Source organism: Streptomyces spectabilis, from assembly GCF_008704795.1.
Lineage (GTDB): Bacteria > Actinomycetota > Actinomycetes > Streptomycetales > Streptomycetaceae > Streptomyces > Streptomyces spectabilis.
The window spans coordinates 402854-630000 of record NZ_CP023690.1 but is presented as its reverse complement, the minus strand read 5'-3'; the positions used below and the strand labels follow the sequence as shown (position 1 = coordinate 630000).

Genomic DNA, 227147 nt, shown 5'->3' with positions numbered 1-227147 from the left:
TAGCTGGTGATGTCGGGGGTGTAACCGCTGCCGTCGTCCGCGGAGTTGGCCCCGGCCCAGTAGCCGAAGCTGGTGCCCCCGTGGATCATGTAGATGTTGAACGACAGCTTGGCCTGCATGAGGCCGCGCAGGATCGGCGACTTGTCCTTGCCGATGCCGCCGAACCCGCTGTCGCCCCACGCCGTGAACCAGCCGGCCCAGGACTCGCCGATGAACGCCGGTACCGCGGGGAAGGCGCGGCGGCAGTCGGCGATGGCGGCGGCGTCCCCGTCGGACAGGCCGATGGCTCCGCCGGGCACGTTGGTGCGGTTGGCCTTGACCTGCGCCAGGCCGTCCTGGGTGTAGAACGGCCCGGGAACGCCCGCGTCCAGCCAGGCCCTGCGGATCTCGTCGACGTACGTGGCGTCGTCGCCGAACGAGCCGTACTCGTTCTCGATCTGCACCATGAGGACGGGGCCGCCGTTGGCGACGAGGAGGGGTCTCACGACCGGTGCGATCTTCTTGACGTAGCGGCGGACCGCCGCCATGTAGCGCGGGTCGGCCGCGGCCCGTACGCGGATCTCGGCCTCGGGGTCCTGGAGCAGCCAGGCGGGCAGTCCGCCCAGGTCCCACTCGGCGCACACATAGGGCCCCGGGCGTAACAGCACCCACATGCCCTCGTCCTGGCACAGCCGGACGAACGCGGCGAAGTCGCGCCGGTCGGTGGTCAGGTCGAAGACGCCCGGACGCTCCTCCAGGTAGTTCCACATGAGGTACACGCCGATGGTGTTCAGGCCCATCGCCTTGGCCATCCGGATGCGGTGGCGCCAGTACGGCACGGGGATGCGGCACGGGTGCAGTTCACCGCTGCGGATCTGGAAGGGCTCCTTGTCGAGCAGGAACTGGCTGCCGTCCGCGGAGAATCCGAACGTGTGGCCCGCGGCGGCCCCGGAGCCCCGGGCGGCGGCGTGGCCCTCGGTGGCCCAGGTGGCGGCGAGCGGGGTGAGGGCGCTGATGATCAGGAAGTCGCGTCGATCCATGGGGCGCTCCAGGGGGGTGAGGAGAAGTCTCTGGCCCGGCGAACGTGGAGTGACGTCAGCTGCCTGTCGGCAGTGTGGGATTACGGTAGAGCGTGTTCGAGTGTGTTGGAAGGGGTGCGGTAATGGTTGTGTTTCGTACCGTCAGATCGCGTCAGGACAGGGGGAGTTGGCGCAGGGCCGGGGCGGCGGGCGCTTCATGGTGAGGGCCTCGACGCGTGACGGCCAGGACGGCGTGATGGTCGCCTGACCGCCCGCGCGCGTTATGGCCTGATGGCCGCCCGCTGCGACGACTCGTACGCGCTCCGGTCCTGGCTCTCCCGGCTCAGGGCGTGCGCGGCGGATCCTCGCGTCGGCCGCGGTCCGGGTCCTCCGGATCACGCGGGTGCGTCAGGATCGCGTCGACTCCCGTGATGTGCAGCACCCGCTGGACCGGCCGCGAGGACTCGATCACGGTGATGCGGCCGCCCGCGAGGCCGCAGTGCCGATGGTGCGCGGTCAGGGCGTTGATCCCGGACGAGTCGATGAAGGCGACGTCGGTCAGGTCCAGCTCCACGCGGCGGTGCAGCAGGGGCGCCAGGGCGGCCCGCAGCGAGGGCGCGCTGGCGATGTCCAGATCTCCGTGTACGCGCACCAGGGCGGGGTCGAACCCCGAGACGATGTCCACGTGCAGGGACGAGGGTGAGGCGGCGGCCATGGCGGTGCCTTCCGGAGGTACACGGCAGTGCCGGTCAAGGACCATGCATACGGTAGTGATACCCGCCAGGTCCGAGCATTTCCTTGCCGCAGACGTACCGGAAAGGCGCAATCGAAGGGGCTGGGCGGACGCGTGACTGAACTGTTGTCGAACGACCGTCCGCCCGCCCGAAGGGTGAGCGACGGCCAGTGGTGGCCTCCGGCGCGCCGGGACGCGGCGCATGCCGTGGCCGCGGCGGCCGCCCGGGTTTCCCGAGGGCGGACGCCGCGGCCTTCGTACGTCAGATCCCGTCGTCCGGCCGCTTGTTGACCTTCAGGTTCTTGGGAATGGCGGGCAGCAGCCGCTGCTTCGACGAGACCTCACGGATGGTGCGGGGGTCGGTGAACGTCTCCGGGCGGGCGGGGTGGAAGGTGAGGCCGGGGCCGCCCTTGCGCAGGTTGCCGCCCTTGGGGGCGAGGCTGCTCAGGGCGGGGAGCCGGTAGGAGGGGGCCTTGCGCAGCGCCTGCTCCAGGAACGCGGCGGTCAGCTGTGCGGCCTGGGCGCGGGCGGCGGCCGGTGACGCGACCTTGGAGGGCTTGCAGGGGCCGATGCCGCCGCCCTTGTCGGTGGGGGCGAGATTGGTGTTGATCATCCGGTGTCCTGTCCCCGCGAGGAGCACGTCCGCCGCGACCTTGGTCGAGCCCGACTTCGCGAGCGCCTTCATCGTCGAACGCCCGGCCTGCGGGTCGACGTCCTCGTCGCAGGCGCCCCGGATGTTGAGGACCGGGACCTTGTGCGGAGCGGGCTCGGCGTTCTCGGCGGGCTCGATGGCCACGGTGCCGAAGAGCCCGGCGCGCTGGGCCGCCTTGGGGGACAGGACGTAGCCGCCGCCCCGGCTGTGCCCGACCAGGCCGACGCGGGAGGTGTCGATCCGCCCCTTGACCCCGGGGATCTTCAGACCGTGGTCGATTCCCTTGTTGAGGTCGGAGAGGAGCCGCAGATGGGCGCTGACCAGATCGGTGTAGCCCTTGGTGGGGTCGGTCTCGCCGCCCCACCAGTTCTCCGGGGACACGACGTCGATGGAGACGGCGACGAACCCCTTGCGCGTGAGCGCCTGCACGACGTGCGACAGGCCCACGTTCTGCCGCAGATAGTCCGGTCCGAGGCCGCGCTCCGGCTTCCCGGGCTTGGCGCAGACCAGCGGCCAGTGGGTCTTCACGGGCCGGCGGGCGACGACGTCGGACGCGTCCTTCGTGGTCACGCAGTTGTGGTGGGTGCCGTGCAGGACGACGACGACCGGGTGGGGCCCCTTGCCCTTGGGCATCCCGAGCACGCCGTGGACCTGGGACGGGTTGCCCGCCGTCCGGCCGCCGGTGATCTTGAGGAGGCCGGGGGCGAGCCGATAGCTGGTCAGGCTCGCCGCGTTGCTCGTGGTCCCGGCGGTGGTGGCCTGTCGCGGCGATGCGGGCTTGCCGGGGGCCGCCGCCTGAGCGGCGGCGGTGCCGCAGGCGAGCGTCAGAGCGAAGGCGGCGGAGGCGGCCGTGAGGTGCGCCGCCCGGCGGGTTGCAGTGGTCATGGCTGGGAGGACGGTGGAAAGGAGGGGTGCGTTCCCTTTCGCCGCCCGGCTTCCCAGGCCGATGTGCCGATACGGCCGAGTGGCCGATCCCTCCGCTCCCTGCCTGGTCAGAGCGTTGCGCGGGAGCGATGCTTGACCGTCTCCAGAGGCATCCCTAAATTTAGAGAAGGCTCTAATTATGGAAGTTCATGGGAGCTCATGGAAGCTCAGGCGTGGGGAAGGGGCGTGTGCGTATGCGGCCGGTCGAAGGGGGGCTCCGCGAGCGGCACAAGGCCCAGCGGCGCAGCCGGATCCTCGAAGCCACGCGCGAACTCCTCCGGGACGGCCCGGATTCGGTGATCGGCACCGAGCGGATCGCCGAGCGGGCGGAGGTCGCCCCGGCCACCGTGTACAACCTGATCGGACCGCGCGACAAGATCTGGGAGGCGCTCGCCGACGGCTTCACGGACGAGTTGGAGCGCCGTCTGGAGGCGTCGGGCGGCGGCCCGAGGGAGGTGGTCACCACGACCGTCGAGCTGTTCGTGGGCGATCCGGTCGTGTCGCGGCGCATGGTGCGCGAATGGGAGGCGAGTGGCCTGGTGTTCGCCCGCAGTCCGCTCGTCCAGCTCCGCCGGGCGCTGGCGGACGCCCGGACGCAGGGCCTCCTGCGCGACGACGTCGACACGGACGCGCTGGCCTCCGCCGTCGGCACCTCGTGCGTGGGCGCACTGCACCAGTGGGTCGCCGCCCTGATCGACGACGACCGGTTCCTCGCACGTGCCCTGTTCGCCCTGGACGTCGTACTCGCCGCGGCGGCCACCGACGCCCACCGCGACGAACTCCTGTCGCCGCTGCGGACCAGGGGCGCACGGTGACGTCCGGCGCCCTGTCCCGGAGGTTCGCGGGCCGCGGCGGAATCGGGCTCACGGCCGACGTGTGGGGCGAGGCGTCATCACCGCCCCTCCTCCTGCTGCACGGCGGTGGCCAGACACGGCACGCCTGGGACCGGACGGGCCCGCACCTGGCCGCCCTCGGGTGGCAGGTCATCGCCCCCGACCTGCGCGGGCACGGCACCAGTGAGTGGTCGGCCGACGGCGACTACGACCTCGACCTGTTCGCCGACGACGTACGGGCGCTCGTCGCCGCGCTCGGCGGACGGCCCGTGATCGTCGGCGCCTCGCTCGGCGGCCTGAGCGCGCTGCTCGCCGCCGGAGAGCCGCCCAGGGCGGCGGTGCGCGCGCTGGTGCTCGTCGACGTCGCCCACCGGCCCGACGGCCGTGGGGTCCGCCGGATCGTCGAGTTCATGCGCGGCAGGCCGGACGGATTCGCCAGCGTCGGGGAGGCGGCCGCGGCGGTGTCCGCCTACCTCCCGCACCGCCCGCCTCCGGACGATCCCGAAACGCTGCGGAAGAACCTGCGCCGCCACGGCGATCGCTGGGTCTGGCACTGGGACCCCCGGATCCTGGACTGCTTCGAGGGCCGGATGGACCCGCCCGGCAGGGCCGAGCGGGTCCTCGCCGCCGCGCGCCGCGCCGCCGTGCCCCTGCTGCTCGTGCGCGGCGGCATCAGTGACGTGGTGCGCGAGGACGTCGCCGAGGAGTTCTGCTCCGAGGTCCCGCTCGCCCGGCGCGTCGACGTGGCCGGCGCCGGGCACATGGTGGCGGGCGACCGGAACGACCACTTCCGCGACGCGATCGTCCCGTTCCTGGAAGGTGCGCGGTATGGAACCCCTGGCTGAACTGGACGCCCGTGTCACGGAGTGCGCGGCCTGCCCGCGTCTTGTGGCGTGGCGCGAGGAAGTCGGGCGGGTGAAGCGGGCCGCGTACCAGGACTGGACGTACTGGGCGCGGCCGGTGCCCGGGTTCGGGCCGCCGGACGCCTCGCTCCTCGTCATCGGGCTCGCGCCCGCCGCGCACGGCGGCAACCGGACGGGCCGGATGTTCACCGGCGACCGCTCCGGAGACGTCCTGTACGCGGCGCTGTACGAGCTGGGGCTCGCGTCGAGTCCGCTGTCGGTGTCCCTGGACGACGGGCTGACGCTGCGCGGCGTACGCGTGACCTCGCCGGTGCACTGCGCGCCGCCGGAGAACAAGCCCACGCCGGGGGAGCGGGACACCTGCCGGCCCTGGCTGGTCCAGGAGCTGGAGGTGCTCGCGCCCCGGCTGCGGGCGGCGGTGGTCCTCGGGGCGTTCGGGTGGCAGGCGGCCCTGCCCGCGTTCGCTGCGGCCGGGTGGCGGGTGCCCAGGCCGCGCCCGAGGTTCGCGCACGGCGCCCGCGTCACCTTGGAGCGCGGGACACCGGGCGCTGACGGTCCGGGGCAGATCACCCTGTACGGCTGCTTCCACGTCAGCCAGCGCAACACGTTCACCGGCCGGCTGACCCCGGCGATGCTGCGGGACGTGCTGCGGGAGGCGGCGGGCGAGGCGCGCGTCCCGCCGTACGCGCCGCTCGACTCCCGCCCGCACGCGGGCGGTTGACCGGCGTCAGGCCCCGACGTACGCCGCCAGGTGCTCGCCGGTGAGGGTGGAGCGGGCGGCGACCAGCTCTGCGGGCGTGCCCTCGAAGACGATCCGGCCGCCGTCGTGCCCGGCGCCGGGGCCGAGGTCGACGATCCAGTCGGCGTGCGCCATGACCGCCTGGTGGTGCTCGACGACGATGACGGTCTTGCCGGAGTCCACGAGCCGGTCGAGCAGGGCCAGCAACTGCTCGACGTCGGCGAGGTGCAGACCCGCGGTCGGCTCGTCGAGGACGTACACGCCGCCCTTCTCCGCCATGTGCGTGGCCAGCTTCAGCCGTTGCCGCTCACCGCCGGACAGCGTGGTCAGCGGCTGGCCGAGGCTGACGTAGCCGAGGCCGACGTCGACGAGCCGCCGCAGGATCTTGTGCGCGGCCGGAGTGCGGGCCTCACCCGCGCCGAAGAACTCCTCGGCCTCGGTCACCGACATCGCGAGCACCTCGCTGATGTCGCGGCCGCCGAAGCGGAATTCGAGGACCGAGGCGTCGAACCGCCTGCCCTCGCACTCCTCGCAGGTCGTGGAGACACCGGCCATCATCGCCAGGTCGGTGTAGATGACCCCGGCGCCGTTGCAGTTCGGGCAGGCGCCCTCGGAGTTGGCGCTGAAGAGCCCCGGCTTCACGTCGTTGGCCTTGGCGAACGCCTTGCGGATCGGGTCGAGGAGGCCCGTGTACGTCGCCGGGTTGCTCCGCCGCGAACCGCGGATCGGGCTCTGGTCGACCGACACCACGCCCTCACCGGCGGGGATCGAGCCGTGCACGAGCGAGCTCTTGCCGGACCCGGCGACGCCCGTGACGACGGTGAGCACCCCGAGCGGAATGTCGACGTCGACGTCCCGCAGGTTGTGCGCGTTCGCGCCGCGGATCTCCAGGGCTCCGGTCGCCTCGCGCACCGTCTTCTTGACGGCGGCCCGGTCGTCGAGGTGGCGTCCGGTGACGGTGTCGCTGGCGCGCAGGCCGTCGACGGTGCCCTCGAAGCAGACCGTGCCGCCCTCCGTACCGGCGCCAGGGCCCAGGTCCACGACGTGGTCGGCGATCGCGATCGTCTCCGGCTTGTGCTCCACGACGAGCACCGTGTTGCCCTTGTCCCGCAGCCGCAGGAGCAGCTTGTTCATCCGCTCGATGTCGTGCGGGTGCAGACCGATGGTGGGCTCGTCGAAGACGTACGTCGTGTCGGTGAGCGAGGAGCCGAGGTGGCGGATCATCTTGACGCGCTGCGCCTCGCCGCCCGACAGCGTGCCCGAGGGCCGGTCGAGCGCGAGGTAGCCGAGACCGATCTCCACGAACGAGTCGAGGCTCTGCTGCAACGCCGTGAGCAGCGGCGCCACGGACGGCTCCGTGAGCCCGCGGACCCACGTCGCCAGGTCGCGGATCTCCATCGCGCACGCGTCGGCGATGCTGATCTTCTTGATCTTCGACGATCTGGCACCCTCGCTCAGCCGGGTCCCGTCGCACTCGGGGCAGGTGGTGAAGGTGACCGCCCGCTCCACGAAGGCGCGGATGTGGGGCTGCATCGCCTCCTTGTCCTTGGACAGGAACGACTTCCGGATCTTGGGGATCAGCCCCTCGTAGGTGAGGTTGACCCCGTTGACCTTCACCTTCCTCGGCTCGCCGTAGAGGAAGTCCCGCATCTCCTTCTTGGTGAACCCGCGGATCGGTTTGTGCGGGTCGAGGAGGCCCGACTGGGCGTAGAGACCCACGGTCCACTGGCTGTCCGACTTCCAGCCGGGGATGGTGAACGCGCCGTCGGCGAGCGACTTGGAGTCGTCGTAGAGCTGGGTGAGGTCGATGTCGGAGACCGAGCCGCGGCCCTCGCAGCGCGTGCACATGCCGCCGGTGCGGTTGAACGTCGCCTTCACGGTCCTGGTCTTGGCGGCGCCGCGGTCGACGGTGATGCCGCCGCTCGCCCGCACCGACGCGACGTTGAAGGAGTACGCGCTGGGCGGGCCGATGTGGGGCTTGCCGAGTCTGCTGAAGAGGATGCGCAGCATCGCGTGGGCGTCGGTGGCGGTGCCGACCGTGGAGCGGGGGTCGGAGCCCATCCGCTGCTGGTCGACGATGATCGCGGTGGTCAGACCGTCGAGCACGTCCACCTCGGGCCGGGCGAGGGTCGGCATGAAGCCCTGCACGAAGGCGCTGTAGGTCTCGTTGATCATTCGCTGCGACTCGGCGGCGACCGTGTCGAAGACCAGCGAGCTCTTGCCGGAGCCGGAGACCCCGGTGAACACCGTGAGCCGCCGCTTCGGGAGCTCGACGCTGACGTCCTTGAGGTTGTTCTCGCGCGCGCCGTGCACGCGGATCAGGTCGTGGGTGTCGGCGACGTGCGGCGCAGGCGACTGCGTGTGCGTCCTCGTGGCCTTGCTCATCGTGTCTCCATGTGTCTCCGCGGGGCCGCCCGCGCGGCCTCCGCCCCTGTCGCCTTGCGCGATCCGATCGGCGGAGCCTCCCGCGGCGATGGGCCGGGACCCTACCGCAGGGGGCTTCGGCGGGGTTCTACTGCTTGCGGGGCTGGTTGAAGCGGAGCATGTTGCCCGCCGGGTCGCGGAAGGCGCAGTCGCGCACGCCGTAGGGCTGGTCCATGGGCTCCTGGAGCACGTCGGCGCCCGCGGCCTGGACGCGTTCGAAGGTGGCGTCGACGTCGTCGGTCGTGAAGATCACGCCGCGCAGCAGGCCCTTGGCGAGCAGCTCCGCCATCGCCTGCCGGTCGGCCGGGGCGGCGTTGGGGTCGGCGAGCGGCGGCTCCAGGACGATCTCCACGTCCTGGGCGGGGGAACCGACGGTCACCCAGCGCATCCCCTCGAAGGCGACGTCGTTGCGCACCTCCATGCCGAGGACGTCGCGGTAGAAGGCGAGCGCCTTGTCGTGGTCGTCGACTGCGATGAAGCACTGCGAGAGCTTGATGTCCATGCCTCGACGCTACGAGGCGCCGCCCGAATCCGCTTCTCCGATCCTGACGGGATTCCCGGCGGCCCGCGAAGCGCCGTTCCCGCGCCCGGCCAGGTCAGACCCCTCGGCCGCGCCCTGCTCGCGCGCCGGCCCCCCGTTCCTGAGCGGCCGCGTGTGGACCTTGGCGACGCACGCCGGGATCGCGGCGCCCGCCTCGTGGTCCCGGGCCCGGTACGCGCTCGGCGACTCACCGACCAGCTCGGTGAAGCGCGAGCTGAAGGACCCCAGTGACGTACAGCCGACCGCGAAGCACACCTCGGTGACGCTCATGTCGCCGCGCCGCAGCAGCGCCTTCGCCCGCTCGATGCGGCGGGTCATCAAGTAGTTGTACGGCGTCTCCCCGTAGGCCGCACGGAAGCTGCGCGAGAAGTGGCCGGACGACATCAGGGCGACCTTCGCGAGCGCCGGGACGTCCAGCGGCTCCGCGTAGCGGCGGTCCATCACGTCCTTCGCGCGGCGCAGCCGCCTCAGGTCCTCCAGGTTCATGCGCCCAGCATCCCACGGGCCCCCGTTTCCGCCCCTCTCTGACCTGCGGCTCCCCGCGGACCACGGACCCCGGCGGGTTGTGCGCCGCCCTGCCAACTCCTGGGCGCGGGACGAAGAGCCGGGCGGCCCGGGCCTGCTCGCGCTCGTCCTCATGGGGTGGGGCGTCAGGAATACGGACTCCCGCGACGCCGCATCCGTGGCCCCGCTGAGGCCCGCCGGGCGGTGGTTATGCTGCGGCGCATGGACATAGTGATCCCGCTCTTCGACGACTTCGAGCCGCTCGACGCCATCGGTCCCTACGAGATCCTCGCGTACCTCCCCGGTGCCACCGTGCGGTTCGTCGGCTCCGCACCCGGGCTCGTGCAGGACACGCTGGGCTCCCTGCCCGTGCACGTCGCGACCGGGTACGCCGAGGTGGAGCGCTGCGACGTCCTGTTGATCCCGGGCGGGGGCAGCGCCCGGACCATGGCGGAGAGCCCCGACTTCCTCGACTGGGTGCGGCGGATGCACGCGGGCACCCGCTTCACCACCTCCGTCTGCACCGGTTCCCTGGTGCTCGGCGCGGCCGGTCTTCTGGACGGCCTGACCGCCACCACCCACTGGGACGCGGCCGCCCAACTGGAGTCGTACGGAGCCGAGTACACCCCCGACCGGGTCGTCCGGCACGACCGTGTGATCACCTCGGCCGGGGTCTCCTCCGGCATCGACATGGCCGTCCAGCTGGCCGCGCTGCTCACCGACGAGGTGACCGCGCAGGCGATCCAGCTGTACACCGAGTACGACCCGCAGCCCCCCTTCGACACTGGATCGGTGGCCAAGGCCCCGGCTGAGGTCCTGAAGCGGGCCCGCTCCTTGCGCTAGCGCGCTCGCCAACGCGCTGCCCCGTCAGTCGGGCCAGGTCCCGGTCAGGCGGCGTACGGCGGTGGCGCCCGCGCGGTCCACGGTGGCCTTGGTCGCGGCGAAGATCGCGCCCTGCAGGGCGGCGGCGAGCAGCACCTCGCTCCAGGCGCGCTGCTCGTCGGTGGCGTCCGGGGCGTCCTCGTCCCGGACGACCACCTTCCAGGTCTTCTTGAACAGCGCTCCGGCGACCATGCCGCTGACCGCGCCGAGGGCGAGACCGACCGGCTTGTAGGCGATCCTCGATGCCTTCATGCGGTCATCCGTTCCGTCGGCGGTACGCCCACCACACGACGACGGCGGCACCACCGGCCGCCAGCAGCGCGGTGCGGTGGTTGCGGGCCATCCGCGCGCCCTCGGCGGTCTTGGCACGCACCGGCTCGGGCGCCTTCTCCTCCCAGGCACGGCCGGTCCTGGCCGCCTGGGCGCGGGCCTGCTCGCCGGCCTGGACGGCCTTGTCCTTGACCGGGTCGGGCAGCTTGTCCTGCGCGCGGGAAGCGGCGTCGGCGGCCTTGGCCTTGAACTCCTTGGCCTTGACCGCGGCCTGCTCCTTGAGCTCGCCCGCCTTGGCGGCGGCCTGTTCCTTCACCTCGGTGGCCTTGTCGTGGGCGCGGGCCTTGACGTCCGCCTTGGCCGCGAGGGCCTCGACCGTCCCGGCGAGTTCGTGGCGGGTCCGCTCGACCTGCTCGCGCAGTTCGCGCGGGGTCCCGGCCGAGTCGTCCTCGTGCGGAAGCTGGGTCATCGGTGCGCACTCTCCTTGATCTCGGCCACATCGGCCTTCACGTTCTCGATCGCCTTCTCCGGCACGGGCGGCGCGGCCCGGGAGACCTCCTTCTTCCCCGTCACCGCCATCAGCGCGGCGACCGCCCCGAGCACCCCGGTCACGACGAGGGCCGCGGCCCACACCGGCAGCGGCACCGCGAGCGCGGCGATCGCGGTCGCCACCAGGGCCTGCAGCATCAGGAACCCGACCACACCGGCCCCGCCGAAGAGGCCGCCGCCCTTGCCGTACCGCCTGCCCTTCTCCTTCATCTCCGCCTGCGCCAGGCGCAGTTCGCCCCGCACCAGCTCGGTCAGCTGTTGCGACGCGCGCTGCACCAGCTCGCTCACCGGTTCCGAACCCGGCGCGTGTGGGTCAGGCCCGCTGCGAGGCTGCGTACTCGACACAGCGATCACCTCCTGTCTGGGGCTGTTTTCCGGCCCGGGGCGCCATGGCGCCACGCCCCGGTGGGTGCGGGTACCCCGAACAGCCGGGATGGTGCCTACGAGATCCGACGAAGGCGTAGCGCGGGCGGCTCACGCGGCGTCCCGGCGTGCGCGCCGCTCGGCATGCCGACGCCGTCCCCGGGGTTCGGCGGTGCTGTGCACGAGGCGCAGGTGCCGCGCCCGCGCATGGCGTGCCTTCGGCGAGTCGTCGAACAACCGGCCCTCAAGGCGATCCATCGCGTACAGCAGCACGGCCAGGACCGGCAGCAACAGAATGGCGACGGCGATCAGCACGTGGAACCCTCCCGGCCGGCGATACGCCTTCGGGTGCCCGGCGCGGCGCCCGGCATCGGCCGCCGCGTGTGAAGTTCTGGTGACCATCGGGCGGTCGATCCGTGACCACGGGGAACACCACGCTCTTCGCGACAGCGCGCCTGGTCCGTGGTGTCGTGCGGTATGCCCCGCGGTCTGCCCTGACGGCCCTGCTCGTCCAGGTGGCTGCCGACTACAACGGTCGGAGGAGAACGCTGTGCAGGAAGGGGTCCCGTGCGGGCACACGAAGAGCCATCCAAGGAGAAGCCCGGGGGAGAAGGCCGTGCTCGCCGCCGCCCGGCGGGGTCCGCCCCCGGAGGGCCGGCGCGCGGGCCGATGAACCCCTCGGAGGTCATGACGATCCAGCGCCTGGCGGGCAACGGAGCCGTCGCGCGCCTGCTGGAGGAGGAGCGGCACGCCCACGGGCCCGGATGCGGCCACGGCGGTGCGCAGGAAGGTGGCGCGACCGATCACCAGGCGTTGATCAATGACGCCTTCAACTCTCCGACCAGCTCGCTTCCGGGCCCGTTGATCGCTCGGGCGGAGTCGTTCTACCAGAACAACTTCTCCGCCGCCCGGTTCCACACGGGGCCGGTGGCGCAGCGCGCCATCGAGGCGATGGGGGCCCGCGCCATGACGATCGGCGCCCATGTGTTCCTGCCGCCGGGAGCGACCCAGGACCTGTCGCTCATCGGGCACGAGTTCAGCCACCTCGACAAGAACTTCAGGAACCAGCCGGAGACGGGCGTGGACAACGGCTCGGGGATGCCCGTCACCGATCCGAACCAGTCCTCGGAGCGGACGGCGGACGTCGAGGGCGACGCCTTCGCCGCGGGATGGGAGACCGCCCCGTCCGTCACCGTCCAGAGAGCGGCGGCGGACGGCGCGGACCACATGGCCCCCGGCCGGTCCGCCCCGGTGCGGCGCGCCGCGCGGGACGACCTCATGGACCTCGACAGCGCGGAGGAGTTCGGCTCTTCGGACCTGGAGGAGCTGGCCCACATGGCGGACGCCGCGCCGCTGGAACGCATCAGGGAATGACCGCCGGGGACCCGTACCTTCTTCCATCCCGTGGAGGTGCGGGCGGCGGTCGACACGAACGGCAAGCTCGTCGTCGCGGCCAACGGCGTGTCCTCGAAAGCCCACTTGGCCTGGCACGCGGAGCTCCGCGTCCTCGCGCACAACGGCGGCGTGCCCCCCCGGGCACCTCGGCGGTACGAAGCACCCGTGCGCCACCTGCTTCACCCAGCTCCATCCGAACGGCTCGCCCAAGAACGCCGACGGCGAAGACCTGGTGCGCCCCGGCGCGTTCTACTCGGAACACTTCGCCAACAAGACGGTGAGCGAGTACCAGAACAGCGTCGACGTCCTTCCGGCCGCACAGGCGGCGTCCGGAGCCGAGGCGCGTCCGCACGCGGCGGCCTCCTCCGGATGCACACCGCCCGAATCCCTCATAGCGTGACAGACACCCCCAACCCACAAAGGAGTGATCATGGGCGTGGACAAGGCCAAGGGCAAGGCGAAGGAAATGGTCGGCAAGGCCACCGGCAACGACCGCATGGAGGCCGAAGGCAAGACCGATCAGGCCAAGGCCAAGATGCGGGAGGCCGCGGACGAGGCACGCGAGCGGGCCCAGGGCGTCCGCGACTCCCTGCGCGACCGCGACGACCGCTGACCACGCGCCGGAGAGCCGCCCCGCCGTGTAGGCGGGGCGGCTCACGCCGTGCGGCCGATACCCGTCAGAACCAGTGCAGGCAGTGCGGGGAGCGGTCCGCGCGGAAGATGGCGTCGGCCACAGCGGCCGCTTCCCGGTGGTGGGCCCGGATGTGTCCGGCGCGTACGAGCGTGCTCGGGGCGGTGCCGCCGAGGTAGACCGAGCCCAGGTCGCGCACGTCCAGGGACAGGTCGGGCTCCCGGTCCGTCGGCACGCAGTCGGCCTTGCCGTCCCGGACGGTCAGGAGGTAGCGGCCGTGCTCCCCCAGGAACGGGTCCTCGACGTCGAGGACGAGCTCGCCGTCCGTGAACCAGCCCCGCGCGGTCAGCGCCCGCGGGACGTCCAGCAGGCGCACCCACAGCCAGTCGGTGTCGCCGCTCACCTCGCCCGCGCGGAAGTCCGCGAACTGCCAGCGCAGCGGGTGCCCGGGCGGGACGTGCTTGAACACGACCTGGGAGACCAGGTCGTGCCCTAGCACGAACCGGGCCAGGGCGGTGAAGACGGCGTCGTCGGTGGCGATGGTCTCGTCGACCGTCAAGGTCTGCGATTCGCCGATCGAGTAGCTGGCGTAGCCGTCCGGGACGCCGTCGGCGTCCCGGTGGACGGCGACGTGACGCGGCGCCGGAGAGATCGGGGGCTGCCCCGCGCGCAGGGCCCACCAGCGGTGCGGCCGGGACAGCGCGCCGGGCTGCGCGCGGCGGTACCGGTCGTAGACCTCTTCCAGCACCTCGCCGCACTCGGCGCGACGCAGCACCTCGACCGCTCCGGTCTCCTGCGTGGCGGCCGCCGCGCGTGCCCGGGGGAGGGTGGGGGCGGCTCGGTGGCGCGGGACCGTCAGGCGGGCCGTATAGGTCGCCGGTCCGTAGCCGAACCTGCCGTAGATCGGGGCCTCGGAGGCCAGCAGCACGGAGAGGAACTCCCCGCGGGCCCGCAGCTCGGCGAGCTGATGGCGCATCATCGCGCTGAGGACGCCCTGGCGCCGGTGCGAGGGCAGGACGCCGACGGCGGTCACCCCGGAGGCCGGGACGAGGATCTCACCGGGCAGGGTGAGTTCGAAGGAGTGCGCCGCGGCGGTGCCGACGGGCCGCCCTTCCGCCGTCGTGGCGAGCAGACAGCGGTCCGCTTCGAGCGCCGACCACCACAGCCCGCCGCCCTCGACCGGGGTTTCGGGGAAGCGCCCGAACGCCGCGTGGACCGTGTCGACGAAGACGCCAAGGTCGTCACCGGTCGTGGAACGAATCTCCATCGGTGCTGCTGCCTCCTCGGGATACGGGCACCACACCTCGTGGCGCCCGGCCCCAGTGCAACGCCGACCCGTGGCCAGGGCAAGCGATTTACAGCCGGGTCCGCGACGGGGCCCGCCGCACCCGCGCATGGCGGCCGGGAGTCGGGGCACACGGTCGCTGTGTGTTCCAGGGAAGTCCGGTGACCAGGGAGGTTCCCCATGCTCATGGCCCACCCCGCGATTCTGCGCAACCTCGTCGAGCAGTACGAGACGCTGCGGATCCTGCACGCCCAGGACGGCAGCCCGCAGGTCCGGCAGCGCATGGACGACGTCGCCTACACGCTGTGCGTGTCCACGGGCACCCGTGACGTCGACACCGCTCTCATCGCGGCCCGTCACCAGCTGCCCGGCGCCCGGCCCGAGGACGACTCCCTCCTCACCGCCTGAGACCGGGGCCCGCGCCTCTCGGTGCCGCGGGGCCGCCGGAAGAGACCGGTGTGAGAGGACGCGGGCTGGCGACTCGTGGGGGACAGGGTTGGGACCACAGCTCTGAGGTCCTTCGCCGCCACGTGGCCGCGGTGGTGAAGGGCCGCGTCAACAGGGCACAGAAGCCTGACCCCTGCCCGTGGATCTTGCCGGACGGCACGTGCGGCGAGGCGAACGACGACGTCACACCCCGTGGAGATCCTCGGATAGTGGGATGAGCGCCCGGAGTGGCGCGTGGGGGACGGCGGGCAGCGCTAAGGTGGCGGCCTGGAAGATGGTCAGGCAGCGGCCACTTCGTGCTCTTCGCGCGTCATCTGGAGAACATCGCCCATGAGGCTGCCGCCTGCGCACCACACGCCGGTTCCCGCGCACCACACCCCCGCCCCCGCGCACCACGCCCCGGCCCTCACGCCCACCACCCCGGGCACGGAACCCGCCGCTTCGACCCACAGCCGCGGCCGTGCGCCACGGGACTCGTACGCGGTACTGGTCGTCGACGACCACACGGACAACCTCTTCGCCATGGAGCAGGTGCTCCTTCCCCTGAAGCGTCGCGTCCTGCGCGCCACCAGCGGCGAACAGGCCCTGCGCACGGTGCTGCGCGAGAACGTCGCCGTCGTGCTCCTGGACCTGCTGATGCCCGGCCTCGACGGCCTGGACGTGCTCGGCTATCTGCGCCGCCTCGACCAGACCCGGCAGCTTCCGGTGATCCTGATCACGGGGGTGGGACGCAGCGACGAGCTGGCGGAGCGCGCCTTCCGCCTCGGAGCGGCCGGGTTCCTGATCAAACCGGTCAGTCCCTGGGCGCTGCGCGCTCAAGTGGAAGCCCTCGCCGCCCTCTACACCCGGATCCAGGAGCACGAGGCCGACTGACCGGCCGCGCAGGACCGATCGGCGTCGGGCGGGGGTTGCGCGGTCGTGCCGCGGCAAGGAGCCTGGAGGCGGACGCACGCCCTGCGGGATCGGAGGCCCCCATGCCGTTCGCCGTACCCCGTGGCGGGCCCGAGCCACAACCTGCCCCGGACTCCGCCGAGGTGCGGGCTCTGCGGGAAGAAGTGGAACAGCTGCGGCACGCGCTGCACTCCCACGCGACGGTCGACCAGGCCATCGGGGTCGTCATCGCCAGGGGAGGGCTGAGCCCGCAGGAAGCGTGGGACGTGCTGCGGGAAGTGTCCATGCGCACCAACACGAAGCTGCGCGTCGTCGCCGAACAGCTCGTGGAGTGGGTGCACACCGCCGAGCTGCCCCCGGCCCTGCGCGGTGAACTGGAACGCCAGTTGAGCCTGCGGCGCCAGGAGCAGGAGGCCTCGTCGGCGAGCCCGGTCCCGTCGTCACCACCGCCCGGCGAGGGTCTCCCGCTCCCCGCCCGGTCGGACGGGGAGCGGTAGACGGGCTCACTGCCGAACCCACCGAGGAGCGTAGTTGCCGGTGGGCGCGGTCCACTCACCCCGTGTGTGAATGGGTGACCGCTGACGTGAAGTACCGGTGTACGTCCCGCCATGACGAGACCCGGTGGAAGCGGTCCTCGGACACGTTGTGGTGCGCGTCGAAGAGGAGGCCGCGCCCCGTGAAGAGCTCCAGGTTGCGGGGGTTGTCGTCGATCAGGTAGTCCGCCTTGACGTACTGCTTGGAGCCGCAGAAGACATAGCCGCGGTCCGGTACGAAGGGGAAGGACTCCTGGAGCCACAGATAGCGGTCGCGCAAGGACACGGGGTGGTCCATCGCCGAGGTGGCGAAGATGATCTCGAAGCGTCCGGCAAGGTCCTCGAGGACCCAGCGGGCGTCCCGCATCACGGGCACGTCCCGCGAGAACCCGGGCTCGTCCAGGCACGCCTCGACCTGGACGCTGCGCTCGGGAGGCACGGCCTCGCGGATCTGCCTGCCGTGGATGGCCTCGCGCGACAGCGCCTCGCCGTAGTCCTCCTCGTACCGTTCGAGCCGCTTGGCGACCGTGTCGGCCGACACCTCGTCGAGGTCGACGGCGAGTACTTTCCTGGTCATACGAGGCGCCTCTGGCCGCGGTTCTCGATGTCGCGCCGAAGCCGGCGCACGACGCACGGCCCCTGGCTCAGCACCGGCAGGCGCTCCAGCGCGTTGACGACGTTGTAGAAGGTCGGCAGCTGCTCCCACGACGACCTCACGAAGCGGACGCGGCCGGTCGCCGTCGCCTGTCCGACGACCTCCACGCCGTCGACGGCGGGCGTGAGCACCGCGCCCGTGCGGTCGGGTCGCGATCCGGCGTCCACGCCGGGGACGTATCCGAAGTTGAGTACGCCGTCCTGCGCGCAGGCGGGCTCGGGCGGCACCTCGGTGATCCGCTCGAACTCCAGCTCCGCGAAGGCGTGGCCGTCCCAGGACGCCTCGCAGCGGTGCGCGTGGGGCCCCGCGGGCCGGGACGTCAGATCGGCGAAGAGCTTGGCGTAGCCGAGCTCCTCCCTGCCCGTGATGATCGGGTCGGCCATGTTCTCCCAGACGACGGCGACGAAGGAACCCGTCACCTTGTCGTGGCGGCCCTCGAAGCGGACCGGGAGCTTGACCGCGAAGGTGTCGTAGCCCCGCCCGGCCAGCCAGGGCACATCGGTCAGTTCGGTGTACTCCACCGTCACGACCGGCTCGCCGTTCAGGGCGAAGCGGGGCGGGAGCAGTTCACCCAACGCCTCGGCCGTCGTCGTGAAGCGGAGCGCGTACGAGGTGATGGAGGCTTCCCCGCCCCGGGGCTCGCAGCCGGGCAGCGCCTGGCGCGGGCCCGGCATCGGCCCGAACGCGACCGGCATGCGATACGTGTAGTCGGGATCGAACCTCATCGCTCCGCCCCCTCAAGCCGGCCCGCGACCGGATCGTGCGCTGACGGTGCCCTCCGCGGCTGCCCCTTGAGCAGCAGCGCGAGCAGGCTGATCACCACGCCGACGACGACCACCGACCCCAGCGCGGCGCGCAGCCCGAGCAGGTCCGCCAGGACGCCGACCAGGACGGGCCCCACGAGGAAGCTCGCGTATCCGGCGATCGCCACGGTGGAGCTGACCTCGCCGACCCGGTCGGGCCGCAGGTCCCCGGCGACCGAGAAGCCGATCGGCGCGATGCCGGACAGCAGGATCCCGACGATGAAGAGCGCTGCCACCGCCTGCACCGGGCCCGGCGCGAACAGCGACCACACCATGGCGGCCGCCATGAGGAGCCCGCACGCGGCGATGGTCACCAGGCGGTCGACGTAGCGCAGCACGGCGGACGTCAGGACGCGGCCGAGCCCCATCGCCCCGTGGAAGCTCGCGAGGCCGAAGGAGCTGATGATCGCCAGATCGCTGACCGTGTCCCGGACGTAGATCGCGGACCAGTTCTCGAGGATGCCGGAGCCGAGGAAGGAGACGCCGACGATGCCCGCGACCAGCAGGACGTCGGCCCCGAGCAGGACGCGCCGGTCCCGCGGCACGGACTCGGCCCCGGTCCCGGGCGCGGTCGACGACCTCGCCTCGGGCACGGCGTGGCGGTGCGCCATCCACCACACGAAGAGGGCGAGGACGACCGCGACCCCGAAGTAGCCGACGCGGAATCCGAGCGGGCGGTAGGCGCCGAAGCACAGCGCCCCCGCCGCGGCGGACAGGCTGAACGCCCCGTGCATGAAGGCGAGGATCTGCTTGCCCGACTGCTGCTCGATGGCGATCGCCACCGCGTTGATCGCGACGTCGAACGAGCCCTGGCAGCCCAGCAGGACGAGGACCAACGGCACGAGCACCACGTACGAGTCCGTGCACCCCACGCCCACGAGCGCCAGGGCCATGCCGGCCGCCCCCGCCATGAGCAGCCCCTTGGCGCCGAACCTGGCGATGAGTCGCCCGCCCAGGAACATGGCGGGCAGCGCTCCGGCGAACCCGACGGTGAGACAGAGACCCAGTTCCAGCGGGGACATGTCCAGATCGCGCACGAGGTCGGGGAGCGACGCCTGCCAACTGCCGAGCGTGAAGCCGAACACGCAGAACAGGGCCGCGCACAGGCGGATCATGCTGCTCTCCTTCACGCTTCCGAGGTGTCCCACCAGCTCAAGGAGGCCGACAGACCGGCCGACATGCTCGTCGCGAAGTCGATGACGCTGCCCTTGACGATCCCGCCCCCGTCGTCCGCCGCCCGCAGCATGGCCTCCGCCATCTCCCGCGCCCGCAGCGGAGCGAAGCCGAACGTCTTGGGCTGGTCCCGCAGGAGGTGGCGCATCGGCGGGATGTCGTGCCACGCGATGCTCACGTCCTCGTGGCCGAACGCGAGCGCCTCGATGAGGGTGAGCGGCCCCGCCTCGAACCGGGAGGCGAACACGCAGATCTCCAGGGCCGGGCTCGCCAGGATCCGGAACGGCAGCAGCGGCTCGAAGTGCTCGACGAAGGTGTAGCTGCCCGGCGGCAGCTCCCGCAGCTGCTCGCGCAGCGACGCCACGTACTCCGCCGCCGCGACCTCCTGGGGCGCGAGCAGCACCAGATGCCAGTCCTCGGCGTCGTCCCGCTCGCGCAGGAAGGCGCCGAACGCGGGAATCACCACGTCGAAGCCCTTCTGCGGCACGCACCGGCCCCAGGAGAAGACGAGCCGCTTGTCGCCCGGCACCGGCCCCAGGTCGCCGCCCGCCCCGGCCCCGGCCAGTTCACCGAACCGGCGCGAGCGGATGTAGACCGCGTTCTGGAACGGGACCAGGTCCTGCTCGCGCCGGTCGTACTCGGTGAGCAGCACGTCGCGGTAGTAGGTGCCGACGAAGCCGATCCTGTCCCGGGTCGCGGTCCGCATCAGGGCGAAGCCCTCGTCCTCGTACGACGTCCTGTTGCGCGAGTTGGCGTCGAGGAAGACCCGGCCGAGCGTGTGCGTCATGTAGATCAACTGCACGTTGGGCCACGCCGCCAGGTGAGACCTGAGGGTGGCGAACATCGTGCCGTGCGCGAGGACGGTCACCCGGCTCCGGCCCTCGGCGAGCCCCCGGATCTCCGCGGCCGCGCTCTCGCACATCGCGCGCCAGCGGTCGACGTCGTCGAGCGACCAGACGTTCTTCAGGGAGGAGTTGTCCGTCACGTCGAACCACCGGAAGTCCCCGCGGTACCGGCCGCAGGCGGTGGCGACGTCGGCCACGATGTCGCTCGCGTAGTCGTCGGACGCCGGGTCGAGACGCGGGCTCAGCGCGTGCAGCGACCAGTTGTCGTGCCGCAGCTCCGCGGTCGACGCCACGATCTCGTCGATCGCCTCGAAGAACCAGTGGACGACACAGCCGATGCCGCACTTGAGCGAGGAGAGGCCGTCGATGGAGACGACGACGAGCGCGGCATCCGGCACCTCCTCCGCGCCGCCGTGCGCCGGACCGCCTCCGGCCGGTGCCGCGATCGCCTCGCGCCTGTCGTGCCCCGGTACCGCCATAACCGCCTCCGTCTCCTGCGGGCGCCGCCGCCCGTCAGCTCATCCAGTTGCCGCCGTCGACGTTGAGCGTCTGGGCGACGATGTAGTCCGCGTGGTGCGAGGCCAGGAACACGCCGGCGCCCACCAGGTCGTCGGCCTGCCCGATGCGCCCGAACGGCACGGCCTCGCCGACCAGCCGCTTCTTCTCACCGAGCGGCCGGTTCTCGTACTTGGCGAACAGCGCGTCGACGTTGTCCCAGGAGGTGTCGACGACGCCCGGCGAGATGCCGTTGACGTTGATGCCGTGCCGGATGAGGGCGAGGCCCGCGGACTGCGTCAGGCTGATGACCGCGGCCTTGCTCGCGCAGTACACGGCGACCAGCGGCTCGCCCCTGCGCCCGGCCTGGGACGCGATGTTGATGATCTTTCCGGTTACGCCGCGGTCGACCATGTCCCTCGCGACCGCCTGGAGGGTGAAGAGCAGGCCTTTCACATTGATGTCGAAGATCCGGTCGTACTCGGCTTCGGTGATCTCCAGGATCGGCTGCATGTCGAAGACGCCCGCGTTGTTGACGAGGATGTCGATCCTGCCGAAGCGGAGGGACACCCGCTCCACCATGGCGCGCGCCGCCGCCGTGTCCGCGACGTCCCAGGCGAAGGCCGAGGCCCGCTCGCCGAGCTCCGCCGCGGTCTTCTCGGCCGCCACGGCGTCGACGTCCGCGACGGCGACGTACGCGCCTTCCTCGACGTACCGCTGCGCGATCGCCCTGCCGATGCCCCGGGCCGCGCCGGTGACCACCGCCACCTTGTCGTTGAGGACCTTGCTTTCCACGACACACCTCCATGGGTTCCGTACTCAGTAGTTCAGTACTCGGAAAGGGAGGCCCCGTCCGGGTGCTGCGGGCCGAAGCAGTAGTCCATGTCGCACGCCCCGAGAGGCGGTCCGTCCGCGGCGGGGAGGCCGGTCAGCTCGACCTGGTCCAGGGCCGCTCGGGCGATCGTGTCCGCGTCGCGGAAGAACTCGCCCCAGGGGCCCGGACGGCCGATGCCGACCTGCATGAACCAGCGGGTTGACTCCGTCGGGATGCCGAGCACGTACATCCGGCGCTCCACCGAGCCGTCGGCGGCGATGGGATGGTAGGGCGCCGTGGTGACGTCGACGCCGCCCGTGCGGAACGCCGGATCACCGGCGCACACGTGCGGGCGCCAGGCCCCGGCGTCCCGCTGCCTCTTGGCCAGCGGTCCCGCGTCGCCGTCGATGTCGGGCTGCCGGACACGGGCGTCGACGACGTCCGAGCAGAAGACGCTGTAGTCGGCGACCAGCGGCGAATGGCCGACGAACCCGTCGTCGTGGGCCGTGAACCGGGCCTGGGGGCCGAGGACTTCGAGCAGGCCCGCCCGCATCAGCGCGATGAGCTGGCAGGACCGTACCGCGGAAGGGCCGGTGGAGAGGAAGGCGAGCATCGGGCCGACGCGCTCCACGAAGTCCTTGTGGGACGCGGCCGTGAGCCCGCCGAAGTCCACGGCGGCCCGCACCGTCGGCCGTACGTCCCGGACAACCTCCATGGCGGCCTTCAGCGCGCCGTCCACCTCGCCGCGCATCGCCTCCCCGACGTCGTCGGAGAGGAGCCGTACGAGCTCGTCGCGGAACGCGCCCTGATCGGCGAAGGTCCGTCCCCGGAAGGGGTGGGCGAGGTCGTCAAGGGACAGCACCTCGTCGCAGCCGAGGTCGGACGCCGTCCTGCGGAGCCCGTGCATCACCTCGGCACCGTTGGGCGGCAGGAGCGCGAGCCGGCGTTCCAGGACCGCGAAGGAGTCCGGGCCGAGGCGGCGCTGCCAGAAGGCGAGGTTCACTTCGGCCAGGAGCCAGGGCATGACGTCCCTGCGGAAGTCGAGCGGTCCCGCCGCCCGCAGGCCGGCGATCCGCTCGGGCGTGAAGAGGCGGGGCGCGTACCGGAAGTCGAACGGCCGCTGCGCGGCACCGCGGGTCGGGATGGGCAGGGCGCTCCGCGAACCCGCCACGATGAGGTCGGGCTCGTCCCCGCTCGGCACGTAGACGCAGTCGTGGCCGTGCCCGGCGAAGCGGCCGCCGCGGCCGACCGTGAGCATGGCGACGACGTCGTGGAAGGTGAGGCCGAGCCCGCGGATGCCGATCACGCTGCCGGGCAGCACTCCCAGGCGTCCGGTGCCGTCGAAGGCGCGTGCGGGCGCGCGGCGCTGCCGCCGTTCCGACGCGGGCCGCCCCGCCAGGACGGGGCGCGCGGACTGCTCGCGCGGATGGCCGCTGCAGACGGCGACCTGGTCGCAGGTGATCAGCCGGTCCCCGACGCGGAGTTCGAACCGTCCGGCGCGCTTCTCGATGCCGCTCACGAGGCCCGGCACCCGGACCAGGCGCACGTCGTGCGGCAGGTTCGTCTCCACGACGTCGAGGACGAAGCGCAGGTAGCGCCCGTAGAGGCTGCGCGGCGCGTACGCGTCGGGGCCGGGGAAGCGGGCGTCCACGCGCTGCCACCACTGGGCGAACGTCGGCCCGGCACCGGGGCGCCAGGCGCCGTCGTCGGCGGGGCCGGAGAACATCGTGACCTCGCCGCAGCGGTTGTTCATCGACAGCCACGGCGGCTGGCCCGAACGCCAGACCCGGCCGGAACCGACCTCGTCCGCGTCGATGGCGTAGATCGTGAGGGGGCGCGCGGGCCGCTTGCCGAGCAGCCGCGCTCCCAGGCGTTCGAGGATGGAGATGCCCCGCGGACCCGTTCCCACCACGGCGATGGCGTAGCCGTTCCCGAGGCCGGCCGGCGCGGGTGCCGGCTCTGCGGACGGTGCGGGACGGGCCGTGAACGGCGCGGGACCGAGATGCCGGTCGTACACCGGCAAGCGCACGCTGACTCCAGGCACCGGAATCCCCCCTCAGGAAGTGAGCAGTCATCGGCCCGGTGGCGGGTTCAGCATTCTGGGCGTGCTCGGGGGCGGGCAAGGAAGCCCGGTTCACCGTGGCAACTCGCCGAAGTGGTGGCACTCCGGCGAGCGCCCGGGGAGGGAGGGGCGGGCGGTGCGCTCAGCTCCGGTCGCTGCCCGAGCGGCCGAAGAGTTCGATCTCGGCGATGGCCACCTGCTTCTTGTCGGACGCGGCGTGGGCCGACTCGATGGTGAAGCGGACCCGGGTGACCTCGCCGACGCGGAAGGCGCGGCGCTGGCCGCCCGCGGCCGGGTCCAGGGTGAGTTCGCGGGTCGCGGTCGTGCCGTCCTTCTTGGTGAGGGTCGCCTTGACCCGGTGCGGCAGGGCCGACTTGCCGAGCTGGTCGGCTCGGGTCGACATCCCCGGCGTGATGACGACGTCGAGCAGACGGGTCGGCCGGGCGAAGCCCACCTCGATCCACTCGCCCTGGCCGGACTGTGCGACCCCGGGGCCCCACCAGGTGTTGTTGAGCTTGTCGAAGGCCAGCTTCGGACCGTGCCCCTCGTAGGAACGCGAGGCGCGGATCCGGTCCGGCTCGACGGGGGCGCGCTTGGCGAAGTGGTCGCGCGTGGCCTGGACCCCGTCGGGGATGTTCACCACGCCGAGGACGAGCAGCGGAAGGACGACGGCCGCGGTGACCCAGGTGCCGACGCGGTCGAAGACGCGGCTCAGCCGGGGGCGGTCACCCGCCCAGGGGGTCTCGTGCCGCCCGGGGCCGAAGAGGCGGCGCCACCAGGGCAGGTGCGCGGGCGGCCCTTCGCCGCGCTCGGCGCGGTCGGCGAGCGGCATCGCGCAGCGGGCGCAGAAGTGCCGGTCAGGGTGGTTCGGCGTGGAGCACCACGGGCAGGGCGCGCCGTGCCCCGACCCCTGCTGCGGACCGGGGACGCGGACGCGGGGCCGGTCGGTGTCGGGCCGGCCCGGCAGGACCGGGGCCACGGACGGCATGGGCGCGGCGGGCCGCGGCGCCGGTTCGGAGACGGGGACGACCAGGGAGCGGGCGCGGTCGGACAGGGCGTCGGCGGGGGCGGGACCGTGCGGGGCGGTGGCTGCCGGTGTGTTGGGGGTGGTGTCCGTGAGGTCCGGGTTGCCGGGCGGGAACGGGGGCGCGCCCTCGGGGCCGCTGCCCGGGGTATGTCCCGGGGCCGGGTGCGCGGGGTCGCGCCGGGGAGGGCCGGAGGGGGCCGGGGGACGGCCCGTGGCGGGGGAGGGTGCCGGGCCGGGGCCGGGGGTGTGCGCGCCGCCGTGGGCACCTGGGGCCGCCGTCCGGGCGGGGCCACCGTCATCGGGGCGGGCGGCGGCGTTCCAACCGGGGCTGGGGCCGGAGGCCGCGCCGGAACCTGGGCCGTAGGCCGGGCTTGAACCGGAGCCGGGGCCGGAGGCCGGACCCGAACCCGGGCCGGAGGCCGGGCCTGAACCGGAACCCGGGCCGGAGGCCCTCGTCGCCGCCTTGCGCGCCCCCGCCCGGTCCCAGCTCAGGACCGCACCGCAGGCGTCGCAGAACGACTGACCGGGTTCCACGCGGGAGTCGCACTCGGCGCAGTTCTGCGTGGTCATCTTTCGAGGGTCCTTTCGGCGGCCGTCACGGTGACGGTGTAGGGCATGTGAGCGGGACGGGCGGCGGCCACGAGCACGTCCAGGCGGTGGGTGTCCGCCGGAGTGGGATCGGGCAGCCGCAGGGTGACCTGCAGATGGGGGCGGGGCCTGCCGGGCACGGGGCCGCGGGGCCGCGCGCTCCACGCGGCGCCCCCGCTCTCCGATATCTCCGGCTCGACGCCGAACGCCAGCCGGACCGCCTCCGACAGACCCCGCGGTGTGCCCCGTACGCGGTGCAGGCCCGCGGCGGCCGCCACGGCGGCGCGCAGGCGCGCCTCGGGTTCGGTGCCGTCGGTCTCCGCCCCGACCCAGGTGCTCAGCCACTGGGTGAAGTCGACCGGTGTGAGCGCGGGGTCGAAGTAGGAGTCCAGACAGTCGAGGACGTTCAGGATCGGCGCCAGGACCTCGTCCAGGCCCGCGACGAAGCGCTGGGCGAGGTCGTCGTCGGCGAAGACCGCGGGGAGCATCGTGCCGATCGGCGCCGAGGAGCCGAGGCCGTCGACGGACCCTCTCATCGGTGGCCTCCCGGAAGCGTCGGGCGCGTCACGGGGTGTCCCCGATCACGCGGACGCGGTGGTCGAAGGAGAACACCAGGGCGGACCGCTCCAGGTCGATGCGGTCGGTGGCGTCGCCGCGCTTGCCGGTCAGCGGGTCGGCAGGGTGCAGGACGACCTCGTCGACCAGCTCGACGCCGGGCACCCGTTGCAGCACGGCGAAGACCTCGCCCGCCTGGACCGGGCGGCCGAAGGGCCAGCCGCGGCCGTCCGCACCGCCGCTGAGCGGGTCGAGATGCCGGTAGAGGGCGTCGTGCGCCGCGCGTCGCACCTGGTCGGTCTCCACCCCGCGGAACGCGTGGACGGTGGCCACCACCGTGATGCCCTGGTAGTAGGGCGGGCCCACGGCGAGCCGGGTGCCGATGAGGCGGCGCTCGTCGAGGTGGCGGGTGACGCGCTCCAACAGGGCGTCGCCGGGGACGAGTTGCTCGAAGCGGAGCCGCCCCCCGGGGTCGGGCACGGCCTGCGGCACGACGAGGACGCGCACCGCGTGCGCGCCGTAGTCGTCGACCCTGCCCTCCAGGCAGGTGATGCGGGCGGTCTCCGGGGCGGCGCGACGGGCGAGTTCCTCGTAGTCGCGCAGCGTCACCGCGCGCTCCTGGGCGCGGAGCGTGATCGGTGCCCGCACCTTGGCCTCCTCGACCGTCTCGCCGTCGACCCCGCCGCGCGCGGCCTCCGCGTTCACGACCTCGGTGACGTACGGGATGGAGGTGCGCAGGACGCGGATCGCGCCGCGGGCCACGTTGCCGGACCGGCCGCCGCCGGTGCGGTAGCGGCGGGCGCGGATGACCGCTCCCTTGGGGGCGACGAAGCCGAACTGGCGCAAGGAGCCGTCGGGTTCGCGCACCGCGGGTCCGAAGGCGATGTCGCCGGTGGCCGCGTCGAGGGTGATGTGCCGGTCCTCCGGGCGCGACTCGGCGAAGTGCGGGACCACCCGCCAGTCCTGCCAGCCGTCGTGCTCGGCGGTCTGGAGGAGGACCGGCTGGTCGTCGCCGACGACCGGCGCGTGGGCGAGCCGCAGCCGCTGCCCGGGCAGGCCGGTGGCCTCACCGAGCGCCTCGTCGTACACCGTCTCGGCGTGCACGACACGGGTGGTGCCGCCGACCGTGCAGGCCTCCGCGGCGCGCACCGTCGGCGAGCTGGCGTAGAACGGCTGGTCGGACAGGGGCTCGGTGACGCGGCAGCGCAGCCAGCCGCCCTCGTGGCCCGCGTTGCGGGACAGGACGTGGCCGCCCGGCACGTGTACGACGACGTCGCCGGGCCGGTTGAGGCCGCCGGTGCCGTCCTGGTGGACCGCGCACGGCTGCCAGCCGTCCGCGGTCCAGGCCTCCCACACGAGCGGCGGCTGGCGGGGGTCGACGCCGACGCCGTCGACCCGGCTGTCCAGTTCGAGGGCGACCGCGCAGTGCGGGACGGCCGACGTCAGACCGAACAGCAGACAGTCACCCGGACGCGGCGCCTCCGTGAAGCACAGCACGTCGTTGCCCTCGGCGAGGTCGGCGGTCCGGTCGGCGACGGGCTCGCCGCGGCGCTGCACCACCAGGCGTGAAAGGGCGCAGGGGACGACGCGCAGATCCCGTTCGGTGGCGAAGACGACCGCGTCCTCGTGCTCCGTGCGCAGCGTGGTCACCTCGGTGCCGACCGGCACCGCCACCGTCTCCTCCCGGGGCGCCGACAGCCAGAACGTGACGTCCGTACGCGCGGCGGTCGGCGGGAAGAGCGTGATGCCGACCAGGTCGAGGAAGGCCAGGTGGTTCTTCTCCGGCACGCGGTTGAGGCGGTACACGATCTGGTCGGCCATGTGCGCGACCGTCTCGACGAGGGTGACGCCGGGGTCCGAGACGTTGTGGTCGGTCCACTCCGGGGCCCGCTGCTGGATGTAGCGCTTGGCGTCGTCGACGAACTGCTGGAAGCGGCGGTCGTCGAGGTTGGGGGAGTGCAGGGGCATCAGCGGTCGCTTTCGGGGGAGCCACCGGGGCCGCCGGACGTCTCCGGGGCCCCCGGCTCCTCGTGGGAGGGGATGACGTAGAAGGGGAAGACGAGGCTGCGCGGGTTGTTCGTGCCGCGGATCGCGTACTGGACGTCGATGTAGAGCACGCTCTGGTCGGTGCCCGTGCTGACCTCCACGCTGTGCACCTCGACGCGGGGCTCCCAGCGGTCCAGGCTCAGCTGCACCTCGTGCTGGATGCGGCCCGCGGTCTGCTCGTTGACCGGGGCGAACACCAGGTCGTGGATGGCGCAGCCGAACTCCGGGCGCATCGGCCGCTCGCCGGGCGCGGTGGCCAGGACGAGCCGGATGGCCTCCTCGATCTCGCGCTCCCCGCTGACCAGGGCGATGCCGCCGGTGGGACCGATGCGCAGCGGGAACGCCCAGCCGGAGCCGACGAATTGTTCGGCCATCGATAGGTCACCGCTCTCTTCCGCCGCGCTCGCGGCACGGGTTCGGGTGGGTCATCAGAACGGCACCGGCTTCCCGTTGATCCTGAGGACGCCGGTCAACGCGAGATTGGCGCCGGTCAAGCTGGCCATGGCCGCCGAGGTGAGCGACGCGGGGCCGACGGAGTTGATGCTCGCCGCGCCCACCGCGCTGATGCTCACCGCGCCCGCCGCCTTGACGTTGAACAGCGACGAGGTGACGCTGAACGCACCGGCGGGCGCGTTGACGTTGACGGCGCTCACGGCCCGGATGTTGAGCATCCCGCCGCTCTGGATGGACACGTTGCGCTTGGCGCTCAGGGTCAGGTCCGTGCCCGCCCGGACGGACACGGAGCGGCTGCCCTTGATGGTGACCGAGCCCTTGCTGTCCACGGTGATCTCGGTCTTCGCGCGGTCCAGGTGGACGACCAGCTTGTCGTCGCCCGTGCTCACCCGTACGCCCCGGTGGCCGCCCACGCGCTGGCTGAGCAGATCGACACGGTTGCCGGTGCGGTCCGCCAGGGTGTGGCGGCTGGCCTGGTTGCGCGCCCCGGAGTAGAGCGGCGCCTTGTTCCGGGTCGGCCTGTCCTTGCCGTTGTAGAGTCCACCGATCACGAAGGGGTGGTCGAGCGCGCCCCGGTCGAAGCCCACGAGGACCTCGTCGCCGACGTCCAGCGGGAAGATGCCGCCGCCGCGCTTCCCGCCGAGCTGCACGCAGCGCGTCCAGTCGCTGACGTACGTGTCGTCCAGCCACGGGAACTTCAGCTTCACGCGGGCCTGCTCGTCCTTCACGTCGACGTCCGTGACGACGGCGTTGGCCACGCCGGGCAGCCGCGGCTCGCTCTCCGTGCCGCCCGACGCGAGCCCGTACAGCGAGCGCCACTGGCGGCCGCTGACGGTCACCCAGGACTCGTAGCGCTGCCCGTTGCCGAACACGTGCCGCACCGAGGTCGTCGTGTACTTGCCCTGGAAGGGCCAGCCGACGTCACCGAGGGCCACGGGCACGCCCGGGCGCAGCTTGGGGTTGCCGTGGACGATGACCTCCAGCTCGGAGAAGGAGGAGGACACGTCGTCGAAGAGGGCGTCGGCGGCGTGCTTGACCTCGGTCCGCTTGTCGTAGGGCACGGAGGTCCGTACGAGCTTGGTCTTCTTGAAGGCGCCCGCGGCCCGCGTCGGCGAGGTGCCGATGGAGAAGACGGGGTTGTTGGCGCGGCGCGAGGTCTCCACGATCTCGCGCGCGGTGGCGACGTCGTAGCCGCGCACCTCTACCTCGGCGACCTGGTCGGCGGCGGTCACGGAGGTGCGCAGGCGCAGGATGTCGATCCCGGACTTCAGGACGAGGGGGTTCTTCTCGTTCTTCGGCGAGGGCGCGCCCGAGGACGGCTTCGGCGAGACGAAGTTGAACCTGCCCTCGGCGTCGAGGGACATCACCATCTTGTTCTCGTCCGCGAGCCGGGCGATGAAGTCCCAGTCGGTGACGTTGGCCTGGCTGATGAAGTCGTAGCTCGCGCCGGAGGACTCGATCCTCCCGACGGGCACGCCCGCGAGCCCGGCCAGCTTCCGCACGATCGAGGACGCGGTCTCGTTCGTGTACGCGGCCACGCGGCGCCGGCGCAGGAAGCGGTGCCCGAGGTCGTAGCCGCGGATGACGGTGAAGGAGCCGGTGCCGTCGTAGTCGGCCTCCAGGGCGGTGACCTCACCGGTGAGGAGCGGGTCGCCGGCGCCCTGCCCGTCGGCCACCGGGGTCAGCACCACCTCGGTGCCGAACCTCACTTGGAGCTCCTTGAGGAGCAGCCGGTACGGATCGCGGAAGGTGAGCCGGAACGCGGCCGGGACCCCGGCGCCCTGGTCGACCCAGCCGTCGACGAGCATCCCGGCGTACTTGTCCAGGAGTTCCTCGCCGCCGAACCGCACCTTCATGATGCTGGAGAAGGCCGTGTCGGCCATCAGCGCCCCACCTCCTGCGCCGCGGGCAGCACGAGTTCGGCGCCGGACGCGAGGGTCGACGGGTCGTCGATCCCGTTGGCCTCGGCGATGGCCCGCCACACCGTGGCGTCGCCGTACTCGCGCCAGGCGAGCGACTGCAGCGAGTCACCGGCGACGACCCGGTGCACGCGCTGCGCGGTGAGCGCGCCAGAGGTCGGGTTCTGCCCCTCGGGATCCCCCGGAATCTCGTGGAGGCGCAGCTGGCAGGCGGCCCGGATGGGCACGCCCGACGTGCCGAAGAGGGTGTACGAGGCGTCGACGGACCCGACGTAGGCGGTGAACCGGGCCGTCTTGAACGACCCCCACTGGAAGACCACCCAGGGTGGCGACGGCTGGTCGGCGTCCTTGCTCCTGGCCGTCACCGCACAGCAGTCGAGCAGCGACTTCACCTTCTTCATGACCGTGTCGCTCGTCGGCTGGTCGGAGGAGTCCAGAAAGATCTCCACGCTCATCTCGCGCGACTCCGAACCGATGAACTCCGGCTGCGCGCCGTCCCGGTTGCTCGCGGTCGGGGTCACCGTCCAGGTCGCCCGGCGGCCGATGGTGAGCTGTGCCGGGTTGAAGTCGAAGTCGAACGATTTCATCAAGCTCCCGGGCGTGGTGCTGATCCCGACGGGGGGCTCGTGGATGGCGAGGCTGGCCCGTACGAGGCTCTTGCCTGCGCCCTTGCCCTTGGGCATAGGGGTCTCCCGCTCCTGTCTTCCGGCTCTCAGTCCGTGAACCCGTGGTGGGCGATCTCCAGGACCTCCGTGGCGACGGCCGGGCTGCCGGGGTCGAGCCGGGGGCCCTGCCAGCTCACCGGGAGCACGTCGATGAGACCCCAGCGGGCCACCTCCGAGCCGTCCGCGCGCAGCGCCGCGATCTCGGCGGTGGGCCGCTTGATCCCGGTCTGCACGGTGGAGATCCACTTGGCGACCTTCGTGGTGTCCGGGGTGAGCGGGCGGGTCAGCCGGATGGTGGGGAACGTGACGCGGGACGGCAGTTGCCACACGAAGCCGTTGTTGCCGCCCTCCTGCCGGTGCTCGATCTCCACCTGCGACGACAGCCCTTGACAGCCGTTGAAGTAGCCGAGGCTCTCGCCGTCGATGGAGAGGCGGAACCACATCGTGGAGCCCGGGTCCTGGCGGGGCATCGCGCGGAGCCTTTCTGTCGTTCCTTCTGACCGTGTCTACGTGCCGTACGAGGGGGGACCGCGTCGGCTCAGCGGTGGTCGTCACGCAGCCTGCCGATCCGCTCGCGGTCCATGCGCAGCTCGGTGCGGATCAGCCGCGTGATGCGGCCGACCATCCGGTGCACCAGCTCGTCGACCTGGAAGTCGCTGAGGTGCTTCGGGTCGAACGCGCCCTCGGGGACCCGCGTGTAGGCGGGCGGAGCCTCGCGCACCGGGGCTCGGACCGGGGTGTACCGGGGCAGCGGGTCGTCCTCGGCGGTCGGACTGTAGGCCGGCGGCGGGTCGTCGGCCCGCTCCGTCCTGCGCGACTCGGCCCGCCCCAGACTGTCGGCGACCGCGGCGGCCGCCGACGAGGCGAGCGAACCGATCGCCGAGGACGGGGTCCGCTGGACGGTGAGTTCCCCGCCACCGGTCGGCGACGCCGCCGACGCTACGCGGGGGCCGGTGGGTGAGGGGGTGATCGGAGCGCCGAGAGGTGTGGGCCGTCGTTGGAGGGGTGGGGCCGGGGCCGTCGGCACAGAGGGCACGGGGGCGCCGAGGCCCGGACGGGGAGTGGTGCTGCGCTGCACAGGGGCTGTGGCGTGGTTGGGAGGTGTGCCCGGTCGGTGGTGTGGGGTGTGCTGAGGTCCCGTACTGGAGTGGGGCAGGACGGCTCGACGCTGGACGGGGGTGGCGCTGGTGCTGGGCGTGGTCGAGTCGGTTGGGGCGGGCTGGGGTGTTGATGTGTGTTGTGTCTGTGGGTGTGTGGGGGATGTGTCGCGAGTGCTCGGGGTCGGGCCGGGCGCCGGTGGGGTGGTGTGGGTGACTGGTGTGTTCGGTTGCTGGTGCGGGGTGTTTTGAGTTCCCTTGCCGGAGCGGGGCGCGTCGGCGCGCCGCTGGACGGGGGCGTTGCTCGCGTTCGCACTGGCCGTATGAGACGTGATGCCGACCGAGGACGGCGTCCCAGGGGAGGCCGACGTATGGTTCGGCTTCGTCTTGGGGCTTGGGCGCGCGTGGTCGGGAAGGGGAGCGTGCGCTTCCGTCGAGGGCCGTGTTGCTGTCCGTGGTGAGGGCGGGGTGGGCCTGTCGGTGGCTTGACTTGGTTGGGCCTTGGGGCTCGGGGTGGTGTGGACAGGGAGTAGTGGGTCGCGCGCCTCCGTCGAGCACTGAGGCTCCGTCCGCGGTGAGGGCGCGGTTGGCCTGTCGGCGGCGCCGCCGCTCGGTTGGGCCGGGCGGCTCTGCGTACCCCGCTCATCTCCCGTACCACTTAGTGCTGTTGGACGTACTCCGGATGCGCCCGAGTTCCCCGGGGACACCGCTCGCTGCACCGGCGGTGGGCTGCTGACGGAGGCGGTGGCCTGGCTGTCGGCGATACGTGCTCCTGTGCGCGGCTTGGTGGCCGGGCCGCTGCTGGGCGGAACCGGCGGGGTGTCTTGCCGGGCGGCCGCCTGCTGCCCGGGGGTTTCGCCGTCGGCCGAGGCGGACTCCTCGCCAGAACCACCGCTCGCTTTCCGAGCCGGTGCGGCTTCCCGGCGGGCGACTGCCAGGACGCGCCGCTGCACCGCTGTCGACGCGGCCTGGGCCTTGATGAGGGGGCTAGAGGAGGGGGCGGCGGGCGGCGCAGGCGTCACACGAACACTGCGAGCCGGGTCCGGGCCCTGAACGGTAACTGCCGTAGGGGGCAGGGCGGTTGACCCTTCGGAAGGCTCCTCGGACATGAGGGGAGCCGCCTCTGCGCTCCGCTTCGTCTGCACGACAGAACTCCGGACGACGGGACTCCGCGTGGCAGCGCCAGCCGCCGCCGAGGATCCGCCGGCCTCCGTGAACCGACGGGATCCACCGGAGGCGCCCGCGCCACCGGGAGCACTGGGTCCCAATGACCGTGCGACGGTGACCGACGAGGAAGTGAACGGCACGGCAGGCGCCACGGATGTGGACGGCGAATCCGAACTTGCCGAGGAAGGCGACGACGCCGAGGACGGCGAGGGCGCTGCCGAGCGCGCGGATGGCGCTGAGGAAGTCGCATGCCCGGCGTTCGGGCGCGGCCCCGAGGGCCCGCGGGCTTCTGTGAACCGTCGGGATCCACCGGAGGCGCCTGCGCCACCGGGAGCACTGGGTCCCAACGACCGCGCGACGGTGACCGATGAGGAGGCGGTCGGCACGACAGGTACCGCGGTGGGTGCCCCGGACGTGGACGGTGAATTCGAACCTGCCGAGGACGGCGAGGGCGCCGCCGAGCGCGCGGACGGCGCTGAGGAAGCCGCGTGCCCGGCGTTCGGGCGCGGCCCTGAGGGGCCGTGGGCCTCCATGAGTCGACGGGATCCGCCGGAGGCGCCCGTGCTATCGGGAGTATTGGGTCGCAGTGACCGTGCGACGGTGACTGACGAGGAAGCGGATGCCACGGTGGGCGCCCCGGACGTGGGCGGCGGATCCGATCTTGGCGAGGAGGCCGCGTGCTCGGCGTTCGGGCGCGGCCCTGAGGGGCCGTGGGCCTCCATGAGTCGACGGGATCCGTCGGAGGCGCCCGTGCTATCGGGAGTATTGGGTCGCAGCGGCTGTGCGACGGTGACTGACGAGGAAGCGGATGCCACGGTGGGCGCCCCGGACGTGGGCGGCGGATCCGACCTTGGCGATGAAGCCGCGTGCCCCGAGGATCCGCGGTCCCCCATGAACTGACGGGATCCACCGGAGGCGCCCGTGCCACCGGGAGCACTGGGTCGCAGTGACCGTGCGACGGTGACTGACGAGGAAGCGGATGCCACGGTGGGCGCCCCGGACGTGGGCGGCGGATCGGACCTTGGCGAGGAGGCCGCGTGCTCGGCGTTCGGGCGCGGCATCGAGGGTCCGTGGGCCTGCATGAGTCGACGGGATTCACCGGAGGCGCCCGTGCCACTGGGAGCACTGTGTCGCAGTGACCGTGCGACGGTGACCGACGAGGAAGCGGACGGCACGGCAGGCGCCACAGACGTGGACGGTGAATCCGAACCTGCCGAGGACGGCGAGGACGCCGCAGGCGAAGCGGGCGGCGCGAATGAGGCGGCCCCCGCCCCCGGCAGCGCCCGCAGCGGAGCGACAGGCACCCGCCGCGGCGAAGGCTCCCGCGACGCAACCGTCCAGGACACCGCGCTCACGGCCCCTTCGAGCCCCGTGACCGGCCGCGCCGGGTCGGCCAGGGGTGTCGCGGAGAGCAGGCCGCCGATGGCGCCGTCCAGGACCCTGGTGCGGGCCGACGCCACCGTGAAGGAGGGGTCCTGCCACGTCGGCAGCCGCCTGCCGAACGCGGCGTCCGCGACCCCGGCCTCCCCGCCGCCCACGGAACGCTGGATGGGCGGCAGCGTCGGCCAAGCGGCGCGCGCGGACACCCCGCCGCCGGAACCCACCGCCCGGCCTTCGCCCGAGCCGTGCCCCTCACCGGCGCCAGGCCCCTCAGGCCGCCCCGAGCCACGCCCCCGCGCGCCCCGCAGCCGGTCCCAGAACCCCATCGCTCAGCCCTCCGCCCCTGCGAGTGCCACGAACGACGCGATCTGGCGCGTGTAGCGGCGCCGGTCGTGATGTTCGAGGTCCAGGATCGTCTCCAGGTTCCAGTGGAAGTGATAGGCGACGTACGCGATCTCCTCCTGCAGCCGGTCGGTCGCGTACGTCACGATTCCCCCAGGCGGCTCCCGCCGAGTTCCACCTCGAACGGCTCGGAGCAGTGCGGGCACTCCACCGCGGCGCGGGTGTGGCCCTCGGCGTTGATCTGACGGTAGAAGTCCTGGAGGAAGGCGAGGTCGGAGGCGAACATGTTCTCCACCGTCCCGTCGTGCACGGTCGCGAGCGTGCCCAGGCGCGTGATGACGCGCCCGAGGAGCACCACCGACAGGTACGCCGGATTCTCCTGGACCCGGACGTCGCGCAGTGGGACGAGTTCGTCCCGCGCCGTCGAGAGGCGCATCACCCCGTCCCGGTGCACGGTCCCGGCCTCGTCGACGTAGCCGCGCGGCAGTTGGAAGGGGAACTCCGTGCGCAGCTCCCGCAGCGCGGTCCCGGCGGGAGGCGGGGACGGGGGCGGGGGCGGGGACTCCGCTCCCGCCGCCGCGGCCCGCGGAGCGGGCGGTGCCGCGGCGGCCGTCCCCCGGCCCGGCGCGCCGACAGCGGTGCGCCGCATTACTCGATGACCAGTTCTTCGAAGACGATGGTGACGGTCTCGGTGAGCGCGGCGGCCTCGCCCGCCTTGAGGGTGCTCGCGTCGATCTTGCTGCACCAGGCGTTGCGCAGGTTGTACCGCTTCACCGGGTTGTCCTCGAAGTCCATCATGATGATCGAGGCGTTCTTGCGGGCCGTGCTCATCCGCCCGTTGATCGAGTCGTTGATCCACTGGGTGAACGAGGCCGACTGGGTCATGCCGCGCACCACGGTGCACTGCCCGTTCTTCTGCACGCCCGGCAGCAGGTTGATGTCGATCTGGCCCTGCGCGGTGTTCTGCTGGCTGACGATGACGTCCTGCTCGATGGTGAGGCCGCTGACCTCCGAGAGGTACTCGACCATCACTCCGTCGATCTGCAGGCCGAAGTTGTGTGAGGTGAGGGAGTCACCCTGCATGAGACTCATGGGTTCGCGTTCCTTCTGGCTTCTGGGCTTCTTGCCGGTGACGTACGAGGCGATGTGCGAGGTGGGGAGACATACGAGGAGACGAGATGTGCGGGAGGGCGCCCCGGCCTACTCCTCCAACTCCCCGCTGCCGCTGGAGAACTGGGAGAGGCGGAAGATCACGAACTCGGCGGGCTTGACCGGCGCCACACCGATCTCGCACACGACCCGGCCCAGGTCGACCGACTCCGCCGGGTTGGTCTCCTCGTCGCACTTCACGTAGTAGGCCTCGTCGGGCCGGCGGCCGAAGAGCGCTCCGCTGCGCCACTCGTTGACCAGGAACGCCGAGATGTTGCGGCGGATGCGGGCCCACAGGGCGTGGTCGTTCGGCTCGAACACCACCCACTGGGTGCCGATGAGGATCGACTCCTCCAGGTAGTTGAAGTACCGGCGGATGTTCAGATAGCGCCACTCGGGGTCGGACGAGAGGGTGCGGGCGCCCCAGACGCGCACGCCGCGGCCCGGGAAGGCACGGATGCAGTTGACGCCGATGGGGTTGAGCAGGTCCTGCTCGCCGCGGGTGATCTGGAGCTCCAGGTCGACGGCGCCGCGCACGACCTCGTTGGCGGGGGCCTTGTGCACGCCACGCTCGGAGTCGTTGCGGGCCCAGATGCCGGCGACGTGACCGCTGGGCGGCATCAGCCGGGACCGGCCCGTGGCCGGGTCGAAGGTCTTCAGCCAGGGGTAGTACAGGGCCGCGTACTTGGAGTCGTAGCCCGCGGTCTCCTGGCGCCACACCCGGATCTGACGGGCATTGAGGCTCGGCGGCGGGTCGATGACCGCGACCCTGTCGCCCATCAGCTCGCAGTGGGCGATGAGGCCGAGCTGCACGGCCTTGACGGCCTCCAGGTCGATCGTGCCCCGCTGGTAGGCGGCCATGAGGTCGGGCACCGCGACCATGGAGATCTCGTCGATGGCCTCGAGGCCGCCGAAGCCCGTGCGGTCCGCGGAGTCGCCGAGGTACTGGGCCGGGCCGGGGTGCGCGGTCGCGTCCCGCTCGACGGGGGCGGGTGCGGGTGCGGGGGCCGGGGGCGCGGCAAGGGTCACGGTCTGGTTCTCGGGGCGGGCGAGCTGCGCCGCCGGGGCCGCCTCCGTCACGGTGATGAGCTTGGAGCGCTCCTTCACCTGGGTGACGACGTAGGACCGGTTGCCCTTCTTGGCGCTGACGTCGAAGCTCTCGACCTGCTTGCCGCCGTCCTTGACGACGAGCTTGAAGCGCTCGGCGGGGCCCTCGCCCTCGGGGTCGGCGACCTCCACCGTCAGGGGGCCGTGCGAGCCGTTCGCCGTGGCCGCCACGGCGAAGGTGCCGAGCTGCCGCGGCTCGGCGGCGGGCAGGGCCGCCGGGGCCGCCGCGCCGGTCACCGCGGCGGGGGCCTCGCCGTCACCGGCACCGCCCTCGGCGGCGTCGCCGACCCGCACCACGTACGCGGCGGAACCGCCGTTGTTGAAGAAGCCGTACACGGAGTGGGCGAGGTAGTACCCGTCGGTGAAGTCGCCGAAGGAGGTGACGTACTGGGTCCAGTTCGTCACCAGGGTCGGCTCGTTCAGCGGTCCGGTCGGCGCTAGCCCGACGAAGGCCGCTACGGAGGTGCCGACGCCCTCGATCGGGCGCGAACCGCTGGCCACCTCCTCGACGTAGACGCCGGGTGACAGATAGGACGGCATGCTCTGCTCTCCTCGGAGTACGGGACGCGGGGTACGGAACTCGGGGTACGGGACGGGACCTCTTCACCCTGGCGGGTGCGTGCCGCCGCTGAAACGGCCTTGAGTGCCGGTCGCCGGGCAACGCCACTGCCCTCAGGGGCACGGAGCGCGTTCCCCGCCCGCCGTGCCGATCCGGTCCGTGCGGCCGGGCGACGGGGCGCGGGCTCAGCGGGGGCGGGCGGGGGCACCCGCCGTCGCCCTTGGGGGCAACAGGGTCTGCCCGGCCGCCTCCTGACGGGGCGGCGGGCCCCTCCTAGCGTCGTGGCGTGAGCCTTTGGACCTCTTTGGAACCCGCATCCGCCACCGTCGATCCCGGGGACAGCACCACGGTGCGCCTGCGGGTGCGCAACACCGGCGACATCGTCGACGAGTACCACTTCGAACCGGTGGGCGACCTCGCCCCCTGGACCACCGTCGAGCCGCGCAGTCTGCGGCTCTACCCCGGGACGACCGACACGGTGGTCCTGACGTTCGCACCGCCGCGCACGCCGGACGCGACCGCGGGACCCCATCCGTACGCGGTGCGGGTCACACCGACGGAACATCCGGACGCCGTCGTCGTCCCCGAGGGCAACCTCACCGTCACCCCCTTCAGCGAGGTGCGCGCGGAGTTGGTGCCGCCGACGGTGAAGGGGCGGTTCCGGGGACGGCCGAAGCTCGCGGTGGACAACCTCGGCAACACCAAGGTCACCGCGTCCCTCGGCGGCAGCGACACCGGCGACCGGATCTCCTACGACCTCCAGCCGGGCAACGTCCAGATCGAGCCGGGCCGGGCCGCGTTCGTGAAGGTGACGCTGCGGCCGCGGCAGATCACCTGGTTCGGATCCAAGCAGGAGCAGCCGTACGTGCTCTCGGTGCGGCGCTCCGGGGCCGAACCGAAGGACGTGGACGGCACGTTCGTGCAGCGCGGGATCCTGCCGGGCTGGCTGGCCACCACCTTCGGACTGCTCCTCGCGGTGGCCATCGCCTTCGTGATGATCTGGATCTCGTACCAGCCGCAGGTCAAGAGCGTGGCGCGGGAGAAGCCCGCGGAGGCCGGAAAGATCAAGCCGGTCAGTCCCTCCGCCCCCATCAGCAGCGCGCCCCCGCCGTCCGGCAAGAAGGACGACGAACCCGCCGAGAAGCCCGACGAGGACAAGGAGGAGAAGTCGCAGGACGGTGGAGGCGGCGGTGGAGGCGACGACTCCGAGGAGGACGAGCCCGAGGAGCGCACCGCGGCCGCCGCGGTGCGCGAACTCGCCGCGAGCGGCGAGGGCCGGCACATCTGCTACCGCGCCTACGTGCAGGACGAGGGCTGGCAGGACCCGGTGTGCGACGGGGAGGAGGCCGGGACGGTGGGCGAGGACAAGCCGATCCGGTCCCTCAACATCGCGGTGTCCGGCACGGGCGGCGTCAACGCCACCGCCGCCTACGTGACCGAGCACTGGCGCGCGGGGGACCAGTGGAAGAACGCCGGGGACGAGGAGGACCTGTACATCGGGGACGAGGACTCCAACTACCCCATGCAGGGCTTCAGCATCAGCGTCCCCGACGGCTCCGTGTGCTTCGAGGCCTACGCGAAGGACACGGAGTGGATCCAGGAGGTGTGCACCCCGGAGGGCAAGGACTTCTACGCGGGTGCCCCGATGGAGGAGGACCGCCAGCTGGAGGGCGTCCGCCTCAGGGCCTGAGCCCACGGGCGGGCGGCTGCCGCCCGCCCGCTCACCAGCTCGCCTCGCCCGGCACCAGGCGCCCCGCCTTGCGGTACTCGCGGCGGGCGCCTTCCCACAGGTCGCCCGCCGCGACCTCGCCGCCTCGGCCCGCGGCGAGGTAGGCGGCGGTGACCACCGCGCTGCGGATCGAACCGCCCGCGAGCTCGAACTCCCGGGCGAGCGAGGCGACGTCGATGTCCTCGGCGCGGGGCACGTGCGACAGGCCGTGCCGCCACAGCGCGAGCCGCTGACCGGCGTCCGGGAAGGGGAAGTCGACCACCAGGTCGAGACGGCGGGTGAACGCGTCGTCGATGTTGGCCCGCAGATTGGTGGTGAGCAGGGCGATGCCGTCGAAGGACTCCAGGCGCTGCAACAGGTAGGCGCTCTCCATGTTGGCGTACCGGTCGTGGGCGTCCTTGACCTCCGAGCGCTTGCCGAAGACGGCGTCGGCCTCGTCGAAGAGGAGCACGGCGTCCGTGCGGTCGGCCTCCGTGAAGATCCGTTCGAGGTTCTTCTCGGTCTCGCCGACGTACTTGTCCACGATCGAGGACAGCTGGACCACGTACAGGTCGACGCCGAGGTCGGCGGCGATCACCTCCGCGGACAGCGTCTTGCCGGTGCCGGACTCGCCCGCGAAGAGCCCGAGCACGCCCCGGCCCCGGCCGCCGCCCGCGCTCAGCCGCCAGTCGCCGAGCACCCGGTCGCGGTAGCGGGCGCGCAGGGAGAGTTCCCGCAGCTGGGCGAGGGGCCCGTCGGGCAGGACCAGGTCCTCCCAGTCCACCGCGGGCCGGATCCGCCGGGCGTGCCGTTCGAGCCCCGACGCCGACTGCTGGCGCGCGGCGAGCCGCACGTGGGAGGCGGCGAGCGGAGCCCCTTCGAACGCGGCGAGCGCCGCCGCCGCGCGAGCGGCCCGCGCGATGCGCTCCCCACCGAGGTGGTACGGGGCGACGGTGGCGGCCAGGTCGAACCCGTCGGCGTCGGGACCGAGCGCGGTCCGCCAGACGGCCGTGCCCCCTGCCGAGTGCCGGGGCGCATGGAGCACCAGCGGGTCGTGCGCGGACCACTGCGGGTCGTAGGGGCGGGGATCGACGAGCAGCACCGTCACGTCCGTGGCGGCGGTCAGCTCGGCCACCATCGGGCCGGGGTGCTCGGGCAGGCCGCACACCACGACCGCCCGGCCGCTCAGGCGGGCTTCCCGCAGCAGTTCGGGGACGCGGTCGGCGCAGCCGGAGAAGCACAGCGCGTCGACGCCCGCCGCGTGCAGGGCGGACGCGAGGGTGGCCAGGGCGTCGCCCTCGCGGTGCTCCCGCAGATAGGCGGTGACGGGCCCGTCACCGAGCCGCGCGGCGAGGCGGCGGACGAAGGCCTCGTCGTGCTCCGCCGCGGGCGGCGGCGCGGGCAGGGCGCGCAGCGTGCCGAGGAGCGCGGCGTCCGGGGTGTCGTCGCCCAGCACATGGGCCACGAGCCGGTCGGGCACGCGCAACGAGCGGGTGAGCAGCGGGCGCTCGGCGTCCTCGACGGTCATCAGGCGCAGGGCGCGCAGCGGCGCCGAGGGATGGAAGCGGGCGCGGGCCCCCGGCAGGTGCGCGGGCACCCCGCACAGGTCGAGGGCGAGGCCCACGGTGGCGCGGCGGCGGCTCACGTCGTCGTTGAGGTAGCCGTAGAGCGGCTCGAAGGCGCGGTCGAGGTCGGGCGCGAGGGCGATGAGCAGTATGGCGGTGTCCAGCTCGGTGAGGCCGAGACCGGCGGCCGCGCGGGCGAGGCGGTCGGCGGAGTCGTCCGGCCGCGGCGTCGGCCCGTCGAGGCGCAGCTCCCCGTCGGGCGCCGTGCGCTCCGGGGCGCGCAGCAGTCGGCTCACTGCCTCCTGGGACACGTACAGGCCGCGCAGCGGGTCGTGCGCGGTGGGGTCGTCGGCCGAGCGGTGCTCGACCAGGGCCGTGACCGACTGCCGCAGCGCGGCGAGCCGGTCGAGGAGGAAGCGGGCCGGGTCCGCGGCGGCGGGCGCCGGGGTGTCCAGGGACGAGGTGCTCATGGCTGCTCCGTGCGGCTCCCCGCCGCCTGTTCGCGTGCGGCGCGGGCCGCCGCCACGTGGTGGGGCCGGTGGGCGCGCTCGGCCGACCGGGGCGGGCCGCCGTCCATCCCGCCCAGCCGGACCGTCGCGCCCTCCGTGACCGGCGGACCCGCGTCGTAGTCGGGGTGGGCCGGGAACGGCACCGTCACCGCGAGGTCGAGGGAGGGCTTGAGCTCGCCGCCGAGCGCGGACCAGATGTCGGCGAGGGAGCGGGCCTCCGACTGGAAGTCGCCGAGCGCCACCGGCACCGCGAGACCCAGGCGCCCGAGCGCTCCCGGCAACTCCTCGGCGGGGAGGAGTTCGTGGGGGAGCAGCGTCGCCAGGACCGCGGACAGCAGCCGGTGTTCGTCCTGCGGCGTCTTCGTCCAGGCCGTCACCAGGTAGGACAGGCGGAACCAGCGCGGGGGCCTGCGGTGGCGCACGACGACGGCCCGGTCGTCCCGCAGTGAGGTGCGGCCGCGCTGGCGCCGGGACACGTCCTCCCGGATGTCGTACAGGTAGGCGTTGACCACGGGAGCGTTGCGCCGGGCCGCCCAGTCGCGGGTGGGCACGTCGAAGGACACGTCGATGCCGGAACCGGCAAGGGCTCCGCCGCCGATGAGGCCTTTGAGTACCTCGTCCACCTCATGCATCACGCTGCATCACTCTCGCGCTCCCGCCCGGCGTCCGCGCCCTGCCGACTCTGTGGGCCCGGCCACCGATGGTGCTCCCCGCGCCCCGCGGATCGCAGGCTCGGCGGGGACGGCGGCGGGGCAGCGCGGTTGCCCCCAAGGGCGCTCCCCGTGGCCCGGCCGGTCAGATGTAGCCCTCACGGAGGGCGTAGGCCACCGCGTGCGCCCGGTTGCGCAGATGCAGGCGCGTGGTGAGGCCGTGCATGACGTTCTTGACGGTGCGTTCGGAGTACGACAGCTTGAGCGCGATCTCCGAGGTGTCGAGGCCTTCGGCGACCAGGCGCACGACGTCCACCTCGCGCTGGGTGAGGCCGAGGAAGCCCCCCGGCTGGTCGGCGCGGCCCCGATGCAGGCGTCCCACCTGGCTGATGAGCCGTCCCAGCAGGTCGGAGGGTAATTCGCCGCCGCCCTTCGCGGCGGTCATCACGGCCTGCACCAGGCGGCGGGCGGTGGCCTCGCGGCGCCAGACGATGGCGCCGACACCGCACTCGATGACGTCCAGGAGTTCGTGCTCGCGGACCGTGCCCACGACGAGCACGGCGCGCGAGCCCTCGCTGCGCACGGTGCGGCGAAGGCGGGCGAGGGCGCCCTCGTCGAGCACGTCCTCGATGAGCAGGGCGACCGTGGCGGGCCCGGAGGCCTCGCACAGCTCGACCTCCGGATAGCGGCGCAGCTGGCTGAGGACTCCCTCGCGGCTGATCGGATCGGGCGCCGCTACGGTGATCCGGACCCGGTTCGGCTTCGCTGCGGTGGTCACGGGGGCGGGGGACGGGCTGGACAAGCGGATTCCTCACTTCAACGACTGCGGCGACGCGCGCCGTGCTCGGCCGGGGACAAGCCGAAGGGGGCTCCCGGCCGTCGGCCGGGCCGGGGACCGTGGTCGATCCTGAGGGCCGGGTGCCGCCCGCCCGGAGGACGGGCGGCACCCGGTGGGGGTCAGGAGCAGGGCTTGTAGAAGTGCTTCCAACCGCTGGTGGGCATGGACGGCGGCTCGGCCGGGGTGCCCCAGGCGCCGTACTTCCGCTCGTCGTCGGAGTTGTACTTGCCCGGCCCGCTGGCGGCCTTCGTCAGGCGTACGTTCCGCTCCCAGACGCCGTCACCGGCGTTGCTGAGGAGCGCGAGGTCGGGGTACGCGTCGCCGCCGTAGTTGGCGATCCGGAGCTCCTTGACCTCACTGCTGTCGCCGATGTCCAGGTGCCGGGTGCGCGTGGAGCTCAGGTTGGAGCGCTTGAGCGGCCCGGGACGGTAGTCCGCCACGCGGGCGCTGGACGGGTCGTCCACGCCGGACGGCTTGACGATGTTGACGACCAGGTCCAGCTTGCCGTCGTTCTGGAAGTCGGCGACCGCGGCGGTCGCCACCTCTCCGGCGCGCTTGCCGAGGAGCTTGCTGACGGTCTGCTTGGAGCCGAACGTGCCGTCCGCCTTGCCCCACTGGACGGTCATCTTGGTGCCGGTGTGCCCGGGGTTGCTGATCTTGTCCGCGCGGCCGTCGCCGTCGAGGTCGCCGACCAGCGTGGTGGTGCCGGACAGACACGCGGCCGCCGCCCGAGCGGCCGCTCCCGACCGTTCGCCACCGTCCGAGCCCGACGACCCGGCCGCGCTGGCCTGGTAACCGGCGACCGTCAGGGTCAGGGCGACGGCCGCGACCGGCGCTGCGATCAGACGTGAGCGCTTGCGAAACATCTACGGACTCCTCATGTCATTGCTGCTCTGCCGTGCTTCAGAACCGGGTTTCCCCGTGTCCCGTGGGGGACGTGGGAACCCATCGATGAGCACGAATCGAGCATGCGCGGTGCCCTGCCCCGAATGCCACGCCTGCCGGGAAGTTGGGGACGATGGAACGCGAAAATGGCCCCTGACCAGGCGAAACGTAAGGCGCCTGGAATGCGTGAGTGGGACACGACGCAGCGTGTGCGGAGCGGCGGGCGAGCAGTTTCAAAGGCTTGCTGCGCATCAGGCAACCAGAGCCGTCAAGAGGCGCTCTCACTCCCTATGGGGGTTGCCTTCACCGGGCTCTCAGAGGGCGCCCCCGCCGGGAGTCCCACGCGCGCGCGAAAGCCCTCGCAGTGCTCGAGCGCGTCCTCGCGCGGGCACGACAGCAGGCCGCGCAGATAGGCGCGTGCCGAGTCCAGTCGGGCCATCTCGGCCTCGATGGCGGCTATCCGGACGGTGACGGTGTCGCGCCAGTCGGGGCTCTCCGCGGGTGCGTCGAGGGCCGCGGCGATCTCGTTGAGGGACAGCTGCCCGGTGGTCCGCCACAGCCGGATCAGCGCGACCCGGTAGAACTGGTCGGCGCTGTAGTAGCGCTGCCCCGCCCGTCGCTGGGGCGTGACGAGCCCGCGGCGCTCCCAGTAGTGCAGCGTGGACACGGGCAGACCGAAGTGGTCGGCGACTTGCCGGATCGAAGCCAGGTCGTTCATCGGGCCAGTTGAACTCAACCCCGGTTGAGCGGGCAAGGTCGGCCGCATCGCACGTCGAAGGCGGCCGCCCCTCGTGCAAGCGGCGGCCGCCCCCACGGGAAAGGACCGACATGTCGGTGAACCTTGGCGTCTGCCTTCCGACCTTCGCGGAGCCGGGCGGCGAAGGCCTCGGCGGGATCCCCGCGTTGGCGCTCCACGCCGAGCGGGTCGGACTCGACACGGTGTGGGCGGGCGACCGCCTGTGTGCGCGCCCCCCGTTCCTGGAGAGCGTGGTCGCGCTGAGCGCCGCCGCCGCGGTCACCGAGCGCGTGCGGATCGGCTTCGGGGTCATGCAGTTGGCGCTGCGGCAGCAGGCGTGGGCGGCCAAGCAACTGTCGTCGTTGCAGCATCTGTCCGGCAACCGCGTGGTCCTGGGGGTCGGCGCGGGCGTGCACGCCGAGGACTGGCTGGTCGGCGGGGTCCCGTTCGCGGGCCGTGGCCGCCGGACCGAGGCGATGCTGCGCGCGCTTCCCGATCTCTTCGCGGGCCGCCCGACGGCCTTGCTGACCGAGCCCGGCGAGCCGGTGATGACGCTCGACCCCGCCGTTCCCGCACCGCCGTTGTGGGTGGGCGGCATGTCCGACCGCGCGCTGCGGCGCGCCCTCGACCACGGCGTCGGCTGGCTCGCGTCGCTCCTCGAACCCGCGCGCCTCGGCGAGCGGGCCGCCGCGCTGACGGCGATGGCGGCCGAAGCGGGGACCCGGGCGCCGGAGGTCGGCACCACGGTGTTCGCCGCGCTGAGCACCGACCCGGAAGAGAACAGCCGGGGGCACCGGCGACTGGTCCGCTATCTGCGCTCCCTGACCGGGGAGCGGGGCCTCTCCGAGCGGCAGGCGTCCGGCCTCGTCGTCAGCGGACCTCCCGAGCGCCTTGCCGAGCGGCTCGACGAGTACCGCCGCGCGGGCGCGAGCACCTTCGTCGTCAACCTGTCCGGCAGCGGCCTGCGCCGGCAGTACGAACTGCTCGCCCGCACCCGCGAGCTCCTGCGTGACTGAGTCCGCTGAGTCCGCTGATTCCGGTGGCTCCGCTGAGCCCGCGTAGGGAGGCCGTCAGCGCGTCGCCCACACCAGTACGCCGCCGACGGCGAACAGCAGGAAGACGGCGATGTTGGTCCGCTTGTACGCGACGATGACGGCCGTGAACTCGCGGATCGTCGCGTTGGGCCAGAAGTACGTGGCCGTGGGCGAGCCCACCACCTGCCCCCGGATCCCCATCCGCCGGGCGGTGAGGGCGGCGCGGAAGGCGTGGTAGTTGTTCGTGACGATGACGCACCGGTAGCCGGGGTTCGCCTTCTCCATGATCGCCTTGCTGAACCGCAGGTTCTCCTCCGTCGTCGTCGACTTGTCCTCCCGCTCGATCAGATCCTCGGGAAAGCCGCGGTCCGTGAGATAGGCGGCCATGGCGTGGGACTCCGGCAGGTCCTCGTCGGGCCCCTGCCCGCCCGAGGTGATCACGGAGGGGTAGTTGCCGCGCTTGGTGAGCCGTGCGTGCACCTCCTGGGCCCGGTCGAGGCGGCTGGCCAGCAGCGGCGGAACGGTCGACCCGCCGATCAGACCCGAGCCGAGCACGACCACGTAGTCGGCCCTGCGGCGGACGTAGAGGCGGCCGTAGAGGAACGAGTAGCCGACGAAGCACAGGAACAGGAAGGAGAGGTAGCAGGTCATCCCGAGGGCCGTCGCACCGACGCCGAGCAGCACCGGCGTCTCCGCCACCGCCGCGGTGATCAGCAGGGCGATCACCGCGAGGACCGACACCGCGGCCATCAGCGAGAACAGATTGGTGAGGCTGCGGCCCTCCTTGCGCACCATCTGCAGGCCGTTGAGGAACAGCAGACACGTGAGGAGCAGGATGCCGAGCCCTCCGACCGCGAGGACCGAACCGGCGACGACCGTCCCCGAGGCCGAGCCGGATCCGACCAGCTCGGCGATCCACGCCACGAGGGCACTGAGCGCGGTGAGTCCCAGCAGGACCGCGTTGCTGAACTTCCGGCGCTCACGCAGCACCCGCCAACAGAAGACCAGGAAGAGCAGCGCAGCCGGCGCGTATACCCACACGCGCACAGCGTAGGCGGCCCGGCCCGCGGGCGGCGGCCCTTCCCGTGTCGCGCCACCGCCGCGGGCTCCGAGACCGCGGACCGGATGTCGTAGGTTGTCACGTTTGTCCGTCGTACGGTCTCCGGGAACGTGTGCGCCGGGGCGCACAGGGAACGCGGTGTTACGCGACGGACGGGGCGCGGCCGGGGGCACGGGCACAGGGGCCACGGACGCGCGGGCGGAGGAGGCGGCGATGGCGACGGACGACCGGGCGGACGCGCGGAGCGAGACGATCACGACCTCCGTACCCGCGCGCCTCGACCGGCTCCCGTGGTCGCGCTGGCACTGGACGGTCGTCATCGGGCTCGGCACGGTCTGGATCCTGGACGGCCTGGAGGTGACGGTCGTCGGCAGCATCGCGAGCCGCTTGTCGGAGGAGGGCAGCGGACTGCCCGTCAGCGCGGCGCAGGTGACGGGCATCGCGGCGGCCCTGTACGTGGCGGGCGCCTGCTCGGGCGCGCTGTTCTTCGGCTGGCTGACCGACCGCTACGGCCGCAAGAAGCTCTTCCTGATCACCCTCGCCGTCTATCTGGCGGCCACCGCGCTGACCGCGGTGTCCTTCTCCAGCTGGTGGTTCTTCGCGTTCCGCTTCCTCACCGGCTTCGGCATCGGAGGCGAGTACGCGGCCATCAACTCCGCCGTCGACGAGCTGATCCCGTCCCGCTACCGGGGCCGCGTCGACCTCGTCATCAACGGCAGCTTCTGGCTGGGCGCGGTGGGCGGCGCCCTCCTCTCCGTGCTCGCGCTCGACACCGGCCTCTTCGCGATGAACGTCGGCTGGCGGCTGACGTTCGCCCTCGGCGTCGTCCTCGGCCTGGTCATCCTGCTGGTGCGGCGGAACGTCCCGGAGAGCCCGCGCTGGCTGCTCCTGCACGGCCGCGGCGAGGAAGCGGAACGCCTCGTCGCCGACGTGGAGAAGCGCATCACGGCCGAGAAGGGCCGCCCGCTCCCGGAACCGGCGGGCGAGATCACCGTCCATCCGCAGGCCGCCATCGGCTTCGGCGCCATCGCCCGCACCGTGCTCTCGACCTACCGCAAGCGCGCCACCCTCAGCTTCTCGCTGTTCATCGGCCAGGCCTTCCTCTACAACGCGATCACCTTCGGCTTCGGCGCCATCCTCACCACGTTCTACGACGTGCCGAGCGGCTCGACGGGCTACTACTTCGCGGTCATGGCGGTCGGCAACTTCCTCGGGCCGCTCCTCCTCGGCCCCCTCTTCGACACGCTCGGCCGACGGATCATGATCTCCAGTACGTACGTGCTCTCCGGCCTGCTGCTCTCCGTCACCGCCTGGCTCTTCGACGGCGAGCACCTCACCGCGAAGACCCTCACGGCCTGCTGGTGCGTGGTCCTCTTCTTCGCGTCCGCCGGGGCCAGTTCGGCGTATCTGACCGCGAGCGAGATCTTCCCGATGGAGACCCGGGCCATGGCCATCGCGTTCTTCTACGCCATCGGCACGGCGGCGGGCGGCATCAGCGGCCCCCTGCTCTTCGCCGAGCTGACCGAGACGGGCGTCGTCGCGGACACGACGCTCGCCTTCCAGGTCGGAGCCGCCCTGATGACCCTGGCCGGCCTCGTGGCCGCCGCTCTCGCCGTCAACGCCGAGCGCCGCTCCCTCGAGGACATCGCGGCCCCGCTGTCGACAGCGGCCCCCACGGGCGCCCGAAGCTGACCGGCGCGAAGCCGGGTGGATGGCGCAGGGCCACGCGGGGCAGGCCTCTGGCGGGCGACGCCCGCCCCCTGACCCGTTCCCGCCCCCGATCCGCCCCCGCACCCTTCCCGGAGAGTGACCGTGCGCACCTTGACCTTCGTCATCGGTACGGGCCGCAGCGGCTCGACCGCGCTGTCCCGCATCCTCAACTCGCACCCGGCCGTCCTCAGCCTCAACGAGTACATGGCCTCCGTGGGCGGCGCGGCCTTCCCCGAAGGCAAGGTCACCGGCGAGGAGTTCTGGCAGGCGCTGTTCCGGCCCGCCCCGCACTTCGAGCGGATGATCCTCAGCGGGGTGCCGCTGCCGGAGTTCCTCTACCCGCGCCGCCCCGGCAGGTACGCGGCGGAGACTACCGGCATCCCCGCGCTCTCCCTCATGGTCCTGCCCCACCTCACCGACGACCCGGACGGGCTCCTCGACGAACTCGGCGCGGCGGTCGTCCCCTGGCCCGAGCGCACCGCCGCCGAACACCACGAGGCGCTGTTCGACCTGCTCCGCGCACGGTTCGGCCGCACGGCCGTCGTGGAGCGCTCCGGCTACTCGACCGGATGGGCGCCGATGCTGCGCGCCGCCTTCCCGCACGCGCGGTTCGTGCACATGTTCCGCGACGGACCGGACTGCGCCCTGTCCATGAGCCGCCACATCGGGTACCGCGCGATCTCCCTGCAGCGCGAGATCAAGGAGCGAGCCGGCGTCGAGGGCTTCGCCGACCTGACCGACGCCCACGTACGCGCGCTGCCCGCGGACCTCTCGCCGCTGCTCGGGGAGCGCTTCGACGCCGCTCTCGTACGCGACCGGCACATCCCCCTGCGGACGTTCGGCAGCCTCTGGTCGGAACTGGTCACCGAGGGAACGGAGTTCCTGAACCGGCTTCCCGTCGGCCAGGGCACGACGCTCGCCTACGAGGACCTCCTCGACGCTCCCCGGGAACAGCTGGCCCGTCTGGCCGCGTTCGTCGGCGTCGACCCGCTGCCGCAGTGGCTGGATGACGCCTGCGCCCTGCTCGACCACAGCCGACGGGGCTCGGCCCGGCAGCTGACGGACGCGGAACTCGACGAGCTCAGGGAGACCTGCGCCCCCGGCGCACGTGTCCTGGGGAGGCCCAAGGCCGGTGACTGAGACGCGCGATCGCCTTTTGTAGGGCGGTTCTCGGACAGCGCTGGAAGATCCCGTTGCCCCGCTGCCGCCCCCGTGTGACGGTCGGCTGGCACGTCCAGCCGACCGGAAGAGGAGCAAGAGAGATGACCATGCAGCGGACCCGTCTGATACCCGCCGTCGCGACCCTGGTCGTCGGCGGCCTGTTGGCCGCCGGCACCGCCTCCGTCGCGACCGCGGCGGACACCACGACGGCGCGGAGCACGGCCACGGCACCCAGCGTCCCGTTCGGCTCGCTGCCGCCCGAGGAGCAGGAGCAGCTGCGGCAGATCGCCGCGGCCATCTGGCCCGACCAGGCCGCGGGCTGGGACATGAACACGGACGTCGCCGACGTGCTCTCCCAGGCCACCGGCGAAATCCTCCGCTGCTCCGAAGCGTTCGCGCTCGTCCCCAGACCCCCGGCGTTCCTCCCGGGCCTGAGCTACCTGCGCAACTACTGGAAGCAGCTGCGCGACTATTTCCTCGTCGTCAAGGAGAACCGCACGTACCGCATCTGTGTCGTGAACGTCGCCCGGAACTACCGTACGGCCATGGAGATGGCGTCCATGGGCATCTGACCCGACCCCGCCCACCAGGGCGGACATGCTTCAAGTTCTACAACTCAGGGGTTATTGATGACGGATCGTACGGAGTCGGTCGAATCGATGGAGCAGCTCGCCACGGTGTGGCGGGCCATGGTGCTCGACCGCGACACAGAGGCGGATGTGCGGGACCTGCCGGGCATCGCCGTCCGCTGGGCCGACAGCCAGTTCTCGTTCTGGAACTGCCTCACGCTGACCGAGGCCGACGCGGACAGCGCACTCCTCGGGCAGCGCCTGAGCGAGGCGGCGGACATCATGCGGGCGAAGGAACGCCCCGGATTCCTGTGGCTCTTCGAGGACCTGCTCGACGACGAGGCGCGCGCGGGCTTCCGGGCGGCGGCCGAGAAGGCGGGCCTCGAGTACGCCTTCCCCGGCACCGGCATGGCCGGAGACTTCCTCCCCGTCCCGGATCCGTCCCACCCCGACCTGACGTTCGTACGGGTGACCACGGACGAACAGCTGGAGGCGTACGCGGATCTGAATTCCCGCGCCTACGGATTCCCGCTGGAGGACGGCCGCGCGGGGCTCGTCGGGTCCGCGCTGTGGAAGAGCGACGTGCACGCCTACCTGGGCGTACGGGACGGGGTCGCGGTGACGTGCGCCGCGACGGTGGCGGCGAACGGACGCCTCTTCGTCGTGCTCGTCGCCACGGACCCGGCGTGGGAGCGCCGGGGCTACGGCGAGGCGGTGACCCGCAAGGCCCTGCACGAGGGCGCCCGGGCCACCGGCCTCACCCGTGCCACCCTGCACGCGACCGAGGCGGGGGCGCCCGTGTACCCCCGGATCGGCTTCAGGCCCAACTCGCCGATCCACTTCTACGGCCTGCGGGGCTGACCTGTCGGCCGCCCCGCCCGCCCGCTCAGCCGGCCGCTCGCTTGACGAGTTCGGCGATCCGCTCCTCGTCGGCGGCGGTCAGCTGGGTGAGGGCGAAGGCGGTCGGCCACATGGCGCCCTCGTCGAGGTGCGCGGCGTCGTTGAAGCCGAGCGTGGCGTAGCGCGCCTTGAACTTCGCCGCGCTCTGGAAGAAGCAGACGACCTTGCCGTCCCTGGCGTAGGCGGGCATGCCGTACCAGGTCTTCGGGGCGAGCTCCGGCGCGGCGGCCTTGACGATGGCGTGGATCTTCTCGGCCATGGCCCGGTCCGGCTCCTCCATCTCCGCGATCTTGGCGAGGACGTCGGCCTCGCCGTCCGCCTTGGTCCCGCGGCGCTTCGCCTTCACCTCCTTGGCGCGCTCCTTCATGGCCGCGCGCTCCTCGTCGGTGAACGCCACGGCCGTCTCGTCCTGCGCGGGGCTGCTGTCGGCGGCCTTCTCGGTGCTCTTCGTCATCGCGGCATTCCCTGTCTGTGCGGCTCCCTGCTGGTGTTCTCCATGCTAGGGAGGCCGCCGGGAAGACGGCTTCTCGAATCCTGACCGGCTAGCCCTTGGCGCAGAACTCCGCCTCGAAGACGTCCTCGTAGGGCTTGCCGTCCTCCAGCCAGTCCCCGTTGAGGTGGAAGGTCAGGGTGTGCTTGCCGTCGGCCGTGGTCGCCGTGCTGGTCAGCGAGCCCCAGACGATGCCGTCGTGGCCGTAGACCTTCACCCCGCAGGACAGGGTGCGGACGATCAGGCCCATGCCGTAGTCGAAGAAGGTGCCCGTCTTGACCGTGTCGAGGAGTTCCCGCTGCTGCGCGGCCGGCAGCAGCTCACCCTTGATCAGCGCGCTGTAGTAGCGGTTGAGGTCGCCCGTGGTGCTGATGATCTCGCCGGTCGCGCCCGACCACGCCGGGTTGTACTCCGTGGCGTCGTAGATCTCCGGCCCGGGGTTCGCCGCGTACAGCTTGGAGTAACCGATGGCGTGGGGGGCGGGCATCTTCGGGTCGGTGCCGGGGAACGTGGTCTCGCGCAGCTTCAGACGCTTGACGATGCGCCGCTCGGCCTCGCGCGCGTAGGTGTTGCCCGTGACCTTCTCGATGATCATGCCCGCGAGCACGAAGTTGGTGTTGGAGTAGTTCCAGCCGGTGCCGGGCTCGAAGTCGGGCTTGTGCTTGAGGGCGAGGCCGATGATCCGCTGCGGCGTCCAGGTCTCGTAGCGGTGGGCGAGGAAGCCGGGCCCGTTGATGTACTCCCGCCACTCCGGGGTGGACACCATGTCGTGCACGCCGCTGGTGTGGTTCAGGAGCTGGCGCACCGTCACCTTGGTGCCGTCGTAGCCGTTGCCCTTGAGCACGCCCGGCAGCCAGCGCTCGACGGAGTCGTCCAGGCTGAGCCTGCCCTCGGCCTCCAGCTGCAGCAGGACCACGGAGACGAAGGACTTGGTGTTGCTGCCCGCGCGCAGGTGGTCGGCGGCGGTGCGCTTGCGCTTGGTCGCGGTGTCGGCGTACCCGGCGGATCCGAACCACTTGCCGCGCTTCCCGCTCACCTCGGCGGCCACGCCCGGCATCCCCGCCCGCTCCAGCGCGTCCAGGGCGCGCTGGGTGGCGTCGTGCTTTCCGGTCTCCTCGGCCGCGCTGCCGGTGCCGGTGGCACAGGTGAAGGCCACCGCGGCGCTGATCGCGACCGCCGCGCCCCGCAGGAAGGCCCGGTTCTTCCACGTCGCACGCTTGGACATGCGTATCCCCCCAAGTGGTCGACCCACGTGGTCAACGATGATCATTTGACGGAGGAAGTGTACGGGTGGGCGATGACGCGCGGCCGTCGGCCCGGGCCGCCCCCGGCCCGTGCCCGGCGGGCAAGCAGGTTGCCCCGATGCGCACTTGGCCGAGCGGCCCGTAGAGTCCGCGCGGACGACACGACGGCGGGAGGAACCGGTGAACCAGCCGCAGAACGACGCCCTGCTCATCCTCAGGCGCCGGGACACCGTCCTGCTGGCCCGACGGCACCGCACCGGGTACGCCGACGGCCTGCTCAACCTCCCCTCCGGCAAGGTCGAGCCGGGCGAGGACCCCCGCGAGGCGATCGTGCGCGAGGCCCGCGAGGAAATCGGCGTCCGCCTCGACCACGGCGCCGTGCGGCTCGCCCACGTCATGTACTTCCGCAGCCCCGAGCGCAGCGATCGCGTCGGCTGGTTCTTCACCCTCGACCACGATTTCACCGGTACGCCCGTCAACGCCGAACCCCACAAGTGCAGCGAGATCCTCTGGGCCCCCGTCGATCCGCTGCCCGCGGACACCGTCCGGTACAACGCGCTCGCCATCCAGCACCACCTGAAGGGCGAGCCGCACTCGATCCACACGGACGACTGGCGGGAGACGTTTCCACTGGCGTGACGCCGAGGGGCAGGTCATGCTGGCCCCGAGGAGGTGCACACGCATGGGCATCGAGGATTTCGGCGGCGGCCAGACCGCGCAGTCCGACGTCTTGGTGGTGACCACCAATGACGTTCCCGGATATCACGTGCAACAGGTCATCGGCGAGGTCTTCGGTCTGACAGTGCGCTCCCGGCACCTGGGCTCGCAGATCGGCGCGGGACTGAAGTCCCTGGTCGGCGGCGAGCTGAAGGGGCTGACGAAAACCTTGGTCGAGACGCGGAACCAGGCGATGGAACGTCTTGTGGAGCAGGCCAGGTCGCGGGGCGCGAACGCGGTCCTCATGATGCGCTTCGACGTGACCGAGGCAGCCGACGTGGGCACCGAGGTGTGCGCGTACGGAACCGCCGTCGTCATCGCTCCGAAGGGATAGCGCCCGACGGCGGCCCCGGCCCCAGGGCCCCGCGCGCCGGTCACCGCGGGGCAGGGCCCTCCCCGACATCGTCCTGGCCGTACCTCTCCTTCATCTTCTTCACCCGCCGTTTGAACGTCTCCTGCGAGATGAAGAGTTTGTCCGCCACGGAGTTCGCGGACACCAAGTGCTCGCCCTCGAACATGATCTCGTACAGCGCGCGGTCGAAGTCGTCGGTCAGCACGTCGCCCTTGGGATTCCACTTCTCGGTGTCGCCCCGCTTCTTCCCCTCGTTCTTCCTCAGCAGCTCCCGCCATCCGCTGCGGAACCGCGCGGGCATGGCCGCCTCGATCGCCCCGTCCGCCCCCGGGACCTCCTTCAGCGGGTGAGCGAGTTTGCGTGTGCTCTCCCCGGTCTTTCCGAGCTGAAGGTTCATGGTCGTCACGGAGACGTTCAGCAGGACCCGGATGGGAGTCTTGAGGCCGGGGTCCGCCTGCGTCAGTTCACGGATCTTCCGGCGCAGAGCGTCGGGGAAGATCGTTCCGAACGTTCCTCTCTGCTCGCTGCGCCGCTCCACCGCCTGCCAGAACTCCGGCCCGGCCGCCACCCGCAGCTGGGGCACGATGGCCTCGTCGAACCACGCCTGCCACCGCTCCTGCTGCTCCTGGGAGCGCTTCGCCCTGTTGTCGGGGGCGGACTCGAGCCCGGCCGTCTCGTCCGTCTCCTTGGTGTCCCGGAGGCTGAGTTGGTGGAAGTGGGTCTCCAGGTGCTTCCCGGCCGCGGCAGGGTCCTCGACCTCGCTGTCGGAAGGGGTGTCGAGGCCCGCCTTGAGGTTCGCACGGCGGGGGAAGAGCCGTCCGGTTCTGCCGTCCGCCGTCGTGTACTTCTTGAGCCGCTTGCGCTGTTCCGTACCGCCCTCCGCGCCGACGGTGGGTTCGTGGACCCCCTCGTCGTGGAAGGCGGGCGCGGGCGTGGCGCCGCTGGGCGCCGCGGCGTACATCGGGCCGTGGCGCAGCTGCTCCTTGAGGTGGCCGTCCACCGCCTCGGTCCTCGACGCGTCCTGCCCGGGGAAGTGCTCCACAGCGCTGGTGGTGGCGTTGATGAAGTAGTGGTTTCCCCTGTCGTTGTAGCGGATGTCCAGGCCCATCTCGTTCTTGAAGTAGTTCTGCAGGCCGAGACAGGCCTGACACGGCCGCTTCCGGCCGCGGATCAGCACGTCGCTCTCGGCGTTCTCGCCGGTGATGTCCGCGTTGTTGAGCAGCATCAACAGCTTCTGCTCGGCGTGCTGCACACCGTCCGACCCGCTGTTGTAGACCAGGTACGCGTACCCCGCCGCCTCGCCGGAGAGGGCCTTGGCCAGGTACTGCCGGTACGCGGGATCCTCCGCGCGGTCATGGGAGACGTCGATCTTGCGGACGTGCCGTACGCCCCGCAGCGCCCGCAGCGTGCGGTTGTCCCGCAGGTACGGCGCGACCTGCGCGTCAGGTCCGCCGTCCACGTCCATCGGCGTGCCCGGCTGTTCCTCTTCCTGTCCCTGTTCCTGCCCGTGACCCTGTCCCGCCGGGCGGAGGCCCTCGCTGATCTTCAAGCGAGCCTGTTGGTCGCGGTACACACGATCGGGGTCTTCCCCCTTCGACGACGCCCCGGCGGACCGCTCGCCCTCGGTCCTGCGGCGTTTGCTGCTCGCGGGGCCGCTCGCCCGCGCCGGGCGCTTGCCCAGCGCCGCCTCCCCCTCCGATTCCCGCTCCGAGTCCTCCGTGTCGTCGTCGGCGTGGAAGTCGGTGGTCAGGACCTGCCGCAGTCGGTCGCCCGGCGCGTCCTGGACGTCCGTCTTGTCATCGCCGTTCTTGTCGTTGTCGTTCAACAGCCACTGGTGGAGCAGGTCCAGGGAGGAGTCCTGATTGGCGGTGATGACCAAGTGGCCGTTGTACAGCATGACTTGGACTTCCTGGTTCGGCTCGCTCACCTTCTGCATGCCCGCCGTCTTCTGTCCCCCTGACCGGCTCCGCCGCTGCTCCTGGCGCTCGATGGCGTTGTACAGCGCACGCGCGATGTGCCGGAGGCTCTGTTCGTCCGGCTGGTGTTTGTAGGAACGCGAGTACCGGACGACGATCTCGTCGCGGACCCGCCCCCACGACCTGTTCGGCTGCTCACAGGTGTGCTTCCTGCCGATCTCGTTGATGGCCTTCGCGCGCTGCTCCCACGAGGGCGCGCCGCCGGCCGCCGGTGCCTTTCCCTTGCCCTTCACGCGGGCCACGACCAGGGCGCCGCCGCCGGCCGCTCGTCCCGGGGCGGGAGTGGCCGGGACTCCGGCGGCGGGCCGGGGCAGGGCGCGTTGCTCGGCGGCCGTCCGGCCCGGCTGTCCGGCGCGGGAGTCCCGTGGTCCCGGCGAGGTGGCTGGCTCCACGGTCCGCGACCGGTCGTTCCGCGCGGCACGCTGAGCGCCCACGGAGGGTGCCGTTCTCGCGCCTGCGGCGAAGGCGGCACCGGCGTTCTCCGCCCCCTCCCCGGACGGCCGGCCCGGATCGGCGGCGACGGCCCCGGGGCCGTGAGCGTGCCGCTCCTCGCCGACCAGGCGCGCTACCACGTGGTTGCCCACGAGGCCGTTCAGCGCCACGGCCCGCCCCGGGGTCATGGGTCCTTGGCCGACACCCGCCGTCGGTGCGCTCGCGGCCCGGGGCGGAGCCTGCCCCTTGCCCGTGGCCTTCTGTCCGTTGCCTTCTTCCTGCCGCCGCATGACGTGTCCCGTCCGGTCGACCTCGGGCCCACACCCGTACGGAATGCGCCCCTTCGCGAGGCGAGAAGGCCGCCGCTTTCCGGCCTTGACCGCCTTCGCCAGGCCGTTCTATACAGCCGTGTGCGGGGCTGGAAGGGCCATCAGGGCATGCCTGAGGGCAGACGGTCGTCCGGAGTGGCACTCGGCCGGCCTTGCCCGGTCACCGTGCCGAAGCGCGCCACCGCGGCAGCGCCTCCGCAGGAGAGGACCTAGCCGGGATCTGTGACGCGATATAGCGTTAGTCCATAGCGATAGTTCATAGCGTTAGTTCTCCATTCGCGCGCGACCGCCTGCGCCGCGTGCCGCGCCGAGACGTTCGACAGGACCAGGACGGAAGCATGTCGGGAGAGATCTCACCCACGGGGAAGCCCTCCGGGCCCGGCTCGGCCCCCGAGCTGCGAGCCTCGCACGCGGACCGGGAGCGGGCGGTGGACGTGCTGCGCATCGCGGCCGGGGACGGCCTGCTGACCGCGGAGGAGTTGGACGAGCGCCTGGAGGCCGCTCTGTCGGCGCGGACGCGGAGCGAACTGGCCGTGCTCACCGCCGACCTGCCGCCCGCACCCTCCGCACCCGGCGCGACCGGGGTGGAGGCCAAGGACGTGGTCCGGATCGAACAGGTCCACAGCGGCGCGGTCGAGCGCAAAGGACGCTGGGTGGTGCCGCGGAGGCTGGAGCTCGACGTGACGTACTGCGACGTGACGCTCGACTTCAGTGGAGCGGTGATCACGCACGACACCTTGCGGATAGATGTGGGCATGACGGGGAAGACCCTGACGCTCGTCACCGGGCCGGGAGTCGTGGTCGATACCGATGGTCTGCAACTGGTGCACAGCAGGGTCAAGTACCTGCGGACTCCGCCGGATCACGCCCCCGACGCACCGGTCACTCTGCGCGTGGAGCTGGTCGGTCAGAAGGCCCACGGGCGCGTGGTGGTGCGACCTCCGCGCCGGACGTTCGGACAGTGGCTGCTGCGCAGGCCGACGGCCCTTTCCGCGTAACCGGTGACGAATTGGCCGAGACGCCGCGCGCGGCGTCGGCAGAGCGGGAGGTCCTGCCAGGAAGAAGGGACCTCCCGCTCGCCCTCGGCTCACGAACTCATGCCGAGCGGCCGAACTCGTCCACTGTGCTGGTGCACTCAGGGAAGCCGCTTACGAGCTCGGGCACTGCTTCCACGCGAGTCGGTACACGCTGCTGACCTTGGCATCCGTCGAGTCCATGGTCATGAAGCTGGTCTTGTCGGGATCGGAGGCTCCGATGAGAACCCGCAACTCGGTGTTGACGTTGAGGTTCCGCTTGGCGCCGCACGGCGCCCAGTCCAGGTCCTCCCACGGCTTCGTGTCGGTCGCTTGCCAGTTGTCGGCGTACGGGCCGCGCCAACGGTGGGATTCGGACTTGGTCTCGGGTGAGCCCTGGAAGTAGTACGACGCCTTCTCCATGCCGCTGACGCCGGACTGCAGCGAGGCGTACCCGCGGTAGTCGACGCTCGCGATCGCGTAGGTGTAGTCCACCGGGGCGTGCACGATCAGGCTGAGCTGGCAGTTCTTACGGAAGTCGACGGGATCGGACTGCTCTCCCGCACGGGCGAGGTAGTCGCTGTAGGTGACGGTGAACGCCGAGTTGTCCGGCGCGGCAGCCACGGCGACCGTCCCGGCGGGGCAGCCTGATCCATTGACTGTGGCTACCTCGACCCGGATTCTCTCGGCGGGTGACGGGGGAGTCGTGGGGACGTCTGGGGACGTACTGGGTGGAGCCAGAGCCATGGCGAACAACGCTGTCAGCGCGCCGCTCGCGAGAAGTCCACCGGCCATGGTTTTCCTATCGCGTTGATGGGGCCTGAATCCTGAAAGTGGATCGAGCGGTTTCAGGAGAGGGGGCATGTGCCCACGAGGAATCAGGTGGGGCATGCCAAGCGGGCGGGCATGGGGGACGAGCGGGCCGCCCGCTGACTGAGGGCCTCAGGCGACACGAATGGTACGAACCAAGAGTGCGGCTGCCTAGGGCATGTTCGGCCATGTGTTCCGCTGGGGGCACTCTGACCGAGCGGTCGGGGTGGCGTGTGCTGCGGCTCGGTGGCTCTGCCCCGAGCCGAGCACGGAATCCGCAAGGGCGATTCCGGCCAGGGGCAGGGCCCCGGCCGCCGGGGGCTGTCCCTGGCAGGGGGACGCGCGACTCCTGCGCCTTGCCAACCGATCCGGAGTAGTCGTACGCGATTCGAGGGGCAGCGGCTCGGTTCGGGCGTCGTGGGCGTCGCGCGGTGCTTAGAGTGCGCGGGTGATGGCCGACCGGAACGCGCTGTTCGGCGCACGCGGGGAATTCACCGAGTCCACTGAGTCCACCGAGCCCAGCAAGCCCAGCGAGCCCACCCTGCCCACCGACCTCACCGACCTCACCGGGTTCACTGGGTTCACTGGGTTCACAGCCGAACCGCTCACCGCCAATTGCCGCCGCCTCGCCGACCTGGCCCAGCACGCGTGCGTGGGAATGAGCCCGTTCAACTCCTACTTCAAGCGCGCACGCGTCGTGGAGCTCTGCCGGTGGGTGCTGCCCCGCTTCGACCGGGTGCACTTCCACCTCCCCGACGTTCCCTCGCAGTACACCCTCACCGCCACGGGGATACCGGCGGACAAAGCCCGGAAGCGGGCGCACGAGAACGGGCTGAAGATGCGCAACCGCATCCGCGACGGTCTCCTCCACACCACCGGCCACGAGGACGCCGGGCCGTACCTGCTCGACTGGGAGCACCTGCGGACGAAAGAGGCCTTCCAGCGCCTGCACCGGGAGGCCCAGCGCTGGTTCACCGCCGACCTCGCCTTCCGGGACATGTGCCTGAGCGCCTCCCGCAGCGTCCTCGCCCACCGCATGCCCGCCGAGCCGAGAGAGGCTCAGGTCCACGAGGCGGTGCGGTACTTCCTCGCCGACATTCCCCTGCTCATCGACACCCCGCAGATCACGGGGGCGCAGACCTCGGTGTACGTCTACCACCGCGCGACACCGTTCGTCGAAGCCCTCTTCGAGCACCGCTTGCCGTGGTCTCCCAGCCCGAATCAGGGGTACGTCGTCCTGCGCCCCACGGACGGCGGTGAGGGATGAACCTTCGGCAGTCGTGTTGATCGACTGTCTGGACGAGTCCAAGAGGCGGGCGCGCAACCGCCTGGGGTTCGCGGTCCCGCTCACGACCTCGCGGTAGCGGGCGAGGCCGACCGTGCTGGTCTCGCTGAACCTGCCCGGGGAGGCAGTGGCGCACCTGGCGGCGCGGGCCGCGCTGCTGGACGGCACTTACCGGGAGGGAGGTCGCCGCCCGGGTCCCGGACAACGCGCAGATCGTGTTCGACGACCATGGCCGTTCGCACTTCGCCGCCCTGGAGCCGGAGCCCGAACCGGCCTCCCTGCTGGAGCTGCGGGCCGCGGTGAACGCCATGGTGCCGAGAGTGGACCTGCCCGAGGTGCTGCTGGAGGTGTTCCCCTGGACCGGCGCCGACCAGGCGTTCACCTCGGTGACCGGCGGCGCGGACGCGCTGAAGTACGGCAGGTCGTCCCACGCCGACCAGACGTACGCGACTCGCTGTACGGGCTGGACGTCCGCTACGACCGCGCCGGCGGCAAGCGCCCGGAGATGCTCGTCACCGACACCGCGAGCTACAGCGACATCGTGTGCGGCCTTCTCGCCCTGGCCGGGTCGACCTGGTCCGGATCGAGCAGCACGGGGATGACATCCTGCGGATCATCGGCTCCATCCACACCTGAGCCGTCCGCGCCTACGACGTCATCCGGATGCTGTCCCGCGACGGTCGCCCCACCTCGCTTGGCGACGCGATCGCGCACTACGGGCGGATCGCGAGAACCCTGCACATCCTGCGCTCGGCCGACGAGCCCGGATACCGCCGCCAGATCAAGGTGCAGGCCAACCTCCAGGAAGGCCGCCACGCGTTCGCCCGGAAGATCTTCCACGGCCGGGCAGGGCAGCTCCACCAGCGCTACCAGGACGGCATGGAGGACCGGATCGGCGCGCTGGGCCTGGTCCTCAACGCACTCGTACTGTTCAACACCCGCTCATGGACGACGCCGTCACCCAGCTCCGGGCCGGGCGCTAGGGCCAGGCTGCACGGAACGGATGGGGTGTCAGCGCGGTACGCCGAGGCCGTCGAGGACGATGCCCACGGCCCGGTCGAGTGCCTCGCCTTCGCTGAGGTCCGTGGCGTATGCGAGGGCGCGCAGGAGGAGGGAGACGTCGTCGCCGGTGACGTCGGGGCGCGCGGCGCCGGCGGCCTGGGCGCGGTGGAGTGCGCCGTCGAGGGCCGCGCGGAAGGCGTCGGCCGCCTCGGTGACCGGCCGGGACAGGCCCTGGCCGTCGTCGTCGTGCGGGGGCAACAGATCCATCAGGGTCATCTTCACCGGCCCGGCCGCCGCGAGGGACCTCATCAGGGAGGCGAAGGCCTTCCCGGGGTCCTGAGGTTCGGCGAGCGCCAGCGCCTGGGCGGTCAGCTTCTCCAGGTAGCGGCACGCGGTGGCCTCGATGAGGTCCTGCTTGGTGGCGAAATTGCGGAAGACGGTGGCGATGCTGACCCCGGCCCGCTGCGCGATCTCATCGGTGGAGGCGGCGGCCCCCTTCTCGGCGAACACATGCTCGGCGGCCAGCAGGACCTTCTCCCTGTTGGCGGCTCCGTCGCGGCGCATAGCCCGACCCCTCTTACAAACGTAGTGGACACTACGTATGATGCGTAGTGAAGACTTCGCTTAAGGGTAGGGGGTCTCGCCCCGCTGCGCCAAACGCGCGGGACACCCATGTCCGGCGATCGCCATGAACAGGACGGGCTGATGAACGCACAGCTCTCCCCGACGAAAGACGCCCACTCTTCGCAGAAAAACACCAAGGAGCACCAACCATGTCCGTAACGGACGAGAACACCACTGTCGTGATCGTGGGTTCGGGTGTCGCCGGGCTCGCCCTCGGCAACTTCCTCCTGCGCAGCGGGATCGACTGCGTGGTACTGGAGCGGCACAGCCGCGAGTACGTCGAGCGGCGCCAGCGCGCGGGGGTCATCGACCCCAGGGCCGCGCGCATGTTCCGGGAGTGGGGCCTGGCGGACCGGGTCCTCGACGGCGCCCCCTTCGCGCCGGTGCTGAACTTCCGCGTCGATGGCGAGACGCGGCCCTTCCGGTACGTGACCGACGACCACGTCGACGGACGCTTCTGCCCCCAGCAGGTCCTCGTGCGCCATCTCATCGACGTCTTCGTCAGCGACGGCGGCGACCTCCGCTTCGAAGCCGAGGACGTCGAACCGGAGGACCTCACCGGCCCCCGGCCGCGCGTGCGCTACCGCGAAAGGACGGGCGTGACGCGGGCCATCGCCTGCGACTTCATCGCCGGCTGCGACGGAGACCACGGCGTCAGCCGGGCGAGCATCCCCGGCAACGTACTCACCCGCCAGTCCCACGAGTACGGGTACGCCTGGCTGACCGTACTGGCCGACGCCTCCGCCAACCACCAGTCCATGATGGCGATCCACGACCGGGGATTCGCCGGTCAGTTCGCCCGCGGACCCCGGGCCAGCCGCTTCTACCTCCAGTGCCCGCTGGACACCGCCGTCGAGGAGTGGGCGGACGACCGGATCTGGGAAGAGATCGAGGCGCGCTTCGGCGAACCGGTCACCGCGAAGGGACCGATCACCAGCAAGACGCTGGTGCCGCTGCGCAGCGTGGTCTACGCCCCGATGAGCTACGGCCGCCTGTACCTGCTCGGTGACGCCGCGCACATCGTGCCGCCCATGAGCGCCAAGGGCATGAACCTGGCCCTGCACGACGCCGACGTGTTCGCCACGGCCGTCCTGAAGCAGGTCAAGGAGCAGGACCCGGGCCCGCTGGAGGCGTACTCCGCCACCTGCCTGAAGCACGTGTGGAACTACCAGGCGTACGCCGCGTGGTTCACCGACCTCATGCACGACGCGGGAGACGTCTCCTATCACGGCGAGTTCCGGCGCAGCCTCGCACGCGCCGAGTTCGAACGCCTCTACGACTCCGAGACCGCCAACCGGCTCTTCGGCGAGTTCCTCACCGGCCTGAACTGATGAACAGGACGAGCATCCCCCGGCAGTCTCTGAGAGCCCTCACACCGAAGCGTCGACTCAGGGCTGTGCGCGGGCGCGGTCGTGCGTAAACCCCCGATCGGCCGTGGTGCGGTGCGCGCCCGGGTCGCAGGCGGCTCACTAGGGGCGCGTGACTCCGCATCGCGCCTCAGCTCTCTCCGCCCGGCACCCGCCAGCCGTCGACGCCCGGACGGCGGTCGGGTAGGCATGAGGGGGTCGCGCCGATCGGAGCGATCGCCGCACACGGTGAACGAGCGGTTCACGCCGTGCACGAGCAGAACGACCAGTGGGGGGACCACATGGCCATCATCGTCACCTTCGAAATTCCCGGTGTCGGGCAGGAGCTCTACGACGCCGTCATCAGCCGCCTCACCGACGGCGGCGAGTTCACGTCGCTCGCAGACATTCCCGCACCCGGACTGATCTCCCACGTGGCCGGTCCGGTCGAGGGCGGCTGGCGGGTCGTCGACGTATGGGAGTCCGAGGAGGCGCTCGAGAGCTTCTCGAAGATCCTCCAGCCGATCCTCGCCGACCTGGGCCACGCCGACGGCGAGCCGCAGATCATCCCGGCGCACAACGTCGTCACCCGCTGACCGCACCCCTGGCTCCACCACGGCCCGGCGCACCCGCGCCGGGCTGTTCGCGTGGCGGGTCGTCCGGCCAGCCGGGGCCGCGGTCGCGGGCCGATTGTCAGTGCCACCTCCTACGGTTTGAGCAGTGGGGCCCGCCGGAATGGCCGTGGGTCCGCTTCGGGGAGGGGTCTGCCATGTCTGGGTCCGCCATGTCCGGTGCGCCGGAGTCGACGACGTATCTGGAGCTGTCGCAGGACGGCGGGGGCGCGCACAAGTTCTATGAGGTGACGGTCGCCGGCCTGCTGGTGACGGTGCGGTACGGACGGATCGGCGCCGCAGGGCAGATGCAGAGCACGACGTTCGCCACGGCGGAGAAGGCACGCGCGGCCGCCGCGAAGAAGGTGGGGGAGAAGGTCCGCAAGGGGTACGCCCCCGCGATCCCCGGACAGCGCGCGCCCCGTCCGGTGACTCGGCGTCAGGTGACCTCGGCGCCGTCCACCGCGCGGTCCGTGGCCCCCGTCCTCTGGCGGTTCCGCACCGGTTCCTCGGCGTTCGGCATCCACGTCGACGGCGAGCACTGCTGGGTCGGCAATCAGTCGGGTGAGGTGTACACCCTGGACCACGACGGCGGCGTCCTGGCCCGGTTCAGCCTGCCGGACGGCGTCAAGTGCCTGGTCGCCGACGACTTCTGGATCTACGCGGGCTGCGACGACGGCCGGGTCTACGACCTCTCGTCGAAGCTGCCGTTCGCCGCCTACGACATCGCGGCGGACGTCGACATCTTCTGGCTCGACATCCACGAGGGCCTGCTGAACGTGTCGGACCGCGACGGGCGGCTCACGGTCATCGACCACGAGGACGAACACCAGTGGGCCCGCCGCAGCCGGGGCGAGCACGCCTGGATGGTCCGCGCCGACGACCGGGCCGTCTACCACGGGCACTCCCGGGGCGTCACCGCCTACGCGCCCGACGGTGGCGGCGAGTTGTGGCACACCTCCACCCGCGGCGGAGTCCTGTTCGGCTGGCAGGAGGCCGAGGCTGTCTACGCGGGCACCGCACACCGCGCCGTCCAGCGGCTTTCGAAGACCACCGGCGCGATCGAGGCCACGTACGCCTGCGACAGCGCGGTGTACTCGTGCGCGGCCTCGCCCGGCGGCCGGTTCGTCTTCGCCGGTGACGCGGCGTCGTCCGTGTACTGCTTCGACCAGGACGGCACCCGTCTGTGGAAGCTCGGCACGGGCGGCGGTTCGGCCCTTTCGATGCAGTACCACGACGAGCGGCTGTACTTGGTGACCACGGACGGCTCGCTGGTCTGCGTGGACGCGAGCGACGCGGCCATCTCCGCGGCGGAGCAGGGCACGGTGCCGGTCGCGCGGGACGTCAAGCTCGCCGCCGCGGTGCCCACGTACGCGCCGGACACGGCCGTGGCCGCGGTGACCACCGTCGCCCACGCCCCCGCCGGAGCCATCGTCGTCGAGTGTGTCCAGGAGGGCGGCCGCCTGCGCGTGCACGTCGTGTCCGAGGGCTACGACTCCTCCTGGAGGGTCCAGTTCCCCCGTGCGATACGGGAGCCTGGAGTGCGCTATGCCGTGGACGCCCTGCACCCGGCGGCGGGCGGGTTCTACCGGGTGCGGGGGGAGATCCGGCGGCTGCTGTGACCCGGCGGGGGCGCGGCCGGGCCGGTCAGTCGGCGGGCTTGCCCGGCTCGTCGTGGGTCGAGCAGTGGATGCCGCCTCCGCCGGAGGCGATGGTGTCGATGCGGACAGGCACGATGTCCCGCTTGGGGAAGTGGTCCTGAAGGATGCCGCGAGCGCGGTCGTCGGCCTTCCGGTCGCCGAACTTCGGCATGAACACGGAGTCGTTGGCGATGTAGAAGTTGGCGTACGTCGACACGAAGTCGTCACCCTCACCCGTGATCTTGTCGAGGTCGGGCTGCGGCAGGTCGATGATCTCGAAGCGCCGCCCTCGGGCGTCGGTCGCCTTGCTGAGCACCGACCGCGCCTGGTCGGCGGAGCGGGACCAGGAGTCCGGGGGCGTGCCGGGGAACGCCTGGTCCAGGAGGACGACACCGGGCGCGGTGAACCGTACGAGGCTGTCCACGTGCGCGTCCGTGATGTCCTCGCCGCGCACGCCTGCCAGCCAGATCACCTTCTTCAGGCCGAGGGTTTCGAGCAGCTCGGCCTCGATCCGGTCGCGGGACTTGCCGCGGTTGCGGTTGTCGTTGACGATCGAGCTCTCGGTGATGAGCAGGGTGCCCTCGCCGTCGGTCTCGAAGGAACCGCCCTCGGAGACGAGCGGTGCCTTGACGCGGGGGATGTCGTACTCACGCAGGAGCGCGCGCCCCACCTGGCCGTCGTTGGTGTGCTCCTGCTTGTTGCCCCAGCCGTTGAAGTTGAAGTCGACGCCGACGGTTTCGCCGTCCTCCTCGACGAAGACCGGGACGGTGTCGCGGGCCCACAGGTCGTCCACGGCGAGCGGGATCACCTCGACCTGTGAGCCGCACGCCCGCTGCGCCGCCTTCAACTGGTCGGGCCGGGCCATCATCACGACGGCCTCGTACTCCCCGACGGCCCGCGCGATGCGGGCGATGTCCTCGCGTACGTAGGGCAGGTCCTCCTCCCAGACGGAGGCCAGTGCGGGCCACGACATGAACGTGCGCGTGTGGCTCTCCCACTCCGCGCCGAAGCGGCGCCCACCGTCCGTGGCCTTGGCCCGCTTGGTGCCAGTGCCGGTGTCCGATCCGGTCCGGGTGGACTTGTCGGAGCCGCATGCCGTGGTGGCGCCGAGCCCCAGCGCGCCGCCGATCGCGGCGAAGGCGCGCAGGGCCGCCCGGCGGGAGGGGGAGAGGTGGGACACGGTGCGCTCCGATTCATGGACGGACGAGCTGTCCAGTGGTGGGGGACAGGCGGCTACGCCCTCCACTGTGGTCCTGACTGGATTTTCAGTCAAATTGCTGGGATGGTGTGTCCTAGTTTATGGAGGTTTCTTGTGTATCGCATTGATGCTTGCGGAGGGGCTCGGTGCTCGACGTTCCCAATCTACTGAAAAGTAAGTCAGGGAGATGGTCACCGGCAGAGGCGAGGGTGCGCCCGGGCCTGAGCGGTGGTGGCAGCCCGCGGATCAAGCGGGGACAGGTGTCCGGATAGGGTTCATGGTCATGGCGTCACGCAGTACTCAGATCCTGGAAGCGGCCGCGCGGGTGATTGCCCGGCGCGGTGTCCGAGGGCTCCGCGTGGAGGAGCTCGCGGCCGAGGCGGGGGTCTCCACCGGCCTGATCTACTACCACTTCAAGGACCGCACGGGCATCCTGCGGCACACGCTGGAGTTCATCAACGAGCGGGCCGAGCGGTACACCGCCGCGCGCGGCGAGAGCGGAGAGCCGCTCAGTCCGCGAGAGGAACTGGACGAGGCGCTCCTCCTCGAGTTCCAGGACTCGCCGGAAGTGCGGGAGAACAGCACCGCCTGGGGTGAGTTGCGGGCGAGCGCCGTCTTCGACGCGGCCCTGCGCGAGGACCTGGCCCGCGCGACCCTGGTCTGGGTGCAGGACGTGGCCGGACTGCTCGGACGGGTGCGCCCGATGGCACCGGCGGCCACCCTCGCCGCCGCCGCGGAACGCCTCACCGCCCTCCTGGAGGGTCTGAGCATGCGCTGGCTGAGCGGCGGCCTGTCCCTCGACCACGCGCGCGGCCTCGTCCGTGAGGCCGTCGACGCGGAGCTGGCCCGGCTGGACCGGTCGTGACGAAAGCGTAGGCGCTGAGCTGGGGCGAGGCTCAAGGGATTCCGCGCATGGGATGGCTGTCTACTACTGATTCCGTAGCTTGATAAGAGCGTTGCGCCGGATATCGTTGGCATTCGATCTGTGTCGAAAGCCGGCGCTCAGAAAGAGGCGACGTGACCGACGAACAACTGCCGTCCGCACTCCCGGAGACGGCCCGCACCCGCCACCGTCGCCTGCGCGAGCAAGGCAGCCGCGAGCGCGCCCGGCTCGACGCCGTCCTGGAGGCCGGATTCCTCTGTCATCTGGGCGTCGTCATCGACGGCACCCCGATGGTCGTGCCGACCGTCTACGGCAGTGACGGTCGGCATCTCTACTTCCACGGCTCCGTCGCCAGCCGCAGTCTGGTCGCCTCGCCCGAGGCGGCGGTGTGCGTGACCGTCACGCACGTGGACGGTCTGGTGCTCGCCCGCTCGGTGTTCGAGCACGGCGTCAACTACCGCAGCGCGATGATCTACGGAGTCCCGCGCCTCGTCACGGACCCGGAGGAGAAGCTGGCGGGCCTGTGGCGCCTGACCGAGCAGGCGGCACCGGGACAGTGGGACTACGCCCGGCAGCCGAACCGCAAGGAACTGGCGGCGACCGCGCTGCTCGCGCTCTCCCTCGAAGAGGCGTCGGTCAAGATACGCACCGGCGCGCCCGAGGACGGGGACGGGCCCGACGCCGCCCTCGGCATCTGGGCGGGAGTGCTGCCGCTGAACTCCACATGGGGCGAACCGGAGGCCGACCCCCTCCTGCCCACGGGCATCGCGCCGCCCGCGCACATCGCGGCTCGCGGCAACACCCCTGCCGATTAGCGGGGTGTGCTCATGGCCCACAGCTCTACGTGGAGTGCGGCGCCCGGCCGGAGGGGGTCGGCAGTGCGCGCGGGCTCGCCCGTCACAGTTCGTGGGCCGCGGGGATCACGACGTGGACATACGCCGCCGCGTTCAGGATCTCCTGCGCGTCGTCGACCGGGGGCTCGATCTTCTCCATGATCCACTTCTTGACGAGCTTGCCGTCGGCCCCGGTGGACTCGACCTCGCGGTCCCAGCCCCGGGTGAAGACCGCGCCCGCCCCGCCGAGGTCGATGTCGGTGACGTAGGGCCCGGGGGCGAAGTCGATGAGGGGAAGGCCGAGCAGGTCGGCGGCGGCGTTGTGGCCCGCTGTCTTGCCCAGCGGGACAGCGTACTGGCAGCTCTGCACGGTGACGTGCTCGGCGTCGAGCCGCGCGGCGGCCGTGTCGCCCGCCGCGAACACGGCGCCGGAGACCCGCAGTTGGGCGTCGACCTCCAGGCGGCCGAACCGGTCCCGGGAACCCTCGATCTGCGCGGTGAGCGGGCTCGCCCGCAGTCCGGCCGTCCAGATGACCGCGTCCGCCTCGGTCCACGTGCCGTCCGCCAACTGCGCGGAGCCCTCCTTCACCGCGGTCACGGTGGTGCCGAGGCGCCGCTCCACGCCCAGTCGGTCGAGGGCGGCCTCGATCGCCGGGCGAGGCCCTTCGCCGAGTTCCGGGCCGACGACGGGGTTCCGGTCCACCAGGATGACCCGGCCGCGCGCGGCCAGTTCCGTGGACACCTCCAGGCCGGTGAACCCGGCGCCGACGACCACCGCCGTGAAGTCGGTACGGTCGCGCAGGTGTTCCTTGAGGGCGACGGCACCGGCCAAGGTGTCGACGTCGAAGACGAGGTCCGCCCCGGGCACCTCCGGGCGGATCAGCTGACTGCCCGTCGCGAGGACCAGACGGTCGTACGTGAGCACATCGCCGTCGCTGGTGACGACTTGACGGCCCGTGGTGTCGATCTCCGCCACCGTGGCCTGGACGTGTTCGGCCCCGACCGGCTCCAGGACCCGCTTCAGGGGCACCACCGCGCGCTCCGGCTCGGCCTCGTACAGACGCGGTCGCAGCACCATGTCCGTGTGGGGCGACACGAGTGTGATCCGTATGTCGGCGTCGCCGCGCACCCGGGCTGCCGAGGCGGCGCTCCACACGCCCGCGAAGCCACCGCCGACGATCACGATGTGGTTCATTCTCTCTCCTTGGTCGGGTTCCCTCGATGGGTCCGCCAGAGAGACAACGCGGAAGCGTCAGTTGTGACAGGACGCGCGGAAGTTGCTCAGGATGGGCCGCCGAGCAGGCCGAAGGTCGGCCGGTGGCGCCCGCCCTTCGCACCGGCCTGCGCTGCGCGACGCGACGGCCTCACGGGCCGCGGGGGCGTCCTGACGCGATCCGCACCCCAAAGCGAGCAGCGGAATTACTGAAATGCGGGCAGGCTAATATCTCCGCTCCGCAGGTTTGCCTGCGGATTCGGCGGGGGAAATGGTGTGGTTGCGGCGATGGGAGTCGGGCGCTCTTTTGCGGTGTGCTGAAGTGAGCGTTATCGATAAAATCCTGCCGCGTCAATGGTACTGCCAAGGATGTCCGCCTGTGCCGGGCGTTCTGCCCGAAAGGGCAATGCCCGTCGCCTTCGGCGCCCAGGCGCAGGAGCCGGCCCCGGCAGTACGGGGCCACCGGGGCCGGCCGCCGCTCACATGGCCTGCCTCAGCAGATCGAGCAGGTCGTGCAGGTGCGGAAACAGGACTCCTCACCGGAGATGGCGCCCGCGGCACTGTCGGACGCGATGTCCTGTATGGCGGTCTCGGTCAGGTCGATGTCGAAGAGGTCCTGCGTCATGTTCTCAGACATGGGAATTCCTTCCTGTGGAACCTGTCGAATCGCCGCCATTCGACGGCAGAATCGGAATCTAGGTACGGATAGAGGACGGAGTCAAGGGGTTCCGGGAGGGGTGTGCCGGGGTTAGTGTGGCGACATTCCCGCGGGAGGTGGAATCAGGAATTCCGCAGTCCGTTTCATGGTGCATCGAGTAAGGGGGCGTGGCAGAGATGCGGCGTGGCCACAGCGTGGAACCGGTGTTTCGCTGCGCGGACGGAGTGCTTCTGCGGACTCCGCTCCTGGCCCGGCCGAGGGTCCGCGCGACCTGGTGGGACGGTGCGGCGGCCCGGTCGGACGAGACCGGCGAGACCGGGGCGGAGCCCGCTGAACTCCGTGCCCGCCTCGTGGAGTTGCTCGCCGACGAGCGGTTCCGCGAGGCCGTAGAGGTCTCCAGCCCTTCACTCGCCCGCACCGTCGACGCCGTGCTCGCGGACGCGCCCGTATCCGCGTCGGATCTGCGCAAGGCCCATCGGGCCGTGACGCGCTACCTGCTCAGGGCCGCGTCGCGCCCCACCCCCTTCGGCCTGCTCGCGGGCGTTCTGTGGGGATCCTTCGGCGAGGCCACGAAGGGGGAGCTGACCGGCGCGGGGCACAGGGCGGCACGGCCCGACGCCGGTTGGCTGGCCGGGCTGATCGCCGAGTGGGAACGCGACCCGGCCGTGCACCAGGGCCTGAGCGTGGTGGTGAACGGGCTGTGCTTCGTGCGCGGCGGCCGTCTCGTCCTGCCGTTCGCCCCGGCGGGCCCGGACGCCGCGGGACCCGGCTCCGACACCCCGTCCAGCGAGAACCGCCCCAGGTCCCGCACGCTCCGCTACACCCCCGTCGTGCGCGCCGTGGCCGAGGCCGCGGCCCTCCCCATCCCCTGCGGCGAACTGATCCGGCAGGTCGAGACGCTCTTCCCCGGCGCGCCCGAAGGCGCCGTGGCCGGTCTCGTCGCCCAGCTGATCGGGGCGGAGGTGCTCCTGACAGAGCTGCGCCCGCCGCTGGACGCTCCCGATCCGCTGGCACACGTCGAGGCGCTGCTCCCGGCCGCCGCCCCCGCCGCCCAGTGGATCGCCGAACTGCGTGCGTCGCTGGACGACTATCGCCGTACGCCGCTGGGGGAGGGAAGGGAGGCCTGGCGCACAGCACTTGAGCGGGCGGCCGCAGGCCCCGCCTCGACCCCGGAGCGCCCGGCCGCGCACGCCGTCCAAGTCGACCTGCGCCTGGAGGGCACCGCCGTGCTCTCGCACTCGGTGGCCGCGGAACTGGAGCGCGCCGCCGCCGCGCTGTGGCGCCTCTCGCCGCCGAGTCCTGGCCGACTGACCGCGTACCACCAGGACTTCGTGGAACGGTACGGCCTCGGGCGCTATGTGCCCGTCAAGGAGGTCCTCGACCCCGACATCGGCCTCGGCGCCCCGGCCGGATACCGGCTGCCCCCGAGCCACCGCCCCGAGCCGGGGCCCGTGCCCCTCGGAGCCGTACGCCAGCGCCTGCTCCTCGGACTCGCCGCCGAGGCGCAGGCGCGCGGGGCGCGTGAGGTCGTCCTGGACGAGAGCTGGCTGCGCAGGTTCGAGGAGGCCGACCGCGACGAGGCCGCCGACACCGTGCGCCCGCCGTCGCTCGAACTCGTCGTGCAGATCGCGGCGGAGTCGGCCGCCGCCGTGGACCGGGGCGACTTCACCCTCGTCGTCGTGGGCGCGGCCACCACGTCCGGGGGCCACATGGGCCGCTTCGCACACCTCTTTCCGCCCGCGCGGACCGAGGAGATCCGGCACACGGTGCGGGCCGCGCGCGCGACCACCGGACGGCTGCCCGTCCAGGTCCACCACCAGGCGTCGCACCACCGGCACGCCAACGTGGCCCAGGTGCCGACCTGGCTGGACGGGCGCCTGGTCGTCGGCGCTCACCCCGGCCCCGCCGCGCCGGGCGTCACCGACCTCACGCTCGACTCCATCGCCGTCTGCGCCGACTCCGAAGGCTTCCGGATCGTGTCCACGGAACTCGGGCGCGAGGTGACTCCGTCGGCGCTCCACGTGCTCAACCGCGAACTGACCGCGCCCAACGCGGTGCGCTTCCTCATCGAGGCCGCCGCGTTCGGCCGCAGGCAGTGGCGGCTGTGGGAGTGGGGCGCCGCGGAGGACCTGCCGTTCCTGCCCGCCGTGCGCACCGGTCGCACCGTGCTCAGCCCGGCCCGCTGGCGGCTCGAGGCGACCGGTCTGCCCCTCGGCGAGTGGCGCGCCCTGTGGCGCGTGCCCGACCACGTCCAGCTCACCCTCGGCGACCACCGCATCCCCCTCAACCTCACCGTCCCCGCGCACCAGGAGATCCTCCGCCGTGAATGCGAGCGCACGGGCGCGGCCGTGGTCCACGAACTGGCCCTGGGCCAGGACACCGACAGCGGCTGGCTGCACGGGCCCGGCGGCGCCCACGAGGCGGAGGCCGTGGTGACGCTGACCCCCTGCGGACCGCAGCCGGACGAGGCAACCACCCGCGCCACACGACCGGTGGCGCGGCGCGGCACCGGCGAGATCCCACCCGGCGGCCCCTGGCTGTACGCGACGCTCTACACCTCCGCCGAGCGCCAGGACGAGCTCCTGACCGGCCCGTTGCGCGACTTCCTCACCGAGCTGGGCTCCCCGCCCGCCGGACCCGGGGGCGTCGACCGCTGGTTCTTCATCCGGTACGCCGATCCGGACCCGCACCTGCGGCTGCGCCTGCACGGCGACCCGGCCCTGCTCAACGGAGTCGTCCTGCCCCGACTGCACGACCTGGCCGGTCAGTTGGCCGCCGGCGGGCTCGCCCGGGGCCTGCGCCTGGACAGCTACGCCCCCGAGACCGAGCGCTACGGCGGCCCGGCGCTGCTCACCGCGGCCGAGGAGGTGTTCCACGCTGACAGCCGCCTGGTCCTGGAGCGGCTCGCGGCCCCCACCGACGACCGCGTCCTGACCACCGCGCACGACGTGACCGAGCTGGTACGGGCCTTCCACCGGGGCTACGGCGGCGACTGGCGGCGCTGGCTCACCGCTACGTACCCCAAACGCGAGCAGCACCACAAGGCGTTCGCGGCTCGCAGACGGGCGGCGCTCGCCAGGATCACACCGAGCGGCCCGCCGGACCCGGTGGCACAGCCGCACCTCGTGGCACTTGAGCGCTTCGGACGGCTCGTCCGGGCACAGGAGGAACAGGGTGCGCTGAGCGTCTCTCCGGACGCGGTGCTCGCCTCCCTCGTCCACATGCACTGCAACCGGCGCCTTGGAACGGACCGCACGGCCGAGGCGCAGACCCTGGCGGTGGCCCGCGGCGCGGTCCAGGCGCACCTCGACCGGGAAAGGGCCGGAGCATGACCGAGCACCTCGTCGCGCGGCTCGCGGACCGCCTGGCCGACCCGGCCGCGCTCGCCGCGCGGGTGACCGCCGCCGAAACCCCCGGCCTCGCCGAGACCCGCTCCCTGTGGCACGCCCAGTCCCTCGCGGACGGCCACGCAGGAGTGGCACTGCTCTTCGCGGCGCTCGCCCACGGCGATCCCGGCCACGCCAGGGTCGCGCACGCCCATCTGTCGGCGGCGGTCACGAAAGTGAGCAGGCCCGCCCGGGAGGGACTGTACGCGGGGCTGCCCGCGGTCGCCTTCGCCGCACGGACCGCCGTCACCCGGCCCGGCGAGTACGGCGGGCTCCTCACCAAGCTGGACGGCCAGGTCGCCCTGCTGGCGCGCCGACTGGTCGCGGAGGACGCGCCCCGCGTGGCGGCGGGGACGGCCGGGGCCAGGATGGCCGGGTACGACGTGGTCGCCGGGCTCTCCGGCATCGGCCGGCTGCTCCTGGCGGCCGGGCCCGAGCACCGGGACACCACAGAGCTGGTCCTCGCCCACCTCGTCGCGCTCACACGGCCGGTCACCGGACCGGGCGGAAGGACCGTGCCCGGCTGGTGGACCGGCGACCCGATCCTGTTCAGCGAGCCGGACGGGATCCCCGGCGGGCACTTCAACGCGGGCCTCGCGCACGGCGTCCCCGGCCCGCTCGCGCTGCTGTCCCTCGCCCACCGCGCGGGCGTGTGCGTACCGGGCCAGGAGCAGGCCATCCGTACCGTCGCCGAGTGGCTGCTCGCCCGCCGCAGCCCCGACGGCGTCGGCTGGCCCAACGTCGTCCCCCTGGAAGCCGAGCTCGCGGCCGCCTCCGGGACGAGGCCCGGCCTCGCCGAGGCCCGCACCGGCTGGTGCTACGGCACGCCCGGCGTCGCCCGGGCCCTCCAACTGGCCGCCCTGGCCCTGAAGGAACCGGACTGGAACCGGCAGGCGGTGGCCGCGGTGGCCGCGACCTGCGACCGGCCGGGCGGCGCCCGCGCCTCCGGCGACCCCACGCTCTGCCACGGCCTGGCGGGGCTCACCACGATCGTGACCCTGATGGCCCGCGAGCCCGGGGGAGCGGAACTGGCGCCACGGATACCGGAGCTGACCGAGGCCCTGGCCCGCGCGGCCGATCCGGCCCACCCCTTCCTCTGGCCCGCCGCCGCGCCCGGCGGCTCCGCCGTGGTCCACCGCCCCGGCTTCCTCGACGGGGCGGCGGGCACCGCGCTCGCCCTGCGCTACGCGACGGCGCCGGACGCGCCTCTCGGCGAACTTCCTTGGCAGGCGGCGCTGTTGCTGTGCTGAGCCGCTCCTGGACATGAGGGTCGCGTGACCGAACCCGTCCCGGCGCCTGCGGCTACTTCCACGGATCGCTGAACGAGCGACCGGGCACGGGCTTGGCGATGAGCGCCACCGGGATGAAGAAGTTGACCTGGCCGATCGCGAACATCAACGTGGCCAGCGCCTTGGGCTCGTAGTGCTCGGCCGCCTCGGCGTACAGCTCGTCCGAGACCCGCTCACCGTGCGCGGACGGCTGGAGCACCGCCTCGGTGAGGGCCAGCGCCGCCCGCTCGGCAGCGCTGAAGTACGGCGAGTCCTGCCAGGAGGCCACCGACGTGATCCGCTCCTCCGACTCCCCGGCCTTGCGCAGGAATCCGGTGTGCAGAACGGTCAGGTAGGTGCTGCCCGCGATCTGGCCCGCGCGCAGCTGCACCAGGCTGATCGTGGAACGCGGCACCGAACCGTTGCCGGTGACCTTGAACAGCGCGGCCGACACCGCCGCAAGCTCGGGGACCAGCTCCGCGGGGTCGTCGGTCATCCGCGGGGCCATCGGGATCTCCGCCGTGATCGATCGTGCTTCCATCGCCATCTCCTGAGGTGTTCGTAGGGCCGCTGCTGGCCTGCTGAGGACCGTGCATCGCGCGGTCACTGCCATGACGGATGGCGACGGAGGAATGTGACCGGGGGAGGCGGCCTTTTGTTTTCGATTCCGTGATCCGGGGTTCCGACGTCGGCCCGTCGCCCGGGCGCGGGTACGTCAAGAACCCCATGGGGAACAGGACGTGATGAGAGGTGAACTGCTGCTGTGGGGTGTCGTCGCGCTCGCCAGCAAGGCCCCGGTGGCCATGGCACCCCTGGCTTTGGTCTTCCTGAGCAGACAGAGCGCGGGCGGCTACACCCTCGGTGCGACCCTGGCCTCCACGTACGTCGTGGGGGAAGTGGCGGGCGCGGCCGTGCTCGGGCCCCGACTGGGCCGCGGCGGGATGAGGCGGCAGCTGTCAGCAGGGCTCGCGGTGGGAGCGCTCGCCTTCTGCGCCACGGCCTTCGCGGGGTCCGCCCCCGCTCCGGTGCTCATCGGGCTCGCCCTCCTGGCCGGTGCGGCACCGGCCGCCTGCCCCGGCGGCATCCGCGCCCTGCTCACCCGGCTCGTGGCCGACGGCGCCGTGCCCCGCGCCTTGGCCGCCGAGACGACGTTGACGCAGCTCACCTGGGCGGCGGCGCCCGCGCTCGTGGTCTTCCTGGCGCTCCAGGTGCACACCGGAGCCCCCTTGACGCTGGGCGCCCTGCTCGCGGCCACCGCCTCGTACCTCCTGCTCAGACTGCCGGAATCGCAGGATCCGGCCCCTGCCGGACCTGCCGCGCCGCCGCTGGCCCGGACCCTGCTCTCCGCCTGGCCCGTCTATCTCACCGGCGCGGCCTCCATGGCGATGCTGGCCACCGCCGAACTGGTCCTGCCCGCCCTCCTGGAGGAGCGGCGGATCGCGGTGGGGTGGTCGGGACCGCTGCTCGCCGGATTCGCACTGGCCGGCGCCGCCGGTGCCCTCTGCCACGGCCTGCGCGCCTGGCCCGGCTCCGTACGGGCACAGAGCCTGCTGCTCCTGGCCTGCACGGCGGGGTGCCTCTTCCTGATCACCGTCCTGCCCGCCACGCCGGGCATCGCCGTCGGCCTGCTCCTGGCGGGCTTCTTCCAGTCCGGCGTGATGATCACCCGCAATCTGAGCCTCCGCGGACACCTGCCGCCGCATGCCCACGCCGCCGCGTACTCCGTCCTGTACGCGGTCGGAGCCGTGGGCTACAGCCTCGCCGCCGTCCTGTCCGCCGTGGCGCTCGACCTGGCGAGCGCGTCGGCCGCGATCCGCTGCGGGGTCGTCGTCACCCTGCTGCTCACGGCCGTCAGCGCGCTGGCCGAGCGACGGCCCGTACGCCGACCCCGCGGCACGACGAGGTAGCGCTCCGCCCGCACCGCTTGAGTCTCCCGTCGGGGGAGACCTCAAGCTGGGGACATGCACAGCGACACCTTCTACTCCATCGGAGAGCTGGCGCGCCGCACCGGCCTGACGGTGAAGGCGATCCGGTTTTACTCCGACAAGGGCATCGTCCCTCCGGACGGCCGCAGCCCGGCGGGCTACCGGCTGTACGGCCCGGACGCGCTCGCCCGCCTCGGTCTCGTCCGGACGCTGCGCGAGCTGGGGCTCGACCTCGCGACCGTACGCAAGGTGCTGGACCGGGAGGCGACCCTCTCCGAAGTCGCCGATGCGCACGCCGACGCCCTGGACGTACAGATCCGGTCCCTGCGCGTGCGCCGGGCGGTCCTGCGCGCCGTCGCCCAGCGCGGCCCCACCCCCATGGAGATGGACCTCATGCACCGACTCGCCACGCTCTCCCGGGCCGAACAGCGCCGCCTGGTGGCCGAATTCATCGACGCCGTCTTCGCGGACGGCGAGCCCAACCCCGAGTTCGCGGGCCTGATGCGGTCCGTCATGCCGGAGCTGCCCGACGACCCGTCCCCCGAGCAGGTCGCAGCCTGGGCCGAACTCGCGGAACTGTGCCGGAGCACGGAATTCCGCTCCGCGGTACGACGCGTCGCCGAGGACCAGGCCCAGGAGCCCTCCCCGGAAGCGGTCGGCGACCTGCACGACGGCCTCAACCGGGCGATGCGCGAACGCATCGAGGAGGCCACGGCCATCGGCGTCCTCCCGGCCTCCGTCTCGGCCGCGGCGCTCGCCGACTCGCTGAGCGACCTCTACGGCTACGCGTTCGCGCGCGCCGGTGACGGCGATCTGCGCCGCTGGCTCCTCGCCCGCCTCCATCTGACCGCTGATCCGCACGTCGAGCGGTACTGGCGGCTCCTGGCGACGGTCAACGGCTGGCCCGCATCGCCGACGCTGGCTCCCGTGTACACCTGGTTCACCACGGCCCTGCCGGAGGCCTGCGCCGTGGAGGCGACGTCTTGAGCCACGTGGGGAGTTCCCTGAAGTACGACACGCTCCAGGCCCTCGGCGTGGGACTCGTCGTCCTCGGGGGCAGGGGAGCGGTCCGCCAGCTCGTCGACCATGACAGCGTCGGACTGCTGAGCCGACTGCCGGGCAGGTTCGCGGTCGGTGTCGGCGTCTACGTCGTCGCCGTACTCGTCGGCGCGGTGGTCGCGGGACGGGCCGCGGGCGGCTGAGGGAGGCCCCGTGACGCTCCCCGCCCGCGCCGACGCGGGCCGCCTCCGGTGGGGAGGCGGCCCGCTGTGCATGCCAGGGGGGCGGCCTGGGGCCGCGTACGGGTACTAGCCGCTAGCAGGCCTTGACATAACCCACGGGAGCCCAGTTGCCGTTGGCTCCGTAGGGCGCGGGCCTGGTGTGGGAGAGGAACCGCTTGTTGTAGTCGTACCAGCTGCCTTGCCGGCCCGGGGTCTGGTTGTTGTACCAGGAGCCGCCGCTGCGCCAGGCGCTGGGCTTCTTGTAGAGCACGTTGCACCGGTACCACTCGCGTTCCTGGCCGGTGTAGTTCCTGCCCGAGTAGCCGCACAGCCGCTTCTCGGTGCAGGTGTGGCGGGCGGTGTCGGCGGTGCCCTCGGCCCGGCTGCCGTTCAGCTCCCGCACGTACTTCTCGCCGGGCAGCGGCACGAGGAGCCTGCCGTCCGCGTAGCTGATCTCGTTGGCGGCGGTCTGCTTCCCGCCGTCCTTCGCCAGGAGGGCGTCGATCGTGTTCTGCAGCTCGGTGGCCTCGGACGCGGACAGGCCGGAGTCCATGGCCTGGCCCTGGAAGGCGGGCTGACCGGCCTGGGCCGCGGGGGCGGCCAGTGCCACGCCGCCGCCGAGGGCGATCGAGACGGTCAAGAGAGTAAGGCTCTTGCGAAGATTCATCTGCTGGCTTTCTGTGTAGACGCTTCGGTCTGTGATGCCGCGCCCCCGGTACGCCCTGCCTCATCGCGGAAGCAGGGCGTACGCAAGCAAGGAGGGGCCCGCGGATGATCCGCATAAGGGGCTCTGCCACCCCCCTTGCCGGGACACGGCGCTGAGGCCGTGCACCAGGGATTCCAGCGCCCCCAGCTTTGTCCGGCAGCCCGCTTTCGAGCTACGGGACAAAAGAGCGTTGCCGCTGGGGCGGCGGGGGCTCGCGTGGGACCCGCGCGTGCCGTGCCGACGTCGACGAGACCGCCTTCGACGCCGACCGGGGGCCTTACCGGAACCAGTCCCGTGCCACAGGGGTGTGATGGGATCGGAGAGACCTCCGACGACCTGCTGGGAGCCTGATCCTGATGTCCGTACACCCGTCCCTGACGCGCGCACTGGCCCAGGCCTTGGCCGACGTCTTGTGGTTCGTCGACGGTTGTACGGAGGATCAGATGGATCCGGACGACGCGGTCAGGTCCTTGAGGGCGTCGCGCACTTGGTGAGCGAGTTGTCCCGCGAACCGCGGGACGAGTGGGCCGATCTGCTGAAGGAGATGGCCGAGTCGGAGGCGGACCCGGCCCGGCGTGCCTTCCTGGAAGGCTTCCCGGACGGCTTCGGGCTCGTGGACGAAGGCGTGGACTGACGTCACCTGGCACGGCGGGTTCCGCCGTCACGCGCGCGGGGCGGCGGAACCCGGAGCGGCCGCGCTAGTGGGGAAGGCTCTGCCAGAACGTCGTCATCATGTGTCGGTCCACCGTGGGGAGGTCCACGCCGAGGCGCTCCAGGGTGCGCAGCGTACGGCTGTTGTCGCTCGTGTCGAGCGGAGTGGTGCGGCCGGAGCGTACGGCGGCGGCGTCCTGGTCGAGGAACTGCCGGAACACGCTCAGGTAGGGGAGGAACGGCAGTTCACGCCCGGTCTCGCCCGCCTCGTGCAGGCGGTGCAGGAAGCGGTCGAGGGACACCGGTTCCGAGCGGGTGCCGTACAGGTCGTCGTACACCTCCATGAACGCCCGCGGATGCGTCGTCCGCGCGTGGTGCAGGTGATGCACGGCACCGGCGGAGTCGTCGAAGGCGAGCGCGACCAGCGCGCGGGCCGTCACGTCCACGGGCAACAGATCCGCCCCGACCGCCGCGTCCCGCGGGTAGCAGCCCAGCTCGGCGCAGGTGACGAGGAGACGGCAGAACATGTCGTCCTGGTTCACGACGCCCCGACCGGCGTCCGCCCACACCCGGCCGAGCCGGTACACACGCGCTGCGGCCCCGCGGTCGGCGGCGTCCTGGACCATGCGGTCGGCCACCCACTTGCTCGCCGTGTAGCCGTCGGCCGCCGCGTGCCGCACCCCCGTGGTGGGGAAGTCCTCGGTGATCCGCCGCGCGGTCCCGGCGCGCCCGAAGACCCCGATCGTCGACACGTGGTGGAGACGCTTGGGCGTCCCCTCGGCCATGAGCCGCAGCAGGCTCCCGGTGCCACCGACGTTCGCGGCCTTGAGGCGGTCGTACGGCGACAGATGGTGGACGTACGCGCCCGCGTGGACGATCGTGTCGACGCCGTCCCGCAGCCGTCGCCACACCGCCGGGTCAAGCCCGAGGCCGTCATCGGCCAGGTCCCCGCACACCACGTGCACGCGCCGCCCACCGCTGCCGACGGAGATGCCGTACGACCGCAGCACGTCGTCGAGGCGCGCCCGTCCGGCCTGCGGCGACGCCGCGCGCACGAGGCAGTGGACGTCGGCGTCGGTCCGCTGAAGGAACTCCCGGAGCAGGAAGGCGCCCACGAACCCGGTGGCGCCGGTGAGCAGGACACGGCCGGGCCGGGCCCCGAACCGCACACCGGCCGGGAAGCGGAGGGAAGGCGCCAGCCGTGCCTCGCTCTCGGGCACCGGGGCGTCGACCGGCGCCGCTGCGCCCGTCTCCAGCGTCGTCAGGAGGGCGTCGAGCCCGCCGGGCGTGGGCGCGGCCAAGAAGTCCCGCACCGGTACCCGCACACCCGACTCGTTCTCCACCCGGGCCAGCAGCCGCACGGTCAGGAGCGAGTGCCCGCCGAGGTCGAAGAAGTTGTCGTCGAGCCCGACGCGAGCGGTGGCTTCCAGGACCTGCGCGAACAGCGCGCACACCTGCTCCTCGCGCGGTGTGCCCGGAGCCCGGTACGGCGTCGCCGAGGTGAAGTCGACCTCGGGCAGTGCCGTGACGTCGAGCTTGCCGTTGGGCGACAGGGGCAGCCGCGGCAGCAGGACGAACGCCGCGGGCACCATGTACTCCGGCAGCCTCCGCGCCACGAACTCCCGCAGGTCCGAGGTGGTGAGGTCACCCGTGGCCGGCGCGGGGACGGCGTAGGCGATCAACTGCTCGCCGCAGGTGCCGGTGCGGGCGGTCACCGCGGCCCGGGCCACGCCCGGGTGAGCGGTCACCGCCGCCTCCACCTCGCCCGGCTCGATCCGGAAGCCACGGATCTTGACCTGCGCGTCGGCGCGACCGACGTACTCCAGGTCACCGGCCTCGTCCCAGCGGGCCAGGTCTCCCGTGCGGTACACGCGCGCCCCCGCCGGACCGTAGGGGTCGGCCACGAACCGCTCCGCGGTCGGGCCGGGACGGTCGTGGTAGCCGCGCCCCACACCGGCACCGCCGATGTACAGCTCACCCACCGCGCCCCGCGCCATGGGGGCGAGCCCCGGGCCGAGGACGTACGCCCGCAGGTTCCCCAGCGGACGGCCGATCGGCACGCCCCCGGCGTAATCGGTCCCGGCCTCCAGGACGTGAGCCGTGGTGTAGAAGGTCTCGCTGGGGCCGTAGGCGTTGACGACGCGGGCCTCGGGCCAGTGCGCCCGGACCCGCTCCACCAGCGTCGATGTCAACGCCTCACCGGCGAACACCAACGCCTTCGGCTGCATCCGGTCACCGAGGCGGTCCACCAGCTCCGTGAACGCGGAGGGCACCGAGCTGACGACGTCCACCTCCCACGCATCGCGCTCGGTCAGCGCGAGGACGTCACGGACGAGTTCGACGCCGCCGCCGGTGGTGAGGGTCGAGAACAGCTCGAACGCGGCGACGTCGAAGCCGATCGAGGTGCTGGCGAGCATCCGCCGACCGCGCGCCACACCCACGTGCCGGACCAGGTCGGCCAGGGCGTTGACGAGGTTGGCGTGGGTGATGCCCACGCCCTTCGGCAGACCCGTCGAGCCCGAGGTGTACACCTGGTAGGCCAGGTGGTCCGGGCGCAGGGGGTGGACGCGGTCGCCGTCGTCAAGGTCGGCGCCGGAGTGCGCGGAGACGTCGGCGCGGTCGAGGCGCAGCAGCGGCGCGTCCTGCCCGGGGAGCACGTCGGCCGTCGAGGTGTCGGTCAGGACCAACCGCGGCCCCGCGGTGTCGAGGACGTGCGTCAGACGCGCGCTCGGGTGACTCGGGTCGACCGGCACATAGGCGGCACCGGCCTTGATGACGGCGAGCAGCGCGACCACGAGCTCCGGCGTGCGCGGCAGGGCCACGGCCACGGTGTCGTCGGGCCCGATGCCCCGGCTCACCAGGGCACGGGCGAGCCGGTTGGCGCGTTCATTCAGCCGCGCGTAGGTCAGCCGCTCGCCGTCGCACAGCACCGCGACGGCGTCCGGGGTGCGGGCCACCTGTTCCTGGAACAGACCGGTCACGGTCCGGCCGCGCACCTCGGTCGTGGTGTCGTTGAACCGGTTGAGGACCAGGTCGCGCTCGTCCGCGTCCAGGATCTCAAGGGCCGTGAGCGGTGTGTGCGGATCGTCGGCGAACTGCTGGAGGACGCGCCCGAGCCGGGCCCCGATCCGCTCGACCTCCTCGGCGGTGAACACGCCCTTGTGGTACTGCACCCCCAGGCCCAGGCGCATCTTCGCGTCAGTGGACCCGGCGATCGCCAGCGGGTAGTGGGTGCCGCTGAGCACGCGCATGCCGGTGACGGCGACGCCCGCCGAGGTGTGGGCGTCGGTGAGACCCTCGCGGTCGACGGGGAAGGACTCCAGGAGCACCATCGAGTCGTACAAGGTGCCCAGGCCCACGGCCTCGTGGATCTCGCTCAGGCTGTGATGATGGTGGTCCATCAGTACGGTCTGGTGCTCCTGCAGCCGCCTCAGCACCTCCGCGAGCGTCTCCTGGGCGGAGTAACGCACGCGCACCGGAAGGACGTTGATGAAGAGTCCGACCATGTTCTCCGACTCGATGAGCTGAGGCGGCCGACCGACCACCGTGGTGCCGAAGACCACGTCCTCACGTCCGGTCAGATGGCCGAGGATCACACCCCAGACGCCTTGGAGCAGGGTGTTGAGGGTGATGCCCAACTCGGTGGCGCGGCGGTGCAGAGCGTGCGACGTCGCCGCGGCGACGGGAATCTCCAACCCGCCCAGACCGTCGCTCTGCTCCTGCGCTTCGGTGGCGGCGAGCCTGGTCGGCTCCGTGACCCCCTCCAGCTCTCGGGCCCAGGCCGCCGCGGCCGCCGCGTGATCCTGCCTGGCGAGCCACGCCAGGAAGTCGCGGTAGGGACGTACACGCGGCAGCGCGGAGGTGTCGCCCTCGGCCTGGTAGAGGAGGATCAGGTCGCGCATCAGGTGCGAGAGCGACCAGCCGTCGAACAGGACGTGGTTGACGGTCAGGACCAACTCGCTGTGCTCGGCGTCCATCCGGACGAGGGTCATGCGCAGCATCGGTGGACGGACGGGGTCGAAGTGCGCGGCGTGGTCGGCCGCAAGCAGCGCCTCGAGGTCGGCGGCGCGCCGTTCCTCGCCGAGGCCTCGCAGGTCGGCGACCTGCCAGGGCAGTTCCACGTGGTCCAGGACGAGCTGCACCTGCTCGCCCGCGCTGTCGGTGACGAACGCGGTCGTCAGGTTCGGGTAGCGGCCGAGCAGCGCCTGACCCGCGGCGCGCATGCGTTCGGGGACCACGGCGCCGGACAGGTGCAGGACGAACTGGACCTGGTAGGCGTCGAAGGACGACCCGGCCACCGCACTGTGGAAGAGGATGCCGGACTGCGCCGGGGTGAGCGGCCATACGTCGACGAGGCCGGGGTGGCTCTCCTCCCAGGCCTCCAGATCGCGCTGGTCGACGGTCACCAGGGGCACGTCCGAGGGGGTGAGGCCGCCCGCGCCCGGCCGGGCGGCGTGGCGGGCCAGGCCCTTCAGGGCGGTGGCCCACAGGTCCGTCAGCTCCCGCACCTCTTCGCGGGTGAACAGACCGGCCGGGTAGTCGAGCTTGGCGACGAGCTGCGGGCCCTGTGCGCTGTCCAGGACGTAGGAGTTGACCTCGATCGGGGCCAGGGCGGGCATGTCCGCGTCCAGCTCCGGAGCCAGCCCTTCCGCGTCCGCCGCGATCGTCCAGCCCGTGTCCCGTTCGCCGCCCGGCGCGACGGTGAGCCGCCCGAGCGGCACGTCCGGAGAGGCCGCCGCGGCACGCAGCACGGCGACCAGCCGGTCGGACAGGTTCCGGATGTCGTCCGCGGTGTACGCGGCGGTGTTGGCGTCCACGCACACGTACAGGTCACTGGCGGGCCGCCCGTCGAAATGCAGGGTGCATCGCAGCTCGTCGACCGGGCCCATCGGTGAACCCGGCAGCATGTGTGCCGTCGTGCCCGCGAAGTCCAGCTCCCGGACGAAGGTGAGGATGTTGAGGGTGGTGCCGAAGGGGCTGAACAGCGAAGTCGGGTTCGCCGATGGGTGCGTGTCGCGGCGGGCGTCGTTGATCTGGTGCGCGCTGTGCCGCCGCACGCTCCTCGTCTCCTCGGACACCCCGCGTGCGAGGTCCGCGAACGTGCAGGACAGCGGTATGTCGAAGCGCAGCGGCACGAGACTCCCCTGCGAGCCCCATAAGTCCTTCGTGACATCCGTGCGGCCGGAGGCCGACAGGGTGACGGTGAAGTCCTGTCGCCCGCCCAGGTGGCGGAGGCAGACACCCGCCGCCGTCGTCATGAACGTGGCCAGGGACACTCCGACGCTGCCCGCGGTCGCCCGCCAGGCGTCGACCTCCGCGCGTGGCACCGTAACCACGTGGCGGATGAGGGACGGAGCGGCCGCAGTGCGCCTGCCCGGCAGGCGCAGCGGCCCGGGCGCGCCGCTGAGGTAGTCCCGCCAGAAGGCCGAGTCCTCCGCTAATCGCGTTGACTCGCGACGGCGTGCTTCCTCACGGGTGATACGAGTGATACAGCCGATACGGGCGCTTCCGGCGGGCAGTTCCGGTCCGCCGACCGGTGCGTCCGGCGGCGGAGCCCCGCCCACCAGAGCCCGATAGCACGCGGCGACGCGCTCGGGCAGCAGCCGTAGAAGGGTGTAGTCGTCGGCCACCAGATGATGAGCGCTCAGAAACAGCACCCGTCGTACGTCCGACAGCCTGATCACGCCTGCTCGGAACAGTTCCCCGTGCTCCGGGTCGAAGGGCCGCCGCTCGCTCTCGGCGGCGAGTGCGTCGGCCGCCTTCTCCGGATCGTCCGCCTCGCTCACGTCGAGCACGGCCGGCTCCCACGAGTCCGCGCTCTCCTCCCGGACGACCTGCCGCAGTTCGCCGTCGACAGTCCGGAAGTCGACTCGTGCGGCCGTGTACGCGCGGTAGGTCTCGCGCACCGCCGCGATCAGCGCCTCTTCGTCGACCGCCCCATCGAGAAGCCAGCGCGAGCCGTTGTTGTTCGGTATGTCCGGGGCCAGTTCCTTCGCCCGCCAGAATCCTTCTTGAGCAGCTGGAACACCTAATGAACCCAACGAGACCATCCCCCTGGTCACCTGTGGTGGCCCACGTGAGATACGGGGCCTACGGAGGGCCGCTCCGGCCCGCAGCCGTCTCCGAGCGCGCCCGTCGTGCAGTTAAGGGAAGGCGGCCGGACGGTGTCCAGGCGGAAAGGACCGGTGACAGGGGGACGGCCGCGAACGGTATACGACCGGAGCACCCCGTCAGGCAGAGGCACGGCGAAGCGCGTCCATGATGGCCGCTCTGCCCGCGACGGCGGGCGGCGCCAGGGGTGTCCTGGCACCGAGACACGGGGTGGCCCCGCGGCGCTCAGCCAGTGCGGGCCGCACCCGGCGCGGGCTTGCCGAACATGGCGCACAGCGTCGCGGACTGCAGCGCCCTGGACGCCGTGGCCAGGGCGGGGAAGGCGTCCGGGAACTCGGCGAACGCCTCCGTGGAGATGAGGACGCTCGCCGTGCGCTTGCCGGTGGGGTCGGTGAGGTGGGTGCTGAGGTAGCCCGGGATGCCACCGTCGTGGGACCACACCGTGCCGCACTCGGTGGTGAGGGTCTCGATGCCGAGGCCGTAGCCGGGCCCCTTCGGCCGGTCGGGGAAGATCGGCACGGTGGTGCGCAGCTGCGCCAGTTGCGCGGCGGGCAGGAGCCTGCCGGACATCAGCGCGGTGGAGAAGCGGTCCCAGTCGCGGGCGGTGGACACCACCGCCCCGGCCGCCCCGCCCCACGAAGGACTGTTGGCGGAGACATCCACATGCCCCGCGCGGGGGACCCCGGCGTAGTCCCGGAACTCGGTCGGCACACCCGGTGGCATGTGCGTCGCGTCGGGTTCGTAGCCGCGGGCGTGCGGGCCGCGCCAGGTGGAGTCCTCGGCGTAGTACGTGTGCTTCAGACCGAGCGGCCGGGCGATCCGGTCGCGGACCAGCTCGGCCAGGCTGTTGCCAGTGGCATTTTCCAGGACGGCACCCACGGCGGCGTAGTTCGTGTTGCTGTACGACCACTTGGCGCCGGGGGCGAAGAGGGGATCGTGGCGTACGCCCACGGCGAGGAGTCGCTCCGAGGTCCACCGCCGTTGGTCCTTGCCCAGGATGGACGGCAGGAGCGCGGGGTCCTCGGTGTAGTCGGCCAGGCCGCTGGTGTGGTTGAGCAGCATCCGCAGCGTGATCGCGTGGCCGCCCGGCACCTGGCCCGGCAGCCACTTGTCCACCGGGTCGGTCAGCGCGAGCTTGCCCTCGGCGGTCAGTTGCAGGACGAGGGTGGCCATCATGGTCTTGGTGTTGGAGCCCATCCGGAACTCATCGCTCAGCCGAAGCCGGTGCTCGGACCGGGCCCACGGCGCCTGTTCGGCGACCTCGACCGGCTTGCCGCGTCCGTCGTCCACCCGCACCATCACGCCGGGCGCCCCGGCGGCCACCACCTTCCGCGCCAACTGCGCCAGCCGGTCGCGCTGCTGTGCCCTGGAGCCACTGTCAGTGGCGGGCCCGTGGTGGGCCGACACGGCGGCTTCTTGAGTAGGTGATTGCGCGACCGCCTGCCCCGGTCCGGCCCCCAACCCGACCACGGTCAGGACGGACACCGCAGCCACGAGGCCCAGACGGCTTCCGCGGTGAACGAGTCGTTCAGCAGCGCCGGTTCGAGAGCGCGTACGCGCGGGAATGAAATGCGACCTGGTCGTCATGCCGGTCACCCTCGCGCACGGACGCCGGACGGGTCACTGGAGCACGCCACCTACTTGACGGTGGGGATTGCCCCCGTGCGAAGGCGGGCCGCCGGGCTCATCAGCACGCTGCCGGGGCGGCGAAAGGGGGGCCCTGCAGAAGGAGCCGCCCGGCGGAGTCGCCACCGAGCCGGCCGACCATGCGCTCGGACGCTCCCGCGGCGGACTGAGTGCGGCATCAACCGACTCAAGAGACACCGGGCCGTCGCCACGAGGTACGACGAACTTGCCGTCCGCTACGAGGCCACCGTCCACATCGCGGTCATCAACGAATGGCTGTGACCGGGTTTTCGGGGGACTCAACACCGACCGCGCACCTGCCGTCCATGAGGCGGCGCAATGCGAGACCGCTCAGCGGGCCGGGCGGTAGAGTCCGCCTGTGCGTTGATCTTCCGAGCGGTGACCAAGCGTCGCCGCAGACGGTGCGGGCGACCCTGATGAGCGGGGCCGCCCGGCTGGCATATCCAGCACCACAACAGTGGAGATCACGCAATGACTGCTCATGAGCCCCTCGCCTACGATGCGTTTGTCGAACTCGCCGCCGCTGATTCAGCTGTCGTCGGCCTTGTCCTCAAAGGATCCCGGGCCCACGAGGGCATGACCACTGAGTACTCCGACCACGACCTGTACGTCGTCCTCGCCGATGGTGCGAAGACGGACCTCACCCGGTTCACAGGACACCGCACCCCAGAACTCGACCTCGTCGTCCTCTCCCTCGTCGAGTTCCGCGCCGCGGGAATGCCCGGCTTCGAGCGGTACGCCCTTGCCCGCGCCAAGGTCGTGTTCGACCGGCTCGACGGAGTCATCGCCCAGATCCTGACCAGCAAGGCGCGGCTCGGCGCCGGTGAAGCCTTCCGGGCGGCGAGCGAGTGGCTCGATGCCTACGCCAACTCCCTCTACCGCTCGGTCAAGAACGACCGCGACGGACATGCCCTCGCGGCCCGACTCGACGCCGCCGACAGCATCCGGTTCCTGCTGGAGCTGCTCTTCGCCCTGGACCGGCGTCCCCGCCCCTACAACAAGTATCTGGAATGGGAGCTTGCCCGATTCCCGCTGCCCGGCTGGGACACCGGGTTGCTGCTCGACGCTGCGGACCACATCTCAGGCGCGGGCGACGTGACCACACAGCGTCGTCTCTTCGCCCAGGTCGAGGCGGCGGCCCGGCGGGCCGGGCACGGACCGGTGCTGGACGCATGGGGTGAAGACCTGTACCTGATGCGACCCCAGTAGAGGCGACCGCGGCAGCCCCAGCACCGCCACGCCTACCGCCCGAGGTTTTCGCGACGTGCCCGAGGGGCTCTGTCTCTCGGGCCTTCCTCCCGGGCTGGTGGTCCGGTCATGGGTTCTGGGGCGGCCGTGGCCTGCCCGGTCATCTGCTGCGTTTCGCGTGGCGGCCGTGTTGAGTCGTGGTGTGGCCGCTCCTTCGGGCGCGGGGTCCGGCGACGGATCCGGACTTACCGCGCGCCCTGAGGACTTCAAGTGCTACGGGGGCGACGGAGATCAGCACGATGCCGACGATGATGCCTTCGACGTGCTCCTTGATGAAGGCGATCTGGCCGAGCCAGTAGCCCGCGGCGGTGACGCCCGCGCCCCAGGCCGCGCCGCCGACGACGTTGTACGTCAGGAAGGTGCGGTACGTCATCGACCCCGCGCCCGCGACCATGGGCGCGAACGTCCGGACGATGGGCACGAAGCGGGCGAGCACGATGGCCTTCGGTCCGTGTTTGTCCATGAACTCGTGGGCGCTGTCGAGGTTCTCGCGCTTGAAGAGCCTGGAGTGAGGCCGGTTGAAGAGCTTCGGTCCGACGAACTTGCCGATGAGGTAGCCGACTTGGTCGCCGAGGATCGCGGCGGCCACGATCAGGGTGCAGACCAGCCACAGCGGCTGGGTGATGCGGGTGCCGTCCGCGACGAGCAGCCCTGCGGTGAACAGGAGTGAGTCACCGGGCAGGAACGCGAACAGCCCGGATTCGGCGAAGACGATGACCAGGATGCCGGCCAGGCCGAACTGTGCGATCAAGTGGTCCGCGGACAGCCACTCGGGCCCCAGCGCAAGCGTGTTCAAGGTTGCGGACTCTCCTCGGTCTGGCGGTGTATCGCGCGGCGACTCTAGCTGCTGGATCAAGTTACGAGACGTTTGTACCATTGTTTTGCCGCTCGCAATGCACCTGATGGCATCGGCTCACGGCGGGCCGGGCGAGGGCTTGATGCCGACGTATGGCATGGCTGCCTAGGTGCCACATCAGGGGATCTAGAGGAGAGGCGCGTCCTGGCGGCCGACTGCAAGCCGGGGGAGTGCCCTGTGGGTGAGTACTCCGGAAGCTGGCCCGTGCGGGGCATGGGCGATCCTTGCGCCTGCATAGGCTGTACGTATGTACTAGAATGAGTCGATGGTGGCGCGACCCTTGCTCCCGATTCAGTGCGGGCCTCGTCGCCCCAGGCGCGGAAGGCGTGCGGAATAGGACGTGATCTGGCCTATAGCGACCATATGCTCCGTTCACGTCACATCAAGGCAAATGAGGAGTTGTCGCCATGAATGCGGAGAAGGAGCCAAGCGCAGGCGGAGGGGCGGCGCTGTCCGGGAAGGTCGCGCTGGTCGCGGGGGCGACCCGCGGCGGAGGCCGGGCGATGGCCGTCGAACTGGGCCGGGCCGGGGCCACCGTCTATGTCACCGGCCGCACCGCCCGTGGCGCGGTGAGCGAGACGGGGCGTCCGGCCGAGACGGTCGAGCAGACCGCTGACCTGGTCACCGCGGCCGGAGGTGAGGGAATCGCCGTCATGGTCGACCACCTCCAGGACGCACAGGTGCGGGAGTTGGTGGCCCGGATCGAGCGCGACCACGGGCGCCTCGACATCCTCGTCAACGTGATCTGGGGCGGCGACCATCTCGTCGAGTACGGCAAGAAGGTCAGGATGTGGGAACACGACCTCGACAAGGGGCGGCGCATGCTGCGCCTGGGCGTCGAGTCCCACTTCGTCACCAGCCACTACGCCCTGCCGCTGATGATCCGGCGGCCCGGCGGCCTGGTCGTGGAGATCACGGACGGGACCGAGGAGCTCAACCACGCTCACTACCGCGAGCCCTTCTTCTTCGACCTGGCCAAGTACGCGCCGTTCCGGATGGTCAAGGCGCTGGCCCAGGAAGGCGAGGAGTACGGCTGCACGGCGCTCGCGCTCGCTCCGGGCTTCATGCGCACCGAGGCGGTCCTGGAGAAGTTCGGTGTCACCGAGGAGAACTGGCGCGACGCCTGCGCCACCAGCCCGGACTTCGCAATGTCCGAGACCCCCGCCTTCGTCGCACGGGTCCTGGCCGCGCTGGCCACCGACCCCGACGTGGCCCGCTTCAACGGCCGCTCCGTGTCCGCGGGCGGCCTGGCCCGGGAGTACGGCATCACCGACGTGGACGGCTCGGCCCCCGACCCGGCCCGCTACTTCGCCGAGGTCATGCGGACCGGGCAGCACCCCGACCCCGCCGACTACCGTTGACCCTCCGTGCTCTTTTTCGGCCTGCTCGGTGCCGCCCTCGTCCACGGAGACCGCCACCGACCTGCGTAAGCGCACCATCAGGAAGCGATCACCATGACCAGCACCACGCGCGGCAACGGACACATCGTCGTCACGGGTGCCCGCGAGAACAACCTCAAGGACATCACCGTACGCGTCCCGGTGGGCAAGCTGACGGTGGTGACCGGCGTCTCGGGTTCGGGTAAGTCGTCGATCGTCTTCGACACGATCGCCGTGGAGTCGCAGCGCCAGCTCAACGAGATCTACCCGTCGTTCATCCGCAACCGGCTGCCCCGCCACGAGCGGCCCAGGTTCGAGCGGATCGAGAACCTCACACCGGCGGTCGTCGTGGACCAGAAGCCCGTCGGCGGCGGGTCGCGCTCCACGGTGGGCACCATGACCGAGGCCAACGCCGTGCTGCGCGTGCTCTTCTCGCGTTACGGCAAGCCGAGTGCGGGGCCGTCGAGCGCGTACTCCTTCAACGACCCGCAGGGCATGTGCCCCTCCTGCGAAGGGCTGGGCCGCACGACCCAGGTGGACGTCGAAAAGCTGATCGACTTCAGCAAGTCCCTGAACCAGGGCGCCATCCAGCACCCGTCGTTCGCCGTCGGCAAGTCGTACTGGCAGATGTACGCCGAGATCGGTCTCTTCGACCCGGACAAACCCGTCGGCGCGTACTCCAAGAAGGACAGGGAACTGCTGCTGCACGGCAGCGGCTTCAAGTCCACGCGCACGACCCACAGCGGCAACGTCCTCGTCAGCGAGTACGAGGGGCTCGTGGACCGCTTCACACGACGCTTCATCAAGCCCGGCCTGAACTCGCTCAAGGACCGCCAGCGCGAGGCCGCCGAGCGCGTCGTCGCCGACCAGGTCTGCCCGGACTGCGGCGGCTCCCGGCTCAACGCGGCGGCACGCGCCACGAAGGTCGGCAGGCACACCCTCGCCGACTACTGCGCGATGGAGGTCACCGACCTCGTCGCCGTCCTGGAGCGCATCAAGGGACCGGCGGCCACCGCGGTCGTCCCGGCCGCCCTCGCCGTCCTCCACCGCATCGAAGCGATCGGCCTGGGCTATCTGTCCCTGGACCGCGCAACGCCCACGCTCTCCGGCGGCGAGGGGCAGCGCCTGAAGACGGTGCGTCAGCTCGGCAGCAGCCTCAGCGGCATGACGTACATCTTCGACGAACCGAGCGTCGGCCTGCACCCGCTGGACGTCGCCCGGCTCAACACGCTCCTGTGCGCGCTGCGCGACAAGGGCAACACCGTCCTGGTCGTCGAGCACGACCGCGACGTCATCGCGATCGCCGACCACATCATCGACGTAGGGCCCGGCGCCGGCACGCACGGCGGCGAGATCGTCTTCGAAGGCACAGTCAAGCAGCTCAAGACCAGCGGCACCCTCACAGGCCGATGCTTCAAGCGCTCGCCCGACATCAAGGGCGACCACCGCAAGCCCACCGGCCGCCTGAGCGTCCGAGGCGCCCGTCTGCACAACCTCAAGAACGTCACCGTCGACTTCCCCCTCGGCGTGCTCACCGCCGTGACCGGCGTGGCCGGATCGGGCAAGAGCACACTCATCTCGGGGGTGTTCGCCACCGAGCACCCCGAGGCGATCGTCATCGACCAGTCGGCCATCGGCATCTCGCCCCGCTCGACACCCGCCACCTACACCGACGTCTGGGACCGCATCCGTACGCAGTTCGCCAAGGACTTCAAGGTCGACCCCGGGCTCTTCAGCTTCAACTCGGCGGGCGGCTGCCCCGAGTGCAAGGGCCGCGGCACCATCACCATGGACCTGGCCTTCATGGACCCGGTGACCACCGTCTGCGAGCTGTGCGACGGCACCCGGTACCGCGCCGAGGTCCTCGACTACAAGATCGCGGGCAAGAACGTCGTCGACGTCCTCGGCATGACCGTCGAAGAAGCCCCGGACCACTTCACCGACCCCGCCGTCCTGGACCGCCTCGCACCCCTGGAGGAGGTGGGCCTGGGCTACCTCACCCTCGGCCGCCCCCTCACCGAACTCTCCGGCGGCGAACGCCAGCGCATCAAACTCGCCAACCGCCTGCACGAGAAGAGCCGCGTCTACGTCTTCGACGAGCCCTCCACCGGCCTGCACATGGCCGACCTCGACCACCTGCTCGCCCTCCTGGACCGGCTCGTCGACGACGGCAACACCGTGATCGTCGTGGAACACGACCTCGACGTCATCAAGCACGCCGACTGGATCATCGACATCGGCCCCGACGCGGGCAAACACGGCGGCGAGATCGTCTTCACCGGCACCCCCACCGAGATGGCCCGCTCCGCACGCACCCACACCGCGGAGCACCTGCGCGCCTCCCTGCCGAAGGAGGACAAGCGCCCGCAGCGGAAGGCGTGAACCACTGCCTTCTGCGGCGGCCCGGTGGAAGGTCAGATGTTGGCCCAGTCGCGTAGCTGGCGGGCGATGCGGGCGACGCCGAGCGTTCCGGTGGCCGCGTCGCGTACGAGTGCGGCGGCCGCCTTGGGCGGGTAGTCGAGTCGGCGTTCGTTGAGCATGAGGTAGGCCTCGGTGGCGTGCCAGGCGAAGGCTTCGTTGGAGTGTTCCAGGCAGGGCAGTTTGACTAGGGTCTGGAGGAGGGCTGCGGCCTTGAGGAAGAGTGATCCGTAGATGTCGTGTTCCAGCGCCCGGGCGTTGACCCGTGCGGTGGCGGCGTAGAGGGGCCCGTAGTCGTCGACCTGCGGGTCCCCGTCCAGGAGTTCCGCGGCGTGCAGCAGGAAGGTGACGTCGAGCGGGTGTGGCGGTTCCGGCTGGCTCACGCGGGGTGCCCTTGCTCCTGCTTCTCCGGGGCCCGGCGCGCCCGCCGCTCGACCGCGGCCGCGGCGGCGATGGCTGCTCGCTGTGCCGGGTCGGGGAAGCACAGGGTTCCTCGCCTTGGGGTCCGATTTGGCCCTCACGGTACCAGTGGTACCAGATGCTGTGAGGGCTTGCGCCGCCGGGGCTCGCCCCGCACCGGGCCGTCGTGCCCCCTCGCCGTGTGGACCCGTCGGCGGCAGACACGGGCGATGCGGGCGCTCGGCCGCCGGGCCTTCGACCGTACGGCCTGAGCAACGCGCGCCACCCTCTGCGTCCCACCTGCCGGGCGGTGGTGGGCATGACGCGGTTATGGCCGTGACGGCTGTGCCGGGAAGGACGACGGAGAAGCGGGCTTCGGCATGGCAGGCGGAGATGCTCAGTGAGTCCGTATGGCGTACTCGTGCGGGGCGGGGCGTGGAACGTCTACCTGATTCAGAGTCTGGTTGATCTGGAGGGGCCGGTGGACGCGGGGCGGCTGCGCGGGCGCTGGCCGGGCTGCTCGATGCGGACCCGCGTGCGGGGTTCGACCTGGCGGCGGGCCCCTCGCTGCGGCTGGCTCTGGTCCAACTGGCATCGCGGTGGTTCCAACTGGTGCTCACCCACCACCACGCGGTGCTCGACGGCTGGTCCACCACGCTGTACCTGCGGGAGCTGTTCACCCTGTACGCGGGAATCAACGACCTCACCGTGCTGGACGAGGCCGTGCCGTACGCGGACTTCGTCGCACGGGCGGCCGGTGCCAGCCGCTCGGCAGCGCCCGATCAGGTCAAGGGGCGCTCCCTGCTCGGCCGGAGGCGGGTGCCCGCGTCGGCCGGTCTGCCGCGCGAGCTGAGCCTGGAAGTGCCGCCGGAGGTCACCGCCCGGCTGAGCGAGCAGGCCCGTCCCCACGCGGTGACCCCCGCCACGCTCATTCAGGGCTTGTGGGCGCTGATGGTGGGCGAGGAACTGGGAGAGGACACGGTGGCCTTCGGGGCGGGTGCGGCGGGACGTCCGCCCGGCCTGCCCGGATACGACCGGGGCGTCGGCCTGCTGGGCGACACCGTCACCACCCGGGTTTCGTGGCGGCCCGACGAGCCGTTCGCCCGGGTGCTGCGCCGGCTCCAGGAGCAGGCGGTGGGCTCCTGGGAGGCCCCGGACCGCTTTCGGCCCACTTGCCGGGCCGGGTTCGACACATGGATGGTCGTGGCCAACTACCCCCGCTTCACCCGCCTCGTGGAAGAGTTCGCCGATGGCGCGCTGCGGGTGGCGGGGGCGGTGTGCCGGGAGTTCAACCATCATCCGCTGAGCCTGATGGCCGTGCCGGGGGACCGGCTCGCCCTGCACCTGGCCCACGCGCCCGAAGTCATCGAGCCGGCTCGCGCGGATGAGCTGGCCCACCGGCTGGCGCTGCTGTGCGCGCGGGCTGCGGACGGACTCGACCAGCCGGTACGGCGCCTGGCGCAATGACCCCTCCCTCACCTTCACCCGGGCCGCGCGGAACGCCGACGGCTTCTGGAGGTCTTCGTCCGTGGCTAGAACGGCGCCCTGTGGCACAGCTGGCAGAAGATCCCAACGGCGGCTGAGGCAAACTGGACCGACCACGACGGGGCCATGAACAGCCACCCGGTCCTGGGCCGCGACGCGACGGCCGCTGCGGCACCTTCCACGCCAGCTTCAACAGCCAGCCCTACAACACCTGGCAGACCGACCCTCGACTTGGAACAGCGCCTGAGCACCCTCCGACCGGGCCCTGCCTTCCCATGCCCCCTCGTCGCCGTCCCGCCGTGTGAAGGACCACAGGCTTTCATCGGCTCGACGCAGGGCAGGCCGGTCCGTCCACGGGCAGCTGCCCTCGGCGGGAGAGCGCTGAGTTCGAGGGAGTTACCGCCCTCGGACGGTGTAGGTCAGGTGCGTCACCCTTGGGGAGGTCTCCGCGCGGACCGGCTCCAGGGCCACGCGGCCCGCGTCCACGCCCTCGAACAGGCGGATTCCGGAGCCGAAGAGCACGGGTGACAGCGCGATCGAGAACTCGTCCACCAGGCCCGCGTTCACGTACTCCAGGATCGTCGCGCCGCCGCCCGCGATGCGGACGTCGCGGTCGCCGGCGGCCTCGCGGGCCTGGTCGAGCGCGGTCTCGATGCCGTCGTTGACGAAGTGGAAGGTGGTCCCGCCGGGCCGCTCCCAGGGGTCACGCTTCTCGTGCGTCACGACGAACACCGGCGTGTGGAACGGCGCCTCCTCCGGCCACATCTTCTCGCCGGCGTCGAACATGCGCTTACCCATCACACTCGCGCCCGTACGCTCGAACGTCTCCCGCACGATGTCGTTGTCGCGCCCTTCCTCGCCGCCCCCGCCGAGCTTCAGGTTCTCCCGGAAGAACCGCAGCGGGAAGACCCACTGCTGCAGTTCCATCCACTGCTGCCCCATCAAGTCCTCGGAGGACTCGGGCGCGATGAACCCGTCCAGCGACATCGACACGCTGAAGAACACCTTCCCAGCCATCAGCCCTCCGCTCCCTTCCGAACGATCTCGGTGACGTAGGCAGCCAGGTTGTTCAGGGTCTGCTGGCCGGCCTCGATGGCGTGGTACTTCTCGACCGCCTCGTCGCGCAGTTCCTTGGTGGGGAACAGCGTGTGCATCTCGATCCGGGTCGCTGTGCCGTCGGGCTCGAACGTCAGGACCGACTCGAAGGCGTTCGGGTCGTCGCGGGTCTCACCGTGGAGCATCGCGATCCGTTCCGGCGGGACGAGCTCGGTCCAGGTGATCCACTCTTGGTAGTCCGTGCCGTCCGGTCCGTGCATCACGAAGTCCCACGCTCCGCCGACGCGGAACTCGAACGCCCGCGTGGTGGTGGTGAACCCCTCCGGCCCCCACCATCCCGACAGGTGCCGGACGTCGGTGAACGCCTCGAACACCAGCTCCCGCGGGGCGTCGATGATCCGGGAGATGACGATCTCACGGTCGGCTGTCGCCGACTGCGCCGACGTTCCTCGTTCTGTCGTGCTCATCAGCTACTCCGCTTTCCTCGTCTGCTTCAGGTCCTGCACGTAGGCGTCCAGTCGGTCGAAGCTCTCGTTCCAGAACTGCTCGAAACCGCCGGTCCACTCGTGGACGGGCCGCAGCCCGCTGGCGTCAAGGCCGTACAGGCGCTGCTTGCCCGCCTTGCGGTCGCGCACCAGCCCGACCTTCCGGAGCACCCGCAGGTGTTTGGACGCCCCCGGCTGGGTCATCTCCAACTCCTGGGCCAGCTCGGTCACCGACCGCTCACCCGCCCGCAGCAGTACCAGGATCTCCCGGCGCTGCGGCTCGGCGATCGCGTTGAAGACATCCGACGTCGTCGCTGCTCGTGCCATGAGGCAATCATATGCCGATATCGGCATGCGTCAAGCGATGAGGAATCAGACGAGTCATGTCCGATGGCGATCATGACCTTTGTCGGCGGCTGCGGAACCTGAGCGATGACAGGTCCCTGGGATCGGCGCGACTGACCTGGCCCAGGCGGAAACCGTCACGCCGGTCACGCTTTGCGTTCGCAGGAATGAGGGGATGAGGCAGGCCGCCGGGACTCACCCGGCGACGCCTGGGGGCGGCCTTCTTGCAGACGGCCGACCGGCACGCTTAGTCGGGCGGGGGTCGGCCTTTGCGTGCCGCACCACCGGTCTGCTGGCGCGGAGCCTTGGGGGAGCAGTGGTCCGGCGCCACTGTGGTTGGCGCGCGCCCTGGTCGGAGGTGTCTCGTGACACCAGCCACCCTTGTTTCCATCCCGGTGGGGAGTTGATCGCGCAGCGGGGAGCGGGTGACTGTGCCCATGACGGTTGCCTCGCCGCCGACGAGATGGAACGTGCCTGGCCGGTCGTCTGGCGTTTCGACGCGTTCATCCCAGCCAACGAGGTTCGGACCGAGTCGGGCGCGGCGCTGTGACCTGGCAGCAGATCCGGCCGAGTTCGATGCCGTCGCTGTCTGCGTCACCATCGGTGAGTGCTAGACACCTCGGTCCGCCCCCAGCCGACGGACGGGCCGCTGCTGCACAGGCCTCGGTGTGGGGTGTGCCCCTCTGGCCGACGGCTCACCGCTACTTGTGACCCTCCAGTGACGCCCAGCCGAACCAGGCGACTACAGCCCGTTCCATCGCGAGGAGGATGACGGTCTCCCGTACGCCGACGCGCAGTTGATCGTCGAACCGCGCGTCGGCGCGGGGTGCATGCGGCAGATGAGCGCGGGGTACGCCGGTGAGCTTCCGGGTGGCTGTGGAAGGCTCCGGCGCGCCGGATTGTGGCCCGCTCGGACAGGGAAGGAGAGCAAGTGACCTCAGGTCCGCCAGCCCCCGCGCGGTCCCGGCGCCCGCCGTTACGGGTGCTTCGACCGCCCTCGACAAGAGGGAAGTGAGCGCCATGCGTGCCTGCCGGCGTGCCCCGCGCCGTGCCGCCCGAGCCGAGTACCACCTGCCGTGCCAGGACGACTCCGCCGGTCTGGCCCGTACCTTGACCCGTACGTTCCTCGCCCGTGCACGAGAAGACGCTCCACCCCGGGCAGAGGTCGACGACGCGGTGCTCGTGGTCTCCGAGCTGGTGGCCAACGCCACGCGCCACGGACGCAGCTGCTGCCGACTCCGACTGACGCTGGGCCAGGGGGACCAGCTCACCGTCGAAGTCCACGACGACAACCCTCGATACCCCCGCCTGCGCGCCGTTTCTGTTTCTGCGGAACACGGCCGCGGCATCGCACTGGTTCGGGCACTCTCCCGCCGCCTGTCCGTATCGGCCGATTCCCACGGCGGCAAGACAGTGCGCGCGGTCCTGCCCGCCGCAGCCTGAGATTCGCCTGCGCCGGTCCCGCCCGCCCAGCCATACGGAGTCCGGCCTTGAGGCGGGCCGGACGAGGCGGTCGTGCGGCGGCGCAGCGGCCATCACCGGCTGCGGGCTGGGAGCGTGCGGCTCCGGGCCGACGTACGGGGACCGTGTACTCCGTCCTCGCTGCATGAGGGAGCCCCGCCGGTGTCTTGGGCGGGGCTCCCTCAGAACCGTGGTTCAGCTCTGGAAACGGTCGCGCGCGTCGTCGGCGGCGTCCTTGAGCTGCTCCTGCTCCTGCTCCTGGCCCTGCTGCCCGCGCTGTCGCGCGCGGTCATCGGCCTGCTGCCGACGCTGCGAGGCCTCGTCCTGAGCACCGGCCCTGGCCTTCTGCGCCTGGTCCTTGAGCTGTTCGGCCTTGTCCTGGAACTGGTCCTTGATGCCCATGACGGGCTCCTCTCCAACTGGGGACTCATCCAGGCTGAAGCAGTGCATCACTGATCGCATGTCGAATGGATACGCAGCGTCACCGTGGGTGCGACGCCTGCGCCGACGCTCATTCCACGCTCTGCGGGTCTCTGTCATGGAGGGCCGTGTGGTCTGGCCGGGGAACGGGGGAGTGTTCGGTAGCGGCATGAACCTGCGAAGCGTTGTACGCGCGGGCCTTGCCGCCATGCCATGCGCCCATGCACCGCGACAACTTCGCAACCCCCGACGTACGAGCTGCCCGTTACCCGTACCAACGGCTTCATGGCCGCCACACCGCCGCGTCGCTCCGGCCGCGCCGCCCATTGCATCGCGTGGTCCGCCGTCGCCCTCGCACCGCACCCCGCCGTCCCGTCGCTCCGGTCGGCGCCCGCTCGCCGGGCCGACGCCGCCGCGCTTCCGCGCCCACATCACCCCACGCTCAGCCGTCGGCCGTCGTCGCACCAGCAGACTGGTGGGCGCGCATCCAGGAGGCCGTGGGCACCCTCGCCGCACTGGGTTCCCTCGCCGTGCTCGGCTTCACCTGGCTGTCGCTCCAACAGGTCGACAATGAGCAAGCACTCATCCGAAACGAGCACGCCCTCACCCGCGAAGGGCAAGTCACTGACCGCTACAACGCCGCCGTAGGCAACATCGGCGACGACTCCCTGGAGGTACGCCTGGGCGGCATCTACGCCCTGTAGCGCATCATGGAGGACTCCTCCCGCGACCAGCCCGCCATCGTCAGCGTCCTGTCCACCTACGTCCGTAGCCACGCCAAGAGGCCGAGAACGGGGACAGGCGCCTTCAAAGGCCTTGCCAGCGATATCAAGGCAGCCCTCACCGCACTCGACAAACGGGAACCCGTCCATGACAGCGCCCCCACGGACCTACGCGGTGCGAATCTGCAAGGGGCGAACTTGCAGGGGGTTCACCTGGGCGATGCCGACCTGCGGGGCGCGAACCTGCGAGGGGCGAACCTCAGCGGTGCGGAACTGGCCAACGCGGATCTGCGCGGCGCATACCTGCGAGACGCGGACCTGTTCGGCGGGACCTTGGTCGGCGCGGACCTGCGCGACGCGGATCTGCACGGTACGAACCTGGTCGCTGCGAACCTGCGCGGCGCGAAGCGGTAGTGCACTACTTCGCTTGGGCCAGCGGCTCGTCGCCAGCGCGTGGGGACACGAGTTGGCGCGGTGGCGACTACTGCGGGGGCGACTCCGGAGCGCCGCCACCGCGCGGTGCGAGGGGCCGCGGGGTGGCGATGCGGTGCCTGTCAACGACTCCGTTTGGTAACGGTCTTGCACGCAGGTTGGGCGCGTGTCTGGCGGGCAATTACGTTCGTCGGTGGGTTCGGCAGAGAGCCCGCCTACCGCTCCCCGCCTCAGCGGCCGGGGAGCGGGACACTCGCGGCCGAGGACGCGGCCGCGGGGGTCTCCTTCTCATGGTTGTCGATCTCGGTGATGAGGGTCTCGACGCGGCCCTTGATCTGGTCGCGGATCGGTCGTACGGCCCCAACTCCCTTGCCCGCCGGATCTTCCAGGGCCCAGTCGAGGTACTTCTTGCCGGGGAAGACCGGGCAGGCGTCGCCGCAGCCCATGGTGACGACGACGTCGGCGGCCCGGACGGCCTCGTCGGTCAGCGGCTTGGGGAACGCTCGGCTGGGCTCGACTCCGGCCTCGGTCAGCACCTGGGCCACGAAGGGCTCGACGGCGGCGGCCGGCGTCGTGCCGGCGGAGGAGACCCGCACGAGGCCGCATGCGCGGTGGGCGAGCAGGGCGGCGGCCAGCTGGGAGCGGCCGGCGTTGTGGCTGCAGACGAACAGAACCCGCGGCACCTCGCTCCGCGGCCGCTTGCGGAGGTGGTCCAGGGCGTCGAGGCGCTCGGCCGTCCACCGCTCGGCCAGCACGAGCAGATGCGTGGAGACGCGCGCGGTGACGGCGAGTCGGCCGTAGGAGTCGGCGATCAGCGCCTGGACGGTCTCGACGGAGAAGCGGCCCGTGTGCCGGGCGGCCAGGCGGGCGGCACCGGCGGCGAGGCGGGCATCGGGCAGGGCGGGCGGTACGGGTGCGGTCATGGGCCTCTCCGACGGGCTCCACTGTTCAGCCTTGACTGGTATCAGTCTCGAATGATGTGAAAGTATCAGCTCATGCTGACGTCAGTCGACACTGAACTGATGCGGGTGCTCGCCGATCCGCTCAGGCTGAAGATCGTGACCCTGCTCGCCCACGAAACGCTGTGCACCACGCACCTGGTCGCCGAGACCGGTGCGAAGCAGACCAACCTGTCCAACCACATGAAGGTGCTGCGCGAGGCGGGCGTGGTGGACACCGAGCCGTGCGGCCGGTTCGTCTACTACAAGCTCAAGCCCGAGGTCCTCGACGCCCTGGCCGCCTCCTTCTCCGGCCTGGCGACGGCCGCGCGCGAGACGATCGAGACCGGCCGGAAGCGGGCCTGCTGATGACGAGCACCGAACGGACGGGTACGACCACGCCCGCGCCCGCGGACCCGGCCGAGTCGGGCGTCGTCGCCGAGCTCTCCACCCTTGACCGCTATCTGGCGGTGTGGATCCTTGCCGCCATGGCCCTCGGCCTGGGCCTGGGACGGCTGATCCCCGGCTTGAACGACGCGCTGGCCAAGGTCGAACTCGGCGGAGTCTCCCTGCCGATCGCGCTCGGCCTGCTGGTCATGATGTACCCGGTGCTCGCCAAGGTCCGCTACGACCGACTCGACGCGGTCACCAGCGACCGCAAGCTGATGGCCTCCTCGCTGGCCGTCAACTGGCTGATCGGCCCGGCCGTCATGTTCGCGCTGGCCTGGCTCTTCCTGCCGGACCTGCCCGAGTACCGCACCGGCCTGGTCATCGTCGGCCTGGCCCGCTGCATCGCCATGGTCATCATCTGGAACGACCTGGCCTGCGGCGACCGTGAAGCCGCCGCCGTGCTGGTGGCGCTGAACTCGCTCTTCCAGGTGGTCGCCTTCGGCCTGCTGGGCTGGTTCTACCTTGACCTGCTGCCCGGCTGGCTGAACCTGGGCGAGAGCGAGCACCTCGACATCTCCATGTGGAAGATCGCCCTCAACGTCGTCATCTTCCTCGGCGTCCCGCTGATCGCCGGATTCCTGACCCGCCGGATCGGCGAGCGCAAGCTCGGCCGCGAACGCTACGAGGCCGGCTTCCTGCCGAAAATCGGGCCGTGGGCGCTGTACGGGCTGCTGTTCACCATCGTGATCCTGTTCGCCCTGCAAGGGAAGACGATCACTTCCCAGCCGCTGGACGTGGCCCGGATCGCGGTGCCGCTCCTGGTGTACTTCGCGGTGATGTGGTTCGGCACCTTCGCCTTGGGTAAGGCGATCGGCCTGGCCTACGACCGCACCGCCACGCTCGCCTTCACCGCCGCGGGCAACAACTTCGAACTGGCCATCGCCGTCGCCATCGCCACCTTCGGCGTCACGTCCGGCCAGGCCCTGTCCGGCGTCGTCGGTCCACTGATCGAGGTGCCGGTCCTGGTCGCGCTCGTCCACGTGTCGCTGGCCTGGCGACGGAAGTTCACGCCCGCCGCCTGACGGGGGCGGAGGGCTGGACGCCGGGGGGGGCAGCACGCTCAGACCGTCACCAGACTGGCGGTGTCGACCCAGCGGGCAAGCACGCTGAAGGCGGACAGTTGTTCCAGGGCCTCGTGCTCAGGCAGTTCGGGCAAGCCGTCCTCGTGGCTGTTGGGATTGCGGATTCCCGCGTAGCACCCTTCGGCGAAGGCCATGGCGCCGCGGTGGACACTGCGGAAGGTGTCGCTGCCGTCGTCGGCCATGAGGCGCAATCGCGGTTCGCCGGGCTTGGGGTCACTGAGCGAGAAGATGTTCTGGAAGAGCTTGGTCTCGCTCACGTCCCGTCGGCCGACCTTGTTCTGCGCCTCCGCGTTCACCTTCCTGGCGGCGGTCGTCACCGCCTCCCGGAAGTGGCCACTGCCCCACAGGGCCCGCGCGCCGTCCCAGGCCCACGGGTGCATCACTCCGGCACTGAGCTGGGGCGCGTCGTCGCCGAGTCCCGCCCGCACCTCGGCGTCGCGCAGCAGCACCGCGTCGGCCCGCTGGGCCGCCTCGATGTGCTGGCACCAGCGGTTGATCGCCTTGCTGTGATCGTCAGCGACTTCGGTACGCCAGCGGGGCAGCACCCGGTCCAGGATCTGCTCGACGACCTGGGCACTGGCGACGATGTCCTCGGTCGCCCCACGCGTGGACAGATGACTGGAAACGATGAACGCGTCCGGAGGACCGGGCTTCGGGTGCAGCTCGGTCAGCTTGAGGAAGTCCGCGAGCTCCTTGCGAGCCCAGTCGACAGCGATGGCCATCTGCCCATCCTCCCCGCTGCCACTGACAACCCCCGCCCTCCGCGGTGAAGTTCGCACGTATTGGGAGGCCCGTGTCGAGGGCACCGTCGACAGCTTGCCCATCGCGGCGTGAACGAGTTCCGCACGGAGGCGAACATCGAGGCGATGACGCGTTGAATCAAGGGCGGGCCCTTGCCGCTGTCGTACGGGGAGGGTGCTCTGGAACCCGCCATGCCCGTCGGCGGCGGCGCCTCGAGCAACGCGCTGGTGTAGCGAGCCAGGGCGGGGGTGACTCGTGGTGGCAGGGTTGGGAAAACAGCCCTTGAGGTTCGTTGCGGCCGTGGCTGCGACGGGCCGCGGACGTCTGGAGGCTCCCGGGCGGGGCAGGCGTGCAGAAGGAGCCCGTCTGTACCCTGCGTCGTGGAAGGACCTCTCATGACGTTGTCGTGCGAGCGACGGTCTCCCGTCGGCCGGGCAGCCGACGAGGAGATCGCGCGACTGAACGAGGAGAACCGTCAGCTGCGTCAGGCCGTGGACTCCCACGCGGTCATCGACCAGGCCATCGGTGTCCTCATCGCCCTGCACCGCCTGACGCCTGCCGCCGGCTGGGAGGTGCTGCGCGAGACCTCCCAGCACCTGAACATCAAACTGCGCACCATCGCCGAACTCGTCGTCCACGCCCCTTCAGGTCGGCCGCTGCCCGGACACGTACGCCACGAACTTGCCGCCGCCGTACGACGCCAGGACCGCGGAGCGGCGTGACATCAGAGGTGTGCACGGTTGCGCAGCGCCGAGGTGTGTTCGGGCCAGGTCACGCGGTCCGTTCGCGGGTGTGGTGGGTCAGATACCGCGTTCGATCATGTCGATGAGGTGCTGTCCCGCGTCACGGGCCTGGGTGGGGTGAAGGCCGCGCAGGGGGCCGTCGATGACGAGGACGGCGAGGCCGTGCACGGCTGACCAGGCGAGGAACTCGGCGCCGGGGCGCCGGTCTTCGGGCAGCTGTCCGGTCTCCACGAGCTCGTCGAGGGCGGTACCCAGAAGGTCGAAGGGGGATTTGCCGCCGGCCCCTGCGGCGTCGGCGTCCGAGGCGTGGGTCATGTCGCCGGGAACGTGGAAGGCGATGCGGAACAGGCCGGGTTCCTCCTGGGCGAAGCGCAGGTAGCCGGTGCCGACCGCGCGGAAGCGGGCCCGGGCGGTGGCCTTTTCGTCCAGGCCGTCCGCCACGGCGGCCAGTTCGGCCTCTATGGCGTGGGCGACCTGTGCCATGGCGGCCTGGGAGACGGCGTGCAGGAGCGCCCCGCGGTCGGTGAAGTGGCGGTAGGCGGCGTTGGGTGCGACGCCCGCCTGGCGGGTGGCGGCGCGCAGCACCACGGCCTCCGGTCCGCCCTCACGGGCCAGTTCGACGCCGGCCTTGATGAGGGCGTTGCGCAGGTCGCCATGGCGATAGGTGGTGCGCTTGGGCTTGTTGTCGTCCGATGTCATCACCGACTCCAATGTGGACAGCATCCACTTCGTTCGCTTAGGCTGCTGCAAGATCGACCGGGGGGGGCGCGGAACGTCGCGACTCTCATATGTGGACATCGTACACAAGGGTGCTCGTGCGCCCTCAGTCAAGGGGAGTCACCTCATGCGCAAGCTCATCGTGTCCGCTTTCGTCTCGCTCGACGGCGTCGTGGAAGCTCCCGGCGGCGAGCCCGGTTACCGCAACTCGGGGTGGACCTTCAAGGACATCGAGTTCCTCCCCGAGGCCTTCGAGATCAAGGGCCGGGAGCAGCAGGAAGCCGCCGCCATGATGATGGGCCGGGTCAGCTACGAGGCGTTCAGCCCGGTGTGGCCCGCCATGGAGGACTTCGCGGACTACAAGGTGATGCCGAAATACGTCGTCTCCACCACCCTCACCCAGGACGACCTGGTGGAGAACTGGGGCGAGACCACGATCCTGCGCACGCTCGACGATGTCGCCGCGCTCAAGGAGACCGACGGCGGCCCCATCATCATCCACGGCAGCGCCACCCTGAACCGGAGCCTTTCGGACGCCGGTCTGATCGACCGCTACCACCTGCTCGTCTTCCCGCTCCTGCTGGGCGCGGGCAAGCGCCTGTTCAGCGACACGGACAAGGACACCCAGAAGCTCAAGCTGATCGAGCACGAGGCGTACGCCAACGGGCTGCAGATGAACGTCTTCGACGTCGTCCGCTGAGTCGAGGGTCCGCCGTACGGTGGCCGCGCTGGCCGGCTAGCCCGCTGTGCCGCCCGCGCATGGTGGCTGAGTCCACCGACCGCGGGACCGGTCCGGTGGGCCTGGCCGGGGCAGGCCGATGGCCCGCTGTCACAGGGTCTCTGCGGCCGTCCCCAGTCCGAGCGCCACCAGGACGCCGCCTGTGGTGCGCTCCATGGCCGTGTTCACCCGGGGGCGGCGCAGCCAGTTCAGGAGACGGGCGGCGAAGACCGAGACCAGGACCAGCCAGCCCGCCGCGATGGCGGCGTCGACGACGCCGAAGAGCAGTGTCATGGGCAGCGCAGAGCGGCTGTCGGGGAGGAACTGGGGGACCACCGCGACGAAGAAGATCCCGACCTTGGGGTTGAGGAGGCAGCTCAGCAGCCCCTGCCGGAACGCGAGGAAAGCGGTCGGAGCGGGTGCCGGGGCACCGCCGTCCCCGTCCTTCGCCGCGGCCGCGGCACCGCGCCGGTGGGCCCACAGGGCTTGGGCACCCAGGAAGACCAGGTACGCCGCGCCCGCCAGGCGTACGACGGCGAACGCGGCATCCCACCGTTGCAGGGCGGCCGCCAGACCCACCGCCGCGGCGACGGCCCAGGCCAGGGAGCCGACAGCCGCGCCGAACGCGGTGGCGATGCCGGGCAGGCGCCCGCCGCGCACGCAGTTGCGCAGGACCAGCAGGGTGTCCGGGCCCGGTACGACCGTCACCAGCAAGGCGAAGAGGGCGAAACCCGCAAGGGCTGTGAGCATGGCTTCTTCCTGTCCTACACGGATTCCGTCAGTACGGGCTGCGTCGCGGCGTGCGGGGCGGCGAGTGACTCACGGGCGAGTAGGGCGATCTCGGCAGCGACGGCCTGCGGCTCGGCGGCCACGGAGACGTGGGCGACGCCGTCCAGGCTCGGGTGGGAGCCGACGCGCACCGCCTTGCGCGCATGGCGCAGCAGGTCGAGATCGTTGATGTCGTTGCCGAAGGCGTTGTAGTCGTCCAGGCCCAGCGAGCTGAGGGCCTGCCACTTCGTCGTCGTACCGGGCGCGATGTCGATGATCGCTTCGTCGAGGTGGTGGTTGACCGTCAGCCCGAGCGCGCGGATGGCCTCGGCGAGTGCCGTCATGTCGGACGCGCCGACGACGAGGAACTTCACCACCTCGGGCAGTTCCGTGAGCGTCAGGCGACGGGCGAGTCCGCCCTGGTCCACGCGGCCCAGGATCGGGTGGTCGACGGGCCCGGTGTAGGCGTAGTCCCAGGGGCCGTCGGCGAGGTACCGCGCGTCGTAGCGCTCGACCTCTCGCAGCAGGGAACCGAGTTCGGAGGGCGTGAAGGCCGCCCGGGCGCGGACCTGGCCGCCGACCGACACGAGGCTTCCGTTGCCGCCGATCAACGTGGCGGAGGAGAAGGCTCCGTCGAGCACCGGCAGGAGGTCGCGGACCGGCCGTGCGGAAGCGAAGACCAGGTGGTGGCCGCTGGCTTCACAGGTACCTATCGCCGTGAGGATCCGGCTGTCGATGGTCCGCCCGTCGAAGCAGAGCGTGCCGTCGATGTCGAACACCGTGGTACCGGTGGGAGAGTTGATCATCAACGGATCATATCCAGGTGGCCGGCGATGAGTCGGCCCCGATCGAGCAGGTGCGTGTGGAGCGCGCCGCCGCCAGGCCGACGTCGCCGCGACTTCGCGCCGGGCCCGCGCGGACTGCCCGTCAGGCGCCAGGCGTAGGTGTGTACGAGGTCCCCGGATCCGCCCGCAGCAGGGGCGCCGAGCAGCGGTGCACCACTCCTGCGTCCGGACACTGAGCTGGGCGGTCGGTGGTCGCAGCCTGTACCTCCGGCGCTCCGTTCTTCACCTACAACTCCGACCGAAGCGCGGTCATCGTCCACGGAATCCATGTCGGGAGTTCGGGCTCCCTCTTCTTCGGCGAGAAATGGAGCCTCATCGCCAGCAGCCAGGGCGTCAGCGTCGTGACCTCGACGCCTCAGGTGGCCGCGGGGCTCGCGGCCTCGGCCCGGTCGGTGCGGGAGCGTTGATGGTGGATTCCGGCCTCACATCCGGGATCTCAACACGTCGACCTCACAGCCCGGCGCGGACGGATCGAAGCCGTGCTCGGCCAGCCAGCGAATCGCCAGCAGGCTTCGCAGCGACCACCACGCGCGGATCACATCGAGGTCGACGTCGACGCCATAGCCTGCGACGACGTCGCCGAGGTGCTCCTCGTGCCCGAGCGTCAAGGTGGCGAGGTCGAAGAGGGCGTCACCCTGGCTCGCCTCGGACCAGTCGATAATGCCGGTGATCTCGTCGCCGTCGGTGAACACGTGGGCGATCTGCAGGTCGCCGTGCGTGAACACCGGAGTCCACGGCCGGAGTGCGGCCTCGGCGATCTGGCGGTTGCGGGTGACCAGTTCGGCGGGCAGGACGCCGTTCGTCACGAGCCACTCGCATTCGCCGTCGAGTTCGGCGGCCAAGTCGTCGATGCTCCGGCCGGGCCGAGGCGGCAGCGGTGCCTCGTGCAACTTCCGGATGGCGGCACCCGCCGTGGCCCACGCCGTCGGCGACGCGGTCGACGGCTCGCCGAGGCGGCCGAGCACCGCCCCCGGGACCGCGGCGATCGCGAGCACGGACGGCTTGCGCCACAGGACCGCCGGGGTCGGAACCGGCGCCAGGGCCATCGCCTCGACCTCGATGTCGAGGCGCGCCGGATCCGCGTCTACCTTCAGGAACACGTCGCCGACGCGCAGGGTCGCGCGCTCGGAATGGGCGACCACGACCTCGACCTCATCCATGGCGACCAGTATCCTGATGGTGACCTTCGACGTCGCCGGGTTTTTCGCGGGCGGTCGCGTAGCTGCCCGCGCCCCGCCGTCGCCGTCCGGAAGGCGTCCCGTCCGCCGTCCCGGCAGACGTCCCGCAGGCCCCGTCGCGCACGCACACGACCCCCGCAGCGCCGCCCGGCGACCTCACGCCTCGGGCACCACCACCAGGACCACCTTGCCCCGCGGATGGCCCCTTTCCAGATGGCGGATGGCGTCCGGGGCCTGAGGAAGGGGATAGGTGCTGTCGACGACCGGAGTGATGTCGCCGCTTTCGATCAGGGCCGTGAGGGTCAGCAGGTCCGCGCGGCGCACGACGGCCCACAGACCGAGGAGGTCGTGTCGTGCGAAGCGGGTCAGCAGGGCCATCCGCAGCTGGGTGCCGGTGTCGCCGAGCCAACGGTTTCCGCCTTCGCCGCCGATGCGGACGAGGGTGCCGGTCGGGGTGAGGGCGCGGCGCAGCAGGGGCAGAGGGCGATTGCCCGCGGCGTCGAGGATGACGTCGTAGCGGCGGTGCCTTTCGGTGATCTCCTGGCAGGTGTAGTCGAGGACGGTCGTGGCGCCCAGAGAGCGCACGTACTTGGCCGCGCGGCCCCCGCAGACACCGGCGACCTCCGCGCCGTGGGCGACGCCGAGTTGGACGGCGTAGCTGCCCACGCCGCCGGACGCGCCGATGACCAGGACCTTCTGGCCCGCCCGCAGACCCGCCTTGGTGTGCAGGGCCTGGAGGGCGGTGACGCCGGAGACCGGGACGGCGGCTGCCTGCCGGAAGGTGACATTCTTGGGCTTCGGGGCGATCCGCTCGGGCTTGGCGAGCGCGTACTCGGCGAAGGAGCCGTCGAGGTGCCCGTAGACGGCGTCGCCGGGCTCGAAGCCCGCCACCTTCGGGCCGACCGCTTCGACGCGTCCGGCACCGTCCCACCCCCGTACGGGATTCCTGGGCCTGCGCAGTCCGAAGACGGGGCGGACCATCAAGGGCAGCCCGGTCATCACATGGCGCACGTCGGGGCCGACGCCGGCGGCGTGCACGCGTACCAGCACTTCGCCTTCGGCGGGGGAGGGGCGGTCGATGTCCCGTACGCGCAGCGTGTCGGCGGAGCCGTAGACGTCCTGCACGATGGCCTTCACGGTGGTTTCCCTCCGTCGAAGTGAGCCCGTACGGGCCCTGGCGGATCGGCGGCGGTGCACGCGCAGGGAACGACGCCGCAGCGCGGGCGAGGCACGGTCGCGCCCCTCCAGCCCCTCCTCGGAGGCGCCCGCGTCACGGCTCCCCAAGCATCCCGCGAACCGGTGCCCCTGCCTAGGCCGGGGGGAAGCGAGCGGCCCGGAGTCCGCCGCTGTCGCGGTGGCCCCACGAGTCGCCAACTGCCCGTACATGCACAGGAGTTCATAACGCCACCGGAAGCGCGCATCGGTCAGTGCAGGAACCGGCCACCCACCCATTGACATGATCATGGAGCATGACGAGCCTGGCGTTCGCGCACAAACGTGCCGGACAACTGCAAGGGGGGCTCATGAGACGAAGAACCCGTGCGAGATCGATCCTGGCCGCCGGTGCCCTGCTCGTCGGCGGCCTGGCCGCCGCGCCGCACGCCCAGGCGAGCGGCCCGGCCGGGGCGACGGCCGACGACGACGCGGCAGCCGTGAAGGTCTACCAGGCCGAGGTCACCAAGAAGCAGATTCCGATCGTGCTCAAGGTGGGCCAGGACGCGCACGAACTCGCCGCGCAGGTGCCCGAGCGCGGCACCGGCCGCGTCGAGCTCTACCTGACCGAGGCCCAGGCGAAGACGATCGAACGCCAGGGCGTCGACCTCGAAGAGCACAAGATCTCCGAAGCCACCGAGAAGCGGCTCGCGGCCGCGGGTGACGGCGTCTACCGGCCCTACAGCGGCAAGGGCGGCCTCCAGGAGGAGATCGTCAAGACCGCGCAGGCCCACCCCGGCCTCACCAAGGTCGTCTCCATCGGCAAGACCCTCCAGGGCAAGGACATCCTCGCGCTCAAGCTCTCCAAGGGCGCGGCGAAGTCCAAGGACGGCTCCAAGCCCGCCACGCTGTACATGTCCAACCAGCACGCGCGCGAGTGGATCACCCCCGAGATGACCCGCCGCCTGATGCACCACTACCTCGACAACTACGGCAAGGACCGGCGCGTCACCAAGCTCGTGAACTCCACCGAGCTGTGGTTCGTGCTCTCCGCCAACCCCGACGGCTACGACTTCACGCACGCCGCCGACGGCGAACGCCAGTGGCGCAAGAACCTGCGCGACGTCGACGGCGACGGCAAGACAGCCGCTGGTGACGGCGTCGACCTCAACCGCAACTTCGCCTACAAGTGGGGCTACGACAACGAGGGTTCGTCGCCGAACGCGTCCTCGGAGACCTACCGGGGCACTGGTCCGATGTCCGAGCCCGAGACGAAGGCGATCGACCGCTTCCAGAAGCGCATCGGCTTCAAGTACGGGATCAACTACCACTCGGCCGCCGAACTGATCCTCTACGGAGTGGGCTGGCAGGTGGCGACCCCCACGCCCGACGACGTGCTGTACAAGGCCCTGGCGGGCACCCCGGAGAAGCCCGCGGTGCCCGGCTATCACCCGCAGGTCTCCTCCGAGCTGTACACCACCAACGGCGAGGCCGACGGGCACGGCGGCAACGTCAACGGCATCGCGATGTTCACCCCGGAGATGTCGACCTGCCAGACCGCGTCGGGCATCGACCCCAACGACGCCTGGAGGCCCCAGGACTGCGCGTCCGTCTTCACCTTCCCCGACGACGAGAAGCTGATCCAGCAGGAGTTCGCGAAGAACGTGCCCTTCGCGCTCGCCGTCGCCGAGACCGCGCTGCACCCGGACCGGCCGGTCTCCGTCACCGGGGCCGAGGCCCCCGACTTCACCCCCGACTCCTTCACCACCTCCTACGCGCGCCACGGCGACCAGGAAGTAGCCGTCACCGCCCGCAAGTCGGTACGCGACAAGGAGCTGCGCTACCGCGTAGACGGCGGCCGCACACAGCGCGAGGAGCTCTCGCGGTGGAAGGGCGGCGAGACCTTCGGCGGCGAGGACAACCTGTACTTCGACCAGTACCGCGCCGAGGTCGAGGGCGCGGACGTGGGGGACGAGGTCGAGGTGTGGTTCAGCGGCCGCACCAAGAAGGGCCGTACGAACAGCGAGCACTTCACCTACACCGTCGCCGAACGGCCCAAGGCGAACACCCTCGTCGTCGCCGAGGAGGGCGCGAGCGCCGCGCAGACCCAGAAGTACGTCGACGCCGTCAAGGCGAGCGGCCGCACGGCCGCCGTCTGGGACGTCGCCAAGCAGGGCACCCCGCACCCGCTGGGCGTCCTGTCGCACTTCCGCACGGTCGTGCACTACACCGGCGACCCGGTGCCCGGCGCACCCACCCAGCTCGCCCTGCGCGCCTACCTCAACGAGGGCGGCAAGCTGGTCGAGTCCGGCGAGCGCGCGGGCGGCAACGTCGACCTCGGTGACGCGCTCACCGACGACTTCGCACAGTACTACCTCGGTGCCTACGAACGCCTGCCCGCGACCGGAGCCCAGCGGTTCACCGGCAGCGGCGCCCTCGCCGGAGCCGAAGGCCCGGTCGCGGCCGCCGACGGCAACCCGCTGGACAAGGCGGGCCGCTTCACCGTCACCTCCGACAGCCTGCCCGCGCAGCAGTTCCCGCAGTTCAAGAGCGCGGCAGCGGGGAACTATCCCGGCCTGACCAACCCGTACGCCCCGTACGCGGGCCAGGGTATGGCGTCCGCGACCCACGCCGACCGGGACTACAAGCGCCTGACCCGCACCATCGACCTCACCGGCGTCACGGCCGCCGACCAGCCGGAGCTGCGCCTGGCCCTGAACTGGAACCTGGAGTCCGGCTACGACCACGGCCTCCTCGAAGCCCACACCCCCGGCGCCGACGACTGGACCACCCTCGCGGACCGCAACGGCGCCTCGTCCACCGCCGTGCCCACCCAGTGCACGGCGGGCTTCTTCATCACCGCCCACCCGTTCCTGCGCCACTACCTCACCCGCGGCGCCTCCAGCTGCACGGCCAGCGGCAGCAGCGGCAACTGGAACAGCTTCACGGGCTCGTCCGGCGGCTGGAAGCAGGTCTCCTTCGACCTCAGCGCCTACGCGGGCAAGAAGGTCGAGGTCTCCCTCAGCTCGGTCACCGACCCCTCCGACGGCGGCCGCGGCCTCTTCGCCGACAACGCCCAACTCGTCGTCGGCGGCACCGCGACCGAGACCGAGGGATTCGAGACCTCGCTCGGCACCTGGTCCGTCGCCCCGCCGCCGGCCGGCAGCGCCAACATCACCGGCGACTGGACCCGCACCGGCGAGCTCTACCGGCCCTACGCGGCGGTCACCGCACGCGACAGCGTCCTGCTCGGCTTCGGGTTCGAGCACGTCACCGAAGCCACCGACAGGGCCGCCCTCATGCGAGCCGCCCTGAAACACCTGCGCGACTAGGCGACTAGGCGACGCACAGCTCGTCGCATGACATCGGCCTCCGGGACCCGCTGCGGTCCCGGAGGCCGACTGCGTCGTGCGCGGATGGACCGCGTCCCGTTCCTGGCGGAAATCCGGAGGAAATAACGGAAGAACAAGGTCACTTACTAGTACGTCTACTAGTACGACGACGCCGATGACGACGCGGTGGGCCGCGGCCCACCGCAGTGAGGGGACGGGAGCCGATGAGCCTTCGTCAGTTCGAGTACGCCTTGGCCGTTGCCGAGGAGGGCTCGGTGACGGCGGCGGCGGAGCTGCTGCGTGTGGCTCAACCGTCGGTGTCCCAGCAGATCCGGGGCCTGGAACGGGAGCTCGGCGTGACGCTGTTCACCCGCACGCCGTCCGGCCTCGTGCCCACCGTGGTCGGCCGCGCGTTCCTGCGCGACGCGGAGGTCGCGGTGAGCGCGGCACGGCGGGCGCGGGCGACGGCGCGGTCCGGTGCCGACGAGCTGGTGGGGGAGCTGGCGGTCGCGGCGCAGATGGGCCTGGGCACGCGGCAGCTGCCGGGCGCGCTGAGCGCGCTGCGCCTGCGCTTCCCGCGCCTTGAGATCACCGTCTTCGAGGAACCGAACCCCGCCGACCTTGAGCGCCTCGCGCGCGGAGGCGTGCTGGACCTCGCCCTGATGGCCGGGCGGTGCGAAGAGGGCCTGTACGACGGCCACCACCTCGGCGACGAGGAGTTCGTCGTGGTCCTGGCCGCCGGGCACCCGCGGCTGGCCGCGGACCGGGTCGAACTGCGGGACCTTCAGCGGGAGCCGTGGGTGAGGTTCGACCACAACAGCGCGCTCGACGGCGTGCTGCGGGAGGTGCTGCGGGACAACGACCTGGCCCCGACCACGGTCGCCCGCGTCTCCCAGACGGCGACGGCCGTGCGCTGGGCCGCGCACGGGCTCGGGGTGACGCTCGTCCCCGCCTCCGCGGTACCGCCCGGCCACGAGCACCTCGCGCGCCCGGTGTCCCCGGTCGTGTCCCAGCCCGTCTTCGCCGCGGTCCGCCCCGGCGCGGGTCCGGCGGAGATGACCCTCCTTGACCTCCTGCGACAGGAGACGTGGCACAAGTCCACGTTCTTCTCGCCGGTGTCCTGACGGCCGGAAGGGGCAACGGGGAGTGCGCCCCCTCAGCGGTAGGCGCCGAGGAAGGCGGTGACGCCCGCGGTGGCGTAGCGGTCGAGCTCGTCCTGGGTGTGCCGCGGGCCGCCGTGGAACATGGCTTTGTTCACGGGGATCCAGAGCAGGAGCCCGGAGAAGTGGTGGGCGGCGAGGTGCGGGTCGTCGATCCGGAGCAGCCCCTCGTCGGCCAGGTGCTGGAAGGTGGTGGCGAGGGTGGCGAGGACGCGCTCGAAGCCCTGCTCGTACCAGGCGGCGCCGAGCTCGGGAAAGGTGTCGGAGTTGGCGATGATCAGCCGCCGCAGCTGAAGCACCTGGGGCTGGGTCAGGGCGGTCAGGAACTGCCGGGCGAGCCGGGTGAGGTTCTCTTCGAGCCGGTCGGCGTCGGCCGGGATGTCGGCCACCAGGTCGATCATGGCGTCGGTCCGGTCGGTGGTGGCCATGACGATCTCGGCGAACAGCTTCTCCTTGTCGGCGAAGTGCTTGTAGACCGTCTGCTTGGACACGGCCGCCAGCTTCGCGATGTCGTCCATGCTCGTGCCCGCATAGCCCTTCTCCACGAACACCCGCGTCGCGGCGTCCATGATCGCCCCGCGCTTGCGGGCCGACCGGCTCTGCTCGTTCGCTTCCATCCCGACTCCCGTCTTCAGTCCGAGCCCCGTGAGGCCGAGTCTCGTCAGTACTGGACAGTCTAGTTCTGGTCTGGCTACTGTAGCGCTCGCACCGCAACGAGTACTGAACCGTCTAGTTCCAGTCGGGGGATCGCGCCATGACGCACACGATCGAGGCTCCGCTCGCCGCCGCTCCTGCCGCCGCCACCTCGGTGCCGGCCCGCATCCTCCTGGCCGGAGGGGTGGTGGCGGGTCCGCTGTTCCTGGGCGCGGGTCTGATCCAGGGGCTCTCGCGCGACGGCTTCGACTTCACCCGCAACGCGATCAGTCAGCTGAGCCTCGGCGGCACCGGCTGGATCCAGGTGACCAGCTTCTCGCTGACCGGGGCGCTGCTCGTCGTCGGTGCCGTCGGTATGCGCCGCGCGCTGCGCGGCGAGCCCGGCGGGGTGTGGGCGCCCCGGCTGATCGCCGTCTTCGGTGCGTCGTTCCTGCTCTCGGCGGTCTTCGCCGCCGACCCGGGCGCCGGATTTCCTGCCGGAGCCCCCGACGCCCGCACCACCTCGATGAGCTGGCACGGCACCCTGCACATGCTCAGCGGCATGGTGGGCCATCTCGCCCTGTGCGCGGCCTTCTTCGTTCTGGCCCGTCACTTCGCCGCGGGCGGGCATCGGGGGTGGGCCGTCGGCAGCCGCCTCGTCCCCTTCGCCGTCCTCGCCGGCTTCGCGGGCTCCTCCGCCACCGTCGCGGCCTTCACCATCGGTGCGGGCCTGGGGCTGCTGGGACTTGCCGCAGTCACCGCGCGCCTGCTCAAGGCGTAGCCGCCCGCCCGCCACACGATTCACACTCACCAACCAGAGACAGGACACCGCAATGAACCAGACGCCCAAGGGCCCGGCGAGCTACTTCCCCTCCATCGAGAAGAAGTACGGCCGCCCGATCGCGGACTGGCAGGACCTCATCCGCACCTCGCCCCTCACCAAGCACATGGAGCTCGTCACCTGGCTCAAGACCGAGCACGGACTCGGCCACGGACACGCGAACGCCCTCGTCGCCCACACGCTCGCGGAAGGCGGCGGCAAGTAGGCCGTGGCCGGTGACGCCGCCGTGACGGGGTGGGGGGAAGGTCGTGTCGAGCCGCTGGGTAAAGTACAGCCGACTTTACTCACCATTTACTCTCACATGACCGATATCGGTAGGAGTCAGAGCATGCCCCACCCCATACGTCCGGGTCGCACCGCGGTGCTGGCCGCCGCCTCGCTGTTCGCGATCCCCGCCCTCGCCGGCTGCGGCGGCGGGTCCGACGACGCGGACAAGGGTGAGCGGACGGCCACCGCCACCCCGTCCGCCGGGGGAGCCACCGGGGGAGCCGTCGGGGGAACCGGTGAGGGGAAGTCCGCGCTGCCCGCGGCCCTCTCCGGCCAGCGCCTGTCCTGGAGTTCCTGCCCCGCGCCGTCCGCCGCCCAGGGCACCGCCAAGGCGCCCGGCAAGGGCTGGGAGTGCGCCACCATGAAGGCGCCCCTCGACTACGCCAAGCCCAAGGGCGAGACCGTCGGCGTGGCCCTCATCCGCAAGAAGGCCACCGACGCCGACCGGCGCATCGGCTCCCTCGTCTACAACTTCGGCGGCCCGGGTGCCTCCGGCGTCGCCACCCTCCCGCAGGCCGCCGAGGACTACACCAAGCTCAACGCCTCCTACGACCTGGTCAGCTTCGACCCGCGCGGCGTCGGCAACACCACGACCGTCAAGTGCCTGGACGACAAGACCCTGGACACAGACCCGGGCAGCGGGGACGCGCTCAAGGACATCAAGCGGCACACGCGGGCCTGCGTGAAGAACTCCGCCAAGGTGCTCCCGCACGTCGGCACCGCCACCACCGCGCGCGACATGGACCTGATGCGCCAGGTGCTCGGCGACAAGAAGCTGAACTACTTCGGCATCTCGTACGGCACCGAACTCGGCGGCGTCTACGCGCACCTGTTCCCCAAGAACGTCGGCCGTACCGTCTTCGACGCCGTCGTCGACCCGACCCGGGACCCGGTGCGGTCGGGCCTCGCCCAGGCCAAGGCCTTCCAGAAGGCCCTGGAGTCCGCCATGGCCTACTGCGCCGAGGAGTACGCCGAGAACTGCCCCACCGGCAAGACCGCCGCCGAGGGCAACCGGCGCATCAACGCCATGCTGGCCGAGCTCGACAAGAAGCCCGCGCCCACCGAAAGCGACCGCAAGCTCACCAAGGACCTCGCCCTGACCGCCATCGGGGCCACCCTGTACGAGGGCGAGGAGGGCTGGGACATCCTGGCGCCGAGCCTGGCCGAGGTGATGGGGGACGACGGTACCGGCACCAGCCTGCTGATGATCGCCGACCTCTACAACGGCCGTGACGACAAGGGCCGTTACAGCAACATGCACGCCGCGAACGGCGCGATCACCTGCGCCGACACCCGCAGCCGCCACAGCCGGGCCGACGTGGACGCCGAGCGGCCCGCCTTCGAGAAGGCCTCGCCGGTCTTCGGCCCGTCCATGGTGGAGGGCCTGCTCGGCTGTTCGCAGTGGCCGGTGCGCGGCACGGCGGACAAGCCCGAGGTGTCCGCGCCCGGCGCCGCCCCGATCGTGGTCGTCGGCAACACCGGCGACCCGGCCACTCCCGTCGAGGGCGCCCGGCGCATGGCACGCCAGCTCGGCAAGGGCGTGGGCGTCAACCTGACCGTCGACGGCGAGGGCCACGGCACCTACGGCGACAACCGCTGCGCCACCAAGGCGATCGACACGTTCCTGATCAACGGCAAGGCTCCGGCCGACGGCACCGTCTGCAAGTAGCCACGACGGGCACGCCTCGCGGCGCGCCTGACAGGCGACTTGACGCCCCTCTCGTCCGCGACCCGCGATCCGCGACCCGCGACCCCGCGCTCCGGATGAGAGGGGCGTCCGGCGGTTCCTCCCCGCCGTCCGGTGCGCCCGCGCATACTGGACGCGGCGGCAGCGGTGTGACGCACGGGGCAGGAAGAGGGCGAAGTGCTTGCGGCACCTACGTTGAACTCCATTCTGACGCGGCGCGGCGATGGTTCCAGGGCCTCGTCGTCCCCGGCCTCCGCCGCCTGCCGGTACAGTGCCGAAGCCTTGACGTGGTCACCCTGCGCGGCCCGAGCGGCCGCCGCGAGCCGCAGGGCGGGCACCGGGCCTGCTTCCTCTTCCTCCGCGAGGCGTTCCATGACGACGGCCGTCCAGGACGAGCGCGCCGAGAGCTGCCGGGCGATCACGGCCACGGGCCTCGGGTCGTCCCGCAGCGGCGGCAGCCGGCAGACGTCGAGCGCGGCATCGATCCGGCCGCGGTCGACGAGTTCCCGCAGCAGCCGACACCCGGATTCGACGTCGTTCCCGGCCAGGCCTTCGAGACCGCAGGCGTACGCCTCGTCCTCACGCCCGTCGCGGAACAGCAGCTCGACGAGGTGCGGGCGCAGCGGTGACGCGCCCCGCGCCACACCCCGCCGCAGCAGCCGGATGCAGTGTTCCCGATGCCCCTTGCCCGACAGGTGCCAGACGAACTGGCGGAGGCGCTCGACGTCCCCGTCCTCGGCCAAGGGCCCGGCGACGGCGACACCCGCCTCGACATGACTGACGTCGACGCGTGCGCGAGCCGCGGCGAGGAGATCGGTGGGGGACTCCGCTCGGTCCGCGCCGCGCCGGAACAGGGCGGCGGCCGCGTCGGCGCAGCCTGCCCGGCGCAGATGGTCCCCGGCAGCGAGGAACGCCTTCGGCCCACCGGCCTCCCCGGCCCGGGTGAAGAAGGGCACAGCCGCCTCCGCGTGCCCCGCCCTGACCAGGACTCCGGCCGCCAGCCACCAGGAGCGCACGTCACCGCCCTCGGCGCGCCGCTCCAGCCACGCGACTGCCTCCGCGACGCGCTCCTCGGCCTCCAGTAGATGAACCGCCCACCGCAGCGCGTCGACGTCACCCGCGTCCGCGGCCGTCCGGTACGCCGGGATCGCGAGGTCCGTCCAGCCCGCCTCGCGCGCCTCGTGCCCGCGCCAGCGCAGCAGGTCGAGCCGCGAGCCCTCACGCTCGTACGTACTCGGCGCGCCCCGAGGCTCGTCAGCTGTCACGCGCGCCCCCCGCCTCGGCCGACTCCGGCGGGGCCCATCGTCCCCCTGCGCGGTACGCACCATGCCGTCGAGCGCCCGCGCGGCGCAGCCGCATATGAGCGCAGCCCCGCGCCCCTTCGGGGTACGGCCGCCGAGCCCGCTCAGCGGGCGGCGCGCAGGGAGGCGTCCAGAAGGCTCATGAGCTGCGCGACACGGCTCTTGCCGACCGGCGCGAGAGGGTAGCGGCCGAGCACGTCGACCAGAACCGGTGTCGCACGCCGCTCCGCCAGCTCGATCTGCTGGAGGCCCACGGCGGGATCGTCGCCCGCCTTCAACTCGGCGACGCGCGCGGCACACGCGGCAGCCCGCAGGATGTGGCCCACCTGTGTGGCCTTCGCCAGCGGATGCAGGTACGCGGCGGCAGCCGCGTCACCGGCGGCACGCGCGGCGAGACACGCGGCCTCGGTGGCCGCCTCCTTCGCCGCGCGGTGCGCGTCCAGGGAGGTGACGCGCTGCGCCTTGGTCCTGCGCGCGCCGTTCGCGAACTCCCACGCGGCATCGAGGGCCGCGCGGGGCCGGGAGTCGCCGGGGTTGGCGTCCTCGTACACGGGGAGGACGTCCTGCGCGCTCTCCGCCGCGAAGCGCGCCACGACGCGCAGCTCATCCATGGTCAACTCGAAGTCGCCGGAGGCGTTCGTCACGACGGAGATCCTGCCAGAGGCGGTCGGGCGGTCGGTTCGGCGGGTGATCGTGCAGCCGGGGCGGCGCGCTCCGTGAGCATAGTGAAGCAATACACTGTGCCTTGCTTCACCACACTCGATCCGGAGGCCGAAGCCGTGCTGCCCTCCGTCGCCCTGACGACGCCCCAGGCCTTGGCCGGCGAATTCCTCACCCGCCCCCAGGCCGCCTCCGTGCTCCGCCTGTCGCCGAACACGGTCGGCAAGCTGCTGGCCAGCGGATTCCTCCCGGACCTCGCGGCGGCCCGGGTCCACGCCCTGGCCCGCGCCCCGCAGCTCGGCGTGACCCGCGGGGAACTGCCGGTGCTGCGCACCGGGCCCGCGGGTCCGCCGCCGCACGTGGACGACGAGCGGGACTTCATCGGCGACGCCCCGCACCTGACGGACGAGCAGTTCCTCGAGGCCTCCCGCCAGTGGTGGCGGTGCGAGCCGGACAAGGTCACGGCCGCCGGAGTCCTGGCCGTGGCGGTGGCCGGCTGGGTGACCGGGGTCCTGGCCGTCCGCGGCCGCGGCGGCACCCGGCACGGAGGGCGGGACGTACGGCACTCGTTCGAAGCGAGTGTCGCCGGGCGCGTCACGGCACTCGACGACCCCGAGAGCCACCGCGTCCTGACCGGTGACCCCGCCCTGGCCGCCCTGACCCGTACGCTGCTGGGCGCGCGGGTCCAGGAGGCGAGGTCGGGCGGCCCGATCGCCTACCTCAAAGCACCCCCGCACCCCCACGGAGAGATGGCATGAGCGACTTCGACGCGATCGACGCGCTGCTCGCCTCGGCGGCCGAACCCGCCCCGCTGCCGCCCGCCGAGCAACGCCGCGCGCTGCGCGAGGCGCTGGGCCTGTCCCGTGCGCAGGTGGCCCGCGCGCTCGCCGTGAGCCCGTCCACGGTCGGCGGCTGGGAGGCGGGCCGCGACCCCAGCGGCGAGGTCCGCGGAAAGTACGCGTACTTCCTGGGCCAGGCCGAGGACAAGGTCCAGGCCCGGCGGAGCACCGCCGAACACGCCGAACCGGCTGCGGAGGCGGAGGCCGCGCCTGCCTCGCCACCGTCGACCGCGACGGTCGACGACACCGACGACACCGACGACACCGAAGGCACCGAGCCCCAGCCATGCGTGCTGTGCGGTCAGCCCGCCCATGACCAGGTCGAGGGCTATCCGCAGCACCTGGACGCCGCCCAGTGCGGAGCCGGGGCCGCCGTCCCCGGCGGCCCGGCGGAAACAGCCGACGCCCCCGGCGCCGCGACACGCACCGTCCGCAGCCCCGGCCGAGGCGTCAAGGTCGTCCCCGTCGGCCGCCGCGCCCAGTCCGCCGCCCACTCCCCGGATCTGATCGGCACGGCCGTCGCCGAGACCCTCGCGCAGCACCGCGGTGACGTCGAGGCGGCGACCGCGGCCCTGATCAAGCGGGCCATCCCCGACGCGATGGCCCTCCTGGACCACACCCGTACCGGCGGCCGCTACGACATCGTGGCCCACCCCTGGATGCCGGACATCCTGCGCAAGCAGAGCGCCCGCGGCGCGGACCACATCTGGGAGGCGCGCCCCAAGTGGACCCGCCCCGAACTCCCCGCCGGGCAGCACGAGGTGACCGCCCTCGACATCAATGGCGCGTACCTGTCCGCCCTCAAGACCCACTTGCCGATCGGCCAGCTCGAACACTCCACGGGCACCCTCCACGACCGGCGCCGGGCGGGAGTCCACCTGATCACCCCGCCCGCCTGGGACCACGATCACGTACTCCCCAACCCGCTCGGCAACCGCGACGAGCCGGGCCCCTTGTGGGTGACCGAACCGACCCTTCGCCTGCTGCTGCGCCTGTCAGGGCCCAAGTACGGCCTGTGCGACCCGCCCGAGATCCACGAGTCGTTCACCTCCGGCGCCACGGAGGGGCTTCTGGAGAAGTTCCGCATCGCTCTGAAGGACGCCCGGGACCGGGCGATCACTGAGGACGACGAGGTGACGCTGGAGTACGTGAAGGCCATGTACTCCAAGTTCGTCTCGACGCTGGGGGAGTCGAACTACAACCGCGAGCTGTACCGGTCCGACTGGATGCACCTCATCCGCTCCCAGGCCTTCGCCAACCTCTGGATGAAAACCTACAAGGCCTACGACGAGGGCCTGATGGTGGTCCGCGCGATGGGCACCGACGAACTCCATGTCATCGGCGACTGGCGCGCCGTCTTCGACGAGGGCCGGGGCGTGGCGCAGGTGAAGGTCAAGGACACCTACAGCCTCGGCGAGGACGCGGCCCCGGCCGCGCCCTGACCCCGGACGAGACGAGGGGTGCCGCGCCACGCACCGGCCCGGCCGCAACCGATGCGTACTACCGGGCCTGCCCGGGCGTCTCGCGGCTGCCGGGGTTCTGGCCGGGCGGGGCCTTGGCGTCGTCCGCCTCGGCGGCCCTGGCCGCCTCCTTCTCGGCTCGCTCCTTCTCCGCGAGGGCCTTCTTGGCCTCCTCGTCCTGCCGGGCCTCGCCCCGACCTTCACGCTTGCTCATGACCAGTCCTTTCGTACGGGAATGCGTACGGGAAGACGACAGCGCTCAACCGCGCCCTCTCTGCCATGTGCCCACATCCACCCCGCCCAGGCCAGCGCAGAGGGCCGTCTGGTGGGGGGCGTCAACGGTCGCCCGGTCCCTGGCTGCGCCACGGAACGGGCGGCGAACGCCCTAGTCGTTCCCACCGACCGCCAACCGGTAGTGCTCGTCGACGATCGCCACGAAGCGCTTCTTGCGCTTGGAGCGCGTTGCCTCCGCTATGCGCCACCAGCCCCGGTGGACCGTGCTCCAATATGTGCGGCCGACTTCTCCTCTGAAGAACGTTCCCAGGCTGATCGCCAGCTCGGCCTCACTGAGTTCCTTGAGCACGTACTGGGTCTGCCACCAGGTGACGATGAGGTTGGCGAACATGACCTGGCGCGCTTGGTCGTCGGGCAGGTCGTTGCTCGGGCTGCCCCAACATGCCCGCAGGGCAGGGTCGTTGAGGCTGAGCATCAGCAGTTCGCGGTGCGAGGCGCGGATACTTCCGTCCTGGGAGATCCTCGTCTGACGGGACTGGTAGACCAGCGACACCAGCACACCGGCGAGCGCGGCAGCGGAGATGATCAGCGATATCAGAGCCATGCGGGGACATTCCCCCGACGGCACGTCCCCTAAGGGCCAGGGCCGGCCTTGTCCCTCATCCGGCGACCCCTGTACGGGAGCCCGGGGCGATGTCCGGATCTTTGTGGCTTCTGCCAATACGGTGGCCTGCTGGAATTCGTAGAGACTTCCAAGCGGAAGCCGCGGGGTGCGTCCCGGAGACGGGAGTTGTGGCCGCGGGCATGTCGAAACGCAGGGGAGCGCGGCGCGATGAACGTGCAGCTGTACGACGAGATCGGTGAGGCGTTCGAGGGCTTCAAGGCCCTGCCGCTGGCGCGGTACGGGGAGGTGCCCAGCTTCCTGGGCATGGTCGGGGACGTGCGCGGCAAGTCGGTGCTCGACCTGGCGTCCGGTACCGGCTTCTACAGCAGGGAGGTCAAGCGGCGCGGTGCCACGGAGGTGTTCGGCGTCGACATCTCCAGCGAAATGGTCTCCGTCGCGCGGGCGTTCGAGGAGCGCGATCCACTGGGGGTGCGCTACGAGGTGGGCGACGTGTCCGAACTCCGCCCCCTGGAGCGGCGCTTCGACCTCGCCCTGGGAGTGCAGCTGCTCCACTACGCGGAAGACACCGCCGCCATGGAGCGGATGTGCCGCAACGTGCACCGGAACCTGAAGCCCGGCGGCGCTTTCTACGTCTTCGCCCAGAACCCCGACTACCGCTTCGACGGGCCGTCCTTGGCCAAGTACGGCTTCCTCTGCGAGCCGACCGGCGAGGAGATCGAGACCGGACCACGCGTCCGGATCACGGCGTTGCTCGACCCGCCGATCTCGTTCGTCGGCACCTGCCCGCGCCGCGAGGTCTACGAACACTGCCTGCGGACGGCCGGGTTCACCGAGGTGACCTGGGTGCCGCTGGAGGTGTCGGAGGAAGGCGTGCGCGAGTTCGGGTCGGACTTCTGGGCGGACTGCCACGCCAACCCGCCACTGGAGATGCTGCGCTGCCGCGCCTGAAGTGGAATGAAGTCGGCGCTCGGCATGCGGGTCGCCGAGGTGCTGCTCGCCGAGGAGGCGGCCCGGGCCCATCGACTCCTGGGAGTGGGCGGCCTGCGGGGTCGGCTGGTGCTGGGCTTCTCCTGAGCGCCGGTTGTTCCTGCTCCCGGCAGGGCGCGCCGGGAGCAGGAACGTGAACGGCTGGGCCCAGCGAGTCACCGGCCCACTGGGCTGACTCAGCCCGGGCAGGATCCGGCGCAGAGTGAACCGATCGTGTAGGTCCCGGCGAGGTTGCCCCGGTTGCCGGCCGTCGTACTGCCGATGCGGTTCACGTAGTTGGCGTTGTGGTAGTAGTGGAACCGGCTGTTGGTGCGGTTGTAGACGGAGCGGGTGTTCGTGCCGTCCCTCATCCATGAACACATGGGTCGGGTGTTGGTGTTACTCGCGGACCACTGGCACTTCTGCCCGTTGCCGTCCTTCTCGGAGTAGAAACAGATGTAGCCCGCCGGGCAGTTGTCGTAGCCGGCGGGTGATGTCGCGTCGGCTTGCGCCGTGGGTGCGAGGGCGAGTGTGGCACCGGCTAAGGCGGTGGTCATGGCCAGCGCGAACCCCGTACGACGATTCACTGGTCCTCCTCTGACGCCTGCCCGCACCATGCGGTCCCAGGGCGCCATGGAGGAGTCTGGACGGCAAGGGGATCCGCCGACTACTAGCGATTCGGCCCTCGTCCGGCTCATATCCGACCCATTCGAGATGTTTCCTGACGGACGTCCTCATTCCGCTCGGATGTCTCATCCCAGACGTGCGGGGCCGCGGAGGCGTTACGGATATCGGCCGGCGGACTTCGCGCCCTTGCGGACGGCTTCGGTTCGGCGGCGGAGTTCGGGCGAATCCTCGACACCGTGCTCCGTGGAGTCCATGATCAGGCCGCCCGCGGCGAAACCTGCTGAGTCGTCGCGGACCGGTGTGGGGATGGGGCGGTCGAGCGCGCCGACAACGCCCGCGCCGCAGGAACGACACCACCGTCTCGGAGCGACAAGGAGAATGCAGTGGACCGTATCGGAATCATCGGTGTGGGCGAGATCGGCCGGGCCATCGTGACCGGGCTGAGCGACGGAGTCGAGAAGCCGCCGCAGATCTGCCTCTCGCCCCGCGGAGCCCGTACCGCCGCCGAACTCGCCGAGCGGTACCCGAACGTGCGGGTGTGCGCCGACAACCAGGAGGTGGCGGACCGCGCCGACACCGTGATCCTCGCCGTCCGCCCCCATGGCCACGCCGAGGCCCTCGCAGGACTGCGGATCGGCGACGGCAAGGTCGTCATCAGCGTCATAGCGGGCGTCAGCATCAGCGAGCTGCGCCGGACCCTCGGCACCGGTGCCCCCATGGTGCGCGCCATCCCCCTGCCCGCCGCCCGCGAACGCCGCTCCGTCACCGTCACCCATCCTTCCCACCCGGCCGTGGAAAGCCTCTTCGACGCCCTGGGCGGGGTGCTGCCGGTCGCGGACGAAGCGGCATTCGACGTCTACTCCACGCTGACGGGCACCCTGACCGTCCATTACTGGTATCTGGCCACACTCGCCGACTGGGCTTCCCGGCAAGGCATTCCTCCCGAGGACGCGGACCGGTACATCCGCAGCCTCTTCCAGGGCGTCGGGCGTGCGCTGCACGACGAGAACCGGTCACTGCACCAGCTCGCGGGCGACCATGAGACGCCGAACGGAAGCAATGAGCGCATTCGCACCACGTGGTTCGACACCAGTAACGCCGAAGCCCTGTCCAAGGCACTCGACGCACTTCTCGCACATCTCAGGTAGCCACGTCGGCGGCGCCCTTGATGCCGAGCGATCGGACAAGCACGTTCGGTGAGATCGCGACGTGAGATCACGGCGTGAGATCGCGATGCGAGATCGAGATGTGGGATCACCATGAATGAGAGATCCGCGTATCGCGGCGGACCTCGACTGATCGGCGTGTCTCCCCGCACGGGAAGGCGGCGATTGTTGACGACTGGACGCCTGAGCGATTCCGCAGGACCGGCGTTGTCCCGGGATTGGGAGTATCTCGGGGTCACTTCATCAGGATTGCCGCTAGCGGTATCCGCATTCCTCTGAGATGATCCCCAAATGGATTGGGGGGTCGAGAAGTTGTATCCGGACGAACACGCCGTACGTCACCGTGTGAAACTCAGGCAAGCGCGTCGGCCGACCGGCGTGAGCGTCAGCGGATAAGCGACCTCGAGAAGCTCGGTGGCCGACGGGCCACCCCTCATCGGCGAACCCCTTTACGGAAGGCACAACCATGGCACAGCGCGTTGAAATCAAGCTGATTGACGACCTGGACGGCAAGACGGCCGACGAGACCGTGACGTTCGGCCTGGACGGCAAGGTGTATGAGATCGACCTCAGCACCAAGAACGCCGACAAGCTGCGCGGTCTCCTGGAGCCGTATCTGAAAGGCGGGCGCAAGACCGGTGGCGGCCGCGGCGTGAAGCAGCCCGTGGCCAAGGGCAAGAGCGCAGGCCAGGACACGGCCAAGATGCGCGCCTGGGCGAAGGAGAACGGCTTCGAGGTCAACGACCGCGGCCGCGTCCCGGCGAACATCCGCGAGGCCTATGAGAAGGCCGCCGCCTGACACAGGCCGGCCGCTCGGAGGGCATCGGCCGGTCGCTCGGTGAACACGCACCGTGCGGCCGCCGCGCACGGGGGAGCGCGAGCCCTGGACACGCGTAGCGGGCCGGGGCCCGAGCGGTCCCGCCGTACGCCTCCCCGCCGTACACCTCAAAGAGCCCGCCGCGCTCGCTCGGGAGCGCACTTGAGCTCGTAAGGCCGCCGGAATCCAGTACGGCGAGCTCCGTCCAGGGGCAGGCCCTCGATCTGCGCAGCGGCCGCCCCGCCCCAAGCCCGGACCGCTTCGATCCGGCCGCGCCGCGCCGCGTACCCCCGCACTCCGGCAGCTCCCGCCCGACCCCAGGCCCGCCGTCCGACCGGACGTTCCCGCGCGGGAGAGCGCGTATCGGTTGGATGACCGATGTGCGGGGGACGGCGGCGCGGCCATAGTCCTCAGGAGATCGTTCGCGGGCGCTCGCAGCGCGCCCGGTACTCGAAAGGACCCTCTGTGGACACGTATGCGGACCTGGTGTTTCTCGACGGCCAGGTGGTCACGGTCGATGCGGAGTTCTCCATCGCCTCGGCCCTGGCAGTGACCGGCGGGGTCATCAGCGCCGTCGGCGGACGGGACGACGTCGCGCCGCTCATCGGACCCGACACCCGCGTCGTCGACCTGCGAGGGGCGACGCTGCTTCCCGGAATCAACGATTCCCATCTGCACGGATGCGCCTTCGGCATGGCGACGCCGCCGCTCTCCCTCGACCTCGGCCACCCCGCCGTGTCCTCCCTCGCGGACGCCGCCGAAGCGGTACGAGAGGCCGTCGGACGCACCCCCGCCGGGCAGTGGATCACCGGACACGGCTGGGACCCCGGCTACCTCGACGAGTGCGTCGCCGCCCCCTCGCGGACGCCCTCACGGCACGACCTCGACGCCGTGAGCCCCGACCACCCCGTCGTCCTGTACTCCTTCTCCGGCCACGCCACCTGGGTCAACTCCAAGGCCCTCGAACTCATCGGGATCGACCGGGACACCGTCGCCCCGCCCGGCGGAGCCATCGTCACGGGCGCGGACGGAGAGCCGACAGGGCTGCTCCACGAGGGCGCCCAGGCCCTGATCCAGAACGCCCTTCCGCCGCTCAGCCGCCAGGAGCGGACCGACGCGATCCGGTCCACCCTCGCCACCCTCGCCGAGATCGGCATCACCAGCTACACCGAACCGGGGCTCGGCCCCGGCGGCGACGGCATCATGCGCGGCGCGCTCGGCGCCCAGACCCTCGACGTCTACCGGCAGCTGCTGGCCGACGGCGAACTGACCGCCCGCGTCGGCGTCCTGCTGCTGCCCACCGGGATGGCGAGCACCGCCGAGGAGTTCGCCCGCACCCTCACCGCCATCGGCGAGGTGGGCGACGCCGACCCGCGCCGCCTCGCGATCCACGGAGTCAAGGTCTTCGCCGACGGCGTCGTCCCGAACAAGACGTCCTGGATGCACGAGCCTTACGTCGGCGGCGGCTGCGGCTCCCTGTGCGTCAGCGGCGCCACCGACACCGAGCGGACCGCCGAGATCGACGCCATCATCCGCCACGCCCACGTCGCCGGGCACCAGCTGGGCATCCACGTCACCGGCGACCGGGCCTGCGACACCGTCGCGGACGCCTTCGCCGCCGCCATGGCCGAACACCCTCGGTCCGACGCCCGCCACTACGTCATCCACGGCGACTTCCTCACCGCCCACAGCATGAAGGTGCTCGCCGCGCACGACTTCGGCGTCAACATGAACCCCACCATCAAGTGGACCGTCGCCGACATGGAGGAGGACTTCGTCGGCGCCGAGCGAGCCGCCTACGCGTGGCCCTACCGCGACGCCATCGACGCCGGTGTGCGCGTCGCGAGCGGGTCGGACGCCCCCGTCACGCACCCGGACTGGCGCCAGGGCGTCGCCACCATGGTGCTGCGCGAATCGAAGGCCGCGGGCCGGGTCAGCGGCCCCGAGCAGCGCATCGGCCTGGCCGACGCGATCCGTACGTACACGATCAACGCGGCCTGGCAGGACTTCGCCGACGACTGGAAGGGGTCCCTGGAGCCGGGCAAGGTCGCCGACCTGTGCGTGCTCGACGGGGATCTGCTCACCGCCGACCCCCACGACATCCCCGCGATGCCGGTCGTCCTCACCGTCGTGGACGGGCGGGTCGTGCACGACACCCTGCGCGTTTGACGTATTCCAGGCACATGATCATCCTTGGGGGATGGCAGCGCAGCGGAGCACGGCGGACATCCTGGACGCGGCGGTCCACGTCCGCGAGGCCGCCAGGAGCGCTGCGAACGGCGCGAGCGGCCTCGGCCCGGTCCTGAGCGCGCTGTCAGAGGTGATGGAGTACGACCACGCCTCGCTGACCAGGTGGGATCCGCTGCTGCGGCGCCACACCACCCTGGCCGGGAGCTACCCGGACGACGCCACGGCCTACATCGAGAACCGCCTCCACCGCGACCCGGTGTTTCCCGTGCTCCGCAGTCCGGAGCGGGGCGGCCTCTGGCTCAGGGACGTCCCCGGGCAGCTCCTGGCCGCGTCCCCCGGCTTCCAGGACGTACTGTCCCCCCTCGGCATCGAGGACGGCGTCGCCCAGTGCCTGTTCGCCGCCGACGGCCGGTACGTCGGCATGCTGAACGTCAGCACCCGTCGGCCGCGGCGCGCGCCCGACCCGGCGCGCGCCGTGGTCACCCTGCTCACCGAGTCCCTCGCCGCGGCCGTCGCCCGCCAGGCGGACCCGCCGCCCGAGCGGGCCCCCGCGGCCGCCGCGCGGCCCGGGGGACTCTCGCCCCGCGAGCTCCAGGTCCTCGCCGAACTGACCACGGGCGGCACCAACCGCGAGATCGCCGAGCGGCTCCACATCACGCCGCGCACCGTGGGCACCCACATCGAGCACATCCTGGCCAAGCTGGACCTCCCCAACCGCGCGGCCGCCGCCGCCCGTGCCGCGGCCTGGGGAATCGCCCCCTCCCGCTGACACGGGCCCGACGGCGCGCGACACGGGCCCCGGTCAGGAAGCCGGGACCGGACCACCGGGACGGAAGCGCTCCACCCCGACGATGTGCCGGACCTTGGTGGGGCGCACGATCACCGCGACCCGCTGCTCCCCGGGCATGAGCCACTCGAAGCGCTCGCTGCCCAGGTACTTGTGGGCGAGGCGGTCCATGAGGCCGTGTGCCTCGTCGCCCTCGACGAAGCGGTCCACCACGCCGCTGATCTGCACGCGGTCGAAGGGATCGGCGGCATCCGCGTGCGAGAGGTAGACACGGGGGTCGCGGCGCAGGTTCTCCTCCTTCACCCTGCCCACCGAGGTGTTGAACATCAGCTCGTTCTCGCCCACCAGGTCCACCCACATCGGACTGACCTGCGGTGCTCCATCGGCGAACACGGTGCCGACGTACCAGATGAGGGGAGCGCGCAGCCGGGCGCGCACGGAGTCGTTGAACGTCGCAGTCATCGGGGGAGGCTACCAATCATGATCGACTGAACTGCTCGGCGGGGCCACTCGGGCGCCACCGTCGCGGATGCGGGCCTTCGGCCAGGCGATGGTGTTTTTGGTCGGGTCGGTGGTCCAGGAAGAGAGGTCCCCGGTGGCGACGGCCGCGATCACCTCTTGCGGTTCTTCGCCGTCCCTGCAGTACGCGCCGAAGCCGGCCGCGAGCCACACGGTGTCCCGGTACGCCTTTGCCCTGATGCCGTGGCACGGTTTGGTGCCGGTCTCATAGACCGTCTTCCGGGCGGACCAGACGTCGTCAGAGGCGTGGCGATGCTGTGCCTCCAGGCCGCGGCGAGTGAAGCGGAGGGACACCTGCCGGCCGTCGGACAGTTCGAGGACGGTGTGGTCGTCGTCGTCCTCGACGACCCGTGAATCAGGCTTGTCCTCGGGTTCGCGGTGGGACTTCGTGTGCTTCGCGCTGCTGCCGGACGGTCCCTTGTCCGATTGCTCGGCGCAGCCGCCGACGGCTGCGCCGAGCATCAGCACCGCTACCGCCCACGCCGCTGCGCTCTTCGTTCTCATGCCGTGTCAGCTCCCCTGTACGCCGTCCCGCGATGCCCGGGCCGGTGGGTGGCACGAACTCGGCGATGCTAGTCGGTGGGCGGCCCGCCCCGCTCGGCCCCCGGCACGGTGCGGCCCCGGCGGTTCCGTCACTCGTCGAGGACGGCGGCGACCGCGCCCGGGCCCGGGCCGCTGCCTCCCGCGCCTCCAACTCCCCGATCAACGAGCCCATCAGCGTCGCCTCCTCCACCCGCACGGTAGAGACCCGGCCACGCCGCCATCACCCACAACCACGATCTCCCAGCTCAAACCATCGGGGCCGCCCCCGGAAGAGAGCTACACCCCGCGGCGAACATGGCGCGCGGAGAGGGGGGCGCACCTGAGTACGCCTACTCATGACAGCCGTGGCGAGTCCGGTCTCGTCGGTGATGGCGTCGGCCGTAGGGCAGGTGCGCCAGGGCGGCTCTGTTCGTCAGTGTCATATGGCTTAAAATGATCGTTAACTGGTTCGGAGTTGAACCGGATGTTTGCCTGCGGCGCGTGGGGGAGCGGTATCTGACGGTCCGCAGAAACGTTCAGCTTCGTGGTGGGCAGTGAGCGGCGCGGCGGAGGGAGGGAGCGGTTCCTCTAGCACATGCTCGGCATCCAAGGCTTCTTTCACGACGAAGGCGGGGATGCGGAGCCTCTGGTTCACGGTGCTTGCCACCACCACGCGATCTTGCGATTAGCATGACCATGCGCAGCCGTCGGAGGGCCGCGGCCCGAAGCGGGCCTCCTTCGCGACGGCACCGATGTGAGGGCGGGCCGACAGCCTGCATCCCCGTGCCGAGACCGAGGGGTCACGGAATGACTTTGTCCGCTGATGGGCGTCCGTCCGGCATAGCCGGCACTCCGCGAGCCGCGTCCTCGCTGCCGCTGCTCCTGCTCGGGGCGGCCGCCGTGGCGGGAGCCGCGGCGGCGGGGCTCGCGCCGTCGGCCGCCCGCGGCTGGGTGGCCGCCGTGGCCGTGGTCGGCTGGCTGCTCCTGGCCGTCGTCGTCTGGACGGGCCGCGCGGGCGCGGCCCGGCTGCGGGCGCACGCCGCGCAGTTGGAGAGCCAGCTCACCGGCGCGCAGACGCAGTTGGGCGCCCGGGGCGCCGAGGTGATCCACATGGCGCAGGTGACCCTGCCGACCGTGGCACGGGCCCTGCAGGAGGGCGCCGGACCGCAGGACGCCCTGCACCAGATCCGGCCCCCCGCCGAACCGGCGTACCGCGAGCTCCTGAACGTCTGCGTGACCGTCCTCTCCGACGCGGAGCGGCGTGCCGCCACCGCGGCGGCGGCACAGCACCACACGGCCGGTGACCTGACCCGGGTGACCGACGACGTACGGCTCCTCGCCGGTGAGACCCTCCCGGCGGTCGTCGCCGCGCTGCGCGGCGGCGCCTCGGTGGACCGGGCCCTCGCGAGCGTGACCTGGCCCGCCGACCCCACCCTGCGCGACCTGACCGAGGCCGCCGTGCGGGAACTCGCCCTGAGCGAGCGGCGCGCCGCCGCCGCCCAGACCGCGAGCGCGAAGGCGCTGAGCCGGGTGCAGGCCAAGTCCGTGAGCATGCTCGCCGATCTGCGCGAGATGCAGGACCGCCACGGCGAGGACGTCTTCGGCGATCTGCTCAGGCTCGACCACAGCACGTCGCAGCTCGGCCTGATGACCGACCGGCTCGCGCTCCTGATGGGCGGCCGCTCCAGCCGCGCCTGGAACAAGCCGATCGTCATGGAGAGCATCCTGCGCGGCGCCGTCGGACGCATCGCCGCCTATCAGCGGGTACGCCTGCACAGCTCCACCAAGGCGGCCGTCGTCGGCTTCGCCGCCGAAGGCGTCATGCACCTGCTGGCCGAACTGATGGACAACGCCGCGAACTTCTCGCCGCCCACCGACGAAGTCCACGTCTACGTGGAGGAGTCGCGCACCGGCGTCGTCGTCACGATCGAGGACAGCGGCCTGCGCATGTCCGAGGCGGCGCTGCGCCGCGCCAAGGAGTCGGTGTCCGGGCAGGCCGCCGACCTCGCGCTCCTCCAGGGCACCCGGCTCGGGCTCGCCGTCGTCGGCCGACTGGCCGTCAAGTACGGCGTCAGCGTGAACTTCCGCCCCTCCTCGCGCGGCGGCACCGGCGTCGTCATCCTGCTGCCCCCGCAGCTCCTCGCACAGCAGCCCCAGCCGGACAGCGCCCGTACGGCGGCGGTTCCCGCCGTGGAGGCCCCCGCCGCCCCGGAGCCCGACCAGACCGTCGTGCCGGAGGCCATCGAGGCGAGCCGCACCGGTTCCCTGCCGTCCCCGGTCGCCCCGGCTGCCCCGACTCCTCCGGAGCAGGCCACCGCCGACGGCACGGCGGACGGACCCGAAGCGTCCGGCGCCGCGCAGGCCACCCCCGGCGGCCTGCCCGTGCGGCGCCCCGGCCGCACGATGGCCGCCGCGCACGCCGCGACCGAACGGCGCACCGCCGCTGAACGGCAGGCCGGCCACGACGCCGAGCCGACCGGCACCGAAGGCGCGCCGCAGGACGAACGGCAGCGCTCCCCGCAGAGCATCGGGGACCGGTTCGGCGCGTTCCACCGCGCCCGCCGGGCCGCCACCGACACGGGCGAAAACCCGCGGCCGCCGCGGGCCGAGTAGCCGCCCGCCCCCTCGCGGACCGGCCCGCCCCGCAGGACCGCGAGGACCGTTCCTCGACCCCCGCCCCGCACACCGAAAGGGAGGCACGGGCGTTCGCACCTCCCGGTGACGGCCCCGACACACGATGACGACCACCGACAACAGCCTGAACTGGCTCCTGGAGAGCCTGCTCGACGGCACCCCCGGCACCCGGCACGCCCTCGTCCTCTCCCGGGACGGCCTGAAGCTGTGCTGGAGCCCCGGCCTGACCCTGGACCAGGCGGACCAGCTCTCCGCGATCTGCTCCGGCATGCAGGCGCTCGCCCAGGGCGCGTCGATGGAGTTCGGGGACGGCACGGGCGGCGTACGGCACTCCATGACGGAGTTCCACGGCGGCCTGCTGTTCGTCGTGGACGCGGGCCTGGGCGCGCACCTCGCCGTGATCGCCGACGAGGACGCCGACCCCGGCGTGGTGGGCAACCAGATGAGCCAGCTCGTGGCGCAGATCGGGGAGCACCTGAGCGCCGAGCCGCGCGGCCAGGGCCACACGAACGCCGCGTCATGAGCCGGCGGCCCGTCGACGTGGGCGACCCGGATCGTCTGTACACCATCACCGGAGGTCGCAGCCGTGCCGACGGCGGCGCCTTCGACCTGGTGACCCTGATCGTGTCCGAGTGCGAGCCGTCCACAGGCCAGCAGTCGGAGCACGTACGCATCCTGGAGCTGTGCCGTCACCCGACGGCCGTCGTCGAGATCGCCGCCGAACTGTCGCTGCCCATCACGGTCGTCCGCATCCTGCTGGAGGACCTCCAGGCCACCGGCCGCATCACTGCCCGACACCCGCGCGTGGCGGCGTCCGCCGCGCTGCCCGATTCCGCTCTTCTCACGGAGGTGCTCCATGGGCTCCGCAACCTCTGAGCTGCCGCCCGAGGCACGGACACCGCTGCGCGACACGGCCGAGTCCGGCCTGAAGATCGTCGTGGTGGGCGGCTTCGGGGTCGGCAAGACGACCCTGGTCCGCTCGGTCAGCGAGATCCGCCCGCTCAACACCGAGGAGGTGATGACGCGGGCGGGGGAGGATGTCGACCCCGTGCCGACGGAGTCGGCCAAGACCACCACCACCGTGGCCTTCGACTTCGGCCGCATCAGCCTCAACGACCGGCTCGTGCTCTATCTGTTCGGCGCGCCGGGCCAGAAGCGCTTCTGGTTCCTGTGGGACCGCCTCTTCTCCGGCACGCTCGGGGCGGTGGTGCTCGTCGACACCCGCAGGATGGACGACTCCTGGTACGCCATCGACCGGCTCGAACACCACGGCACGCCCTTCGTCGTCGCCGTGAACCGCTTCGACGGCGAGCACGCCTATCACTCCTTGGACGAGATCCGCACCGCCCTCGCGCTGCCCGCGCACGTCCCCCTCATCGACTGCGACGCCCGGGTCCGCTCCTCCGGCAAGGACGTGCTCATCACCCTCGTCGACCACCTCCACCACCTGGCACGGGAACGGGAACTGACAGCATGACCGAAGCCACCGGACCGGCGGCGCCCGGCACCCCGCCCGGCTGCCCCGCACACGGCGACGCGGTGCCCCTCAGCGGCCTGGAGTACCAGCAGACCCCCTTCGAGCTCTACCGCGACCTGCGCGGCCGGTACGGCTCCGTCGCCCCCGTCCTCCTCGACGGCGACGTGCCCGCCTGGCTCGTGCTCGGCTACTCCGAGGTCAGCTACGTCACCGCGCACGACGAGCTGTTCGCACGCGACTCGCGGCGCTGGAACCAGTGGGACCGGATACCCGCCGACTGGCCGCTGATGCCCTTCGTCGGCTACCAGCCGTCCGTCCTGTTCACCGAAGGCGCGGAGCACCGGCAGCGCGCCGGTGTGATCACCGAAGCCCTGGAGGGCGTCGACCAGTTCGAGCTGGGCCGCGAGTGCGTGCACATCGCCGACCAGCTCATCGCCTCCTTCTCCGGCCGCGGCGCCGCCGAGCTGATGAGCGCCTACACGCACCCGCTGGCCATGCGCGCCGCCGTGCACATGGTCGGCATGCCGCCGGGCACCGCCGACACCGAGGGCCTCGTCGAGGACCTGCGGATGTCCCTCGACACCGCCGAGGGCGACGATCCGGTCGCCGCGTACGGGCGGGTCGGCGAGCGCGTGCACCAGCTGGTCAAGGAGCGGCGCGAGCGGCCCGCCGCCGACGTCACCTCGCGGATGCTGGAGCACCCGGCCGGGCTCACCGACGAGGAGATCGTCCAGGACCTGATCTCGATCATCGCCGCCGCCCAGCAGCCCACCGCCAACTGGATCTGCAACACGCTGCGGCTGCTCCTGACCGACGAGCGGTTCGCCCTGAACGTCTCCGGGGGCCGCCTCAGCGTCGGCCAGGCCCTGAACGAGGTGCTCTGGCTCGACACCCCCACGCAGAATTTCATCGGCCGCTGGGCGGTGCGCGACACCCAGCTGGGCGGCCGTCAGATCCGCGCCGGGGACTGCCTGGTGCTCGGCCTCGCCGCGGCCAACTCCGACCCGCAGCTGTGGCCCGGCGCCCACGTCGGCTCGGAGAACTCCGCGCACCTGTCCTTCAGCAACGGCGAACACCGCTGCCCCTACCCGGCTCCGCTGCTCGCCGACGTCATCGCCCGTACCGCCGTGGAGACGCTTCTGGAGCGGCTGCCGGACCTGGTCCTGGGCGTCGATCCGGCCGCTCTCACCTGGCGTCCTTCGGTGTGGATGCGCGGACTGACGGCCCTGCCCGTCCAGTTCACGCCGGTGGCCCAGTAGCGTCGGCGTTCCGCCCGCCGGGGCGGAACGCCGTGACCGGTACGGGCGTCGTTCAGCGCCCCACCGGCGTGAAGACCACCGGCAGCGTCTGCGGCCCCCGGGTGAAGACACCGCGCTCCTCGGGGGCGAAGCCGTCCGCGAACCGCAGGTCGGGCAGCGCGTCGAGCAGGTCGTTGACGCCGGTCTCGACCTCCGCGCGGGCCAGCAGCGCGCCCACGCAGAAGTGCCGGCCGAGGGCGAAGGCCAGGTGGTCGGCCGCCGCGGAGAAGGCGGTCGTGGTGGTGAGGTCGTCACGGAAGAGGTCGAAGCGGTCCGGGTCGCGGTAGCGCGCGCCGTCGCGGTTGGCCGAGCCGATCAGGCAGGTGATCGTGGCCCCGGCCGGGACGGTGCCACCGGCGAGCTCCACCTCCGCCGCGGTCTGCCGCATGATCATGTGGACCGGCGGGGTCCAGCGGAGCGTCTCGACGAACGCCCGGTCGATCAGGGACCGGTCGGCGCGCACCGCGGCCAGCTGCTCGGGGTGGGCCAGGAGGTTCGCGAAGATGCTCGCGATCGCCTTGTCCGTGGTCTCGCCGCCCGCCGCGAGGAGGAGGCTGCAGAACGCCTTGATGTCCTCGTCGCTCATGCGCACGCCGTCGACCTCCGCGGCGCACAGCCGGGACAACAGGTCGTCCCCGGGCTCCGCGCGGCGCCGCTGGATGATGGGCAGCATGTACTCGGTGAACTCCACGCGGGTGCGCTCGCCCGCGGCCGTGACCTCGGGGTCGCCCGCGAGGTTGCCGAGGAAGGCGATCACGTTCGTGTACCAGCCGTGGAACCGCGCGTGGTCCGCCTTGTCCAGGCCCAGCATGTCCGCGATGACGTGCACGGGGAAGCGGGTCGCGTACTCCGCCACGAGGTCCGCCGAACCCCGGTCCCGGAAGGCGTCCACGAGCTCGCGGGAGTTGCGGCGGATCACCGGCAGGAACGTCTCCTGGAGTTCACTGCCCCGGAAGGCCGGGGCGACGAGAGCCCGGCGCACCGCGTGCTCGCGCCCGCTGAGCTGGAGGATCGTCCGCCCGTGCACGGGCTCCAGCTGCCAGTCGTAGTTGTCGGTGGTGAACACCGACTCCTTGTCCTTGAAGACCCGGGCCACGTCCTCGTAGCGCGAGACGACGTAGCTCTTGGTGGGCTCGTGCCACAGGAGCGGGGCGTGCTCCCGCAGCGCGCGGTAGACGGGGTAGGGGTCGGCGGCGAACTCGGCCGAGAGGATGTCCGGTATGGACTGAGCAGTGGACACGGGGCTCCTTAGGGGAACAACTGCGTGGCGGGGCCACCCTATTGATCAAGAAAAGGAACCGACAGGGCCCGTGGGCCTGGATTTCCCGGGAGCGGTCCTCTGCCGAAGCTCACTGCGCGGGGGAGACCTTGCGGACCGCGGTGTCGTCGGGGTCGAGGCGTCGCCCGTCCGCGGCCAGCACTTCCAGAGGGCGCAGCCGCTCTCCCCGGCGCCGGTCGAGCAGCTCCGAGTGCGGCTCCCCGGGGGCGAAGAAGTTCTCCTCGCCCCACTGCCGCAGCGCCACGATGACGGGGAAGAGGGACTTGCCCTTCGGAGTCAGTACGTACTCGCGGTAGGCGCTGCCGTCCGAGGCCGGGACGGATTCCAGGACGCCGCCGGCGACCAGGGTGCGCAGCCGCGCGGTGAGGATGTTCTTCGCCACCCCGAGGCTGCGCTGGAACTCCCCGAAGCGCCGGCTTCCGTCGAAGGCGTCCCGCACGATCAGCAGGGACCACCAGTCGCCGATCGCGTCCACGGACCGGGCGACGGGACATTCGCTGTCGTCGAAGCGCGTCCTGGTCACCATGGCGTCCCTCGCTCTCATGTGTGCTCAAGCGCTCTGCGCTCTGCGTTCTTGCGCTGGTTGCAACATGCTACCAAAAAGGCTTACCGTCGCCATCGTCATTGGTAGCAAGATGAAACCAGAGTGCGGAGGGGTCCGGATGCCCGGAAACAGTGAGTCAGTGCCGGTCGGGGCGGGGCCCGTCAGGGAGGGAGCGGCCAGGGAAGGAGCCACCGAAGAGGGCGCCGTCGGAGCGGGCGCCGCGTTCGTCCTGTCGCGCGGCGTCGTCATCCTGTTCGCCGTCGCCTGCGGAGCGGCCGTCGCCAACGTCTACTTCTCCCAGCCGCTCCTGGTGACGATGGGCCACGACCTCGGCATGAGCCCGGCCCTCGTCGGCAGCGTCGTCACCCTCACACACGTCGGATACGGCCTGGGCCTCTTCTTCCTCGTACCGCTCGGCGACATGGTGGACCGCAGAAAGCTCATCGCCGTCCAGTTGCTGCTCCTGATGCTCGCCCTGGTGGCGGTGGCCGCCGCCCCCACGGCGGCGATCCTGCTCGGAGGCATGGCCGCGACGGGGCTCCTCGCGGTCGTCACCCAGACGCTGGTGGCCTTCGCGGCCTCACTGGCGCCCGCGGCCGGGCGCGGCCGGGTCGTCGGACTCGTCACCAGCGGCGTGGTCACCGGAATCCTGCTCGCCCGCACCGCCTCCGGCCTCATCGCCGACCTCGCGGGCTGGCGCGCCGTCTACGCCGCCTCGGCAACGCTCACCGGGCTGCTCGCCCTGGTCCTGCACCGAGTCCTGCCGCGCCACAGCGCCGCCGCGCCGACCGCCCTGCGCTACGGAGAACTCCTGCGCTCCACGGTCACCCTGTTCGCCCGCGAACGACTGCTGCGGCTCCGGGCCCTGTACTGCCTGCTGGTCTTCGCGTCCTTCAGCACCCTGTGGAGCAGCGTCGCGCTGCCGCTCAGCGAGGCCCCGTACTTCATGTCCCACAGCGCGATCGGGGCGCTGGGCCTCATCGGTGTCGCCGGGGCCCTGGCCGCGACCGTGGCGGGCCGTCTGAACGACCGCGGCCGCTCCCAGCAGACCACCGGCATCGCCCTGGCCCTGCTCGCCGTCTCGTGGCTGCCCCTGGCCCTCACCCGCAGCTCGCTCTGGGCCCTGGTCGTCGGGGTGATCCTCCTGGACCTCGCCGTGCAGGCGGTCCACGTCACCAACCAGACCCTGATCTACGCCCTCCACCCCGACGCGGGCAGCCGGTTGATCGGCGGATACATGGTCTTCTACTCGATAGGCAGCGCCACGGGCGCCCTCGCCGCGACCTCCCTCTACACGGCTGTCGGGTGGGGCGCCGTCTGCGCACTGGGCGCCGCGTTCAGCTGCCTCGGCCTGCTGCTGTGGGCCTTCACCCGCACGCGGGGCCCGCGGGTCAGCCCTGCGCGGGAGGCCTCCGGCTGACCGTGCCCCGGTCGACCGTCGGCGCCGGAGTGGCCCTGCGGGCGTGCAGGACGTGGCCGTCCAGCGGTAGCGGCCGGTGTCCGATCAGGGAGAGGCCCGCGCTGGTGAGGAGTTCGGCGTAGTGGTGGGCGGTGCGTTCGCGCCCCCCGACGTTGCACCGCATGTGGAGGTCCCAGGCGGTGGCCAGGGAAGGGGAGTCGTCGATGGGCAGGAGGCGTTCCACGATGAGCAGGTCGGCGTCGGCGGGCATGGCACGGGCGCAGTGGCGCAGGATGTCCCGGCACCGATCGTCGTCCCAGTCGTGCAGCACGCGACAGAGGAGGTAGACGTCCGCGCCCGCCGGTACGTCCGCGAAGTCCCCCGCCACGTAGCGGCACCGGGCCGTGCCGAGGCGACGGCGGGCGGCCTCGACGACATGCGGGCGTTCGAGCAGTACGGCGTCGAGGTTCGGGTGGGCGTCGAGGACGCGGCTGAGCAGTTCGCCGTTGCCACCGGCGATGTCGACCACCGTGGCTCCGCCCGGAGCGCGGGCCGCGTCGGCGAGCACCGGGTGGGCGGGAAGCGGCTCGAACATGCGCCAGTTCGCGGCCATGGACCGGTCGAAGAGCTCGGCGAGGTGGGGATCGGCGGCGAAGTGGTCGAAGTGGTTGGCGCCGAAGAGGTGCTCGAAGGCGACCTGCCCGGTGCGCACCGTGTGCGCGAGGGCGGCGAAGGACTGATAGAACGGCCCGCCGTACATGAGGGCCAGGGGCCGCATCGAGCCCGAACCCTCCGCGCGCAGCAGCGCGCCGAGGGAGGTGAGCCGGAAGCTGTCGGGCGCGTCCTGGGTGACGACACCGAAGGTGGCGAGATAGCGCAGGAGCACCGCCAGACTGTCGGGGTCGGCGTCCACCCTGCTCGCCAGTGCCCCGGCGTCCACGGCGTGATCGGTGTCCATCGCGTCGGCCACCCGCAACTGGGCGAGCGCGGTCAGCGCCTGCGTCGTCCAGGCACCGGTCAGCAGCCGCAACATCGTCTCGGCGGGCTGTCGGCTGCGGAACTCGGCCAGGTGTGCCGCGAGTTGGCAGCGGTGGTCGCCAGGGGCGTACAGCTCGATGCGCCGGTAGCCGGCCTCGGACGCGGCGGGCGTGGCGAAGTAGAACACCGTGCCGTTCTCGTGCGGGTTGTAGCCGCCGCCGTCCGGCAGCGCCCCGTGCAGGGCGAAGGACGAGCGCAGACCGCGAAGGACCAGCGGGTCCGGGGCCAGCACCTCGAAGGCGACGTGCGCCTCGTCGTGCCGGGCGAGTTCGAGCGCCGCGACCTCCTCCAGGTCGGAGCCCGGCGGTACGGTCAGGGCGAACACCTCGACCGTGCGGCGCTGCCCGTCACGGCCGAGCACCACCGGGCGGAGGATGCGGACATCGAGGTCGTCCGCTGTACGACGGTGACGCAGTGCCAGGCGTTCCCGTACCACCACGCTCGGCTGGGGCGGCGCCTGGGCGACCAGGCCGCACTCGGCCAACGTGGCCTCCAGCGCCCGCGCGTGGGCGGGGAAGACGAGCAGAGCCGCGTGCGCGAAGCGACAGCGCCGCACCAGCGAGCGCAGCTCCGCGACGTCGAGCCCGGGCAACAGGAGCGGCAGGAGGGACTCGCTGTCCTGCTGGGTGACAAAGTCGACGGTCGCGCGCAGGCGCGACGTGTCGTCCGACAACGCCGTGATCAACGGGGCGTCCTCATTCCGGAACGTTTCGGTGGGGAGGTCTCACACGCCGACGTAGCGCTCGGCGAACCAGTCCTGCTGGCTACGCGAGGTGCGTAGTGAGGCCATGCGGGAGCGCCGCATGGAGTTGAGGAAGTGCGCGTCGCCGTCCCCGCCGGACGCGCCGTGCAACAGCTCGACCATCCAGTGCGAGAACTCCTGCGCACGCCAGATGTGGTCGAGGCAGCGGGCCGAGTAGCTCTCGACCCCGATGGAATCCCCGCGGGTGAGGTCGTCGATCAGGGCGCGGGCGAGCAACTCGGCCTCCAGGACCGCGAGGTTCGCTCCCTTGGCGGCGGACGGGCTGATCAGGCTCGCCGCGTCACCCGCCAGGAACAGCGCGCCGTGCCGGAGCGGTTCGAGCACGTCCGACTCCAGGTCCACGACGGTGCGCTGCACGATGCGGCCGCGGCGCAGCGGCCCGTACTCCTTGGCCCGCATCCGCAGGTCCAGCTCGTCCCAGATCCGCTCCTGCGACCAGGCGTCGGCCGGGGTGCCGCGCTCGCACTGCACGTAGTAGCGCGTGATCTCGGAGGTGCGTGCCATGTGCCCGGCGAAGCCCCGCTCGTGCACCGCGTAGCCGACGGCGTCGAGGCTGGGCGGTGCCTCGGCGAGCAGGCCCAGCCACGTGACGCGGTGGTCGCGGTGGAAGCGGCGGACCGCGTGGCCCGGCAGCGAACGCCGCCCTGCCCCGTGCCGGCCGTCGCACCCGGCGACGTACCGCGCACGCCACCGACCGGGCCTGCCCTCCGCCGTCCGCACGCTCACCGACGGGTCGTCGCCGTCCGCGTCAAGGACGGCCGTGGCCTCGGTGCCGAAACGGATCCGTCCCCCGGCCGCCTGGTAGTACGTCAGCAGATCGGCCACCAGGTCCTGTTGGGGGTAGACCGTGTGTGGTTCCCCCTGCCCGAGCGTGCTGTAGTCGAGGCGGAACCGGCCGTCCTCGGTACGGAACTCGCACGTGCTGTGGGTGTGCCCGCGTCGGAGCAGGCCGTCGGCCAACCCGTGCCGCTCAAGGATCCGTACGGTGTTGGCCGCGAGGAACCCGGCCCGGGCCCGCGCCCGGAGGCTGTCGCGGTCGGCCCGCTCCAGCACGACGCAGTCGATGCCGCGCGCAAGCAGGAGGTTGGCGAGGACCAGACCGGCCGGCCCCGCCCCGAGCACCACCACGTCGGCCACGCCGTCGACGGCGGGCAACTGCTGACCTTCTGTCACGGAGCAGATCTTATGCATGGAAATCTGCTCCTCTGACCAAGGACTCACCCGGTCGTGGCACTACGTGGGTTGGGCACGGTTCGCGGGTGGCGCCCCCTGCACGAGGCTGCGGCGGCGGTGGCGTCGGCCATCCGGGCAGCTTCGGCGGCGAGTTCCTGATCGGCCGTCACCAGCCGAACCCGGTGGGGGAGAATCCTCAGGTGAACTTGGATTCCTCCCGTGACCGCGCGCTGGGGCGCGGTGTCTTCGCGCTGATTCCCCAGGCCGACTCCGTGACCGCGACGGACCGGGCCGAGGCCGCGCTCGCCGCGCTGCGCACGGTGCCGGTGCACGTGGGCGTGCTCCAGGCCGCTGTGGTGCTCCTTGAGGAGGCCGAGCGCATGGACCAGGACGCGGCGCGCGCCGCGACGACCGCCACCACGGTGGGGCTCCTGAAGGCGGCGATCGCGCAGGCCGCGGACGACAGCTGAGGGCGACCGCCGCCCTTGCCGTACGCCTTAGGCAGTGGTCAGTTGGTCGACGAAGGCGCGAACGGTCGCGGCGAACTCGTCGGGTACGTCGCCGTGCACCACATGCCCGGCGGGAAGCTCGACCAGCTCGGCCCGACCGGCTCGGCGGGCGATCATTTCCCGGGCGTGATCCCGCGTCAGTACGACGCTGTCCGCTCCCCGGATCAGCAGGGTCGGGCAGCTCACCGATTCCCAGTCGCTCCAGTAAGCACCGGTGAGGGCTTTGTGAGACCGCACCGTGTCGTCGATGTCGAACGAATACCCCCAGCCGTCGTCGGATTGACGGAAGGCGCACTCGAGATAGGGCGCCACCGAGCCGAGCCCCGTCATCAGCGCCTGACGTGACGGTTGTCGGAGAGGCAGCCAAGTGGTCATCGACCAGTCGGCGTCGACGACGGCGCCGACGTCCTCGACGATCAGCGAGGTGACCCGGTCGGCGTGCCGGGCGGCGTATTGATAGGCGTTCACGCCGCCCATGGAGTGGCCGAGAACCGCCACTGGACCGATTCCCAGGTGGCGGTGGAAGGCCGCGATGTCAGCGACGTAGTCCGCCCGTTGATAGCTCTGAGCGCGGTCGGACTCGCCGTGCCCGCGCTGGTCCAGAGCGATGACCCGCCACTGCGGAGCCAGCGCCTCGGCCAGCGGGGCGAAGGTGGAGGCCTCGTTGTAATGCCCGTGAAATGCCAGCAGCGGGCGCCCCGGACCACCGAAGTCCAGGAACGACAACTGCCGCTGATCAGCTGTGAAGAATTCACGCATAACGCGCATGCTAGCGCCGACGTTGACGTCGAGATCGGCGAATTTCGAGCAGCCCTCCCTGGGAATGGGGCCATTCGGCCACCCGCCGCGGTGTGCGGTACCGGACGCTCTACATCCGGTTGGCGTACGGAGGAACGACGTCACGCTGACGGTCTCGCCCCTCGCGCCGGACCGCCCGGTACGCCGTACCGAACGCATGCCCCCGCGTACGCCGGGCGCCCGGGTGAAGTCGACCGCCAGCGCCTGGACGGTGCCACGTACAGCGGGTGCGTAGCGGCGGTACGCAGCACGCCGACGCCCTGTGAACGCCGCCGAGGGCGCATCGCGCAGGGAGGCGCCGTGAACGCGTCGATCCGGCAGGGGGAAGAACTACGCCCCGTCCAGGCGCCGACCGCCTTCTCGCGGCTGCCGCGGCCGCCGGTCAGCACCGAGGGGGCGGGGTGCTTCGGGAAGGCCCCGAATCCCACGGTGTCGCGCAGGGGGGTCGGGTACTCGCTCGCCAGCCTGGCGGCCCGCCGGGCGACAAGCGACTACTAGGAGAGCGCGATGACCGCTGCCTCGTCCGCCGGTTACCCGGAATCCGGCCCGTCACAGGCCACGGTTCCCGTGGCTCGTCGCACCGCGCTGGAGACCAAACCTGCCTTCAGGACAACGGAGTTGTTCGTCTACGCGGCTTCCGTCATCGCCGTCCTCATCGCTTCGGCGGTAGTGGGCGACGGGGACGGGGGCAGCGACCGCTTCGCGGCGGATCAGGCGTGGCTGTACGTCACCTTGCTGACCATCGGATATCTGGTCAGCCGGGGCCTGGCCAAGTCCGGTGCGCGGGACTCGCTTGCCCGGGACTCGCTGGACAGCACTCTTCACCAGACGCCCCACCAGTCCCGCCCGCATGGCTAGACCCCTCCAGTGCCACTGCGCATGCGGTCGCCGCCCCCGGCTTCAGCGATGAGGCCGGGGGCGGCGCGCCGTGGGGGAGCCGCGGTTGAGGGGCGGTCGGTGTCGTACCCCTTCGAGGCCGCCGGTGTCTCCCCGTGGATGGGGGTCAGTCGGCGTCGAGGAAGTCGCGGGTGAGCTCGACCAGCCCCGTGGGGTCGGCGAACCAGTCCATGTGGCCTTCGCCGTCGAGCTCCACGAGGCGGGCGCCGGGGATCGCGGCGGCCAGTTGCCGTGATCCCTCCATGGGGATCATGGCGTCCCCTCCCAGGCCGACGACCAGCGTGGGCGCCGTGATGCGGGGGAGGAGTCCGCGGATGTCCACGCGCGCGCCGAGGTCGATCTGGCGGCCGATGCCGGGCGGCGGCCACGCGTCCGCGAGGGAGTGGGCGAGTCCTTCGTGCCCGAACCGGTCGAGGGTGGCGGGGCTGAAGCCGGTGAGGGTGGAGAACCGCTTGAACAGCTCGCGGTCGGTGTCGAGGAGCCTGCGCCAGGTCTCGAAGTAGAAGCCGTCCCGCGGGCCGCCGGAGTGGGCCCAGCCTCCGACCAGGACGAGGCGCCGCACCAGGCCGGGGGCGGTGGCTGCGACTGCCGCGGCGGCGACGGCTCCCAAGGAGAAGCCGAGCAGGTCGACCGGGCCCTGGACCGCGTCGCGCGTCGCCGCGGCGACCTGGTCGGAGATCAGCTCGACGGTCAGCTCCGACCCGTCGTCGACGGTCTCTCCGCTGCCGCTGAAGTTGGGGCGCACCACCGTGCGGTCCCCGCTGAACTGGCCCACCACGTTGCCGAAGACCTTCTCGGCGTCGCCTCCGGTGCCGTGGACGAGGACCAACCCGGGGCCTTCGCCGTCGACTTCGTACTGGACTCGGGTGCCGTGTGCCGAGGTGTAGGGCATGATACTCACCGCTCATATGGCTAGTGCTCGTTTGATGAGTGCTAAGATAATGAGCGCTTGCCTGAGTGTCAATTAAGTCAGTGCTAAGCTAATTTGCTCCTGGAACTTGGAGGGCTCATGGCTGACGCGGTGGACGCGGTGATCGAGCAGTGGGGCAGGGAGCGTCCCGACATCGACTTCTGGCCCGTCGGCATCGTCGGCCGCCTCATGCGCATCTCCCGCATGTGGGACAAGGAGATCAAGGACTTCCTCGCCGGCCATGATCTCGAACCGGGGGAGTTCGACGTGCTGTCCACGCTCCGGCGCTCGGGCGCTCCGTACGAGCTGACCGCCGGTGCGTTCCTCAAGACGTCGCTGGTCACCACGGGCGCCATCACGCTGCGCGTCGACCGTATGCAGGGCAAGGGCCTCGTGGTCCGCACCCGCGCCGAAGGCGACCGGCGCTCCGTGAAGATCCGCCTCACCGACCACGGCCTCGACGTCATCGACCGGGTCCTGCCCCTGCACATCGCCAACGAGGCCCGCCTGCTGCGGGCCCTGGGCCCCCAGGAGCGCGCACAGCTGGCGGCGGGCATGAGCGCCATGCTGGAGTCCTACGGCGACACCCCGGCCTCGTCCCGCCCCGACTGATCGCGCCCTTCGTCGCTCCCCGGTGCGCGCCGCCACCGGGGTGCGGCGGGCCTTCGCCGTTCCCGCCCGATCACGGTCCTCGCGCCGCTACGCTCCGGTCTTCACACCGTCCTCGGGGGGACCCATGCGCCGCTCAACCGTCCTCATCCCAGCCGGCGTCCTCGCCGTCGCGGGAGGCCTCACCGGTCTCGTCCTCTGGCTCAACCAGCCCTCGTACGACGACCGGGTCAACGACTGTGTCGCCGCCCTGAAGGACCGGCCGCAGGGGGACGAGGCCGAGCCGGAGGCGTGCGAGGAGGCGAAGGGCGGGCACTGACCCGCGCGTACCCGGGTACCCGCGGGTCAGCCGACCGGGTCTTACATCAGGTGGCGGCCGAAGAAGCGGTTTCCGTCGTCCGCTTCGAACCACGGGGTTCCGGTGTGCCCGCCCAGATTGGCGTGCAGCGTCTTCTCCTTGGTGCCGAAGGCGTCGAACAGGTCAAGGGCCCGCTGGCGGGGGTTCCCTTCGTCGTCCCACTGAAGCAGGAACAGCAGCGGAATGGTGACCTGCCGGGCCTCCTCGCGCTGGGCGTGGGGCACGTAACCCCCGGCGAAGAAGCCGGCGGCCGCGATGCGCGGCTCGACCGCCGCGAGGCGGATGCCGAGGGCGGTCCACCCGGAGTACCCGACCGGGCCGCCGATCTCGGGCAGCGCGAGGAGGGCGTCCAGGGCGGTCCGCCATTCCGGGGCCGCGTTCTCGACCAGCGGGGCGACGAGGGACTCAAAGATCTCGTCGACCGGCTCACCCGCCCGCAACGCCCGGCGGAGGTCCGCGCGAGCCTGCTCGTCGGCGGCGGAACGGGGCCGGTCGCCGCACCCGGCGGCGTCGATGGTGGCCACCGCGAAGCCGTACGCCGCGCAGTACCGAGCCCGGGCCACCAGCCGGGGTTGCGCCTTGGGCAGGCCGTTGTTGTGGGCCATCAGGATCAGCGGAGCCGGCGCGGACTCAGGAGTCCACAGGGTGCCGGGGATCTCGCCGAGGGTGAATTCGCGTGCGAGCACGCCGTCGTCGAGACGCTGCTCGGAAGTGAAGTGCAGGGGCATGGTCGGGCCTTTCGGGAATGCGCTGGACGGCGCTCCCGGACGACCTATCGCCCGACCGTGACCCCGGAGGGGAGCACCCATGTCGATACTGCGTTCACGGGTACCACCTCCTCGTTCTCTCGCACGGCCTCCGGAAAGCTAGCAGTGGCCGTCGTGGTCCGCCAACGGGTTTTCGGGGCACTCTCGCTCTGAGCGGTCGGCAGGCACAGGGAGGACCCATGGGCGGGCACGATCCGCACATCCACGTCGAGGTGAAGGTGGTCCACGCCGCTGGCGCCGAACGCAACGTGATCGCTTCCACGTTCGGCCTCGTCGGTGACCTGCCGAGCCACGTGGCCACGGGGTGCGGTCTGCGAGTGCCGTACGCGATGACCTCTCCGCGTCCGGATCGCGTCACCTGCCTGGCCTGCCGCGAGCACGCGCGGCAGGAGCACCTGCGCTTCGCCGAAGAGGTCGAGCGCTTGAGCCGCATGCCCGGATCGACGATCAGCCCGGCCCAGGGGAAGCTGGTCGCGCACAGGCATCGCGGCCTTGCGCAGGCGTTCGCGTCCGAAACGGAGAGCTGAATCCGTAGCGGTCACCGGCCGTACGCCCGCCTCCGCGCTTCCGTCGCTGAGACCGTCAGCGGAGTCCCGCGACGAGGGTCGCCACGACGCGGCGCGCGTCGTAGCGGGGGTCGCTGTCGGCGCCGATGCAGAGGTTTCCGATGCCGCGCATGAGTTGGTAGGCGTCGAGGTCGGAGCGGATCTCGCCGGAGGCCGCGGCCGCGCCGAGGAGTTCGGCGCACACCGGCACGAGGCGGTCGAGGAAGTAGGTGTGCAGCGCCTCGAAGCCGGAGCTGTCCCCCCGCATCGCGGCGGCCAGGCCGTGCTTGGTGACCAGGAAGTCGACGAAGAGGTCGACCCACTGCCCCAGGGCGGCATGCGGTGTCGGGCCGGCCGCCAGCAGGGTCGGCCCGGCCTCGGCACAGGCGTCGACCTGGTGGCGGTAGACGGCGATGACGAGGTCCGCCCGGGTGGGGAAGTGGCGGTAGATCGTGCCCGTGCCCACCCCGGCCTCGGCCGCGATGTCGCGTACCGGCGCGTCCACACCCGAGGTGACGAAGACCGCCGCGGCCGCGTCGAGGAGGGTCTGCTGATTGCGTCGGGCGTCCTTGCGCATGGGCCTGGCCGCGCTTGCCGCGCCCTCGCCGTTGTCGTTGCCTTTGCCTTTGCCGTCGTCCACCGTGACATCCTTCCTGGTATTGCAAAGCGGAACGTCGTTCCGTATCGTATTCGGAACGAGGTTCCGTTTCATTCATGATGGCAGACCGCGGGGTGGCCGACCAGACGGCTGCTCCGTGCCCTCCGCGGGCCCGACCCGGCCTGCCCGGCGCCACTGGCCGCTCGTCCCGCCGCGCCACGACTGCGAAGCACCGAACGGAAGGCACTTCCATGTCCGACTCGAACACCACGAACGCCCGGAAGACCGCGGGCGCGCCCGCACTGGTCATATCCGCGAAGCCCGTCGTGCTGCCCGCGCCGGGCCGCGGCGAGGACCTGCAGGTCAGCGTGTCCGCCCCCGCGACCGGCGGGGATCTGCCGGTCATCGTCTTCTCCCACGGCTTCGGCTGGTCGATGGACGGCTACGCCCCGCTGGCGGACTTCTGGGCCGCGCACGGCTTCGTGGTCGTCCGGCCCACCCACCTCGACTCAAGGACGCTCGGGCTGTCCGCCGACGATCCCCGTACGCCGCGCGTCTGGCGCTTCCGTGTCGAAGACCTCAAGCGCGTCCTGGACGGACTCGACCTGCTGGAAGCCGCAGTGCCCGGCCTCACCGGGCGCCTCGACCGCGACCGCGTCGCCGTGGCGGGACACTCCTGGGGCGCGCAGACGGCGAGCACGCTCCTCGGCGCACGAGTCCTCGACTCCGACGGCGTACCCGGGGAGGACCTGTCCGACCCCCGCGTCAAGGCGGGTGTGCTGCTCGCGCTGACCGGCCTCGGCGACAGCCTCACGCCGTTCGCCATCGAGCACCTCCCCTTCATGAAGCCGTCCTTCGACACCATGACCGCGCCGGCCCTCATCGTCGCCGGGGACAACGACCGGTCCCACTTGTCCACGCGCGGACCGGACTGGTTCACCGACCCCTACACCTACAGCCCGGGGAACAAGAGCCTGCTCACGCTGTTCGAGGCCGAGCACTCGCTCGGGGGCATCCCCGGATACGAGGTCGCCGAGACGACGGATGAGAGTCCCGCCCGCGTCGCCCTGATCCAGCGTCTCAGCACGGCCTTTCTGCGCAGCGCCCTCTACCCCGAGGACACCGGTTGGAAGGCGGCGGCCGCCGCGCTGGAAGAAGACCCCGGGCCGCTGGGGACGCTGCAGAGCAAGTAGCCGGGACCGGTCGCGGGAGCGGGCGCCGCTCAGCGGCCTTCCAGGTCGGCCATCAGGCGTTCCGCCAGTGGTATGGGGATGCCGTGTCGGTCGGCCGCTCGGAGCAGGGCCCCGCCGATCGCGTCGAGTTCCAGCGGGCGGCCCGCTTCCGCGTCGCGCTGCATCGACGACTTGCTGCCGGGCGGGAAGGCGTCGTAGCGGGCCAGGATCCCGGTGGCGTCCGTCGGCGCGCCGCAGGCCCTGCTGACAGCGGTGGTCTCCTCGACCAGGGCCTCCAGCTCCGCGCGGCGCGCGGACCGGATGTCGCCGATCGGCAGGCCGTAGCGGGTGGTGAGGAGGGCGAAGGGGGCAAGGAACGCCAGCTTGGCCCAGAGCACGGCGTTCTCGTCCGGGACGACGCGGGTGTCCGCCCCGGCGGAGGTGAGCAACGCGGCGAGCGGGACGTGGGGCTCGTGCCGGACGGCCAGGTCGATCTCCAGGAACGGACTGCCGTGTTCGATGACGCCCGGGGCGGTGCGGGTGGACTCGACGCGGATCACGGCCGGTGTCACCCGTTCCGCGCCGAAGTGCTTCCGCAGGGTGTCCAGATGCTCGACGCCGTTCAGCAGCGGCAGTACGTAACCCTCATCGAGGAGATGGGGCGGGACGCGGTCGAGCGCCGCGTCGAGCGCGGTCTGCTTGACCGTCACCAGACACAGGTCGACGGGTTCACGCAGCAGCATGTCCGCCTCGACGGCGGCGGTGAAGTCACCGAACTGCGCGCTGTGCACGCGGATGCCGTCGCGGCGCAGGGTGCGTGCGGTCTCCTCGGCGGCGACGCAGATCACGCGGTGCCCGGCGCGGGAGAGCAGCGCGGCGAGGAGGCCGCCGATCCCTCCGGGGCCGAGCACTGCCACCGTCGAGCGGGGCGGGACGGGACGGGAACCGCCGCTGAGCGGCGGTGCGGTGTGGGGCATGGGGGTCCTCTCGATTCACGGGTCGGCACCTGTCCCGCCGCTTCGGCCTCGTCCGGACCTGGCGGGAGGGGCGGGACAGGTTGCCGCCCCGGGCCCGAGAAGATCATCGAGGGGAGGCAAGAGGCTAGTCAATCCTCGAGTCTTCTTGGCCTGACCCAAGGTAAACCTTGGGTCAGGCGGGCCTACCGCTGCCGTGTGCCCGTGCCCGTGCTGTGCGAGGGCCGTCGGTCGGCTCAGTACCAGATGACGGAGCGGGCCTTGTCGTTCATCGCGTCCCCGACGTACGGGGCCGACCCCTTATAGGTCTTCTCCGTGCCTTGGTAGTGCGGGTCCTCAAAGAGCTGCATCCAGCAGTTGCCCGCGGGGATCAGCGAGCTGATCGACCTCTCCCAGCCGCCGGTGAGGGTGTCCAGGAACCAGTCCCCGGCCTGGTTGTCCGCGCAGCCGCTGTCCGCTGTCAACGTCCACGACTCACCGCCGTAGTTCCAGTCCTTGTAGACGATCCCGATGATCACCGAGGAGGCCGCCGCCCGGGCGCGCGGTCGGGCCGCGGAACCGTTCAGCTCGGCGACGAAGCCCTTGTCCGAGGCGGCGGCCTTCGGTGACGCGGGCGCGTCGGTGACCCGGCCGTGCGTGGCCGCGCCGATGGCCTCGCGGAAGGGCGTACCCGCTCAACGCCCGGTCAACGGCCCAGCTCAGCGAGGTGTCGACAGCCCGGGGCTCGCACAACCATCCGCCCGCCTCGCAGGTCAAAGGCGCGACAACGAACAGCAACACCCCATGGGGGAATCTTGAAGAAGTTCTCGGCGGTGATGGCCACGAGCCTCGTGGCCTGCGCTGCCACACTGGTCGCCGTGCCCGCGGCGCACGCGGGTGACGGTGGCTCCCGCAGCCGTACGGAGACCCTGTTGGAGGGCGGCAAGGTCTACGCCCTCTATGAGCACATGTCCGCGCGCTTCCACCCGAAGGACGTCACGCTCAAGATCCACGCGCCGGACGACACCAAGGTCCTCGCAAGCCTCCGCCTCGACGGCACCGAGACCTGCCCGGACACGGGCGACTGCTACGAGGACACCTTCCGGTCCGGGCCGGTCACCCTGCCCGCCATGGGCGCCTATGTGATCGACGTCGTGGCGAGGGAAGGGCAGCCGAACGAGGTCGTCCAGCGGTCGACCGGCTTCCTCAACTACGGTCTGAACCCGAGGCTGACCCTCAGCAGCAACCACCCGCGGATCTCCTACGACCACTCTTCGCTGGAGATCTCCGGATCCCTGGTGGCCGAGGACCCCAACACCCACGAGGTGAAGCCGTTCGCCGGGGTGGGCATGTACTACCGCGCCCGGGAGTCCCGCGGCGAGGGCTGGGTGTGGACGGACGCGACGGGCCGGTTCACGTCCGACGCGTACTTCAACGAGCGCAGCACCGACACCACGTACGAGTACATGTTCGACCAGCAGCACGAGTCGCTCAAGCTGCCCTTCCACCAGCAGGCGCTGAACCTCAAGGTGGACGCTCCCAGCGGCACGGTCACCGCACCGTACGGCAGTGACATTCCGGTCCGCGGCAAGCTCACCCGCATCGCGGACGACGGCACCGAGAAGCCCCTGGCCGCCGAGGTGAACATCGGCACCGATGCCACCGTGCAGAGCGGGGAGAACGGCACCTTCTCCACGCGGTACACGGTTAAGCAGGGCGGGCAGGTGAGCATCCGGCCGACCGCCTGGAACTGGTTCACGGCGCCGACCCCGCACACCTTCACGCTGGCCGCGCCCCCTCGGACGAGCGCACTGTCGAACGTCGAGGCCGAGGTGAGCAAGTACCGCAAGGTCACCTTCACCGGCAAGCTCGGAGTCACCCGGGGGTCGTATCCGAAGGGGGCCACGACGAAGGTCTCCATCGACCACCGCCCGGAGGGCGGGACCTGGTCGAGCACCGGCACCTTCGACGCCGCGTACGGTGCCTCCTTCACGGCGTCCTCGCCGAAGAAGGCCGACGCGGGCGGCCACTGGCGGCTCCGCCTCGTCAACGCCGACGTGAACGGTTCGAGCAGCAAGCTGGGACGCACGTACACGCGGGTGTGGAACGACGGCGTCACGCCCGAAGGCGTGCGCAAGGGGGCGACGGTCACGGCCAAGGGCGGCCTGATGCGGAAGTCGGGATCCACCTGGCGGCCGTACGGCGGGCAGAAGATCCGCGTCTGGTTCAAGGCCGCGACGAGCGGTTCCGCGTGGAAGGAGCTGGGCAGCACCAAGACGCTCGGCGACGGCACGTTCAGCAGGAAGTTCACCGCGCGGCAGGACGGTACCTGGCAGATGCGCTACACCGACACGGACGCCTCCCACTACGCGGACCACGGCCGTGAGGACTACGTCGACGTCCGCTAGCGAGCACTGAGGCCCGCACCCGAGGCGGCCCCACCGGAAGCCATCCGGTGCGGGCCGCCTTTGTCGTCGGCGCGTACGTGGCTCGCGCTGTGGCCCGATACCGCAGTCTCCCGCGAGCCGTCAATTGTCATTCCCCGGATTTAACCGTTCCTGTACCCGCTCTTCCTTCGGTTAACTCGCCTATGTGTACCAGGCGTTTCGTGATGCCGGTCACGGTTGAACTTGATTCGCGTCCCACGTAGTGTGATCATCGCCGCCGAGAACGGGGGAAGTGCAGGCTGGTCGAGCGATCCGTAACGGGCGCTTGAGTAACAGAACTTGGGGGATGTGCGGAGCCGTCACCATCGTGTGCAACGGCCGCTTACGGGGGATTTTGCCGCTCTGGCATGAAGTAAATGACCGCTGCCTGTTGTCTGTTCAGGCGCGGCTTGCTGTGTGTTTGGACAGGTGTGTCCCCGTCCGCGTCCCTCTCCGCGCATGCCGAGAGGTGCAGTGTGAGCAATCCATTCGAAGACGACGACGCCCAGTACCGGGTCCTGGTGAACAACGAGGGCCAGTACTCGCTCTGGCCTGCGGAGATCGAGGTCCCTGCGGGCTGGGAAGCACGGTTCGGGCCGGACGCCCGGCAGGCCTGCCTCGCCTATGTCGAGGGGAACTGGGCCGATATGCGCCCGCTGAGCCTGGCCCGGGAGACGGAATCCGCGGGTTCTTGAACACGGCGTGACGCGGCGCGGCAGTAGCGGTTCCCGCCACTGCCGTCGCCGCCGTCACCCGTAACTTAATCAATTGTTCAATGATGAGTTGAGCTTTCATGCGCCCTCTCTATAGGGCGTACGCATTGCCGCGTCTGCACAGCAATTGGGCCCGTGCCGGTACGAGCGGGCTCCAAGGGAATTACGGGGGAGCTAGTCATGTCTGGCCTGGACCGTTCGCCGCTTTCACGCGCGCAGCGCGGCGTGTGGCTCGCGCAGCAACTGGATTCGGTGAGCAGCGCGTACAACGTCGCCCAATACACGGATATCCGCGGGCCGTTGACGCCCACGTTGCTGCTGCGGGCCGCACGGCAGGCGATCGCGGAGACCGAGGCGCTCGGCGTCCGGTTCCAGGAGAGCGGCGCCACCGCCGTACAGATCAGGCGCGAGCGCCCCGACGACTGGGAGCTGCCCTACGTCGACCTCAGCGGCGAACTGCTGCCGCGCGAGGCCGCCGAGCGGTGGATGCGCGAGTCCGTGGAGCGCGCGGTCGACCTGGTGGCGGGGCCGCTGTTCACGGTCGCCGTGCTCCGCCTCTCCCCGGAGTGGCACCTGCTCTACCTCCAGGGGAACCACCTCGTCACCGACGGCTACTCCGGCGCCCTCATCAGCGGCCGCGCGGCCGAGATCTACACGGCCCTCGCCCGAGCGGAGGAGCCGAAGGAGCGCACCTTCGGGACGCTGCCCGAACTCCTCGCCCAGGACGCGGACTACCGCACATCGGCGGCCTACGACGACGACCGCGCCTACTGGGCGGAGCGGCTGCGTGACCTGCCCGCGCCCAGCGCCCTGTCCGGCCGCCCCGTCGCCCCCGCGGGCAGCGCGACGCGCCGCGTCGGACGCATCGGCACCGCGGCCGCGGACACCGTGCGGCAGGCCGCGCGCACGGCCCGCAGCGCCCTGCCCGCCCTGGTCATCGCCGCCACCGCCGGATATCTGCACCGGATGACGGGGGAGCGGGACGTGGTGCTCGGCCTGCCCGTGACCGCGCGCACCAACGCCGCCCTGCGCGCCACGCCCGGCATGGTCTCCAACGTCGTACCGCTGCGCCTCGCCGTCGACCCCGGCGCCACCTGGACCGACCTCGTACGGCAGGCGTCCGCCGAGACCAAGCGCGCGCTGCGCCACCAGCGCTACCTCATCCAGGAGATGCGCGCCGACCTCGGCACCACCGACGCCCTGTTCGCGACGCAGGTCAACATCCTGCCGTTCAGCGGCGGACTGCGCTTCGGCGACGCCGTCGGCGCCCAGACCTATCTCGCCGGGCCCGCCGAGGACCTCTCGTTCGTCCTCCAGGACCACGGCGGCGACGGCATCATCCTCGAAGTCGAGGCCAACGCCGCCTCGTACACGGCCGCCGAGGCCACCGGACACCAGCAGCGCCTGCTCTCCTTCCTGTGCGCGGCCGCCGCGGACCCCGGCGCCACGGTCGGCCGCACCGAACTGCTCACACCGGCCGAGCGCCGCCACGTCCTGACCGGCGGCGTCAGCACCCCGCACCGCGAGGACCCGACGGCCACCACCCTCACCGAGCGCTTCACCGCACAGGTCCGTCGCACCCCCGACGCGACCGCCGTGACCGGCGGCGGCGAGCGCCTGACCTACCGCGCCCTCGACGAGCGCGCCAACCAGCTGGCGCATCGGCTCATCGCGCTCGGCGTACGCGACGAGACCCCCGTCGTCGTGCTCCAGGAGCGCACCGTCGACCTCGTCGTCTCCCTGCTCGCCGTCGTCAAGGCGGGCGGCGCCTACGTCCCCTTCGACCTCCGCCACCCCGACCAGCGACTGCGCGCCATGACGCGGGACACCGGCGCGCCCCTGGTGCTGTGCGACCGCACGACCCTGGAGCGGGCCCGCGCGCTCGGTGTGCCCGCCGTCGCCGTCGACGACCCCGCCAGCCGGGCCGGGCAGCCCGGCGGCGACCCCGACGTCGTCTGCCGCCCCGCCCAACTGGCGTACGTGATGTACACCTCGGGCTCGACCGGCGCCGCGAAGGGCGTCGCCGTCACGCACGAGGACGTCCTCGGGCTCGCCCTGGACAGCGTCTGGCGCGGCGGCGCGCAGCAGCGGGTGCTCTTCCACTCGCCCGCGGCCTTCGACGCCGCGACGTACGAGCTGTGGGTGCCGCTCCTCGGCGGCGGCGAAGTCGTCGTCGCGCCGCCCGGCGAACTGGACCTCCCCACCCTGGGCGCCACCCTCGCCCGGCACCGCGTCACCTCGCTGTGGCTGACGGCCGGGCTGCTCCGGCTCGTCGCCGAGGAGGACCCCGGCTGCCTCAAGGGACTCACCGAGCTGTGGGCGGGCGGCGACGTCGTGCCCGCGGCGACCGTGCGCCGGGTGCGCGAGGCCTGCCCGGACGTCACCGTTGTCGACGGCTACGGACCGACCGAGGCCACCACCTTCGTCACGTACCACCGGTTGCCCCCGCAGGCCGGCGTGCCCGACCTCATGCCCATCGGCCGCCCTCTCCAGGGCATGCGCGCTTACGTCCTCGACGAGGGCCTGCGGCCGGTGCCGCCGGGCAGCGTCGGCGAGCTGTACGCCGGTGGCATCGGCCTCGCGCGCGGCTACGTCCGGCAGGCAGGCCCGACCGCCGAGCGCTTCGTCGCCGACCCCTTCGCCGCCGACGGCTCGCGCATGTACCGCGTCGGCGACCTGGTCCGCTGGAACGCCGACGGCGACCTGGAGTTCGTCGGACGCGCCGACGACCAGGTGAAGATCCGGGGCTTTCGCATCGAACCGGGCGAGATCGAGGCCGCGCTCGCCGCGCACCCGCGCGTCGCGCACGTCGCCGTGGACGTCCGCACCGGCCCGCGCGGCGACAAGCGCATCGTCGCCTACCTGGTCGCCGAGGAGGCCGGGGACTGCCTCGACATCGAGGACCTGCGCGCGCACGCCGCCCGCGACCTACCCTCGTACATGGTGCCCGCCGCGTTCGTCACCCTGGACGCGCTGCCGCTGACCAACAACGGCAAGGTCGACCGCAAGGCGCTGCCCGAGCCCGTCCTCACGGCCGCCGCCGAGACCGGACGCGCCCCGGCGACCCCGGTCGAGACGGCGCTGTGCGCGCTGTACGCGGACGTGCTCGGCGTCGCGTCCGTCGGCGCCGACGAAGGCTTCTTCGAGCTCGGCGGCGACAGCATCATGGCGATCCAGCTCGCCAGCAGGGCGCGCCGCGCGGGCCTGGTGTTCACGCCGCGCGACGTCTTCACGCACCGCACCGTCGCCGCCCTCGCCCTCGTCTGCGGGACCGAAGAGGCGGCCCCCACCGAGCGCGACCCGGACGCGGGCACCGGCCCCGTGCCCGCCACGCCCATCGTCGAGTGGCTGCGCGAACGCGGCGGCCCCCTCGACGCGTTCCACCAGTCGACCGTCCTCGGCGTCCCGGCGGGCCTCGACGAGCAGGCCCTCGTCCGCGCCGTGCAGCATCTGCTCGACCGGCACGACGGGCTGCGCCTGCGGCTCACCGTCGAGGACGGCGCCTGGCAGCTGGCCGTCACCCCGCGCGGCACGGTGTCCGCCAAGGAGTGCGTCACGCGCGTCGACGCCGCGCACCTGGACGGCGACGCCTTGCGCGCGTTCGTCGACGAACAGCGCGAGCAGGCCGCGCGCCGCCTCGCGCCCCGAGACGGCGCACTCGTCGAAGCGGTGTGGTGCGACCGCGGCCTGGACGAGCCGGGCCGCCTCGTGCTCGTCGTGCACCACCTGAGCGTCGACGGCGTCTCCTGGCGCATCCTGGTGCCCGAACTCGCCGCCGCCTACGAGGCCGAGGCGCGGGGCGAGGCCCCGGACCACGGCCCGCTGACCACCCCGCTCAAGGAGTGGGCCGAGCAGGCCGTACGCCTCGCACACGCACCGGAGCACACCGCCGGACTCGCCCTGTGGCAGGACATCCTCGGCACGGACGAGCAGCCGCTCGGCCGCCGCCCCCTGGACCGGGCCCGCGACACCGTGGCCACCGAGGCCCGCCTGACCCGCACTCTGCCCGCCGAGCTGACGGGCCCGCTGCTCACCTCCGTGCCCGCCGCCTTCCACGCGGGCGCCACCGACGTGCTCCTCGCGGGCCTCGCGCTCGCCGTCACCGACTGGCGGCGCGCCACCGGCCGCGCCACCGAGCCGGTCCGCGTCGACGTCGAGGGGCACGGCCGCGAGACGGAGTCCTTCGGGGCCGACCTGACCGGCACCGTCGGCTGGTTCACCTCCCTGTACCCGGTCCGCCTCGACGCGCCCGGCGACCTCGCGGGCGTGTGGACCGGGGGCGCGGCCACCGGCGACCTCATCAAGTCCGTCAAGGAGCACCTGCGCGCCCTGCCCCACCACGGCCTGGGGTACGGCCTGCTGCGCTACCTCAACGCCGACACCGCCGCCGTGCTCGGCGCGCGGCCGCACCCGCAGATCGGCTTCAACTACCTCGGCCGTACGTCCGGCCTCGGCACCGACGACGCCGGCGACCTCGCCTGGACCCTCGACACCGACGGGCTCCACGGCGGCGCCGACCCGCGGATGCCGCTCGCACACGCCCTGGAGATCGAGGTCATCGCCCAGGAGACGGGCGACGGCGACGAGCTGAGCGTGGTCTGGCGCTGGCCCGCGGACCTCTTCGACGAGCGGGAGATCGCCGCGCTCGCGGACACCTGGCAGCGGGCCCTGGGAACCCTCGTACGCCATGCGCAGACCCCCGGTGCGGGCGGGCACACGCCGTCCGACCTGGACCTCATCGCCCTGACGCAGACCGACATCGACGCCCTGGAGGCGGAGTTCACCCCCGCCTACGGCGGCGTCGAGGACATCCTGCCCGTCACGCCCTTCCAGGAAGGGCTCCTGTTCCACGCGCTGTACGACACGGCGGCCGCCGACGTGTACACCGCGCAGTTCGCCTTCGAACTCACCGGTGAGCTCGACCCGGCCGCCGCCGGGGCGCTGCGCGCCGCCGCCCACGAACTGGTGCGCCGCCACCCGGCGCTGCGCAGCGCGTTCCGGCAGCGCGGCGGCGACGGCGCCTGGACCCAGGTCGTGGCCCGCGACGTGCCCCTGGACTGGCGGGAGACCGACCTCAGCGGCCTGGACCCGGCGGCGCGGCGCGACCGGCTCGACGAGATCCTCGCCGAGGACCGGGCCGGGCGCTTCGACGTCTCCACGCCGTGCCTCGTCCGCTTCGGCCTGCTGCGGCTCGCCGCCGACCGGCACGTCCTCGTCCTCATGAACCACCACGTGGTCCTCGACGGCTGGTCCACGGCGCTCCTGATGGGCGAGCTGTTCACGCTGTACACCCAGGGCGCCCGCACGCTGCCCGCCGTGCGGCCCTTCCGCGACCACCTCGCCTGGATCACCCGCCAGGACCACGACGAGACGCTGCGCGCCTGGACGGACGCGCTCGCCGGGGTCGACGAACCCACCCTCCTCGCCGCCCCCGCGGGCGCCGCCCCGCCGCGGCGCCCCGAGCGGGTCTCCGTCGACGTCTCCGCCGAGCTCACCCAGCTCCTCCTGACCGCCGCGCGCGGCCGCGGCCTGACCCTGAACACCCTGGTGCAGGGAGCCTGGGGCATCCTGCTCGGCGCGCTCACCGGACGCGACGACGTGGTCTTCGGCGCCACCGTCTCCGGCCGCCCCGCCGATCTGCCGGGCGCCGAGGACGTCGTGGGCCTGCTCATCAACACCGTGCCGGTCCGGGTGCGCCCGGCACCCGGCGCCACCGCCGCGGAACTGTTCGGCGCGGTGCAGGCCGAGCAGTCGGCGCTCACCCCGCACCACCACGTCGCCCTCACGGACCTGCACGCCGCGACCGGCCTCGGCGCCCTCTTCGACACCTGCCTGGTCTTCGAGAACTACCCGGTGGACATGGCGGCGCTGCGGCTGCCCGACGGCGGGATCGGCGTCACCGGCGTCACCGTCCGCGACGGCGCGCACTACCCGCTGCGCCTCGTCGTGCTGCCCGGCCACCACGACGGCGGGCCGCTGCGCATCGCCCTCGACCACCGCCCCGACGTGCTCGGCCGCGCGGAGACCGAACGCATCGGCCTTCGCCTGCACCGGCTCCTCGACGCCCTCGCCGCGGACCTCGACACCCCGCTCGCCCGCCTCGACCTGCTCGCCCCCGAGGAGCGCGCCCAGGTCCTGACCGAGTGGAACGCGACCGCGCACCCGGTGCCCGACACCACCCTGCCCGCCCTCGTGGAGGAGCAGGCCGCCCGCACCCCCGGCGCGGCCGCCCTCCACCACTCCGGCACCACCTGGACGTACGCCGAACTCAACGCGCGCGCCAACCGGCTGGCCCACCACCTGCGCGAGCGCGGAGCACGCCCGGAGACCAAGGTCGGCATCGCCCTGGAGCGCTCGCCCGAACTCGTCCTCGCGCTGCTCGCCGTCGTCAAGACCGGCGCCGCCTACGTGCCGCTCGACCCGGACCACCCCGCCTCGCGCACCGAGCAGATCCTCACCGACGCCGCGCCCGACCTTGTCCTGACGACCACCGCGCTCGCACCCCGCCTGCCCGACGGCGTCCCGGCCCTCGCCCTGGACAGCGACGACACCCAGGCGCGCCTGCGGTCCTGCCCGGCCACCGACCCGGGCACGGAGCGGCCCACCGGCCGCACCCCCGCGTACGTCATCTACACCTCCGGTTCCACCGGCCGCCCCAAGGGCGTGGTCGTGGAGCACGCCGCGATCGTCAACCGCCTGCTGTGGATGCAGCACCAGTACGGCCTCGACGCCACCGACCGGGTGCTCCAGAAGACCCCGTCGAGCTTCGACGTGTCGGTGTGGGAGTTCTTCTGGCCGCTGATCAGCGGGGCCGCGATCGTCGTCGCGCCGCCCGGAGCGCACCGTGAACCCGCGCTCCTCGCCCGACTGATCCAGGACACCGGCGTCACCACCGCCCACTTCGTGCCGTCGATGCTGCGTGCCTTCACCGACGAGCCCGCCGCCCGGGACTGCGCGGGTCTTCGCCGTGTCTTCAGCAGCGGCGAGGCCCTGCCCGCCGACCTCGTCGAGGACTTCCAGCGGATCTGCGACGCCCCGCTGCACAACCTGTACGGGCCTACCGAGGCCGCCGTCGACGTCACCCACTGGACCTGCCCGCGGCAGGACGTGCCGCGCACCGTGCCCATCGGCCGCCCCGTGTGGAACACCCGGATCCGGGTCCTGGACGCGGCCCTGCGCCCGGTGCCCCCGGGCGTCACCGGCGAGCTGTACCTGGCGGGCGTCCAGCTCGCCCGCGGCTACCTCGACCGGCGCGGCCTGACCGCCGAACGCTTCGTGGCCGACCCCTACGGCCCGCCCGGCACCCGCATGTACCGCACCGGCGACCTCGGCTCCTGGGACGCCGAGGGCAGCGTGCGCTACGCCGGACGCTCCGACCACCAGGTCAAGATCCGCGGCCAGCGCGTCGAACTCGGCGAGATCGAGGCCGCGCTGAGCGCCCACCCGACGGTCGGCCAGGCCGCCGCGGCCGTCGTGGACGGCAGGCTCGTGGCGTACGCGCTGCCCGCAGGCGCCTCCCTGGACACCGAAGCGCTGCGCGCCCACCTCGCCGCCGAACTGCCCGCCCACATGGTGCCCTCGGCGTTCCTCACCCTCGACAGCTGGCCGCTGACGCCCAGCGGCAAGCTCGACCGCAAGGCGCTGCCCCGCCCCGGCTTCGAGGCCTCCGCGAGCAGCCGCGCGCCCCGCACCGAGCGGGAGGCCGCGCTGTGCGCGCTCTTCGCCGACGTGCTCGGCGTGGCGCGGGTCGGCATCGACGACAGCTTCCTCGACCTCGGCGGGCACTCCCTGCTCGCCACCCGGCTCACCAGCCGCATCCGCGCCGAACTCGGCACCGAGGTGCAGATCAAGGACCTGTTCGAACAGCCCACCGTGGCCGGACTCGCGGCCCGGATCGACGGCACGGCGGGGGAGGCGAGGCCGCGGCTCGCCGCCACGGACCGGCCCGCGGCCGTACCCCTGTCGTACGCCCAGCGGCGCCTTTGGTTCCTCAACCGTCTTGAGGACGGCTCCTCCGCCTACCACATGCCGCTCGCCGTGCGCGTGCGCGGCGCCCTCGACCGCGCGGCGCTCACGGCGGCCCTCGCCGACGTCGTGGCGCGGCACGAGAGCCTGCGCACCGTCTTCCCGGAGACCGACGGCGAACCGCACCAGCTGGTGCGCCCCGCCGCTCCCGTCGAGCCGGAGGTCCGCGACTGCCCGCCCGACCGGCTGGACGACGAGCTGGCCGCCGCCATCGCCCGCAAGTTCGACCTCACGGACGAACTCCCGCTGCGAGCGCACCTGTTCAGCGTCGGCGCCGACGAGCACGTCCTGCTGCTCGTCGTGCACCACATCGCCGCCGACGGCTGGTCCATGAGCCCGCTCGCCCGGGACATCTCCCTCGCCTACGCGGCCCGCGCCCAGGGCGGCTCCCCTGCCTGGCAGCCCCTGCCCGTGCAGTACGCCGACTACACCCTGTGGCAGCGCGAGCTGCTCGGCGACGAGGCGGACCCCAAGAGCCCGGCGGCCCGCCAGACCGCGTTCTGGCGCGCGGAACTGGCCGGAGCCCCCGACGAACTCCAGCTGCCCTACGACCGCCCGCGCCCGCGCACCGCCAGCCACCGGGGCGCGACCGTGCCCGTGCGGCTCGGACCCGACACCCACGCCGCCCTGGCGCGGCTCGCCCGCGACGGCGGCGCCAGCCCCTTCATGGCCGTACAGGCCGGGCTCGCCGCACTCCTGTCGCGGTGGGGCGCGGGCACCGACATCGTGCTCGGCACCTCCGTGGCCGGGCGCACCGACGTCGCGCTCGACGACCTCGTCGGCTTCTTCGTGAACACCCTCGTGCTGCGCACCGACGTGTCGGGCGAGCCGACCTTCCGCGAACTCCTGGGCCGGGTCCGCGCTGCCGACCTGGCGGCGTTCGCGCACCAGGACGTCCCGTTCGAGCACCTGGTGGAGCAGCTCAACCCGGCCCGGTCCATGGCACGCCACCCGCTGTTCCAGACCATGCTGACGTTCCAGAACACCACGGCCGCCGACATCGGCATGGCCGGGCTCGACGCGACCGTCGAGCGGGCCGGCGTCGCCTCCGCCAAGTTCGACCTCGCCTTCAGCCTCACCGAGCGGTACGACGGCGACGGCGTCGCACTCGGCATCGAAGGCGAAGTGGAGTACGCCACGGACCTGTTCGACGCCGCCACCGTCGAAGGCCTGGTCGCCTCCTTCGCACGCCTCCTGGAGGCGTGCGCGGCCACCCCGGACCGCCCTGTCAGCGCGGCCCCGGTGCTCGCGCCCGAACAGCACGCCCTGATCGTCGAGGGCTGGAACGACACCGCGCGCGCGAACCCGCCCACCACGCTGCACGCCCTCGTGGAGGCGCAGGCGGGCCGCACCCCGGACGCCGAAGCGGTCCTCGCGGCAGGCGTCACCCTGACCTACCGGGAACTCGACGAGCGGGCCAACCGGCTCGCGCGCCACCTCGTCGCACGGGGCGCGGGCCCCGAGGACTTCGTCGCCCTCGCGCTGCCCCGCACCGTCGAGACCCTCGTCGCCGTGCTCGCCGTGCTCAAGGCGGGCGCCGCGTACGTCCCGGTCGACCCGGCCTACCCCGCCGAACGGATCGCCCACATCCTGGGCGACGCCCGCCCGGCACTCCTCCTCACCACGGCGGACACCGGGCCCGCCACGGCCGAGGTGCCGCGCCTGGTCCTCGACGACCCCGAAACGGCCGCCGCCGTCGCCGCGCATCCCGCGACCCCGCTCACCGACGCCGAACGCCGCGCCCCGCTGCGCGCGGGCCACCCCGCGTACGCCATCTACACCTCAGGCTCGACCGGCACGCCCAAGGGCGTCGTGGTGCCGCACGCCAACGCCGTGAACCTCGCGCTGTGGGCCGTCGAGGAGTTCGGTCCCGAGCGGCTCGCGCGGACGCTGTGCGCCACGTCCCTCAACTTCGACGTCTCCGTCTTCGAGCTGTTCGGGCCGCTGGCCTGCGGCGGCCGCGTCGAGATCGTCCGCGACCTGCTGGCCCTCGGCGAACTGCCGCACTGGGACGGCACGTTGATCAGCGGCGTGCCCTCGGCCTTCGCCGGAGTGCTGAGCGGAGCCCCGGGCAAGGTCACCGCCGACACCGTCGTCCTGGCGGGCGAGGCGCTCTCCGCGCAGGCCATGGCCGACATCCGCGCCGCCGTCCCCGGCTGCCGGATCGCCAACATCTACGGGCCGACCGAGGCCACCGTCTACGCCACGGCCTGGCACGCCGAGGCCGACGCGGACGGCGACGCCGACACCGACGCGGACGGTGACAGGAGCCCGTTGATCGGAGGCGCCCGGAGCCCGCTGATCGGGCGGCCCGTCCGCAACACCCAGGTCTACGTCCTCGACGCGCGCCTTCGGCCGGTGCCGCCGGGCGTCGCGGGCGAGCTGTACCTCGCGGGCGCCGGACTCGCCCGCGGCTATCTGCGCCGCCCCGCACTGACCGCGGAACGCTTCGTGGCGAGCCCGTTCACGCCCGGCACGCGCCTGTACCGCACCGGCGACCTGGTGCGCTGGACCGGCGACGGCCGGCTCGACTACCTCGGCCGCTCCGACCAGCAGGTGAAGATCCGCGGCTTCCGTATCGAACTCGGCGAGGTCGAGTCCGTCCTTGCCGGGCACCCCGCCGTGGCCCACTGCGTCGCCACCGCCGCCGAGGGCCCCGCAGGAGACCTGCGCCTGGTCGCGTACGTGATCCCCGAAGGCACCCCGGACGCCGGACTCGCCGGCGCGCTGCGCGAGCACGCCGGACGCGCCCTGCCCGCCTACATGGTGCCCGCGCACCTGATCACCCTGGACGCGCTGCCGCTCACCCCGAGCGGCAAGCTCGACCGGTCCGCGCTGCCCGCGCCCGACGTCCGCGCGGACGAGCACACCGCCTACCGCGCGCCGCGCGACCACCGCGAGGAGACCCTGGCGGGCATCGTCGCCGAGGTCCTCGGCCTGGAGCGGGTCGGCGTCGACGACGACTTCTTCGTCCTCGGCGGCCACTCCCTGCTCGCCACCCGCGTGATCAGCCGCATCCGCGCCGCCCTCGGCGTGGACCTGCCGCTCGGCGCCCTGTTCGAACACCCCACGGTGGCCCGCCTCGCGCAGGCCGCCGCCACCGCAGCAAGCACCACCACGGAGCAGGGCCGCCCGAGCCGTCCCGTCCTGCGCCGCATGCGCCGTCCCGAGGAGGACGAATGATCCCGCTCTCGTACGCCCAGCGCCGCCTCTGGTTCCTCAACCGCCTCCAGGACGGCACGGCGCTCTACAACATGCCCCTCGCGCTGCGCCTGACGGGCCGCCTCGACCGCGAGGCGCTGCGTGCCGCGCTCACCGACGTCGTCGAACGCCACGAGAGCCTGCGCACCGTCTTCCCCGAACGCGACGGCGAACCGCGCCAGCGCATCCTGCGCATGGACAAGGTGCGCCTCGACATCGTCGAACGGACCTGCGCTGAAGCCGAGTTGGCCGCGGAGCTGACCGCCGCGGCCGGTCACCGCTTCGACCTGGCCACCGACCTGCCGCTGCGCGTGGAGCTGTTCTCCGTCGCCGCGGACAGTCACGTCCTGCTTCTGGTGCTGCACCATGTGGCGGGTGACGGTTGGTCGCTGGCGCCGCTGGCGCGTGATGTGTCGGTGGCGTACGCGGCCCGTGCCGAGGGCCGGGCGCCGGGGTGGGAGCCGTTGCCGGTGCAGTACGCGGACTACGCGCTGTGGCAGCAGGAACTCCTCGGCGACGACAGCGACCCCGACAGCCTGATGGCACGTCAGACCGCCTACTGGCGCGGCGCCCTCGCCGAACTGCCGGACGAGGTGGGCCTGCCGGGCGACCGGACGCGCCCCGCCGTGAGCAGCGAACGCTCCGGCAGCGTCCCCTTCGCCGTGGACGCCGCCGTCCACGCGCGCCTCGCCGGACTCGCGCACGAGTGCGGGGCGAGCGTCTTCATGGTGGTGCAGGCGGCCCTGGCCGCGCTCCTCGCCCGGCTCGGCGCGGGCGAGGACGTGCCGATCGGCTCCCCCGTGGCGGGCCGCACGGAAGAAGCCCTCGAAGACGCGGTCGGCTTCTTCGTGAACACGCTGGTGCTGCGCACCGACGTCTCCGGCGACCCCACCTTCCGCGAACTGCTCGGCCGCGTCCGCGCGTCGGACCTGGCCGCGTTCGCGCACCAGGACGTGCCGTTCGAGCGCCTGGTCGAGGCCCTGAACCCGGCACGGTCGCGGGGGCGCCACCCCCTCTTCCAGGTCATGCTGGCCTTCCAGAACACCGAGCTGCCCGTCGTGGACCTGCCGGGCCTGCGCGTCGCCCCCGAGCACCTCCCGCGCACGGGCGCCAAGTTCGACCTGCACATCGAGGTGGGGGAGAGCCTCACCGCGGGCGCGCCCGGCGGCATCACGGGCTGTGTCGACTACTCCGCCGACCTGTACGACCGCGAGACGGTCCAGGCGTTCGCGGACCGGCTCACCGCCTTCCTGGGCGCGGTGTGCGCCGCGCCGGACCTGCCGCTCGCCCGCCACGACATCGCCACACCGGCGGACCGCCGCGTCCTCGCCGACGTCAACGACACCGCGCGTGAGGTCCCCGCCGCCACCCTGCCGTCCCTCATCGAGGAGCAGGCCGCCCGCACCCCCGACGCCCCCGCCCTCGTCTTCGGCGACACGACCCTCACCTACCGCGAACTCTCCGCGCGCGCCAATCAGCTGGCCCGCCACCTCGTCGGCCTGGGCGCCGGGCCCGAGACGACCGTCGCGCTCGCCCTGCCCCGCTCCTTCGAGCTGATGGTGGCCCTCCTCGCCGTCCTCAAGTCCGGTGCGGCCTATGTGCCCGTCGACCCCGACTACCCGGCCGACCGCATCGCGTACATGCTCGACGACGCGGCCCCCGTCGCCGTCCTCACCCACAGCGACCTGACGGCCCAGCTGCCGGAGACGCCCGCACCTCTGGCGCTCGACGACCCCGGCTTGCGCGCCCTCGTTGCGGAGTACGCCGACCACGACCTGACCGACGCCGAGCGCGCCACCGCCCCGCGGCCCGCCAACGCCGCGTACATGATCTACACCTCGGGCTCCACCGGCCGCCCCAAGGGCGTCGCCGTCCCGCACGACGCGATCGTGAACCGGCTCCTGTGGATGCGCGCCGAGTACGGCGTCAGCGACCGCGACCGCGTCCTGCAGAAGACGCCGTCGAGCTTCGACGTGTCCGTGTGGGAGTTCTTCCTGCCGCTGCTCTCCGGCGCGGTCCTCGTCATGGCCGAGCCCGGCGCCCACCGCGATCCGGCCCGCCTCGCCGCGACCGTCCAGCGCCACGGCGTCACCATGACCCACTTCGTGCCGTCCATGCTGCACGCCTTCGTCGACGAGCCCACCAGCGCCGCGTGCGTCAGCCTGCGCCACGTGGTGTGCAGCGGCGAGGCCCTGCCCGCCGACCTGGCCGCCCGCTTCCACGACGTGCTCGGCGCCGAGCTGCACAACCTGTACGGCCCGACCGAGGCCGCCGTCGACGTCACCTACCACCGCGCGTCCCCCGACGAGACCGGCGGTACGGTCCCGATCGGCCGCCCCGTGTGGAACACCCAGGTGCACGTCCTCGACCGCGCCCTGCGCCCCGTTCCGCCCGGCGTCATTGGGGAGCTGTACCTCGCGGGCGACCAGCTCGCACGCGGCTACGGGCGACGCCAGGGACTGACCGCCGAGCGCTTCGTGGCCTGCCCGTTCGCGGACGGCGCGCGCATGTACCGCACCGGCGATCTCGTCCGCTGGGACCGCCACGGCCGGCTCGTCTTCGTAGGCCGCGCCGACCACCAGGTCAAACTGCGTGGCCTGCGCGTCGAACTCGACGAGATCGCGGCCGTGCTCGCCACCGCGCCCGGCGTGTCCTGGGCGACCGTCGTCGTCCACGAGCGCGCCGCGGGCGACGAACTCCTCGTCGCCTACGTGCACGGAGACGCCCCCGGGGACGAGGCGGCGCTGCGCGCCCACGCGGCCGCCGCACTGCCCGACTACATGGTCCCGTCGGCCGTCATCGCCCTCGACGCCGTGCCCCTGACCCCGAGCGGCAAGCTGGACCGCAAGGCACTGCCCGCCCCCGAGTTCACCGCGGCGAGCACCGGCCGGGCCCCGGCCGACGCCACCGAGGAAGCCCTCTGCGACATCTTCGCTGAACTCCTGGGCACCGACCCGGTCGGCGCCGACGACGACTTCTTCGCGCTCGGCGGCCACTCGCTGCTCGCCACCCGGCTGATCGCCCGCGTCCGCTCCGCCCTGGACGTCGAACTGCCGCTGCGCGCCGTCTTCGACGCCCCGACAGTCGCGGGCCTCGCCGCACACGTACGCCACGCGGCCACCGGCACGCGCCCCGCCGTGCGCGCCGTGACCCCGCGCCCCGAGCGCCTTCCGCTCTCGGTCGGCCAGCGCCGCCTGTGGTTCCTCGACCGCCTGGAGCCCGGAAGCGACGCCTACAACATGCCCCTCGCGCTGCGCCTGACGGGCCGCCTCGACCGCGAGGCGCTGCGCGCCGCGCTCGCCGACGTCGTCGAACGCCACGAGAGCCTGCGCACCGTCTTCGCCGAGACCGACGGCGAACCGCGTCAGGTGATCCTGTCCCCGGACCGCGCGATCGTGCCCTTCGACGTACGCGACTGCACCGAGGACGGCCTGGCGGCGGACCTCGCCGAGGCCGCCCGCCACCGCTTCGACCTCGCCACCGACCTTCCCGTGTACGCCCGCCTCTGCGCGACCGGTCCGGAAAGCCACGTCCTGCTTCTGGTGCTGCACCATGTGGCGGGTGACGGTTGGTCGCTGGCGCCGCTGGCGCGTGATGTGTCGGTGGCGTACGCGGCGCGTGCCGAGGGCCGGGCGCCGGGGTGGGAGCCGTTGCCGGTGCAGTACGCGGACTACGCGCTGTGGCAGCAGGAACTCCTTGGCGACGAGAGCGACCCTGGCAGCCTCCTCGCCCGCCAAGTCGCCCACTGGCGTGATGCGTTGGCGGACCTCCCCGAGGAACTCCCGCTCCCCGCCGACCGGCCGCGCCCCCCGCACCCCAGCTACCGCGCCGAGACCGTGCCCTTCACGGTGGACGCCGACGCGCACGCGCGCCTGGTGGACCTCGCGCGGGCGAGCGGAGCGAGCACCTTCATGGTGGTGCAGGCGGCGCTTGCGGCGCTCCTCGCGCGGTTGGGTGCGGGTGATGATGTGCCGATCGGTTCGCCGGTGGCGGGGCGTGCGGATGAGGCGCTGGAGGATGCGGTCGGTTTCTTCGTGAACACGTTGGTGCTGCGCACCGACCTCTCTGGTGCCCCGACCTTCCGTGAGCTGATTGCCCGGGTGCGGGAGTCGGATCTGGCGGCGTTCGCGCATCAGGACGTGCCGTTCGAGCGTCTGGTGGAGGTCTTGAACCCGCCGCGCTCCCTGGGGCGCCACCCGTTGTTCCAGGTCATGCTGGCGTTCCAGAACACCGAACTGCCCGTCGTGGACCTCCCCGGCCTGCGCGTCGAGGAGGCACCCGGCGCACCTGTCGCCGCGAAGTTCGACCTCATGGTCAACCTCCGGGAGCGGCAGGGCGAGAACGGCGCCGCCGCGGGTCTGGAAGGCACCGTCGACTTCGCCACCGACCTCTTCGACCGGGCGACGGCACAGGGCATCGCCGACCGGCTCGCCGCGTTCCTGACGACCGCCGTACAGCACGCGGACCGCCGCCTCGGCGCCTTCGAACTCCTCACGGACGGCGAGCGCGACGACGCCCTCGCGGCCGGACAGGGCAGTGAGGTGGCTGTTCCGGCGGGGGCGACGCTGGTGTCGCTGCTGCGGGAGCAGGTTGCCGCACACCCTGACGAGATCGCCGTCGTGGACGGTGAAGTCGCGCTCTCGTACGGAGAGTTGTGGGCTGTGGCTGGTGGTTTGGCTGCGCGGTTGGTGGGCTGTGGTGCTGGTCCTGGTGTGGTGGTGGGTGTGGTGGTGCCGCGCTCGGTGGAGTGGGTGGTGGCGCAGGTGGGTGTGGCGTTGTCGGGTGCGGCGTGGTTGCCGTTGGATGCTGGGCTGCCTGCGGAGCGGATCGCTGGAGTGCTGGGCGAGGCCGAGCCCGTCGTGGTCGTCGTGCTGGAGGAGACAGCGGGCCTTGTGCCGTCGGGGCTCGCCCACCTCGTCCTGGACCGTGAACAGGCCGAGCACGTGGATCTGCCCGCTGTGTCCGGTGGGGATGGCGCGTATGTGATCTATACGTCGGGTTCGACGGGTCGTCCCAAGGGTGTGGTGGTGTCGCAGGGTGCTGCGGTGAATCACATGGTGTGGATGCGGGCGGAGTTCGGTGTCGGTGCGGGTGATCGTGTGCTGGCGCGGACGTCGCCGGGTTTTGACGCGGCGGTGTGGGAGTCGTGGTTGCCTCTGGTGTCGGGTGCTGCGGTGGTCGTGGCGTCGGATGAGGTGGCCAGGGAGCCGGAGCGGCTGATCGTGTTGATGCGGGAGCGTGGGGTGACGGTCGCGCAGTTCGTGCCCACCTTGCTCGGGGCTGTCCTTGAGGTGCCGCAGGCACGTGAAGTCACCTCCCTGCGGCGGGTGTTCGCCGGTGGTGAGCCCTTGCGGGCGTCTTTGGCTGCGTCCGCCGTGGACGTGTGGGGTGTACGTCCGGTCAATCTGTACGGTCCGACGGAGACGACGATCCAGGTCACTTTCGGCACGGGCACTGGCGTGGAGGGTGGCACGGTCCCGATCGGCCGTCCGGTGTGGAACACGCGCCTGTACGTCCTGGACGCGCATCTGCGGCTGGTCCCGCAGGGTGTCGTCGGTGAACTGTATGTGTCCGGTGAGGCGTTGGCGCGCGGTTATCTGAAGCGGCCGGGTCTGACGGCGGAGCGTTTCGTGGCCGACCCTTTCGCCGCCGGTGAGCGGATGTATCGCACGGGCGACTTGGTGCGCTGGGGGTCGGACGGGCAGCTCGTGTTCGTCGGCCGTGCTGACGATCAGGTCAAGCTCCGCGGCTTCCGCATCGAACCCGGCGAGATCGAAGCCGCCATCGAGGCCCTGGACGGTGTGTCCCGGGCCGTCGTGACACCGCACTCGACGTCTGCGGGCGAGCAGCACCTCGTCGCCTACGTCATCGGCACCACGGACGCGTCGGCCGGGTTGAGCGCGGCCCTGGCCCGGAAGCTGCCGGCGTACATGGTGCCGTCGCTCTTCGTGGCCCTCCACGCATTCCCCCTGCTGTCCAACGGCAAGGTGAACCGGAAGGCCCTCCCCGCACCCGACTTCGCTCCGTCGGAAGCGGGCCGGGCGCCCACGACACCGCGCGAGGAGCAGCTCCGCGCACTGTTCGCGGACGTACTCGGCCTGGACGAGCAGCACGTCGGCGTGGACGACAACTTCTTCGCCCTGGGCGGACACTCGCTGCTCGCCACCCGGCTCGCCAGCCGGGTCCGTGCCGCCATCGGCGTCGAGATGCCCCTGCGGGCGCTCTTCGAGGCGCCGACCGTGGCCGCGCTCGCCACCGCCCTGGAGCAACAGGCCGCGACGTCCCGCCCCGCCCTGCTCCCCGCCGCGCGGCCCGAGCGGCTCCCGCTCTCGTACGCCCAGCGCCGCCTGTGGTTCCTCAACCGCCTGGAGCCGGGCAGCGGCGCGTACAACATGGCGCTCGCGCTGCGCCTGACGGGCCGCCTCGACCGCGAGGCGCTGCGTGCCGCGCTCGCCGACGTCATGGAGCGCCACGAGAGCCTGCGCACCGTCTTCCCCGAGCGGGACGGCGAACCGGAGCAGCTGGTGCGTGCCACCACCGCAGCGACGGTACCGCTCACCCTCACCGACATCGCCGAGGACGGTCTCGCGGCCGCGCTGCACGCCGCCGTCCAGGAAGGCTTCGACCTCGCGGCGGAGCTGCCGCTGCGGGCCACGCTGTTCCCGGTCGCCGCGGACAGTCACGTCCTGCTTCTGGTGCTGCACCATGTGGCGGGTGACGGTTGGTCGCTGGCGCCGCTGGCGCGTGATGTGTCGGTGGCGTACGCGGCCCGTGCCGAGGGCCGGGTTCCGTCGTGGGAGCCGTTGCCGGTGCAGTACGCGGACTACGCGCTGTGGCAGCGGGAACTCCTCGGCGACGAGGGCGCCCCCGACAGCGTCCTCGCCCGCCAGATCGCCCACTGGGAGACCGCCCTTGCGGGCCTCCCGGAGGAAGTGACCCTGCCCGGCGACCGCGTGCGCCCCAACGTGGGCAGCGACCGGGGCGGCAGCGTGCCCTTCGCACTCCCCGCCGACGTCCACGCGCACCTCACGCGGCTCGCCCAGGACAGCGGCGCCAGCGTCTTCATGGTCCTCCAGGCGGCGCTTGCGGCGCTGCTCGCGCGGTTGGGTGCGGGTGATGATGTGCCGATCGGTTCGCCGGTGGCGGGGCGTGCGGATGAGGCGCTGGAGGATGCGGTCGGTTTCTTCGTGAACACGCTGGTGTTGCGTACCGATGTGTCCGGTGACCCGACCTTCCGTGAGCTGATTGCCCGGGTGCGGGAGTCGGATCTGGCGGCGTTCGCGCATCAGGACGTGCCGTTCGAGCGTCTGGTGGAGGTCCTGAACCCACCGCGCTCCCTGGGGCGCCACCCGCTGTTCCAGGTGATGCTGGCCTTCCAGAACACCGACCTGCCCGCCATGGACCTCCCCGGCCTGCGCGTCACGCCCGAGCAACTGCCGCGCGGCGGCGCCAAGTTCGACCTCTCCGTGGACGTGGGGGAGACCTTCGCCGACGGCGCGCCCGGCGGCCTCACAGGCTCGGTCGACTACTCCGCCGACCTGTACGACCGCGAGACGGCCCAGGCCTTCGCGGACCGGCTCGCCGCCTTCCTGACGGCGGTCTGCACCGCGCCCGATCAGCGCGTCGCCCACCACGACCTCACCACACCCGCCGAGCGCGACCTGCTCCTGCACCAGTGGAACGACACGAGCCGGGACATCCCGGACGGGCTCGTCCACGAACTCTTCCAGGACCAGGTACGCCGCTCCCCGGACTCCGTGGCCGTGGCCTACGAAGGCATCGAGCTGTCGTACGCGACGCTGAACGCCGAGGTGAACCGGCTCGCCCGGCTCCTCGTGGCGCGCGGCGCGGGCCCGGAGCGCTTCGTGGCCATGGCGATGCCGCGCAGCGAGCGGATGCTCGTCACCCTGCTCGCCGTCCTGAAGTCCGGCGCCGCCTATCTGCCCGTCGACCCCGAGTACCCGGCCGACCGCATCGCCTACATGCTCGACGACGCCGACCCGGCGCTCGTCGTCACCGTGTCCGAGGTGGCCGGGCGGCTGCCGCTCGACGGGCGCACCGCGGTCGTCCTCGACGAGCCCGCCCTGCGCGCGGAACTCGCCGAGCACGTCGCCACGGACCTGCGCGACACCGAGCGGACCGCGCCGCTGCGCGCGCACCACCCCGCGTACCTGATCTACACCTCGGGCTCCACGGGCCGCCCCAAGGGCGTCGTCGTGCCGCACGCGGGCCTGCCCAGCCTCGGGTGGTCCAAGGTGGAGTGGTACGCGACCAAGCCCGACAGCCGCGTGTTGCAGTTCTCCTCGCTCAGCTTCGACAGCCACGTTTCCGAGGTGTGGTCCGCGCTGCTCAGCGGCGCCCGCGTGGTCATCGCCCCGCTGGAGCGGATGATGCCGGGCGACCCTCTGGTCGCACTCGTCGCCGAGCAGGGCATCACCCACATCGACCTGCCGCCCGCCGGACTCGCCGTCATGCCCGACGGGTCCCTGCCCGAGGGCGGCACCCTGATCGTCGGCGGCGAGGCCAGCTCACCCGCCCTGGTGCGGCGCTGGTACCGCGACCGCCGCATGATCAACTCATACGGTCCGACCGAGGCGACGGTCTGCGCGTCGATGAGCGACCCGATCGCCGACCCCACGATCCCGCCCATCGGCCGTCCCATCTGGAACAAGCGCGTCTACGTCCTCGACCAGGGCCTGCGCCTCGTCCCGCCGGGCGTCGTCGGCGAACTCTACGTCTCCGGCACCGGGTTGGCGCGCGGCTACCTGAAGCGCGCGGGCCTGACGTCGGAGCGCTTCGTGGCCGACCCGTTCGCCACCGGTGAGCGCATGTACCGCACCGGTGACCTGGTGCGCTGGGGTGCCGACGGACAGCTCGTCTTCCTCGGCCGCGCCGACGACCAGGTCAAGCTGCGCGGCTTCCGCATCGAACTCGGCGAGATCGAGGCCGCCATCGAGGCCGAGCCCGGCATCGGGAAGGCCGTCGTACGCCTGCATCAGGACGAGGCGGGGGACAAGCGGCTCGTCGCCTACGCCGTCGGCACCCCCGACCGCGTCGGTGCCCTGCGCGAGCGGCTCGCCGCGAGGCTGCCCGACTACATGGTGCCGTCCGCGTTCATGGCCCTCGACGCGCTGCCCCTGATGCCCAACGGCAAGGTCAACCGCAAGGCCCTGCCCGAGCCGGAGTTCGCGCCCGCCGAGGCCGGGCGCGCCCCGCGCTCGCCCCGCGAGGAGATTCTGTGCGGCCTGTTCGCCGAGGTCCTCGGCGTGCCGGGGGTCGGCATCGACGACAGCTTCTTCGCGCTCGGCGGCCACTCGCTGCTCGCCACCCGCCTGGCGAGCCGCATCCGCACCGTCTTCGGCACGGAGATGCCGCTGCGGACGCTCTTCGAGGCGCCCACCGTCGCCGCGCTCGCCACCGCCCTCGACGAGCGGCACGAGACCGGGCGCCCCGCCCTGCTCCCGGCCGCACGCCCCGAGCGCCTTCCGCTCTCCTTCGCCCAGCGGCGCCTGTGGTTCCTGGAGGCCTTCACCGGGCCCACGCCCACCTACAACGTGCCGATGGCGCTGCGCCTGACCGGCGCCCTCGACCTCGACGCGCTCCGCGGGGCGCTCGCCGACGTCGTGGCCCGGCACGAGAGCCTGCGGACCTTCTTCCCCGAATCCGGGGGCGGGTCCGGAGCCGAGTCCGGCGGCGACCCGTGCCAGGTCGTGCTGGCGGCGGACGCGACCGCCCTCGACGTGGGCCTGAGGGACGTACCCGACGAGGAGGCGCTCCGTGCGGAGGTCGCCCGAGCGGCCGCGGACACCTTCGACATCACCGCGCGGCCGCCGCTGCGCGCCACCGTGTTCCGGCTCGCGGACGACGAGCACGTCCTGCTGCTCGTCCTGCACCACATCGTCACCGACGGCTGGTCCACGGCCCCGCTCGTCCGCGACCTGACCACCGCCTACGCGGCCCGCCGCGCGGGCGAGAGCCCCGCGTGGCCCGAACTGCCGGTGCAGTACGCCGACTACACGCTGTGGCAGCGCGAGCTGCTCGGCGACGAGCACGACCCCGACAGCCGTGCCGCCCGCCAACTCGCCTACTGGACCGAGGCACTGGCCGCCCTGCCGGAGGAGCTGGCCCTGCCGGCCGACCGGCCGCGGCCCGCACAGTCCACGGGCCGGGGCGGCAGCGTGCCGCTGCGTGTCGATGCCGAGGCGCGCGAGCGCGTGACCGACCTGGCCCGGCAGACGCACACCAGCGTCTTCATGGTGCTCCAGGCCGCGCTCGCCGGATGGCTGACCGCCCTCGGCTGCGGCGACGACATCCCGATCGGCACGCCCGTCGCCGGGCGCACCGACGAAGCCACCCACGACCTGGTGGGCTTCTTCGTGAACACCCTGGTCCTGCGCACCGACGTCACGGGTGACCCGACGTTCCACACCTTGCTGGAACGCGTCCGTGACAGCGACCTGAGCGCGTACGCCCACCAGGACCTGCCCTTCGAGCGCCTCGTGGAGGCCCTCAACCCGGCACGGTCCATGGCCCGGCACCCGCTCTTCCAGGTCATGCTCACCCTCCAGAACACGGAGCTGCCGCACACCGAACTCGACGGCCTCACCGCCCGCCCCGAACCCGTGGCCGCCACCGCCGCCAAGTTCGACCTGTCCCTCACCCTGGGGCAGGACCTGGAAGGCGAGCTCGAGTACTCCGCCGACCTCTTCGACACCGACACGGCGCGGTTCCTCGCCGACTCCTTCGGACGCTTCCTCGCCGGTGCGGTGGCGGACCCCGGGGCCCGCGTGAGCGGCGTGGACCTGCTCGCGGAGGGAGAGCGCGACAGGCTGACCGCGTGGGGCACCGGGGACACTACCGAGGTCCCGGCGGGGGCGACGTTGGTGTCGCTGTTGCGGGAGCGGGTTGTCGCACACCCTGATGAGATCGCTGTGGTGGACGGTGAAGTCGCGCTCTCGTACGGGGAGTTGTGGGCTGTGGCTGGTGGTTTGGCTGCGCGGTTGGTGGCTTGTGGTGCTGGTCCTGGTGTGGTGGTGCCGCGCTCGGTGGAGTGGGTGGTGGCGCAGGTGGGTGTGGCGTTGTCGGGTGCGGCGTGGTTGCCGTTGGATGCTGGGCTGCCTGCGGAGCGGATCGCGGGGGTGCTGGGCGAGGCTGGGCCGGTCGCGGTCGTCGTAGCGGAGGAGACGGACGAGCTGGTGCCCGCCGACCTCACGCGAGTCCTCGTTGGCGAGGGCCGCGCGGCGGCCGCCGAGCTGCCTGTTGTGTCGGGTGGGGATGGCGCGTATGTGATCTATACGTCGGGTTCGACGGGTCGTCCCAAGGGTGTGGTGGTGTCGCAGGGTGCTGCGGTGAATCACATGGTCTGGATGCGGGCGGAGTTCGGTGTCGGTGCGGGTGATCGTGTGCTGGCGCGGACGTCGCCGGGTTTTGACGCGGCGGTGTGGGAGTCGTGGTTGCCTCTGGTGTCGGGTGCTGCGGTGGTCGTGGCCTCGGATGAGGTGGCCAGGGAGCCGGAGCGGCTGACCGTGTTGATGCGGGAGCGTGAGGTGACGGTCGCACAGTTCGTGCCGACCCTGCTGGCCGCCGTCCTGGAGGTCCCGGGAGCGGCGGACGTCACCTCCCTGCGGCGGGTGTTCGCCGGCGGTGAGCCCTTGCGGTCCTCGCTGGCTGCGTCCGCCGTGGACGTGTGGGGCGTGCGCCCGGTCAATCTGTACGGTCCGACGGAGGCGACGATCCAGGTCACCTTCGGCACGGGCACCGGCGTGGAGGGTGGCACGGTCCCGATCGGCCGTCCGGTGTGGAACACGCGCCTGTACGTCCTGGACGCGCATCTGCGGCTGGTCCCGCAGGGCGTCGTCGGCGAACTGTACGTGTCCGGTGAGGCGTTGGCGCGCGGTTATCTGAAGCGGCCGGGTCTGACGGCGGAGCGTTTCGTGGCCGACCCCTTCGCCGCCGGTGAGCGCATGTACCGTACCGGTGACTTGGTGCGCTGGGGGTCGGACGGACAACTCGTCTTCCTCGGCCGTGCCGACGACCAGGTCAAGCTCCGCGGCTTCCGCATCGAACCCGGCGAGATCGAAGCCGTACTCATGCGGCACGAGAGCGCCCGGCAAGCGGCTGTCGTCGTCCGTGAGGACCGACCGGGGGACACGCGCCTGGTGGCGTACGTCGTACCGGAGGCTCACGACGCGACGGACCCGGCCGGGCTGCGCACGCACGCCCTGGGTCTGCTGCCCGACTACATGGTGCCCTCGGCCTTCGTGGCCCTGGACGCCCTGCCGACGACACCCAACGGGAAGCTGGACAAGCGGGCCCTGCCCGCGCCCGTGCTTCCGGCCGGAAGCACGGGCGCGGGGCGTGTCGCGGGCACGCCGCAGGAGCAGGTGCTCTGCTCGCTGTTCGCCGAGGCGCTCGGCGTGCCGCAAGTCGGTCCCGACGACGACTTCTTCGCGCTCGGCGGGCACTCGCTGCTCGCCGTACGCCTGATGAGCACGGTACGGAGGACGTTCGGCACCGAACTCGGGCTGCGGGCGCTGTTCGAGACCCCGACCGCGGCCGGGATCGGCGCGCGGCTCGGCGAAGGAGCCGCCGACAACTCCTTCGACGTGCTTCTCCCGCTGCGCACCACCGGCAGCGCGGAACCCGTCTTCTGCGTGCACCCCGTCCTCGGGCTGAGCTGGAACTACGCGGCACTGCTCGCACACGTGGGCGCGGAGCGTCCGGTGTACGGCCTGCAGGCGCGCGGCATCACGGAGCCGGACGCCCGGCCCGAGTCCATCGAGGAGATGGCCGAGGACTACGTCGCCCGCGTCCGGGCCGTGCAGCCCGAGGGCCCCTACCACCTGCTCGGCTGGTCGCTCGGCGGCACCGTCGCGCACGCCATGGCGCGGCTCCTGGAGAAGGACGGTGAGCAGGTCGCGTTCCTCGCGCTGCTCGACTCCTATCCGGCCGACGACGCCGCCAAGGACCCGGACGTCCTCGACGCGGAGGCCGAGGACGAAGTGCTCGCCGCCCTGCTGCCGGGAGCCGGGAGCGCGGTGCGCGACCTGGCCGAGCGCGGCGCGGAACGCCGGGACCTCCTCGCGCTGCTGCGCGCGGAGCAGGCCCAGCGGCTCCACCTGGACGAGGACACCGTGGCAGCCGTCCTCGACACGGCCGTGCACAGCAGCCGTCTGATCCGCGACCACACGCCCGGCAGCGTGGACTGCGACGTCCTCTTCGTCACCGCCACGCGGGACCGCCCGGCCGACGCGGTCACGGCACGGGAGGCCTGGCAGCCGTACGTGGCGGGCGCGATCGCCGAGCACCGCGTCGACTGCCGACACGCCGACCTGCTCGCGGCCGAGGGGGTCGCCGCGCTCGGCCCGGCCGTCGCCGAGGCCCTCGACGGCGACGCGTGACCTCTCGAAGCGACGCGTAACCCTGCCGCGCGCAGCCCTTCGAGGCGCGCGCGACCCTTCAGAAAGGAAGCACACCGCATGGGACGGCTCCTGGCCGACCGCACTGTCCGATGGCTCATCCTGGGACAGCTCTGCGCGATCCTCGGCGACACGATGCTCTGGCTCGTGGCGGGCATCTGGGTCAAGGAGCTGACCGGCAGCAACTCCGCCGCCGCGTTCACCTTCTTCCTGGTGATCGTAGGGACGCTCTGCGCACCGGTCGGCGGCATGACCGCCGACCGGTACCGCAGACGCCCGCTCCTCATGGGCCTGTACCTCGGCACGGCCGCCGTGGTGGCGTCGCTGCTCCTGGTCCAGGACAGCGGGCAGATCTGGCTCATCTACGTGGTCATGCTGCTCTACGGTCTCTCGTACAGCTTCGTGGACCCGGCGCAGGCGGCCTTCCTGCGCGTGCTCGTGCCCGAGGAGCAGCTCCCCGACGCCAACGCGCTCACGCAGACGGTCAAGCAGGGCCTGCGCCTGATCTCCCCGATCGCGGGCGCCGGCCTGTACGCGGCACTCGGCGCGCACGCCGTGGTGGCCGTCAACATCGCGCTGATGCTGGCCGCCGTCGCCTTCCTGACGGCGGTCCGCCACCAGGAGAGCGCGCCGGAGCGCAGCGGCGACAGCTGGCTGCGGGAGATCACCGAAGGGGTGCGGCACCTCGCGCGGACGGTCGTCCTGCGCCAGCTCACCATCGCCAGCGCGCTCACGATGGTCGCCATGGGCCTGGCCGAGACGGTCGGCCTCGCCGTCGTCGACGACGGCCTCGGCCGGGCCCCGTCGTTCCTCGGCGTGCTGCTCGCCGGGCAGGGCGCCGGTGCCATCGCGGCCGGGCTCACGGCGGCCCGCATCGGGCGGCGCATCGGCGAGGGCATGCTGGTCGCCCTCGGCATGGTGGCCTTCGCCGCCGGGGCGCTCCTCCAGACCGTTCCGGCCGTCGCCGCGGTCGCCACCGGCATGGTCCTGTGCGGCGCGAGCCTGCCCTGGATCGCGGTCGGCCTGACCACGGTCGGCCTGCGCCACACCGCGCCCGAACTGGTCGGCCGGGTCTACTCCGGGTTCAACCTGATGATGACCCTGCCGCAGATGCTGGCCATGGCCTGCGGAGCCGCTCTCATCGCCGTGGTCAACTTCAAGGTGCTGCTCGTGGCGATGGCGGCGGTCGTCCTCGCGGCGGCCGGATACCTCTTCACGCGCCAGGAGCAGCGGTGGAAGGCCCCGACCGCGCCCGTCGACACCGCGCGTGAGCCGGTGCGCGAGGCCGACCCCGTCTGACCGGCGGCCGGGACCGGACGGCGGGCAGCGACAACAGGAGGAGTGACCACGTGCACCAGCGAAGCGGCGAAGTGCGGCGGCGCGCCGGGGAGCGACCCCCGGCGCGCCGCCGCGCGCCGCGCCCGCCCCGCGGCCTGCGCGCCCTGCCCGCCGCCCCCCGGGCCGTGGCCGTGTTCATCGGCGCCGTCATGCTCTACGGCGCGTGCGTGCACGTCGTCGACCTCGTCCTGTGGGGCTTCCGCTCCCGTGCGTGGGCGCCGACGTGGCTCAACGCCTTCTGGAACTCGCTGATCGTCTTCGACTCGCTCTCCGGGGTGCTGCTCCTCAAGGCCCGCCGCGGCGGCCTGTACCTCACCTGCCTGACGATGCTCGCGGACCTGGCGTCCAACCTGTACGCGGTGTACGGCGTGCGGCACAGCGGCCTCGGCGCGGGCTCGGTCGACGTCATCGTGCTGCTGGCCTTCGGCCTCTTCGTCCTCGCCTCGGCGCCCTGGCTGCGCCGCCGACTGCCGACGGGCGCGGCCCGGCGGGCCTCGATTGGTATGGACATGACTAACTCATAGGGCTACTCTCGGACTTGGTCTAGACCGCGTCGGACGTGTGCCCTCCGGTTGCTTCCGCGCTGCCGCCTTGTCCTCGCCGTACGATCCGGCAGTGCTTCCGAGGGGTGCGTCCCCCCCACCCGCACCCTCGGACCACGGGAGCACCGCATGCGCAAGAAGCTCACCTCGTTACTCCTGGGCCTCGGCCTCGCCGGAACCGCCGTTCTCGCCACGGGCGGCGCCGCCCAGGGCCACGGCTACACCGACTCGCCCGTCAGCCGCCAGCAGCTGTGCGGCAACGGCACCGTCCGGAACTGCGGGCAGATCCAGTGGGAGCCGCCGAGCGTGGAGGGCCCCAAGGGATTCCCCGCGCGCGGGCCCGCCGACGGACACATCTGCTCGGGCGGCATCGGGCGCTTCCACGAACTGGACGACCCGCGCGGCGGGAACTGGCCCGCCACCAGCCTGACGGCCGGTCAGAGCCACACCTTCGTCTGGCGGATCACCGCCCGCCACTCCACCACCGACTTCCGCTACTACATCACCAAGGACGGCTGGGACTCCACCAAGCCGCTGACCAGGGCCGACCTTGACCCGCAGCCGTTCCTCACGGTGGCCTTCGGCGGCCGTCAGCCCGGCTCCACCGTCACCCACGCGGGCGTCCTGCCCCAGAAGACCGGCCGGCACCTCATCCTCGGCGTCTGGACCATCGCCGACACGGGCAACGCCTTCTACGCCTGCTCCGACGTGCGCTTCTGACACATCCGTTGGCTGGGGGCGCGCATCGCCACCACCTCCCCACCCGCCCCCGCCGTGGGCCCCGGGCCGGTTGCCGCCCCGGGGCCTTGCCGTTCCCCGTACGGGCAGCCGTACGGGCAGCCGCACCGGTAGTTGTACCGGCTGAGCACGTGACAATTCAGCCATCCGAGACGCTCCGGTCTCCGTCGAGCCCCGGACTCCGGTACGCCTGAGCGGGGCGGTCGCTCCCTCCAAGGGGCCGTCATCGGCCATCTTCCGTATCGAGTGACGGGGTGCGTCAGGGCGGGAAGGCCACATCGGCCATCTTTGCTGGAGCACTTGTTCCGGCGGCGTTCCGACGTGTTCCACTGGGGGGCGACGCGGCGTTTCCGCGTGGCTCCGCAGCCTCACGTACCGCTCACGCCGCTTCGTCCACCGCTCACGCCGATCCGCACCGATCCGGGCCCGACCGGCCTGCTGTCGCCCACGCGCAGATGCGGCTCCCGGCACGCCGAGACGGTCCCGTCCCGGTCCCTCCATCCGCTGTCGCCGCGATGCGGTGCGCCGAGCGACGGGGCATCAGCGCGGTTCCGGACTTCAACCACGGGGGCAACCTTGATCCGCACGTCAGACACATCCGGCGGGCTCCATGAGCACGACGAAGTCGTGGTGACCGGGGGTGCCGGTTTCGTCGGCAGCCATCTGGTCACCAGCCTCAGCCGCCTCGACAAGAAGATCACCGTCGTCGATCACGCGGAACTCCCCGCGCACGTCGCGGCCTTGCCCGGCGTGCGGCACGCCCGCGCCGACCTGCGCGACTACGGCGAGACCCTGCTCGCCCTGCAAGGAGCCGACGTCGTCTTCCACCTGGCGGGCAACGCGAGTGGCACCGTGTCGGTCGAGAAGCCCCGCCACGACTTCCACCTCAACGCCCTGGGCACCTGCAACGTGGGCAACGCCTGCCTCGAACTCGGCGTCCAGCGCCTCGTCTACCTCTCCTCCGCGATCGTCTACGGCACCCCGCGCTCCTCACCGATGGGCGAGGACCACCCCACCCAGCCCTTCCTGCCGTACGGGGCCTCCAAGCTCTCCGGCGAACTCACCCTGCGCAGCCTGCAGCAGTCCGCCGGTCTGCCCGTCGTGATCGGGCGTTCCTTCGTCGTCTACGGACCCGGCGAGGACCCGAGCCGCGCGGGCGGCGAGGTGTCGCAGTTCCTGCGCTGGCACCTCAACGAAATGCCGATCCCCGTCGTCGGGGACATCGACCGCAAGACGCGGGACTTCATCCACGTCGAAGACCTGTGCGGGGCCCTCGTCACCCTCGCGGAGCGGGGCCTGGACGGCGAGACGTACAACCTGGGCAGCGGCACGGAGGTGTCACTGCGCGATCTCGCAGAGGCGGTCGGCAAGGCCACCGGGCGGCCCGCGCTCCTCGACGCCGACGACAGCAGCCTGGAGGACAGCTTCTCCCTCGTCGCCGACGTCTCCCGGCTCGCCGCCCTCGGCTTCAGCCCCGCGATCCCGCTGGCGGACGGTCTGGAATCGCTGGCCGCCGCCCTCGGCCCCTTCCCCGAACTCCCCACGGCGAAGGCGGTGTTCCGCAAGGAGCGGCCGGAGCGCAGGCGCCTGACGGAGGCCGCGGCATGTTAGCGCTCGACGGCGGCACCCGGCTCGTGCCCGAGGGCGCGGTCGCGCCGTGGCCGCACATCGTCGACGCGGACCGCAAGGCCGTACTCGACGCCCTGGACGCGGCCACGCCCTGGCACTGGCCGATGCGGGCGGTGCGGGAACTGGAGGAGGCGTGGGGGGAGTACACCTCCATGCCGTACGTCCTGGCCGCCAACTCCGGTACGGCGGCCCTGCACATGGCGATCGCCGCCGCGGGCGTCGAGCCGGGCGACGAGGTGCTCGTGCCCGCCGACACCTTCCTGGCATCGGCGTCGTGCGTGCTCCAGGCCAACGCGATCCCCGTCTTCGTCGACACGGACATCGACACGTTCGCCCTCGACCCCGCGCTGATCGAGGAGCGGATCACCTCCCGTACGCGCGCGATCATCGCCGTCGACCTGAACGGTCTGCCCGCCGACCACGACGCCCTGGCCGCCGTCGCCGAACGACACGGCCTGACGCTCATCGAGGACGCGGCCCAGGCCCACGGCGCCACCTACCGCGGCCGCCCGGTGGGTTCGCTCGGCGCCATGAGCGGGGCCAGTCTCAACGGCTCGAAGACCCTCTCGGCGCTCGGCGAGGGCGGACTCTTCGCGACCCGGGACGAGGAGCAGTTCAAGCTCGCCCGGCGGGTGCTGATGTTCGGCGAGGAACTGCCGGGCCAGGGGCGGGACTACAACGCCCGCATCATGGGCTGGAACTACCGCATCGACGTGCTCGCCGCGGCCTTCGCCCGCTCCCAGCTCGCCCGGCTGCCGGAGATGACCCGCGCCCGCGAGGCCAACGGCGCGGCGCTCACCGCCGCCCTCGCGGGAGTCCCGGGCATCCGCCCGCCGGTCGTCCCGGCCGACCGCACGCACGTCTACTTCTTCTACCCGCTGCTCGTCATGCCGGAGGAGCTCGGCCTCGACCCGGCCGACGTGCCCGTGGAGGCGTTCCGCGACGCCCTCGAAGAGGCCGTGAACGCCGAGGGCCTCGGCATCATGCGCTGGCAGCCGCGGCCGGTCCCCGCGCAGACCCTCTTCCAGGACCTGCGCGGATACGGCCGGGGCTGCCCGTGGACCTGCGGCCACGCCGCCCCCGGGCACGCGTACCGTCCGGAGGAGTATCCGGTGAGCGAGGAGATCTGCCGCCGCAGACTGGTCCTCGGCCAGAGCTTCAGCTCCCTGGGCCCGCCGAACGACGAGGGGACCATGAGGTTGTTCGCCGACGTCTTCCACAAGGTCCTGGTGGAAGAGCGGGACGCCCTGCTCGCGCTGGCACGGCGCAGGGCGGCCGAAGCCCCGTAGCGGCACAGGACGAGCACAGGAAAGGACCCGCACGCCGATGGGGAAGAAGCCGGACGGGGCACCGCCGGACAGGACGGAGCACCACCCACCCCTGAAAGTCCCGGACAGCCACCTCCACCCAGGCCCCGGCTCCACGGCCCGCCTGAGAGCGATGCGGCTGGCCGTGAGCACGGTCTTCTTCGTCACCGGCGCCGCCTTCGCCACCTGGGCGGCCCGCGTCCCCGCGGTCCAGGACCGGCTCGACCTCTCCGCGGGGGAGCTGGCGGTGGCGCTCGTGGGTCTGAGCGGCGGGGCCTTCGTCGGCCTGCCGCTGGTGGGCGGCCTGGTGGCCCGGTACGGCAGCCGGGCGGTGCTCTGCGCAGGGATGGCCGTCTATCTGGCGGCGCTCGCCGGGCTCGCCTTCGTCCCCGGGCTCGCCCTGCTCACGGCGACGCTCGCGCTGTTCGCCTGCGGCAACACCGCCGTCGACGTGGCGATGAACACCCAGGGCGTCCTGGTCGAACGGGCCTACGGGCGGCCGGTGCTCGGCGGCTTCCACGCGATGTTCAGCCTCGGCGGCATCGTGGGGGCGGGCGCCGGCGGCATCGTGGCGTCGGCGGGCGTGGGCACCGGGCCGCACTTCGCCGTCACCGCGGTGGTGCTGTGCGCGGTGGCGGCCTGGGCGGCGACCGCCCTCGTGCCCGAGGAGCGGCGGGCGGAGCGGACGGCGGAGGACTCCGGCCCGCTCCTGGCGCTGCCGGGCCCCGGCCTGTGGATCCCCGGTCTCGTCGCGTTCTGCGCGCTGATGGGGGAGGGGGTCGTGAACGACTGGGGCGCGGTCTATCTGCACGAGGTGACGGGCGCGTCGGCGGGCCTGGCGGGCGTGGGGTTCGCCGTCTTCTCGGCCGGGATGGTCGTCGGACGGCTCTCCGCCGACCGCGTCCGCTCCCGCGTCGGTACGACCCGCTTCACCCTGGGCTGCGCGGCGGTCGCCGGGGTGGGCGCGCTGATCCCGATCGCCTCGCCCACGGTCCTCGCCGGTTTCCTGGGCTATGGGCTGCTCGGCCTGGGCATGGCCGCCGTCATCCCCGTCGTCTTCAGCCACGCGGCCGACCTCGACCCCGAACGCCCCGGCCCCGCCATCGCCGCCGTCTCCGCGGTCGGCTACTTAGGCTTCCTGGCGGGGCCGCCCGTCATCGGCGCCCTCACCGAATCCACCACCCTGCGCACAGCGATGCTGGTCCTCCCGGCCCTCATGGCCACCATGGCGGTCCTCTCCACCCGTCTGCGAAGGCGCTGACCCCTGACGGTTTCCCCCTTCCGAGTGGCGAACGCGCCTCCCAGGCATATCGGTGGCTGCAGTGACGCAGCACAAATGAGCGTGCTTGCTTGCCTGTTGTCTCGCCGACTCAGCGTGAGACTCCGCCTGGGGGGCCTGTGGAACTGTGGCTGCTGAACAACATGTCCACCACTGCGATCGCCGCCGTCATCGTCGGCGGCATCGTCGTCCTGGCACTGGCGGGCAGCGTACTGACGCACCGGCTGCACCCGGAGCTGGCAGACGGCCAGCACAACGACATGGTCGGAGTCGTCCTCGGCATGTACGGCGCCATCTACGGCATCATTCTCGCGTTCGTCGTGGTGACGCTGTGGACCCAGGCGCAGGAGGCCGACGCGGTGGTGCAGCGCGAGGCTTCGTCCCTGGCCCAGCTCACCTGGGACAGCGAGGTGTTCCCGCCTTCCCGGCGCGACCGCGTCCACGCGGCCGTCGGCGCCTACATCCACAAGGTGGTCGACGTGCAGTGGCCCCTCATGCGCACCGGGAAGCCCCGGTACTCCGTCGCCCAACAGCAGATGCGCGACCTGTTCACCGCGCTCCAGACCTACGAACCGCGTACGGAGAGGGAGAAGGCCTTCTACCGCAAGGCGACCGACGACCTCAACGAGGTGGTCACCCAGCGCCGCGCCCGCATGACCATCGCCGACCAGGAACTGCCCGGACTGCTGAAGACGCTGGTGTACGGCGCCGCCCTGGCATTCATCCCCCTGACCTTCCTCTACGGCATCAACAGCCGCCGCGTCCAACTCCTCTTCGTCGCCTCGGTCGCCGCCCTCATCGGATTCAGCCTGCTGCTCGTCGTAGTCCTCGACCACCCCTTCGCCGGCAGCATCAGCGTCGACACGACGGCGTACAAGGTGGGCCCGCTGTCCCAGTTCTGGTGACCTCGCAGGGAGGGCGGGTGGAGTGTGGCTCCGGGTCAGCCCCGCAGCTCCCGGCGCAGCACCGATGCCTCCGTCGGCTCCAGGCTGGCCGCGGCGAGGTCGGCGAGCCAGTGCTCCACCGCGCGTCCCTCGTCGCGGAGCACCCGCTCCGCGCCGTCGCGGTCGCGGACGACGACCACTTCGCCGGACACCACGATCTCCGCGATGTTGGCCGCCGGGCCATTGGTGATGCGTAGGCCTCGGTAGCCGAGCCCCTGGAGGGGGGCGGCCCCGGGCGGCGCGAGGGGCAGGGTGGCGATCCGGCACATCAGGTCCGCCTCGGCTTCCGGCGCGAGGCCGAACACCGGATTCCGCCGTCCGCTGTAGAGGTCGATCTCCACATCCATACCGGTCATTCCCTGGAGGCCGTGCCGGTGGTCCGCCCCGGCTGCGGAAAGCGCCCTCCCGGCTCGGGGAGGGCGCTGGGCCCGCTACCTTATCCGCTGGCGTTGCGAGTTGCACCCGTAGAAGTAGCCGCAAAATACCGTGTACGGACCACGGTTGGCGGTCTCCGGGTTGAAGATGACGTTTCCGCTGTTGTCCGTGTTGCGGGCGGCCGTGCTGCCGGGCTTGTGGCCCCAGAATCCCTCGTTCTGCTTGCGGAACCAGTGGAAGTCGATGAAGCCGGGGCCGGGGGCGATGACAAGCGCGACCAAGTAGCGCGGCTTTTCGGTGTCGGGGAAGCAGTCGAACCGGTGGTGCATTCCGTCGCACAGCGAAGCACGCGTCACTTCGGCACAGGTGATGGCCTTGTACATGTTGCCGCAACCACGGCCCGGCTGGGCGAACGTATTCGTCCGCCAGTTGCTCGCGTAGTTGTAGCAGTTGTTGTTCAGTCGGACAGTCGAGTCGTTGTTCCAGAATCCCGGGTTGAACGCTCCGAGTTCAATGGTGCAGGCGGCTTTCGTGGAGACCTCCGCCGATCCCTCGGCCGAGCCGTCCTCGGCTTCCGGTCCCGCTCCCGTCGACGTGGTCTGGTCGGTGACGGTGACCCTGGCGGGGACCGCCAGTTGCGGAATCACGAAGTCGCGCAGCGAGGCGTCCATGACCTCCGCCGCTTCACCGGAGGCGGCGGGCTCCCCGCTCTCCATCAAGGTGACGAGCCGCTCGCCGATTTCGGCCGCGCGGCCACCGCGGGCCTGGGCGCCGACCGGGAGATACAGCCTCGGCTCGGTGCCGAAGTCGCTGCCCAGCTCGTCGTTCAGAGGTTCGAGCCAGAATCCCCGTACGCCGAGACCGCCCTCGGGGGGCGCCTCACTGAGGAACAGGCTCCGATTGCTGTCCACCTCACGGAGCAGCGCCCGTACTTCGCTCTCGTCGGTGATGTCGGACACCGGATCGGGGCGGCCGGAGAAGATATCGGCCGTGATGCGAAGCATATATGTTCGACCCCCTTGTTTCGCGGCAGCGGATTGCCGGGAAACTCCCCTGTCCCGGGCGGCCGTCCCCCGGGGCTCCGCGGCCCCGGGGAATATCCGATCACTCCGCTGTACCGGTTGCGGTGACAAGAGATATACGCCGCATCACATCGAGCGTCAATAGCAGGAAAGGACGCTGGAATTGATCGCCCGGCAGTTATGACAGCTATGGCAGCGGCGGCGCGTGCAGCGGATCAGTACGTCGAAATCGCTATCGCGACGGGATTTCCGGAAGTGGCGCATTCCGTACCGGCACGGCGCGCACGGATGTCACCGACGCGACCACCGGGACCCGGGCGAGCCGGGGAGCCCGCCCGGGGCGGTCGGTGCGTCCGCACGCCGTGCCGGTCACGTCGCAGACCGCGTCGATCAGCCCTCGACCGTGGTGAGCGGGGCGTCCTGGGCGCCGGTGACCCATGTGGCGCGGAGTGCCTTCTTGTCCACCTTGCCGACCTTGGTCGTGGGCAGCTGGGAGAGCAGCACGGTCTTGCGCGGCGTGTACAGCTCTCCCAGCGCGGCGGTCACGGCCGCGCTCACCGCGTCCGGGTCGACTTCGGCGCCCTCGGCAGTGGCGAGGAAGATCTGCACGGCCTCTCCGTACTCCTCGTCGGGTACGCCAAGGGCCGCCGCATTGCGCACGCCGGGCAGCGTGAGCAGGAAGTCCTCCAGGACCCGGGAGTAGACGTTGTCGCTGGTGCTGCCGGTGACGATGATGTCTTTGGCCCGGTCGACGAGGTAGAGGTACCCCTCGGCGTCGAGGTAGCCCACGTCCCCCGTGCGCAGCCAGCCGTCCCGCATCGCCTCGGCGGTGCGCTGCGGGTCCTCGTAGTAGCCGAGCATCACCGTCTCGCCCCGTACGCACACCTCGCCGACCTGCCCGACGGGCAGCGCCGCGCCGCTGTCCTCGTCCTGGATCTCGATCTCGGTGTCGGATATCGCGCGCCCGCAGCTCCGCCACAGCTCGGGGCGGCGGGCCGCCTCCGACGCGAGGTCCTCCGCGCCGAACGCGGCGATGCCGAGCGCCTCCGACTGCCCGTAGCCCTGGCTGAGCACCGGGCCGAAGACCTCGACGGCCTGTTGCAGCCTGCTGGGGGATGAGGCCGCGCCGCCGACGACGATCCGCCGCAGCGCGGGCAGCGCGCCGGGCACGGCCTCCGGGTGGTCGAGCAGCGCGTACAGCATCGGCGGTACGAACATGGTGGCGGTGATCCGCTCCTCGCGCAGCACCTTCAGCGCCGCGCCCGCTTCGAACTCGGGCAGCACGACGAGCGCGGACCCCGTCACCAGCGCCTGGAGCGAGGTGAGATGGCCACTGCCGTGCGTGAGCAGCGTGGAGACGAGCACCCGGTCCGTGCTCGGGTCCATGGCCGGGAAGAACCCGGGGCCGGAATCCTGCGTCTCGTCCTCCGCGAGGTCGACCAGTACGTCGTAGAGCCGGTGGCTGTGTGCGGCGAGCTTGGGGCGGCCCAGGGTGCCGCCCGTGTAGAGCACGGTGACGGCTTCGTCCGCTCCCGGGTCGGGCACACCCTCGGGGCGCGCCGCCGGGCACTCCGCCGCCAGGGCGAGCAGGTCCGGGCACGGCTGGTCGCAGGGGCCGACGCTGAGCAGCACGGGGGCGTGGACGCTGCGGCCGGCCGCGTCGGCGGCCCGCTGTGCGAAGAGCGGGTCGGTGACCACGACGCGGGCCCGGGACTGCTCGACCAGGGCGGCGAGTTCGCCGGGCCCGGGCTCGGGCGGCAGGAAGACGACGCGGCAGCCGATGAGATGGACCGCGATCTGCACCAGGACGGAGTCCACACGGTTGGCCAGGAACAGACCCACCGCGTCGCCGGGCGCGAGCCCCTGCCCACGCAGTGCGTGCCCCAGCTGGAACAGCCGCTCGCGGGCCTCCTTCCGGGTCAGCCGCTGTGCGCCCTGGACGAGCGCCTCGGCCTCTTCGTCCTTGTGCCAGTGCTCCAGGACGCGGTCCACATACGTGCGTGGGCCGGTTGTTTGCTGCGCGTTAATGATCATGGACACATGCAAACACGCCGCTCGGAAATCGGGTCCTTGCGGGGGGTAACTTCGGCCAAAAACAGGGGGAGTAGCATGCCCTCCGGGCTTGGGGCGAATGGCTACATTTCGCTCCTCTGGCGGCCTGCTCGGCCGGGTTCGGTGCGCTCGGCGCCCCCGTCGCGGGACACCGCCGCTACAGGCCCAGGACCAGGTGTTTAGACTGCGGCGCGGACCAACGTCGCGTCGAACGTGCCGCGACCGAACGGCTCTTTGGGGGAACTCCACGTGCGTATCCGTACGGGGGCGGCTTCCGCTGCCTTGGCCACACTGCTCGCCGTCGGCGCGGCCGTGCCCGCTCGGGCCGCCGACTCCGACGCGCCGCGGAAGCAGAGCGTCGCCACCGCGAAGGCCGGCCGCGCCGCCTCCGGCGTCGGGGCGTTCCAGACCCTCGGCGACAACGTGCACTTCTCGCACACGGTGAAGGGCCACATCAACGCCCACGGCTGGTGGAAGAACCTGAGCGGCCCGGCCCGGGGCGTCAAGGCCAAGGTCACCGTGTGGCTTCAGGTCAAGCGCGGGGGCCAGTGGAAGACCCTGAGCACGGACGTGCGGAACGTCTACTCCGGCGGTGGCAGCGGCAAGCGCGCGGCGGCGGCGTACAAGTGCACGTACAACGTGGGCGTGTACGAGTTCCGCAGCGTCATCGACGTCGACCTGATCGGCTACTCGGACGACAGCTACAGGAAGACCACCGCTACCCAGAAGCTGGGCTGCGGTCTGTGATCCACGGCTGAGACGGTGCCGGAAGAGTAACCTTCCGGCACCGTTCGCCATCTTTCTCCGGGAGTGCCTGCCTGTGTTTCCCCCCACCGTCGTCGTCGGCCTGCATGGGACCCTGCATCGGCATCAGTGGTTCGACCGGGTGGTGACGCGGGACGACGACCCCGAAGGCTCAGTCGAGGAGGAAGTCCTCTCCCTCGCCGTCGACCGGGCCGGTTCCTACGGCTGGCGGACCGTGGGCGGTCTGCTGTACGAGCACGGCGAGGTCACGGCCGAGCACGAGCCCACGGCGTGGGCTCACGAAGAGGTCGGCGGCGACTGGACGCAGGACGGCGCGGTGCACGAGCTCGCGTGGCTGGGGGCGGGAGTCCACACCGACCCTCCGCGACCGGGGATTCCCGTCCGGCCGATCGCCCTGGTGCTGTCCGAGACGCTCGCCCGCGTGGGCGAGGTGACGTTCACGGGCCTGCACGCCCTGCTGCCGCTGCAGGCGACCGAGCGCGACACGGCGTTCCACCAGATCGAGTTGGCCCCGTGGTTCGGCCTGGCCGATCCGGACACCCGCTACGAAGTGGTGGTGACCGTCTCCTGCCGCCCGGGCGAGGGCGGAGCGGACGAACACGACACGGCGGCCCTGTGCGAGGCGGTACAGGAGCGGGCGCAGGAAGCGGCGGAGGTCACCCCGGCGGTGGCGCAGGGAGGATTTCCGGGCCTGGACCTCGCTCTCGGCCGGTCGGTGCACACCGAGGGCATGCGTGAGGTGATCCGGTTCGGCTGCGGCACGCGCGAGTGGTCGCCGGACCTGGCGGTGTGGCTGCTGGAAACAACCGCCGAGGCGCTGCGCGCCACGGGACGACTGGCCCCGACGGTCGTCACGGTGTCCTTGGCGGGCCCGCCCGCGTAGCCCGGCGGCGCGCGGTCGTACGCTGACTGCTCCTACGCGCACCAGCACTTCGCTCGGCGAGGGCAGCGGATGCGGTCGGTGTCTCGTTCTTGCTGTCGTGGGTGGTTGTGGTGGTGGCCACGTCCGTGATCACGTTCGGTCGTCGGGAGCGCACGTCTCCGTGAGATGGGCGGAGAACCCATCCCAGCTGATGATGCGCCCGTGCCGTGCGTAGCGGACCGAGGTGTCGTAGGGCGAGACGATCACTCGGGAGGGCCGTCTTCCGTCTCGGCGGTGCGCCAGCGCAGGTGGCCCGCGGCGTCGAGGTGGTAGCTCTGCACCATGATCTGGCGCAGGGCCTGGACACGTGGGCCGAACGCGCGATCTCCCCCACGCTGGCGGAGGTGTTCCAGGAGCCGGACGGCGTCGTTGCCGGTGGCGCGGACCGCGGCCAGGATGTGGGTGGAGTTGATGCGCTACCTGGTGCGCTCGCGCACCAGGCCAGCCTCCTTGCGGCGGGCCAGGGCGGTCGGCGCGGTCGCCCTCGGTGAGACGGTCGCGTAAGTCGGACAGCACGCTGTGATGGAAGCCGGGGTCGTCCAGCTCCATCGCGAGGGCGTGTGAAGTAGGCCGCCGACGAGGTGCCCCTGGCTGAGGTCCTTTTCCGACGGCCCCTTCCCGAACCGGGCGTGCGGCTTGTCACCGCACCCGGCTCTCCAGTGCCGTTCTTCGTGAGCTGTTGCCCGTGGGACGTCCAGCATGGATGTCCTCGTGGCAGCCACGGCAGACGACCAGGGTCTTGCGACGGCGCGCGGCCATCGTCCTGGCCCATGTCGAACGCTTGGGCCTCCCCTTGACGTTCAGGTCCTTCAGGTGCCGGATGTGGTGCACTTCCACATCCGTCCGCGAACCGCAGAGTTCGCAGACATCGGCGAGGAGCCGTTGCAGCAGCTCCGTCCGGTCACCGTTCCAGACCCTTCGGGGCTGGTCGTCGAGACGGGAGACTTTGATCCTTCGCTTAAGCGAGATCCCACCCCACTCGGCCGCCAACGGCGGTCGTCCGTCGCCGCGTTCGACGGTGACCCGCAGCCCCTTGCGGGGGCCGAGGTCGGTCTGGAGTGCGGCGCGGTAGCGTCGGTAGACCTTCGGGACGGTGGTGCGGTATTTCTGTGCCAGCGTCTTGGTCAGCGACACTTCCATGGCGTACTTCAGCCGTCGGAAGCGGTGGCGGTTGAACGCCAGTTGGTAGTACTCCGCGATGCCACGGAACTCGGCCTGGTACTGGGCGACGATCGAAAAGTCGCTGTCGACCATGCGTCCGGCGATCCTGGCCGGTCGGCCGTGGTGGAGGTAGGGCCTGCACTTCGCGTGGACGACGTCAGCCGGCACCTTCAGCCCGATCTGCCCGTTGATGCTGCGGCGACCGCGCCGGTCGTGCTTGCTGTCGTTGTCCAGGACCACGATCTCGTAGCCCAGGAACCGGGCGGCCTGCGTCCGCCCGTGGGTAATCAAGGTCTTGGCCTCGGACAGTTCCAGCTTGAGCTCGTCACGCAGGAACTGGCCAACCTCCTCCTTGATCTGCTCTGCTTCCCGCTTGGGGCCGGTCAGGCCCAGCGCCCAGTCGTCGGCATAACGGATATATCGCAAGCGCCGGAAGCCGGGGTCATTCACGTCTTTGGAAGGCATGTGCTGCATCTGCTTGCGCAACTGCCGCACCTCCTCGACGCGGTGGTTCCGCCGGGCTGTCTCGATCGCATGCGCTATCCGCGCGTATGCCGGGTTCTCGGCGCGTCGGGCTCCCCGGTTGTAGGCGGGCAGCAGTTTCGCCTCGATGTACTTGTCCAGCCGGTCCAGGTAGATATTGGACAGGATCGGCGAGATCACACCGCCTTGCGGCGAACCGCTCAACGTCGCGTGATAGCGCCACTGTTCCAGATATCCGACCTGGAGCAGCCCGTCGACCAACCGCAGGAAGCGGTTGTCGTGGATCTTCTCGGCCAGGATCGACCGCAGGACCTGGTGGTCGAGCCGATCGAAGCACTGGGCGATGTCTCCCTCGACGAACCATGTGGTGCCGCGCCACCCGGTGTAGATCTCTTGCAGGGCGGTGTGGCAGCCCCGGCCGGGCCGGAATCCGTGGGAGTGATCGGAGAACTGCGGCTCGTAATACGCCTCAAGCAACAGACGCATCACCTCTTGCAACAGCTTGTCCGACCAGGTCGGCAGACCTAGACCGCGCCGACTCTTCGTCGCTCCCTTCTTCTTGATGTAGACACGGCGTGCCGGGGACCAGCGATAACGCTCGGATCGGAGCGCGTCGATGATCGCCTGGATCTTTGCCAAGCACATGCCGTCCACGGTCTCGGCCGTACTGCCCGGTGTCATCGCTCCGTGGTTGCGGTAGATCCGCCCGTAGGCGACCAAGTACAACTCCGGGTTGAACAGACACCGGTAGAGGCGTTCCAGCGGCAGCCGCTTCCTGCCGCGCTCACGAATGATCTCAAGGAGGGCTTCGGCGCTCTGCATTACGCATACCTCACCATCACCGTCGATCTGCTGACACCTGTGCCCCTTGGCCCTGCGGACGGCTTTCCCGTCCTCCTCGGTGGGGCGTGACTCCCACGACTACTACGGGCACTCCGTCGCCATAGGGCTCGCGCCCCGTAGGCGATCCCGTATTCCCCTTGCGCTGGACGTATCGAGCGTGACGTAGGCGGCCTGTCCGTCCCCTCGGGCGGGCTCGCTGCCCGCTGTCCACCGGCCGGAAGGGTTGAGGCGGCTCAAATAGGACCGCCCGATACCGGTGGCTGCGACTACAGGCATCGTGTCGCAGGACGTACGACTTGCGTCCCTGGAGACTCGGCTTCAAGCAGTATGGCCTTCGCCGTATCACGCGGGCCTCGCACAGCAGGGTCTTCGATGCCTTCGCGACCCTCCATGCTTTCCCGCCATGCTGTGGTCCCCTCGCGCTTTCGCGTCCGGGTAAGACGGGTGGCCCCGAGGCCACCTCCTTCCGAGCCTCGGCTCCCTGCGGGAGCGATCCAGCGCCGAGTGAAACGGCGCACACTTGAAGTCGATGCGGTAACGCACCGACCGGGCGGCCTGCCGGTCCGACAGCCCGAGCACGAACTTCAGCACGCAGACGGTGGCCAGTTGGGCGGGCGAGAGGCCCGGACGCCCGTCATACGGATACCAGTCTCATGTGGCGTGGCACAGCTTTCCACGAAGGCGTCTCAGGCTGCGGCGGGTAGGGGAGCGCGCACCGTTCTGCCGTCGTAGACGTCGTCCGGGACGGACAGGCGGCGGGACAGTGTCCGAACGAGTGCGATGCCACGGCCGTGCTCCGCGGATGCCGAGATGGCTCGCAGGCGGAGGTGATGGCCAGGGGGGTGGGATCGCGGTGGGGGACCTTCATGCCGCCGAGCCCGCGGGTGGCACGGGCCGCGCGAGGTCCGTGCCACCTGTGCACACGTCGCTGGCTCCTTATGCGGCCGGGCTGAGTTCGGCGCGGCCGAACAGCAGGGCGTAGCCGGAGGGGAGTTGGTGCAGGATGCGGGTGAGGAGGTCGGGTCCGGCCAGGGTTGCGACGGTGCAGAGGACTGAGCCGGTGTCCCAGCGGGTGGTGGCCAGGGTGGCGCCGGTGCGGCTGGCGAGGTCCTGGACGAAGGCCCAGCCGGTGAGGGGCTGGGTGGCGGGGATCTGCTCGGTGAGGACGCGTGCGGCTTCGAGGGGCAGCCGGGTGGCGAGTTCGACGCGTTCGTCGCCCGTCAGTTGGCGCCCCAGTCCCGCAAGGACCAGACGGACGGCTTCCTCGGCCCTGTCCCGGGTGGGGTAGGCGCCTTCGTAGCGGACCTTCTCCAGCATCTGCTCGTACGTCGTCACGGACAGGGTCCGCAGCGGTGCGTGCCGGTCGGCGATCACGGGAGTGGGTGCCTTTCTGCCGCGCCGCGGTGTGGGTGCCGGTGCGCGGGCGTAGAAGGTGAGTGGTCGGATGGGCGGAGGGTGGTAAGGAGCGGATCGCGGCCTGCGAGGGCGGGGCCGACTCGGGGGGCGGGCGTTTCAGGCTGCGCTCTGCCCGTACCGCTCTGGTGGGGGAGTCCGGCGCTTAGCGGTGGGTTGAGCGGGGCCCCGGCCCAGTCGGCCGGCAGGCGCGTCACCAACTGGGCTCACGTCTCGCCGGTCAGGTGCGGGGCGATCAGGTGAGCGTGACTGAGGTCGCGCGTCGTGCTTCCTGTCGCGTCCTGGACGCGCCGCGCTCCTTCTCGCCCGCGCGGGGAACGCTTCCCCCGGTACGGCCACGGCGGCCGCCGCCCTTCGTGCTCGGGTGGGTGCGGAGGACGGGGATGAGGGGGAGTTCAGGTGCCCGTCCTCCGCCGCGGTGGGGCCCGCGTCACCCGGTTCAGCCGGAGATCTCCTTGTGGCTGGACTCCCCGCCGACGTTGCGGGCGGAGTCCACGCCGATGGTGATCTTGCGGGGCTTGGCGCGCTCGGCGATCGGGATGCGCAGGGTGAGCACCCCGGCGTCGTAGTCGGCCTTGATGCGCTCGGTGTCCAGGGTGTCGGCCAGCACGAGCTGGCGGGAGAAGACGCCGAGCGGACGCTCGGACAGTTCCATCTGGACGGTGTCGGCCTTGGCCACGGGGCGGCGTTCGGCCTTGACGGTCAGCATGTTCCGTTCGACGTCGATGTCGATCGCCTCGGCGCTGACACCGGGGAGGTCGAAGGCCACCACGTACTCGTTGCCCTCGCGGTAGGCGTCCATCGCCATCGCGGAGGGCCGTGACCACGTGCCCGGGCCCATCAGCTGCTGAGCCATCCGGTCCAGCTCACGGAAGGGGTCAGTGCGCATCAACATCGTGAGAACACCTCCAGCAGGTTCGGGCAGTTGCTGCCAATGCGCTGCACTGAAACCGTTGTAGCATGTCATCCAATGGATGACAATTGCAGTGTCGTCTGGAGGATGACAACCCGAGAGAAGTGCCCATGTCAGCAGCCGACCAGCCAGCCCCTTCCCACGCCGACACCCAGAATCCGGCCTCGTTCCTCGCGGCCGCGGTGGCCCTGGAAGCCATGGACAACGCCCTGCGTGCCGCCCAGCGTGAAGCTCCCCCCGCACCCGACGCGCCCGGCACCGAGCCGGAGCAGGCCCTGGCCGCCCTGCTGCTCCTGCGGCAGGTCCGCGAACAGCTCGCCGGATGGGAGACCGGCCTGATCGAAACGGCCCGCGTCGCGGGCGCCAGCTGGGCCGACCTTGCCCACCCCCTCGGCGTTGCCAGCCGCCAGGCCGCCGAACGCCGCTATCTGCGCAACCGCCCCGGCCCCGCCGGAACCACCGGCGAACAACGCGTCCAGGCCACCCGCCAACGCCGCGCCGCCGCACGTACCACCGCCACCTGGGCCCGCCACAACGCGGCCGACCTGCGCCGCATCGCCGGGCAGATCACCGCACTCACCGACCTTCCCGCCGCCGCCCGCCTCCCCATCAGTCAGCTCGACGCGGCCCTCGCCCACGACGACCCGTCCGCACTCATCCGCCCCCTGAACGCGACCCGCCCCCACCTCACCCCGGCCCACCCCGACCTGGCCGCCCGACTCGATGCCCTCACCGACTCCGCCAGGGCTACGGACGCCACCCCTGACTGACCGCCACGCAGCTCAGTGCCGAGGCCACCTCGGGCGCCGCCAGAGCCTCCTGCTCGCCCACGCCAACCTCGGCGACCTGTGATCCCCGGATGTCGCTTCGCAAGTGCGGACGTGGATGGGCGGCCCTTGTGTGCCCAGTGCAACAGTCCGCCTGCTTGCTCTGCAGAAAATCTGTCACCGCCGCAGTAGACATTGAGGTGTCGGGGCGTTACTGTTGTGCTCGTACTCAGGAAGTCGATGTGGGTACGGCAGACATGAACTGCCGTGCAAGCGGGTCAGCAAGGCGCGGCCCGCTAAGGGCTGTGAGCAGTACCCGCAGTAACCAGCAGTGCGACCGAGTAACCGGAAGTAAAGGAGCGAGACGCCATCAGGATCGCCCGGGCGAGGAAGCAGCCGCCCGGGTACCGCAGGCCCCGGATTGGAAGGTGGTCCCCGGTCACGCATCCGCGATCCCCGCACCCCCGCCCTCCCAGGCGGAAGCTGCGGATACAGAAGGTCGGCACAGTGCGCCGATAGATGGTGTTGAAAGCTCGGGGCCCGGGTGCCAGCACGGCACCCGGGCCCCCCGACTGCGTTCCCGAAAGAAGAGGTCTATGCCCCCTAGCAGTTCCCGACCCGTCGACAACCTCGACGATGACGACTACCCCGCCTACACCATGGGCCGGGCCGCCGAAATGCTCGGCGCCACCCCCGCCTTCCTTCGTTCCCTCGGCGAGCACCGCCTGATCACGCCCCTGCGCTCCGAAGGCGGTCACCGTCGCTACTCCCGCTACCAACTGCGCATCGCCGCCCGCGCCCGCGAACTCGTCGACCAGGGCACCCCCATCGAGTCCGCCTGCCGCATCGTCATCCTCGAAGACCAGCTCGAAGAAGCCCAGCGCATCAACCAGCAACTGCGCACACAAGGCCACGAGCCGCAGCCGAAGACCTCATCCTGATCAGGTAACCGATCGCTATGGACCACCAGAGGCGACGGTGGACCTTCCTGACCGACCACGTGCGGGTGCTGAGGGCGATCGCCCGTCACCCGGCTGCGCGATGCCGCGAACTCGCGGCTTCCTGTCAGATCGCTGAGCGCGCAGTCCACCGCACCTTGGCGGACCTCGAAGAAGCCGGATACCTGCGCGAGGCACGGGTTGGCCAGCGCAACCGGTACATCGTCAACCGCTTCGGGCCGTTCCGGCATCCAGCGCAGCCCGGCCTGAACGGCCGTGCCCTCCTGGAACTCGCTGTCTGCCGCGAGCGCGAGTCAGAGCGGGTGCAACTAGCCTTGACCGGGCACGATGCGCAGTCGTGCTTGTCGAACTTGACGCGGACGTAGGGCGTGCTGGACGGCGGGGTCGACCAACAGGTCACCTGTCCCCAGAGCAAGCTGCTGCCGCTACCTCTCCGAATGGGTGGCCACCAAGCTGCGCTGGGACCTGGCAGCAGATCCGGCCGAGCCTGATGCCATCGCGGTGTTCACCACCGGCGAGTGCAAGGACACCCCGGTCCGCTACACCCCTGCCCCTCAGCCGACGGACGAGCCCCGCAGCCGCGCAGGCCGCCGTGCGGGACGCGGAGTTGATCCGCCGGGCCTTGGGTGAGGTGAGCGAGACGAGGCGGTGCGGCAGCCGTGCGGCGCCAGGGACGCAGGAAAGTGTGACCTGCGCGGGGTGTTGCGGCTCCCGCCGTTCTCCCTGATTGTGTGCCACCAGGAAGCATGGACGGAGTCCGTGTCTGCTGACGGCCTCCCTCACGAGCGGTAGCGGCTCGTCCAGGAGTGCGTCGCATAGGCGCTGTGGCCCCGTCGGGCCGATCACTCCCGACGGGGCCACAGCTTGTCGGCCTGGGGTGCGGCTAGGAGATGGTGTAGGTCTTCTTGTCGCTGGGCTGCCAGGCCCAGAAGATCTGGCTCTGCCAGGTGTTGAGGCGCAGGTCGAGACGTTCACCCTTGGGGAGTGTCCCTGCGATGTCGATCTTCGCGTACCCGTACTTCGAGTTTCCGCTGTCCGCCTCGTTGGGAGAGTTCTTCCATGACTCGTGCTCGCCGCTGTATTCGAGCCAGGAGGTAATCCTGTTGACGGGATAGGTGATGGCGTTGATCTCGCCGGTGACGTGGTAGCCACCCTTGCCGTCCCACGTCAGCGTTCCCCGGAACGAAGAGGTGTCGCCGGTGTTGCGTTTCACGTAGAAGTTGACGGCGGTGGACCCCGCGTCGACGCCGTCCGCCGCGCTGGCGCTGGGTGCCGCCACGCCTAAGACGAAGACCGTGCTTAGTGCGGCGGGCGCGATTTTCTTCAGGGTGCTGGTCACAGGCATTTTCGTCCCTCCTGGTCCGGCGGGATTTCCGCCGGGACGATCACCGTATGATCGTCCAGTTGCCTGCAGCAATCACCCGGGAGAGCGACGATCATCAGGCCAGCTTTTGTCCGGGTAGCTAGGTTTGCACCCGGCGGCTGTTGGGGCGGATGGGTAGCCGGCAGGTGAGGGCGCTATCCGGAGTGCGGAGAATTTCCCCCTTATCGCAACTTTGCCCGTGATCATCGGACTCAGCTCTGGAAACGGTCGCGCGCGTCGTCGGCGGCGTCCTTGAGCTGGTCCTGCTCCTGGCCCTGCTGTCCGCGCTGTCGTGCGCGGTCATCGGCCTGCTGTCGGCGCTGCGAGGCCTCGTCCTGAGCACCGGCCCTGGCCTTCTGCGCCTGGTCCTTGAGCTGTTCGGCCTTGTCCTGGAACTGGTCCTTGATGCCCAGGGCGGGCTCCTCTTCAACGGGGACTCATACAGGCTGAAGCAGCACATCACTGGTCGCATATCGAAAGAACGCCCAGCATCACCGTGGGGGGCGACACCTCACCCGCCGCCCAGCTCTGCGCCAGGCACGGTCCTGAGCGGCGCCGGTGTAACAGGCCAGGTGGTGGTGACCCGTGGTGGCAGGGTTGGGAGTACAGCCCCTGCGGTCCGTTGCGGCCGGGGCCGCGACGGGCCGCGGACGTCTGGAGGCCCTCGGACGGGGCAGGCGTAGGGATGAAGTCTGTCCGTGTCTCTGTGTCGTCGAAGGACCTCTCATGACGTTGTCGTGCGAGCGACGGTCTCCCGTCGGCCGGGCAGCCGACGAGGAGATCGCGCGACTGAACGAGGAGAACCGGCAGCTGCGTCAGGCCGTGGACTCCCACGCGGTCATCGACCAGGCCATCGGTGTCCTCATCGCCCTGCACCGCCTGACGCCTGCCGCCGGCTGGGAGGTGCTGCGCGAGACCTCGCAGCACCTGAACATCAAACTGCGCACCATCGCCGAACTCGTCGTCCACGCCCCCTCCGGCCAGCCGCTGCCCGAGCGCGTACGCCACGGACTTGCCGCCGCCATAAGGCGCCAGGACTGCGGAGCAGCCTGAGATCGGTCCGGCCCCAGCAGCGGATGGGTGGCCGGGGCCGGAGACCGCGGACGGTCGCGGACAGTGTCCATCCCGTCAGAGGGGTCTCGTCCCGCTCCAGCCTGGCGTACCCGACGACCAGGTCCTTCTCGACGGGCGACACGCTGGTACGGGCAGTGCCTTCGCACGACACCCCGACGCGATCACCGATGATGCCGCTGGCCCCCTGGCCCTACCTTGGCCCCGCACCTCGGTGAACATCGCGTACGTGCGCAGCGGGCTCGCGGTCCTCCTAGGCTGAGGTGTGGGATCTCAGAACGCGCGTCACCTGCCGACGCTGTGGCCTGCCGCTCTCTGCTCATTGTCATGCCGATGGCCATGCTTCTGCCGTAGGAGCGTGGCCATTTCCGGCCCCGGGGAGCAATGGAACAGTGGTTGGCGCTCAGCATTGACCGACGCAGTCGTCATCACCGCGAAGTCCGCCGGGCGCGGGGTCTGCGGCCTCGCCACCGCAGGCGTCCGTCGTCTCGGTTGACCGCTTGCGCGTCAGTCCGGCAGCCAGTGCAGCTCGCGCGCCAGGGTTTTGGCGACGGCCCGGATGCGGCGGTGTAGTGGTGACTGCTCGCGTGGGAGGACCAGGTGGATCGTCAGGCTGGGTGCGCCTCGCAGTGGTCGCCAGGTGAGTCCGGCCGGTTGTCCCGTGGCCGCGGCTTCTCCGGCCGGGGCGAGGGTGACCCCGTCGCTCAGGTCGCCCTGAGACATGTCGAACGAGACTGCGGGCGTGTGGAATCGGGCGTGAGGTCGGGTGTCTCGGAACAGTGCGGACAGCTGATCGTGGATCACGGGGTTGGCCGCACGGTCCGGGAGTCGCAGCGGATACGCGGCCGCGTCGGCGATCTCGATCTCCGAGTGCTCGGCCAGCGGATGGTGCTGCGCCAGCTGGACCCCGATGCGCGCACGCCGCAGCAGGAACCGGCGCACGCCACGGCCCGGCTGTTCACCGCGGGTGATCCCGGCATCGATGCGACCGTCGGCGACCGCGGGGGAGATCTCCGGTGTCGCCATCTGGACCGCGCCGACCTCGAGGCCGCTGTTGCCGCGCATCAGCCTGTCCACCAGGGCCGGTGCCGTCTCGGCCCCGGTGCTGAGGCTGTATCCGATGCGCAGCGTGCCCAGTTCACCGGCCGCCGCGCTCCGGGCGGTATCCCACGCCCGGTCCAGCGCCGCAAGCGCGGGCGGCGCGGACTCCGCCAAAGCCGCACCGGCCGTGGTCAATGCGACGCTGCGCGTGTTGCGGACCAGCAGCGCCGTACCGAGTTCCGCCTCCAATCGGCGCATCCGGGCGCTGAGTGCGGGCTGTGCGATACCGATCCGTGCGGCCGCGCGGGTGAAGTTCAACTCCTGCGCCAGCACCAGGAAGTACCGCAGGCTCACCGTGTCCGGCGCCACGCGCCCTCCCTGTTGATTGATAACGATCCGTTCTGAGTCTATCCCGTACCGGTCTTTCCCTCGGCCGCACTTCGAGCCCTAACCTGCGCGTATGACGATCCAACTGACGGCCAATACCCGTCGCCGGGATCGATCGATCTGAGCATCAATTCGACGTCGGACGTGTCCGGCCGAACGCAGGAGGTCTCCATGGCTAAGGGCTACTGGGTCAGTGTCTACCCCGCCATTTCCGACCCTGAGGGGCTGACCGACTACAACGAGTTGGCGGGTCTGGCTGTCCGGGCTGGGGCCGGGCGCGTCCTGTCCAATTTCGGTCGAGTCGTCGCCCACGAGGCCGGTATCACCGAACGCGTCGTTCTGATCGAGTTCGACGGCTTTGAACAGGCGGTCACGGCATACGAGAGCGAGGCCTACCAGAAGGCGCTGGTGGCCCTCCCCGACGGCTTCGAGCGCGACTTCCGCATCGTCGAAGGCATCGACTGACCGGCGGGCCCAGCCATCGCTGAGCACCCGTCACCTGATACGCACACGGTGCTGAAAGGCGACTCACGAGACGAGTGCGAAGCCATGCCCCGCGCCCCAGTTCGTCGTCGACGTCCTCGAGGGCCTGATCCCTGTCGGGCGGATCGAAGGAACGACGCGACGTCCGGGCCAGCTGGAATGTCTCGCTGACCTCGTCGACGAAACTGCTGGTGGTGGCCTTGCCCGTCTCCGGGCCGATCCGGACCAACCCAACCCATCAACACCGTCTAGGCGAGGGCTTCGTAGGGGGCGACTTCCACACCGACTATCTATGACCGCCGGTAAGTCACCCGTCCCCAGGGCAAGATCAGCCAGGGCCGGCACGGCCCTTACCCACCCTCCGCGCCACCGTGCAAACTCCGTGACCTGCAACCGCGCGTCCCGGAGCGGAGGGCACGGTCAACGAGTTTGCCCACGGTCATGGCATGCGGCGCTGCCGCTACCGAAACCAGAGCAAGGGGCACTTCCAGCACGTCCTGACCGCCGTCGCCACCAACATCGAGTGCCTCAACGGACTGCCGCCGACCGACGGAGAACCCTCGCCCCGACCGCCGACGGCTCTTCCAGAGCTACCTCAACCAGCACAAGATCCCCCGGTTCACCTCCTGGTGAACCCTCGGCAGCTCCAAGGTCCCCGACAAGGTCAAGCTGAGACGCCTGCGAACCTTATTCTGAAGCCATCAGTTGTTGCCCTGTGAGGCCAGGGGCGCGCCTGCCGGTGACGGCGTTCCATGACGGTCACCGACAGACACATCCCGATTCATCACGACAGATGTGGAACCTCGTGGTTTCGCGTCGACCGCCGTGGCGTCGGGGGGAGCCGCAGCCACGGCGAATCGACGTCAGCGTGGGGCTCATCGAACGCGTGATGCTCACGGGTATACAGCCGGACCGCCGGTCCGTCGGGGTCACGAATGACCAGAACCCAGCCGACGATGCCACGCAGCTCGCCGGAGTTCTCGACACTGAGAGCGTCGAGGTGGTCGACCTACGCCGGCAGGTCAGCCCTTGTCGGGACAGCGTCGTCGAGGTCGGACACGGGCACCTTGTGGTGGTGGGCTCCGTCGAGCCAGGGCTGGTTCATCGTGTTCCTCTCTTGTCGTGGACCTCGCCGATATGGTGCTGCAGATCTCCGGTGTCATCGGGTCGTAGAGGTATGTCAGCGCCCAGGGCAGGGGGGCGTCACCCCCGGCGCTCGATCGGATCTCAGCGACGCGGCTCGATCTTCAGTTCGCCGCTGTTGAACGTGCGGCCCCTGTCGCTGGCGAGAAGGTCGTGCGGGGAGCCCAGGCCGATCGCGCTGGCCTCTTCGAGGCGGGCCAGTTGGGAGGCGGTGAATTCGACGTCCAGGGCGCCCAGGTTGTCCTCCAGCTGCGCGGGGGTGCGGGCGCCGATGATCGGTGCCGTCACGCCCAGGTTCTGCAGGGGCCACGCCAGCCCGACCTGGCCGGGGGTTCTTCCCTGCTCCGCGGCGACCTCCTTTACGACGTCCGCGATGGCGAAATTGCGCTCGGTGAGCGCACCGTTGGCTCTGTTGAACCCCTTGCGGGTCCCGTCGGCGCCACTCTGCGTCGCGGTCAGGTCGTCGCGGCTGTACTTGCCGGTGAGCACCCCGCCGGCCAGGGGTGAGAACGGGACCACCCCCAGGCCCATCTCACGGGCCATGGGGATCAGGTCACGCTCCCCGGTACGTTCGATCAGGTTGTACTCGGTCTGCAGCGCGACCAGTGGTGACCAGCCGCGCAGATCGGCGATCGCCTGCATGCGGGAGACCTGCCAGGCCGGGACGTTGCAGATCCCCACGTACAGGACCTTGCCCTGCCGGACCAGATCGTCCATGGCGCGCAGGAACTCCTCGACCGGCGTCGTGGCATCCCACACATGCAGGTAGAGCAGATCGAGATAGTCCGTGTTCAGCCGACGTAGACTGTCCTCCACCGAACCGAACAGGGCCTTGCGGTGATTTCCCCCGGAATTCGGATCGCCGGGCCGGCGCAGCGTCGAGAACTTCGTCGCCAGCACCAGGCCTTCGCGGCTTCCGCGGGTGAACTCGCCCAGCAGCCGCTCGGAGCTGCCGTTGGTGTAAGTGCTGGCGGTGTCGATGAAGTTGCCACCGCGCTCGACGTAGAGGTCGAACAGCTTGCGCGCCTCGTCCCGCTCGGCGCCCCAGCCCCACTCGGTGCCGAAGGTCGCCGCTCCCAGCGCCAGCGGTGAGACCCGCAGCCCGGATCGGCCCAGCAGCCGGTAGGTGTCCAGGGTGAGCGACATCGTGTCCTCCTGTGCTTGTGCTTCGTTGCCGAAACCAAGCCTGTGACTGCCGCGAGCCCGGGATAAGGGAGAGGAGTTCCTGGGAAAGCCAGTCCTACCCGGGCTGTAGCATCGAAAGCGATGACCAGCACCGCGGACACGACACAGGAGTTAGCCGCGTTCCTGCGGGCCCGGCGCGAGCGCCTGGACCCGCACGACTTCGGTCTGTCTTCGCGTCGGAAGCCCCGGCGGACTCCGGGACTGCGCCGCGAAGAGGTCGCCGAACTGGCCGGGGTGAGCGTCGACTACGTCGTACGGTTGGAACAGGGCCGCGGCCTCCGACCCTCGGTGGACGTGGTGGAAGCGCTGTCTCAAGCGCTGCGCCTGACCCCCGACGAACGCACCTACCTCTTCGACCTGGTCCAGCAGCGCCCCCGCAACTCCTGCAAGCCCGCCACCACTGCGCCGCCGCAGCTGGTCCGGCTGGTCGCTGACCTGTCTCCGTTGCCCGCCATGCTGATGAACCACCGCTACGACATCCTGGCCTGGAACGACGAAATAGCGCGTCTGCTACTGGATTTCGACACTCTGCCGCAGTCGCAGCGCAATGCGATGTGGCTGTGCCTGATGCATCCGGGGATGCGTGACTTCTACGTGGACCGCGAGCGCGTCGTACGGGAAGGTGTCGCCCACCTGCGCGCTGCCTGGGCCGCCCACCCCGAGGACCAGGAGCTGGCCGACCGGATCTCCGAATTCGCCGCCCATGACGAGGAGTTCGCGAGGCTCTGGGGTGAGCGGGACGTCAAGGTCAACGGTCGCGGCCACAAGGTGTTGCGCCATCCTGACGTCGGCATGGTCGCCGTACACTTCGAGGTGCTCATGCCACTTCAAGATCCGGGCCAGCGGTTGGTGATCTACCGCGCTGCGGACGACGAGAGTCAGTCGGCACTGGACCGGCTGCTGCCGTCCTCACCTCGATAGCGAGAGCTGCTCAAGGGCACGCGCGAGCAAGCCCTGCCTGGGCTGGGGGGCGCGAAGTGGCCCAGCAATAGTCGTCCTGCGATAAGCGGTGTTCGTGCTGGCTGCACGACGTGGGCGTGCAGCCAGCACGGTTGCATCCAGGTGGAGCTCCGTATCCCTAGCGTGGTTCGGGGCCGCACATGGCACCCGCGTTCCGCTGTGTATGTGAGGAATTCCCTGGTGGGAGTCCCGCCGAAAGAGTCTGCACCGGGCTGCAGGATGTCTTGATGTGGTCCCGGGACGGGAGCCTGGGGGAGCGGAACTCGATTGCTGGCCTTGCTGTCAGGGACGTAGCCTGAGGTCGCTCGTGGAGCGGTGCGCTTCATTTGTTTACGTCACGAGGTGATGACCTATCTCCCAGGCTTGAGAACCGCTTGCCATGAGGCTTGACCCCCTGCTCTGTACAGCAGCGCGCGGTCGCCTCTCAGCAGCGGTTGCCCTTCGGCCTGGGCGTTGCCGTACCCGAATTCTCCTGTCGCGCGGTAAGCGGGATGGGCATGCCCGGCCTGCCCACTTTCCCCTTTCTGTCCGCCAGAACAGGAACTGCGTTGTGTCCCTTGACGCCCAAGCCCTCCCCTCCCGCTCCGCCCCCACCGGCACCCGTCCCGCCAGTGGTCGTACCGTCATGCTGGTTGTCGTCCTGGTCGCGGAGCTGATGAATGCCCTCGACGGTTCTGTCGTCTACACGGCGCTTCCCTCCATTCAGCACGACACCGGCGCCTCGGGCGCCGCGGTGCAGTGGATCCACGCCGCCTACGCGCTGACCTTCGCCCTCGGGCTGATCACCGGTGGCCAACTGGGCGATCTCTATGGCCGCAAGCGGCTCTTTCTCCTGGGGACCGGCGTCTTCACCGCGGCGTCGCTGGTCTGTGGTCTGGCAGGTACGCCCGCCTTGCTGATCCCTGCTCGCGTCGTCCAGGGTGGCGCCGCGGCGGTCATGGTTCCTCAGGTCCTGGCCACCTTGCACGTCAGCTTCGACGAAGGTTCCCGCGCCAAGGCGTTCAGCCTCTACGGCACCATCATGTCGCTGGGCAGCGTCGCCGGACCGGTCCTGGGCGGGGTGCTCACCAGCGCCGATGTCTTCGGCCTCGGATGGCGTCCGATCTTCCTGATCAATGTGCCCATCGGAGTGGCGACCGTGCTCCTCGGCCTGCGGTACCTGCCAGAATCCCGTGATCTCGCCGCCCGGCGCCTGGACCTTACGGGGACGGTCCTGGCCGGCCTTGGCCTGCTCCTGGTCGCCTACCCGCTCACCGTGGGCGGTGCCCACCAGTGGCCCGCCTGGAGCTTTGTCATGATGGCCGGGGGAACGCTGATCCTGACGGTCTTCGTGGTCCAGCAGCGGGCCAGGACCGTACGAGGCCGCGACCCGCTCGTCGTCATGGCGCTGTTCAAAAGCAGGTCGTTCACCGCGGGTCTGTCCGCGCAGCTCGTCTTCGGGCTGCTGTCCGGTGTGTTCTTCCTGGCGTGGACCCTGTTCCTGCAGGACGGACTCGGGTTCTCCCCCCGGCAGGCGGCGACAGGCTTCGTGGCGGCCTCGGTGGGCGAGATGGCCGGAGCCTGGCTGGCGATGAGCCTGGCCGTCCGGCACGGCAGGCGCGGTTCTGCCCATGCTGCCGGTCGGCCTCGGCCTCGGCATGATCGGAGCAGCCTTGGCCGACATGACACTGCGCCAGGTCGACCACGACCACGCCGGGTCCGCGTCCGGGCTCTTCAACACCTCGACCCAGCTCGGCATCGCGCTGGGCACGGCATTGACCGCCGTGGTGTTCTTCGCGCACTCCCCGGCAGGCAGCCATGGCACCACCGTCACCGTCGCGTTCACCGGAACCCTCCGGTACGTCATCGCCGCGCTGCTGGCGATGTGGGTCCTCATGCGCTGGCTGCCCAAGCGCCACGCCACGCGTGAGAACTAGCCCTCTGGGGCCCGGGCAGCAACGTCCGTGCCCCAGGTGAGCCGCCGACCCCACCCACTACTGTCACCCGCCAACGAGGAACAACCGCCCCCCCCATGATCCGATTGTTGATCGCCGACGGCCTGCGACTGACGCGCGAAGCACTGTCTGTCGTCCTCGCGTCGGAACCCGGCATGCAGGTGGTCGCGCAGGTACCGCGAGGCGACGAGATCGTGCCGAACGCCCTCCGCACCCGCCCAACGGTGGCGCTCCTCGACGCCCACCTCCCCGGCCTGGACGGGATCTCGGCCGCGACGCAGCTCAAAGCCGCCCTGCCCCGCTGCCGCATCGCCATCCTGACCACGCCGGAACGCGCCAGTGCCCTGCGAACTGCCCTGGAGGTAGGGGTCGAAGGGTTCATGAGCAAAGGCGTATCGGTCAACGAACTGACCGACTCCGTCCGCAAGGTCGCACGCGGTGACCGCGTCCTGGACCCGCGGCTGGTCACCGACGCCCTGCACGCCCCCGACAACCCGCTCAGCGAACGCGACACCGACCTTCTCCGTCTGGCCGCGCGCGGACACACACCCCCAGAGATCGCCGAGATCCTGCATCTCTCACCCGGAACGGTCCGCAACAACCTGGCCGCCATCAACCGCAAGGTCGGGGCACGCAACCGCATCGAGGCCATACGCGCATCCTCCGCCCGCGGCTGGATCTGACGTAAACCACCTCCGCCGCCGCGCCTCCCGAGTGCAATCTGCACGAGGAACCATGCGTTTCACCTTCATGGCACCCGTACGACACCCTCTGAAGCCTTTAAAACCCGCTGGTCAGCCCGGTGGCAGCGAAAAGTGTCGGGTCCGGAACCGGTTCGGGGGTCGCCGTGGCCTTGGAAGGATCTGAACCCGGCCCGGCCCTCGCATGAGCCGTTGCCCACCATGATCTGAACGAGAAGGAGACATCATGTCCAGCCGGTGTGATGTGTGCAGCAAGCAGCCCAGCTTCGGCAAGCGCGTGGCCCGTTCCGGGTCCCGCGCCCAGAGCCGGCACGTCCGGGGACGGTCAAGCCGCCGTTTCAACCCCAACATTCAGTCGGTCCGGGCCGTCAAGGACGGGACGCCCCTGCGCATGAACGTGTGCACCTCTTGCATCAAGGCGGGCAAGGTGGACCGTCGCGTCTCCGCGTAAGCATGCGGGAGAAATGGGCGCCCGGGCTCTTCAGTCGTATCCGCGCTGCGGTGCCTGGAGCCCGGCGCCCTCCGCCGAGAAACGAATTCCCTTGTGACGACTGCGGATTGCCGACCGCCCCCGTCGACGGTCCTGACGAGTGGTACACCGTACTCGACGGTGTGTGGGAATGCGCTGGTGCCGCCGAGGACAGCATCCTTTGCGTCGGGTGCCTCGAAGTACGCCTGAAACGCCCTCTTGTGCATACCGACTTCATCTCGGCAGCCCTCAATGACCCGAACTACGGACACCACAGTGCGCGCTTGCTGAGCCGTCTGCGACCCGCATCCGAGGATTGACGCGCGCCTCCGGATCGAACGGCACGGCGCGCCTCCGGATCGAAGGGGGCGGTGAGCGAATGACGTACTCACCGAGGAGAGAGGCTGCACCGCCTCGGGCACAAGCGGAATTTATTCCGTTGCATGGAGGCCCGCTGCCGCTTTAGCCTGTGGTGGTTCCATTACATTTCCGTCGGTGCCCGTTCTGGGGCCCGATGCTGTGTTCCGAGGTGATGACGTATCCCCCAGGCCAAGTAAGTAGCCGCTCGTCTTTTGAGGCGCTCTGCCGGTTGTCCGCGATGGCGGACTGCTGACGCATGCCTCGACGGCGGTGCTCCCTGATGGCCTGGGTTCGTTGCACCCTGCTTTCCCCTGTCGTGCCGAACGGCGTGCGGGGGCATGCCCAGGCTGCCCCCGTCCCCTTTCTCCTTCCGTGTGCGAACAGGAATCTTCACCGTGTCAACCGACACCCAAACCACCGGCCACCCACGCCCCACCGGGGCCGCCCGTGCTGCCACGATCACGCTCGTCGTGATCCTGATCGCCGAGCTGATGAACGCGCTCGACGGTTCGATCGTCCACACCGCTCTGCCCTCCATCCAGGAGGACACCGGCGCCTCCAGCGCCGCGGTGCAGTGGATCCCCGCCGCCTACACCCTCACCTTCGCCCTCGCCCTGATCACCGGCGGGCGCCTAGGTGACCTCTTCGGGCGCAAGCGGGTCTTCATCGCCGGTACGGCCCTGTTCACCGTGGCGTCGCTGCTGTGCGGGATCGCGACCGGCCCGGACCTCCTGGTCGCCGCGCGGGCCCTCCAGGGTGCCGGAGCGGCAGTGATGGTGCCGCAGGTCATGGCCACCATCGCGGTCACCTTCCAGGGCGAGTCACAAGCCAAGGCGTTCGGCATGTACGGCATGATCATGTCGCTCGGCGGCGTCCTCGGGCCCGTCCTGGGCGCCGTCCTGACCGCCGCCGACATCGCCGGTCTCGGCTGGCGGACGATCTTCCTGATCAACCTGCCGATCGGCCTGGCCACCGTGCTGTTCGCCCTCCGGTTCCTCCCGGAGTCCCGTGACCAGCAGGCCAGGCGCCTGGACCCGCTGGGCATGCTGCTCTCCTCCGTGGGTCTCCTGCTGATCGCCTACCCGCTCACCGTGGGCGGCGAGAAGCACTGGCCCCTCTGGAGCTTCCTCATGATCGCCGCAGGCGTGGTAGTGCTGGTCGTGTTCGTGGCCCAGCAGCGCGCCAAGACCTCCAAGGACGGCTCGGCGCTGATGGCGCTGTCGCTCTTCAAGAGCAAGGCATTCGCCGGCGGGCTCGCCGCACAGCTGGTCTTCGGCCTGGTCTCCGGTGTCTTCCTGCTGACGTGGGTGCTGTTCATGCAGTCCGGCCTCGGCCTGACGCCCGGGCAGTTCGCCCCGGCATCCGTCGCCATCTCCACCGGCGGTATGGCCGGTGCCATGCTGGCCTCCAAGTGGGCGGGCCGCCACATGCGGCGCGTGCCGCAGGCCGGAGCGGTGCTGATCGCCTGCACCCTGGTCGGCTACCAGCTGCTGGTCTCCACCCAGCAGACCGAGACGCCGTTCGTGGCCGCCATCGCTCCGATGATCCTCGTCGGGGCCGGTTTCGGCGTGGTCGGCGCGGGGCTTGCCGGTCTCACCCTCGGCCAGGTCGGCCATGAGGACGCGGGCTCGGCGGCGGGGCTGTTCAACACCGCCATGCAGCTCGGCACCGCACTCGGTATCGCGGCGGCCTCTGTGGTGTTCTTCGACCACGCCCCTGCGGGCAGCCACGGCGCCATCGTGACCAGCGCCTTCGCCAGCAGTGTCTGGTACGTCGTCGCCGCTCTCGCGGTGATGTGGGCACTGATGTTCCGGCTGCCCAAGCCGGTCAAGGCCGCCTGACCCACCACCGGGGCCCGCCCTCGCCGGGCGGGCCCCGCTCGCTATCTCCGTACCTTCGCCTGAGGACCCAGCCTGGCAGGCATGGGCCGAGCCGACATTCGGCGCCCGCTACCTGTGGCGCGCCTCCTTCGGCCTTGCGTCCCTACGAGCTGATCGCACACACCGCGGCCTCGCTCGACTCTGCGGCAGCCGGTGGCGCGCTACCGGCGGCCGCAGAGCACGGCACAGCACCTCACGTTCCGTGCATGGCGAAGACTGGCGTCAGCCTGGCCTGGCGGGGCTGGGCCCACCTACGACGACCGACTCCTCGTGCAGGCGTGGCCCCCTCAAGCTGTCGGCGCACGCAGTTCCGTCGTCATTGGCCTGGTCCGGTAGCAACGGATCCGAGCAACACCAGCTCTGGGCGTTCAACCATGTCTGGAAGGCACCGTAGATCTTGAGAGGGCCGTCGCTCCTGTCACGTACTTCCAGGAACTCGTCGAGCAGTTGGAAGAGGGTGGTGGCGGCGGCGTCGGCTTCCGGCGTCAGTGGGTGCACGAAGCCGCCCGGAGCGAGATGACGGATGAGCGCGGGCCAGCCGAGATTGTTGCGCCGATGGTCGCTCTGCGAGCCAGGCGCCGTTGTGGTCGGACATCCCGTTGGCCCCTTCCCGGCCTGAGATGATCAGTAGGACCGTACGAATGAACGCAGAGGTGGGAACATGGTTGGCCTGGTGCTGCTCGGCGTCTTGGTGCTCGGCGTCGGCGGGTGTGCGTGTGTGGTGTGGGCGGAGCGCGGCGGGCCTCGCTGGGCCCGCGGCGTGGCGACCGTGACGCTCGCCGTGAGCGAGTTGGTGCGTCGCTCCGAGAAGAACCGGCGCCGGAGTCGGAACCGGACCGCCAGTGGCGGCGAGTAGGAACGGACGAATCGGCCTGAACTGGGTGGTCAAAGTCGCCTGGCGAACGGTCAAGATCACTTGTCAGAGGTCAGCGGGTGCCGATCCCGCGTCCGCCCATTGCACCGCAGGCGCACTTACGCTCACGAGTGGCTGAGGTCCTTGTGCCGTCTCCATCATCGAGCATATGGCGATCTGCCGTTGGGGCCGCCGAGCCTGCGAGCGATCCTCGTTGTGACTGGGCGCGATAGTTGTCAGTCGGGCAGGGAATCTGTCACTGGCTGAGTTGATTCGGTCTGGCGGTCTACGAGGTCAAGCGGGCGGCGTGACGCGGGACCACGCGCCCATCCACTGTTCGGCACCCCACTCCTCGAACCGTTGCACCTCGGTGAACCCCAACTTTGCCGCGAGGCGCATCGAGAGATTGTTGGCGGTCTGGGTGCAGAGCACCACCGGCTCGCCGGGAAGCGCGTCGGCGAACCAACCGAGCGCCGCCGCGCACGCCTCGGCCGCGTACCCGCGCCCCCATGCCTCTGGCAGGAACAGATAGCCGAGTTCGGCCTCCCCGGCATCCGGACGGACATGACTCCGATGCTCCGGGTCGCGCCGGTTGAGCTCGACGGTGCCGATCATCGCTCCGTCGAGCTCGACCACGAAAAGGCCGGGGCGCCTCTCGGGCGTCTCAGGCAACGTGCGCTCTAACTCATCACGCGGTCGAGGGCCGCCTATGTAGGCGCCCACCTCCGGCGAGGTGAACAGCTCGATGAACACCGTACGGTCCCGGGCCTCGGGCTCGCGAAGCACGAGCCGCTCGGTCTTGATCGGGGCAGGTGGCCAGGCGACGGATCCCAGGTCAGTCATGGCGGGCAAGTTATCGCACGCCAGTCGTTGTGCCATGCGACCTGCGGAAACGCCCACACGCATCATGACAACTGGGGTGATAACTCGAAGTAGATGACAACAAGGTCGACCCATCTGGTGACAAGTGGTGCGACCACTGCACAGCTGAAGCCCAGGTCGGCTGTCCAAGCCGGAGACAGCCATCTCGATCAGTCACATTCGTACACCTCGACAGGCAGCTCGCCGATACGGAGACCGTGGCCATCTAGCTGCGCGTCCAGCGCGACGCTGTACGTGCTGCCCTTGCCCGCGCCGAGCAGCCTCCACCTCAAAGGCTCTCTCGGCCTCAGCATCCGCGGCGCCCGGCCGCAGTCACCTCCTACGCTGCCTCTCGCGCCGAGCGCCGCACGTCTGGCTTCTCGTCAGCAAAAGCGCACCGCGACCGGGCCCGGGCCTGCGGTGATCCACTCGGACGACTGCTCGATGATCGAAGACCGATCACACCCGATCACCGACCATGACGCCCGAGCCACCTTCACCAACCCCCGAACGTCCAGGCGTGCACCTTCTGCCGACCTGAATCAGACCTGGGCATGGACGTGGCCTGATGGGCGGCAAGCACTGCTGTCACGGCCGCCGCGACTGGCGGTAGCCGACGAAACGACGGCGCCTTGGCCCTGCCGGGCAGAGACAAGGGCACCGTCGCAGGACACGCAGGCCTATTGCATTTGCGCTCTGGCCAGGGCTTTGCCCACGTGAGCGTCGGCCAGGGCCGGTGATCCGGAGAAGATGACCATCACGGTCCCCGTCCGGATCGCCGTCTGCTTGACGACGGCGCGCTGCCCGCCCGCTGAGTACGTGAGCAGCCAGCTCCACTGCTCCATGCCGAGGTCGGGTGCGGTGGTCGTCTGAGTGGTCATGCCGATGGCGGTGGCGCCCGCGACGACTCGGTACGTGGGGCGGGAGGCCATCGCGTCGAAGATCTTGCCGACGCCGTCGGAGAGCGTGCGCCCGGCGCCACCGTACAGCTCCTCGCTCACCTCGGAGCTGCTGCTCCCGTTGTACGTGAAGGCGGTCTTCGCCCTGCGAGGAAAGGTGAGGCTCGCGCCTCGCTCGCTCACTGCCGAGCTTGTCGAGCGCGGGGCAGCCGACCACCGTGACGTCGTCGTTGCGCTGGATGAGCTCCGTCCTGCGCCGCGTAGTCCTGGTCTGAGTCCTTCCCGGTCAGGAGCCGCCTGTTGAGCGCGGCTGCGGACAGCGGCGCGGTGGCTGCGGTGTCTTCCCCCCCGGGCGCGGAGCTGGTCTGCGGTGAGGCGTGTGACGACCCGGAGTTGTCGTTGGAGCAGCCCGTCAGGGGGGTGTGGCGAGCGCGGTCGGGACGAGCGCGAGCGTGGTGTGGCAGCGCATGCGAACCCCGTTGGAGCGCAGAGCAGCGGTGGGGCTGACGAGGCCGACACACGGAGCTTTCGGTGGGCAGGGGTTGCGGGCGGCCAGTACCCCAGGTCATCGGCACGGGTTGCGTCAGGCAGGACGGCATGTGTGGCTGTGACGAGCACCAGAACGACGGGTCCGCACTGAGGCTCGTCGAGCCGGACCGGCGGTGTGTGACGTGACCGGCATGGACCAGCTGGTGCACGGCATCCGCCAGCTCTGGCCGCTGGCCCAGCCGATCACCGCCGATGCCGCCACCGGCTGCCACGCGTGTGCACTCCACTACCCTCAGGCCGGTGTCGCCCCGCAGTGGCCCCACGGTCCACCGGTAGCGACCTTGGCATGAGTGGCTGTGCTCAGTCAGCATCTGGACCTGCTCACTGCCCGCGCCTGCCAGGCGGCCCGCGTCGAGCTGTGGTCGGCCCGCAGTTCTTCGATTCAGGCGCGGGTGCCGGGCGGCAAAGGTGAACTCCCGACGCCGTCCGAGGGGCACCCGTGTTGCTCTGCCAGCGGCAGAACAGCGGCCGGACCGGGCTGGATGATCACTACAGTCCAGTCTCATGACGACGATTACGACGCGTACGGTCGCATACCCGGCCGACGGTCTGATGATGATCGGGCACCTCGCGCTCCCGGCCGGTGCCGGGCGCCGGCCCGCGGTGCTGGTCGGACCGGAGGGCACGGGGCTCAGCGACGTCGAGCGGCGCCGGGCCGACGCTCTCGCCGAGCTGGGATATATAGCGCTGGCCTTCGACCTGCACGGCGGGCGCTATTTGAGCGACCCCGAGGAGATGCTGGCCCGTTGCATGCCACTGCTCGCCGATCCCGACCGGATGCGAGGCATCGGCCACGCGGCGCTGGATGTGTTGCGCACCGAACCGCGGACCGACCCCGACCGGATCGCCGCCGTCGGCTACGGCACCGGGGGCGCCATCGGGCTGGAACTGGGACGCGACGGCGTCAACCTGCGCGCGATCGGCACCGTCAACGCACTGACCACGGGCCGACCGGGCGAGGCGGCACGCATTCGCTGCCCGGTGTGGGCCGGGGTCGGGTCGGAAGACCCGATCATGCCGCCCGCACAACGGGAAGCGTTCACCGCTGAGATGCAGGACGCGGGCGTCGACTGGCGCCTCACGGTCTACGGCGGCGCCTTGCACGCCTTCCACCACCCTCCGGTCGACCACCGCACTGTCCCCGGCGTCGGCTACCACCCACAGCACGCGCAGCGAGCCTGGCGCGACGTCGTCGACCTGCTCACCGAGTGCCTGCCCGTGACGCACGACCTGGGGGCATGACCCAGCCACACAGGCTGGCACCAGGCCTGGGCGGCATCGCGCCGACAGTCACTTCCCCTCAAGCCCTCACAGCAGACCCGCATTCGGACAGTCGCGCGGTCGCGGAGACGCATTCCCAACTACCGCAGTAGATACCGGATGTACCGCGACGGAGCCCTGGCCGTGATCGTCGCGACCTGCGGCGGACCGTTCCGGCTTCGAGCGAGATGTACGCGTTTGCTGGGGCGTCACTGTGCTGACCACGCGTAAAGCCGCGTCAGGATCTACTCAGTGCCTCCCTTGCCACGTACCTCGGTTGAACCCCGACTCAGCGGCCTGTTCCAGTAGGGCTCGTACAGAGAGAGTCCGCGTAGCGCATCGCGGTCTCCTCGTCGAGCCCGAAGACCTCCGCGAGATGGAGTGGGTCAGGCCCGTGGGGCAGGGCTTCTTCGAGGCTTCGGTCAACGCGAAGCCGCTCCAACGTGGCGCCTTGCCCTTGCATGAGAGCACTTATCCAGTGGTTGCAGGACCGGCCGGTCGGGTTGGCGGTCTGGTTGTTGATCCGCAGGTGGAGGTTCGCGGTGCTCGGCCACCGGCGACGCCGGTGGCCCAGCCAGTCCGTCAGGGAGCTTCAGGGTGAGTTCGTCGAGAGGCCGGGCGCGTCCGGCGATGGTCGACCGGCGGTTGCCGAGATCGACGTCGTCGAGCACGAAGGCGGCGATCTGGGCGACCCGGGCGGCGTGGACCGCCGCGAGGGCGAGGACGAGCCGCGCCGCAGGCGTCAACGCAGCCGCGACGAAGTGCTTGAACTGCTCGGGGAGGAGAAGTTGCAGCACGGCGTACTCGTTCTGCCCGACCTTGATTCGGCTGGTGGGGTTGCGGAAAATCAGCCCCTGCCGTTTGGCCCAGGTGAACAAGGACCGCTGGGCAGCGAGTTGGTCACGCGGAGGGCGAACCTCCTGGCCACAAGGTTGGGGTCTCTACAGGCCTCAGGAGAACTCACGAGGTGTCGCACAATCCCCGTGATCGTCGCTAGTAACACGTGTCAGCCACGATTGCTGGAGGTATGGGCCATTCCTCCCACCGGGGCGCGCGAGAACGCGCGGGCCCGCTGAATACTCCCTGGAACCACGGACGTGGGTACGTGAAGACGACTGGAAGGGAACTCCAGCATGCGTCGCTCTCTAACCACCCTGGCCATGCTCTCCGCCACGGGCCTGGCGGCCGTCGGCCTGGCCCCCTCGGCCAGCGCGGCACCGAAAGCCGCGCCCAACTGTCCCACGACGTACTTCTGCATCTACAGCGGCAAGGACTACACGGGGTGGCGCTGTATGTGGGCCACTCCCGCCATTCCTGACACGATCGGTTGCGGCTTCATCAGAAGCGGTCTGAACGTCGCGTCCGCGGCCAACAGCACCAGCAATACCAAGACGATCTACACGGGCAAGTCGTACGAGGGCCGCATCGGTTCGGTCAAGAACGGCACGGCCGGAAACCTGGCGGGCAACTACCAGATCAGATCCTTCAGGTAACAGTCCAGGCATGGAGGCTCCCAAACGTGTTGAGCCGCACTGGATCTCAGGTCAGCTCCCCTTGGCGCTTCCTGTGCCAAGGGGAGCTGTGCCTGGTTCGCCCTCGCGTCACTAGGGCCCTGGCAAATCTCGGTGGTCTTGGGCGATTTTGTGCGGCTTGGTGAAGAGGCGGCCGAGGTCCATGAAGCCGTGGAAGTCGTCTTGTTCGCGTGCGCGGCCGTTGTCGAGGACGATCCAGCCTGAACAGACCGCCAGCCCGGCTGTCGTACGTGGGGTCCGCAGCGTGGCTGGGAACGGCGAACCTCATGTACGCGAATCCCTGGCCGCCGGTGTAGGTGACGTAGCCGTGGATGTCCACGGTGCCGCCACAGGACTGAGAAAACCAACGTCACCTGGAGTCCGTGGCGGGGCGGGGGCGCGGGCGCGCAGCTGCCACAGTGCCGCCCCCAGCGTGGCGACACAGGCTACCGACCCGGCAACACCCCAGGCCTGAGACGCTCCGTCCGGGTGCGCGGCCGTCACCCACGCCAATAGCAGGGGAGGTTTAGGTGTTGGCCCAGTCGCGTAGCTGGCGGGCGACGCCGAGCGTTCCGGTGGCCGCGTCGCGTACGAGCGAGACGGCCGCTTTGGGCTGGTACTCCAGCTCGCACGCATGCAGCGCCAGATACGCCTCGGTGGCGTGCCAGGCGAAGGTCTCGTTGGAGTGTTCCAGGCAGGGCAGTTTCACGAGGGTCTGGAGGAGGGCTGCGGCCTTGAGGAAGAGTGATCCGTAGATGTCGTGTTCCAGCGCCCGGGCGTTGACCCGTGCGATGGCGGCGTAGAGCGGCCCGAAGTCGTCGACCTGCGGGTCCCCGTCCAGGAGTTCCGCGGCGTGCAGCAAGAACGTGACGTCGAGCGGGTGCGGCGGTTCCGGCTGGCTCACGCGGCGTGCCCTCGGTCCTGACCCTCGAGCTCCCGGCGCGCCTGTTGCTCGGCCGCGCGCTGCTCGGCATCGGCGTCCACGCTGCTGGGCTCGGCCGCGAAGGCCGCGCCGCTGCGGGCCATGGACTTCTGAAAGCCCTCCAGGAACCGCCGCTCGACCGCGGTCGCGCGGTCGTAGGCGGCCGAGAGGATGTACTCCTGCATGCTGACGCCTGCCGCCTTGGCCGCGGCGGCGATGGCCGCCCGCTGCGCGGGATCGGGGAAGCGCAGGTTCATCGCCTTGGGGTCCGTCATGGCCCTCACGGTACCAGCGGTACCAGATGCTGCCGGGGTCTGTGCCGCATGCCCCACAGCGGGGCGATGCCCAGAGCACGACCACTGGCGCGTGGCTGGACTGCCCGACACCGGGACCTCCGGACGCGCCGCCCCGTTGCCGTCGACCCGGTCCTGGAGGTCCCGTAAAGAAGGGAAGCGGACCAGAGCGAGGGCCGGGGGCGGCCGGCATGGGGCACAGTGCCATCGCGGGGGTGGCAGCACCCAGCACAAGCAATGCCGCTTCTTGCGGCTGACACTGCGCCGCCACCGAACAGCGCTGCCCGCCGCTGACGCCCCTGGGGCAGGCGCCGTCGTGTTTGGGCGTTCAGCCCGGTGGCGCTTCTTCGATGAGATCGAATTCCTGGTCGAGGCGCACCTCCACACCTGCCAGGGGGAATCGGACACTGAGTTCGCCCATAGAGGCGGACGAGAACAGTGTCGGCAGGGTCTTCGGGGTGGTCGGTTTCTTCCCGTGGCTGCACCCGGTCACCAGGCCGGTACCGCCGAGCGGTCGAGGCCCTGCTCAGTAGCTCGCTTCCGGAGTGGTAAGGCCTCGGGAGACGGTGCTCAGAGCGGGATTGCAGGACCTCGTGTTCGCCGTGCTTGATCCACGCGGCGGTGGTGCCGTCGGCCTGGGGCTCCGCTTGACCGTTGGCCCAGGACCAGGAGAGTACGTGATCCGACCCGCGCGTCGCTGCGGAGTGCTGCGGCATGGCGGCACCTGAGGGCCGAGGAGCGCAGGGGGAGCGGCAGCACAGGTCAGCGGGCCTGGGTGACCCCGGGCACGGCCGCGCCCGAGCCACTCCTTGATCATGAGCGGATGACTGCATGGATGCGTTGTCACTGGGATGAAGAGGATGTGTGGTTCTACTTCGAGCTCGATTCGCAGGGGTGGGTCACGCGGCAGGTCGAGTTCCAAGGGCCGGAGCGGGTCCCGGTCGCTTCCCTCGTCGAATGGCAGCAGGCCCGCGATGCCGGTCGCCTGGCCGAGTACGACAGGAGGTTCGGCATCACAGCGCAGTCGCCGGTCTCCGAGTGGGAGGGGCATGATCCGCAGCCCCTGACCCGCCAGGGCTTCGAAGAGGTCTGGGACAGGGCCCGCCAGCAGTTGGCCGGAGATCGGTAGGCGCGACTGCTCGGGCGGGTTGGGACACGCCGCCGCCGTCGGCGAAGACGTGCCCCGGCTGCTCTCCGTGGACGCCGCCCCCGCGTCGCCCGCTGGGCAGCAGCGGGCCGTCCCCCCGGGGTCCCGCGGCCGCACCACGCCTGCGACCTGAGTACGGCCGGCGTAGAGGCGCGCTGCGATGCCATTTCCGTGGCTCAATTTCGCTGCTTGCCGTGATGGCCAGAAAAGAAGGTCTGAGGGTGGCGTTCCAGGGCTACTTTGGCGCTGTCTGGAGGAAGTGCATGGGATTCAGGCCTGGAGCCGTACTGCTGGCCCTTGCGCTCGTATCGCACGGTGCGGCGGTGGTGGCCGAACAGCCACGCGAGCGACCGCTCGATTTTCCAGGGGTGCCTTCCGAGTCGCTTGCTGGAGTCGATCCCGGGGCAGGCGATGCGCGGGACGATGTCGCGCTCCCGCAGCAGGTGAGGTGCTCGGCGGAGCAGGGTGCCTTGTCGGAGCGAAGCTTGCCGCCGGGGCGGCGTCTGCGGGGCCCGCGCCGGGAGCATGCGGCGGGCACCCCGGGCGCCAAGGGCTTGCGTGCCTGGATGCCGTGGGTGTTCACCGCGGAGGCGATGAGGTCCAGCGCCATGCCCCCGGCCTCGCAGAACGCGTGCAGGTTGCTGCCCTGCCCGCCGCGATCGGTCGGGTTCCGCCCGGTCAGCGAGCCTCCTGTTCCGCCCGTACCGAAGCCGCATCCACGGTGGCCGACGTCCAGTTCAACTCGCCTGCGGCGCCGAGGTCGTCCAAGACCTTCCGATGCGGCCGCCGCCACGCCTCCGTTGCCTCGGCCCAGGCGGTGCAGTGGCGATGTGCCCTGGCCGGGGAGGCCCCGTACGTCTCCGGCAGGTGCCGCCAGGCGCAACCCGCTGGTGAGGACGTACACCACAGCCGTGAACACCGCGTCCTGCGGACGGGCGGAGTAGGAAGGCAGCAACGGAGCGACCAGCTCCCGCAGTTCGTCAGGAACCAGCCGGTGCGACAGGTCAACACCCCGGCCCGACATCGTGTGGAATCGAGCGCCATCACCATCACGATCACTGGAAAGCGCTTACGAACGACCCTGGGCACGGCTGATGCCCCGGTCGGCGCAGTCAGCAGTTTCTACCCGTCATCCGCCCGGCCCCGGTTCGGGTTCGCGAAGGGAATACGCATTGTTAGGCGTGGAGATATTACGTAGCCTGGGACTCCCAGAGCAGGACGACTACAGCCTCAGTAGTTCACCTCATTCTTTCGCGGATGGTGCCGACTTCCGGATCGAAATACCGGTTGTCAACAGTTTCAGCACCTTCCGGGCACTGGTGGAGCAGGCTCGGCGCAGAAGCTTGACCGTGAACAGGGTGACCGAGACGCTCGGTCTCTTCCGGCACACCAGAGAAGAACTGACCGACTATCTGAGGCTGGCCGCGGACGAAGGCATCACCGCGGTTTTCTCGGTGGGTCCGCGCGCCACGTATGACACGTGCCCCACGCGATTGACTCAGCACGGAAGTTTCATCGGGTACCGGCTGCGCGGGTTCGACCAGGTCCGGCGCGCGCTCGACGACGTGCTGCGCGGCCTCGAATTGGGCTGCCGGTCGTTCGTCGTGTACGACGAGGGGCTGCTGAAGACGCTCGGGCAGGCCAGGACGGCGGGTCTGCTGCCGGCGGACACCACGTTCAAGGCCTCCGCGCACCTCGGCTACGCCAATCCGATCAGCATCTCGATGCTGGAGGAATTCGGCGCGGACAGCATCAATCCGGTCAGGGACCTCCCGCTGCCCGCCATCGCGGCGGTCCGGCAGCACGTTGCCGTGCCGCTCGACGTGCATACGGACAACCCGCCGTCATCCGGCGGGTTCATCAGGACATACGAGGCGCCCGACATCGTGCGCGTCGCACGGCCGGTATATCTGAAGACGGGCAATTCAGTGGTCGGTGCGCACGGCCAGTTCACCGGAGCCGAGGACGGGGAGCGAATGGCAGATCAGGCCTCCATCACGCTGGAGATAGTGCTGCGGTTCGCGCCCGAATCGAGGCAGAGTCCTGCGGGTTCACCAGCACCGCGAAACGCGGTTTCTGGCCGAGCTGCGAACGAGGAGCCGGCCGGGAGCATCCGATGACGCATCCCGCGCTGGTGGCCACCCTGCTCGACGGCCCGGTCATGCGCAGTGGCAGTGGCTCCTGGCTCGTCGACATCGAGGGAAACCGCTATCTGGACTGTGTCGCGGGGCCTGGCGTGCATCTGCTGGGTCACGGTCATCCGGCGGTGATCTCGGCGATCGAGCGGCAGGCAAGCGAACTCATTCATTCGAGTTTCCAGCTCAATGAACCGGTGATCGAGTTGGCGGAGGAACTCGCCAGACTGGCCGGTGGCTCGTTTCAGCGGGTCTTTTTCGCCAACAGCGGCTCCGAAGCGATCGAGACCGCGGTCAAGCTGGCCAAGAAGTTCCAGGCCGCTCGCGGCAGGTTCGGCCATTCCATCGCCGCGCTGGAGAACGGCTACCACGGGCGGTCCGGCATAGCGCTCGCGCTCACCGGGATGAACATCTACAAGACCGGTCTGCCCGGTTTCAGCCTCTATCCGGGCATCGTGCACCTGCCGGTGCCCCGCCCCGGCGAGGTGGACCTCGACGAGCTGGGACGCCAACTGGACGCGCGGTCCCAGGACGACCTGCTCGCCGTCGTCGCGGAACCGGTCCTTGGAGTGGGCGGGGTGATCGTGCCGCCGGACGGCTTCCTCCGTGCGCTGCGCGAACTGTGCGACGCACGGGGTGCACTGCTGATCTTCGACGAGATCTTCACCGGACTCGGCAGGACAGGCACGACGTTCGCCTTCGAGCGCTCCGGGGTACGGCCGGACATCCTGGTGATCGGCAAGCCGCTCGGCGCCGGCTTACCGGTCGGCGCCGTCCTGACCCCGGACGACCTCGGCTCGTGCTGGGCACCCGTCGACCACTCGACCACCTTCGGTGGGAACGGCGCCCTGGTGGGCGCGGTGGGCAAGGCGGTGCTCGGTGAGTTGACGGCGGGCGGCCTGGCAGACGCATCGGAACGAGCGGGCAACCAGCTGATGGGCGCGCTGCGTTCCGCGGCGCCCACCGACGTCGAGGTGCGCGGGCAGGGGCTGCTCATCGGCCTGGAGTGGCGGTCGCCCGATCAGGCCACGGCGTTCCGGCGCCGGATGATGGCGCGCGGCGTCCTCGTGGGCATCGGCGGCCAGCAACGCTCTGTCGTGCGTCTCACCCCGCCGCTGAACATCACCTCCGACGACCTCAAGCTCCTGGAGAGCACCACGCTCGCCGTGTTCGACGAGATGGTGCGCCGGTGACCGGGGGTGTGGTCGACAGGCGGGCCGCGGCGGCAGCGGCACGGCTGACGGGAGACGAGAAGCGCGCCGCCCTGTACGCGGTGGCAGAGGCGATGGCGGAACGGTTCGACGAGATCGCCGAGACCAACAAGGAGGAGTTCGCACGGGCGGAGCGGGCAGGCTCGGCCACGGGCAAGGCGCTGCGGCGGATGCTGGTGGAACGCCCCCGGTTCCACCGGATCATCGACGGTGTCCGGTGGCTCGCCGAGTGCCCGGATCCGGTGGGAGAGATCTCCGAACTCCGTCCGCAGCCGAACGGCCTCCTGGTCGGCCGGATGCGCGTTCCGCTCGGAGTCATCGCCGCCGTGTACGAGAGCCGTCCCGAGGTGACCCTTGAGGCCTCGGCGATGGCGCTGAAGAGCGGCAACGCCATCGTTCTCCGGGGCGGCAGGGAATCGACGCGGACGAACCAGCTACTCGTACGGATCATTCAGGACTGCCTGAAGGACGTCGGTGTCCCACCGGGCATCACCCGGTACGTCGACGATCCGTCACGGGAGGCACTGTGGGACCTGCTCAGCGGCGACCACCGCATCGACCTGGTCGTGGCCAGGGGCAGCGACGCCTTCATCGCTGAGGTGCGCAGGCGCTCTCCCTGGCCGGTCCTCGCGTCCGGCGGCGGCAACTGCCACATCTACGTCGACGCGTCGGCGGACCTCGACTCGGCGACCCGGATCGTGCTCAACGCGAAACTCTCCGCGCCGACCATGTGCAACGCGGTGGAGACCGTGCTGGTGCACGCCGCGCACGCGCCGGGCTACGTCAGCGGACTGGTCACCGAACTGCACCGGGCCGAGGTCGCCGTGCGCGGCTGCCCCCAGGTGTGCGCGGCCGCCCCCGAAGCCACCCGGGCCGACGACGAGGACTGGTGCACGGAGTACCTCGGTCCGACCGTGGCCATGCGCGTGGTGCCGGACCTGGAAACCGCCGTCGACCACATCAACACGTACGGCACCGGGCACTCGGAGGCGATCGTGACGGCCGACCTGGCGAACGCCCGCGCGTTCCAGTATTCGGTGGACGCGGCCGCCGTCTTCGTCAACGCGTCGACCCGGTTCACCTACGGCTACGAGTTCGGTCTCGGCCCGATGCTGGGCATCTCCACGCAGAAGCTGCACGCACGAGGGCCGATCGGCGTCACCGACCTCACGTCGAGGAAGTTCGTCGTGACGGGTGCCGGTCAGTTGCGGACGGCGCCATGAGCGGGCCGACGGGTGACGGGCCGACGGGTGACGGGCCGATCGCCACGATCCGCGAGCGCCGCCCGCTCGTACACATGATCACCAACCTGGTGTCGATGGCTGCCTGTGCGCAGACCGTGAAGTCGCTGGGCGCCGCGACCATCTTCGCGCACGCGGCCGAGGAGGCGGCGGAGATCGCCGAGACGGCGGACGCGGTCGTCCTCAACGTCGGGACCTCCGTGCCGGGGATGGACCGGACCGCCCTGCGGGTGGCCGAGGCCTGTGCGGCACGGTCGATCCCCGTCGTCCTCGACCCGTTGGGCTCCGGGGCCAGCCGGTTCCGCTCGAACCTCGCCAGGGCGCTGCTCGACACAGGGGCCGTCCGCATGGTGTCCGGCAACGTCGCCGAGCTGGCGGACCTGTGTGGTGTTCCGTCGGTGATACGTGGCGCCGACGCCGTCAGCGCCACGGCACCAGCGGACGAGGTGTGCCAGAAGCTGGCGGAGTCCGCTCAGGTCGTCGCCGCCGTTTCCGGCCGCGTCGACTACGTGGGCGACGGACGGCGGCTGGCCGCGATCGCCAACGGACATCCGGTCATGGGACAGGTGGTCGGCACCGGCAGCGCACGGTCCGCGGTGCTCGGCGCCTTCGCGGCCGTCGCGGGCGAGGACATGTTCACCGCGACGGTCACCGGGGTCTGCGCCTACGGCGTCGCCGGTGAGCTGGCGGCGGCCACCGGCCGAGGGCCCGGATACTTCCTGCCCGAGCTCTGCAATCAGCTGTCCGTCATCGACGACGAGGTGGTCGCGACCCGGTCACAGGTCACCACGTCCGCCCCCAGGGAGACATCGTGAAGTGGGTGGAGTGGCTGCCCGAGCTCACGAGGATCGGTGACGACGGCCTGCGGGACAGATCAGTCGACGTGCTGACCGAGGCCGCGCGGCGTGGTGGCTGGGCCGACCCGAGCCTCATGTGGTACGTCGAGGAGACCGCGTCCGGAGCGCCACCGGTCGTCCGCCCGGAGGTGAGGCTGGTCGATCACCTCCGGCTGGTGGCGGCCGCCGCGGCCGACATGGCGGAGCAGTGCAACCGGATCGTGGGCTCCCGCACCCTGGTGGACCACGTCCTGGCCGGCGGGCTGCTGCACGACGTCGGCCTGTTCGAGCTCTTCGGACCGAAGAGCCCGGCCGAACCGGCGGTGCCGGTGTTGCGTCAACCGCTGCTGCTGCGCCACCCGTACACAGGCGCGCGGCTCGCCGAGGAGATGGGATTGCCGACCGAGGTGGTGCACATCATCGCGACCCACTCCGTGGAGGGGGAGCACACCAAGCGCAGCAAGGAGTCGGCGCTGGTGCACTGGGCGGACTGGGCGACGTACGACGTGATGCGGGAGGCACTGTTCCCGCGCGTGCCGCAAGAACGAGCCTTTTACTACTACCCGGGGGGCGCGTCATGAGGGTGCTCATCGTCTACGACTACGGTGGCCCGCCGCTGCCGTACTTTCTGCCCGTACTGCGGGCGCGGGCCCGTATCGCGGTCTACGTGCCGCGCCCCGAACGCCTCGACCCGGTAGAGCGTGCCCTGCTCACCGCCGGAGCGGAGCGCGTTCTCCTGGACGACGGCACATGGGACCGGCGGGACGAGCAGGAGACCGAACGACGCGTCGTCGTGGCAGCGCAGGACTGGCAGGCCGACGCTCTGGTGTGCTTCAGCGAGCTCTACGCCACGCAGACGGCCGGCGCGGCGGAAAAGCTCGGGCTGCGCGGTCCCGGCGCGGCCGGTGCCGAACGCGCCAGGGACAAACTCCTGATGCGGGACGCCCTCACGGCGGAAGGACTGACGAATGTGCGCTACCGTCCGCTGCGGTCGGAGGAGGACATCGTCGCCCTGATGTCCGAGGTGGGCGGTCCCGTGCTGATCAAGCCACGGCGCGGTATGTCCGCGGCCGGCATCCAGCGCGTCGATCGCGCCGACCAGGCGCAGCAGGTGTTCGCCTCGGCACGGCAGTCGCTGGCCGGCTTCGACGTTCCGGCCGACGCCGAAGGGGCCTTCCTGGTGGAGGAACTGCTCCACGGCGATCCGGACTTGTGGTACCCGGTACCGGGCTTCAGCGACCAGGTCTGTGTCGAAGGCCTGGTGGTGGCCGGTGAGTACGTACCGGTCGCCATCACCGACGTGACCCCGAAAGTGCCTCCGCTCACCCAGAGCGGTCACATCTCACCGACGTCCCTGGACGTGGACGCCCGCCGCCGGGTGATCGACACGGCCGAACGGGCCGTCGCCGCACTGGGCCTCGACACGTGCGGCACGCATGTCGAGCTCAAGCTCATGCCCGACGGCAGCTGTGCCGTCGTGGAGATCGCGGCTCGCTACGCGGGCCGCACGATCATCCCGGAGACGGACTTCGCCCACGGCTGTGACCTGGTCGGCGCCCTCGCGGACGCGTTGCTGCACGGTACGTGCACCACTCGGCGCTTCGACCCCGACTCGGAGCCGTCGCGGGCCGCGGCCACCGTCTATCTCTATGGCAGCGAGTGCCTGGGCACCCATCGGACCCCCGTCCGGTTCGGCGGCTTCGCCGTGCACCCGGCCGAGCTTGTGGACCCGACGGTGCGGATCGCGGGCTACGCCGAGCGGGAGCGTGGCTGGGTCGTCGAGGACCGGGTGCACGAGCAGCCGTACTGGCTCGCGCAGCTCCACCTGCAGAGCACCTCCCTCGTCGAGCTGCGGAACTCGGTGACGCGCGTACGCAGGGACCTGCGACTGGTGCCGGAGGACGAGTGAAGGGTCGGGGTTCCGCGCTGCTCGCGCTGTCGACCACCGTGCTGATCTGGGGCTCGACCTTCGTCGTGAGCGAGCGCGTGCTGGCCGAGACCGGGCCGGCCCAGCTCACCTTCCTGCGGTTCGCCATCGGATCCCTGGTGCTCCTCCCGTTCGGCATCGCCGGTGGGCTGCGGGCGCGTGACCTGTTCAGGTCCGCGTACGTGGTGTGCGGACTCACCGGCGTCGCCCTCTACTACGGACTGCAGAACGCGGGCCTGCTGTTCACCTCACCAGAGAATGCCGCGCTCCTTCAGGCGGCACTACCGGTGCTCACCGCGACGCTGGGTCTGCTGTGGCTGCGCGAACGGCTCCGTACCGGCCGGGCACTGGGACTGGTCCTTGCGGTGCTCGGCGTGCTGCTCGTGGTCGGGCGCGGTGGGCCCCGGTTCGACCTGCTCGGCAACATGATCGTGCTCAGTGGTGTCGCCGCGTACGCGTACTACACCGCCTACGTTCGGCGCTTCTGCACCCATTTCAAGCCGGTCGTACTGGCCTCGGCGTCCAGCCTGTGGGGCCTGGTGTTCCTGACGCCGTGGCTGGGGTGGGAGATCGGTGGGAAGGGGTTCCGGCCGCCCTCCACCGACGGCTGGCTCGCGATCATCTACCTCGGTGTCGTGGCGTCCGGCCTCACCCTGCTCCTGTGGACCTTCGCGCTGCGCAAGGTGCAGGCATCCGTGGCGGGCACGTTCACCGGCGGCATCCCAGCCGTCGGCTACCTGTTCGCGGTGCTGTCCGGGGCGCCGCTGATCTGGTCCCAACTCATGGGAGGGGCAGTGGCGTTGGCGGGTGTGATCCTGAGTGCGACGAGTCGGCCGGATCCGGTGCCGGGCCGAGCGGAGCGTGCGGTGATCCGGCGGGAGCGCGGACGCGTCGATGCCTAGTGTCGCGACTTCTGGTATCGCTTCTGGTATCGCGACTCCTGACCGCAACCACGCCGCGCGTGACCAGTGGCTTTTCGTGTTTCGCCGCACCGAGCACCTTGACCGGCTGGTGGAATCGGCCTGGCTCGCCGGGGTGCACATGACTTGGACCGCGCCCGAGGGGCAAGCCGGGGCCGGTCGGCACCGAACTCGTCCGGCCGATCGGCCGCTGGCTCACACCGGTGAGGTGCGCGGCCCGGCCGGACGGGCCTGGGTTCCCAGGTGGGTCGTCCGACGAGTCATTCCCACCAGAAGAACTCCGTGCGGCGGCCACCCCTGGCCGGGGGAGCGCCGCTTCACCACCGTTCAAGGAGACGTTGATGCACATCGCTGTGATCGGCCTCGGCGAGGCCGGCTCCCGTTACGCGACGGCCGTGGCCGCCGCCGGACACGAGACGACCGGATTCGACCCCGGCCCCGCCGCCACCCCCAGCGGTGTCCACCGCGCGGCGGACCTGGCCGACGCCGTACGCGACGCCGAGCTGGTGCTGCTGCTCACCCCGGCGTCATTGAGTGTCCGCCTGGCGACGCAGGCCCGCCCCGCTCTCGCCCCGGGCACCTGCTGGGCAGACCTCACCGCGGCTTCCCCGGCGACGATGACCGAGGCCGCCGAGGCCTTCGCCGATGCGCCGGTGTCCTTCGCCGATGTCGCGATCCTCGGCACGGTACCGCTCACGGGCGCACGGACGGCCGTGGTCGCCAGCGGCCCCGGTGGCCCCGCCGTCGCCCGGGTGCTACGGGGACTTGGCGCACCCGTCGAGCTGCTGACGTCTCCCGCCGGTGCTGCTGCCACCCGCAAACTGCTGCGCAGCGTGCTGATGAAGCCACTCGCCCTGGTCATCTGTGAGGCGGTGGAAGCCGCTCGCGCGGCGGGCTGCGAAAAGTGGATGCGCGAGCAGATCACGGACCAACTGGGCGCCGACGGACCGGTCATGATCGACCGATTCCTCACCGGCACCCGGCAGCACGCCGAACGCCGGTCGGCCGAGATGCGAGCAACGGTCGGCTATCTGGACTCCCTGGGTGTCCCGAGTGAGATGTCCAGCGCTTCAGAACAGGCACTGCTGCGGCTGATCCGGAGCAGGTCGGCTGTGCCGCTTTCCGTGGATGCCGCTTCGATGCGCATCAGTGAGTCGTCCGGTGTCGATGCGCCCGATCGATAGTGATGAGGGTGGGCTCTGGTCCACCTGGCGTGGTCGCGTACGCAGGGTGACTGTCGACCTCATCCTGACGCCGGTGGCTGCTTCGCCGTCAGGCGGCAGGTGGCTGGCCCGTGGGCGCGGGCGTGAGCGGCGGGCTGGTCCAGCTGCTGGCGGCGCGGCTGAAGCCGTCACGCTGTCACTGCTTGGCCTGGCCCGCGCCAAGTGGCCTGGGTGAGTCAGGGCGGCAGTCTCCCTCTCGGGCTCGAGCACCTGGACCTCGGCTACACCCTGTGGGGCAGTCGTGAGCGGCAGCGAGACGTCCGGCGTCGGTCTGGCCTGGGTCGCACTGCACGCCGCTCGTGAGGCCGCCAGAAAGTGCGGGGGGAGCGAGGCCTGCACTCCGCGGCGGTGCCGGGCCCGGGCCCGGGCCCGGGCCCGTGCAGCTTGCCGGCCGTGAGCCGTCCGGGTTCGCCGCCTTGCTCCAGGGCTTGATCGCCGACTGGGCATCGGATCTTCCGGTTGTCGGCGGCAGTGTGCTCGACCACTGGCCGGACTTCGCGGC

The 227147-nt window shown here is 71.2% G+C and carries 196 protein-coding genes and 2 pseudogenes (1 of these 198 cut by a window edge); 105 read left to right on the top strand and 93 right to left on the bottom strand.

Annotated features, from left to right (window positions below; translation table 11 throughout):
* From CP982_RS02600 to CP982_RS02590, 3 genes are all read right to left on the bottom strand, one after another.
* Positions 1-1019: the 5' portion of a beta-galactosidase gene (locus CP982_RS02600; RefSeq protein WP_170316331.1), read on the bottom strand. 1309 nt of this gene lie to the left of the window's left edge; only the first 1019 of its 2328 coding nucleotides appear in the window; it begins with the start codon at positions 1017-1019; its stop codon lies beyond the left edge, outside the window.
* Positions 1020-1341: 322 nt separating this feature from the next.
* Positions 1342-1713, bottom strand: a complete 372-nt coding sequence (locus tag CP982_RS41495; protein WP_170316330.1) for an STAS domain-containing protein — start codon at positions 1711-1713, stop codon at positions 1342-1344.
* Between the two features lie 280 nt (positions 1714-1993).
* Positions 1994-3268, bottom strand: coding sequence for a dienelactone hydrolase family protein (locus CP982_RS02590; protein WP_184925646.1), 1275 nt, complete (start codon positions 3266-3268; stop codon positions 1994-1996).
* Positions 3269-3501: 233 nt separating this feature from the next.
* Here CP982_RS02590 and CP982_RS02585 point away from each other — a divergent pair, with 233 nt between their 5' ends.
* The 3 genes from CP982_RS02585 to CP982_RS02575 are packed head-to-tail and all read left to right on the top strand — an operon-like array spanning position 3502 to position 5724.
* On the top strand, positions 3502-4122 hold the full coding sequence (locus CP982_RS02585; RefSeq protein WP_150508947.1) for a TetR/AcrR family transcriptional regulator: 621 nt from the start codon (positions 3502-3504) through the stop codon (positions 4120-4122).
* Entirely contained in the window at positions 4119-4985 is an 867-nt protein-coding gene (locus tag CP982_RS02580) for an alpha/beta fold hydrolase (RefSeq protein ID WP_150508946.1), read from the top strand. The genes CP982_RS02585 and CP982_RS02580 overlap by 4 nt, the downstream gene beginning before the upstream one ends.
* Entirely contained in the window at positions 4969-5724 is a 756-nt protein-coding gene (locus CP982_RS02575; RefSeq protein WP_150508945.1) for a uracil-DNA glycosylase, read from the top strand. Before CP982_RS02580 ends, CP982_RS02575 begins: the two co-directional genes overlap by 17 nt.
* A gap of 6 nt (positions 5725-5730) precedes the next feature.
* Here the strand turns inward: CP982_RS02575 and CP982_RS02570 are convergent, their stop codons facing one another.
* The 3 genes from CP982_RS02570 to CP982_RS02560 all read right to left on the bottom strand — a co-directional run bounded on the left by CP982_RS02570 (position 5731) and on the right by CP982_RS02560 (position 9193).
* A complete protein-coding gene (locus tag CP982_RS02570) occupies positions 5731-8127 on the bottom strand; it encodes an ATP-binding cassette domain-containing protein (RefSeq protein ID WP_150508944.1) in 2397 nt (798 codons plus the stop codon).
* A 127-nt stretch (positions 8128-8254) separates the two neighbouring features.
* Complete coding sequence (locus CP982_RS02565) at positions 8255-8668, bottom strand: VOC family protein (RefSeq protein ID WP_150508943.1); 414 nt, start codon at positions 8666-8668, stop codon at positions 8255-8257.
* A 9-nt stretch (positions 8669-8677) separates the two neighbouring features.
* Positions 8678-9193, bottom strand: coding sequence for a helix-turn-helix transcriptional regulator (locus CP982_RS02560; protein ID WP_150508942.1), 516 nt, complete (start codon positions 9191-9193; stop codon positions 8678-8680).
* Between the two features lie 240 nt (positions 9194-9433).
* On the opposite strand from CP982_RS02560, the gene CP982_RS02555 reads away from it, so the two are divergent.
* Entirely contained in the window at positions 9434-10054 is a 621-nt protein-coding gene (locus CP982_RS02555) for a DJ-1/PfpI family protein (protein ID WP_150508941.1), read from the top strand.
* 24 nt (positions 10055-10078) lie between these two features.
* Here CP982_RS02555 and CP982_RS02550 read toward each other — a convergent pair whose 3' ends face one another.
* From CP982_RS02550 to CP982_RS02535, 4 genes are all read right to left on the bottom strand, one after another.
* Positions 10079-10345 carry a DUF4235 domain-containing protein gene (locus CP982_RS02550; RefSeq protein ID WP_150508940.1) on the bottom strand — a complete coding sequence of 89 codons (267 nt, stop codon included), beginning with the start codon at positions 10343-10345 and terminating at the stop codon, positions 10079-10081.
* Between the two features lie 4 nt (positions 10346-10349).
* Complete coding sequence (locus tag CP982_RS02545; RefSeq protein ID WP_150508939.1) at positions 10350-10832, bottom strand: DUF3618 domain-containing protein; 483 nt, start codon at positions 10830-10832, stop codon at positions 10350-10352.
* A complete protein-coding gene (locus CP982_RS02540; protein WP_150508938.1) occupies positions 10829-11200 on the bottom strand; it encodes a phage holin family protein in 372 nt (123 codons plus the stop codon). Before CP982_RS02540 ends, CP982_RS02545 begins: the two co-directional genes overlap by 4 nt.
* A gap of 186 nt (positions 11201-11386) precedes the next feature.
* Positions 11387-11590 (bottom strand): hypothetical protein, encoded by a 204-nt coding sequence (locus tag CP982_RS02535; RefSeq protein WP_150508937.1) that lies wholly within the window; start codon positions 11588-11590, stop codon positions 11387-11389.
* A gap of 372 nt (positions 11591-11962) precedes the next feature.
* Here CP982_RS02535 and CP982_RS02530 point away from each other — a divergent pair, with 372 nt between their 5' ends.
* Both CP982_RS02530 and CP982_RS02525 read left to right on the top strand, forming a co-directional pair.
* Positions 11963-12649 carry an eCIS core domain-containing protein gene (locus tag CP982_RS02530; protein WP_229879250.1) on the top strand — a complete coding sequence of 229 codons (687 nt, stop codon included), beginning with the start codon at positions 11963-11965 and terminating at the stop codon, positions 12647-12649.
* 451 nt (positions 12650-13100) lie between these two features.
* Positions 13101-13283 carry a CsbD family protein gene (locus CP982_RS02525; protein ID WP_150508936.1) on the top strand — a complete coding sequence of 61 codons (183 nt, stop codon included), beginning with the start codon at positions 13101-13103 and terminating at the stop codon, positions 13281-13283.
* Positions 13284-13347: 64 nt separating this feature from the next.
* On the opposite strand, the gene CP982_RS02520 is transcribed toward CP982_RS02525, so the two are convergent.
* Positions 13348-14568 (bottom strand): GNAT family N-acetyltransferase, encoded by a 1221-nt coding sequence (locus CP982_RS02520; RefSeq protein ID WP_150508935.1) that lies wholly within the window; start codon positions 14566-14568, stop codon positions 13348-13350.
* 198 nt (positions 14569-14766) lie between these two features.
* Between CP982_RS02520 and CP982_RS02515 the strand changes: the two genes are divergently transcribed.
* The 3 genes from CP982_RS02515 (at position 14767) to CP982_RS02500 (ending at position 16421) form a co-directional block, all read left to right on the top strand.
* Positions 14767-14994, top strand: a complete 228-nt coding sequence (locus CP982_RS02515) for a DUF5133 domain-containing protein (protein WP_150508934.1) — start codon at positions 14767-14769, stop codon at positions 14992-14994.
* 369 nt (positions 14995-15363) lie between these two features.
* Positions 15364-15906: a response regulator gene (locus CP982_RS42075; protein ID WP_184925643.1), complete on the top strand. Its 543-nt coding sequence runs from the start codon at positions 15364-15366 to the stop codon at positions 15904-15906.
* A gap of 101 nt (positions 15907-16007) precedes the next feature.
* Complete coding sequence (locus CP982_RS02500; RefSeq protein ID WP_150508933.1) at positions 16008-16421, top strand: ANTAR domain-containing protein; 414 nt, start codon at positions 16008-16010, stop codon at positions 16419-16421.
* A gap of 55 nt (positions 16422-16476) precedes the next feature.
* Here the strand turns inward: CP982_RS02500 and CP982_RS02495 are convergent, their stop codons facing one another.
* From CP982_RS02495 to CP982_RS02425, 14 genes are all read right to left on the bottom strand, one after another.
* On the bottom strand, positions 16477-17034 hold the full coding sequence (locus CP982_RS02495) for a 5' nucleotidase, NT5C type (protein ID WP_150508932.1): 558 nt from the start codon (positions 17032-17034) through the stop codon (positions 16477-16479).
* Positions 17031-17837, bottom strand: coding sequence for an acetoacetate decarboxylase family protein (locus tag CP982_RS02490; RefSeq protein ID WP_150508931.1), 807 nt, complete (start codon positions 17835-17837; stop codon positions 17031-17033). Before CP982_RS02490 ends, CP982_RS02495 begins: the two co-directional genes overlap by 4 nt.
* Positions 17834-19030: an MFS transporter gene (locus CP982_RS02485; RefSeq protein ID WP_150508930.1), complete on the bottom strand. Its 1197-nt coding sequence runs from the start codon at positions 19028-19030 to the stop codon at positions 17834-17836. Before CP982_RS02485 ends, CP982_RS02490 begins: the two co-directional genes overlap by 4 nt.
* A gap of 11 nt (positions 19031-19041) precedes the next feature.
* Positions 19042-20412 (bottom strand): glycosyltransferase, encoded by a 1371-nt coding sequence (locus CP982_RS02480; protein WP_150508929.1) that lies wholly within the window; start codon positions 20410-20412, stop codon positions 19042-19044.
* A gap of 34 nt (positions 20413-20446) precedes the next feature.
* Positions 20447-21223: an L-iditol 2-dehydrogenase gene (locus CP982_RS02475; RefSeq protein WP_150508928.1), complete on the bottom strand. Its 777-nt coding sequence runs from the start codon at positions 21221-21223 to the stop codon at positions 20447-20449.
* A gap of 32 nt (positions 21224-21255) precedes the next feature.
* Complete coding sequence (locus tag CP982_RS02470; RefSeq protein ID WP_170316329.1) at positions 21256-23154, bottom strand: FAD/NAD(P)-binding protein; 1899 nt, start codon at positions 23152-23154, stop codon at positions 21256-21258.
* A gap of 292 nt (positions 23155-23446) precedes the next feature.
* Complete coding sequence (locus tag CP982_RS41490) at positions 23447-24901, bottom strand: NADase-type glycan-binding domain-containing protein (RefSeq protein ID WP_170316328.1); 1455 nt, start codon at positions 24899-24901, stop codon at positions 23447-23449.
* Positions 24898-25455, bottom strand: a complete 558-nt coding sequence (locus CP982_RS02455; protein WP_150508925.1) for a phage tail protein — start codon at positions 25453-25455, stop codon at positions 24898-24900. Before CP982_RS02455 ends, CP982_RS41490 begins: the two co-directional genes overlap by 4 nt.
* 28 nt (positions 25456-25483) lie before the next feature.
* Complete coding sequence (locus CP982_RS02450; RefSeq protein WP_150508924.1) at positions 25484-27442, bottom strand: putative baseplate assembly protein; 1959 nt, start codon at positions 27440-27442, stop codon at positions 25484-25486.
* Positions 27442-27894 carry a GPW/gp25 family protein gene (locus CP982_RS02445; RefSeq protein ID WP_150508923.1) on the bottom strand — a complete coding sequence of 151 codons (453 nt, stop codon included), beginning with the start codon at positions 27892-27894 and terminating at the stop codon, positions 27442-27444. Before CP982_RS02445 ends, CP982_RS02450 begins: the two co-directional genes overlap by 1 nt.
* A 54-nt stretch (positions 27895-27948) precedes the next feature.
* Positions 27949-29856 (bottom strand): VgrG-related protein, encoded by a 1908-nt coding sequence (locus CP982_RS02440; protein ID WP_150508922.1) that lies wholly within the window; start codon positions 29854-29856, stop codon positions 27949-27951.
* The gene (locus CP982_RS02435; protein WP_150508921.1) at positions 29856-30575 is read right to left on the bottom strand and encodes a CIS tube protein; all 720 of its coding nucleotides are present in this window, start codon (positions 30573-30575) and stop codon (positions 29856-29858) included. The genes CP982_RS02440 and CP982_RS02435 overlap by 1 nt, the downstream gene beginning before the upstream one ends.
* Positions 30576-30604: 29 nt before the next feature.
* Positions 30605-31027 carry a phage tail protein gene (locus tag CP982_RS02430; protein WP_150508920.1) on the bottom strand — a complete coding sequence of 141 codons (423 nt, stop codon included), beginning with the start codon at positions 31025-31027 and terminating at the stop codon, positions 30605-30607.
* Between the two features lie 68 nt (positions 31028-31095).
* A complete protein-coding gene (locus CP982_RS02425) occupies positions 31096-31584 on the bottom strand; it encodes a hypothetical protein (RefSeq protein WP_150508919.1) in 489 nt (162 codons plus the stop codon).
* Positions 31585-32935: 1351 nt separating this feature from the next.
* On the opposite strand from CP982_RS02425, the gene CP982_RS02420 reads away from it, so the two are divergent.
* Positions 32936-33721 (top strand): hypothetical protein, encoded by a 786-nt coding sequence (locus tag CP982_RS02420; protein WP_150508918.1) that lies wholly within the window; start codon positions 32936-32938, stop codon positions 33719-33721.
* 809 nt (positions 33722-34530) lie between these two features.
* Here the strand turns inward: CP982_RS02420 and CP982_RS41485 are convergent.
* The 4 genes from CP982_RS41485 to CP982_RS02405 form a co-directional block, all read right to left on the bottom strand.
* A complete protein-coding gene (locus CP982_RS41485) occupies positions 34531-34689 on the bottom strand; it encodes a DUF6760 family protein (RefSeq protein ID WP_170316327.1) in 159 nt (52 codons plus the stop codon).
* A complete protein-coding gene (locus CP982_RS02415; RefSeq protein ID WP_150508917.1) occupies positions 34686-35192 on the bottom strand; it encodes a hypothetical protein in 507 nt (168 codons plus the stop codon). Before CP982_RS02415 ends, CP982_RS41485 begins: the two co-directional genes overlap by 4 nt.
* The gene (locus CP982_RS02410) at positions 35192-35635 is read right to left on the bottom strand and encodes a phage tail protein (RefSeq protein WP_150508916.1); all 444 of its coding nucleotides are present in this window, start codon (positions 35633-35635) and stop codon (positions 35192-35194) included. The genes CP982_RS02415 and CP982_RS02410 overlap by 1 nt, the downstream gene beginning before the upstream one ends.
* Positions 35636-35743: 108 nt before the next feature.
* Positions 35744-37339 (bottom strand): phage tail sheath subtilisin-like domain-containing protein, encoded by a 1596-nt coding sequence (locus CP982_RS02405; protein WP_150508915.1) that lies wholly within the window; start codon positions 37337-37339, stop codon positions 35744-35746.
* Positions 37340-37644: 305 nt separating this feature from the next.
* Here CP982_RS02405 and CP982_RS02400 point away from each other — a divergent pair, with 305 nt between their 5' ends.
* Positions 37645-39048: a hydrolase gene (locus CP982_RS02400; RefSeq protein WP_150508914.1), complete on the top strand. Its 1404-nt coding sequence runs from the start codon at positions 37645-37647 to the stop codon at positions 39046-39048.
* Between the two features lie 31 nt (positions 39049-39079).
* Here CP982_RS02400 and CP982_RS02395 read toward each other — a convergent pair whose 3' ends face one another.
* From CP982_RS02395 to CP982_RS02375, 5 genes are all read right to left on the bottom strand, one after another.
* Positions 39080-41101 (bottom strand): ATP-binding protein, encoded by a 2022-nt coding sequence (locus CP982_RS02395; RefSeq protein WP_150508913.1) that lies wholly within the window; start codon positions 41099-41101, stop codon positions 39080-39082.
* Positions 41098-41775 (bottom strand): Pvc16 family protein, encoded by a 678-nt coding sequence (locus CP982_RS02390; RefSeq protein WP_150508912.1) that lies wholly within the window; start codon positions 41773-41775, stop codon positions 41098-41100. The genes CP982_RS02395 and CP982_RS02390 overlap by 4 nt, the downstream gene beginning before the upstream one ends.
* 160 nt (positions 41776-41935) lie before the next feature.
* On the bottom strand, positions 41936-42592 hold the full coding sequence (locus CP982_RS02385; RefSeq protein ID WP_150508911.1) for a helix-turn-helix transcriptional regulator: 657 nt from the start codon (positions 42590-42592) through the stop codon (positions 41936-41938).
* A gap of 155 nt (positions 42593-42747) precedes the next feature.
* Positions 42748-43494: an FG-GAP repeat domain-containing protein gene (locus CP982_RS02380; protein ID WP_150508910.1), complete on the bottom strand. Its 747-nt coding sequence runs from the start codon at positions 43492-43494 to the stop codon at positions 42748-42750.
* A gap of 287 nt (positions 43495-43781) precedes the next feature.
* Positions 43782-44231 (bottom strand): helix-turn-helix domain-containing protein, encoded by a 450-nt coding sequence (locus tag CP982_RS02375; protein ID WP_150508909.1) that lies wholly within the window; start codon positions 44229-44231, stop codon positions 43782-43784.
* A 110-nt stretch (positions 44232-44341) separates the two neighbouring features.
* Here CP982_RS02375 and CP982_RS02370 point away from each other — a divergent pair, with 110 nt between their 5' ends.
* The gene (locus CP982_RS02370; RefSeq protein ID WP_150508908.1) at positions 44342-45265 is read left to right on the top strand and encodes an LLM class flavin-dependent oxidoreductase; all 924 of its coding nucleotides are present in this window, start codon (positions 44342-44344) and stop codon (positions 45263-45265) included.
* A gap of 54 nt (positions 45266-45319) precedes the next feature.
* Here CP982_RS02370 and CP982_RS02365 read toward each other — a convergent pair whose 3' ends face one another.
* Complete coding sequence (locus tag CP982_RS02365) at positions 45320-46324, bottom strand: YdcF family protein (RefSeq protein WP_150508907.1); 1005 nt, start codon at positions 46322-46324, stop codon at positions 45320-45322.
* A 232-nt stretch (positions 46325-46556) separates the two neighbouring features.
* Here CP982_RS02365 and CP982_RS02360 point away from each other — a divergent pair, with 232 nt between their 5' ends.
* The 4 genes from CP982_RS02360 (at position 46557) to CP982_RS02345 (ending at position 50644) form a co-directional block, all read left to right on the top strand.
* The gene (locus CP982_RS02360) at positions 46557-48035 is read left to right on the top strand and encodes an MFS transporter (RefSeq protein ID WP_150508906.1); all 1479 of its coding nucleotides are present in this window, start codon (positions 46557-46559) and stop codon (positions 48033-48035) included.
* A 120-nt stretch (positions 48036-48155) separates the two neighbouring features.
* Positions 48156-49193: a sulfotransferase family protein gene (locus tag CP982_RS02355; RefSeq protein ID WP_150508905.1), complete on the top strand. Its 1038-nt coding sequence runs from the start codon at positions 48156-48158 to the stop codon at positions 49191-49193.
* 122 nt (positions 49194-49315) lie between these two features.
* Positions 49316-49786, top strand: a complete 471-nt coding sequence (locus CP982_RS02350; protein WP_150508904.1) for a hypothetical protein — start codon at positions 49316-49318, stop codon at positions 49784-49786.
* Between the two features lie 57 nt (positions 49787-49843).
* On the top strand, positions 49844-50644 hold the full coding sequence (locus CP982_RS02345) for a GNAT family N-acetyltransferase (RefSeq protein WP_150508903.1): 801 nt from the start codon (positions 49844-49846) through the stop codon (positions 50642-50644).
* Between the two features lie 25 nt (positions 50645-50669).
* On the opposite strand, the gene CP982_RS02340 is transcribed toward CP982_RS02345, so the two are convergent.
* Both CP982_RS02340 and CP982_RS02335 read right to left on the bottom strand, forming a co-directional pair.
* On the bottom strand, positions 50670-51137 hold the full coding sequence (locus tag CP982_RS02340; RefSeq protein WP_150508902.1) for an iron chaperone: 468 nt from the start codon (positions 51135-51137) through the stop codon (positions 50670-50672).
* Positions 51138-51225: 88 nt separating this feature from the next.
* Positions 51226-52398 carry a serine hydrolase domain-containing protein gene (locus tag CP982_RS02335; protein ID WP_212669173.1) on the bottom strand — a complete coding sequence of 391 codons (1173 nt, stop codon included), beginning with the start codon at positions 52396-52398 and terminating at the stop codon, positions 51226-51228.
* 199 nt (positions 52399-52597) lie between these two features.
* Here CP982_RS02335 and CP982_RS02330 point away from each other — a divergent pair, with 199 nt between their 5' ends.
* Both CP982_RS02330 and CP982_RS02325 read left to right on the top strand, forming a co-directional pair.
* Entirely contained in the window at positions 52598-53056 is a 459-nt protein-coding gene (locus tag CP982_RS02330; RefSeq protein ID WP_229879248.1) for an NUDIX hydrolase, read from the top strand.
* 43 nt (positions 53057-53099) lie between these two features.
* Complete coding sequence (locus CP982_RS02325; RefSeq protein ID WP_150508900.1) at positions 53100-53468, top strand: YbjQ family protein; 369 nt, start codon at positions 53100-53102, stop codon at positions 53466-53468.
* Positions 53469-53508: 40 nt separating this feature from the next.
* On the opposite strand, the gene CP982_RS02320 is transcribed toward CP982_RS02325, so the two are convergent.
* Positions 53509-56082: a hypothetical protein gene (locus CP982_RS02320; RefSeq protein ID WP_150508899.1), complete on the bottom strand. Its 2574-nt coding sequence runs from the start codon at positions 56080-56082 to the stop codon at positions 53509-53511.
* A 479-nt stretch (positions 56083-56561) separates the two neighbouring features.
* On the opposite strand from CP982_RS02320, the gene CP982_RS02315 reads away from it, so the two are divergent.
* Positions 56562-57221 carry a DUF1707 SHOCT-like domain-containing protein gene (locus tag CP982_RS02315; RefSeq protein WP_150508898.1) on the top strand — a complete coding sequence of 220 codons (660 nt, stop codon included), beginning with the start codon at positions 56562-56564 and terminating at the stop codon, positions 57219-57221.
* 150 nt (positions 57222-57371) lie between these two features.
* On the opposite strand, the gene CP982_RS02310 is transcribed toward CP982_RS02315, so the two are convergent.
* Complete coding sequence (locus tag CP982_RS02310) at positions 57372-58031, bottom strand: DUF4360 domain-containing protein (protein ID WP_150508897.1); 660 nt, start codon at positions 58029-58031, stop codon at positions 57372-57374.
* Positions 58032-58497: 466 nt separating this feature from the next.
* Between CP982_RS02310 and CP982_RS02305 the strand changes: the two genes are divergently transcribed.
* Together CP982_RS02305 and CP982_RS43080 are read left to right on the top strand one after the other, a co-directional pair.
* Complete coding sequence (locus CP982_RS02305; RefSeq protein WP_150508896.1) at positions 58498-59313, top strand: tRNA-dependent cyclodipeptide synthase; 816 nt, start codon at positions 58498-58500, stop codon at positions 59311-59313.
* A gap of 97 nt (positions 59314-59410) precedes the next feature.
* Positions 59411-60305 (top strand): annotated as a pseudogene (locus tag CP982_RS43080) (Tn3 family transposase); the annotation flags it as partial.
* Positions 60306-60342: 37 nt separating this feature from the next.
* Here the strand turns inward: CP982_RS43080 and CP982_RS02295 are convergent.
* Entirely contained in the window at positions 60343-60897 is a 555-nt protein-coding gene (locus CP982_RS02295; RefSeq protein ID WP_150508895.1) for a TetR/AcrR family transcriptional regulator, read from the bottom strand.
* A 209-nt stretch (positions 60898-61106) separates the two neighbouring features.
* Here CP982_RS02295 and CP982_RS02290 point away from each other — a divergent pair, with 209 nt between their 5' ends.
* From CP982_RS02290 to CP982_RS02280, 3 genes are all read left to right on the top strand, one after another.
* Positions 61107-62288, top strand: coding sequence for a 4-hydroxybenzoate 3-monooxygenase (locus tag CP982_RS02290; RefSeq protein ID WP_150508894.1), 1182 nt, complete (start codon positions 61107-61109; stop codon positions 62286-62288).
* 284 nt (positions 62289-62572) lie between these two features.
* Complete coding sequence (locus CP982_RS02285) at positions 62573-62899, top strand: hypothetical protein (RefSeq protein WP_229879246.1); 327 nt, start codon at positions 62573-62575, stop codon at positions 62897-62899.
* A gap of 173 nt (positions 62900-63072) precedes the next feature.
* Positions 63073-64536 carry a WGR domain-containing protein gene (locus CP982_RS02280; protein ID WP_229879244.1) on the top strand — a complete coding sequence of 488 codons (1464 nt, stop codon included), beginning with the start codon at positions 63073-63075 and terminating at the stop codon, positions 64534-64536.
* 25 nt (positions 64537-64561) lie between these two features.
* Here CP982_RS02280 and CP982_RS02275 read toward each other — a convergent pair whose 3' ends face one another.
* A complete protein-coding gene (locus tag CP982_RS02275) occupies positions 64562-65734 on the bottom strand; it encodes an agmatine deiminase family protein (protein ID WP_150508893.1) in 1173 nt (390 codons plus the stop codon).
* Between the two features lie 301 nt (positions 65735-66035).
* Between CP982_RS02275 and CP982_RS02270 the strand changes: the two genes are divergently transcribed.
* Positions 66036-66617 carry a TetR/AcrR family transcriptional regulator gene (locus tag CP982_RS02270; protein ID WP_150508892.1) on the top strand — a complete coding sequence of 194 codons (582 nt, stop codon included), beginning with the start codon at positions 66036-66038 and terminating at the stop codon, positions 66615-66617.
* A 152-nt stretch (positions 66618-66769) separates the two neighbouring features.
* Entirely contained in the window at positions 66770-67450 is a 681-nt protein-coding gene (locus tag CP982_RS02265) for a pyridoxamine 5'-phosphate oxidase family protein (RefSeq protein WP_229879242.1), read from the top strand.
* Between the two features lie 82 nt (positions 67451-67532).
* On the opposite strand, the gene CP982_RS02260 is transcribed toward CP982_RS02265, so the two are convergent.
* Positions 67533-68663, bottom strand: a complete 1131-nt coding sequence (locus CP982_RS02260) for an NAD(P)/FAD-dependent oxidoreductase (protein WP_150508891.1) — start codon at positions 68661-68663, stop codon at positions 67533-67535.
* Positions 68664-69174: 511 nt separating this feature from the next.
* On the bottom strand, positions 69175-69318 hold the full coding sequence (locus CP982_RS41480; protein ID WP_170316325.1) for a hypothetical protein: 144 nt from the start codon (positions 69316-69318) through the stop codon (positions 69175-69177).
* A 197-nt stretch (positions 69319-69515) separates the two neighbouring features.
* Here CP982_RS41480 and CP982_RS02255 point away from each other — a divergent pair, with 197 nt between their 5' ends.
* Both CP982_RS02255 and CP982_RS02250 read left to right on the top strand, forming a co-directional pair.
* Positions 69516-72671, top strand: coding sequence for a lantibiotic dehydratase (locus CP982_RS02255; RefSeq protein ID WP_229879257.1), 3156 nt, complete (start codon positions 69516-69518; stop codon positions 72669-72671).
* Positions 72668-73975, top strand: a complete 1308-nt coding sequence (locus CP982_RS02250; RefSeq protein ID WP_150508889.1) for a lanthionine synthetase C family protein — start codon at positions 72668-72670, stop codon at positions 73973-73975. The genes CP982_RS02255 and CP982_RS02250 overlap by 4 nt, the downstream gene beginning before the upstream one ends.
* A gap of 52 nt (positions 73976-74027) precedes the next feature.
* Here CP982_RS02250 and CP982_RS02245 read toward each other — a convergent pair whose 3' ends face one another.
* The gene (locus CP982_RS02245; RefSeq protein WP_184925637.1) at positions 74028-74534 is read right to left on the bottom strand and encodes a carboxymuconolactone decarboxylase family protein; all 507 of its coding nucleotides are present in this window, start codon (positions 74532-74534) and stop codon (positions 74028-74030) included.
* A gap of 202 nt (positions 74535-74736) precedes the next feature.
* Here CP982_RS02245 and CP982_RS02240 point away from each other — a divergent pair, with 202 nt between their 5' ends.
* Genes CP982_RS02240 through CP982_RS02230 form a run of 3 tightly spaced genes read left to right on the top strand, consistent with a single transcriptional unit; the run spans position 74737 to position 77120 of the window.
* Complete coding sequence (locus tag CP982_RS02240) at positions 74737-75900, top strand: MFS transporter (protein WP_150508888.1); 1164 nt, start codon at positions 74737-74739, stop codon at positions 75898-75900.
* 54 nt (positions 75901-75954) lie between these two features.
* Entirely contained in the window at positions 75955-76905 is a 951-nt protein-coding gene (locus CP982_RS02235) for a MerR family transcriptional regulator (RefSeq protein WP_150508887.1), read from the top strand.
* A gap of 5 nt (positions 76906-76910) precedes the next feature.
* Complete coding sequence (locus tag CP982_RS02230) at positions 76911-77120, top strand: hypothetical protein (protein ID WP_229879256.1); 210 nt, start codon at positions 76911-76913, stop codon at positions 77118-77120.
* 112 nt (positions 77121-77232) lie between these two features.
* On the opposite strand, the gene CP982_RS02225 is transcribed toward CP982_RS02230, so the two are convergent.
* Positions 77233-77778 carry a hypothetical protein gene (locus CP982_RS02225; protein WP_150508886.1) on the bottom strand — a complete coding sequence of 182 codons (546 nt, stop codon included), beginning with the start codon at positions 77776-77778 and terminating at the stop codon, positions 77233-77235.
* A gap of 556 nt (positions 77779-78334) precedes the next feature.
* On the opposite strand from CP982_RS02225, the gene CP982_RS42370 reads away from it, so the two are divergent.
* On the top strand, positions 78335-78478 hold the full coding sequence (locus tag CP982_RS42370) for a hypothetical protein (protein ID WP_229879240.1): 144 nt from the start codon (positions 78335-78337) through the stop codon (positions 78476-78478).
* Positions 78479-78542: 64 nt separating this feature from the next.
* Here CP982_RS42370 and CP982_RS02215 read toward each other — a convergent pair whose 3' ends face one another.
* Together CP982_RS02215 and CP982_RS02210 are read right to left on the bottom strand one after the other, a co-directional pair.
* The gene (locus CP982_RS02215) at positions 78543-84545 is read right to left on the bottom strand and encodes a non-ribosomal peptide synthetase (RefSeq protein WP_150508885.1); all 6003 of its coding nucleotides are present in this window, start codon (positions 84543-84545) and stop codon (positions 78543-78545) included.
* A gap of 286 nt (positions 84546-84831) precedes the next feature.
* Positions 84832-86013, bottom strand: coding sequence for a serine hydrolase domain-containing protein (locus tag CP982_RS02210; protein WP_212669172.1), 1182 nt, complete (start codon positions 86011-86013; stop codon positions 84832-84834).
* 711 nt (positions 86014-86724) lie between these two features.
* Here CP982_RS02210 and CP982_RS02195 point away from each other — a divergent pair.
* Positions 86725-87462 carry a hypothetical protein gene (locus CP982_RS02195; protein WP_150508883.1) on the top strand — a complete coding sequence of 246 codons (738 nt, stop codon included), beginning with the start codon at positions 86725-86727 and terminating at the stop codon, positions 87460-87462.
* 139 nt (positions 87463-87601) lie between these two features.
* On the opposite strand, the gene CP982_RS02190 is transcribed toward CP982_RS02195, so the two are convergent.
* Positions 87602-88297, bottom strand: coding sequence for a VTT domain-containing protein (locus tag CP982_RS02190; protein ID WP_150508882.1), 696 nt, complete (start codon positions 88295-88297; stop codon positions 87602-87604).
* Between the two features lie 467 nt (positions 88298-88764).
* Between CP982_RS02190 and CP982_RS02185 the strand changes: the two genes are divergently transcribed.
* Both CP982_RS02185 and CP982_RS02180 read left to right on the top strand, forming a co-directional pair.
* Positions 88765-89718 carry an SDR family oxidoreductase gene (locus tag CP982_RS02185; RefSeq protein WP_150508881.1) on the top strand — a complete coding sequence of 318 codons (954 nt, stop codon included), beginning with the start codon at positions 88765-88767 and terminating at the stop codon, positions 89716-89718.
* 93 nt (positions 89719-89811) lie between these two features.
* Positions 89812-92118: an ATP-binding cassette domain-containing protein gene (locus tag CP982_RS02180; protein WP_150508880.1), complete on the top strand. Its 2307-nt coding sequence runs from the start codon at positions 89812-89814 to the stop codon at positions 92116-92118.
* Positions 92119-92150: 32 nt separating this feature from the next.
* Here the strand turns inward: CP982_RS02180 and CP982_RS02175 are convergent, their stop codons facing one another.
* Positions 92151-92537: a fic family toxin-antitoxin system, toxin component gene (locus CP982_RS02175; RefSeq protein WP_150508879.1), complete on the bottom strand. Its 387-nt coding sequence runs from the start codon at positions 92535-92537 to the stop codon at positions 92151-92153.
* Positions 92538-93060: 523 nt separating this feature from the next.
* Here CP982_RS02175 and CP982_RS02170 point away from each other — a divergent pair.
* Entirely contained in the window at positions 93061-94020 is a 960-nt protein-coding gene (locus CP982_RS02170) for a condensation domain-containing protein (RefSeq protein ID WP_150508878.1), read from the top strand.
* Between the two features lie 414 nt (positions 94021-94434).
* On the opposite strand, the gene CP982_RS02165 is transcribed toward CP982_RS02170, so the two are convergent.
* Genes CP982_RS02165 through CP982_RS02155 form a run of 3 tightly spaced genes read right to left on the bottom strand, consistent with a single transcriptional unit; the run spans position 94435 to position 95906 of the window.
* Complete coding sequence (locus CP982_RS02165; protein WP_150508877.1) at positions 94435-95055, bottom strand: dihydrofolate reductase family protein; 621 nt, start codon at positions 95053-95055, stop codon at positions 94435-94437.
* On the bottom strand, positions 95055-95561 hold the full coding sequence (locus tag CP982_RS02160) for an SRPBCC family protein (protein ID WP_150508876.1): 507 nt from the start codon (positions 95559-95561) through the stop codon (positions 95055-95057). The genes CP982_RS02165 and CP982_RS02160 overlap by 1 nt, the downstream gene beginning before the upstream one ends.
* Before the next feature lie 3 nt (positions 95562-95564).
* Positions 95565-95906 (bottom strand): ArsR/SmtB family transcription factor, encoded by a 342-nt coding sequence (locus tag CP982_RS02155; protein WP_150508875.1) that lies wholly within the window; start codon positions 95904-95906, stop codon positions 95565-95567.
* A 1038-nt stretch (positions 95907-96944) separates the two neighbouring features.
* Between CP982_RS02155 and CP982_RS02150 the strand changes: the two genes are divergently transcribed.
* Positions 96945-97367: an ATP-binding protein gene (locus tag CP982_RS02150; protein WP_150508874.1), complete on the top strand. Its 423-nt coding sequence runs from the start codon at positions 96945-96947 to the stop codon at positions 97365-97367.
* Between the two features lie 213 nt (positions 97368-97580).
* On the opposite strand, the gene CP982_RS02145 is transcribed toward CP982_RS02150, so the two are convergent.
* Positions 97581-97787 carry a hypothetical protein gene (locus CP982_RS02145; RefSeq protein ID WP_150508873.1) on the bottom strand — a complete coding sequence of 69 codons (207 nt, stop codon included), beginning with the start codon at positions 97785-97787 and terminating at the stop codon, positions 97581-97583.
* Between the two features lie 515 nt (positions 97788-98302).
* On the opposite strand from CP982_RS02145, the gene CP982_RS02140 reads away from it, so the two are divergent.
* Entirely contained in the window at positions 98303-98509 is a 207-nt protein-coding gene (locus CP982_RS02140) for a hypothetical protein (RefSeq protein ID WP_150508872.1), read from the top strand.
* A gap of 6 nt (positions 98510-98515) precedes the next feature.
* Positions 98516-98941 carry a pentapeptide repeat-containing protein gene (locus tag CP982_RS02135; RefSeq protein ID WP_150508871.1) on the top strand — a complete coding sequence of 142 codons (426 nt, stop codon included), beginning with the start codon at positions 98516-98518 and terminating at the stop codon, positions 98939-98941.
* A gap of 248 nt (positions 98942-99189) precedes the next feature.
* Here CP982_RS02135 and CP982_RS02130 read toward each other — a convergent pair whose 3' ends face one another.
* Positions 99190-99882 (bottom strand): arsenate reductase/protein-tyrosine-phosphatase family protein, encoded by a 693-nt coding sequence (locus CP982_RS02130; protein ID WP_150508870.1) that lies wholly within the window; start codon positions 99880-99882, stop codon positions 99190-99192.
* A gap of 72 nt (positions 99883-99954) precedes the next feature.
* On the opposite strand from CP982_RS02130, the gene CP982_RS02125 reads away from it, so the two are divergent.
* A complete protein-coding gene (locus tag CP982_RS02125) occupies positions 99955-100266 on the top strand; it encodes an ArsR/SmtB family transcription factor (RefSeq protein ID WP_150508869.1) in 312 nt (103 codons plus the stop codon).
* A complete protein-coding gene (arsB, locus tag CP982_RS02120; RefSeq protein ID WP_150508868.1) occupies positions 100266-101369 on the top strand; it encodes an ACR3 family arsenite efflux transporter in 1104 nt (367 codons plus the stop codon). The genes CP982_RS02125 and arsB overlap by 1 nt, the downstream gene beginning before the upstream one ends.
* A 38-nt stretch (positions 101370-101407) precedes the next feature.
* Here arsB and CP982_RS02115 read toward each other — a convergent pair whose 3' ends face one another.
* Positions 101408-102151 carry a TIGR02391 family protein gene (locus CP982_RS02115; RefSeq protein ID WP_150508867.1) on the bottom strand — a complete coding sequence of 248 codons (744 nt, stop codon included), beginning with the start codon at positions 102149-102151 and terminating at the stop codon, positions 101408-101410.
* Positions 102152-102565: 414 nt separating this feature from the next.
* On the opposite strand from CP982_RS02115, the gene CP982_RS02110 reads away from it, so the two are divergent.
* Positions 102566-102892: an ANTAR domain-containing protein gene (locus CP982_RS02110; protein WP_150508866.1), complete on the top strand. Its 327-nt coding sequence runs from the start codon at positions 102566-102568 to the stop codon at positions 102890-102892.
* Positions 102893-102970: 78 nt separating this feature from the next.
* Here the strand turns inward: CP982_RS02110 and CP982_RS02105 are convergent, their stop codons facing one another.
* Positions 102971-103612: a TetR/AcrR family transcriptional regulator gene (locus tag CP982_RS02105; RefSeq protein WP_150508865.1), complete on the bottom strand. Its 642-nt coding sequence runs from the start codon at positions 103610-103612 to the stop codon at positions 102971-102973.
* Between the two features lie 145 nt (positions 103613-103757).
* Here CP982_RS02105 and CP982_RS02100 point away from each other — a divergent pair, with 145 nt between their 5' ends.
* Positions 103758-104330, top strand: coding sequence for a dihydrofolate reductase family protein (locus CP982_RS02100; RefSeq protein WP_150508864.1), 573 nt, complete (start codon positions 103758-103760; stop codon positions 104328-104330).
* A 129-nt stretch (positions 104331-104459) separates the two neighbouring features.
* Here the strand turns inward: CP982_RS02100 and CP982_RS02095 are convergent, their stop codons facing one another.
* Positions 104460-105098 carry a LysE family translocator gene (locus CP982_RS02095; protein WP_150508863.1) on the bottom strand — a complete coding sequence of 213 codons (639 nt, stop codon included), beginning with the start codon at positions 105096-105098 and terminating at the stop codon, positions 104460-104462.
* A gap of 14 nt (positions 105099-105112) precedes the next feature.
* On the bottom strand, positions 105113-105922 hold the full coding sequence (locus tag CP982_RS02090) for an HAD hydrolase family protein (protein WP_150508862.1): 810 nt from the start codon (positions 105920-105922) through the stop codon (positions 105113-105115).
* A gap of 227 nt (positions 105923-106149) precedes the next feature.
* Between CP982_RS02090 and CP982_RS02085 the strand changes: the two genes are divergently transcribed.
* Positions 106150-106368: a hypothetical protein gene (locus CP982_RS02085; protein ID WP_150508861.1), complete on the top strand. Its 219-nt coding sequence runs from the start codon at positions 106150-106152 to the stop codon at positions 106366-106368.
* 15 nt (positions 106369-106383) lie between these two features.
* Here the strand turns inward: CP982_RS02085 and CP982_RS02080 are convergent, their stop codons facing one another.
* Both CP982_RS02080 and CP982_RS02075 read right to left on the bottom strand, forming a co-directional pair.
* Entirely contained in the window at positions 106384-107121 is a 738-nt protein-coding gene (locus CP982_RS02080) for a phosphotransferase family protein (protein WP_150508860.1), read from the bottom strand.
* A gap of 174 nt (positions 107122-107295) precedes the next feature.
* The gene (locus tag CP982_RS02075; protein ID WP_150508859.1) at positions 107296-108276 is read right to left on the bottom strand and encodes an NAD(P)-dependent alcohol dehydrogenase; all 981 of its coding nucleotides are present in this window, start codon (positions 108274-108276) and stop codon (positions 107296-107298) included.
* A gap of 386 nt (positions 108277-108662) precedes the next feature.
* Between CP982_RS02075 and CP982_RS02070 the strand changes: the two genes are divergently transcribed.
* Together CP982_RS02070 and CP982_RS02065 are read left to right on the top strand one after the other, a co-directional pair.
* On the top strand, positions 108663-111623 hold the full coding sequence (locus tag CP982_RS02070) for a M14 family metallopeptidase (RefSeq protein ID WP_150508858.1): 2961 nt from the start codon (positions 108663-108665) through the stop codon (positions 111621-111623).
* Between the two features lie 224 nt (positions 111624-111847).
* Positions 111848-112747 carry a LysR family transcriptional regulator gene (locus CP982_RS02065; protein WP_150508857.1) on the top strand — a complete coding sequence of 300 codons (900 nt, stop codon included), beginning with the start codon at positions 111848-111850 and terminating at the stop codon, positions 112745-112747.
* A 32-nt stretch (positions 112748-112779) separates the two neighbouring features.
* Here the strand turns inward: CP982_RS02065 and CP982_RS02060 are convergent, their stop codons facing one another.
* The gene (locus tag CP982_RS02060; RefSeq protein WP_150508856.1) at positions 112780-113400 is read right to left on the bottom strand and encodes a TetR/AcrR family transcriptional regulator; all 621 of its coding nucleotides are present in this window, start codon (positions 113398-113400) and stop codon (positions 112780-112782) included.
* Positions 113401-113537: 137 nt separating this feature from the next.
* Between CP982_RS02060 and CP982_RS02055 the strand changes: the two genes are divergently transcribed.
* From CP982_RS02055 to CP982_RS02045, 3 genes are all read left to right on the top strand, one after another.
* The gene (locus tag CP982_RS02055) at positions 113538-114197 is read left to right on the top strand and encodes a DUF998 domain-containing protein (protein ID WP_150508855.1); all 660 of its coding nucleotides are present in this window, start codon (positions 113538-113540) and stop codon (positions 114195-114197) included.
* A gap of 52 nt (positions 114198-114249) precedes the next feature.
* A complete protein-coding gene (locus CP982_RS02050; protein WP_150508854.1) occupies positions 114250-114462 on the top strand; it encodes a DUF4287 domain-containing protein in 213 nt (70 codons plus the stop codon).
* 123 nt (positions 114463-114585) lie between these two features.
* Positions 114586-116193, top strand: a complete 1608-nt coding sequence (locus CP982_RS02045) for an alpha/beta hydrolase (RefSeq protein ID WP_150508853.1) — start codon at positions 114586-114588, stop codon at positions 116191-116193.
* On the opposite strand, the gene CP982_RS02040 is transcribed toward CP982_RS02045, so the two are convergent.
* A complete protein-coding gene (locus CP982_RS02040) occupies positions 116106-117476 on the bottom strand; it encodes a hypothetical protein (RefSeq protein ID WP_150508852.1) in 1371 nt (456 codons plus the stop codon). The two genes, CP982_RS02045 and CP982_RS02040, sit on opposite strands and share 88 nt — an antisense overlap.
* Positions 117477-117616: 140 nt before the next feature.
* On the bottom strand, positions 117617-118156 hold the full coding sequence (locus CP982_RS02035) for a putative immunity protein (RefSeq protein WP_170316324.1): 540 nt from the start codon (positions 118154-118156) through the stop codon (positions 117617-117619).
* A gap of 81 nt (positions 118157-118237) precedes the next feature.
* Here CP982_RS02035 and CP982_RS02030 point away from each other — a divergent pair, with 81 nt between their 5' ends.
* Positions 118238-118930: a DNA-binding protein gene (locus CP982_RS02030; protein WP_150508851.1), complete on the top strand. Its 693-nt coding sequence runs from the start codon at positions 118238-118240 to the stop codon at positions 118928-118930.
* A complete protein-coding gene (locus CP982_RS02025; RefSeq protein ID WP_150508850.1) occupies positions 118927-120453 on the top strand; it encodes a helix-turn-helix domain-containing protein in 1527 nt (508 codons plus the stop codon). Before CP982_RS02030 ends, CP982_RS02025 begins: the two co-directional genes overlap by 4 nt.
* A 58-nt stretch (positions 120454-120511) precedes the next feature.
* Here CP982_RS02025 and CP982_RS41475 read toward each other — a convergent pair whose 3' ends face one another.
* Both CP982_RS41475 and CP982_RS02020 read right to left on the bottom strand, forming a co-directional pair.
* Complete coding sequence (locus CP982_RS41475; RefSeq protein ID WP_170316323.1) at positions 120512-120685, bottom strand: hypothetical protein; 174 nt, start codon at positions 120683-120685, stop codon at positions 120512-120514.
* A 171-nt stretch (positions 120686-120856) separates the two neighbouring features.
* A complete protein-coding gene (locus CP982_RS02020; RefSeq protein WP_150508849.1) occupies positions 120857-121309 on the bottom strand; it encodes a DUF6082 family protein in 453 nt (150 codons plus the stop codon).
* A 228-nt stretch (positions 121310-121537) separates the two neighbouring features.
* Between CP982_RS02020 and CP982_RS02015 the strand changes: the two genes are divergently transcribed.
* Positions 121538-122278 carry a class I SAM-dependent methyltransferase gene (locus tag CP982_RS02015; protein WP_150508848.1) on the top strand — a complete coding sequence of 247 codons (741 nt, stop codon included), beginning with the start codon at positions 121538-121540 and terminating at the stop codon, positions 122276-122278.
* Positions 122279-122493: 215 nt separating this feature from the next.
* On the opposite strand, the gene CP982_RS02005 is transcribed toward CP982_RS02015, so the two are convergent.
* Entirely contained in the window at positions 122494-122853 is a 360-nt protein-coding gene (locus CP982_RS02005) for a peptidase inhibitor family I36 protein (protein WP_245004345.1), read from the bottom strand.
* A gap of 453 nt (positions 122854-123306) precedes the next feature.
* Here CP982_RS02005 and CP982_RS01995 point away from each other — a divergent pair, with 453 nt between their 5' ends.
* The 4 genes from CP982_RS01995 to CP982_RS01980 all read left to right on the top strand — a co-directional run bounded on the left by CP982_RS01995 (position 123307) and on the right by CP982_RS01980 (position 127865).
* Positions 123307-124071, top strand: coding sequence for an NAD(P)-binding domain-containing protein (locus CP982_RS01995; RefSeq protein WP_150508847.1), 765 nt, complete (start codon positions 123307-123309; stop codon positions 124069-124071).
* A 484-nt stretch (positions 124072-124555) separates the two neighbouring features.
* Positions 124556-124888 carry a histone-like nucleoid-structuring protein Lsr2 gene (locus tag CP982_RS01990; RefSeq protein WP_144000814.1) on the top strand — a complete coding sequence of 111 codons (333 nt, stop codon included), beginning with the start codon at positions 124556-124558 and terminating at the stop codon, positions 124886-124888.
* A 483-nt stretch (positions 124889-125371) separates the two neighbouring features.
* Positions 125372-127075: an amidohydrolase gene (locus CP982_RS01985; RefSeq protein WP_212669171.1), complete on the top strand. Its 1704-nt coding sequence runs from the start codon at positions 125372-125374 to the stop codon at positions 127073-127075.
* A gap of 31 nt (positions 127076-127106) precedes the next feature.
* Positions 127107-127865 carry a helix-turn-helix transcriptional regulator gene (locus CP982_RS01980; protein WP_150508845.1) on the top strand — a complete coding sequence of 253 codons (759 nt, stop codon included), beginning with the start codon at positions 127107-127109 and terminating at the stop codon, positions 127863-127865.
* A 33-nt stretch (positions 127866-127898) separates the two neighbouring features.
* On the opposite strand, the gene CP982_RS01975 is transcribed toward CP982_RS01980, so the two are convergent.
* Both CP982_RS01975 and CP982_RS01970 read right to left on the bottom strand, forming a co-directional pair.
* Positions 127899-128345: a PPOX class F420-dependent oxidoreductase gene (locus CP982_RS01975; protein WP_150508844.1), complete on the bottom strand. Its 447-nt coding sequence runs from the start codon at positions 128343-128345 to the stop codon at positions 127899-127901.
* Positions 128346-128354: 9 nt separating this feature from the next.
* Positions 128355-128906: a hypothetical protein gene (locus CP982_RS01970; protein ID WP_150508843.1), complete on the bottom strand. Its 552-nt coding sequence runs from the start codon at positions 128904-128906 to the stop codon at positions 128355-128357.
* Between the two features lie 825 nt (positions 128907-129731).
* On the opposite strand from CP982_RS01970, the gene CP982_RS01965 reads away from it, so the two are divergent.
* The 5 genes from CP982_RS01965 to CP982_RS01945 all read left to right on the top strand — a co-directional run bounded on the left by CP982_RS01965 (position 129732) and on the right by CP982_RS01945 (position 134294).
* A complete protein-coding gene (locus CP982_RS01965) occupies positions 129732-131537 on the top strand; it encodes a sensor histidine kinase (protein ID WP_150508842.1) in 1806 nt (601 codons plus the stop codon).
* 124 nt (positions 131538-131661) lie between these two features.
* The gene (locus tag CP982_RS01960; RefSeq protein WP_150508841.1) at positions 131662-132081 is read left to right on the top strand and encodes a roadblock/LC7 domain-containing protein; all 420 of its coding nucleotides are present in this window, start codon (positions 131662-131664) and stop codon (positions 132079-132081) included.
* Entirely contained in the window at positions 132078-132434 is a 357-nt protein-coding gene (locus tag CP982_RS01955) for a DUF742 domain-containing protein (RefSeq protein ID WP_144000803.1), read from the top strand. The genes CP982_RS01960 and CP982_RS01955 overlap by 4 nt, the downstream gene beginning before the upstream one ends.
* The gene (locus CP982_RS01950) at positions 132415-133035 is read left to right on the top strand and encodes a GTP-binding protein (protein WP_150508840.1); all 621 of its coding nucleotides are present in this window, start codon (positions 132415-132417) and stop codon (positions 133033-133035) included. Before CP982_RS01955 ends, CP982_RS01950 begins: the two co-directional genes overlap by 20 nt.
* Positions 133032-134294 carry a cytochrome P450 gene (locus CP982_RS01945; protein WP_150508839.1) on the top strand — a complete coding sequence of 421 codons (1263 nt, stop codon included), beginning with the start codon at positions 133032-133034 and terminating at the stop codon, positions 134292-134294. Before CP982_RS01950 ends, CP982_RS01945 begins: the two co-directional genes overlap by 4 nt.
* Before the next feature lie 52 nt (positions 134295-134346).
* Here the strand turns inward: CP982_RS01945 and CP982_RS01940 are convergent, their stop codons facing one another.
* Together CP982_RS01940 and CP982_RS01935 are read right to left on the bottom strand one after the other, a co-directional pair.
* On the bottom strand, positions 134347-135573 hold the full coding sequence (locus CP982_RS01940; RefSeq protein ID WP_150508838.1) for a cytochrome P450: 1227 nt from the start codon (positions 135571-135573) through the stop codon (positions 134347-134349).
* Between the two features lie 109 nt (positions 135574-135682).
* Entirely contained in the window at positions 135683-136138 is a 456-nt protein-coding gene (locus tag CP982_RS01935; RefSeq protein WP_150508837.1) for a winged helix-turn-helix transcriptional regulator, read from the bottom strand.
* 136 nt (positions 136139-136274) lie between these two features.
* Between CP982_RS01935 and CP982_RS01930 the strand changes: the two genes are divergently transcribed.
* Complete coding sequence (locus CP982_RS01930) at positions 136275-137576, top strand: MFS transporter (protein ID WP_229879231.1); 1302 nt, start codon at positions 136275-136277, stop codon at positions 137574-137576.
* Here the strand turns inward: CP982_RS01930 and CP982_RS01925 are convergent.
* The gene (locus tag CP982_RS01925; protein ID WP_150508836.1) at positions 137548-139278 is read right to left on the bottom strand and encodes a methyltransferase; all 1731 of its coding nucleotides are present in this window, start codon (positions 139276-139278) and stop codon (positions 137548-137550) included. The genes CP982_RS01930 and CP982_RS01925 overlap by 29 nt on opposite strands.
* A 39-nt stretch (positions 139279-139317) precedes the next feature.
* Positions 139318-140484 carry a 4-hydroxybenzoate 3-monooxygenase gene (locus tag CP982_RS01920; RefSeq protein WP_150515259.1) on the bottom strand — a complete coding sequence of 389 codons (1167 nt, stop codon included), beginning with the start codon at positions 140482-140484 and terminating at the stop codon, positions 139318-139320.
* Positions 140485-140729: 245 nt separating this feature from the next.
* Between CP982_RS01920 and CP982_RS01915 the strand changes: the two genes are divergently transcribed.
* Positions 140730-140999 (top strand): hypothetical protein, encoded by a 270-nt coding sequence (locus tag CP982_RS01915; protein WP_150508835.1) that lies wholly within the window; start codon positions 140730-140732, stop codon positions 140997-140999.
* Positions 141000-141026: 27 nt separating this feature from the next.
* Here the strand turns inward: CP982_RS01915 and CP982_RS01910 are convergent, their stop codons facing one another.
* Positions 141027-141797: an alpha/beta fold hydrolase gene (locus CP982_RS01910; protein ID WP_308294293.1), complete on the bottom strand. Its 771-nt coding sequence runs from the start codon at positions 141795-141797 to the stop codon at positions 141027-141029.
* A gap of 546 nt (positions 141798-142343) precedes the next feature.
* Between CP982_RS01910 and CP982_RS01905 the strand changes: the two genes are divergently transcribed.
* The gene (locus CP982_RS01905) at positions 142344-142694 is read left to right on the top strand and encodes a hypothetical protein (protein ID WP_212669170.1); all 351 of its coding nucleotides are present in this window, start codon (positions 142344-142346) and stop codon (positions 142692-142694) included.
* Positions 142695-142839: 145 nt separating this feature from the next.
* On the opposite strand, the gene CP982_RS01900 is transcribed toward CP982_RS01905, so the two are convergent.
* Positions 142840-143625 carry an alpha/beta fold hydrolase gene (locus tag CP982_RS01900; RefSeq protein WP_150508834.1) on the bottom strand — a complete coding sequence of 262 codons (786 nt, stop codon included), beginning with the start codon at positions 143623-143625 and terminating at the stop codon, positions 142840-142842.
* Between the two features lie 117 nt (positions 143626-143742).
* Between CP982_RS01900 and CP982_RS01895 the strand changes: the two genes are divergently transcribed.
* Positions 143743-144255, top strand: coding sequence for a MarR family winged helix-turn-helix transcriptional regulator (locus tag CP982_RS01895; RefSeq protein WP_150508833.1), 513 nt, complete (start codon positions 143743-143745; stop codon positions 144253-144255).
* Between the two features lie 124 nt (positions 144256-144379).
* Positions 144380-144571, top strand: coding sequence for a hypothetical protein (locus tag CP982_RS01890; RefSeq protein WP_150508832.1), 192 nt, complete (start codon positions 144380-144382; stop codon positions 144569-144571).
* A gap of 41 nt (positions 144572-144612) precedes the next feature.
* Here CP982_RS01890 and CP982_RS01885 read toward each other — a convergent pair whose 3' ends face one another.
* Complete coding sequence (locus CP982_RS01885) at positions 144613-145332, bottom strand: dienelactone hydrolase family protein (protein ID WP_150515257.1); 720 nt, start codon at positions 145330-145332, stop codon at positions 144613-144615.
* Between the two features lie 224 nt (positions 145333-145556).
* Here CP982_RS01885 and CP982_RS01875 point away from each other — a divergent pair, with 224 nt between their 5' ends.
* Positions 145557-145904, top strand: coding sequence for a hypothetical protein (locus tag CP982_RS01875; RefSeq protein ID WP_150508830.1), 348 nt, complete (start codon positions 145557-145559; stop codon positions 145902-145904).
* 55 nt (positions 145905-145959) lie between these two features.
* On the opposite strand, the gene CP982_RS01870 is transcribed toward CP982_RS01875, so the two are convergent.
* Positions 145960-146499: a TetR/AcrR family transcriptional regulator gene (locus CP982_RS01870; RefSeq protein ID WP_150515256.1), complete on the bottom strand. Its 540-nt coding sequence runs from the start codon at positions 146497-146499 to the stop codon at positions 145960-145962.
* Positions 146500-146771: 272 nt separating this feature from the next.
* On the opposite strand from CP982_RS01870, the gene CP982_RS01865 reads away from it, so the two are divergent.
* On the top strand, positions 146772-147713 hold the full coding sequence (locus CP982_RS01865; RefSeq protein WP_150508829.1) for an alpha/beta hydrolase family protein: 942 nt from the start codon (positions 146772-146774) through the stop codon (positions 147711-147713).
* A gap of 29 nt (positions 147714-147742) precedes the next feature.
* Here the strand turns inward: CP982_RS01865 and CP982_RS01860 are convergent, their stop codons facing one another.
* Positions 147743-148669 (bottom strand): ketopantoate reductase family protein, encoded by a 927-nt coding sequence (locus CP982_RS01860; RefSeq protein ID WP_150508828.1) that lies wholly within the window; start codon positions 148667-148669, stop codon positions 147743-147745.
* A gap of 233 nt (positions 148670-148902) precedes the next feature.
* Entirely contained in the window at positions 148903-149184 is a 282-nt protein-coding gene (locus CP982_RS01855) for a peptidase inhibitor family I36 protein (protein ID WP_170316322.1), read from the bottom strand.
* A gap of 276 nt (positions 149185-149460) precedes the next feature.
* Between CP982_RS01855 and CP982_RS01850 the strand changes: the two genes are divergently transcribed.
* The 11 genes from CP982_RS01850 to CP982_RS01800 all read left to right on the top strand — a co-directional run bounded on the left by CP982_RS01850 (position 149461) and on the right by CP982_RS01800 (position 184166).
* Positions 149461-151053 (top strand): hypothetical protein, encoded by a 1593-nt coding sequence (locus CP982_RS01850; RefSeq protein WP_150508826.1) that lies wholly within the window; start codon positions 149461-149463, stop codon positions 151051-151053.
* A gap of 494 nt (positions 151054-151547) precedes the next feature.
* The gene (locus CP982_RS01845) at positions 151548-151766 is read left to right on the top strand and encodes an MbtH family protein (protein WP_170316321.1); all 219 of its coding nucleotides are present in this window, start codon (positions 151548-151550) and stop codon (positions 151764-151766) included.
* Positions 151767-151964: 198 nt separating this feature from the next.
* Complete coding sequence (locus tag CP982_RS01840) at positions 151965-162992, top strand: non-ribosomal peptide synthetase (protein WP_150508824.1); 11028 nt, start codon at positions 151965-151967, stop codon at positions 162990-162992.
* The gene (locus CP982_RS01835; protein WP_150508823.1) at positions 162989-176410 is read left to right on the top strand and encodes an amino acid adenylation domain-containing protein; all 13422 of its coding nucleotides are present in this window, start codon (positions 162989-162991) and stop codon (positions 176408-176410) included. The genes CP982_RS01840 and CP982_RS01835 overlap by 4 nt, the downstream gene beginning before the upstream one ends.
* A gap of 78 nt (positions 176411-176488) precedes the next feature.
* Entirely contained in the window at positions 176489-177727 is a 1239-nt protein-coding gene (locus CP982_RS01830; protein WP_150508822.1) for an MFS transporter, read from the top strand.
* A gap of 50 nt (positions 177728-177777) precedes the next feature.
* Complete coding sequence (locus tag CP982_RS01825; protein WP_150508821.1) at positions 177778-178290, top strand: hypothetical protein; 513 nt, start codon at positions 177778-177780, stop codon at positions 178288-178290.
* A gap of 147 nt (positions 178291-178437) precedes the next feature.
* A complete protein-coding gene (locus CP982_RS01820) occupies positions 178438-179028 on the top strand; it encodes a lytic polysaccharide monooxygenase auxiliary activity family 9 protein (RefSeq protein ID WP_150508820.1) in 591 nt (196 codons plus the stop codon).
* Between the two features lie 594 nt (positions 179029-179622).
* Positions 179623-180657: an NAD-dependent epimerase/dehydratase family protein gene (locus CP982_RS01815; RefSeq protein WP_221515683.1), complete on the top strand. Its 1035-nt coding sequence runs from the start codon at positions 179623-179625 to the stop codon at positions 180655-180657.
* Positions 180651-181964 carry a DegT/DnrJ/EryC1/StrS family aminotransferase gene (locus tag CP982_RS01810; protein ID WP_150508819.1) on the top strand — a complete coding sequence of 438 codons (1314 nt, stop codon included), beginning with the start codon at positions 180651-180653 and terminating at the stop codon, positions 181962-181964. Before CP982_RS01815 ends, CP982_RS01810 begins: the two co-directional genes overlap by 7 nt.
* 37 nt (positions 181965-182001) lie before the next feature.
* On the top strand, positions 182002-183243 hold the full coding sequence (locus tag CP982_RS01805; protein ID WP_150508818.1) for an MFS transporter: 1242 nt from the start codon (positions 182002-182004) through the stop codon (positions 183241-183243).
* A gap of 161 nt (positions 183244-183404) precedes the next feature.
* Positions 183405-184166, top strand: a complete 762-nt coding sequence (locus CP982_RS01800; RefSeq protein ID WP_221515682.1) for a bestrophin-like domain — start codon at positions 183405-183407, stop codon at positions 184164-184166.
* A gap of 35 nt (positions 184167-184201) precedes the next feature.
* On the opposite strand, the gene CP982_RS01795 is transcribed toward CP982_RS01800, so the two are convergent.
* From CP982_RS01795 to CP982_RS01785, 3 genes are all read right to left on the bottom strand, one after another.
* Complete coding sequence (locus CP982_RS01795; protein ID WP_150508816.1) at positions 184202-184552, bottom strand: hypothetical protein; 351 nt, start codon at positions 184550-184552, stop codon at positions 184202-184204.
* Positions 184553-184636: 84 nt separating this feature from the next.
* Positions 184637-185584: a hypothetical protein gene (locus tag CP982_RS01790; protein WP_150508815.1), complete on the bottom strand. Its 948-nt coding sequence runs from the start codon at positions 185582-185584 to the stop codon at positions 184637-184639.
* A gap of 408 nt (positions 185585-185992) precedes the next feature.
* Complete coding sequence (locus CP982_RS01785; protein ID WP_221515681.1) at positions 185993-187636, bottom strand: class I adenylate-forming enzyme family protein; 1644 nt, start codon at positions 187634-187636, stop codon at positions 185993-185995.
* 267 nt (positions 187637-187903) lie between these two features.
* On the opposite strand from CP982_RS01785, the gene CP982_RS01780 reads away from it, so the two are divergent.
* Positions 187904-188401, top strand: coding sequence for a hypothetical protein (locus CP982_RS01780; RefSeq protein WP_150508813.1), 498 nt, complete (start codon positions 187904-187906; stop codon positions 188399-188401).
* A gap of 73 nt (positions 188402-188474) precedes the next feature.
* A complete protein-coding gene (locus tag CP982_RS01775) occupies positions 188475-189302 on the top strand; it encodes a hypothetical protein (RefSeq protein ID WP_150508812.1) in 828 nt (275 codons plus the stop codon).
* Between the two features lie 678 nt (positions 189303-189980).
* Here CP982_RS01775 and CP982_RS01765 read toward each other — a convergent pair.
* The 4 genes and pseudogenes from CP982_RS01765 to CP982_RS01750 all read right to left on the bottom strand — a co-directional run bounded on the left by CP982_RS01765 (position 189981) and on the right by CP982_RS01750 (position 194136).
* Positions 189981-191807, bottom strand: a complete 1827-nt coding sequence (locus CP982_RS01765) for a reverse transcriptase/maturase family protein (RefSeq protein ID WP_150508811.1) — start codon at positions 191805-191807, stop codon at positions 189981-189983.
* A 363-nt stretch (positions 191808-192170) separates the two neighbouring features.
* A pseudogene (locus CP982_RS42365) lies at positions 192171-192464 on the bottom strand (transposase); the annotation flags it as partial.
* 300 nt (positions 192465-192764) lie between these two features.
* Positions 192765-193202, bottom strand: a complete 438-nt coding sequence (locus CP982_RS01755) for a DUF2267 domain-containing protein (RefSeq protein WP_372503323.1) — start codon at positions 193200-193202, stop codon at positions 192765-192767.
* A gap of 478 nt (positions 193203-193680) precedes the next feature.
* Positions 193681-194136 carry an Hsp20/alpha crystallin family protein gene (locus tag CP982_RS01750; RefSeq protein ID WP_150508810.1) on the bottom strand — a complete coding sequence of 152 codons (456 nt, stop codon included), beginning with the start codon at positions 194134-194136 and terminating at the stop codon, positions 193681-193683.
* 128 nt (positions 194137-194264) lie between these two features.
* On the opposite strand from CP982_RS01750, the gene CP982_RS01745 reads away from it, so the two are divergent.
* The 3 genes from CP982_RS01745 to CP982_RS01735 all read left to right on the top strand — a co-directional run bounded on the left by CP982_RS01745 (position 194265) and on the right by CP982_RS01735 (position 196245).
* Positions 194265-194924, top strand: coding sequence for a type III effector protein (locus CP982_RS01745; protein WP_150508809.1), 660 nt, complete (start codon positions 194265-194267; stop codon positions 194922-194924).
* Between the two features lie 593 nt (positions 194925-195517).
* Complete coding sequence (locus CP982_RS01740; protein WP_150508808.1) at positions 195518-195862, top strand: MerR family transcriptional regulator; 345 nt, start codon at positions 195518-195520, stop codon at positions 195860-195862.
* A gap of 17 nt (positions 195863-195879) precedes the next feature.
* Complete coding sequence (locus CP982_RS01735; protein WP_150508807.1) at positions 195880-196245, top strand: helix-turn-helix transcriptional regulator; 366 nt, start codon at positions 195880-195882, stop codon at positions 196243-196245.
* Between the two features lie 518 nt (positions 196246-196763).
* Here the strand turns inward: CP982_RS01735 and CP982_RS01725 are convergent.
* Entirely contained in the window at positions 196764-197219 is a 456-nt protein-coding gene (locus CP982_RS01725) for a hypothetical protein (RefSeq protein WP_150508806.1), read from the bottom strand.
* A gap of 750 nt (positions 197220-197969) precedes the next feature.
* Here CP982_RS01725 and CP982_RS01715 point away from each other — a divergent pair.
* Positions 197970-198296, top strand: coding sequence for an ANTAR domain-containing protein (locus tag CP982_RS01715; protein ID WP_150508805.1), 327 nt, complete (start codon positions 197970-197972; stop codon positions 198294-198296).
* A gap of 525 nt (positions 198297-198821) precedes the next feature.
* Here CP982_RS01715 and CP982_RS01710 read toward each other — a convergent pair.
* Entirely contained in the window at positions 198822-199724 is a 903-nt protein-coding gene (locus CP982_RS01710) for a LysR family transcriptional regulator (protein ID WP_150508804.1), read from the bottom strand.
* A 189-nt stretch (positions 199725-199913) separates the two neighbouring features.
* On the opposite strand from CP982_RS01710, the gene CP982_RS01705 reads away from it, so the two are divergent.
* Positions 199914-200207: a DUF1330 domain-containing protein gene (locus tag CP982_RS01705; protein WP_150508803.1), complete on the top strand. Its 294-nt coding sequence runs from the start codon at positions 199914-199916 to the stop codon at positions 200205-200207.
* A gap of 464 nt (positions 200208-200671) precedes the next feature.
* Positions 200672-200944, top strand: a complete 273-nt coding sequence (locus CP982_RS01700) for a transposase (RefSeq protein ID WP_229879228.1) — start codon at positions 200672-200674, stop codon at positions 200942-200944.
* Between the two features lie 508 nt (positions 200945-201452).
* On the opposite strand, the gene CP982_RS01695 is transcribed toward CP982_RS01700, so the two are convergent.
* Positions 201453-202514 (bottom strand): aldo/keto reductase, encoded by a 1062-nt coding sequence (locus CP982_RS01695; RefSeq protein WP_150508802.1) that lies wholly within the window; start codon positions 202512-202514, stop codon positions 201453-201455.
* Between the two features lie 120 nt (positions 202515-202634).
* On the opposite strand from CP982_RS01695, the gene CP982_RS01690 reads away from it, so the two are divergent.
* The 6 genes from CP982_RS01690 (at position 202635) to CP982_RS01665 (ending at position 209713) form a co-directional block, all read left to right on the top strand.
* Positions 202635-203474 (top strand): helix-turn-helix transcriptional regulator, encoded by an 840-nt coding sequence (locus tag CP982_RS01690; protein WP_150508801.1) that lies wholly within the window; start codon positions 202635-202637, stop codon positions 203472-203474.
* Between the two features lie 664 nt (positions 203475-204138).
* Entirely contained in the window at positions 204139-205422 is a 1284-nt protein-coding gene (locus CP982_RS01685) for an MFS transporter (protein ID WP_212669168.1), read from the top strand.
* A gap of 102 nt (positions 205423-205524) precedes the next feature.
* Positions 205525-206130, top strand: coding sequence for a response regulator transcription factor (locus CP982_RS01680; protein WP_170316320.1), 606 nt, complete (start codon positions 205525-205527; stop codon positions 206128-206130).
* Positions 206131-206374: 244 nt separating this feature from the next.
* Complete coding sequence (gene rpmB / locus CP982_RS01675) at positions 206375-206599, top strand: 50S ribosomal protein L28 (RefSeq protein WP_078594325.1); 225 nt, start codon at positions 206375-206377, stop codon at positions 206597-206599.
* 773 nt (positions 206600-207372) lie between these two features.
* Positions 207373-208818, top strand: coding sequence for an MFS transporter (locus CP982_RS01670; RefSeq protein ID WP_212669167.1), 1446 nt, complete (start codon positions 207373-207375; stop codon positions 208816-208818).
* Positions 208819-209518: 700 nt separating this feature from the next.
* On the top strand, positions 209519-209713 hold the full coding sequence (locus CP982_RS01665; RefSeq protein WP_150508799.1) for a hypothetical protein: 195 nt from the start codon (positions 209519-209521) through the stop codon (positions 209711-209713).
* A 291-nt stretch (positions 209714-210004) separates the two neighbouring features.
* Here CP982_RS01665 and CP982_RS01660 read toward each other — a convergent pair whose 3' ends face one another.
* Complete coding sequence (locus tag CP982_RS01660; RefSeq protein ID WP_150508798.1) at positions 210005-210553, bottom strand: GNAT family N-acetyltransferase; 549 nt, start codon at positions 210551-210553, stop codon at positions 210005-210007.
* A gap of 93 nt (positions 210554-210646) precedes the next feature.
* On the opposite strand from CP982_RS01660, the gene CP982_RS42360 reads away from it, so the two are divergent.
* Positions 210647-211291 carry a DUF6233 domain-containing protein gene (locus CP982_RS42360; RefSeq protein ID WP_229879226.1) on the top strand — a complete coding sequence of 215 codons (645 nt, stop codon included), beginning with the start codon at positions 210647-210649 and terminating at the stop codon, positions 211289-211291.
* On the opposite strand, the gene CP982_RS42355 is transcribed toward CP982_RS42360, so the two are convergent.
* Positions 211252-211653, bottom strand: coding sequence for a hypothetical protein (locus tag CP982_RS42355; RefSeq protein ID WP_229879223.1), 402 nt, complete (start codon positions 211651-211653; stop codon positions 211252-211254). The two genes, CP982_RS42360 and CP982_RS42355, sit on opposite strands and share 40 nt — an antisense overlap.
* A gap of 870 nt (positions 211654-212523) precedes the next feature.
* Here CP982_RS42355 and CP982_RS01645 point away from each other — a divergent pair.
* Complete coding sequence (locus tag CP982_RS01645; protein ID WP_150508797.1) at positions 212524-213261, top strand: dienelactone hydrolase family protein; 738 nt, start codon at positions 212524-212526, stop codon at positions 213259-213261.
* Positions 213262-213701: 440 nt separating this feature from the next.
* Here the strand turns inward: CP982_RS01645 and CP982_RS01640 are convergent, their stop codons facing one another.
* The gene (locus CP982_RS01640) at positions 213702-214157 is read right to left on the bottom strand and encodes a hypothetical protein (protein WP_229879222.1); all 456 of its coding nucleotides are present in this window, start codon (positions 214155-214157) and stop codon (positions 213702-213704) included.
* A gap of 255 nt (positions 214158-214412) precedes the next feature.
* On the opposite strand from CP982_RS01640, the gene CP982_RS01635 reads away from it, so the two are divergent.
* Positions 214413-214772 (top strand): peptidase inhibitor family I36 protein, encoded by a 360-nt coding sequence (locus CP982_RS01635; protein WP_150508796.1) that lies wholly within the window; start codon positions 214413-214415, stop codon positions 214770-214772.
* Between the two features lie 544 nt (positions 214773-215316).
* Here CP982_RS01635 and CP982_RS01630 read toward each other — a convergent pair.
* A complete protein-coding gene (locus CP982_RS01630) occupies positions 215317-215694 on the bottom strand; it encodes a fic family toxin-antitoxin system, toxin component (protein WP_150508795.1) in 378 nt (125 codons plus the stop codon).
* Entirely contained in the window at positions 215691-215987 is a 297-nt protein-coding gene (locus CP982_RS01625; RefSeq protein ID WP_184925620.1) for a type II toxin -antitoxin system TacA 1-like antitoxin, read from the bottom strand. The genes CP982_RS01630 and CP982_RS01625 overlap by 4 nt, the downstream gene beginning before the upstream one ends.
* Positions 215988-216828: 841 nt before the next feature.
* Here CP982_RS01625 and CP982_RS01620 point away from each other — a divergent pair.
* From CP982_RS01620 to CP982_RS01580, 9 genes are all read left to right on the top strand, one after another.
* Positions 216829-217134 (top strand): hypothetical protein, encoded by a 306-nt coding sequence (locus tag CP982_RS01620; protein ID WP_150508793.1) that lies wholly within the window; start codon positions 216829-216831, stop codon positions 217132-217134.
* A 1376-nt stretch (positions 217135-218510) separates the two neighbouring features.
* Positions 218511-219272 (top strand): peptidase, encoded by a 762-nt coding sequence (locus CP982_RS01615; protein ID WP_150508792.1) that lies wholly within the window; start codon positions 218511-218513, stop codon positions 219270-219272.
* Positions 219269-220480 (top strand): aspartate aminotransferase family protein, encoded by a 1212-nt coding sequence (locus CP982_RS01610; protein ID WP_150508791.1) that lies wholly within the window; start codon positions 219269-219271, stop codon positions 220478-220480. The genes CP982_RS01615 and CP982_RS01610 overlap by 4 nt, the downstream gene beginning before the upstream one ends.
* Entirely contained in the window at positions 220477-221721 is a 1245-nt protein-coding gene (locus tag CP982_RS01605; protein ID WP_150508790.1) for a glutamate-5-semialdehyde dehydrogenase, read from the top strand. The genes CP982_RS01610 and CP982_RS01605 overlap by 4 nt, the downstream gene beginning before the upstream one ends.
* Positions 221718-222554 carry a hydroxyethylthiazole kinase gene (thiM, locus tag CP982_RS01600; protein WP_150508789.1) on the top strand — a complete coding sequence of 279 codons (837 nt, stop codon included), beginning with the start codon at positions 221718-221720 and terminating at the stop codon, positions 222552-222554. Before CP982_RS01605 ends, thiM begins: the two co-directional genes overlap by 4 nt.
* Positions 222551-223156, top strand: coding sequence for an HD domain-containing protein (locus CP982_RS01595; protein WP_150508788.1), 606 nt, complete (start codon positions 222551-222553; stop codon positions 223154-223156). Before thiM ends, CP982_RS01595 begins: the two co-directional genes overlap by 4 nt.
* Positions 223153-224484: an ATP-grasp domain-containing protein gene (locus CP982_RS01590; RefSeq protein ID WP_150508787.1), complete on the top strand. Its 1332-nt coding sequence runs from the start codon at positions 223153-223155 to the stop codon at positions 224482-224484. The genes CP982_RS01595 and CP982_RS01590 overlap by 4 nt, the downstream gene beginning before the upstream one ends.
* On the top strand, positions 224481-225404 hold the full coding sequence (locus CP982_RS01585) for a DMT family transporter (RefSeq protein ID WP_170316319.1): 924 nt from the start codon (positions 224481-224483) through the stop codon (positions 225402-225404). Before CP982_RS01590 ends, CP982_RS01585 begins: the two co-directional genes overlap by 4 nt.
* Positions 225405-225763: 359 nt before the next feature.
* Positions 225764-226606 carry an NAD(P)-dependent oxidoreductase gene (locus tag CP982_RS01580; protein ID WP_229879217.1) on the top strand — a complete coding sequence of 281 codons (843 nt, stop codon included), beginning with the start codon at positions 225764-225766 and terminating at the stop codon, positions 226604-226606.
* Positions 226607-227147 lie beyond the last annotated feature (541 nt).

What these genes read in the sequence shown, in the direction of transcription:
- CP982_RS41495 (WP_170316330.1), bottom strand. Translation starts at nt 1,713, where the DNA reads ATGGCCGCCGCCTCACCCTCGTCCCTGCACGTGGACATCGTCTCGGGG.
- CP982_RS02590 (WP_184925646.1), bottom strand. Translation starts at nt 3,268, where the DNA reads ATGACCACTGCAACCCGCCGGGCGGCGCACCTCACGGCCGCCTCCGCC.
- CP982_RS02585 (WP_150508947.1), top strand. Translation starts at nt 3,502, where the DNA reads ATGCGGCCGGTCGAAGGGGGGCTCCGCGAGCGGCACAAGGCCCAGCGG.
- CP982_RS02575 (WP_150508945.1), top strand. Translation starts at nt 4,969, where the DNA reads ATGGAACCCCTGGCTGAACTGGACGCCCGTGTCACGGAGTGCGCGGCC.
- CP982_RS02570 (WP_150508944.1), bottom strand. Translation starts at nt 8,127, where the DNA reads ATGAGCAAGGCCACGAGGACGCACACGCAGTCGCCTGCGCCGCACGTC.
- CP982_RS02565 (WP_150508943.1), bottom strand. Translation starts at nt 8,668, where the DNA reads ATGGACATCAAGCTCTCGCAGTGCTTCATCGCAGTCGACGACCACGAC.
- CP982_RS02560 (WP_150508942.1), bottom strand. Translation starts at nt 9,193, where the DNA reads ATGAACCTGGAGGACCTGAGGCGGCTGCGCCGCGCGAAGGACGTGATG.
- CP982_RS02555 (WP_150508941.1), top strand. Translation starts at nt 9,434, where the DNA reads ATGGACATAGTGATCCCGCTCTTCGACGACTTCGAGCCGCTCGACGCC.
- CP982_RS02550 (WP_150508940.1), bottom strand. Translation starts at nt 10,345, where the DNA reads ATGAAGGCATCGAGGATCGCCTACAAGCCGGTCGGTCTCGCCCTCGGC.
- CP982_RS02545 (WP_150508939.1), bottom strand. Translation starts at nt 10,832, where the DNA reads ATGACCCAGCTTCCGCACGAGGACGACTCGGCCGGGACCCCGCGCGAA.
- CP982_RS02530 (WP_229879250.1), top strand. Translation starts at nt 11,963, where the DNA reads ATGACGATCCAGCGCCTGGCGGGCAACGGAGCCGTCGCGCGCCTGCTG.
- CP982_RS02525 (WP_150508936.1), top strand. Translation starts at nt 13,101, where the DNA reads ATGGGCGTGGACAAGGCCAAGGGCAAGGCGAAGGAAATGGTCGGCAAG.
- CP982_RS02520 (WP_150508935.1), bottom strand. Translation starts at nt 14,568, where the DNA reads ATGGAGATTCGTTCCACGACCGGTGACGACCTTGGCGTCTTCGTCGAC.
- CP982_RS02515 (WP_150508934.1), top strand. Translation starts at nt 14,767, where the DNA reads ATGCTCATGGCCCACCCCGCGATTCTGCGCAACCTCGTCGAGCAGTAC.
- CP982_RS42075 (WP_184925643.1), top strand. Translation starts at nt 15,364, where the DNA reads ATGAGGCTGCCGCCTGCGCACCACACGCCGGTTCCCGCGCACCACACC.
- CP982_RS02500 (WP_150508933.1), top strand. Translation starts at nt 16,008, where the DNA reads ATGCCGTTCGCCGTACCCCGTGGCGGGCCCGAGCCACAACCTGCCCCG.
- CP982_RS02495 (WP_150508932.1), bottom strand. Translation starts at nt 17,034, where the DNA reads ATGACCAGGAAAGTACTCGCCGTCGACCTCGACGAGGTGTCGGCCGAC.
- CP982_RS02490 (WP_150508931.1), bottom strand. Translation starts at nt 17,837, where the DNA reads ATGAGGTTCGATCCCGACTACACGTATCGCATGCCGGTCGCGTTCGGG.
- CP982_RS02485 (WP_150508930.1), bottom strand. Translation starts at nt 19,030, where the DNA reads ATGATCCGCCTGTGCGCGGCCCTGTTCTGCGTGTTCGGCTTCACGCTC.
- CP982_RS02480 (WP_150508929.1), bottom strand. Translation starts at nt 20,412, where the DNA reads ATGGCGGTACCGGGGCACGACAGGCGCGAGGCGATCGCGGCACCGGCC.
- CP982_RS41490 (WP_170316328.1), bottom strand. Translation starts at nt 24,901, where the DNA reads ATGACCACGCAGAACTGCGCCGAGTGCGACTCCCGCGTGGAACCCGGT.
- CP982_RS02455 (WP_150508925.1), bottom strand. Translation starts at nt 25,455, where the DNA reads ATGAGAGGGTCCGTCGACGGCCTCGGCTCCTCGGCGCCGATCGGCACG.
- CP982_RS02450 (WP_150508924.1), bottom strand. Translation starts at nt 27,442, where the DNA reads ATGCCCCTGCACTCCCCCAACCTCGACGACCGCCGCTTCCAGCAGTTC.
- CP982_RS02445 (WP_150508923.1), bottom strand. Translation starts at nt 27,894, where the DNA reads ATGGCCGAACAATTCGTCGGCTCCGGCTGGGCGTTCCCGCTGCGCATC.
- CP982_RS02440 (WP_150508922.1), bottom strand. Translation starts at nt 29,856, where the DNA reads ATGGCCGACACGGCCTTCTCCAGCATCATGAAGGTGCGGTTCGGCGGC.
- CP982_RS02435 (WP_150508921.1), bottom strand. Translation starts at nt 30,575, where the DNA reads ATGCCCAAGGGCAAGGGCGCAGGCAAGAGCCTCGTACGGGCCAGCCTC.
- CP982_RS02430 (WP_150508920.1), bottom strand. Translation starts at nt 31,027, where the DNA reads ATGCCCCGCCAGGACCCGGGCTCCACGATGTGGTTCCGCCTCTCCATC.
- CP982_RS02415 (WP_150508917.1), bottom strand. Translation starts at nt 35,192, where the DNA reads ATGCGGCGCACCGCTGTCGGCGCGCCGGGCCGGGGGACGGCCGCCGCG.
- CP982_RS02410 (WP_150508916.1), bottom strand. Translation starts at nt 35,635, where the DNA reads ATGAGTCTCATGCAGGGTGACTCCCTCACCTCACACAACTTCGGCCTG.
- CP982_RS02405 (WP_150508915.1), bottom strand. Translation starts at nt 37,339, where the DNA reads ATGCCGTCCTATCTGTCACCCGGCGTCTACGTCGAGGAGGTGGCCAGC.
- CP982_RS02395 (WP_150508913.1), bottom strand. Translation starts at nt 41,101, where the DNA reads ATGAGCACCTCGTCCCTGGACACCCCGGCGCCCGCCGCCGCGGACCCG.
- CP982_RS02380 (WP_150508910.1), bottom strand. Translation starts at nt 43,494, where the DNA reads ATGTTTCGCAAGCGCTCACGTCTGATCGCAGCGCCGGTCGCGGCCGTC.
- CP982_RS02375 (WP_150508909.1), bottom strand. Translation starts at nt 44,231, where the DNA reads ATGAACGACCTGGCTTCGATCCGGCAAGTCGCCGACCACTTCGGTCTG.
- CP982_RS02370 (WP_150508908.1), top strand. Translation starts at nt 44,342, where the DNA reads ATGTCGGTGAACCTTGGCGTCTGCCTTCCGACCTTCGCGGAGCCGGGC.
- CP982_RS02360 (WP_150508906.1), top strand. Translation starts at nt 46,557, where the DNA reads ATGGCGACGGACGACCGGGCGGACGCGCGGAGCGAGACGATCACGACC.
- CP982_RS02350 (WP_150508904.1), top strand. Translation starts at nt 49,316, where the DNA reads ATGACCATGCAGCGGACCCGTCTGATACCCGCCGTCGCGACCCTGGTC.
- CP982_RS02345 (WP_150508903.1), top strand. Translation starts at nt 49,844, where the DNA reads ATGACGGATCGTACGGAGTCGGTCGAATCGATGGAGCAGCTCGCCACG.
- CP982_RS02340 (WP_150508902.1), bottom strand. Translation starts at nt 51,137, where the DNA reads ATGACGAAGAGCACCGAGAAGGCCGCCGACAGCAGCCCCGCGCAGGAC.
- CP982_RS02335 (WP_212669173.1), bottom strand. Translation starts at nt 52,398, where the DNA reads ATGTCCAAGCGTGCGACGTGGAAGAACCGGGCCTTCCTGCGGGGCGCG.
- CP982_RS02325 (WP_150508900.1), top strand. Translation starts at nt 53,100, where the DNA reads ATGGGCATCGAGGATTTCGGCGGCGGCCAGACCGCGCAGTCCGACGTC.
- CP982_RS02320 (WP_150508899.1), bottom strand. Translation starts at nt 56,082, where the DNA reads ATGACCCCGGGGCGGGCCGTGGCGCTGAACGGCCTCGTGGGCAACCAC.
- CP982_RS02315 (WP_150508898.1), top strand. Translation starts at nt 56,562, where the DNA reads ATGTCGGGAGAGATCTCACCCACGGGGAAGCCCTCCGGGCCCGGCTCG.
- CP982_RS02310 (WP_150508897.1), bottom strand. Translation starts at nt 58,031, where the DNA reads ATGGCCGGTGGACTTCTCGCGAGCGGCGCGCTGACAGCGTTGTTCGCC.
- CP982_RS02305 (WP_150508896.1), top strand. Translation starts at nt 58,498, where the DNA reads ATGGCCGACCGGAACGCGCTGTTCGGCGCACGCGGGGAATTCACCGAG.
- CP982_RS02295 (WP_150508895.1), bottom strand. Translation starts at nt 60,897, where the DNA reads ATGCGCCGCGACGGAGCCGCCAACAGGGAGAAGGTCCTGCTGGCCGCC.
- CP982_RS02290 (WP_150508894.1), top strand. Translation starts at nt 61,107, where the DNA reads ATGTCCGTAACGGACGAGAACACCACTGTCGTGATCGTGGGTTCGGGT.
- CP982_RS02280 (WP_229879244.1), top strand. Translation starts at nt 63,073, where the DNA reads ATGTCTGGGTCCGCCATGTCCGGTGCGCCGGAGTCGACGACGTATCTG.
- CP982_RS02270 (WP_150508892.1), top strand. Translation starts at nt 66,036, where the DNA reads ATGGCGTCACGCAGTACTCAGATCCTGGAAGCGGCCGCGCGGGTGATT.
- CP982_RS02260 (WP_150508891.1), bottom strand. Translation starts at nt 68,663, where the DNA reads ATGAACCACATCGTGATCGTCGGCGGTGGCTTCGCGGGCGTGTGGAGC.
- CP982_RS41480 (WP_170316325.1), bottom strand. Translation starts at nt 69,318, where the DNA reads ATGTCTGAGAACATGACGCAGGACCTCTTCGACATCGACCTGACCGAG.
- CP982_RS02255 (WP_229879257.1), top strand. Translation starts at nt 69,516, where the DNA reads ATGCGGCGTGGCCACAGCGTGGAACCGGTGTTTCGCTGCGCGGACGGA.
- CP982_RS02250 (WP_150508889.1), top strand. Translation starts at nt 72,668, where the DNA reads ATGACCGAGCACCTCGTCGCGCGGCTCGCGGACCGCCTGGCCGACCCG.
- CP982_RS02245 (WP_184925637.1), bottom strand. Translation starts at nt 74,534, where the DNA reads ATGGAAGCACGATCGATCACGGCGGAGATCCCGATGGCCCCGCGGATG.
- CP982_RS02240 (WP_150508888.1), top strand. Translation starts at nt 74,737, where the DNA reads ATGAGAGGTGAACTGCTGCTGTGGGGTGTCGTCGCGCTCGCCAGCAAG.
- CP982_RS02235 (WP_150508887.1), top strand. Translation starts at nt 75,955, where the DNA reads ATGCACAGCGACACCTTCTACTCCATCGGAGAGCTGGCGCGCCGCACC.
- CP982_RS02215 (WP_150508885.1), bottom strand. Translation starts at nt 84,545, where the DNA reads ATGGTCTCGTTGGGTTCATTAGGTGTTCCAGCTGCTCAAGAAGGATTC.
- CP982_RS02195 (WP_150508883.1), top strand. Translation starts at nt 86,725, where the DNA reads ATGACTGCTCATGAGCCCCTCGCCTACGATGCGTTTGTCGAACTCGCC.
- CP982_RS02185 (WP_150508881.1), top strand. Translation starts at nt 88,765, where the DNA reads ATGAATGCGGAGAAGGAGCCAAGCGCAGGCGGAGGGGCGGCGCTGTCC.
- CP982_RS02180 (WP_150508880.1), top strand. Translation starts at nt 89,812, where the DNA reads ATGACCAGCACCACGCGCGGCAACGGACACATCGTCGTCACGGGTGCC.
- CP982_RS02165 (WP_150508877.1), bottom strand. Translation starts at nt 95,055, where the DNA reads ATGGCTGGGAAGGTGTTCTTCAGCGTGTCGATGTCGCTGGACGGGTTC.
- CP982_RS02160 (WP_150508876.1), bottom strand. Translation starts at nt 95,561, where the DNA reads ATGAGCACGACAGAACGAGGAACGTCGGCGCAGTCGGCGACAGCCGAC.
- CP982_RS02155 (WP_150508875.1), bottom strand. Translation starts at nt 95,906, where the DNA reads ATGGCACGAGCAGCGACGACGTCGGATGTCTTCAACGCGATCGCCGAG.
- CP982_RS02150 (WP_150508874.1), top strand. Translation starts at nt 96,945, where the DNA reads ATGCGTGCCTGCCGGCGTGCCCCGCGCCGTGCCGCCCGAGCCGAGTAC.
- CP982_RS02145 (WP_150508873.1), bottom strand. Translation starts at nt 97,787, where the DNA reads ATGGGCATCAAGGACCAGTTCCAGGACAAGGCCGAACAGCTCAAGGAC.
- CP982_RS02135 (WP_150508871.1), top strand. Translation starts at nt 98,516, where the DNA reads ATGGAGGACTCCTCCCGCGACCAGCCCGCCATCGTCAGCGTCCTGTCC.
- CP982_RS02130 (WP_150508870.1), bottom strand. Translation starts at nt 99,882, where the DNA reads ATGACCGCACCCGTACCGCCCGCCCTGCCCGATGCCCGCCTCGCCGCC.
- CP982_RS02125 (WP_150508869.1), top strand. Translation starts at nt 99,955, where the DNA reads ATGCTGACGTCAGTCGACACTGAACTGATGCGGGTGCTCGCCGATCCG.
- arsB (WP_150508868.1), top strand. Translation starts at nt 100,266, where the DNA reads ATGACGAGCACCGAACGGACGGGTACGACCACGCCCGCGCCCGCGGAC.
- CP982_RS02115 (WP_150508867.1), bottom strand. Translation starts at nt 102,151, where the DNA reads ATGGCCATCGCTGTCGACTGGGCTCGCAAGGAGCTCGCGGACTTCCTC.
- CP982_RS02110 (WP_150508866.1), top strand. Translation starts at nt 102,566, where the DNA reads ATGACGTTGTCGTGCGAGCGACGGTCTCCCGTCGGCCGGGCAGCCGAC.
- CP982_RS02105 (WP_150508865.1), bottom strand. Translation starts at nt 103,612, where the DNA reads ATGACATCGGACGACAACAAGCCCAAGCGCACCACCTATCGCCATGGC.
- CP982_RS02100 (WP_150508864.1), top strand. Translation starts at nt 103,758, where the DNA reads ATGCGCAAGCTCATCGTGTCCGCTTTCGTCTCGCTCGACGGCGTCGTG.
- CP982_RS02095 (WP_150508863.1), bottom strand. Translation starts at nt 105,098, where the DNA reads ATGCTCACAGCCCTTGCGGGTTTCGCCCTCTTCGCCTTGCTGGTGACG.
- CP982_RS02090 (WP_150508862.1), bottom strand. Translation starts at nt 105,922, where the DNA reads ATGATCAACTCTCCCACCGGTACCACGGTGTTCGACATCGACGGCACG.
- CP982_RS02080 (WP_150508860.1), bottom strand. Translation starts at nt 107,121, where the DNA reads ATGGATGAGGTCGAGGTCGTGGTCGCCCATTCCGAGCGCGCGACCCTG.
- CP982_RS02070 (WP_150508858.1), top strand. Translation starts at nt 108,663, where the DNA reads ATGAGACGAAGAACCCGTGCGAGATCGATCCTGGCCGCCGGTGCCCTG.
- CP982_RS02065 (WP_150508857.1), top strand. Translation starts at nt 111,848, where the DNA reads ATGAGCCTTCGTCAGTTCGAGTACGCCTTGGCCGTTGCCGAGGAGGGC.
- CP982_RS02060 (WP_150508856.1), bottom strand. Translation starts at nt 113,400, where the DNA reads ATGGAAGCGAACGAGCAGAGCCGGTCGGCCCGCAAGCGCGGGGCGATC.
- CP982_RS02055 (WP_150508855.1), top strand. Translation starts at nt 113,538, where the DNA reads ATGACGCACACGATCGAGGCTCCGCTCGCCGCCGCTCCTGCCGCCGCC.
- CP982_RS02050 (WP_150508854.1), top strand. Translation starts at nt 114,250, where the DNA reads ATGAACCAGACGCCCAAGGGCCCGGCGAGCTACTTCCCCTCCATCGAG.
- CP982_RS02045 (WP_150508853.1), top strand. Translation starts at nt 114,586, where the DNA reads ATGCCCCACCCCATACGTCCGGGTCGCACCGCGGTGCTGGCCGCCGCC.
- CP982_RS02025 (WP_150508850.1), top strand. Translation starts at nt 118,927, where the DNA reads ATGAGCGACTTCGACGCGATCGACGCGCTGCTCGCCTCGGCGGCCGAA.
- CP982_RS41475 (WP_170316323.1), bottom strand. Translation starts at nt 120,685, where the DNA reads ATGAGCAAGCGTGAAGGTCGGGGCGAGGCCCGGCAGGACGAGGAGGCC.
- CP982_RS02020 (WP_150508849.1), bottom strand. Translation starts at nt 121,309, where the DNA reads ATGGCTCTGATATCGCTGATCATCTCCGCTGCCGCGCTCGCCGGTGTG.
- CP982_RS02015 (WP_150508848.1), top strand. Translation starts at nt 121,538, where the DNA reads ATGAACGTGCAGCTGTACGACGAGATCGGTGAGGCGTTCGAGGGCTTC.
- CP982_RS02005 (WP_245004345.1), bottom strand. Translation starts at nt 122,853, where the DNA reads ATGACCACCGCCTTAGCCGGTGCCACACTCGCCCTCGCACCCACGGCG.
- CP982_RS01990 (WP_144000814.1), top strand. Translation starts at nt 124,556, where the DNA reads ATGGCACAGCGCGTTGAAATCAAGCTGATTGACGACCTGGACGGCAAG.
- CP982_RS01980 (WP_150508845.1), top strand. Translation starts at nt 127,107, where the DNA reads ATGGCAGCGCAGCGGAGCACGGCGGACATCCTGGACGCGGCGGTCCAC.
- CP982_RS01975 (WP_150508844.1), bottom strand. Translation starts at nt 128,345, where the DNA reads ATGACTGCGACGTTCAACGACTCCGTGCGCGCCCGGCTGCGCGCTCCC.
- CP982_RS01970 (WP_150508843.1), bottom strand. Translation starts at nt 128,906, where the DNA reads ATGAGAACGAAGAGCGCAGCGGCGTGGGCGGTAGCGGTGCTGATGCTC.
- CP982_RS01965 (WP_150508842.1), top strand. Translation starts at nt 129,732, where the DNA reads ATGACTTTGTCCGCTGATGGGCGTCCGTCCGGCATAGCCGGCACTCCG.
- CP982_RS01960 (WP_150508841.1), top strand. Translation starts at nt 131,662, where the DNA reads ATGACGACCACCGACAACAGCCTGAACTGGCTCCTGGAGAGCCTGCTC.
- CP982_RS01955 (WP_144000803.1), top strand. Translation starts at nt 132,078, where the DNA reads ATGAGCCGGCGGCCCGTCGACGTGGGCGACCCGGATCGTCTGTACACC.
- CP982_RS01950 (WP_150508840.1), top strand. Translation starts at nt 132,415, where the DNA reads ATGGGCTCCGCAACCTCTGAGCTGCCGCCCGAGGCACGGACACCGCTG.
- CP982_RS01945 (WP_150508839.1), top strand. Translation starts at nt 133,032, where the DNA reads ATGACCGAAGCCACCGGACCGGCGGCGCCCGGCACCCCGCCCGGCTGC.
- CP982_RS01935 (WP_150508837.1), bottom strand. Translation starts at nt 136,138, where the DNA reads ATGGTGACCAGGACGCGCTTCGACGACAGCGAATGTCCCGTCGCCCGG.
- CP982_RS01930 (WP_229879231.1), top strand. Translation starts at nt 136,275, where the DNA reads ATGCCCGGAAACAGTGAGTCAGTGCCGGTCGGGGCGGGGCCCGTCAGG.
- CP982_RS01910 (WP_308294293.1), bottom strand. Translation starts at nt 141,797, where the DNA reads ATGCGTGAATTCTTCACAGCTGATCAGCGGCAGTTGTCGTTCCTGGAC.
- CP982_RS01905 (WP_212669170.1), top strand. Translation starts at nt 142,344, where the DNA reads ATGACCGCTGCCTCGTCCGCCGGTTACCCGGAATCCGGCCCGTCACAG.
- CP982_RS01900 (WP_150508834.1), bottom strand. Translation starts at nt 143,625, where the DNA reads ATGCCCTACACCTCGGCACACGGCACCCGAGTCCAGTACGAAGTCGAC.
- CP982_RS01895 (WP_150508833.1), top strand. Translation starts at nt 143,743, where the DNA reads ATGGCTGACGCGGTGGACGCGGTGATCGAGCAGTGGGGCAGGGAGCGT.
- CP982_RS01890 (WP_150508832.1), top strand. Translation starts at nt 144,380, where the DNA reads ATGCGCCGCTCAACCGTCCTCATCCCAGCCGGCGTCCTCGCCGTCGCG.
- CP982_RS01875 (WP_150508830.1), top strand. Translation starts at nt 145,557, where the DNA reads ATGGGCGGGCACGATCCGCACATCCACGTCGAGGTGAAGGTGGTCCAC.
- CP982_RS01870 (WP_150515256.1), bottom strand. Translation starts at nt 146,499, where the DNA reads ATGCGCAAGGACGCCCGACGCAATCAGCAGACCCTCCTCGACGCGGCC.
- CP982_RS01865 (WP_150508829.1), top strand. Translation starts at nt 146,772, where the DNA reads ATGTCCGACTCGAACACCACGAACGCCCGGAAGACCGCGGGCGCGCCC.
- CP982_RS01860 (WP_150508828.1), bottom strand. Translation starts at nt 148,669, where the DNA reads ATGCCCCACACCGCACCGCCGCTCAGCGGCGGTTCCCGTCCCGTCCCG.
- CP982_RS01840 (WP_150508824.1), top strand. Translation starts at nt 151,965, where the DNA reads ATGTCTGGCCTGGACCGTTCGCCGCTTTCACGCGCGCAGCGCGGCGTG.
- CP982_RS01835 (WP_150508823.1), top strand. Translation starts at nt 162,989, where the DNA reads ATGATCCCGCTCTCGTACGCCCAGCGCCGCCTCTGGTTCCTCAACCGC.
- CP982_RS01830 (WP_150508822.1), top strand. Translation starts at nt 176,489, where the DNA reads ATGGGACGGCTCCTGGCCGACCGCACTGTCCGATGGCTCATCCTGGGA.
- CP982_RS01820 (WP_150508820.1), top strand. Translation starts at nt 178,438, where the DNA reads ATGCGCAAGAAGCTCACCTCGTTACTCCTGGGCCTCGGCCTCGCCGGA.
- CP982_RS01810 (WP_150508819.1), top strand. Translation starts at nt 180,651, where the DNA reads ATGTTAGCGCTCGACGGCGGCACCCGGCTCGTGCCCGAGGGCGCGGTC.
- CP982_RS01805 (WP_150508818.1), top strand. Translation starts at nt 182,002, where the DNA reads ATGGGGAAGAAGCCGGACGGGGCACCGCCGGACAGGACGGAGCACCAC.
- CP982_RS01800 (WP_221515682.1), top strand. Translation starts at nt 183,405, where the DNA reads ATGTCCACCACTGCGATCGCCGCCGTCATCGTCGGCGGCATCGTCGTC.
- CP982_RS01795 (WP_150508816.1), bottom strand. Translation starts at nt 184,552, where the DNA reads ATGGATGTGGAGATCGACCTCTACAGCGGACGGCGGAATCCGGTGTTC.
- CP982_RS01790 (WP_150508815.1), bottom strand. Translation starts at nt 185,584, where the DNA reads ATGCTTCGCATCACGGCCGATATCTTCTCCGGCCGCCCCGATCCGGTG.
- CP982_RS01785 (WP_221515681.1), bottom strand. Translation starts at nt 187,636, where the DNA reads ATGATCATTAACGCGCAGCAAACAACCGGCCCACGCACGTATGTGGAC.
- CP982_RS01765 (WP_150508811.1), bottom strand. Translation starts at nt 191,807, where the DNA reads ATGCAGAGCGCCGAAGCCCTCCTTGAGATCATTCGTGAGCGCGGCAGG.
- CP982_RS01750 (WP_150508810.1), bottom strand. Translation starts at nt 194,136, where the DNA reads ATGTTGATGCGCACTGACCCCTTCCGTGAGCTGGACCGGATGGCTCAG.
- CP982_RS01745 (WP_150508809.1), top strand. Translation starts at nt 194,265, where the DNA reads ATGTCAGCAGCCGACCAGCCAGCCCCTTCCCACGCCGACACCCAGAAT.
- CP982_RS01740 (WP_150508808.1), top strand. Translation starts at nt 195,518, where the DNA reads ATGCCCCCTAGCAGTTCCCGACCCGTCGACAACCTCGACGATGACGAC.
- CP982_RS01735 (WP_150508807.1), top strand. Translation starts at nt 195,880, where the DNA reads ATGGACCACCAGAGGCGACGGTGGACCTTCCTGACCGACCACGTGCGG.
- CP982_RS01715 (WP_150508805.1), top strand. Translation starts at nt 197,970, where the DNA reads ATGACGTTGTCGTGCGAGCGACGGTCTCCCGTCGGCCGGGCAGCCGAC.
- CP982_RS01705 (WP_150508803.1), top strand. Translation starts at nt 199,914, where the DNA reads ATGGCTAAGGGCTACTGGGTCAGTGTCTACCCCGCCATTTCCGACCCT.
- CP982_RS01700 (WP_229879228.1), top strand. Translation starts at nt 200,672, where the DNA reads ATGCGGCGCTGCCGCTACCGAAACCAGAGCAAGGGGCACTTCCAGCAC.
- CP982_RS01695 (WP_150508802.1), bottom strand. Translation starts at nt 202,514, where the DNA reads ATGTCGCTCACCCTGGACACCTACCGGCTGCTGGGCCGATCCGGGCTG.
- CP982_RS01690 (WP_150508801.1), top strand. Translation starts at nt 202,635, where the DNA reads ATGACCAGCACCGCGGACACGACACAGGAGTTAGCCGCGTTCCTGCGG.
- CP982_RS01685 (WP_212669168.1), top strand. Translation starts at nt 204,139, where the DNA reads ATGCTGGTTGTCGTCCTGGTCGCGGAGCTGATGAATGCCCTCGACGGT.
- CP982_RS01680 (WP_170316320.1), top strand. Translation starts at nt 205,525, where the DNA reads ATGATCCGATTGTTGATCGCCGACGGCCTGCGACTGACGCGCGAAGCA.
- rpmB (WP_078594325.1), top strand. Translation starts at nt 206,375, where the DNA reads ATGTCCAGCCGGTGTGATGTGTGCAGCAAGCAGCCCAGCTTCGGCAAG.
- CP982_RS01665 (WP_150508799.1), top strand. Translation starts at nt 209,519, where the DNA reads ATGGTTGGCCTGGTGCTGCTCGGCGTCTTGGTGCTCGGCGTCGGCGGG.
- CP982_RS01660 (WP_150508798.1), bottom strand. Translation starts at nt 210,553, where the DNA reads ATGACTGACCTGGGATCCGTCGCCTGGCCACCTGCCCCGATCAAGACC.
- CP982_RS42360 (WP_229879226.1), top strand. Translation starts at nt 210,647, where the DNA reads ATGACAACAAGGTCGACCCATCTGGTGACAAGTGGTGCGACCACTGCA.
- CP982_RS01645 (WP_150508797.1), top strand. Translation starts at nt 212,524, where the DNA reads ATGACGACGATTACGACGCGTACGGTCGCATACCCGGCCGACGGTCTG.
- CP982_RS01635 (WP_150508796.1), top strand. Translation starts at nt 214,413, where the DNA reads ATGCGTCGCTCTCTAACCACCCTGGCCATGCTCTCCGCCACGGGCCTG.
- CP982_RS01625 (WP_184925620.1), bottom strand. Translation starts at nt 215,987, where the DNA reads ATGACGGACCCCAAGGCGATGAACCTGCGCTTCCCCGATCCCGCGCAG.
- CP982_RS01620 (WP_150508793.1), top strand. Translation starts at nt 216,829, where the DNA reads ATGACTGCATGGATGCGTTGTCACTGGGATGAAGAGGATGTGTGGTTC.
- CP982_RS01610 (WP_150508791.1), top strand. Translation starts at nt 219,269, where the DNA reads ATGACGCATCCCGCGCTGGTGGCCACCCTGCTCGACGGCCCGGTCATG.
- thiM (WP_150508789.1), top strand. Translation starts at nt 221,718, where the DNA reads ATGAGCGGGCCGACGGGTGACGGGCCGACGGGTGACGGGCCGATCGCC.
- CP982_RS01590 (WP_150508787.1), top strand. Translation starts at nt 223,153, where the DNA reads ATGAGGGTGCTCATCGTCTACGACTACGGTGGCCCGCCGCTGCCGTAC.
- CP982_RS01580 (WP_229879217.1), top strand. Translation starts at nt 225,764, where the DNA reads ATGCACATCGCTGTGATCGGCCTCGGCGAGGCCGGCTCCCGTTACGCG.